The sequence below is a fragment of the Methanosarcina horonobensis HB-1 = JCM 15518 genome (genome assembly GCF_000970285.1).
GTDB lineage: Archaea > Halobacteriota > Methanosarcinia > Methanosarcinales > Methanosarcinaceae > Methanosarcina > Methanosarcina horonobensis.
On sequence record NZ_CP009516.1, the window covers coordinates 806,854 to 1,037,539 of the forward strand.

Annotated in this window: 209 protein-coding genes, 4 tRNA genes, 2 pseudogenes and 1 CRISPR repeat array (1 of these 216 cut by a window edge); of the genes and pseudogenes, 91 read left to right on the forward strand and 124 right to left on the reverse strand. The window is 41.9% G+C overall.

The window, feature by feature from the left end; genetic code table 11:
• Positions 1–140 precede the first annotated feature (140 nt).
• The 4 genes from MSHOH_RS03610 to MSHOH_RS03625 all read right to left on the reverse strand — a co-directional run bounded on the left by MSHOH_RS03610 (position 141) and on the right by MSHOH_RS03625 (position 5,034).
• Complete coding sequence (locus tag MSHOH_RS03610) at positions 141–1,358, reverse strand: ammonium transporter (protein WP_048137438.1); 1,218 nt, start codon at positions 1,356–1,358, stop codon at positions 141–143.
• A gap of 594 nt (positions 1,359–1,952) precedes the next feature.
• A complete protein-coding gene (locus MSHOH_RS03615) occupies positions 1,953–3,167 on the reverse strand; it encodes an ammonium transporter (protein WP_048137440.1) in 1,215 nt (404 codons plus the stop codon).
• Positions 3,168–3,484: 317 nt separating this feature from the next.
• Entirely contained in the window at positions 3,485–4,678 is a 1,194-nt protein-coding gene (locus tag MSHOH_RS03620) for an ammonium transporter (protein ID WP_048137442.1), read from the reverse strand.
• Between the two features lie 11 nt (positions 4,679–4,689).
• Positions 4,690–5,034 carry a P-II family nitrogen regulator gene (locus MSHOH_RS03625; protein ID WP_048137444.1) on the reverse strand — a complete coding sequence of 115 codons (345 nt, stop codon included), beginning with the start codon at positions 5,032–5,034 and terminating at the stop codon, positions 4,690–4,692.
• Between the two features lie 164 nt (positions 5,035–5,198).
• Between MSHOH_RS03625 and MSHOH_RS03630 the strand changes: the two genes are divergently transcribed.
• Positions 5,199–6,128, forward strand: a complete 930-nt coding sequence (locus MSHOH_RS03630; RefSeq protein WP_239451193.1) for a class I SAM-dependent methyltransferase — start codon at positions 5,199–5,201, stop codon at positions 6,126–6,128.
• A gap of 884 nt (positions 6,129–7,012) precedes the next feature.
• On the opposite strand, the gene MSHOH_RS03640 is transcribed toward MSHOH_RS03630, so the two are convergent.
• From MSHOH_RS03640 to MSHOH_RS03670, 7 genes are all read right to left on the reverse strand, one after another.
• On the reverse strand, positions 7,013–7,993 hold the full coding sequence (locus MSHOH_RS03640) for a hypothetical protein (RefSeq protein WP_048137448.1): 981 nt from the start codon (positions 7,991–7,993) through the stop codon (positions 7,013–7,015).
• A gap of 77 nt (positions 7,994–8,070) precedes the next feature.
• Positions 8,071–9,063 carry an oligopeptide/dipeptide ABC transporter ATP-binding protein gene (locus MSHOH_RS03645; RefSeq protein WP_082089229.1) on the reverse strand — a complete coding sequence of 331 codons (993 nt, stop codon included), beginning with the start codon at positions 9,061–9,063 and terminating at the stop codon, positions 8,071–8,073.
• Entirely contained in the window at positions 8,981–9,946 is a 966-nt protein-coding gene (locus tag MSHOH_RS03650) for an ABC transporter ATP-binding protein (protein ID WP_052730693.1), read from the reverse strand. Before MSHOH_RS03650 ends, MSHOH_RS03645 begins: the two co-directional genes overlap by 83 nt.
• A 14-nt stretch (positions 9,947–9,960) precedes the next feature.
• Complete coding sequence (gene nikC / locus MSHOH_RS03655) at positions 9,961–10,860, reverse strand: nickel transporter permease (RefSeq protein WP_052730694.1); 900 nt, start codon at positions 10,858–10,860, stop codon at positions 9,961–9,963.
• Positions 10,853–11,812 (reverse strand): ABC transporter permease, encoded by a 960-nt coding sequence (locus tag MSHOH_RS03660; RefSeq protein WP_048137454.1) that lies wholly within the window; start codon positions 11,810–11,812, stop codon positions 10,853–10,855. Before MSHOH_RS03660 ends, nikC begins: the two co-directional genes overlap by 8 nt.
• 10 nt (positions 11,813–11,822) lie before the next feature.
• On the reverse strand, positions 11,823–13,394 hold the full coding sequence (locus MSHOH_RS03665; RefSeq protein WP_048137456.1) for an ABC transporter substrate-binding protein: 1,572 nt from the start codon (positions 13,392–13,394) through the stop codon (positions 11,823–11,825).
• 2 nt (positions 13,395–13,396) lie between these two features.
• Positions 13,397–14,152, reverse strand: coding sequence for a class I SAM-dependent methyltransferase (locus MSHOH_RS03670; protein ID WP_162197600.1), 756 nt, complete (start codon positions 14,150–14,152; stop codon positions 13,397–13,399).
• Positions 14,153–14,268: 116 nt separating this feature from the next.
• Between MSHOH_RS03670 and MSHOH_RS23385 the strand changes: the two genes are divergently transcribed.
• Complete coding sequence (locus MSHOH_RS23385; RefSeq protein WP_158024034.1) at positions 14,269–14,496, forward strand: hypothetical protein; 228 nt, start codon at positions 14,269–14,271, stop codon at positions 14,494–14,496.
• Positions 14,497–14,958: 462 nt separating this feature from the next.
• On the opposite strand, the gene MSHOH_RS03675 is transcribed toward MSHOH_RS23385, so the two are convergent.
• The 10 genes from MSHOH_RS03675 to nifH all read right to left on the reverse strand — a co-directional run bounded on the left by MSHOH_RS03675 (position 14,959) and on the right by nifH (position 25,476).
• Positions 14,959–16,089 carry an ABC transporter ATP-binding protein gene (locus tag MSHOH_RS03675; protein WP_048137458.1) on the reverse strand — a complete coding sequence of 377 codons (1,131 nt, stop codon included), beginning with the start codon at positions 16,087–16,089 and terminating at the stop codon, positions 14,959–14,961.
• 19 nt (positions 16,090–16,108) lie between these two features.
• Complete coding sequence (gene modB, locus MSHOH_RS03680; RefSeq protein WP_048137460.1) at positions 16,109–16,774, reverse strand: molybdate ABC transporter permease subunit; 666 nt, start codon at positions 16,772–16,774, stop codon at positions 16,109–16,111.
• 41 nt (positions 16,775–16,815) lie between these two features.
• On the reverse strand, positions 16,816–17,613 hold the full coding sequence (gene modA / locus MSHOH_RS03685; protein ID WP_239451195.1) for a molybdate ABC transporter substrate-binding protein: 798 nt from the start codon (positions 17,611–17,613) through the stop codon (positions 16,816–16,818).
• The gene (locus MSHOH_RS03690) at positions 17,610–19,196 is read right to left on the reverse strand and encodes a nitrogenase component 1 (protein ID WP_048137464.1); all 1,587 of its coding nucleotides are present in this window, start codon (positions 19,194–19,196) and stop codon (positions 17,610–17,612) included. Before MSHOH_RS03690 ends, modA begins: the two co-directional genes overlap by 4 nt.
• 12 nt (positions 19,197–19,208) lie before the next feature.
• Positions 19,209–20,762: a nitrogenase iron-molybdenum cofactor biosynthesis protein NifE gene (gene nifE, locus MSHOH_RS03695; protein WP_048137466.1), complete on the reverse strand. Its 1,554-nt coding sequence runs from the start codon at positions 20,760–20,762 to the stop codon at positions 19,209–19,211.
• A gap of 145 nt (positions 20,763–20,907) precedes the next feature.
• Positions 20,908–22,278 carry a nitrogenase molybdenum-iron protein subunit beta gene (gene nifK, locus MSHOH_RS03700; RefSeq protein WP_048137468.1) on the reverse strand — a complete coding sequence of 457 codons (1,371 nt, stop codon included), beginning with the start codon at positions 22,276–22,278 and terminating at the stop codon, positions 20,908–20,910.
• Between the two features lie 13 nt (positions 22,279–22,291).
• A complete protein-coding gene (nifD, locus tag MSHOH_RS03705) occupies positions 22,292–23,890 on the reverse strand; it encodes a nitrogenase molybdenum-iron protein alpha chain (protein ID WP_048137470.1) in 1,599 nt (532 codons plus the stop codon).
• Between the two features lie 2 nt (positions 23,891–23,892).
• Complete coding sequence (locus MSHOH_RS03710; protein ID WP_048137472.1) at positions 23,893–24,270, reverse strand: P-II family nitrogen regulator; 378 nt, start codon at positions 24,268–24,270, stop codon at positions 23,893–23,895.
• 24 nt (positions 24,271–24,294) lie between these two features.
• Positions 24,295–24,612, reverse strand: a complete 318-nt coding sequence (locus MSHOH_RS03715; protein ID WP_048137474.1) for a P-II family nitrogen regulator — start codon at positions 24,610–24,612, stop codon at positions 24,295–24,297.
• Between the two features lie 42 nt (positions 24,613–24,654).
• Complete coding sequence (gene nifH, locus MSHOH_RS03720; protein ID WP_048137475.1) at positions 24,655–25,476, reverse strand: nitrogenase iron protein; 822 nt, start codon at positions 25,474–25,476, stop codon at positions 24,655–24,657.
• Between the two features lie 344 nt (positions 25,477–25,820).
• On the opposite strand from nifH, the gene MSHOH_RS03725 reads away from it, so the two are divergent.
• Positions 25,821–27,011, forward strand: a complete 1,191-nt coding sequence (locus MSHOH_RS03725) for a geranylgeranyl reductase family protein (RefSeq protein WP_048137477.1) — start codon at positions 25,821–25,823, stop codon at positions 27,009–27,011.
• Positions 27,012–27,162: 151 nt separating this feature from the next.
• Here MSHOH_RS03725 and MSHOH_RS03730 read toward each other — a convergent pair whose 3' ends face one another.
• From MSHOH_RS03730 to MSHOH_RS03765, 8 genes are all read right to left on the reverse strand, one after another.
• A complete protein-coding gene (locus MSHOH_RS03730) occupies positions 27,163–27,576 on the reverse strand; it encodes a tetratricopeptide repeat protein (RefSeq protein ID WP_239451197.1) in 414 nt (137 codons plus the stop codon).
• A gap of 74 nt (positions 27,577–27,650) precedes the next feature.
• A complete protein-coding gene (locus MSHOH_RS03735; protein WP_052730696.1) occupies positions 27,651–27,974 on the reverse strand; it encodes a tetratricopeptide repeat protein in 324 nt (107 codons plus the stop codon).
• A 315-nt stretch (positions 27,975–28,289) separates the two neighbouring features.
• On the reverse strand, positions 28,290–29,204 hold the full coding sequence (locus MSHOH_RS03740; protein WP_048137480.1) for a hypothetical protein: 915 nt from the start codon (positions 29,202–29,204) through the stop codon (positions 28,290–28,292).
• A 177-nt stretch (positions 29,205–29,381) separates the two neighbouring features.
• Positions 29,382–30,815, reverse strand: coding sequence for a pyruvate kinase (pyk, locus tag MSHOH_RS03745; protein WP_048137482.1), 1,434 nt, complete (start codon positions 30,813–30,815; stop codon positions 29,382–29,384).
• 112 nt (positions 30,816–30,927) lie between these two features.
• Positions 30,928–31,851 (reverse strand): beta/alpha barrel domain-containing protein, encoded by a 924-nt coding sequence (locus MSHOH_RS03750; RefSeq protein ID WP_048137484.1) that lies wholly within the window; start codon positions 31,849–31,851, stop codon positions 30,928–30,930.
• A 464-nt stretch (positions 31,852–32,315) separates the two neighbouring features.
• A tRNA-Asn gene (locus tag MSHOH_RS03755) sits at positions 32,316–32,388 on the reverse strand.
• A gap of 82 nt (positions 32,389–32,470) precedes the next feature.
• Positions 32,471–32,545 (reverse strand) — tRNA-Ile (locus MSHOH_RS03760).
• 109 nt (positions 32,546–32,654) lie between these two features.
• Positions 32,655–32,727, reverse strand: a tRNA-Asn gene (locus MSHOH_RS03765).
• A 1,049-nt stretch (positions 32,728–33,776) separates the two neighbouring features.
• Between MSHOH_RS03765 and MSHOH_RS22530 the strand changes: the two genes are divergently transcribed.
• A complete protein-coding gene (locus MSHOH_RS22530) occupies positions 33,777–34,016 on the forward strand; it encodes a hypothetical protein (protein WP_082089230.1) in 240 nt (79 codons plus the stop codon).
• A gap of 266 nt (positions 34,017–34,282) precedes the next feature.
• On the opposite strand, the gene cobT is transcribed toward MSHOH_RS22530, so the two are convergent.
• From cobT to MSHOH_RS03805, 9 genes are all read right to left on the reverse strand, one after another.
• The gene (gene cobT / locus MSHOH_RS03770; protein WP_048137487.1) at positions 34,283–35,332 is read right to left on the reverse strand and encodes a nicotinate mononucleotide-dependent phosphoribosyltransferase CobT; all 1,050 of its coding nucleotides are present in this window, start codon (positions 35,330–35,332) and stop codon (positions 34,283–34,285) included.
• Between the two features lie 510 nt (positions 35,333–35,842).
• Positions 35,843–37,285, reverse strand: coding sequence for a proline--tRNA ligase (gene proS / locus MSHOH_RS03775; RefSeq protein WP_048137488.1), 1,443 nt, complete (start codon positions 37,283–37,285; stop codon positions 35,843–35,845).
• Positions 37,286–37,690: 405 nt separating this feature from the next.
• The gene (locus MSHOH_RS03780) at positions 37,691–38,335 is read right to left on the reverse strand and encodes a ZPR1 zinc finger domain-containing protein (protein ID WP_048137490.1); all 645 of its coding nucleotides are present in this window, start codon (positions 38,333–38,335) and stop codon (positions 37,691–37,693) included.
• On the reverse strand, positions 38,332–38,712 hold the full coding sequence (locus MSHOH_RS03785) for a cell division protein SepF (protein WP_048137492.1): 381 nt from the start codon (positions 38,710–38,712) through the stop codon (positions 38,332–38,334). Before MSHOH_RS03785 ends, MSHOH_RS03780 begins: the two co-directional genes overlap by 4 nt.
• A gap of 172 nt (positions 38,713–38,884) precedes the next feature.
• Positions 38,885–39,370: an RNA-binding protein gene (locus MSHOH_RS03790; RefSeq protein WP_048137494.1), complete on the reverse strand. Its 486-nt coding sequence runs from the start codon at positions 39,368–39,370 to the stop codon at positions 38,885–38,887.
• Positions 39,371–39,486: 116 nt separating this feature from the next.
• A complete protein-coding gene (locus tag MSHOH_RS03795) occupies positions 39,487–40,650 on the reverse strand; it encodes an MFS transporter (protein WP_048137496.1) in 1,164 nt (387 codons plus the stop codon).
• A 148-nt stretch (positions 40,651–40,798) separates the two neighbouring features.
• Entirely contained in the window at positions 40,799–41,932 is a 1,134-nt protein-coding gene (locus tag MSHOH_RS03800; protein WP_048137498.1) for an MFS transporter, read from the reverse strand.
• Positions 41,933–42,462: 530 nt separating this feature from the next.
• A complete protein-coding gene (locus MSHOH_RS23390; protein WP_158024035.1) occupies positions 42,463–42,612 on the reverse strand; it encodes a hypothetical protein in 150 nt (49 codons plus the stop codon).
• A 364-nt stretch (positions 42,613–42,976) separates the two neighbouring features.
• Positions 42,977–44,992: a sodium-translocating pyrophosphatase gene (locus MSHOH_RS03805; RefSeq protein WP_048137500.1), complete on the reverse strand. Its 2,016-nt coding sequence runs from the start codon at positions 44,990–44,992 to the stop codon at positions 42,977–42,979.
• A gap of 987 nt (positions 44,993–45,979) precedes the next feature.
• On the opposite strand from MSHOH_RS03805, the gene MSHOH_RS03810 reads away from it, so the two are divergent.
• Positions 45,980–48,010, forward strand: a complete 2,031-nt coding sequence (locus MSHOH_RS03810) for a sodium-translocating pyrophosphatase (protein WP_048143140.1) — start codon at positions 45,980–45,982, stop codon at positions 48,008–48,010.
• Positions 48,011–48,723: 713 nt separating this feature from the next.
• Here the strand turns inward: MSHOH_RS03810 and MSHOH_RS03815 are convergent.
• The 3 genes from MSHOH_RS03815 to ftsZ form a co-directional block, all read right to left on the reverse strand.
• On the reverse strand, positions 48,724–49,182 hold the full coding sequence (locus tag MSHOH_RS03815; protein ID WP_048137502.1) for a hypothetical protein: 459 nt from the start codon (positions 49,180–49,182) through the stop codon (positions 48,724–48,726).
• 36 nt (positions 49,183–49,218) lie between these two features.
• Positions 49,219–50,700, reverse strand: coding sequence for a dihydropteroate synthase-like protein (locus tag MSHOH_RS03820; RefSeq protein ID WP_048137504.1), 1,482 nt, complete (start codon positions 50,698–50,700; stop codon positions 49,219–49,221).
• Between the two features lie 203 nt (positions 50,701–50,903).
• The gene (gene ftsZ, locus MSHOH_RS03825; RefSeq protein WP_048137506.1) at positions 50,904–52,085 is read right to left on the reverse strand and encodes a cell division protein FtsZ; all 1,182 of its coding nucleotides are present in this window, start codon (positions 52,083–52,085) and stop codon (positions 50,904–50,906) included.
• A gap of 1,016 nt (positions 52,086–53,101) precedes the next feature.
• On the opposite strand from ftsZ, the gene MSHOH_RS03830 reads away from it, so the two are divergent.
• Positions 53,102–53,779: an HAD family hydrolase gene (locus MSHOH_RS03830; protein WP_048137508.1), complete on the forward strand. Its 678-nt coding sequence runs from the start codon at positions 53,102–53,104 to the stop codon at positions 53,777–53,779.
• A 123-nt stretch (positions 53,780–53,902) separates the two neighbouring features.
• Here the strand turns inward: MSHOH_RS03830 and MSHOH_RS03835 are convergent, their stop codons facing one another.
• The 15 genes from MSHOH_RS03835 to cdhA all read right to left on the reverse strand — a co-directional run bounded on the left by MSHOH_RS03835 (position 53,903) and on the right by cdhA (position 70,747).
• Positions 53,903–55,816: a beta-CASP ribonuclease aCPSF1 gene (locus MSHOH_RS03835; protein ID WP_048137509.1), complete on the reverse strand. Its 1,914-nt coding sequence runs from the start codon at positions 55,814–55,816 to the stop codon at positions 53,903–53,905.
• 110 nt (positions 55,817–55,926) lie between these two features.
• Complete coding sequence (psmB, locus tag MSHOH_RS03840; protein WP_048137511.1) at positions 55,927–56,559, reverse strand: archaeal proteasome endopeptidase complex subunit beta; 633 nt, start codon at positions 56,557–56,559, stop codon at positions 55,927–55,929.
• Positions 56,560–56,831: 272 nt separating this feature from the next.
• Positions 56,832–57,344, reverse strand: coding sequence for a TIGR00295 family protein (locus MSHOH_RS03845; RefSeq protein ID WP_048137513.1), 513 nt, complete (start codon positions 57,342–57,344; stop codon positions 56,832–56,834).
• Between the two features lie 10 nt (positions 57,345–57,354).
• The gene (locus MSHOH_RS03850; protein ID WP_048137515.1) at positions 57,355–57,849 is read right to left on the reverse strand and encodes a transcription factor; all 495 of its coding nucleotides are present in this window, start codon (positions 57,847–57,849) and stop codon (positions 57,355–57,357) included.
• Between the two features lie 120 nt (positions 57,850–57,969).
• A complete protein-coding gene (locus MSHOH_RS03855; protein ID WP_239451199.1) occupies positions 57,970–59,238 on the reverse strand; it encodes an ATP-grasp domain-containing protein in 1,269 nt (422 codons plus the stop codon).
• Positions 59,192–60,256, reverse strand: a complete 1,065-nt coding sequence (locus MSHOH_RS03860) for a 60S ribosomal export protein NMD3 (protein WP_048137517.1) — start codon at positions 60,254–60,256, stop codon at positions 59,192–59,194. Before MSHOH_RS03860 ends, MSHOH_RS03855 begins: the two co-directional genes overlap by 47 nt.
• A gap of 363 nt (positions 60,257–60,619) precedes the next feature.
• Positions 60,620–60,961 carry a DMT family transporter gene (locus MSHOH_RS03865; protein WP_048137519.1) on the reverse strand — a complete coding sequence of 114 codons (342 nt, stop codon included), beginning with the start codon at positions 60,959–60,961 and terminating at the stop codon, positions 60,620–60,622.
• A complete protein-coding gene (locus tag MSHOH_RS21900) occupies positions 60,958–61,341 on the reverse strand; it encodes a hypothetical protein (RefSeq protein WP_052730697.1) in 384 nt (127 codons plus the stop codon). The genes MSHOH_RS03865 and MSHOH_RS21900 overlap by 4 nt, the downstream gene beginning before the upstream one ends.
• Complete coding sequence (locus MSHOH_RS03875) at positions 61,328–62,089, reverse strand: dolichyl-phosphate beta-glucosyltransferase (RefSeq protein ID WP_338037934.1); 762 nt, start codon at positions 62,087–62,089, stop codon at positions 61,328–61,330. Before MSHOH_RS03875 ends, MSHOH_RS21900 begins: the two co-directional genes overlap by 14 nt.
• A 498-nt stretch (positions 62,090–62,587) precedes the next feature.
• Complete coding sequence (acsC, locus tag MSHOH_RS03880) at positions 62,588–63,997, reverse strand: acetyl-CoA decarbonylase/synthase complex subunit gamma (RefSeq protein ID WP_048137523.1); 1,410 nt, start codon at positions 63,995–63,997, stop codon at positions 62,588–62,590.
• 3 nt (positions 63,998–64,000) lie between these two features.
• Complete coding sequence (gene cdhD, locus MSHOH_RS03885) at positions 64,001–65,314, reverse strand: CO dehydrogenase/acetyl-CoA synthase subunit delta (protein WP_048137525.1); 1,314 nt, start codon at positions 65,312–65,314, stop codon at positions 64,001–64,003.
• Positions 65,315–65,563: 249 nt separating this feature from the next.
• Positions 65,564–66,325, reverse strand: coding sequence for an ATP-binding protein (locus MSHOH_RS03890; protein WP_048137527.1), 762 nt, complete (start codon positions 66,323–66,325; stop codon positions 65,564–65,566).
• A gap of 55 nt (positions 66,326–66,380) precedes the next feature.
• Positions 66,381–67,790, reverse strand: coding sequence for a CO dehydrogenase/CO-methylating acetyl-CoA synthase complex subunit beta (gene cdhC, locus MSHOH_RS03895; protein ID WP_048137529.1), 1,410 nt, complete (start codon positions 67,788–67,790; stop codon positions 66,381–66,383).
• Positions 67,791–67,814: 24 nt separating this feature from the next.
• Complete coding sequence (gene cdhB / locus MSHOH_RS03900) at positions 67,815–68,327, reverse strand: CO dehydrogenase/acetyl-CoA synthase complex subunit epsilon (RefSeq protein ID WP_048137532.1); 513 nt, start codon at positions 68,325–68,327, stop codon at positions 67,815–67,817.
• A gap of 2 nt (positions 68,328–68,329) precedes the next feature.
• Positions 68,330–70,747 carry a CO dehydrogenase/acetyl-CoA synthase complex subunit alpha gene (gene cdhA, locus MSHOH_RS03905; RefSeq protein ID WP_048137534.1) on the reverse strand — a complete coding sequence of 806 codons (2,418 nt, stop codon included), beginning with the start codon at positions 70,745–70,747 and terminating at the stop codon, positions 68,330–68,332.
• Positions 70,748–72,253: 1,506 nt separating this feature from the next.
• Between cdhA and MSHOH_RS03910 the strand changes: the two genes are divergently transcribed.
• The 3 genes from MSHOH_RS03910 to MSHOH_RS03925 all read left to right on the forward strand — a co-directional run bounded on the left by MSHOH_RS03910 (position 72,254) and on the right by MSHOH_RS03925 (position 74,368).
• On the forward strand, positions 72,254–72,922 hold the full coding sequence (locus MSHOH_RS03910) for a rhomboid family intramembrane serine protease (RefSeq protein WP_048137536.1): 669 nt from the start codon (positions 72,254–72,256) through the stop codon (positions 72,920–72,922).
• Positions 72,919–73,347: a hypothetical protein gene (locus MSHOH_RS03915; RefSeq protein ID WP_239451201.1), complete on the forward strand. Its 429-nt coding sequence runs from the start codon at positions 72,919–72,921 to the stop codon at positions 73,345–73,347. Before MSHOH_RS03910 ends, MSHOH_RS03915 begins: the two co-directional genes overlap by 4 nt.
• Before the next feature lie 439 nt (positions 73,348–73,786).
• Positions 73,787–74,368 (forward strand): TIGR00288 family NYN domain-containing protein, encoded by a 582-nt coding sequence (locus MSHOH_RS03925; RefSeq protein WP_048137542.1) that lies wholly within the window; start codon positions 73,787–73,789, stop codon positions 74,366–74,368.
• 43 nt (positions 74,369–74,411) lie between these two features.
• Here MSHOH_RS03925 and MSHOH_RS03930 read toward each other — a convergent pair whose 3' ends face one another.
• The 6 genes from MSHOH_RS03930 to MSHOH_RS03960 all read right to left on the reverse strand — a co-directional run bounded on the left by MSHOH_RS03930 (position 74,412) and on the right by MSHOH_RS03960 (position 80,141).
• A complete protein-coding gene (locus MSHOH_RS03930; protein WP_048137543.1) occupies positions 74,412–75,389 on the reverse strand; it encodes a methanogenesis marker 12 protein in 978 nt (325 codons plus the stop codon).
• Between the two features lie 23 nt (positions 75,390–75,412).
• Positions 75,413–75,766 (reverse strand): DUF2103 domain-containing protein, encoded by a 354-nt coding sequence (locus MSHOH_RS03935; protein ID WP_048143147.1) that lies wholly within the window; start codon positions 75,764–75,766, stop codon positions 75,413–75,415.
• A 357-nt stretch (positions 75,767–76,123) separates the two neighbouring features.
• Entirely contained in the window at positions 76,124–76,561 is a 438-nt protein-coding gene (locus tag MSHOH_RS03945; protein ID WP_048143149.1) for an ACT domain-containing protein, read from the reverse strand.
• A 362-nt stretch (positions 76,562–76,923) separates the two neighbouring features.
• The gene (locus tag MSHOH_RS03950; RefSeq protein ID WP_048137547.1) at positions 76,924–78,228 is read right to left on the reverse strand and encodes a phenylacetate--CoA ligase family protein; all 1,305 of its coding nucleotides are present in this window, start codon (positions 78,226–78,228) and stop codon (positions 76,924–76,926) included.
• Between the two features lie 432 nt (positions 78,229–78,660).
• Complete coding sequence (locus tag MSHOH_RS03955; protein WP_048137548.1) at positions 78,661–79,665, reverse strand: DHH family phosphoesterase; 1,005 nt, start codon at positions 79,663–79,665, stop codon at positions 78,661–78,663.
• Between the two features lie 122 nt (positions 79,666–79,787).
• A complete protein-coding gene (locus MSHOH_RS03960; RefSeq protein ID WP_048137550.1) occupies positions 79,788–80,141 on the reverse strand; it encodes a prefoldin subunit beta in 354 nt (117 codons plus the stop codon).
• Between the two features lie 344 nt (positions 80,142–80,485).
• Here MSHOH_RS03960 and MSHOH_RS03965 point away from each other — a divergent pair, with 344 nt between their 5' ends.
• The gene (locus MSHOH_RS03965; RefSeq protein ID WP_048137552.1) at positions 80,486–81,571 is read left to right on the forward strand and encodes a M42 family metallopeptidase; all 1,086 of its coding nucleotides are present in this window, start codon (positions 80,486–80,488) and stop codon (positions 81,569–81,571) included.
• A gap of 500 nt (positions 81,572–82,071) precedes the next feature.
• Positions 82,072–83,211, forward strand: a complete 1,140-nt coding sequence (locus MSHOH_RS03970) for a lipid II:glycine glycyltransferase FemX (protein WP_048137554.1) — start codon at positions 82,072–82,074, stop codon at positions 83,209–83,211.
• Between the two features lie 268 nt (positions 83,212–83,479).
• Here MSHOH_RS03970 and MSHOH_RS24200 read toward each other — a convergent pair whose 3' ends face one another.
• On the reverse strand, positions 83,480–83,617 hold the full coding sequence (locus tag MSHOH_RS24200; RefSeq protein WP_162197601.1) for a hypothetical protein: 138 nt from the start codon (positions 83,615–83,617) through the stop codon (positions 83,480–83,482).
• A 343-nt stretch (positions 83,618–83,960) separates the two neighbouring features.
• Between MSHOH_RS24200 and MSHOH_RS03975 the strand changes: the two genes are divergently transcribed.
• From MSHOH_RS03975 to MSHOH_RS04005, 7 genes are all read left to right on the forward strand, one after another.
• Entirely contained in the window at positions 83,961–85,433 is a 1,473-nt protein-coding gene (locus MSHOH_RS03975) for a (R)-citramalate synthase (RefSeq protein WP_082089231.1), read from the forward strand.
• Positions 85,434–85,743: 310 nt separating this feature from the next.
• Positions 85,744–87,435, forward strand: a complete 1,692-nt coding sequence (locus MSHOH_RS03980) for an acetolactate synthase large subunit (RefSeq protein WP_048137559.1) — start codon at positions 85,744–85,746, stop codon at positions 87,433–87,435.
• Positions 87,435–87,920 (forward strand): acetolactate synthase small subunit, encoded by a 486-nt coding sequence (gene ilvN / locus MSHOH_RS03985; protein WP_048137561.1) that lies wholly within the window; start codon positions 87,435–87,437, stop codon positions 87,918–87,920. The genes MSHOH_RS03980 and ilvN overlap by 1 nt, the downstream gene beginning before the upstream one ends.
• A 372-nt stretch (positions 87,921–88,292) precedes the next feature.
• Positions 88,293–89,300 (forward strand): ketol-acid reductoisomerase, encoded by a 1,008-nt coding sequence (gene ilvC, locus MSHOH_RS03990; RefSeq protein WP_048137562.1) that lies wholly within the window; start codon positions 88,293–88,295, stop codon positions 89,298–89,300.
• A 678-nt stretch (positions 89,301–89,978) separates the two neighbouring features.
• Positions 89,979–91,445, forward strand: a complete 1,467-nt coding sequence (locus tag MSHOH_RS03995; RefSeq protein WP_082089232.1) for a metallophosphoesterase family protein — start codon at positions 89,979–89,981, stop codon at positions 91,443–91,445.
• 266 nt (positions 91,446–91,711) lie between these two features.
• A complete protein-coding gene (locus MSHOH_RS04000; RefSeq protein ID WP_048137566.1) occupies positions 91,712–93,007 on the forward strand; it encodes a glycerate kinase type-2 family protein in 1,296 nt (431 codons plus the stop codon).
• A 593-nt stretch (positions 93,008–93,600) separates the two neighbouring features.
• Entirely contained in the window at positions 93,601–94,143 is a 543-nt protein-coding gene (locus tag MSHOH_RS04005) for a nitroreductase family protein (protein ID WP_048137568.1), read from the forward strand.
• Between the two features lie 683 nt (positions 94,144–94,826).
• Here the strand turns inward: MSHOH_RS04005 and MSHOH_RS04010 are convergent.
• Positions 94,827–96,074, reverse strand: coding sequence for an RNA-guided endonuclease InsQ/TnpB family protein (locus MSHOH_RS04010; protein WP_048137570.1), 1,248 nt, complete (start codon positions 96,072–96,074; stop codon positions 94,827–94,829).
• Between the two features lie 223 nt (positions 96,075–96,297).
• Between MSHOH_RS04010 and MSHOH_RS04015 the strand changes: the two genes are divergently transcribed.
• Positions 96,298–96,369: transfer RNA gene (locus MSHOH_RS04015), tRNA-Arg, on the forward strand.
• Positions 96,370–96,935: 566 nt separating this feature from the next.
• Here MSHOH_RS04015 and MSHOH_RS04025 read toward each other — a convergent pair.
• Together MSHOH_RS04025 and MSHOH_RS04030 are read right to left on the reverse strand one after the other, a co-directional pair.
• Positions 96,936–98,417, reverse strand: coding sequence for a radical SAM/SPASM domain-containing protein (locus tag MSHOH_RS04025; RefSeq protein ID WP_048137574.1), 1,482 nt, complete (start codon positions 98,415–98,417; stop codon positions 96,936–96,938).
• Positions 98,418–98,751: 334 nt separating this feature from the next.
• Positions 98,752–99,051 carry an NHLP leader peptide family RiPP precursor gene (locus MSHOH_RS04030; RefSeq protein WP_052730698.1) on the reverse strand — a complete coding sequence of 100 codons (300 nt, stop codon included), beginning with the start codon at positions 99,049–99,051 and terminating at the stop codon, positions 98,752–98,754.
• 1,512 nt (positions 99,052–100,563) lie between these two features.
• Between MSHOH_RS04030 and MSHOH_RS04035 the strand changes: the two genes are divergently transcribed.
• Positions 100,564–100,827: an NUDIX domain-containing protein gene (locus MSHOH_RS04035; protein WP_052730699.1), complete on the forward strand. Its 264-nt coding sequence runs from the start codon at positions 100,564–100,566 to the stop codon at positions 100,825–100,827.
• Positions 100,828–101,080: 253 nt separating this feature from the next.
• On the opposite strand, the gene gltA is transcribed toward MSHOH_RS04035, so the two are convergent.
• Both gltA and MSHOH_RS04045 read right to left on the reverse strand, forming a co-directional pair.
• Complete coding sequence (gene gltA, locus MSHOH_RS04040) at positions 101,081–102,490, reverse strand: NADPH-dependent glutamate synthase (protein WP_048137575.1); 1,410 nt, start codon at positions 102,488–102,490, stop codon at positions 101,081–101,083.
• A 16-nt stretch (positions 102,491–102,506) separates the two neighbouring features.
• On the reverse strand, positions 102,507–103,352 hold the full coding sequence (locus MSHOH_RS04045) for a sulfide/dihydroorotate dehydrogenase-like FAD/NAD-binding protein (protein ID WP_048137577.1): 846 nt from the start codon (positions 103,350–103,352) through the stop codon (positions 102,507–102,509).
• 645 nt (positions 103,353–103,997) lie between these two features.
• Between MSHOH_RS04045 and MSHOH_RS23395 the strand changes: the two genes are divergently transcribed.
• The 9 genes from MSHOH_RS23395 (at position 103,998) to MSHOH_RS04085 (ending at position 113,101) form a co-directional block, all read left to right on the forward strand.
• Positions 103,998–104,138 carry a hypothetical protein gene (locus tag MSHOH_RS23395; RefSeq protein WP_158024037.1) on the forward strand — a complete coding sequence of 47 codons (141 nt, stop codon included), beginning with the start codon at positions 103,998–104,000 and terminating at the stop codon, positions 104,136–104,138.
• 125 nt (positions 104,139–104,263) lie between these two features.
• Positions 104,264–104,482 carry a hypothetical protein gene (locus tag MSHOH_RS04050; protein WP_048137579.1) on the forward strand — a complete coding sequence of 73 codons (219 nt, stop codon included), beginning with the start codon at positions 104,264–104,266 and terminating at the stop codon, positions 104,480–104,482.
• A gap of 265 nt (positions 104,483–104,747) precedes the next feature.
• Positions 104,748–104,939, forward strand: a complete 192-nt coding sequence (locus MSHOH_RS24210) for a hypothetical protein (protein WP_048137581.1) — start codon at positions 104,748–104,750, stop codon at positions 104,937–104,939.
• A 4-nt stretch (positions 104,940–104,943) separates the two neighbouring features.
• On the forward strand, positions 104,944–105,693 hold the full coding sequence (locus MSHOH_RS04060) for an arsenite methyltransferase (protein ID WP_048143155.1): 750 nt from the start codon (positions 104,944–104,946) through the stop codon (positions 105,691–105,693).
• 326 nt (positions 105,694–106,019) lie between these two features.
• On the forward strand, positions 106,020–107,111 hold the full coding sequence (locus MSHOH_RS04065) for a NosD domain-containing protein (protein WP_048137583.1): 1,092 nt from the start codon (positions 106,020–106,022) through the stop codon (positions 107,109–107,111).
• Between the two features lie 367 nt (positions 107,112–107,478).
• Entirely contained in the window at positions 107,479–108,846 is a 1,368-nt protein-coding gene (locus MSHOH_RS04070) for a mannose-1-phosphate guanylyltransferase/mannose-6-phosphate isomerase (protein ID WP_048137585.1), read from the forward strand.
• Positions 108,847–109,001: 155 nt separating this feature from the next.
• A complete protein-coding gene (locus MSHOH_RS04075) occupies positions 109,002–110,486 on the forward strand; it encodes a flippase (protein WP_048137587.1) in 1,485 nt (494 codons plus the stop codon).
• Between the two features lie 445 nt (positions 110,487–110,931).
• On the forward strand, positions 110,932–111,771 hold the full coding sequence (locus MSHOH_RS04080; protein WP_052730700.1) for a glycosyltransferase family 2 protein: 840 nt from the start codon (positions 110,932–110,934) through the stop codon (positions 111,769–111,771).
• 127 nt (positions 111,772–111,898) lie between these two features.
• Complete coding sequence (locus MSHOH_RS04085; RefSeq protein ID WP_052730701.1) at positions 111,899–113,101, forward strand: glycosyltransferase family 4 protein; 1,203 nt, start codon at positions 111,899–111,901, stop codon at positions 113,099–113,101.
• Between the two features lie 439 nt (positions 113,102–113,540).
• Here MSHOH_RS04085 and MSHOH_RS21905 read toward each other — a convergent pair whose 3' ends face one another.
• Entirely contained in the window at positions 113,541–114,473 is a 933-nt protein-coding gene (locus tag MSHOH_RS21905; protein WP_158024038.1) for a glycosyltransferase family 2 protein, read from the reverse strand.
• Positions 114,474–115,498: 1,025 nt separating this feature from the next.
• Here MSHOH_RS21905 and rfbC point away from each other — a divergent pair.
• From rfbC to MSHOH_RS04135, 9 genes are all read left to right on the forward strand, one after another.
• Positions 115,499–116,050, forward strand: coding sequence for a dTDP-4-dehydrorhamnose 3,5-epimerase (gene rfbC / locus MSHOH_RS04095; RefSeq protein ID WP_048137589.1), 552 nt, complete (start codon positions 115,499–115,501; stop codon positions 116,048–116,050).
• 126 nt (positions 116,051–116,176) lie between these two features.
• Entirely contained in the window at positions 116,177–117,076 is a 900-nt protein-coding gene (gene rfbB / locus MSHOH_RS04100; RefSeq protein WP_048137591.1) for a dTDP-glucose 4,6-dehydratase, read from the forward strand.
• Positions 117,055–117,858, forward strand: a complete 804-nt coding sequence (rfbD, locus tag MSHOH_RS04105) for a dTDP-4-dehydrorhamnose reductase (protein WP_239451204.1) — start codon at positions 117,055–117,057, stop codon at positions 117,856–117,858. The genes rfbB and rfbD overlap by 22 nt, the downstream gene beginning before the upstream one ends.
• On the forward strand, positions 117,855–118,577 hold the full coding sequence (locus tag MSHOH_RS04110) for a sugar phosphate nucleotidyltransferase (protein ID WP_048137593.1): 723 nt from the start codon (positions 117,855–117,857) through the stop codon (positions 118,575–118,577). Before rfbD ends, MSHOH_RS04110 begins: the two co-directional genes overlap by 4 nt.
• A gap of 6 nt (positions 118,578–118,583) precedes the next feature.
• Complete coding sequence (locus MSHOH_RS04115; RefSeq protein ID WP_048137595.1) at positions 118,584–120,011, forward strand: flippase; 1,428 nt, start codon at positions 118,584–118,586, stop codon at positions 120,009–120,011.
• Between the two features lie 263 nt (positions 120,012–120,274).
• The gene (locus tag MSHOH_RS04120; RefSeq protein WP_204245382.1) at positions 120,275–121,081 is read left to right on the forward strand and encodes a glycosyltransferase; all 807 of its coding nucleotides are present in this window, start codon (positions 120,275–120,277) and stop codon (positions 121,079–121,081) included.
• A 318-nt stretch (positions 121,082–121,399) separates the two neighbouring features.
• Positions 121,400–122,512 (forward strand): glycosyltransferase family 4 protein, encoded by a 1,113-nt coding sequence (locus tag MSHOH_RS04125; protein ID WP_048137598.1) that lies wholly within the window; start codon positions 121,400–121,402, stop codon positions 122,510–122,512.
• Positions 122,509–123,417: a glycosyltransferase gene (locus MSHOH_RS21910; RefSeq protein WP_052730703.1), complete on the forward strand. Its 909-nt coding sequence runs from the start codon at positions 122,509–122,511 to the stop codon at positions 123,415–123,417. The genes MSHOH_RS04125 and MSHOH_RS21910 overlap by 4 nt, the downstream gene beginning before the upstream one ends.
• Positions 123,417–124,310, forward strand: a complete 894-nt coding sequence (locus MSHOH_RS04135; protein ID WP_048137600.1) for a glycosyltransferase family 2 protein — start codon at positions 123,417–123,419, stop codon at positions 124,308–124,310. Before MSHOH_RS21910 ends, MSHOH_RS04135 begins: the two co-directional genes overlap by 1 nt.
• Before the next feature lie 17 nt (positions 124,311–124,327).
• On the opposite strand, the gene MSHOH_RS04140 is transcribed toward MSHOH_RS04135, so the two are convergent.
• On the reverse strand, positions 124,328–125,422 hold the full coding sequence (locus MSHOH_RS04140) for a glycosyltransferase family 4 protein (RefSeq protein WP_048137602.1): 1,095 nt from the start codon (positions 125,420–125,422) through the stop codon (positions 124,328–124,330).
• An 89-nt stretch (positions 125,423–125,511) separates the two neighbouring features.
• Between MSHOH_RS04140 and MSHOH_RS04145 the strand changes: the two genes are divergently transcribed.
• From MSHOH_RS04145 to MSHOH_RS04185, 8 genes are all read left to right on the forward strand, one after another.
• A complete protein-coding gene (locus tag MSHOH_RS04145; protein ID WP_048137604.1) occupies positions 125,512–126,666 on the forward strand; it encodes a glycosyltransferase in 1,155 nt (384 codons plus the stop codon).
• A gap of 54 nt (positions 126,667–126,720) precedes the next feature.
• Positions 126,721–129,249, forward strand: coding sequence for an oligosaccharyl transferase, archaeosortase A system-associated (locus MSHOH_RS04150; protein ID WP_048137606.1), 2,529 nt, complete (start codon positions 126,721–126,723; stop codon positions 129,247–129,249).
• Between the two features lie 471 nt (positions 129,250–129,720).
• Positions 129,721–132,246, forward strand: coding sequence for an oligosaccharyl transferase, archaeosortase A system-associated (locus tag MSHOH_RS04155; RefSeq protein WP_048137607.1), 2,526 nt, complete (start codon positions 129,721–129,723; stop codon positions 132,244–132,246).
• Between the two features lie 363 nt (positions 132,247–132,609).
• Positions 132,610–135,132 carry an oligosaccharyl transferase, archaeosortase A system-associated gene (locus MSHOH_RS04165; protein ID WP_048137611.1) on the forward strand — a complete coding sequence of 841 codons (2,523 nt, stop codon included), beginning with the start codon at positions 132,610–132,612 and terminating at the stop codon, positions 135,130–135,132.
• Between the two features lie 163 nt (positions 135,133–135,295).
• Complete coding sequence (hacB, locus tag MSHOH_RS04170; protein WP_048137613.1) at positions 135,296–135,802, forward strand: homoaconitase small subunit; 507 nt, start codon at positions 135,296–135,298, stop codon at positions 135,800–135,802.
• 107 nt (positions 135,803–135,909) lie between these two features.
• Complete coding sequence (locus tag MSHOH_RS04175) at positions 135,910–136,785, forward strand: DUF7714 family protein (RefSeq protein ID WP_048137615.1); 876 nt, start codon at positions 135,910–135,912, stop codon at positions 136,783–136,785.
• A 77-nt stretch (positions 136,786–136,862) separates the two neighbouring features.
• Positions 136,863–137,423: a manganese efflux pump MntP gene (locus MSHOH_RS04180; RefSeq protein ID WP_048137617.1), complete on the forward strand. Its 561-nt coding sequence runs from the start codon at positions 136,863–136,865 to the stop codon at positions 137,421–137,423.
• A 66-nt stretch (positions 137,424–137,489) separates the two neighbouring features.
• Positions 137,490–138,488: an isocitrate/isopropylmalate dehydrogenase family protein gene (locus MSHOH_RS04185; protein WP_048137619.1), complete on the forward strand. Its 999-nt coding sequence runs from the start codon at positions 137,490–137,492 to the stop codon at positions 138,486–138,488.
• A gap of 122 nt (positions 138,489–138,610) precedes the next feature.
• On the opposite strand, the gene MSHOH_RS04190 is transcribed toward MSHOH_RS04185, so the two are convergent.
• Entirely contained in the window at positions 138,611–138,784 is a 174-nt protein-coding gene (locus tag MSHOH_RS04190; RefSeq protein ID WP_239451205.1) for a hypothetical protein, read from the reverse strand.
• A 132-nt stretch (positions 138,785–138,916) separates the two neighbouring features.
• On the opposite strand from MSHOH_RS04190, the gene budA reads away from it, so the two are divergent.
• Entirely contained in the window at positions 138,917–139,765 is an 849-nt protein-coding gene (gene budA / locus MSHOH_RS04195; RefSeq protein WP_048137623.1) for an acetolactate decarboxylase, read from the forward strand.
• A 392-nt stretch (positions 139,766–140,157) separates the two neighbouring features.
• Here budA and MSHOH_RS23400 read toward each other — a convergent pair whose 3' ends face one another.
• The 10 genes from MSHOH_RS23400 to MSHOH_RS04240 all read right to left on the reverse strand — a co-directional run bounded on the left by MSHOH_RS23400 (position 140,158) and on the right by MSHOH_RS04240 (position 146,253).
• A complete protein-coding gene (locus MSHOH_RS23400; protein ID WP_158024040.1) occupies positions 140,158–140,301 on the reverse strand; it encodes a hypothetical protein in 144 nt (47 codons plus the stop codon).
• A 448-nt stretch (positions 140,302–140,749) separates the two neighbouring features.
• Entirely contained in the window at positions 140,750–141,256 is a 507-nt protein-coding gene (locus tag MSHOH_RS04200) for a ferritin-like domain-containing protein (RefSeq protein WP_048137625.1), read from the reverse strand.
• A 44-nt stretch (positions 141,257–141,300) separates the two neighbouring features.
• Positions 141,301–141,945, reverse strand: a complete 645-nt coding sequence (gene afpA / locus MSHOH_RS04205) for an archaeoflavoprotein AfpA (RefSeq protein ID WP_048137627.1) — start codon at positions 141,943–141,945, stop codon at positions 141,301–141,303.
• A gap of 109 nt (positions 141,946–142,054) precedes the next feature.
• The gene (locus MSHOH_RS04210; protein ID WP_048137629.1) at positions 142,055–142,744 is read right to left on the reverse strand and encodes a flavodoxin family protein; all 690 of its coding nucleotides are present in this window, start codon (positions 142,742–142,744) and stop codon (positions 142,055–142,057) included.
• A 173-nt stretch (positions 142,745–142,917) separates the two neighbouring features.
• Entirely contained in the window at positions 142,918–144,294 is a 1,377-nt protein-coding gene (locus MSHOH_RS04215) for a multiheme c-type cytochrome (RefSeq protein WP_048137630.1), read from the reverse strand.
• Between the two features lie 51 nt (positions 144,295–144,345).
• Positions 144,346–144,837, reverse strand: a complete 492-nt coding sequence (locus MSHOH_RS04220; RefSeq protein ID WP_048137632.1) for a class II SORL domain-containing protein — start codon at positions 144,835–144,837, stop codon at positions 144,346–144,348.
• Between the two features lie 185 nt (positions 144,838–145,022).
• Complete coding sequence (locus MSHOH_RS04225) at positions 145,023–145,370, reverse strand: carboxymuconolactone decarboxylase family protein (protein ID WP_048137634.1); 348 nt, start codon at positions 145,368–145,370, stop codon at positions 145,023–145,025.
• Positions 145,371–145,558: 188 nt separating this feature from the next.
• Entirely contained in the window at positions 145,559–145,780 is a 222-nt protein-coding gene (locus MSHOH_RS04230; protein ID WP_048137636.1) for a DUF2180 family protein, read from the reverse strand.
• Between the two features lie 11 nt (positions 145,781–145,791).
• Positions 145,792–146,022: a DUF2180 family protein gene (locus MSHOH_RS04235; protein WP_048137638.1), complete on the reverse strand. Its 231-nt coding sequence runs from the start codon at positions 146,020–146,022 to the stop codon at positions 145,792–145,794.
• Positions 146,023–146,127: 105 nt separating this feature from the next.
• The gene (locus tag MSHOH_RS04240) at positions 146,128–146,253 is read right to left on the reverse strand and encodes a desulfoferrodoxin FeS4 iron-binding domain-containing protein (RefSeq protein WP_015411233.1); all 126 of its coding nucleotides are present in this window, start codon (positions 146,251–146,253) and stop codon (positions 146,128–146,130) included.
• A gap of 719 nt (positions 146,254–146,972) precedes the next feature.
• Between MSHOH_RS04240 and mer the strand changes: the two genes are divergently transcribed.
• From mer to MSHOH_RS04255, 3 genes are all read left to right on the forward strand, one after another.
• Positions 146,973–147,959 carry a 5,10-methylenetetrahydromethanopterin reductase gene (mer, locus tag MSHOH_RS04245; protein WP_048137640.1) on the forward strand — a complete coding sequence of 329 codons (987 nt, stop codon included), beginning with the start codon at positions 146,973–146,975 and terminating at the stop codon, positions 147,957–147,959.
• 100 nt (positions 147,960–148,059) lie between these two features.
• On the forward strand, positions 148,060–149,100 hold the full coding sequence (gene fpoF / locus MSHOH_RS04250; protein ID WP_048137642.1) for a F420H2 dehydrogenase subunit FpoF: 1,041 nt from the start codon (positions 148,060–148,062) through the stop codon (positions 149,098–149,100).
• Between the two features lie 73 nt (positions 149,101–149,173).
• A complete protein-coding gene (locus MSHOH_RS04255) occupies positions 149,174–149,695 on the forward strand; it encodes a nicotinamide-nucleotide adenylyltransferase (protein WP_048137643.1) in 522 nt (173 codons plus the stop codon).
• A gap of 76 nt (positions 149,696–149,771) precedes the next feature.
• Here MSHOH_RS04255 and MSHOH_RS04260 read toward each other — a convergent pair whose 3' ends face one another.
• The 6 genes from MSHOH_RS04260 to MSHOH_RS04285 form a co-directional block, all read right to left on the reverse strand.
• The gene (locus MSHOH_RS04260; RefSeq protein WP_048137645.1) at positions 149,772–150,332 is read right to left on the reverse strand and encodes an adenylate kinase family protein; all 561 of its coding nucleotides are present in this window, start codon (positions 150,330–150,332) and stop codon (positions 149,772–149,774) included.
• A gap of 258 nt (positions 150,333–150,590) precedes the next feature.
• The gene (locus MSHOH_RS21915) at positions 150,591–150,938 is read right to left on the reverse strand and encodes a pyridoxamine 5'-phosphate oxidase family protein (RefSeq protein ID WP_052730704.1); all 348 of its coding nucleotides are present in this window, start codon (positions 150,936–150,938) and stop codon (positions 150,591–150,593) included.
• A 77-nt stretch (positions 150,939–151,015) separates the two neighbouring features.
• The gene (locus MSHOH_RS04270; RefSeq protein ID WP_048137646.1) at positions 151,016–151,246 is read right to left on the reverse strand and encodes a cytochrome b5 domain-containing protein; all 231 of its coding nucleotides are present in this window, start codon (positions 151,244–151,246) and stop codon (positions 151,016–151,018) included.
• A 100-nt stretch (positions 151,247–151,346) separates the two neighbouring features.
• Positions 151,347–153,446 (reverse strand): thioredoxin domain-containing protein, encoded by a 2,100-nt coding sequence (locus MSHOH_RS04275; protein WP_338037935.1) that lies wholly within the window; start codon positions 153,444–153,446, stop codon positions 151,347–151,349.
• A gap of 485 nt (positions 153,447–153,931) precedes the next feature.
• Entirely contained in the window at positions 153,932–154,870 is a 939-nt protein-coding gene (gene uppS / locus MSHOH_RS04280) for a polyprenyl diphosphate synthase (protein WP_239451206.1), read from the reverse strand.
• A gap of 689 nt (positions 154,871–155,559) precedes the next feature.
• Positions 155,560–155,829 carry a DUF2551 domain-containing protein gene (locus MSHOH_RS04285; RefSeq protein WP_048137652.1) on the reverse strand — a complete coding sequence of 90 codons (270 nt, stop codon included), beginning with the start codon at positions 155,827–155,829 and terminating at the stop codon, positions 155,560–155,562.
• Positions 155,830–156,387: 558 nt separating this feature from the next.
• Here MSHOH_RS04285 and MSHOH_RS04290 point away from each other — a divergent pair.
• The 7 genes from MSHOH_RS04290 (at position 156,388) to MSHOH_RS04320 (ending at position 163,043) form a co-directional block, all read left to right on the forward strand.
• Complete coding sequence (locus MSHOH_RS04290; protein WP_048137654.1) at positions 156,388–157,065, forward strand: 4'-phosphopantetheinyl transferase family protein; 678 nt, start codon at positions 156,388–156,390, stop codon at positions 157,063–157,065.
• 32 nt (positions 157,066–157,097) lie between these two features.
• A complete protein-coding gene (locus MSHOH_RS04295) occupies positions 157,098–158,009 on the forward strand; it encodes an RNA-guided endonuclease InsQ/TnpB family protein (protein WP_275425573.1) in 912 nt (303 codons plus the stop codon).
• Between the two features lie 271 nt (positions 158,010–158,280).
• Positions 158,281–158,526: an acyl carrier protein gene (locus MSHOH_RS04300; RefSeq protein WP_048137656.1), complete on the forward strand. Its 246-nt coding sequence runs from the start codon at positions 158,281–158,283 to the stop codon at positions 158,524–158,526.
• A gap of 5 nt (positions 158,527–158,531) precedes the next feature.
• Positions 158,532–160,010: a class I adenylate-forming enzyme family protein gene (locus tag MSHOH_RS04305; RefSeq protein ID WP_048137657.1), complete on the forward strand. Its 1,479-nt coding sequence runs from the start codon at positions 158,532–158,534 to the stop codon at positions 160,008–160,010.
• Positions 159,991–161,001 (forward strand): adenine nucleotide alpha hydrolase family protein, encoded by a 1,011-nt coding sequence (locus MSHOH_RS04310; RefSeq protein ID WP_048137659.1) that lies wholly within the window; start codon positions 159,991–159,993, stop codon positions 160,999–161,001. The genes MSHOH_RS04305 and MSHOH_RS04310 overlap by 20 nt, the downstream gene beginning before the upstream one ends.
• A 197-nt stretch (positions 161,002–161,198) precedes the next feature.
• On the forward strand, positions 161,199–162,266 hold the full coding sequence (gene nadE / locus MSHOH_RS04315) for an NAD(+) synthase (RefSeq protein WP_048137661.1): 1,068 nt from the start codon (positions 161,199–161,201) through the stop codon (positions 162,264–162,266).
• A 243-nt stretch (positions 162,267–162,509) separates the two neighbouring features.
• Entirely contained in the window at positions 162,510–163,043 is a 534-nt protein-coding gene (locus MSHOH_RS04320) for an acyltransferase (protein ID WP_239451209.1), read from the forward strand.
• A 123-nt stretch (positions 163,044–163,166) separates the two neighbouring features.
• On the opposite strand, the gene MSHOH_RS04325 is transcribed toward MSHOH_RS04320, so the two are convergent.
• Together MSHOH_RS04325 and MSHOH_RS04330 are read right to left on the reverse strand one after the other, a co-directional pair.
• Positions 163,167–163,754, reverse strand: coding sequence for a metal-dependent hydrolase (locus MSHOH_RS04325; protein ID WP_048143170.1), 588 nt, complete (start codon positions 163,752–163,754; stop codon positions 163,167–163,169).
• Between the two features lie 211 nt (positions 163,755–163,965).
• Positions 163,966–165,027 carry a radical SAM protein gene (locus MSHOH_RS04330; protein ID WP_048143171.1) on the reverse strand — a complete coding sequence of 354 codons (1,062 nt, stop codon included), beginning with the start codon at positions 165,025–165,027 and terminating at the stop codon, positions 163,966–163,968.
• A gap of 146 nt (positions 165,028–165,173) precedes the next feature.
• On the opposite strand from MSHOH_RS04330, the gene MSHOH_RS04335 reads away from it, so the two are divergent.
• Both MSHOH_RS04335 and MSHOH_RS04340 read left to right on the forward strand, forming a co-directional pair.
• Positions 165,174–165,359 (forward strand): DUF362 domain-containing protein, encoded by a 186-nt coding sequence (locus MSHOH_RS04335; RefSeq protein WP_048137664.1) that lies wholly within the window; start codon positions 165,174–165,176, stop codon positions 165,357–165,359.
• A gap of 126 nt (positions 165,360–165,485) precedes the next feature.
• Complete coding sequence (locus MSHOH_RS04340) at positions 165,486–166,217, forward strand: cyclase family protein (protein ID WP_048137666.1); 732 nt, start codon at positions 165,486–165,488, stop codon at positions 166,215–166,217.
• A 92-nt stretch (positions 166,218–166,309) separates the two neighbouring features.
• Here MSHOH_RS04340 and MSHOH_RS04345 read toward each other — a convergent pair whose 3' ends face one another.
• A complete protein-coding gene (locus tag MSHOH_RS04345) occupies positions 166,310–166,909 on the reverse strand; it encodes a hypothetical protein (RefSeq protein ID WP_048137668.1) in 600 nt (199 codons plus the stop codon).
• A gap of 349 nt (positions 166,910–167,258) precedes the next feature.
• On the opposite strand from MSHOH_RS04345, the gene MSHOH_RS04350 reads away from it, so the two are divergent.
• A complete protein-coding gene (locus MSHOH_RS04350; RefSeq protein ID WP_239451210.1) occupies positions 167,259–167,645 on the forward strand; it encodes a hypothetical protein in 387 nt (128 codons plus the stop codon).
• Positions 167,646–167,732: 87 nt separating this feature from the next.
• Here the strand turns inward: MSHOH_RS04350 and MSHOH_RS04355 are convergent, their stop codons facing one another.
• The 15 genes from MSHOH_RS04355 to MSHOH_RS04420 all read right to left on the reverse strand — a co-directional run bounded on the left by MSHOH_RS04355 (position 167,733) and on the right by MSHOH_RS04420 (position 181,161).
• Positions 167,733–168,287, reverse strand: a complete 555-nt coding sequence (locus MSHOH_RS04355; protein WP_048137670.1) for an XTP/dITP diphosphatase — start codon at positions 168,285–168,287, stop codon at positions 167,733–167,735.
• Positions 168,280–169,968 (reverse strand): bifunctional N(6)-L-threonylcarbamoyladenine synthase/serine/threonine protein kinase, encoded by a 1,689-nt coding sequence (locus tag MSHOH_RS04360; protein WP_048137672.1) that lies wholly within the window; start codon positions 169,966–169,968, stop codon positions 168,280–168,282. The genes MSHOH_RS04355 and MSHOH_RS04360 overlap by 8 nt, the downstream gene beginning before the upstream one ends.
• A gap of 108 nt (positions 169,969–170,076) precedes the next feature.
• Entirely contained in the window at positions 170,077–173,139 is a 3,063-nt protein-coding gene (locus MSHOH_RS04365; RefSeq protein ID WP_048137674.1) for a tetratricopeptide repeat protein, read from the reverse strand.
• A 332-nt stretch (positions 173,140–173,471) separates the two neighbouring features.
• On the reverse strand, positions 173,472–173,642 hold the full coding sequence (locus MSHOH_RS23405; RefSeq protein ID WP_158024041.1) for a hypothetical protein: 171 nt from the start codon (positions 173,640–173,642) through the stop codon (positions 173,472–173,474).
• 1 nt (position 173,643) lies between these two features.
• Positions 173,644–173,784, reverse strand: coding sequence for a hypothetical protein (locus MSHOH_RS23410; RefSeq protein ID WP_158024042.1), 141 nt, complete (start codon positions 173,782–173,784; stop codon positions 173,644–173,646).
• Positions 173,785–174,174: 390 nt separating this feature from the next.
• The gene (locus MSHOH_RS04375; protein WP_048137678.1) at positions 174,175–174,324 is read right to left on the reverse strand and encodes a 30S ribosomal protein S27ae; all 150 of its coding nucleotides are present in this window, start codon (positions 174,322–174,324) and stop codon (positions 174,175–174,177) included.
• A gap of 21 nt (positions 174,325–174,345) precedes the next feature.
• Entirely contained in the window at positions 174,346–174,651 is a 306-nt protein-coding gene (locus tag MSHOH_RS04380) for a 30S ribosomal protein S24e (protein WP_048137680.1), read from the reverse strand.
• Positions 174,632–175,219 (reverse strand): GTP-dependent dephospho-CoA kinase family protein, encoded by a 588-nt coding sequence (locus MSHOH_RS04385; protein WP_048137682.1) that lies wholly within the window; start codon positions 175,217–175,219, stop codon positions 174,632–174,634. The genes MSHOH_RS04380 and MSHOH_RS04385 overlap by 20 nt, the downstream gene beginning before the upstream one ends.
• Position 175,220: 1 nt before the next feature.
• On the reverse strand, positions 175,221–175,406 hold the full coding sequence (gene spt4, locus MSHOH_RS04390) for a transcription elongation factor subunit Spt4 (RefSeq protein ID WP_048132197.1): 186 nt from the start codon (positions 175,404–175,406) through the stop codon (positions 175,221–175,223).
• 31 nt (positions 175,407–175,437) lie between these two features.
• Positions 175,438–176,022, reverse strand: coding sequence for a DNA-directed RNA polymerase (locus MSHOH_RS04395; RefSeq protein WP_048137684.1), 585 nt, complete (start codon positions 176,020–176,022; stop codon positions 175,438–175,440).
• Positions 176,023–176,082: 60 nt separating this feature from the next.
• Complete coding sequence (locus MSHOH_RS04400) at positions 176,083–176,448, reverse strand: PIN domain-containing protein (RefSeq protein ID WP_048137686.1); 366 nt, start codon at positions 176,446–176,448, stop codon at positions 176,083–176,085.
• Positions 176,445–177,671, reverse strand: coding sequence for a translation initiation factor IF-2 subunit gamma (locus MSHOH_RS04405; RefSeq protein ID WP_048137688.1), 1,227 nt, complete (start codon positions 177,669–177,671; stop codon positions 176,445–176,447). The genes MSHOH_RS04400 and MSHOH_RS04405 overlap by 4 nt, the downstream gene beginning before the upstream one ends.
• 381 nt (positions 177,672–178,052) lie before the next feature.
• Positions 178,053–179,216: a formate--phosphoribosylaminoimidazolecarboxamide ligase family protein gene (locus MSHOH_RS04410; RefSeq protein WP_048137690.1), complete on the reverse strand. Its 1,164-nt coding sequence runs from the start codon at positions 179,214–179,216 to the stop codon at positions 178,053–178,055.
• A gap of 278 nt (positions 179,217–179,494) precedes the next feature.
• Positions 179,495–180,235, reverse strand: coding sequence for a stage II sporulation protein M (locus MSHOH_RS04415; RefSeq protein WP_048137692.1), 741 nt, complete (start codon positions 180,233–180,235; stop codon positions 179,495–179,497).
• 68 nt (positions 180,236–180,303) lie between these two features.
• Positions 180,304–181,161 (reverse strand): DUF63 family protein, encoded by an 858-nt coding sequence (locus MSHOH_RS04420; protein WP_048137694.1) that lies wholly within the window; start codon positions 181,159–181,161, stop codon positions 180,304–180,306.
• A gap of 796 nt (positions 181,162–181,957) precedes the next feature.
• On the opposite strand from MSHOH_RS04420, the gene MSHOH_RS04425 reads away from it, so the two are divergent.
• The 3 genes from MSHOH_RS04425 (at position 181,958) to MSHOH_RS04435 (ending at position 184,501) form a co-directional block, all read left to right on the forward strand.
• Positions 181,958–183,028, forward strand: a complete 1,071-nt coding sequence (locus MSHOH_RS04425; protein WP_048137697.1) for an NAD(P)-dependent glycerol-1-phosphate dehydrogenase — start codon at positions 181,958–181,960, stop codon at positions 183,026–183,028.
• A gap of 312 nt (positions 183,029–183,340) precedes the next feature.
• Positions 183,341–183,790 carry a UPF0179 family protein gene (locus MSHOH_RS04430; RefSeq protein ID WP_048143173.1) on the forward strand — a complete coding sequence of 150 codons (450 nt, stop codon included), beginning with the start codon at positions 183,341–183,343 and terminating at the stop codon, positions 183,788–183,790.
• A 75-nt stretch (positions 183,791–183,865) separates the two neighbouring features.
• The gene (locus MSHOH_RS04435; RefSeq protein WP_048137699.1) at positions 183,866–184,501 is read left to right on the forward strand and encodes a DUF2150 family protein; all 636 of its coding nucleotides are present in this window, start codon (positions 183,866–183,868) and stop codon (positions 184,499–184,501) included.
• 137 nt (positions 184,502–184,638) lie between these two features.
• On the opposite strand, the gene MSHOH_RS04440 is transcribed toward MSHOH_RS04435, so the two are convergent.
• From MSHOH_RS04440 to MSHOH_RS04465, 6 genes are all read right to left on the reverse strand, one after another.
• The gene (locus tag MSHOH_RS04440; protein ID WP_048137702.1) at positions 184,639–185,802 is read right to left on the reverse strand and encodes a glycosyltransferase family 4 protein; all 1,164 of its coding nucleotides are present in this window, start codon (positions 185,800–185,802) and stop codon (positions 184,639–184,641) included.
• A gap of 393 nt (positions 185,803–186,195) precedes the next feature.
• Positions 186,196–187,188 (reverse strand): galactose-1-phosphate uridylyltransferase, encoded by a 993-nt coding sequence (locus tag MSHOH_RS04445; protein WP_048137704.1) that lies wholly within the window; start codon positions 187,186–187,188, stop codon positions 186,196–186,198.
• Positions 187,189–187,286: 98 nt separating this feature from the next.
• Entirely contained in the window at positions 187,287–189,110 is a 1,824-nt protein-coding gene (locus MSHOH_RS04450) for a glycosyltransferase family 4 protein (protein WP_082089234.1), read from the reverse strand.
• A gap of 274 nt (positions 189,111–189,384) precedes the next feature.
• Complete coding sequence (locus tag MSHOH_RS04455; RefSeq protein ID WP_048137706.1) at positions 189,385–190,191, reverse strand: DUF1638 domain-containing protein; 807 nt, start codon at positions 190,189–190,191, stop codon at positions 189,385–189,387.
• Positions 190,192–190,644: 453 nt separating this feature from the next.
• Positions 190,645–190,944, reverse strand: coding sequence for a DUF1772 domain-containing protein (locus MSHOH_RS24990; RefSeq protein ID WP_275425574.1), 300 nt, complete (start codon positions 190,942–190,944; stop codon positions 190,645–190,647).
• Between the two features lie 386 nt (positions 190,945–191,330).
• The gene (locus MSHOH_RS04465) at positions 191,331–192,149 is read right to left on the reverse strand and encodes an ABC transporter ATP-binding protein (protein ID WP_048137708.1); all 819 of its coding nucleotides are present in this window, start codon (positions 192,147–192,149) and stop codon (positions 191,331–191,333) included.
• Positions 192,150–192,806: 657 nt separating this feature from the next.
• On the opposite strand from MSHOH_RS04465, the gene MSHOH_RS04470 reads away from it, so the two are divergent.
• Complete coding sequence (locus MSHOH_RS04470; RefSeq protein WP_048137710.1) at positions 192,807–193,163, forward strand: hypothetical protein; 357 nt, start codon at positions 192,807–192,809, stop codon at positions 193,161–193,163.
• A 141-nt stretch (positions 193,164–193,304) separates the two neighbouring features.
• Here MSHOH_RS04470 and MSHOH_RS04475 read toward each other — a convergent pair whose 3' ends face one another.
• Positions 193,305–193,799 carry a GNAT family N-acetyltransferase gene (locus MSHOH_RS04475; RefSeq protein ID WP_048137712.1) on the reverse strand — a complete coding sequence of 165 codons (495 nt, stop codon included), beginning with the start codon at positions 193,797–193,799 and terminating at the stop codon, positions 193,305–193,307.
• A gap of 131 nt (positions 193,800–193,930) precedes the next feature.
• On the opposite strand from MSHOH_RS04475, the gene MSHOH_RS04480 reads away from it, so the two are divergent.
• Complete coding sequence (locus tag MSHOH_RS04480) at positions 193,931–194,662, forward strand: DNA alkylation repair protein (RefSeq protein ID WP_239451213.1); 732 nt, start codon at positions 193,931–193,933, stop codon at positions 194,660–194,662.
• Between the two features lie 559 nt (positions 194,663–195,221).
• On the opposite strand, the gene csa3 is transcribed toward MSHOH_RS04480, so the two are convergent.
• Complete coding sequence (gene csa3 / locus MSHOH_RS04485; protein ID WP_048137714.1) at positions 195,222–195,824, reverse strand: CRISPR-associated CARF protein Csa3; 603 nt, start codon at positions 195,822–195,824, stop codon at positions 195,222–195,224.
• A gap of 216 nt (positions 195,825–196,040) precedes the next feature.
• Here csa3 and MSHOH_RS04490 point away from each other — a divergent pair, with 216 nt between their 5' ends.
• From MSHOH_RS04490 to MSHOH_RS04545, 12 genes are all read left to right on the forward strand, one after another.
• Positions 196,041–197,909: a TIGR02556 family CRISPR-associated protein gene (locus tag MSHOH_RS04490; RefSeq protein ID WP_048137716.1), complete on the forward strand. Its 1,869-nt coding sequence runs from the start codon at positions 196,041–196,043 to the stop codon at positions 197,907–197,909.
• Positions 197,902–198,879 (forward strand): type I-B CRISPR-associated protein Cas7/Csh2, encoded by a 978-nt coding sequence (gene cas7b, locus MSHOH_RS04495; RefSeq protein WP_048137717.1) that lies wholly within the window; start codon positions 197,902–197,904, stop codon positions 198,877–198,879. The genes MSHOH_RS04490 and cas7b overlap by 8 nt, the downstream gene beginning before the upstream one ends.
• 9 nt (positions 198,880–198,888) lie before the next feature.
• A complete protein-coding gene (gene cas5b, locus MSHOH_RS04500; protein ID WP_048137719.1) occupies positions 198,889–199,590 on the forward strand; it encodes a type I-B CRISPR-associated protein Cas5b in 702 nt (233 codons plus the stop codon).
• Positions 199,565–202,000: a CRISPR-associated helicase/endonuclease Cas3 gene (locus MSHOH_RS04505; protein ID WP_048137720.1), complete on the forward strand. Its 2,436-nt coding sequence runs from the start codon at positions 199,565–199,567 to the stop codon at positions 201,998–202,000. Before cas5b ends, MSHOH_RS04505 begins: the two co-directional genes overlap by 26 nt.
• Position 202,001: 1 nt before the next feature.
• Entirely contained in the window at positions 202,002–202,661 is a 660-nt protein-coding gene (locus MSHOH_RS04510; protein WP_048137722.1) for a CRISPR-associated endonuclease Cas6, read from the forward strand.
• Positions 202,649–203,620, forward strand: coding sequence for a CRISPR-associated endonuclease Cas1 (gene cas1, locus MSHOH_RS04515; protein ID WP_048137724.1), 972 nt, complete (start codon positions 202,649–202,651; stop codon positions 203,618–203,620). Before MSHOH_RS04510 ends, cas1 begins: the two co-directional genes overlap by 13 nt.
• Before the next feature lie 101 nt (positions 203,621–203,721).
• Positions 203,722–204,012 carry a CRISPR-associated endonuclease Cas2 gene (gene cas2, locus MSHOH_RS04520; RefSeq protein ID WP_048137726.1) on the forward strand — a complete coding sequence of 97 codons (291 nt, stop codon included), beginning with the start codon at positions 203,722–203,724 and terminating at the stop codon, positions 204,010–204,012.
• Positions 204,013–204,028: 16 nt separating this feature from the next.
• A complete protein-coding gene (gene cas4, locus MSHOH_RS04525) occupies positions 204,029–204,736 on the forward strand; it encodes a CRISPR-associated protein Cas4 (RefSeq protein ID WP_239451214.1) in 708 nt (235 codons plus the stop codon).
• A gap of 113 nt (positions 204,737–204,849) precedes the next feature.
• A CRISPR array of direct repeats spans positions 204,850–208,442; the repeat unit is 37 nt; unit sequence ATTCGAGAGCAAGATCCATTAAAACAAGGATTGAAAC.
• A 75-nt stretch (positions 208,443–208,517) separates the two neighbouring features.
• Positions 208,518–208,769, forward strand: coding sequence for a DUF7557 family protein (locus MSHOH_RS04530; protein WP_048137728.1), 252 nt, complete (start codon positions 208,518–208,520; stop codon positions 208,767–208,769).
• Entirely contained in the window at positions 208,756–209,157 is a 402-nt protein-coding gene (locus tag MSHOH_RS04535) for a type II toxin-antitoxin system death-on-curing family toxin (protein ID WP_048143177.1), read from the forward strand. The genes MSHOH_RS04530 and MSHOH_RS04535 overlap by 14 nt, the downstream gene beginning before the upstream one ends.
• Before the next feature lie 251 nt (positions 209,158–209,408).
• Positions 209,409–209,633 (forward strand): type II toxin-antitoxin system HicB family antitoxin, encoded by a 225-nt coding sequence (locus MSHOH_RS04540; RefSeq protein ID WP_048137730.1) that lies wholly within the window; start codon positions 209,409–209,411, stop codon positions 209,631–209,633.
• Positions 209,630–209,869 carry a type II toxin-antitoxin system HicA family toxin gene (locus tag MSHOH_RS04545; RefSeq protein ID WP_048137732.1) on the forward strand — a complete coding sequence of 80 codons (240 nt, stop codon included), beginning with the start codon at positions 209,630–209,632 and terminating at the stop codon, positions 209,867–209,869. The genes MSHOH_RS04540 and MSHOH_RS04545 overlap by 4 nt, the downstream gene beginning before the upstream one ends.
• A gap of 80 nt (positions 209,870–209,949) precedes the next feature.
• Here the strand turns inward: MSHOH_RS04545 and MSHOH_RS04550 are convergent, their stop codons facing one another.
• Both MSHOH_RS04550 and MSHOH_RS04555 read right to left on the reverse strand, forming a co-directional pair.
• The gene (locus MSHOH_RS04550; protein WP_048137734.1) at positions 209,950–210,300 is read right to left on the reverse strand and encodes a hypothetical protein; all 351 of its coding nucleotides are present in this window, start codon (positions 210,298–210,300) and stop codon (positions 209,950–209,952) included.
• 14 nt (positions 210,301–210,314) lie between these two features.
• Entirely contained in the window at positions 210,315–210,593 is a 279-nt protein-coding gene (locus MSHOH_RS04555) for a hypothetical protein (RefSeq protein ID WP_048137736.1), read from the reverse strand.
• A 1,091-nt stretch (positions 210,594–211,684) separates the two neighbouring features.
• Between MSHOH_RS04555 and MSHOH_RS04560 the strand changes: the two genes are divergently transcribed.
• The 11 genes and pseudogenes from MSHOH_RS04560 (at position 211,685) to MSHOH_RS24220 (ending at position 220,150) form a co-directional block, all read left to right on the forward strand.
• Positions 211,685–211,936 (forward strand): DUF7557 family protein, encoded by a 252-nt coding sequence (locus MSHOH_RS04560; RefSeq protein ID WP_048137728.1) that lies wholly within the window; start codon positions 211,685–211,687, stop codon positions 211,934–211,936.
• A complete protein-coding gene (locus MSHOH_RS04565; RefSeq protein WP_048143177.1) occupies positions 211,923–212,324 on the forward strand; it encodes a type II toxin-antitoxin system death-on-curing family toxin in 402 nt (133 codons plus the stop codon). Before MSHOH_RS04560 ends, MSHOH_RS04565 begins: the two co-directional genes overlap by 14 nt.
• Positions 212,325–212,518: 194 nt before the next feature.
• Complete coding sequence (locus MSHOH_RS04570) at positions 212,519–213,271, forward strand: chitosanase (RefSeq protein ID WP_158024043.1); 753 nt, start codon at positions 212,519–212,521, stop codon at positions 213,269–213,271.
• A 252-nt stretch (positions 213,272–213,523) separates the two neighbouring features.
• Entirely contained in the window at positions 213,524–214,024 is a 501-nt protein-coding gene (locus MSHOH_RS04575) for a GNAT family N-acetyltransferase (RefSeq protein ID WP_052730707.1), read from the forward strand.
• A gap of 722 nt (positions 214,025–214,746) precedes the next feature.
• On the forward strand, positions 214,747–215,511 hold the full coding sequence (locus MSHOH_RS04585) for a ZIP family metal transporter (RefSeq protein ID WP_048137739.1): 765 nt from the start codon (positions 214,747–214,749) through the stop codon (positions 215,509–215,511).
• A gap of 188 nt (positions 215,512–215,699) precedes the next feature.
• Positions 215,700–216,278: a TetR/AcrR family transcriptional regulator gene (locus MSHOH_RS04590; RefSeq protein ID WP_204245383.1), complete on the forward strand. Its 579-nt coding sequence runs from the start codon at positions 215,700–215,702 to the stop codon at positions 216,276–216,278.
• A 27-nt stretch (positions 216,279–216,305) separates the two neighbouring features.
• A pseudogene (locus MSHOH_RS24510) lies at positions 216,306–217,043 on the forward strand (PEP/pyruvate-binding domain-containing protein); the annotation flags it as partial.
• Positions 217,044–217,115: 72 nt separating this feature from the next.
• Positions 217,116–218,651 carry a PEP-utilizing enzyme gene (locus MSHOH_RS24520; RefSeq protein WP_239451215.1) on the forward strand — a complete coding sequence of 512 codons (1,536 nt, stop codon included), beginning with the start codon at positions 217,116–217,118 and terminating at the stop codon, positions 218,649–218,651.
• A gap of 76 nt (positions 218,652–218,727) precedes the next feature.
• Entirely contained in the window at positions 218,728–218,994 is a 267-nt protein-coding gene (locus MSHOH_RS25930; RefSeq protein ID WP_394297760.1) for a DUF6262 family protein, read from the forward strand.
• 193 nt (positions 218,995–219,187) lie between these two features.
• Positions 219,188–219,706 carry a nuclear transport factor 2 family protein gene (locus tag MSHOH_RS04605; protein ID WP_048137743.1) on the forward strand — a complete coding sequence of 173 codons (519 nt, stop codon included), beginning with the start codon at positions 219,188–219,190 and terminating at the stop codon, positions 219,704–219,706.
• Positions 219,707–219,931: 225 nt separating this feature from the next.
• Positions 219,932–220,150, forward strand: a complete 219-nt coding sequence (locus MSHOH_RS24220; protein WP_048137745.1) for a hypothetical protein — start codon at positions 219,932–219,934, stop codon at positions 220,148–220,150.
• A gap of 306 nt (positions 220,151–220,456) precedes the next feature.
• Here MSHOH_RS24220 and MSHOH_RS04615 read toward each other — a convergent pair whose 3' ends face one another.
• The 5 genes from MSHOH_RS04615 to MSHOH_RS04635 form a co-directional block, all read right to left on the reverse strand.
• The gene (locus MSHOH_RS04615) at positions 220,457–220,666 is read right to left on the reverse strand and encodes a hypothetical protein (RefSeq protein ID WP_048137747.1); all 210 of its coding nucleotides are present in this window, start codon (positions 220,664–220,666) and stop codon (positions 220,457–220,459) included.
• Between the two features lie 457 nt (positions 220,667–221,123).
• Positions 221,124–222,062 (reverse strand): hypothetical protein, encoded by a 939-nt coding sequence (locus tag MSHOH_RS04620; RefSeq protein ID WP_158024044.1) that lies wholly within the window; start codon positions 222,060–222,062, stop codon positions 221,124–221,126.
• A gap of 14 nt (positions 222,063–222,076) precedes the next feature.
• Positions 222,077–222,835 (reverse strand): DUF6345 domain-containing protein, encoded by a 759-nt coding sequence (locus tag MSHOH_RS04625; protein WP_048137749.1) that lies wholly within the window; start codon positions 222,833–222,835, stop codon positions 222,077–222,079.
• 137 nt (positions 222,836–222,972) lie between these two features.
• Positions 222,973–223,476 carry a helix-turn-helix domain-containing protein gene (locus tag MSHOH_RS21920; protein WP_082089235.1) on the reverse strand — a complete coding sequence of 168 codons (504 nt, stop codon included), beginning with the start codon at positions 223,474–223,476 and terminating at the stop codon, positions 222,973–222,975.
• 512 nt (positions 223,477–223,988) lie between these two features.
• A complete protein-coding gene (locus tag MSHOH_RS04635; protein WP_239451216.1) occupies positions 223,989–225,107 on the reverse strand; it encodes a CapA family protein in 1,119 nt (372 codons plus the stop codon).
• A gap of 249 nt (positions 225,108–225,356) precedes the next feature.
• On the opposite strand from MSHOH_RS04635, the pseudogene MSHOH_RS04640 reads away from it, so the two are divergent.
• Positions 225,357–225,698 (forward strand): annotated as a pseudogene (locus MSHOH_RS04640) (transposase); the annotation flags it as partial.
• Positions 225,699–226,047: 349 nt separating this feature from the next.
• Here MSHOH_RS04640 and MSHOH_RS04645 read toward each other — a convergent pair.
• A complete protein-coding gene (locus MSHOH_RS04645; RefSeq protein WP_239451217.1) occupies positions 226,048–227,868 on the reverse strand; it encodes an RNB domain-containing ribonuclease in 1,821 nt (606 codons plus the stop codon).
• A gap of 5 nt (positions 227,869–227,873) precedes the next feature.
• Positions 227,874–228,089 (reverse strand): hypothetical protein, encoded by a 216-nt coding sequence (locus MSHOH_RS24225; RefSeq protein ID WP_162197603.1) that lies wholly within the window; start codon positions 228,087–228,089, stop codon positions 227,874–227,876.
• Positions 228,090–228,214: 125 nt separating this feature from the next.
• Between MSHOH_RS24225 and MSHOH_RS04655 the strand changes: the two genes are divergently transcribed.
• Positions 228,215–229,189 (forward strand): Acg family FMN-binding oxidoreductase, encoded by a 975-nt coding sequence (locus MSHOH_RS04655; protein WP_048137757.1) that lies wholly within the window; start codon positions 228,215–228,217, stop codon positions 229,187–229,189.
• A 208-nt stretch (positions 229,190–229,397) separates the two neighbouring features.
• On the opposite strand, the gene MSHOH_RS23420 is transcribed toward MSHOH_RS04655, so the two are convergent.
• Entirely contained in the window at positions 229,398–229,634 is a 237-nt protein-coding gene (locus tag MSHOH_RS23420) for a hypothetical protein (protein ID WP_158024045.1), read from the reverse strand.
• Between the two features lie 124 nt (positions 229,635–229,758).
• Here MSHOH_RS23420 and MSHOH_RS04665 point away from each other — a divergent pair, with 124 nt between their 5' ends.
• Positions 229,759–230,298, forward strand: a complete 540-nt coding sequence (locus MSHOH_RS04665) for a GrpB family protein (protein ID WP_048137762.1) — start codon at positions 229,759–229,761, stop codon at positions 230,296–230,298.
• Positions 230,299–230,478: 180 nt separating this feature from the next.
• Here the strand turns inward: MSHOH_RS04665 and MSHOH_RS04670 are convergent, their stop codons facing one another.
• Positions 230,479–230,686, reverse strand: partial view of a cupin domain-containing protein gene (locus MSHOH_RS04670; protein ID WP_048137764.1) — the 3' portion only. Its footprint extends 191 nt past the window's final position; the window shows 208 of its 399 coding nt (coding positions 192–399); its start codon lies beyond the right edge, outside the window; it ends in the stop codon at positions 230,479–230,481.

Genomic DNA, 230,686 nt, shown 5'->3' on the forward strand with positions numbered 1-230,686 from the left:
TCACGGCTGTTTAAGCCAGAGGGTAGTTTGAGCCAAAGGCAGTCGAAATGGAAAAAATAGGGAGGATGAGGGTTTAACCTGAACCTCTTTCATTTAATTAAATTTTTGTTTATAAAGTGAACCTGATAATAAAGCTTTTTTCAGAAAACCCCTGTATCATAGGCACATTCTCCATGGATTGAGATATCCAGACCTGCAAGTTCTTCTTCATCCGAAACCTTGACAGGGGTTATTATGTCTATCAAAATCAGCATGACATAAGTAAATACAAATGCGTAGATTGAAGTAATCACAACAACCACGAGTTCTTTGATAAAGAATGCAGTGCCACCGTAAAGCAGCCCGTCAGTGCCTGCAGGATTTATAGCCGTAGATGCAAAGACTCCAAGGAGAATTGTTCCGGTCACGCCTCCGATTCCATGAACCCCCCAGACGTCAAGGGCATCATCCCATTCCATTCTGTTTTTGATATGAACCGCAAGATAGCAGGTAATAGCTCCGATGATACCCATCAATGCAGCAACGGGCATACTAACAAGACCTGCTGCAGGAGTAACTGTTGCAAGACCGGCAACTGCTCCTGTCATGAACCCTACAAATTTTGGTTTTGTTTCTTTTAACCATTCTATTATCATCCAGGTAATAGCTGCAAAAGAAGCTGCAATATCACTGTTCAGGAATGCAAGTGCCGTAATTCCGTCCACATTTAGTTCACTGCCAGCGTTAAAACCGTACCAGCCAAACCAGAGGAGTGCAGTTCCTATAGCCATTAAGGGGATGCTATTTGGCTTTGAATCTTTATATTTCCTTGAGCCCACGTAAAAGACCGAGGCAAGGGCTGCAGCTCCTGCTGTCGCGTGAACAACTATTCCGCCTGCAAAGTCAAGAACTCCCATTTCTGCAAGCAGACCACCTCCCCAGACCATATGGGCAAAAGGATAGTAAACAAAGAGTTGCCAGACGACCAGGAAGATAAGATAAGCCTTAAAAGTAACCCTGTTTGCGAATGCTCCTGTAATAAGGGCCGGAGTAATGATTGCAAACATCATTTGATAAGCTACGAAAACAAGTTCCGGGAATCCTCCGTTTTTAAATGGAGTAAGCGGAGTGATCCCATGCAAGAACATCTTGTCCAGGTCTCCTATAATTGCGCCTTCTCCCCCACTGAAGCATAGAGAATACCCGACAAAAAACCACAAAATAGTTGTTATTCCCAGAGAAACAAAACTCTGCATCATAATTCCTAATATATTTCTCTTACAGGCAAGCCCTCCGTAAAAGAATGCCAGACCAGGAGTCATAAGCATTACAAGACTTGTCGCAAGCAGCATAAAGCCTGTTGAACCAGTGTTTAACATTTTTTCATCCCATCTTTTTTATATAATAACTCGGAAACCTCATACACGCCTCCTCTTTCCTAGTTACTTTTATTTAACTCTTTCCAGTCCTTTGATTCATAACTTAATCTCAAGACAGATTTTTCTGGCAAAGATGGTTAAGAGATAGAGATATATCGATACAGAAAAAGCGGAAATGGACAGAAAAAAATACTCGAAAAAACCAGTAGTAGGAAAACTTGTTTGCTTAAGTTAAACGAAGACCTTTATTCTTTTTACTAAATTTTTTATTAGAAAGTTCAAACAAAATTTTATACTTTTAAAGTCTCTGGCTTTGTCCTCGCTTTTCTTCAATCACCTGTTTTCAGAGAAAGTAAGCTGAAGACTATTTTAAAGAGAAAAGCAAGAAATATGGAGGCAAGGATTTATCCTCCCTCCCTTTACCTGATCAAATAAACCTGCTGAAAAGAAATCTGTTTTTAAGGAAATTCGTTTTTAAGGAAATTTGTTTTTAAGGAAATTTGTTTTTAAAGGATTTTTTCGTTTAGAGAAATACGTTTTTAAACCCTTTACTGCGAATAAAAAATACATTTTTTGTAGGTTTTAAGAATTTTATCAGTGAATCGCATCGTATGCACATTCCCCGTGCATAGACATATCCAGACCTGCAAGTTCTTCTTCGTCCGAAACTTTGACTGGTGTTATTATGTTTATAAGCATCAGCATAATGTAGGTAAACACAAATGCATATATCGAAGCGCCTACAACAACCACGAGTTCTTTGATAAAGAATGCAGTACCACCGTAAAGCAGTCCGTTAGCTCCCACCGGGTTTATGGCAGTTGAGGCAAAGATTCCAAGGAAAATTGTCCCTGTTACTCCTCCGATTCCGTGAACTCCCCATACATCCAGGGCATCATCCCATTCCATCCTGTTTTTAATATGCACTGCAGAGTAGCATACAATAGCTCCGATAATACCCATTAATGCAGCCACATGCATGGAAACAAGACCTGCTGCAGGGGTAATGGTTGCAAGACCGGCAACTGCTCCTGTCATAAGCCCTACAAACTTCGGTTTTGTTTCTCTTAACCATTCTATTATCATCCAGGTAATAGCCGCAAAAGAAGCTGCAATATCGCTGTTCAGAAATGCAAGTGCTGTGATCCCGTCTACATTTAGTTCACTGCCAGCATTAAACCCGTACCAGCCAAACCAGAGAAGTGCAGTTCCTATAGCCATTAAGGGAATGTTGTTTGGCTTTGAATCTTTATATTTCCTTGAGCCCACGTAAAAGACCGAGGCAAGGGCTGCAAATCCGGCCGTTGCATGAACCACGATTCCGCCTGCAAAGTCAATGACCCCCATACTTGCAAGCAGGCCGCCTCCCCAGACCATGTGGACAAAAGGATAGTAAACAAAAAGCTGCCAGATGACAAGGAAAATAATGTAAGCCTTAAAAGTGATTCTGTTTGCAAATGCTCCCGTAATAAGGGCCGGAGTAATGATTGCAAACATCATTTGATAAGCTACGAAGACGAGTTCCGGGAACCCCGCGCTCCCAAACATATCAGTCGGGGTAATCCCATTCAAAAACATTTTGTCCAGGTTTCCCAGGATTGCACCTTCTCCTCCACTGAAGCACAGAGAATATCCCACGCAAAACCATAAAATAGTCGTCAGCCCGAGAGAAACAAAACTTTGCATCATAATTCCTAAAATGTTTCTCTTACAGGCAAGCCCTCCGTAAAAGAATGCCAGACCAGGAGTCATAAGCATTACAAGACTTGTCGCAAGCAGCATAAAGCCTGTTGAACCAGTATTTAACATCTTTTCATCCCATCTTTTTTATATGATAAACTAGGAAGCCTCAAATCTCTTACCTCCTTCCTACTTTATTCTACTTAATATTTTCTACTTTTTCAAATAAAAATAAAAGTATTAAAATAAATCTCAAAGAATGGATGGTTAAGAATGGGTTGAAAATTGTTAAAAATAAGGGAAAATACGGGATAAAGAGAGAAAAAAACAAAAATAGAAATTCCTGTTAAAACTCGGAAAAATAGAACTGATTCTTTTTTGTCCATGAAACTGAACCAAAAATTAGAAAGGTACAGGTGGGTTAACCTGTACTTAAATTGTATGACTCAAATGTTATATGCAGCTTCACCGTGCTGTGTTTTGTCAAGTCCTATGTTTTCTTCACTCTCACTGACTTTGAGCCCTATAGTTTTGTGGAGCACAAACCCGATAGCCAGTGTACAAACACTTGCATAGACAAGTGTGGCAATGACGCCTTCTATCTGGAGCATCAGCTGTTCGTAGTTGCCGAGCAGGAGACCAGTGGATCCTACACTTGCAAACACTCCTGTTATGATTGCACCTGTTATCCCGCCTACTCCATGGACTCCGAAAGCATCAAGGGAGTCGTCATAACCGAATCTTCCTTTGAGCATTACGGCCTGGTAGCAGATAAAGCTTGTAATCGCCCCAATTGGAATTGCTGCCATTGGGGTAACAAAACCTGCAGCCGGTGTTATTGCAACAAGCCCTGCCAGGACGCCGGTCGCAAACCCGAGGGCAGTAGGGCGCCCCAGATGGATCCATTCAAGGGACATCCAGACAAACCCTGCAGCTGCTGGAGCTACGAGTGTTGTAATGAAAGCGAGGGCTGCGATCTCATTTGCAGCAAGGGAGGATCCAGCATTGAACCCGAACCATCCGAACCAGAGAAGCCCGGTTCCGAGGAGAGTGAGGGTAACATTATGCGGCTTTATGGAATCTACCCCGTATCCTCTTCTCTTTCCGAGGAAGGTCAGAATTGCAAGGGAAGAAATACCCGATGTTATATGGACGACAGTGCCTCCTGCAAAGTCAAGGGCTTCTCCTGTCAGAAATCCGCCGCCCCAGACCCAGTGGCAGACGGGTGCGTAGACAATCAGTCCCCAGAGTGCAATGAATGCAATATATGATTTGAATTTAACACGCCCGACTATAGCTCCCGATATCAGGGCAGGAGTAATTATTGCAAACATTCCCTGAAATGCAACAAATGCGTATGTTGGAATTGTTCCTGTTACCGAGTAAGGATCAATTCCCCGCAGAAATAGATGTTCAAGGCTGCCCACAAATCCGTTACCTTCTCCAAAGGCAAGAGAGTAACCTATTATAACCCATTCGAGAGCCATTACTCCCATTGCAACAAATGAGTGCATCATGCTGCTAAGAACGTTCTTACGTTGAACAAGCCCTCCATAAAATAGTGCAAGCCCGGGGAGCATTAATAATACCAGTGCTGATGAAATCAACACCCATACGGTATCTGCTGCTACAATAGCCATTCTTATCCACCTCAAACAGCAACAGATCCGCTTTCGTCCGTACGAATCCTTATGACGTTCTCAAGAGGGAGCACGAATATCTTACCGCTTCCGATACCACCGTCACTGCCTTTTGCTCCTCTCTTTATTGCTTCAATCGTTGGCTGCAGGAATTCATCGTTTACTGCAATTTCGAGCTTGATTTTTTCAAGCAGGTCTGCCTCAAACTCCATTGCTCTGTAGATTTCCAGATGTCCTTTTTGCGCACCATAACCAGAAACAGATGAGGCTGTCAATCTATTAACTTCCACTTTCTGAAGCTCTCGTTTGACCGCATCCAGTCTTTCCGGCCTTATTATAGCAATTACGTACTTCATCGCGACCACCAACAGGTATCCTCTATCCTATTTGATAGTATTTAATCCTATCCAAATTGATGGAAATTATTTATATTGTTTTTTATATTGTTTGAATATAAACCTGTCAAATTGTTCGAATTAAATCTGGTCAAAGCGAGTTAGAAATAAATTATCTTCTTACCATGCCTACCATAAGAGAGCTTATATTCCCTGAAATCAAATTCAGAGGTATGTTTGGAGAAATCGGAAGCATAAGAAACAAGGCAGATGAAACTTCCCTGCAAATTCTCTCCCTTTTCAGGGAAAGCATAAGCGAAATCCTTCTGAACGGACCTGAATCCGTATCAGCATATTTCAGCCCGGACTATTCACATTATATCGTAGTACATGCCCCTCTGAATTTCCTGTTCCCTGAAAAAAGGGAAGAATGGAATCTGCGTTTTTGCAGGGATGCAGGAGTTTCCGTTGTAGAACTGGTAACAGCCGAAATCGGCAGTGCTTATGTGCGGGGCTTGATGGCGGTTAATGGCTCAAAGGTTTATGCTATCCTTCCTTTTACCTCAATAGACGCGGAAAAGTCAAAAAAGGCGGAATTTCCTGAAGACCGCATGGCCCGCGTAAGGGCTCAGGTACTCCCTACCGTGCTCCCGGGAGTAAAAGGAGAGATTCTTCTTGATATCGGCAGTGGCTTCGGAAGCCTTACAATGGAACTTGCAAAAAATAATCCGGATTCACAGGTTTACGGCATTGATCTCCACGATTCGCTCACAGGCCAGGCACAGATGAATGCGGAAGTTCTCGGGGTGCCTAATGTGGAGTTCAGGACCGGAAGCGTCTATGCCCTGCCTTTTGAGAGAAACTCTGTGAATGCTGCCACCTGCTTTTTCATGCTCCACCACCTTGAAGATATTAAGTTCGCGCTTTTTGAGATTAAAAGAGTGCTGAAAAACGGAGGGTCGTTAACTGCAGTTGAGCCGCTGGCGCATCAACACCATCACGGACCTCAACTCTCAGAAACCGAATGGATAGAGCTTTTTGAGGATGTGGGTTTTAGTGTTAAAACGGAAAATCTGGAAGGAGCAGTTGTTCTGAAAGCCGTAAAAAGAGAATAATATTGAGAAAAATAATCTCAAAAATGGATCGAAAGACTGTCAGGCACATAAATATGGCTCTTGTTTATCTTTCAACCCCTCTTCACACTTCTTGATTTCTATCACATTCTCGCTGCTGCTCTGTGAACATAAATAAACGGGTAAAAAACCTATTTTTTAGAGAGTGCATCTTGTTTACTCAATTGTTCTGGAACCTATAGGAATAGACAGTTTTCTTTCGATTACGGTTATGATCAAACGAAAACCATGTTGTTATTTCCTTTATCGTTCACAGTTTGTACCATGGATATGTCTTACTTTATACTTTAGCTCTGTTCATAATATCTTCATTCTTTTGTACAAACTGTTTATATATCCCACAGCAAGCTTTATTCACTTCTTTTGTGCAAATGTATGAATCACTTTTATAGAAGGAACACTTCGATTTGTATTCACAGCTTGTGTCAAATAGATTCATTTTTTCATAAACTGCATTAAAAAAATTCATAGGTAACTATACTCTTTTTATATATTAATACCATTCCCCACGTATCTGCTCATAGTTTATAGCATTGGATTTTTTTCCTGGCATGGCAGGTGTAATCCCTGGAAAGGTCTACCTGAAACGGGAACAGAATATTAAAAACAGTCTGGATGCTTGAAGATCGAAAGTTTGTAGGCGGATCCCCTCTCCATTATCATCCTGCTTCAGTAATTTTTGCTCAAGGAGATAATGTTACTTCCTGATTGGAATAGGTACTGCTGATTTCTCTGACCAGTACTTAACCTACCTTCACCTAAGTTTGTGGTTACCTTTCATGAACTTGCCGGCGCGACCGTTATTGTAATGACAGAGATCAGTACAGGTATAAATAGAAAAAAGTTCGTTTTCATGTTTTTTCTTCTCATCCCGGGAATGTTTGCATTATTACCAGGAGTAAAACGATACATATCAGCCCGGTTTCAACCATGAATCCCTCCACGCAGGTTACTCGAAGACCGAGTTTTCTCCCGAATAGGGCAATATTTGTCGGAAGAGCTGTCTTTACATAACCAATCCCAAGGTGCAGTACCCTTGCAATGAAGAGCATTTCAAGACATTGAAGAACGGTTATCTGTTCCATTACAACTATTGTGCTAGCCGCCGAAAGAACGGCAATCTGACTCAAAAAGCTTGCTGCAAACACAATAATTGCAGCATCCGGCAGTTGAAGGGTTTTCATGAATGGTTGAAGAACCTCTGCTGAGTACTCTGCCAGGCCCAGATTAAGAATGATGATGAATAAAAATGTCGTTGGAACCAGTACAAGGGCAACTTTTCCAAACTCACAGAAGCTTTTCCTGAGTATGGATACTGCTCTGGCTAAGCATCCGGTTTCCTTTTCCTTCTCCTCTGAAATGGACAGTCCGGTATCATTTCCATATTCCGGAGCTTTTTTGAAAAGAACTCTTCTACCTATAAATACTCCAGTAACTGCAATACCGGTGAAAACCAGAAGTTCTAATAAAAGAAGCATCAGTCCAATCTCATAGCCAAGTACTGAAAGTGCAACGGGTGCCTGAAAAAATATTGCACTATGAAGCCCTTTTGGTAATTGAGCGATCAAAACTGTCACAATGACGTCCCGCTCTCCAAGAATCCGCTTATGAAAGAAAGAAGAGAGCATACCCATTCCTGACCAGGAATTTAAAAAAAAGAAGGTAAGTACAGAAGAGCATGTTTTTGGAAGGTGGGCCATTTCTGTAATGGATGCCATAGGAATGCTGGTGTATTCGAGATACCGGGTTGCCCTCAGGAGATTTGATAGAAAAAAACCGATAAATATCATAGGGAGCATGATCGAGAAAAGCTTCAGAACTTCGGAAAAAATTAGTGAATAATCCATACCTGCTCCTCCAGAGTAGCATTGCAGTCTTAATTTAGTCAGTCTTAACTTAAAGAATATATGGAAATTTGAAACTCTCAATTCTCACTGACCGCCCTGCAGGCGACTTTATGGATTCCTCCTCTTAACTGAACCTCGCCAATCCGGCACTCCTGTTTGACCATTGAGCACCTCTCTTTATATGGACATCCTTCATCTGTGGTTTGAGATACTTCCGGATTGTGGTATTCTATCTTTTCGCCACAAAAGAGTGAGGCATTAATGAGTTCCTGTGTGTAGGGGTGCAGAGGGTTCTGAATCAAGTCATCCGTCGGCCCCTCCTCAACAATTCTGCCCCTGAGCATCACCGCAGTCCGGTCACACATCCATTGTACAATTTCAATGTCATGAGAGATGAGAACACAGGGTATTGGATGTTCTTTCTGTATATTTTTTATCAATGTGAGAATTTGTGCCTGTACTGAGAGATCAAGGTTTGATGTGGGTTCATCTGCCACGATCAGTGCCGGGTTGAGGCTGATGGCACGGGCAATCACTATCCTCTGAATTTCCCCGCCGCTTACCTCATGAGGGTAGCGGTTAAGGATCTCTTCACGTATATTCATACTCCGAATAATCTCCTGTACGGTATCTTCGATCAAATCTCTCTTCCCGGAGAGCAGCAGCCCTTCTACAAGGGAATCCCCAATTCGCATCCTCGGGTTGAGAGAAGACCTCGGATCTTGAAATATCATCTGCAGATTTGGCCAGTATCTCTGTAACTCTGCTCCCTTGAGATTTGTGACATCGAGATCGCCGATTTTTACTCTTCCTCCTGTTGGCTCTAACAGGCGCACAAGCATCTTACCCAGGGTTGTCTTTCCGCACCCGCTCTCTCCCACAAGCCCGAAAATTTCATCACTCCTGATCGAAAAGCTCACGTCCCGTACGGCATGTACTTCTGTCTTATTTAAAAAAAAACCGCTGGTGTAGGTCTTGGACAGGTGTTCAACTGCAAGCATAGTGGCACCGAACTCCTCTATTCTCTTCACGCATGTCAGGATGATGCGTTGCACACTTCTCTTTTGCATATGGACACCGGGGATGGAAACGGCATCCGGTTGGGAGTTGTATCAAACTTGGACTCATTCCTGGTATCGAGGACATTCCCTTTGATGGCATTGAAGACATCAAACCCTGTGTGTATGGGTGCCTGGGGTCGTCGAGCATGTCCTGTGCAGGCCCCCTCTCAATAATTTCACCTGCATACATCACCGCAAGATTTTCACAGATCCGTGCCGCACCGATGTCGTGGGTTATCAGCAGAAGAGAACGTTCCGCAGTGATGCTATCTATCAGTTTCACGGTTTTGTTCCTGAGAATCGTGTCCAGCCCGGTAGTCGGTTCGTCTGCGATGAGGAGGTCCGGGTTTTGTGCAATACCCATCGAGATCAAAACCCGCCTGTTCATCCCCCCTGAGAGCTGGTGTGGGTATCGGTCCGATACATGAGGATAAAGTCCAACTGAGTTAAGGAGATCGAAAACCTTCCTGTAGAGTTGTCTTTTATCCTGAGAACCTCCATTTGGATGTATTGCTTTTTGAACCTGGCCTTTAATCTTCATAAGAGGGTCAAGGGAGGAGATATGCTGGGGGATTAGCCCGATTTCTCCACCCCTTATCTTCACCATGTGATCCTTACCTGTCCTGAGAAGGTCTCGATTGTGAAAAACAATCTCCCCGGATACCAGTGCATTCTGCGGGAGAAGCTTCAGTATGGTCTGGGCAAGCACGGACTTTCCGCATCCGGATTCCCCTATAATAGCCATTCTTTCCTTTTCCTTCAGGTCAAAATCAAGACCGTTCACCGCCCTGACAGGACCATTCCCAGTGATAAAGGTCGTATTCAGCTTTCTGATACGCAGAATGGGCTCTCTGCCTGTTTCACCTGTAAAATCATGCGATAAGGTATCCACATTCTCTCCTCCTTTTATTGAAAGTCAGCCTTTTCCACCCTCACCGGATCAATTCTCTCTTTCAGCCAGTCACCGAGGCAGTTGAATGAGAGAACTGTAATTACGATACACAATCCCGGAAAGATCATTGTCTGCGGTGCGGTCTCCATGAAAGCGATACTTCCCTGAATCATCGCCCCCCACTCCGGAGTTGGAGGCTGGGCTCCGAGTCCGAGGAAACTCAGGCCTGTGATATGAAGAATTGCGGACCCGACATCAAGTGTGGCAAGGGCGAATATCGGGGAGAGTACGTTTGGGAGTACGTGTCTCCTGATGATGTAATATGAGTTTCCCCCCATGAGCCGGGCTCCTTTGACAAAATCCTTTTCTTTTACCTGGAGAACAGACCCACGGATAATTCGTGCATAACTTACCCACCACATCACCGAGAGTGCGAGCACGATGTTGAAGAGCGAAGCTCCGAATAATCCGACAAGTGCTATGGAAAGGATCGTCCCCGGAAACGCCAGGAAGAGATCCACAGTACGCATAATGGTCTGATCAACAATACCTCCAAAAAATCCGGCAGTCAATCCTATGAAGGTGCCAAGTACAACACCGACGGCAACCACGGAAAGGGCGGTTACCAGCGAGGTTTGTGTTCCGTGGATTACCCGGCTAAGAATATCCCGGCCGTGATGGTCTGTTCCAAACGGATGTTCCATATCCGGTTTTGCAAGCCGGTTGTTAAGGTCTACAGAATTCGGATCATGGGGAGCTACTGAACCGGGAAAGATAGCCATAATCACAAAGGTGAGGAGGATTATGCAGCTGATGATCACCCCTGTACTCATATGTGGGAACTTGATCTGGAGGGAATGACCGGTCTGTCCTTGACGGCTGCTCTGTCCTTTTCCATACAAATTGTTACTCATGAATGTTCCCTCCAGGTTTCATCCTCGGATCGATGTACACGTACAGAATATCAACGAGAATATTGACGATAACAAATATCAAAGCGATAAGGAGCACAAATCCTGCAATGACAGGATAGTCCCTGCTCATTACCGATGCCAGAAGAAAGTTCCCTATTCCCGGCCATCCGAAGATTTGCTCAATGATAGCTGTGCCGCCGAGGAGCGTTCCGATATCCAGCCCTGCCTGGGTGACAACAGGTACAGAAGCGTTTCGAAATGCATGCCTCACCACAACCTCTCTCTCACTCAGACCTTTTGCATAGGCTTCAAAGACATAGTCTTCGGAGAGGACATCGAGCATGCTTTCCCGTGTTATCCTCAAAATTCGTGATATCTGGAGGAACCCGAGTGCAAGTGTCGGAAGGATAAGGTGCTGTATCCCGCCATATCCGAATGAAGGGAGGATGTCCAGATGGATTGAGAATACGAGGATGAGCAGCAGTGCAAGCCAGAAGGACGGTATTGAGGTCCCCATTGACGCGATGAAGTTGCCGAATTTGTCAACCGGTGAATGTGGCCTCATGGCTGACAGTACACCAATGCTGATACCCGCTACCAGTGCAAGTGCCATCGCTGTCATAGTAAGGATGAATGTCGCCGGAAAACGGGCAGTGAATTCTTCCAGAACCGGATCACCTGTCCTGAGGGATATACCAAGGCTTCCAGAGAACAGGTTTGTCATCCAGGCAGCGTACTGTTTTAAAAAAGGCTGTTCAAGCCCGTGATTATTCATAAAAAGTAAAACAGCTTCTCTTGTCGGCTCGTTTCCTGTCTCCTGTGTTAGAATAATCTCGGCCGGGTTTCCCGGTGCGAAGTACATTATCGAAAATGAGAGGATTGATGCAAGAAAGATCGTTATAAGAGCCCAGGGTATCCTTCTTGCTAATAAGATGGGTATGTCTCCGGCCATGATCCTCCTCTTAAGGCTCAATACTAACCGTGCTCAGGTCGAGACCATAGATTGAGGCAGGGAACGTGAAGCCTTTCACAGATTTTTTATATGCAGCGATTTTCTCTATATCATAAAGCGGCATACAGGCATATTTCTCCTGAATACACAGGTATGCGGCGCTATAATCTTCATCTGCACCTGTAGCTATGGCTTTTTCGATCAGCTGGTCAAGCTCTGCATCGTGGTAAGATGCCGGCCATGACCCCCAGGTAGAGTGATATTTTCCGGTAAGTGGTCCTTCGGGCAGACTTGGGACTCCCGAGCTGTGGTGAAGATACATGTCATAGTTGCCCTTTTTACGTTCTTCACCTGCTGCACCGCTTTCAAGAACAAGGATCTTGACTTCGACGCCGATTTTCTTCATCTCACTCTGGATATAGACAGCAATCGAGTCGGAATTTGCTTCACCCTGGGGAACGATATAGGTAAGTGTCAGCTTCTTTCCGTCTTTTTCCCGAATTCCGTCGGCTCCGGCAACTACCCATCCTGCCTGGTCAAGGAGGTTCTTTGCCTTCTCCGGGTCATAGGTATATTCTGTCCCTGCAAGGCTGCTGGCCCACGGGTATGTCGGGGATACGACCGAGTATGCAGGTTCTGCGGCGCTGGCAAGGAGTTCCTTAACCATCTTATCCCGGTCAAACCCAAGGTTAATCGCTTCCCGGAGACGGATGTCACTCAATGGTCCCTCGTTACAGTTCAGTTCCACAACCTGATATCTTCCGTAGGACTGCTTCTCGACGATGATATCCGGATCGCTCATCATCTGGGGGATCTGCTCATATGGGACAGTTGAATGGTGGTCCGCCACCCCAATGATATCCACATCACCTGCACGCAATGCCGATACACTGGCATAGCTATCAGGAATTACCCGGTACGATATCCGGTCAATTAGCATTCCTTCACCTGAGGCCGGATCATGTCTCACAAATTCTGCACTCTGTGCCTTTACATAGTTCTCAACCTCGAACTTCCCAGTTCCAATGAAGGATACGATCTCTCCATCGTTACTCCAGGAAGGTTCGACTGATGTTGGTGCGATAACCTGGCTGGTCGACTCCGATGAGAGCGATTTGATGAAAGCTCCATATGGTTCTTTCAGAGTGACCTGTATTGTATGTTCATCAACCTCACTCACATTGGATATCTTTAAGAATGCAATATCGTTCTTCCTTGGCCCCTGACTGCACCAGGTCAGGAACCATGCAGCAGAACTCGCGTTCCATTGCGTCCCGTCGTGGAACTCTATCCCCTTATTGAGGTTGAATATATAGGTCAATTCGTCATCAGACTCGTTCCATGAACTGACAAGATGGCCGGGAATCGGTTTTCCATTGGCATTGATGTCCAGGAAGACATCATAGACATTCATCTTCATCTCTACTCTTGAATCAAAATCTGCGGGTCCGGCAACGATAAGTGTCTGAACGTTGTCATCGGTCTGGGCGCTCTTTCCTACGCATCCAGAAGCGGTAATTATACATCCGACAAGGAAGCAGAGTGCCAGCAGTTTCAGCGGTGTAAAACTTTTTCTCTTCATTTTCAATCCTCTTTCGGTTTTTCAGCTGTGTAGCAGAACTGGCCGTGCCCATGTGAAATTCTATATGGGTAGGGCAGACGCTGGCGTTTAAGGGCCTCAATCCTGTGCATGGGTTCAGCGAGAACATTAGAGTATCCGGCAGATTTCAGGAGGTCTACAATGACTCCGGGTTTTACACCGCCATTGTATGGAAGGTTTACAGCCTGTCTCCCGTTTCCAAGAGTGCGCCATGGATTTCTCCTCTCTGAGAGGAGTATCCAGAGGTTCAGAACCTGTTTCTGGATCGAAACTTTCCGGTCGTCGCGGGGTTCGTGAAGGAAAAAACATAGCTTCCCTCCTGGCCGCAATACCCTCATCCATTCACGTACTGCAATATCCGGATGCGGAAGTGTCCAGAGAACCGCCCTGTTGACTATGGCATCAAAAGAGTTGTTTTCAAAACCTAGATTTTCGGCATCATCCTGATGAAAAGCAATTGGTAATCCCTTCTCTCTTGCCTTGGCGGATGCACGGGTGATCATCTTCTCCGAGAGATCAATTCCCACAACCCCGTACCCCATATCGGCGAGTATCAGTGAGAGAAAACCTGTCCCTGAACCAATATCAAGAATTTTTTCGGCATTACCCAGTTTTGACCTGAGGAGCACCTTCCATGCTTCTTCCTCCTCTTTGCTGGCGGCATAATGCCCCGGAGATTTATCGAATGTTTGGGAGCGGTAGTTCCAGAAATCTCTGATTACCTGTTTGTCTTCGTTCATCTTCACCCTCCAGAGGTTAAGGGCAGCTTCAGCTGCAAGCTGAACCCGGCCGTACAGTATATTCAATATCCTTTCCGGGCCTCAATTGCTCACTTAAAACATGTCATCTCTTAATTATGCAAAATTTTCAATCAGGTCTTTTTTACAACATCGAGTCTATTCTCTACAATCCCTTTGTAGTTCCCCTCTATCCCGATTCTTTGTTCTGTAACGATTCTTCTACTTATCATACGATCGATACTGTTACTCTTATGATAATGAGAACCGGGATTTCAGGCAGGATCTCATGGTCAGATGCGGTCTCCTTTGCAGCTTTACCCTATGATTCTTCATCTCTCTGTTGAGATTTTATCACTCATATTTACATCATATTTTTAGTGTGAATTACTTTGAGTTTCGTATTATTATTTGTTATATTATTGACTTGATAACGTTTATAGTATAAGTTATTATTGATTTGATCTTACTAGTTGTTATTGATATTTTTAAATGTATTAAACAGGTGTCTCAAATTAGTTTTTTAAATCCTGATCTAATCAGTCAATCGTCCGAAACACTTCACAATAAAGAGTTTATAGAGACAGCGACCAATTTGATGTAATTAATAAATTACAGAAATCGGAAAAAATCAATGGCTGCTAAAATCAATGAAAAAAGGATAGATAAAAAAGAAGATAGGTAAAAAGTAGGTTTTTAAACTTAAATTCTGATTTAACACTTCTTCTTTTTAGTTTTTTGTTCTTAAAAGAATCTAATGCTCTTGAATCTCAACTCTACTGTCACAGTCTACTGTACAGTTCGGGAGCTCAAAAAACAATCATATCCGATGCCCTGAGTCTGACCATGCATTCATCTCCGGTCCCTATTTTTAATGAGTCAAAGACATGGTTTGCAACCTCTACCTTCAGGACGTCCTCACTTTCTTTGAGTATAAGGGACATGATCCTGCTGGTGCCTTTATTCACCACATTCATAATCACTCCGTCGAAGAGGTTTTTCCTGTCTTCCTGGCGGATAACATGCATGTTTTTCCTGTCCACAAGCTCGATGTTCTCAGGCCTGATGCCCCAGCTAACTTTGTCTCCTGCTTTGCGTTCGATATAGGGGGCGGTAATCTCCGTTCCAAGGGACCACAGGAAGGTGCACTCGGCTCCGTTCCCGTGCCTTTCTACCACGGCATTATCAAAGAGGTTTGAGAAGCCCACAAGTTCGGCCACATAGCGGGTTTTCGGGTGGTAGAATATATCCTCTGGGGAACCTATCTGCTGCACTATGCCGTCTTCAAAGACTGCCATCCGGTCTGCCATAGTAAAGGCCTCGACAGGGTCATGGGTAATGAAAATTACAGGAATTCCGAGCCTTTTCTGGATATCCCTCAGTTCTTTTCTTAATTTCAGGCGGACTACGGTATCCAGGGATGAAAAAGGCTCGTCAAGGAGTAAAACTTCCGGATTGGGGGCAAGGGCTCTGGCAAGTGCGACTTTCTGTTTCTGGCCACCTGAAAGTTCGTCAGGATAGGCAAATTCAAGTTCTTCTATCCCTACAAGACTTAGCATCTCGTTTACTCTATCCGTTTTTTCAACGGAGCTCATACTTTTTAACCCGAACTCGATGTTCTGGCGCACGTTCATATGCGGGAAGAGAGCGTTTTCCTGGAACATGTACCCGATTTTTCTTTTCTGAGGGGGGAGGTTTACTTTTTTCCTGCTATCAAAGTAAACGGTACTGTTTATTTTTATAGTGCCTGCATCAGGTTTCTCAAGCCCTGCAATGCAGCGGAGAGCTGTGGTTTTTCCTGAGCCGGAACAGCCGAACAGGACCACAAAATCGGAATCGGCATCAAAACTGCAGTTCATTGAAAAGCTGGGGGTTTCCCCTTTCTTTTTCCTGTTTTTTCTTCCGTAGAATTCCTTTTCAATGTCAACTTCAACAGTCATTCCTTACTCTCACCTTTTTTCATCGTTCTCCCAGTTTGCTGGTGGCTGCAATCGTTATGAGTGACATGACAACCAGGATACTCACAAGCAGGTTCGCAAGTTCGTTATTTCCTGACTGGTATGCTCCGTAAATGGAAAGAGGCATGGTGCTGGTCTTTCCCTGGATATTCCCTGCGACCATGAGGGTCGCTCCGAACTCTCCTACAGCCCTTGCAAAACTCAGGACGCAGCCTGCAATAATGCCTTTCTTTGCAAGGGGCAGGGTTATGAAGAGCGCAGTTTCGAGTTCATTTCTCCCGAGAATGCGGGCAGCTTCCTCAATATTCCTGTCTACTGCCCCGATAGCTGAGGTGGTGGTCTTTACCATCAGGGGCAAAGAGACTACAAAGGCTGCAATGGCTGCTGCCTGCCAGGTAAAGAGGATCCCGCTTCCTGTAATTCTGGTGAAGATGCTTCCTATAGCTCCGTTTTTTCCAAGCAGGATAACAAGGATATACCCGGTTACAGTCGGGGGAAGAACCATAGGCATGGTAATCATAACATCAGCTAACCATTTACCGGGAAACTCCCTTTTTGCCAGTATATAAGCAATTAAAATCCCCAGCACCGTCACAAAGAGGGTTGCAATGACGGAAATCTTGAGAGTCAGTAGAAGTGGTGTCGCGATTATTTGAAAGATCTCCATCAAATCCCTCTTTTTATACTGTTTTTCAGGTTCTGAGTATTTTATGCTGCGCTGAAGCCATATTCTGCCAGGATCTCCTGTCCTCTGGTTCCGGTTACGAAATCAACGAATTCCTGCGCTTCTTCCTTATTTGCTGATTCGCTTACCACTGCTATGGGGTAGGAGATCGATTCGTTAACAGGAACCGTGTACGTTATTTCATACAGGTCTTTACGGCCGCTTTCGGCATCTGTCATGTATACGAAGCCCGCATCGACTTCTCCCGTCTCCACATAAGTGAGTACCTGTTTTACATTTTCTGCAAGGATCATTTTGCCTTCAAGTTCATCCCAGACCCCGACGTCTTCCATTGCCTGTTTGGTATATTTTCCCACAGGTGCAATTTCAGGGTCTCCTATTGCGATTTTTTCAATGCTGCCTGCAGTCAGGTCTTCCAGGGATTTGGGACTTTCAGAGCCATTTTTATCAGGGACCACCATTACGAGAGTATTTGCTGCAAAGTCCTTCCTTGAATCGTTTTCAATCAAGCTCTTCTCATAGAGTAGTTCCATATCGCTCTCTGAAGCCGAAGCAAACACATTAACAGGCGCCCCGGACTCAATTTGCATCCTCAGGGTCCCCGAACCTGCAAAATTGAGTTCCACATTTGTGTCCGGATACTCGGCTTCAAATTCGTGTGTAATGTCAGTAAAAGCCTCGGTCAGGCTTGCTGCAGCTGAAACAGTGATGGTGGTCTGTTCTTCTGCTCCGGGGGAGGCTGCAATCAGGGCAAGTACGGCAAGGCAGAGAATCGCTGCAAGGGCAGGAAGTATCAGTTTTTTTGATTTACTGTCGCTCACTGCGCTCCCTCTACGCATTCGTCTTTTGCTTTCTCGCCTGCATATACAGCCGGTTCTACCTGTACTGGTGCAGTGAAAGTATCAGTAGCTTCAAGGATGGTGTTGGTGATCCTGTCCAGAAGTTCCATAGCTCCCCTATATCCGATAGTAAGGATGCGTTGTGCGCCTACTCTATCGTGGATTGGCAGGCCAACCCTTACAAGCGGGATATCATGGGCTTTTGCAATGTATCTACCGTTTGAGTTTCCTATCAGGATTTCGGGGCTGCATTCGCTGACCGCGTCGTTGAGGCTGTCAAAATCAATTCCGTCCAGAACCACAGGTTCCAGTTCCGGTCTGATCTCTCCAAAGATTTGTTTTATTTTCTTTTCAAAGTCTCGGCTTTTGCTTCCGGTTGCTATAAGCACCGGGTTCATCCCCAGTTCCAGCATGAAGGTAGTCAGGCTAAATACAGTGTCCGGGTCTCCGTAGACTGCTGTCTTTACACCGTAAAGGTACTTGTGCACGTCCACCATAGCATCGAGGAGCCTTCCCCTTTCTTTCTGATATTTCTCAGGGATGGGGCAGCCAAGGATGCGGACCAGTTCCGTAAAGAAAAGGTCGGTGTTTGAGAGCCCTATGGGTATGGGTACATTGTGTCCTGGAACTCCGTGGGAAGCTTCAAGGTATTTCACAGCCAGGTTCGTGCTGACAACACCCAGACCGAGGCTTGCCCTGCTGCTGGGCATATCTGCAATCTCGGAAAGTGGAGTGCCTCCAGCTGCTATTTTTGGAAGTTCTTCTCTCAGGGGTGCATCAAAGGTCTCGGAAATGTCTGAAAGGAAGATGTAATCCCCTGCAGTTTCTGCAAGGATTTCTTTCAGTTCCCTCACATCAGCCGGGGAAACACTCTCTACCGGGATAAGGTTGAGTTTGCCATTTGAAGCTTCTATCACATCAGGTGCTTCCTCCATGTCAGGATTTTTTGCTTCCCTTGCGTTTTCCTTTGCCTTTTCTTTTTCCAGGATTTCCGTATACCTCATAATTTCCATGTTTTCCATGTAATCCATGATCTCCATGATCTCGCCGTCTTCCGTGCTTTTCGGTTTTTCCGGACCTTCCGGCTTTTCCGCAAACTTCCTGACAACGGCATCAAGGGCTTTTATATAGCCGCTTACATGGCTTTCCCCATAGCTGGGGGTGGAAACTGGAATGATTATGATATCTTTTTCGAGATCGTCTCCGATCCCTTCCTCTTCTTTGAATTCCCTGATAATTGCAGGAACATCATCTCCGATTGTTTCGGCAAGGCAGGTGGTTGCAACGCCTATTACCTTCGGTTTGTACCTGTTGATGACGTTCTTGAGCCCTTTTTTCATGTTTTCCTTACCACCGTAGACAGCTCCTTTTTCGCTCAGGGAGCTTGATGCAATGTCCACAGGTTCCCTGAAGTGATGGGCAAGGTGCAGGCGCATGTAAGTGCTGCATCCCTGGGAGCCGTGGTAGAGGACCATAGTATTTTCAATCCCTTTAAAGGCAAGGGCACTTCCCATGGGCTGGCACATAACGCAGGGGTTCACGGTTGCATAATTTCTTTTAGTCATCTTACTGCCTCCTCATACCTCACTCTCAACTGCAGCATCCGACCCGGAGTGTAAAAACTCCGGTTTCAGGGCTATACCTTTACACTTCTTTGCGTGTGGTTTTTCGGAAATCTTTTCTTCGACGGTAGCTTTTTCCTGTCCCAACTCTACCGTGGCTTTTTCCGACTCCAGAGACTCGGGTTTAAGGGTCCTCTGCCTGACCGCTTTCCAGACAGGGCTGTTGATCGAAGCATCAACTTCCTTTGCGAAGTTTACAAAACCGTCAAAACCTTCAAACTCCACCACTCTGTCGTGGTTGAAGTCGCAGAAAGCAACTCCCAGCTTGTATGCGATAAATCTCTCTTTAACGCCTGCAACCATCAGGTCAGCTTTCTGTTTCACGAGCAGGTCTGCAAGTTCCAGGGGGTTTGCATCGTCCACAATGACTGTCCCGTCCCGGACTGAATAACTGATCTGCTCGTAGTCTTCCTTTTTCCCGGTCTGGGTTCCGATAATGACTACTTCCATGCCGAGTTCCGCAAAACCTTTGATAAGCGTGAGGGCTTTTGCAGGTCCGCCCATGTAGATAGCAGCCTTTTTCCCTTTTACACTCTCTCTGACCCGGGAAATTTCAGGCATTATCCGGTTAGTTTCGGCTTCAAGGATTTCTTCTGCTATCTTTTTCATCTCTTCTGAGCCAAAGTATTCCGCAGTCTTCAGAAGGGCAATGGAAATATCTTCGATTCCGAAGAAACTTATGGTTTGATATGGAATCCCGAACTCTTTCTGCATCCATTTTGCAAGGTAGGTCATTGACCCGCTGCACTGGACAAGATTAAGATCTGCTTCCGCTGCTCTTGAGATGGATTCGGTAGTCGAATCTCCTGTCATGGAGACTATGACTTCGATCCCCATCTGTTCAAAGAGAGGTTTGATGAGCCAGACGTCCCCTGCTACGTTGAAGTCTCCCAGGATGTTGATCTTCGGCCTGTTGACTTCAGTGCCTATTCCGGGCTTTTTTTCTTCTTCCGGTCTTTTGATAAGCTGCTTTAAGGCATCACAGGCAGCCTTGTATCCGTCGGACTTGTTGCCTTTGAAGCCTTCGGATTTTACAGGGATTACCGGGATACTGTGCTTCTTGCTTGCTGTCTTGCATACCGATTCCAGGTCGTCTCCGATAATTCCCACAATGCATGTGGAATACACGAAAACGACAGGAGGGCGGTAGATGCCTACCAGCTCATCGATCGCGTTTGAGAGTTTTTTCTCTCCTCCGAAGACAACATCGACCTCCTTCATGTCCGTACTGAAACTGCTGCGGTTCGTTTCGACCCCGCTGGACTTTGCACCTCTTATGTCCCAGGTATAGCCTGCACAGCCTATAGGGCCGTGGACCAGGTGGACTGCGTCGGTTACAGGGTTCAAGACAACTCTTGCTCCCGAGTATACACATGCCCGCTGGCTGATGGCTCCTGCAAGGGAGGTGTTGTCGCAGGCAAGGGGAATTACCTGTTCCTTTTCCTGCTTTCTGGTGATGTACGGTTGCCTTTCTTCGAGAGTATCCACTATCCCGGTTAGTTCTTTCATCTCTTTCACTCCCCTCTGCTTCTGTTTTCAGATTTGCAGCGGCGGTTTTCCACTTTTTCCCATTTTTTAATTTATCAGTTTGTTACTGTCAGTTTTCTATCATCTCTGAGATTTGTTCAGATCAATATCTTTATATGCAGACTCCTTACTGGATGGTTTCAAGCAGCCAGTCCGGTGCGTCTCTGTCTTTCCTGTCGAGCAGGGTGTTTCCTATGCGCTCCACCAGTCGTGCAGCTCCGGCGTACCCCATGATTGGGAAGTAGTGCAGATTTGCCCGGTCCATGATCGGGAAGCCTACCCTCACAAGGGGCACATCCTCTGCCCTTGATATGAATTTCCCATATGTGTTGCCGATAAGGAGGTCCACGGGCTTTCGCTTGATGATCTGGTGGAGCATGAAGAGGTCCCCTCCCGAAATAATATCGGCGTCCGGGTACTCGGAACCTATGAGTCCTTCTACTTCTTTTTCAAATTCAGAGCTCTGAGTGCCGGTAAGCACTACACTCGGTTCCATGCCCATTTCCAGTACAAGGCTCGTAAGCCCTAAAATTATGTCCGGGTCCCCATAGATGGCAACCTTTTTCGCATGGTAATGCGGGTGGGCATCGGTCATCATATCTACAAGCCTGCCGCGTTCATCCTCGAGTTCAGGAGGAATAGCTACATTGGCAAGCTTTGCTGCGTTCATTATGAAACGGTCGGTGTTCCTTATCCCTATCGGGGTAGGTCCTATCTTTGCCGGAACCTTATACCTGCTTTCAAGGTAGCTAGCTGCAGAGCCTCCTGCCATCCTGCAGAGGGCTATCGTCCCGACAGAGTTTGCGGAATCCTCTATATCTCCGATCGGAGTCCCGCCTTTCGGGTACATACCAGGCTCTCCGTTAAGTGGAGCATCAAAGACATCGGTCGTGTCCGGGAAGACAATGTTAGGGATTCCCATGATTGAGAGTATGCGCTTCATTTCCCGGATGTCTCCTGGTTCCACAAAACCGGGGATAAGGTTGAGTTTTCCGTTTGGCTTGGTCTTTTTGGCAAAAGTGGTCACAAAAGACTTTACCATGTTGTCATAGCCGGTTATGTGGGTGCCCACGTAGCTTGGAGTGGAAGCCGCACAGATCTTGATTGAAGGGTCTATGAGTTCCTCTGCCCTTACATCTTCAATGATGACTCCTACGTCGTCTCCTATGGTTTCTGCCACGCAGGTGGTGTGGATGGCAATTACTTCGGGCCTGTAGATTGCAGTCAGGTTTCCAAGGGCTTCCTTGAGGTTTGCCGCTCCTCCGAAAACTGCGGTCCCTTCCGAGAAACTGCTGGTCGTTGCAACGGGGTTTTCGCGGTAGTGCCTGCTCAGGCACATACGCAGGTACGAAAGGCAGCCCTGTGAACCGTGGCTGTGTGGCATGCAGTTGTGGACACCAAGGGCTGCATAGACTGCGCCTATTGGCTGGCAAATTTTTGCAGGGTTAATGGTTACTGCTTCTCTGGTTACTTCTTCACATGGAGTATAGTCTAACATTTTTTATCCCTCCTTACTCTGCTACTTCTCCTTTCCATGGCGGGCGTACGAACCTCCAGGTGGGGCTGTGAAGCGCCATGTCTATGTCCTTTGCAAAGTTCACGACTCCGGAAAAACCGGTGTACCGTCCGCTGTAGTCGTAGGAGTGGATCTGCCTTGAGGGGATCCCATGCTTCTGGGCCCAGTATTTGTCCTTTATTCCGGAACAAAAGATGTCGGGTTTCAGGGCTTTTACAAGAGCTTCGGTCTCATGGTGGTTCAGGTCATCAATGACAACTGTCCCGTTCCTCATTTCGGGGAAAAGTCCTTCGTAATCCATAAGTCCGATTTTCTTTTTCAGCTCTTCAATCCTTTCCGGGCTGACTGCAGGTTCTATGCTTTCGTCCCTTTCGTAGTGTACATCCTCCAGAATTGAGCCAAGAGCTCTTTCAGCGATTTGGGGAATAATATGCCTGCCTTCGTAGTCGTCTCTATGGGCGAACTGGTAGCCTGCAACAATTACTTTCATGCCGAGTTCTTCAAAGAGATTTATATAGTGATGACTCCTGGAGCCTCCTGCATAAATAAAGGCGGTTTTTCCCTGGAGTTTTTTCCTGTACCTTTCGATTTCGTCCGCATATTTCGCCTTTTCTTCAGCAACGGTTTCTTCGGTTTTCCTGGTAAGTTCCGGGTCGTCGAAGAACTCTGCCATTTTCCGCAGGGATTTTTCAGTACCTTTCGTGCCTATATAATTGACTTTCAGCCAGGGAATCCCGTATTTTTCTTCCATCATACGGTTAGTGTAGTTGATGGAACGGTGGCATAGGAGAATGCTGAGCTTTGCTCTGTGGGCCTGGGATATCTTGTGGAATGACCCGTCCCCGGTTAAACTTGAGACAATTCTGTATCCTATTTTTTCAAGGATTGGCTTGATTTCCCAGAGGTCTCCTCCTATATTGTACTCTCCGAATATGTTTATGTCAAAGGGGGTGGGGCTCTTGATTTCCTCGGTCCCGATCAGGTGTTCCATCAGGGAGTTGCTTGCAATGTGGTGGCCTGCCGATTGGCTGACTCCCCTGTATCCTTCGCAGCGGGCGGGGATTATTTTGATCCCATGCTCTTTTTCGGCTTCTCTTGCAACAGATTCGATATCGTCTCCGATAAGCCCTACAGGGCAGGTTGCACAGATGCTGATAGCTCCTGGGTTGAAGATTTTCACAACCTCATCAATGGCTTTTTTGAGCTTCTTCTCTCCCCCAAAGACGATATCGGTTTCCTTCATGTCCGTGCATACGCAGTAATTCATGAAGTTGTCTTCGCCTTCTTCTGCCTTTGCAAAGTTTCGCCTGGTGCCCCATGTGAAGTAAGCACAACCTATGGGGCCGTGGACCAGGTGGACCATATCCTTGATAGGCCCGAAGACCACACCCTTGGTACCTGCAAAGGCACAGCCGCGGTTTGTGAGGATGCCAGGAATTACCTTATCGTCGGCTTCAATATGCTGTTCTGTGGAACAGTCCCTGACAACTATGTGTTTTCTCCTGTTCCTTGCAGCTTTTTCCGGGAGCACTTTCAGCATGTCATCAACAAGCTGCTGTTTGTCTTCAATTCCTGGATCTATTTCCGCTCCCATTCTTACATCAACTCCTTGTTAACGGTCGCTTCTCCGCTTTCTCCGGTCCGGATGCGGACTGCTTCAGTAATATTTGACACGAAAATCTTTCCGTCTCCCGGATTTCCGGTCTGGTTTACCTCGATAATTTTCTGGACCACTTCGTTTACGTTTTCGTCGTCCACAACAATGGTGAACATACGTTTTGGAATGAAACGAATACAGGTCTCTGCTTCTTTTTCAGGTTCCGGCAGTGGCGGGTTAAATTCAAAGCAGAGCCCTCTTTGCTTACCGCGGCCCATAACCCTTCTTACGGTAAAGGAGGGAAAGCCACATTCAAGGAGAACATCCTTGGTTTTCTGGACTTTGTTCATCCTGATTATTGCCGTAATCTCTTTCACGGAATTTTCCTCCGAAAATCCGGCTTAAAGTCCGGTCTTCCCGGTCCTTATGGTGTAGGCTTCTTCAATCGGGTTTACGAAGATCCTTCCGTCTCCGTACTTTCCGGTCCTGGCTGCTTCCATTATGGTCTGTATGACTCTGTCCTTGTGTTCGTCTTCAACAACCATCAGGAGCATGGTCTTCTGCAGCTCGTCATAGTGCACGTCTGCAATGTGAATCCCTTTCTGCTTCCCTCGTCCGAAGACTTCCATTTTTGTAAGGGAAATGCAGCCCTCTTTTTCAAGGCTTTCGACAACCTTTGACTCCATTCCAGGTCTTATGATTGCACGTATCATTTGCATCGTTTTCATCTCCTCTTTCTATCCAGCAGTCTATTATCAGTATTACAGCTCAACAATTCCGAACTCTACCATCATGGCTTCTAACTCTTCCATGGGGAGTGGAGTCGGAACCACGAGCTTGGTGTTGTTCTGGACGTTGTTGGCGAGAGTCAGGTACTCCTTGGCCTGGTTGGATTCGGGGTCAAAGTCGATTACGGTCTTTCTGTTGATTTCCGCCCTCTGGACGATGTTGTCTCTGGGTACGAAGTGGATTAACTGGCTTCCCAGTTTCTTTGCGAATGCTTCGAGGAGTTCACGTTCTCCGTCTACATTCCTGCTGTTACAGATAATACCTCCAAGGCGGGCTCCACCTTTGGCAAACTTGGCAAGTCCTTTACAGATGTTGTTTGCTGCATAGATGGCCATCAGTTCTCCACTGGCCACAATGTAGATTTCCTTGGCTTTTCCTTCGCGGATAGGCATGGCAAAACCTCCGCACACGACGTCACCAAGCACGTCATAGAATACATAATCGAGATCTTCGGTGTATGCTCCCAGGTTCTCGAGAAGTCCGATGGAAGTGATGATGCCTCGGCCCGCACATCCTACACCCGGTTCGGGACCTCCGGATTCCACACATTTGATGTTGCCAAAGCCTGGCTGTACGACGACGTCAAGGTTGACTCCTTCGTCGCCTTCACTTCTGAGAGTGTCAAGTACGGTCTTCTGGTTCAGGCCGCCGAGCAGCATTCTGGTAGAGTCTGCTTTCGGGTCGCACCCTACAAGAAGAATATTGTTTCCCATAGTCGCAAGGGCCGCAGTAAGATTCTGCGTGGTAGTGGATTTTCCTATACCGCCCTTTCCGTAGATTGCTATCTGTCTCATGTTTTACCTTGCTCCTTATTTGCTTTCTAGTCGGCTACCGGAAGCCGGTAACCGTTGTACTATCTAATAGTATTTATAGTTTTTTATTTACTTAAAACCAGCATCTATTGGCATTTTTGTTTTTGCGGTTTAAAGAAATTATTTAGTAATTTTTTGTGAAATTCATGATTATGTCATTTTACCGGAAACCGGCAACCGATGTATCATTAAATATTATTTAAGTTTTTCTATAATCTGGGTATTTTCTATTGTTTATCTTTATTATTTCTGTTTTCAGGAAAGGATTAATAAACGATTTCTAAGTAAATTGCAGAGGAAAAAATAAACAACAGGAAGACCCTTTCATGATTCCAGAAGCCTCTTATGACATCATAGTGGTTGGCGCAGGTCCTGCAGGTTCCACTGCCGCCCTGTATGCTGCAAGGAATGGAGCCTCTGTCCTTCTCCTTGACAAAAAAAGGGAAATCGGAAGCCCTATTCAATGTGCGGGTTTTCTCCCGGATGCCTCGGAGGTTAAGGCTCTTTTGCCTGAGGCTGACCTGCCTGAGGCACTGAGAGATTATCCTGACTCCTGTGTGCTGCAGTCAATTAAGACCCAGCGCATTATTCCTCCAAACTGCAGTGCAAAGGAATTTGCTGTAAAAGGGTTTGTCCTTGACCGGCGCAGGTATGACCAATTCCTTGCAGGGCAGGCGGCAGAGACAGGAGCCGAACTTATGATAAAAACGCGCGTTACAAAAATCGAGGGTACGACTGTTGAGACTTCAGGAATTTTCGGGAAACACATGATCAGGGCTAAAGCGATCATCGGAGCTGACGGTCCAAACTCCCTGGTTGCTAAATCAAAAGGTCTTGCCCTCAAACAGGAAGCAAAGGAGACCTCTGTTGCCATCGAGTACCAGGTAAGGAATGTCGATATCGACCCTGAAGCCCTTGAGATGTATTTCGGAAAAGACTATGTCCCGGGTGGTTATGCATGGATCTTTCCCGAAGGTGAGGACAGGGCAAACGTAGGGATCGGGATTCGGAGCGGGATAGCTGAAAAAGGAGTTTCTGCAAAAGAGTACCTGCACCGTTTTATGCAGACCCATCCCATGGCAAGTTCAAAATTGAAAAATGCCGTTATAATGAATGTCATTGCAGGCATTATCCCTGTAAACGGAGCTCCTGCAAACACTGCAACCGCAGATTCTCTTATTGTAGGGGACGCAGCCGGACATATCATCGCAACAAATGGAGGGGGAATTCCCCCTGCCATGATTGCGGGAAAAATTGCAGGGGAAACTGCAGCCGAATTTGTGGCTGGAAAGTGCAGGCTCGAAGAGTATGACAGGCGCTGGAGAGCTCAGTTCGGGCCAGCACTTGAAACTTCGGTACATGCAAGGCAGATAATGGACGGCATTATGAAATCCGATTCCCTCATGAATGCAGCTTTCAAGTTTATTTCCCCTGAGCAGATGAAAGTCATGCAGTGCGGAAAACTTCCCGGACCTGTAAAACTCGGGCTTCAGGCTCTGAGCCGCGGGAAAAAATAAATACTCGGTTCTGGCAATCAGGCAAAATCGACCTGTCAGAGAACCTTTCCAGACCTTTTTTTGCTTTTTAACCTTTTTTTTCCTCTTTTTTCACTTTTTCTTCTTCTTCTTCTTCTTCCATTCTCTCTTGTGCCTCAGGTGATATTTCTTTTCACTCGCTCGAATTTTCCGCTGCCTTAATCTTCCTTAGTTCGGTTTCAGCGTCCTCTTTATTGTACTTTGCTTCCGGGTAGTTCGGTCTTATCTCAAGCGCTTTGTCAAAAGAGGCAATGGCTTCATCATATCTCTTCATGACCACAAATTCAAGCCCTCTGAGGTTCCAGGCTCCTGCAAAGTCAGGCTTTAACTCCAGAACCTTATCGAAGTACTCAATTTTCTTTTCCGGATCAGTTTCTGCTACTGCAAGTCCGTACCATTCCTCTACGGTCTTTCCCTCGATTTTCTTTTTGAACAGTTTGTCCAGAAACGCCAATGGCATCACTTCCCATTGAATATATGCATGGTCGATAGAAATATGTAGTGATGCCTGTTGTTCTCCCTGTTTGAAAAAAGTAGATTCAACCACATTAAAACTTCAGTTCATCCTATCTCACATTAGCTTTCCACGCAGGCTGATTTTTCGGATTTCTTATTTTTTCTTCAGGTTTCTATTTTTAACGAGGCTTCTTTCATCTTTTTCTCCAGATTCTTCTTGTTATACTTTGCTTCTCTATATCGCGGACAGATAGAAAGGGCATGATCGTAGCACTCCATAGCTTTTTCATAGTCGCCCAGCTCAGCATAAGCGTTCCCAAGCACTGTCCAGCCGCCTACGAACTTCGGTTTCAGCTTTACGGTGTTTTTAAAGCATTCTATCTTTTTTTCAGGATCTTTTTCCTTCGCCCCCATCTCAAACCAGTCATGGGAGTTCTTGCCGCCTATCTTTTTCAGGAATATCCTCTCGAATGAACTTGAAATTGCCAAAGCCTCGCCTCATTTTTACTTTGTTTAATTACGTCTTCTTTCTATTTTTATTCAACCTTTCTTTCACCTACTGCAAGTAATTCAGTTACAAATTTTTCTGGTATACTCAATACTATCCTTTATCAACCATATTATGCTCTCCTGTACAGGAAGCGGTCTTACAAAAAGGAAGAGAAAATGGCAGGATAGCCTAAAGATAAAAATCGGAAGTAAGATACGGGGTCTGTGGAAAACTGAAATATGCCACAGAAAAAGCAGTAGATAACAGAAATCTGGAAATAAAAAGAAAAAAATTAAAAAAGAAAGTTTGCCTGCTTACATTGAAAGCAGGAGACTTTCGTTATACACACTCTCAAAGTCTGAACTTATTACCAGTTTAGTAATGTTGTCAAGGGTAGTTACGTTGTAGGTCACTCCACGTTCGCTCGCGTTTGCCTGGTAAGCTGTGATCTTTTCGTTCACTTCGGGTTCAGGGTTAAGGTAGATGGAGGTCTGTATGTAACTTCCGTCGTCCATTTTTTTGAGGTCTCTGTAGTACTGCTCGGCAGGAATATCTGAGGAATTTGTCTTTTTGGCTACTTCCTGGTAGACACTTCCTTCAAGGTCCGCCTGGCTCAAAATATGGTCGTACTCAGTGGCAGATGTTTTATTTCCTTCAAGGATACCGATAATGCCGACTACATTCTGAATGGGTCCTATAATAGCAGGGCTTCCAACAACGTTCCAGATGTTGTAAGTACCGTTTGTCCGGTCGAGGATCTGATATCCCTCATATGGCATTACCTGGGTATTCATAGGCATGCTTATCTTCTGCTCAGGAATCTGATGCAGTTCAAAGCCGCTTTCATTGCCATAACTTGCACCATATCTTTTTGTAACATCAGCGCCATAAGAGAAAGAAACATTCATAGCCTGTTTGTTTCCAAAGACAGCTTCCATGGGGGTTCCTTCGGTTTTTTGAAGGTCAACGTACACCGCATTTGTCACTCCTTCTGGAGACATTTCCAATCCGTCGGCAATGGAGTTAAATTCGTGCTGGACATGTTTGCCTTGAATCTGTGAGAACGGAACCGTGATAAGTTCTCCTCCGGTTTCTGAAGTGGAGACATCATCATCACTATTTTTTGAATTGCCTGTGAAAAATATCATAAAGGCAGAAAGGAACATTGTTACTGCCAGGAAGATAGCCAGATACTTCTGGTTTTTTGTTGCTGAACTCTTTCGTTTCATAAATGAAACCTCATAACATAAAGTAAGTTATTTTGAGTGTAAAAAACACATATGTTATCTAAACGTATTGTAATAAAATGTTTTCATATCAATTTTCTAATATAAAAATAGTTTCTATGATAATTGAAAATTTTAAGTCCAAACTTGATTTTTCTCAGGTTTCACCCAACTTTGAGTTCATTCAAGAGTCAGGATTTTGAGCATATTGGTGCCCCCCGGCTTTCCGGAAGCAGGGCCCTGAGTAAAAATTACGATATCTCCGCTCCTTGCAAACCCCAGTTCTTTTGTTTTTTCCGTGGTTTCCTTTTCCCAGTTTTCAGTAGATTCCTTTACAAGAACGGGGTAGACTCCATAAGACAGAGAAAGGAACCTGCAGGTTTTGGGGACGCGGCTGAAAGCCAGGATCCAGGGGTCAGGATTGAAGCGCGAGATTCTGCGAGGAGTCGCTCCGCTTCTTGTCGGAGTCAGTACGGCTGCAACAGGCAGTTTTTGCAGGGCTTCGTAGACCTGAAGGGTGATTACTTCGTCCACTGACATTTCTCTGGCAGTTATCGCTTTGAGCATTGTATCAAGCCCCCATTTTGTTCGGGAGCGCCAGTTTTCCGTGGTCTTTGCAATCTTTGCCATCATCTCAACGGCTTCCACAGGGTAGTTCCCAACTGCAGTCTCTTCCGAGAGCATGACAGCATCCGTCCCGTCAAGGATAGCGTTTGCAACATCTGTAGCTTCGGCTCGCGTGGGTCTTATATTGTCAGTCATGGAAGCCAGCATATGGGTTGCAGTAATCACAGGAATTCCCAGGAGTTTTGACCTCTGGATCAATTCTTTCTGGACTGAAGGGACTTCCTGGATAGGAATTTCAACCCCCAGGTCTCCTCTTGCGACCATGAGGGCGTCGGTTTCGTCAAGAATTTCTTCAATATTTTCTACAGCCTGCCTGCGTTCGATTTTTGAGACAACATATACCTGCTTTCCTCTGGATGCAGCAAAATTCCGGACCTTTCGAATGTCTCCTGCATTTTCGACAAAAGAGATGCTGAAAGTATCAATTTCCTCTCCAAGGGCAAACTCAAGGATTTTAAAGTCCTTTTCGGTTACGGGGTCAAGGAAAATCTTCGCCCCTGGAAGGTTTAGCCCTTTATGGGAATAGAGCTGCCCTCCAATAAGGACTTCACAGAGGACATCTTTTCCCGAGATCTCTATGCAGCGGAGCTGTATGAACCCGTCACTAAGGTAGATGAGGCTCCCGGGAGATACGCTTTCAGGAAGTTGTTTATAACTGACAGGAATCCGCTTCTCATTTCCCGGAGTGTCTTCAACAGTAAGGGTTATCAGGTTCCCCTTATGGAGCATAATGGGCTCTTTTTCGAGCTTACCTATGCGGATTTTCGGGCCTGGCAGGTCAGCAAGGATTGCAATTGTCCTGCCCAGTTCGTCTGCGACCTTGCGGACGCTTCGGATAACTCTGGCATGACTCTCGAAGTCTCCATGGGAGAAGTTAATCCTTGCTACGTTCATGCCCGCAAGCATAAGCTGCCTGAGCCTCTCTTCAGAAGAAGAGGCAGGTCCTATTGTGCAGACGATCTTTGTCTTATGGTCCGGGATTTCCATATTAACACGGCCTCAGTATATCTCAGGGTTAAATTCCTTTTAAAAAATTTCGTATTTCCTTTATGTTCTTTCAGGAAATTCCTGTCTCAACCCTTTTGTCTCAATTCTCTGTTTATTCTCCCCTGTAAATCTTCAGGGCATCTTCAACACTTGAATCCTCGACGGTTATGGCGTAGACAGCATTGCACATGCGGACAGCTTCATCCAGGTATTTCTGGTGGATATTTCTCCCGGTTGCATTCCCTTCGGCTCCGGAAATATGGATCTGGTCATGGAGTTTTTTGAGGAATGCTTCGGCTTCGTCACTTGTACCGCCAGCGCAAACGACTTTAGTACGCCCTGCTGCTTTGACGGCTTCCTTGAAGATCTCAGCAGACTTTGCACCTTCCTTTTTCGGGTAATTGACCTTCACAAAATCGGTTCCGAGGCAGGCTCCCACTCCTGTTGCCCCTGCAATCAGATGAGGGTCTTTTTCATCTTTTACAGCAGCCCCGCGGGGATAAATCCAGAGTACGGACAACATTCCATGCTGGTGGGCATCATAAATTATTTGGGCAGCCTGTACAAGCATCTCGGCTTCGAACTCGCTGCCAAGATAAATCGTATATCCAACGCCAAGGATGTTGAGCCCGCTGTTCTCCTTAAATTCGGCTACCTGATCAACATCATACCAGAGGTTGCTGAAAGGATCAGCCTGCTCGGTTTCAACCAGATTGGTCTTGGAGTTTACCTTTACAAGATAAGGAACATCTCTATAGTCCATGCCGTAACGGGCAATAAGCCCTAGCTGGGTTGCAAAAACTCCTATTTTTGACTGAGCCGCAATCCTGAAAAGGTGTTCAGGGTCAGCATCGTCTTCAGGAACTCCTGCTCCAAAAAAGTCATCGTTCAGGTGTTCTACTTTCTGGTCCCCGGCAAAAAGCATCAATCTGCCGCTGCCCTTCGTGATTTCCATGTAGTTTTTTACATATGTCTCACGCATTGCTTTAGGGACATCTAAAGGTACGATTACGTCTTCTTTGTTAATTGAAACCATGTGTATAAACCTCAGTCTGATTGATAGCAGTCAATAGGATTGTATGTAGTACCAGAACAGTTCAGTTAGAAGGTAGTAGTAATATGAGAAGTAATTTATTTACTTTATTCACCAGAAATGATTATTTGTCTATTTTATTTCCAAGGTATGGTTTATTTACTTTATTCTTCTCTACTATATTTAATAATTTTCTCAGTGGGCTGCTGTCACATAAACTCAGTAGTCCTGCCGTTCAAAACGCCCTGATATCTCCCAAACCCTTACTGCTAACAAAAAATATTCAATTTTGAATTATTAAGCGTTTCGGAAATTTAAAGCCCGGTCAATTATCAAGGTTAAGGAACGAAAAAAGATAAAGCTAAAAGCCAGTATCAAAAACAAAAGACAAAAATAAAAGACAAAAACAAAAGACTAAAAGATTCGGATGATCGTGTAATTTTAAGCAAAAGAGCAAAGATTTCTTACGCCGCTTGCAGGGCTCGAACCTACGACATTCTGGTTAACAGCCAGACACTCTACCAACTGAGTTAAAGCGGCTTTATGATTGAAATGATTTCTGTTTCTATTTTTACCTTCTCATACAAGAGATTCTTAGGATATATGTTTTATGGGTTGTTTATGGGCCTGACCGGATTTGAACCGGTGACCGCTCGGTTATGAGCCGAGCGCTCTAACCTGACTGAGCTACAGGCCCTCTTTGTTTCTGTAATGTTCAGTACTTTTTAGTATGGCTTTAATAATAAACTTTTTGCAAGTGTTTTTATTTTCATGGAAAAAACGCTGGAATCTCTGCAAAAGTTTTACGCCGCTTGCAGGGCTCGAACCTACGACATTCTGGTTAACAGCCAGACACTCTACCAACTGAGTTAAAGCGGCTTACATAATCGGGTGTATTAGTTATTGCTTACCCTGTCGCGAACATTTCTAAAGCGATAATTGTATTTATATATTTCGCTTGAAACTCTTCCCACAGGCAGCTTTCTAATGTTCTAAAAAGAGCTCAATGGTGCAAACCTTTACTATACCTGGATAACAACTTTTTGATCAGCAACAACTTTATCTTTTCCAGTTCAACTTAATGAATACTCATTTCACTAATTATTAATTCTGCATCTTTGTCCCGCTTTTTAGTATTTTTATTAATTATTTACAGTTAACGCCGATTAAAAATTGTCTTATTCGATTCCAATTTAATTTATGTCCATCCAATGAATGTCTTCATTTGATAAATATATCCAATTAATGAGGATAAGCTAGATTTAATACTTATTCGATTAATATTTTATTTTATTAATATTAAATTTGGTACCCATTCAACTAACACCTTCAGTCCAATATCTGGCATTTTTTTCTGTTTGTTTCTGCATTCTTTTTATAGTATTTCCATTGATGGCATCCTTTTGCCTTTTACTTACATATAAAAATAGTTATTTTCAAGCCAATCCTTATATCCTTTCAGGAACAATATATTTGATACTTGTTGTAGCATTAATACAACGAAATCGTACAGATCTAGTTTTTAAGCGATATATTCAGTCAGCTTAAAACACCTTTATCTGCGGTCTGTCCGGGGAATTTCAATTTACTTCAGTTAAATGTCGAAAACGGCTTTTAAATTGTTAACTTCAGGGGTTTGAGGGTAGCAGCTTTCTCTGTACTGTGGGTATTTTATTCAGGTTATCTGATGGTACTGTAAAGGAAACCCTCGGTTCTATGGGACTTTTGACCGCTCAAATTCTGTAGTTTTAAAAATGGAATTTCTAGGGGGTTTATTAACGAAACATCTAAAAATATGTCCAAAATGCCATGCCAAACTGAAAGTTAGCTCAGACGGCAAGACCCAGTACTGTAGTATTTGCAGGTACTGGACAAAAATAGGCACTGCAAGGCTCGATTCAATAATGATTTACGAATGAGGAATCTCAATGAAAAACTTCGATATTCACAAGTTTTGCAGTGCGTGTGATACCAGGCTAAAACGCCAGGTAATGGGTTCGAATGTCTTCTACTACTGCCGGAGTTGTGGGCGTGTGAGTTCGGAAGCATGTTTATCGGGGGGAGTTAACATGCTCCGTGTCCAGAGACCGCTGTCTGCCCACAGGGTATCTTCTACGGCAGACTTTAATCTTTCTAAAAATACATTAAAAACTATGGTTGAAACTTAACCTGGAGAAAAAAGGTTTAGATTTAGAGAAATGTAATAAAAAGGAAACTGCTTTTTTCAAAACTAGCCTGAAAAGGCTCCTTATTTTCTTTTTAATTTTAACTTTTTTGTTTTCAGTTTTTACCGGTAATTTTCTGCTTGCTATTTGAAAAAAGAATAAAAATTCGATTTAAAAAAAGAAAAGACTTAAAAAAGGAAAAATTCAGCTTATTTGTCAAACAAACATCAGTTTCTCCAAAAGACTGGCTTAAAGGCAGTTTTTACTCTTCAGTGACCTGCTTTGAGCAGTTTGCAGACATTTTCTACTTCGGTTCTGAACTGGTCCTGGGTAATCCCGAAAAGACCTGCAAGATACATGGCTCCGCCTGCACCTGCACCTTCTTTTATAGTGCCAGTTTCATACCTGTGAAGCCCTTTTAAGCTGGACTTGCCAAAGCCCGGGTCTGCAACATAGATTACAGGGACCCCAAGATTTCTGGTCAGCTCAATGAAATTTGCAGATTTATCTTCCACCACATAACGGGTAGTTGCGATTGCGAGTTTCTCAGTATTGAAACCCATATGTTTGATAAGGGCATAAACTGCTGCCATCTGAGTTCCACCCGCAAGGATAACACTGGTTTCAGTGCCCTGGAAGCCTGCAACAAGTCCCATAACTGCAGGCATCATAGGGTCTCCCATGCAGGCAACAGCTTTCATGGGGTCGTCTTTCAGACAGCCAAATGTCAGACCTGAGGCTTTCATTCCTTCTTCAACAACCTGTTTTTTAAGCTCAAGAGGATTTTCATCTGCACTGCTGCTGACATTTCCATTGTATCCGAGAGCTGTTAAAACTCCCATTGCCGTTGTTGTGCCGCCGGGAATGCTTTCCCCGATTATAACATGGTCTACTTGGTTTCTGAGTCTCTTGGCAAGGAATTTTGCCCGTTCGTAGATGCCCTGCACATCTCTCACTGCAATAGGTTCCCGGATATCCTCACCTGGCTTTGCTTTCAAATCAATACATGGGACATCTGGAGTCACTATTAAGCCTGAATTTATGAAATGATACGGAGCGTCCGTAAGCTTCAGCGCCGAACGTGTCATAATTGCAGGGGTAGGGGTATCATAAGGAGGAGTCATGGGAAGCACCGGTACACTGATAATGTTTCCTGTTTCCATAAGTTCCGCATCCCCTGCAGGCGTATAGTCCGTAAGTTCAGCTGTTTTTCCTGCTGCCGAGAGTTTTGGGATATGTGCTGTTTTTGTGCTGGAAAGTATGCACAAAAACATCGGTTTTTTAGGTTTTTTTGTTACTTCCGGTTCTATCCAGGCCATTCACATCTCCTCTATGAAATTACGCAGATAAGTATGTAAATAATTCTCAAATAATTTTTCCGGGATTCTATACAGATTCGCAAGTTCCGTACACAGCACTGAGATAAACTGCTGTAAATCTCCTCGGAGTCTAGTGAAGAATTCTTCTACTTAGTATTTAATATTTATCGGCGCTCAATTATAATTTAATTATACTCAAATTAAGTTTACTTTATTTTCTTTTATTTCCGTGGTCAGTAGATTTGCCTTCATATGGTCTATACTAAAAATCAATTGATTAAAGGTGTAGAAAGCTTTTAGTGTATAAATATGGCAGTAAATCCGGACGTTAGAACGCAAAAAAGCTTTCTTTGATTTTTTTAGTCTGCCAACCACTCGCAGGCTCAAACGGAGCCAGACCTGCTAAAAAAGGATATATCAAAAATATAAAACACCCGAAAGGGTGTTTTCTAAATGCTGAGGTACTGCGCCCCGAGAGTTATCTTGAACCTTAAAAAACGTTTACCTATTTCAATAAGTTCTTGCAACGTAAACGCGAGTTTCGGTTTCTGCTCCGCAGATAGGGCATTTTTCTTTTCCTTTTCCTCTCGGGGTCAGGGGAATTCCAAGGATACCTGCTCCTATCCGGTCTTCCATTTCAAGTCCGCACTCTCTTTTACCGCACCAGGGGATTGTTGCAACTCCTTCCTGGATCTTTTCCTTTACCTCGTCAAGTTCGGCGCAGTCAAAGATGCGGCTTTCAAGTTCGGATTCAGCTTTGTCGTAAAGGCTTTTCTGAATTGCCTCGAACTTCAGGCGAACTCCGGTCTCTATCTCAGGAAGTGGGATCTGCTCTTTTTCTCCCGTATCTCTCCTGACTGCAACCGCAACGTTGTTTTCCAGATCGCGGGGGCCTATTTCAAGCCTGAGAGGTACGCCTTTCATCTCCCATCTGTAGTATTTTGCTCCGGGGCGCAGGTCACTTGCATCAATCTCTACTCTAATTCCGGCTTTTTTCAGGCGCTCCTGAACATCTTTGCAGGCTGCAAGCACTGTTTCTGCTCCTTTCTTGAAGATAATCGGGATAATGACTACCTGGACAGGTGCGATTTCGGGAGGAAGGACAAGCCCTTTGTCATCTCCATGAATTGAAATTGTGGCTGCAATAGACCTCTCTGAAATCCCATAGCAGGTCTGGTGGGCATAACGCTGTTCGCCGTCAGGAGCCTCGTACTTTATATCAAATGTCTTTGCAAAATTATCTCCAAGATGGTGGACAGTGCCTATTTGAAGGGTCTTTCCGTCAGGCATCATGGCATCAATGGCATCGGTATAGTCAGCTCCGGGGAACTTATCCCAGTCAGGTCTCCTTGAACGGAGCACAGGAACTCCAAGCCTGCGGTATATCTCGGTATAGAGCCCGACAGCTTCCTTTACCTGGGCTTCTGCATCTTCCCATGTGGCGTGCACGGTATGGGCTTCTTTAAAGGAAGTGATCTCCCTGAGCCTGATCAGAGGACGGGTGTGCTTCGTCTCATATCGGAAAGTGTTAACTATCTGATAAAGCTTCAGAGGGAAGTCAGCATGAGACCTGACCCAGATTTTGTACATGGGATAGATTGCAGTCTCACTTGTGGGACGGAGAGCCAGAGGTATGTCAAGAGGATCTTTTCCCCCATGTGTGACCCAGTAAACTTCATTCTCAAAGCCTTTAATGTGCTCGGCTTCTTTCATGAATTCATTTTCAGGGATCAGCAGGGGAAAGAGAGTTTCCTGATGTCCGCTGTTATCAAGAATTTCCCTTATAATATTGTAAGTGTTCCTCCTGATGGCAAAACCAAAGGGATACCAGACGTAAAGTCCCTTTACAGGGTAGCGGACATCCATTATTTCTGCCATCCACAGGAGTTCGTTATACCAATCGCTGAAGTCCTCTTTTGGAGGGAGTGCTGCTTCTTTTTCGCTTTCTGCCATACCTTCACCATATTATTGTAACTTCAGTTAGTTCTTATGATAAACCGTATTGTGAAATGCTTCAATCCTATTACCGTTATTTGTTGCTTTATGACGGGACGCTGATGAACATAAATTGCATTTCTTTATCTCTTCGGATCTGAAGCTGTGATTCCACGAGGCTTAATAATCTTAATTTCAGGCACATCGATATGTTTCTTTCAACCATTGCCTGAACTGAAAATCCTGCAGAGAGTTTTTTTCAGGTTTTATATCGGACGTATCCGTGCTACTTTATTTCAACAGGAAGCCTGTACAGCCCTTGAAGTACTGCATTATGAGATAAAAGTAAATAACTATAATGGGGAATTTATGGGGTATTTCCCCTAACTCCTGGTCGGGCTGTTAAAAAACCGGAAAAAAGAATTAGTCTCCTCCGAGGGGCTTGACATTGTCCGAAACATCATGTTCAAGTTCGGATTTGTTAACATCGAAAACTATCATACCGGTATTCAGCTTCTCAGCTTCTTCTTTTGAGAGTTTGGTAGCGACAGCTTTTTTAGAAATTATTGCGCTGTTTCCGAGAGGGTCTTCGATAACGACTGTAATTGTCCTCTTGCCTTCGATTACTTCGTTGAGCATGCACAGGAGTTCCTGGCTGCGGGCAAATTTCTCTTCATCTTCCTGTACCCACCTGCTCGCGGTCATAAGGACGTTCTGAACCCTCTGCAGCACGCCCTCAATGTTAGTTACATATGAATCAGAAATCGTGCCGGGTTCTACAACAATCCCCATCTCAGGAATGCGGATCGTTCCTGAGGTTGAGCGTATAACTCTTGCATCAAGATCTTCCGAGTTCTCAACTGACAGCTCATAGCGCATGGGCTCTTTGCTGGAGAGGATCATAGTATCTGCAAAACGGAAACTGCAAGGACATTTTGCAGTTATGTACATGATCTCCCCGAAATAGGGAATATTATCTCTCTGCCACGTCATTATAAGTTCATTCTGACACAGGGGGCAGGAGATCCTAGTCTCAAAGCTTTCATCCTTAAAATATTTATGATTCAATATTTTCCACCAATAATCTTTGATCTGTCGATTTTAATGCCTGTAGGGGTTACAATCACAGTATTTCCTTTGACGCCTGCAATGTCTCCATGGACATCGACAACAACATCTTTCAGCTCTTTTAAAACCCTGTCCCTTAGCAGGTCATCTCCTCTTATATTTGATATGTCAACCATAAGGACGTTCCCATTATAAATCTCCTGCTTGAGTGCGGATACCTGGTTAATGCTTGAGATTTCTGCAATTTTTACGTAAGTTTCTGCAGGCTCGTCCTCCAGAACCTCTTCATATTTGCTGAGGTCAATTTCAGTGTAGTCTTCGGCACTGGTCGAACTTTTTACGTTGCCGCCAAGGATCTTGTCTATGAGTTTTGCCATCTATGCACGCCTTTTGTATTTTTTTAAATTTAGATAGTACTGTCCTATATTGGGATCTATATTAATTAATTTTGCTATTATAAAGCCACACCGGTTCCCGACTTCTATTCAGGAATTTTTCCTTCTGTTGAAGGAGGCTTTTTTCCTGGCAAAATTCTGCTTTCTGGCACTCTCAGAACTCAAAATTCCAGAGTTTGTCTCCTACATGGCTTATTGACTTTATGGCTTTTCCCGAATCTGCATCGACCATCTGCTGCCCTTCCATAAGGGCTTTTCCTATGGCAAGAGGTTTTCTGTGGATTTCCTCCACTATAATTACAAAATCCCCTTCTTTTATTTCGGTATCGGCTTCCACGATTCCCGGAGCCATAATGTCTGCTCCGTTTGATACAAAACGAATTGCTCCTTTATCCACAACAACAAGGCGTTTCTGAAGCCCCATCTCAAGAGCTCCGCGAACTGTAGGAAAAAGACGCCCATCTATTTCAAACAGAAGAGGCCTGCCTTCCACAAGGATAAGGGAATATTCATCCAGGGTAACCTTTTCGAGAGTTTTCTTTTCAAGCTCTGCCATTTCTTCACCGAAGGCGGACTCAAGGTCTTTTAGCATCTTATTCTTTGCATTTTTCCTCAGCTGAACTCTTGACTTTATTTTCAATCAATCACCTGATTTCAAAAGGTTGAGGTTATTCATAGGATAAGTCTCTGAGCCTTTTAAAGCTTATGTGGAGGCCAGATACTAATTTCTCTGGACACTTGATCTTCTTATGGTTTTTATTCAAATTTTACGAGAAGTATCGTAAGGAGGACCAGAGCACTTCCAAGGAACACTGTTTCGTAGCCTAAAGGTCCTATAAACAAACTTCCAAAAATCGGTATCAGTCCCAGACCTGTATAAATTCCGGTATTGAAGAGCCCCATTGCAACTCCACTCGAATTTATTCTGGAGACAGCAGCAATAAGCCCTATGACTGCCGCTCCTCCTCCGGCACCGATAAGGAAGAATGCCAGCAAAGGCATTTTTAGAGAGAAAAGAATCCCTGTTGCAGCAAGGATTATTCCTGCCTTTACTATATTTTTATTCTTTGCCCTGATTCTCCCTGCAGCAAGGGAACTTAACATTGCAGCCAGGTATGAGGCTGAAATCGCAAGCCCAAGTTCCGGTTTTGTCAGGAAGCCGGCACTGTAGTCTGCATAGTTTGAAGTCAGCAGGCCCGTAGCTCCGTAAAGGAAAACTGAAATTCCCCAGAGTTTCCAGAAGCCGTTTTCAAAAAAAGCCTGTCCGATTCTTTCTAAATATTTGCGGGGTTTGAAGCTCACTGAAGTTTCAGGCTCCTCTCTTGAAATCTCTCTGCTGTTTGAGACTCCGGGTTTTTCCTTTTTCCTTCCAGAGTTATCCGGAGATATCAGTTCCCTGGATTCTCGCAAAAGGAGGGCGAAAGAAAAGCCTGCAAGAAGGGTGAAGATGCTTATTGCAGTCTTGATCCCCAGCTCTGCAAGCATTCCTGAGAAAAAAACTCCTGAAGCCAGTCCGGCATTTAACAGGAAATTGAATTCTCCCAGGCTTTGCTGGCTGTCTTTCCATTCGGCAAGCATGGAAAATGCCGCAGGAAAAAAAGCTCCGCAGCCCAGACCTTCTACAAAGCGTGAGATGCCAAGAATCCACAGGTTGTCAGAAAACGAAATAAAAAGTCCGGAAACAACAGTAAGTGTGATTCCCAGCCCTACTACTCTCAAGTTTCCTATTCTGTCTGCAAGGATTCCGAACGGGAGAAGGGTGAGCAGGGCTCCTACAAAATACCCTGAGTAAAGTAAGCTTGAGATGGCAGGACTCGCATTGCCCTCTCCTGCAAGTTCGGGAAGGACAGGAATTACTGCATTGGAAAGGCCCTGGATCGCAAAGACCGAAGAGTAAAGTATGAGTTTTTTCGAGTTCATAGTTTTTAGTTTATGTTTTTTTCTGTTCTGCGTTTTTGATCAATAATTTCTATAATTAGTTCTGTAATCAGCCAGTAAAGGATCATTGGTCAGATAATGTGGCTGCCGTGAAAGTATCCTGTAAATATATGAATACGGAGGCTGTTTTTTAGTCTCTCAGTAGAAGCGTCCCTGCGAGAACACAGCCGTTTACAATAAATAGTTCCTCAAAACTCAAGACTTCTGTAAGGAGGCCCGCGACAATTGGAAGTAAGGAAAGCCCTGCATATATAGTTGTATTAAATAGTCCCATAGCAAGACCTCTATCAGCATTCATTCTTGCGACAGCCAGGGCAAAACCCACCATTGCAATTCCTGATCCGCCTCCAAGGCTTGAAAAGCCAAGGAATGGATACTTTACCGCAAAAAAAACCCCAAGGACAGAAAAAACCAGTCCTATCCAGATTATAGTTCTTTCCTTTACACTAAAACGTCCTGCAAGAAGAGAAGTTATCATAGCGCAGATATAGAGGCTCGCAATTGCACTTCCAAGCTGGACTTTTGATAAAGTTTCAAGGCTGTAATCAGGATAGTAGGCTATAAGAACTCCGATTACTCCGTTAAGCAGAAAAGAACTCAGCCATATTCCTGAATTGCGGTGGGAAATAAGTCCTGCCACTTCCTTGAAAGAGTGTTTGAAATGGGCTTTTAAAGAGTTCGGGCCTGGAAGTAAGTCCGGTTTCTCTCCTGCTTTTTTCGAATTAATGAGTTCACCGCATCTGTGAAGAAGAGGAATTCCCGAAAGCAGAGCTATAGAAGTGAATATGAGAACAGCACCTTTAAGATAAATATCGGCAAGCAGCCCTGAGAATAAAGCTCCCGAAGCCAATCCTGCATTGAAAAGAAAGGTGAATTCTCCCATACAGCGCCCCGGGTCTTTACACCTTGAGAGTGTGGAATATGCCGCAGGAAAAAAAGCTCCGCAGGCAGAACCTTCAATGAACCTGGAAATAAGAAGGACCCACAGATTATCGGAGAAAAAGATAATCAGCCCTGAAATAACCGTAAAGACAATGCCGAGCCCTATTAATCTGAGGTTTCCGAATCTGTCAGCGAGAATTCCGAAAGGGAGCATTGTCGCAAGGGCTCCCAGAAAGTATCCTGAAAAGAGAAGGCTTGATGCAAACTCCCCATATGTACTGTGGTAAAGGGCTGCAAGTTCCGGAAGGATGGGGATTACGGCATTGGAAAGCCCCATGATTGCAAAAACCGCAACATAAATCAAGCGCCTATCGGGATGCATAGAACTTAAAACCCGCAATCTCGTATAAGTTTTTTATCGTATCTTTTCTTCAAGAATTTATTTTTTCTTTTTTGAAGGCTGCGGGTTTTTTCTTAAACGTAGATAAAATTTATATGCAAAGCATAAAATTATGAATTATGTTCCAGCATGATATTTTTTATATTATATTAAACTGGTATGAAATGCATAGCTATTTATATAATTAATTTGAATAGGGGTTATGTGAGTAATGTGAGCGGGAAACTTTTTTCACATACCATACCCCCCACTCCCCATATGACCCCCCACTCCCCAACCCGCTCACACTACTTCTAATTATCCAGTTTTTTCTTCCTTTTTTCAGGTTTGACCGCTTTTCTGTTTCATTTTTCTGTCGTTTCGGCGGGTTTTTTAGTAAAATAATTGCTTTTGTTTACCACTGGTTTCAATAGTTTGTTTTGCTTCTGCTATGGATATAGCTTAATAATAAGGCACTTTTAGATGGTAGTTTCATCTTTGTAGGTTGTTTTGTTACGGAAATTCTGTTAATGTTAATTATTTTCAAGTTTTTTGTAATTTATTTTTCTATTTAAGAATGATGAAATTACTTGTTTATTATCTTTTCTATTTTTATCTCTATGTTCTAAAGCTGTTAATGCCATGAAAATTCTCTTTATCCTGTATTTATCTATTAATTGCATTTTTAGTCCTGCCGTAAGCATAAATAAAATAATACTGTTTTGAGGAAAACTCTTGAAGGTTCATTATTTGATTAAAAATGAATCGGACAATGGGGTAATAATGGCACACAATAATGCGTACGGCAGTATGGAACTGATATTTTTTTTGCAGAAAACAATAGAAAAATACATTAAATCCTGATTCTACCTTTGTAGAGATCAGGAACTCTTCAAGAGGTTAAGCATTCTGTAAGAAGCGTATTTGTAAGCAGAATACTGCTGAAAATACAGATAGATCAGTACATATAGAAATAAAAAAGTGAGATGCGAAATTGGGAAATGGAATCATCCCTTAATTCGCGGGGTTCCATTGTCTTCTCTCGCCTTAAAAGAGGCCGCCGCCTATTAGAAGGGACGAGAAAAGAATTGCCACCATGTTCACAACTTTGATCAAAGCGTTAAGGGCAGGTCCTGCAGTGTCTTTGAAGGGATCACCTACGGTATCTCCTACCACTGCGGCTTTATGGGCTTCTGAACCTTTTCCGCCGTGATTTCCATCTTCAATCAGTTTTTTTGCGTTGTCCCAGGCTCCTCCTCCGTTATCCATCATAAGGGCGAGCATGAATCCGACTACAATGAGCCCTATAAGAAGTCCTGCCAGTGCTTTAGGACCAAGGAAGAACCCCACAAGCAGAGGTATGATGACGGCAAGGAAGCCGGGCATTGCCATCTCATGGAGGGCTGCTTTTGTTACGATGTCAACACAGCGCCCGTACTCCGGCTTTGCGGTCCCTTCCATAATGCCAGGGATTTCTCTGAACTGCCTGCGGACTTCGTTTACTACTTCAAAGGCAGCTTTTCCTACTGCGCTCATTGTAACTGCACTGAACACAAAAGGCAGGAGAGCTCCGAGAAGAAGGCCTGATAGCACCACAGGATCATCGAGGTTAAGGGACTGTCCGTCAAGGTTTACCTTGCTGCGGTAATCTGCAAAGAGGGCAAGTGCTCCCAGAGCTGCCGAGCCTATGGCATATCCTTTGGTAACAGCCTTGGTGGTGTTTCCCACGGCATCAAGGGCGTCCGTGACTTTTCTAACCTGAGCCGGAAGGTTTGCCATCTGGGCAATTCCGCCTGCATTGTCAGTAATAGGGCCGTAGGAGTCCAGAGCAACTATCATGCCTGTGGTTGAGAGCATTGCAACTGCTGCAATAGCAATTCCGTAAAGCCCTATTCCGGAGTCTGCCGCTCCTCCTACGATAAAATACGATATCAGAATACCTATAACAATTACTACAGTAGGTATGAGAGTGCTTTCAAAACCTATGGATAGCCCTGAAATAATGTTGGTTGCAGCTCCTGTTTCTGAAGAGGCTGCAATTGTCTTCACCGGTCTGTAGCTTGTAGAAGTATAGTATTCGGTAATTATTACCATAAGCACCGTAATAACAATGCCTACGATCGTCGCAAAGAAAAATCTGATATCACCCATAAGGGAATCGGTTATGAAATAGAAAGCAATCAAGCTGAGAACTGCAGAGCCGCCTACACCTTTGTAGAGTGCCTGCATGATCTTTCCTTCTTTTCCTACCTTCACAAAGAAGACAGATATTATAGATGCAAAGATTGCGGCAGACCCGAGCATCAGCGGGTAAAGTATGGCGTTTTCGTAAACACTGATAATAAGGGATCCGAGAAGCATGGCAGCCAGCGAAGTTACCACATACGTTTCAAAGAGGTCTGCTCCCATCCCTGCACAGTCGCCCACATTGTCACCTACGTTGTCTGCAATAACTCCTGCGTTTCTCGGATCATCTTCAGGGATTCCGGCTTCGACTTTTCCTACAAGGTCAGCCCCCACATCTGCAGCTTTTGTAAAGATTCCTCCTCCAACTCTGGCAAAGAGACTGATCAGGCTGGCTCCGAAACCGAATCCTACAACCAGGTCAACGTTCCCATAGAGGATGTAAAAACTACTTGTTCCGAGAAGTGCAAGTCCTACTACTGCAAGTCCTGTTACAGCCCCCCCACGGAATGCAACTGACATGGCTTTCTCAAGCCCGCTTGATGCAGCGTTAGCAGTCCGGACGTTTGCCCTGACTGATACGCTCATTCCGATGTAACCTGCAGCAGCCGAACTTATGGCACCTGCCAGGAAACCGATGGCTATTTTCAGCCCGTCATCAAGCAAAAAGAGAATCAGTAACGAGAGAATGATAGAAACCATTGCAATCGTTTTGTACTGGCGGTTTAGGTAAGCCATGGCCCCTTCCTGAATTGCTCCGGCTATTTCCTTCATTCTCTTGTTGCCGGCATCTTCCTTCAGGATGCTTTTTGCGAAAAAAGCAGCGAAGACCAGACTTATAACGCCTGCTAAAGGAGCAATAAATATTAAACCTTCCATAAATTTCCTATCCTTTGGTTTTGATACCCGTTCACATTAACATATTTTTTATGATCCCTTCCAGCGTTCCTATCCTTTAGCTTTAATTTCCCTCTCATTATCTCCATTTATCAAAGTCATACATGTACTTATTTTAAATTTATAATGATTTTTTCATATCAATTTAGTATTACTCAAAAGTATTATTTTTAAGTGTCAAAGCCTCATTTTTGACGAAAGCGTAAATAGTTATTTTTTATATAAACTTTTGTACCATTTTGCCCTGGCAAAGATTTGCTAACTTCTTACAATAAGACGATTTTTTTCCCATCCCTGTGATTAATATGATTAAATAAGATTAAAAACTGCCTTGCAGGAAATATGTCAGAAAGAAAAAAAAGATCGGGCTATGGGTTTGCGAACATAATCTCGAAACTGCTGGTTATTTTATTTGCTTTCTTTTCGATATTCTCTTGAAGACTTTTATTTTCAGACACAGTTCTCTAGAGAAATAGGATAAGATCGGAAACAAGAACTAAGAAACTACTAAGAAACTACTTTTTTCCTTTTGCCCGGTTAATTCAGATATTTATTTATGCTGCTAATGCGGTAATAAGTTGCCGTATTCCCTCAGGTGCCTTGGGAAAATTCTGGTCCTTTGCCCTGAGAGTAATGGACAGAAATCAGTTATGAACAGGAACTGTTTGACCGCAGAAATCGCCTGTACCAATAAAAGTTATCCAATAAAGATAATTACTTGAGTTATAGGAACTGTCATGAGTTACAGAAACTGTTATATAGGACTGTAATAACGTACCTGTTTAAAGCTAGAAATCTTTACTATGTAGGGGCTGAAATTCTAAGTTTCTCTGAATTTCAATACAGGATCAAGTATCAATTTATATACAAAGACCCATTATTATCACAAAAGTACTTGGAGGATAAGTATCTGGATGATAACTATCTTAAAGTACTTGTAATGTGTTTTCTGGTAGGATGGTTGAAATTATGGATATATTAGTCTACCTTGCACCAATATGTGCCCTTATTGGTCTGATTTTTGCAGGTATATCCTACAAAAACGTCCAAAATGAAGGCGAAGGTAATGATCTCATTAAGAAAATTACTGCGTCAATTCACGGTGGAGCCATGGTTTATCTTAACAGGCAATACCGTGCGATCGCTGTTTTCGTTGTTATCCTTGCAATTATAATCGCGTTAATTCTGCCAAACGGAGCTCTCACTGCGGCATGTTTTGTTTTCGGTGCAGTGCTTTCCGCAACAGCTGGATATGCAGGGATGCTTACGGCTACTATTGCGAATGGAAGGACCACAAATGCTGCTACAAGAGGCATTGGCCCGGCTTTCAAGGTTTCATTTGCGTCCGGTACTGTTATGGGAATGAGTGTCGTAGGTCTCGGTCTTTTTGGACTGTCTATCTCGTTTATAATTCTCGGAAGTGCCTTTACAGACCTTGATATGCTTACTATCATAAACATTGTTGCGGGTTTTTCACTCGGAGCATCATCTATCGCTCTCTTTGCTCGTGTCGGTGGCGGTATATTCACCAAAGCTGCTGATGTCGGTGCAGACCTTGTAGGAAAAGTCGAAGCCGGAATCCCTGAAGATGATCCGAGAAACCCTGCTGTAATTGCTGACAATGTCGGAGACAATGTAGGAGACATAGCCGGGATGGGAGCTGACCTCTATGAATCATATGTAGGCTCGATCCTTGCAACGATGCTTCTTGCAGCATCAACAGCAGCAACTACTTTCCCTGGCATCCCTCTTGAGAATGTTGTTCTTGTTCCACTGATAATTTCAGCTGTCGGAATTCTCGCATCTATTGTAGGGACATTTTTTGTCCGCACAAACAAGACTGAGTCTTCAGCAATCCATATGGCATTTAATATGGGGCTAATTGCTGCAATCGTGCTTACTGTCATTGCTGCATACTTCGTTACGTCCCAGTTGCTTGGAAAATACGGACTGAACGTCTTCTTTGCAACGGTTGCAGGCCTTGTCTCAGGCTTCCTCATAGGGCAGATCACGGAGCATTATACCTCATATGACAGAAAGCCTACTCTCAGAGTTGCACATTCCTGCCAGACCGGTTCAGCTACAAACATCATCACAGGTTTTGCAAAGGGTATGGAATCCACTCTCTGGCCTGTTGTTATAATCAGCATTGCAATCTATATTGCATTCCAGCTCGCAGGGCTTTATGGCATAGCTATTGCAGCTGTAGGGATGCTTGCAACACTGGGGATCTCACTCTCCGTAGATGCATACGGTCCCGTAGCTGACAATGCAGGAGGCATTGCAGAAATGTCCCACCAGAAGAAAGAGGTTCGTCAGATTACCGACACTCTTGATGCGGTAGGAAACACTACGGCAGCCATTGGCAAAGGTTTTGCAATAGGTTCGGCAGCTCTCACCGCACTTGCCCTCTTCGCTTCGTATGGTATTGCAGTGGGTCTCAGCGCTATCGATGTTATGGACCCCAATGTATTCATAGGGCTTACAATAGGTGCAATGCTCCCTTACCTCTTCTCATCAATGACCATTCTGGCTGTCGGAAATGCGGCAGGTGAAGTGGTTGTTGAAGTCAGGAGGCAGTTTAAAGAGATTAAAGGTTTGATGGAAGGCAAAGCTGATCCCGATTACGGCAAATGTATTGCAATCTCAACACATTCTGCTTTGAAAGAGATGATTCCACCAGGACTTCTTGCAGTTATCGCTCCACTTTTAGTAGGGCTTGTCCTCGGTCCCGGAGCTCTTGGCGGACTTCTTGCAGGCTCTGTAGCTTCAGGTTTCATGATTGCAATTACAATGTCTAACGCAGGAGGTGCGTGGGACAATGCAAAGAAATTCATTGAACTTGGAAACTACGGCGGAAAAGGTTCTGATGCCCACAAAGCAGGTGTAACCGGTGATACTGTAGGTGATCCTTTCAAGGATACAGCAGGTCCTGCAATCAACATCCTCATTAAGCTCATGAGCATTGTGGCTGTTGTGTTTGCACCCTTATTTATGTGATTTCCTTAATTTTTCCCTTTTTTTTATTTTTAGCTTGATCTCAGGTTATTTTTCAGGTTATAATCTGGTTTTTTTTCCAGTGTTTTTTTGCTTAAATCTGCGGAGGTCAGTTCTTTTCTGTGTTTCTCTGTTTTCTGGTTTCATATTGCTCTTTTTTGAGTATTTGAATTTTGAGTACCTGAAGAATGTGCCCTTTCTTCAGATACTCAGTTTTCTGGTTGATGGTTTTTTAATTAATTCTACATCTTGATTCTCAACAGCTTACTTTTTCCACAGCTTAAGCTCCTTTACATACCGGGATAAATATCAGGAACAAAAATAGCATAGCATAAGCTCTTCGTTCCTTCCTGTCCCATAGGCAAGCCTCTTTCCTGTTTACACTATGATAAATTCTTCACACATGAGATTATTCACACACAATTTTTTTACACACGATAGGCTTTTCGTACACGATGGGTATTTATGTATCGAATTGCCAAAAAGGAATACAGTTTCCTATTTGACAATAATAAGGTAAAAACCTTTCGGTTTTGTACGATATTCTGGAGAAATTTCCTCTTTAATCAAAAATAATCTGTCATGACGTGAATTCAGCTTTTTTAACTTTGATCTAATTCTCTAAAAAATCCGATTCTTGATAATAAGTAAAAAAGATTTTTGTGAAGGAAGCAAAAGTTAGCCTTTTAAAGCAGTCCTTTTTCGGGAAGGAGAGTTCAGTTAACTCCCCTTACCTGAAGCAGCTGGAAATCGATTTCATCCGGAATTGTAGCAAGGAACACAAAGGTATTGTACCCCAGTTTCTGGACTTCTTTTATTGCATTCGCCTGAGTTTCATCCAGATCTCTCGAATTACTTACAATGCAGAAAGACTTTCTGTTTCCGGTGTTCACAAGGAAATTAAAAATCGTCCCATGGGTATTGAGGAAAGCAACCAGATTCTTAAGCTCTTCCCAGCTATTGCACATATGGAGATTCCTGGACCCCATATTTTCCACATACCAGTCCCGGCTCACATAGGAGTAGGATGCATACTGTTCGTTCAGCTCATCGAAGGCCTTAGTGATTTTGTTAGAATCCTTTTTCAGGTTTACCCATTTCCAGTTCTGTGTTGTGAAATAGCGGGCTGCCACTATCTCAAAGATTGATTGTTTATCTTCATTTTCAAGTTTCATTTTCTCACGTCTCTCTTTTTGCCTGCTTTCCGTTAATCAGAATACATCATCCTGGGCATAACTCCTGTTGAAGCGCAGAGCAATTTCGGCTTTTTCCAGTTCTCTTCCGAGATATGCAGCATGGTCAAGGCGCGAGACCAGCTCGAGTTCAAGCAATGTATCCATGACTTCCCTGGCACTCTCTCCTGCAATCGCGGCTTTCTCATGTTCAGCTACGATCAGTCCGCCGTTTCCGCTAATCCTATCCGGAACAATCCTGATGCGAATAGGGCCTGCAGGATCTGTACGCCAGTTTTTCGAAGCTCTGGCCATGATCACTTTTTCGGGAAGGAGGCTGTCAGGGCGCCTTCGTTTTTCCTTTATGCAAAGAAGGTCAATACCAAGATCCTTTGGGGAACTTTCCCTTATCCTGCAAAGCTGCATCATCTCTGAGGCTTTTTTCAGTTCTCCTATTGAGCCCTGAGCTTTATCGCTGTACTCCGGGGTAAAAAGGATACTTGCTCCGGTTTCTGTCCCTATTCCGCAGAGTGTAGCATTCACTCCTATTGTGTCAACATCCATTAGTTCCGTTACATTTCCAGCTCCGAAGAATAACGGAACCTCAGGATACAACCTGTGAAACTGATGGTAGCGTACAATGGATTCGGTTATATTATGACCTACAGGGTCAAGGACAGGGTCAGCTATGATTTTTTCAATCCCGAGCCTGCGGGCAGCTTCGAGATTTCTTACCAGGCTCTCCAGGCTATTTCCTTCATCAGGAATTATAACTGCTGCAGTGCCTGCCTTTGCAACTGCCGGGCCTGCAGTTTCCATGTTCGTGCCGTTAAGGCTGAGAACTAGATCTGCTCCTGCTTCTATTCCTTCCTTTATCAGCTCAGGATCAAGGGTATCTATACTTATCGGGATGCATGTGAGGGATTTTGCGAGGGATACCGTATCTCGAACCTGCCCGGGAAGGGTGTTAAGTGTGGCCCCGAGGTCGATAATATCTACTCCACGGGCGATAAAAGCTTCGATTTTTATCTCCAGATCCGCAGGTTTCAGCTCAGCTGCTCCTACAATCTCTCCCATAACTTTCATGCGGGAATCTCCTCCGAGTTTTACTTCTCCGAGAGTGAGGGGAGAAATGGCTTCTTCTTCTGCTTTCCTGATAAGCTCGAGAGCCATTTCCTTCCTCACATCTGCAAGGAGCTCACAGGCAGGAACCTTTTCGGAAAACTCAACTTCATCTGCAAAACGGAGTACAAAGCCTAGGTCATAAGCATGTTTCGGGCCCAGCTTGATTTTACAGTCCAGCTCATCCGATACCTTTGAAAAGTCCCCTGCTACAAGGCCGGGCAGCAGAATAAGGTTGTATTTTTTTGAGAATTCTGCCTCCTTAAAGGCTTTGATAAGCTTTTTAGGGGTAATAAAGGCAGCAATGTCTATATCTGCTACGAGGACGTCTGCTTTTTCTCCGACTACTTTCCTCACGGTATTTTCCGCAAGCCGTCCTGTTGCAATCAAAATCTTCATGTTTTTTAGATAGAATCGCTAATAAAAAAGAGTATCTATCTGGAAATCCTTTCAAAAAATAGGTTCTCGGTCAGGAAAAACTCGAACTTTTCGCCCTGAAGAGACTTTACTTCTCCGGGCTTCCGATTGCTCCCCGGAATATTCTAAGAATAACCTGAAGGAGCTCGAAAACCTGCGAGTCCGGGCTTTTGCCTGAACCTGATTTAATTTATGAAATCAATAATCGATTCTTCGTGTTTTTTTCTGAGAGGTCCTGCAGTCTCTCCTTTTCTGGCTGCAAGTGATGCTCTTCCGAATCTCTTTTCCTGGATAGGATCAGCTTCGGCTCTGGACTCCAGGATTCCAGCTCCTGCCTGAGGGCCCAGGATCTGGGCAGACTGAACACCTGTCATTATTGCCATTACCCGGACCTTGCCTTCGTAGTCTTCCCTTATTCTTGCGCCCCATATTACATTGGCACTCGAGGAAAGTTCATAGGTCAGCATGGAGGCAATTTCCTCAGCTTCCTTCAGGCTCAGGTCGGGCCCGCCTGTTACATGGACAAGGCTTCCGGTTGCACCTTTATAATCAACGTCAAGCAGGGGGTGGTTCAGGGCAGTCCGCACGACTTCAGTGCTCTTGTCCTGGCTCTTGGATTCCCCTACAAGCATTACGGCAACTCCGCCACAGCTCATGATTGTCCTGATGTCTGCATAGTCAAGATTGATCAGAGAGGGTACTGTAATAGTTTCAGTAATTCCCTTAACTGTTTCTGCAATTAACTGGTCCATTACTGAGAAAGCCTGGTCAATCGGAAGGTTGGGTACGTAATTGAGCAGCCTGTTATTGTCCAGGACGATTACAGTATCTGCTGCTCTGCGCAGGTCTTCAAGTCCTTCTTCGGCCTTGAATATGCGGGCTCTTTCGACCCTGAAGGGGCTTGAAACCATTCCTACAACGATTGCTCCCTGTTCTTTTGCGACTTCGGCAACTACCGGTGCAACTCCTGTTCCAGTGCCTCCTCCAAGGCCTGCTGTAACGAAAACAAGGTCAACATCCTTTAAAACTTCCTCAAGAGTGCCTCTTGCAAGCTCTGCGGCTTTCTTTCCTGTTTCAGGATAGCCACCTGCTCCCAGGCCTCTTGTAAGAGTTTTTCCTACAAGGATTTTCTTGTCAGCCCTTACATTATCAAGATGCTGCTTGTCCGTGTTGATGCAGACTGTTTCTGCACCTTCAATCCCTATGTTGTAGAGACGGTTTACGGTATTGTTTCCTGCGCCCCCACACCCTACAATCATAATTCTCGGCTGTCCGAATTCTTCAAATTCTTCATCAGAGGAGGAGGTTTTTCGGTATTCCTTCTCTTTTTCGCTAAATTTCATTGCTTCCTGTACTATAGATTGCAATTTATCCCCTCGGCTGGATTTCTTTTGTTACATTATCTTATTTTTTTTCTTTGACTCCCCACCCTCATATTGGGGGGTAAATTTTGCTAATATCAAGTAAACTGGGGATAACCTGTAAAAACCTGGTAAAAGATTTTCATCCGTTATCTTTAATAAGTTGTCACTCTACTGATCTTAAACATTTCGGACATATTTAAACAGTGATTTTAAATTGTATATGAAGTTTAAATACGCCATCCATAAATTTCATATATTTTACTTTTTTCCTGCTTTCAGTCCTGAACTCTCAGGGCAAAAAGGCAGAACACTTGCACAACTTTTATATACATCAACCTGAATTTTTCTAGAAAGTCTCGTTTTTCAGGAAAGCTGTCCTGATCGCACATGTCAGGGCAATTTTTATTTTCTTTCTTGTCTGTTATTTTACTGCCATGCTTCCCTCAAATTCTTGAATATGTAGTATCTATACCACGTTTTCTTTGAGACTTCTAAACTGGAATACTTGCAATTTAATGAAACTGTTTATATTATTACTATTTAAGTAGAATTCTCATCTTAAAAACTTTTTCGGTATCTTTCGAAGATTTTGAGCCTCTTGCTTATTTTTTCCAGTACTGAGAAATAACTGCGCATAAGTGTTTATATAAATTTAAGTTCAATATTTTGAACTTCCTGCTAATCTTTTAAATTTTATTTATCCATAACATACTCGATTTATTAATCCAATATATCAGCTCTAAATAACATATTTTGATTAATAAAAGGACAATAAGAAAGATCTGATACTTTTAAAACGATAATAGGGGAGCTTAGTATAAAGTTCACTATACATTAAACCTCGTAATGTGATCCCGGAAATTTCGGGAAAGCTTTAAGACTGCAAAACCGTTTTTATCTTGAGTCGCTTTACCTTAATTCTTAGTGAAATTGGACTCAGGAAAAGTTTTAAGTTATTTATTAACTTTCCTATATCTTCCTCAAAAGTTCCCATTTCTTTTGATTCAGGAGTCAGAAACGTGTTAAAAGCATTAATTTTTGATATGGATGGGGTTTTAGTAGATTCCATGCCTTTTCATGCAGCAGCCTGGAAGAAGGCTTTCCTTGATATGGGTATGAAAATTCAGGATGAGGATATCTATGCAATCGAGGGTTCAAATCCCAGAAACGGTCTTCCCCTGCTGATCAGAAAAGCCAGAAAAGAGCCGGATGATTTTGACTTTGAAACGATCACGACAATTTACAGGCAAGAGTTTAAACGAATTTTCGAACTGAAGGCTTTCGATGGAATGAAAGAGTGCCTTGAACTTCTTAAATCACGTTATCTGCTTTCAGTAGTCTCAGGTTCTGATCACTTTATCGTTCACGGGATTCTTGACCAGCTTTTTCCCGGGATATTTGATGCTGTTGTCACAGGAGACGATGTTCTGAACTCAAAGCCCCATCCGGATCCTTTTCTTAAAGCGGTTGAACTTCTTAATGTCGGAAAAAAAGAGTGTATTGTGATCGAAAATGCCACTCTGGGTGTAGAAGCTGCAAAAAAAGCTGACATTTACTGCATAGGCGTCCCCACATACGTAAAACCTTCAGAGCTTAATAAAGCGGATCTTGTGGTGGGAGATCATAAAAAATTGATGGAACATCTCCTTAGCCTTGAGACTTTATTCAGCCCTGAACTTGTTCTCAGGCGCAGGTGATAAAAGAAATTCCGTAGAAGCTTTACCTACCTGTAAAAAGCTTATTAATTAGTAATTTTAATTAGTATTCGTCAATTCTTTTTAATTAATATTTTGTAGAAAAAGAGTGTGGCCCCTGAGGGGTCACAGCAGTCTTACTGTTTCGAGGTTTGTGAGAGCGCGGGTCTCTATCTTCAGTTTCTTATATACGGAACTTGCAAGGTCCACACAGGCTTTTTCGTCTCCGTGTTCGGTGAATACTCTTTCCGGACGGGGCTGCATTCTTTTAACGTACTCCATAAGCTGCCTCCTGTCCGAGTGGCCTGAGAAGCCGTCTACAACCTGCACTTCTATGTTCATTTTCAGCATTTCGGTGCTTCCGTTCTTTCCTGTCATTGGGATTTCTTTCCATCCCTTCTGGATCCTGCGCCCTACTGTCCCGTCAGCCTGGTAACCTACGAATACGAGGGTATTACGCGGGTCTTCGGCAAAGGCCCTGAAATAGTCCATAACAGGTCCTCCATTCATCATACCCGAGGTTGAAAGAATTACACAGGGGTGAGGGTTCTGGATAATCTTCTGGCGTGCTTCATGAGAGTCAACGGGTTTGAAGCATTCGGACAGGAAGGGATTCTGTCCTTTCTGGAAGATCAGTTTCCTTAAATCGTTATTAAGGTACTCGGGATGGGTTGCATGGATTGCAGTTGCCTCCCAGATCATTCCATCAAGGTAGACCGGAACTTCAGGGATAAGCCCTTTCCTTATGGACTCTTCGAGCACAATCATAACTTCCTGGCTTCTGCCCACCGCAAAAGCAGGGATAAGTGCGATTCCTCCGCGCTCAATGGTATTCTTTACGACCATCTGCAGATGCTTTTCTGCATCCTTGAGTGCAGGCTGGAAGGCATTGGAATTTCCATAAGTAGCCTCACTGATAACCGTTTCAACCCTTGGGAACTTATTGACCGCAGGGTCAAAAAGCCTGGTTTTCTCATACTTGTAATCTCCTGTAAAGACCACATTATGTAGTCCGTCTCCTATATGGAAGTGGGAAATTGCCGAGCCCAGGATATGACCTGCATTGTGGAAAGTCAATTTTATGTCAGGGGCGATGTCTGTTACTTCTTCGTAGTCCAAAGGTATGGTGTGTTTGAGGGTCTTTGCTACCATCCCTGATTCGTAGGGAATCTTCTTCCCTTCTTTAGCTGCCACATCGATGTAATCGAGCTGGAGCAGCACCATGAGGTCCCTTGTGGGAGGCGTACAGTAGACAGGCCCTTCGTACCCGTACTTAAAGAGCAGGGGAACGAGTCCCTGGTGGTCAAGATGAGCATGAGTTACTATCACGGCGTCTATCTGGTTTAACGGGAAAACTTCAGGAACATAAAGAAAAGGCGTCATATTTTCATCAGAACCCACATTAACTCCGCAGTCAATCAGGATTCTGGACTCAGGAGTAGAAAGCAAAAAGCAGCTTCTACCTACTTCTTTACATCCCCCGAGGGCTGTAACCCTTACCCACTGGTCTTTTGAGGTACACTCCCTGTGAATTTTCCTCCCCACTGTCTTCAAGATTTCCTTTCTTTCTTTGAGGTTGTTCCTCATGAACTCCCTGATGTTTTTCACTGTACGGGACTTAATAGGAGGAGTCCTGACAACTTTGGGAATCCAGCCGATCTGCTTCGTAATCTCTCTAAGGGTTGCGCCATGTTTTCCTATTACAAGCCCGGGCTTTTCGGCTTCGATGATTACTTCCCCGGAATCGGGGTCAAAATAATAGCTCGAGATTACGGATTCTTTTGGAACAACTTCTTCAATTATAGAAATAGAGTCCTCAGGAGTTGCAAGCACCCTGGGGTCAGGACGCATGGCTATCCGCGTTCTGAGTTCTTTTGCCAGGTTGCGGATTATATTCCCGTCGTCTGCGAATTTTCTGGGCTCTTCTGTGTACAGGACAAGCTGAGGGCCTTCGAATTCGACGTCGGTAATGGTTACTCCTGCAGGTAGATTTTTCTCAATTTTGTGTTTGAGGTCTAATAGCACGTCTTCTATAGGCATTAAGAATCTTCCTTTTTGTCAAAAAATCAAAAAGTATCTGGATGTTGAAAAAATAATATTTGAAAAAGGTGTTAGTTTATATATTTAAAATAAAAAACCAACAGAAATTATTAGTTTAATGAAGCCCTTCTGGATTTTACTTCTTCAGGATCCAACCTTTTGAATGCCTCCTTTGTAATTACGACTACATCGATATTTTCTCCGGAAGCTGAGTCTCTTTTCGTTGCATTGTGGATCGCCCGGATCGCAAGGTCAAGACCTTCTTTTACAGCCATATCCTCTTTGTACTGGTCTTCCAGTACTCCGTAAGCCATGGGAGAACCTGAACCGGTTGCCGAAATCCTTGTCTCTTCAATACTTCCTCCCAGCGGATCCAGCGAGTATATTGCGGGTCCGTTTTTGTCGACCCCTCCTATAAGGAGCTGAACCATCATGGGATAATAGCGGTTAGCATTTAAGAAGTTCGACATCAAAGTGGCAATTCCTTTGATTGTCATGGATTCGTTCCTGCGCATTTTGTAGAGCTGTGACTCCACACTTACCAATCGCACAAGCTGCTGGGCATCCCCTACCGAACCGGCAGTGGTCATCCCTACCAGGTCATCGATCTGGTAAACTTTCTTTGCAGTTTTGCTTGCGATGAAATGCCCCATTGTGGCTCGCTGTTCACTTGCGAGCACAATTCCGTCGGTACAAACTACTCCTACGGTAGTTGTGCCCTTTAAATATTTGTCATTATCCATAAACATACCCTCATAATAAGCTGAAAATGAGAAAATGGCGCTAAAAAAAATGTTTTGGTTGAGGTGAGCATTTTTAGCTTAAATCGCAGGATTTAGCAATCCATTATCTCATTATTAATATCGCTATATATAAGTTTTCCTCCTTATTTTCTAAATGCGTTTGCATTTAAAATCGGAAGATTAATTCGATAAAATAATTTCTCTGTTTTTTAAATAATTTCTCTGTTTTTTATCACTGAACATCATTCATTATTGCTGCAGAAATCCGAAATTTAGCTTGAAAGCCTTTCTACTTCTTCAGCCAGTTTCTTTACCCTCTGAATTACATGTTCAGATACATTTTTTTTACGCATGAGCTCTAATCTTTCCTGTATCGTTATTCTGTTTGTTCCTTTTACAAGGTTGTCTGCATGCGCAACGATCTTTTCCTCCAGACGCCTGGGGAAATAATCGTCTTCAGGAAGTCCTAATTCTTTTGCTTCTTCTTTTGAGATCCCGGCTCCGATGTGCCTTTTTATTATTTCGGCAACTTCAGGTTCGATTCCTTTGCCTGTAGCCAGCCTGAACCCTTCAACTGCATGAGCAATCTCATGTGTCCTGCACCTTCCAGAATCATGCAAAAGAGCCCCTGCTTCTACAAGCTCCAGATCCACATCCCGTCCTGCTGCTTTTATTTTTTCTGCAATCTCTACTGCCAGTGAGGCAACCTCTTTACAGTGCTCGATTACATTCGGGGTACAGCCAGATTCTTCAAGCAACTTTATTGCTTCGGCTCGTGTGGTCAAGATAAATCCCTTATACGGAACTCAAAGCTTCTACACGCTTTTTCAGGGCTCCCACAAACTGGGAGTTATCGTAGAAGACCAGGTCTTCCCCGCACATTGGGCAGAGAAATTCTGTTTCCGTTGCTTCGTCAAAAAGAAGGCGAACACAACCCTGCGGGCAAACGTAAAACACATTATTTTCTTCGAAATCAAGACGAGTCTTCAGATTCCTCAGCAGTTTTTTCTTTTCTCTCATAAGCTGATGCTCTATATCGGTGAAGTCCAGATGCCAGAGATAAGTCAGCCATCCGCTGTTAGAATCTCTTTCCCTTACAACTATTGCAAATTTATTTTCATAAAGTATAAAAAGAGTTCTTCTCACGGTATTCAGCAGAACTCCGGTCTTATTAGCAATTTCTTCATCCGTGACATTGCCTTCGGGCATCTGTTCTATCATTTTAAGCCCATCATCCCCTACAAGGCTCCTGAGGTATCCTCTAATTACCTTGTCATTCAAATCGACCAAAGTGTTCACCTCGCAAATCCCTTATATGAATCGAACATACCAGTATTAAAGTTTACATTAAAAGTTTTCTCTAAAAGACTGTTCATTTCTGGAAAAAACTGTACTTTCGGCAACTGAGCCTTATGCTTCTCCTGCAGGGCTCAGGGATTCTCTTTCTTCTTTCGTTTGATCTGCAATAAATGTCTTTATCCTCTCTGCCCCTCCTTCGAGAGATCGGACTGCCTCATCTCTTGTTGAGGCGAATGCAAACAGCGAAGTTAAAGGCCAGTCGGGCTCGATAACAGTTCCCTGGGACGGAATATCCGCGCTTTTTTCCCTAAGAATGAATTCCATGAGTTTTCTGTCTATAAAAAGTTCTCGATCCGAGTAAAGAACTCCTCTAACGGCAAATAGTTTTGCTTCTGGTTTTTCCGGAAGTTCCCCTCTAAAGCAGCCGACATGGGCTTCAAAGAGATTAATTCCCATTGCCTTCTCAACAGTATCCAGACTTCCCTGGAATCTCGGGTTTACTTCAAGTACTACAGGTCCTTTTTCAGTCACCAGAAAGTCAACCCCATTTGAACCAAGAAGTCCGAGTTCAAGCACCAGTTCTTCTGCAAGAGTTTCCATTTCCTTCGCGTACTCTGTTCTGAAAGGAGTTATGTTTCCGCAGTAGGCAAATGGCAGCTTCGAGAGCCAGGATGTCCCTATCAGCTGTTCATTTACGGCAACTGCCAGAGATTCGTCTTTTGTAGAAAGCAAAGAGACGCTTGCAGGTTTTCCTTCCAGAAACTGCTGAACCAAGATTTCTTTTTCTGTGAACCCCTGATCCATCCTGGATAACTCTTCTAAAACTGCCAGCATTTCCTGCCTGTTCTTTGCAACCCTGTTAAATATTCCTCCTCCTCCTGTAGCAGGTTTGAGAATTACAGGGTATTCGATTGTGTCAAGCTCATCAGGAGAATAACAGCAAGGGTGTGGTATCCCCAGAGCTTCAAGCCTTTTTGCAAGGTGTGATTTGTTTGAAGCTTCCTGTGCTGCTTCAGGGCTGCTGGCAAGTACCGGGCAGGGGAAACTGTGCATATTCAGCGTCTCCATTCCAGAGCCGGTTACGATGGCGTCAAAGCCAAGCCCGAAGGCTTTCATCTGAGCTATTATCCAGTTAGGGTCAAGCTGACGGAGTTCTCCTGAAGTCCTGCACTCAAGAAGAGCTGATGCATATGCACATTCCTGCAGGTCAAGATCGCGAAAAGCATCTATAGAGCAGACAGTATAACCTGCCCTGCTTGCAGAGCAGACAATGTTTCGAGTGTCAAACCCAATTACAAGGATATTTTGCATTTTTCCTCTTTTTCTGGATTTTTCATTTTTCCTGCGGAACTTCGGAGTGTGCCAGTGCAAAGATTCCATACTCTGTTTTCAGAACGGGGATTTCGCTGCCTGCCTCTGCGTTGAAGAACATTGGTTTTTTTATTGCAACAGTTTCATAGGTTTCAGGATCAAGCACAAGAATTGCATTCCCTTCAATTGAGACCAGAACTGTAAGGACTGCATCCCCAATGTTTGCAATTTTCTCTGCACCTTTAAGTTCTTCAGGAGTTGAGATAAATCGAGAGCCGTCTTCAAGGCTTATCCCGTGGACCTTCTTGCCTGAACTTCGTATCTGGATAATTCTCCCTCTAAACTTTATTACGTCCCCTGGTCTGAACTCTGGAAGGCGCATGGCAAAAGTAATTCTGTACAGATTTTTCCCATCTTTCATGCCAACAAGAGTTGGGGATTCGGAAAAACTGCCTCCCAGCTCAGAGATGATCATGCGGCAGACCTGCCTGCTGGCATTCATTGAGCCCATGTAAAGATCAACGCCTTCTTTTTGCTCCTGGTAGTCACTTATAAATGCAAGGCGGTCACCTTTTTTCTTCATGCTATTCATGGCTTCCCTGGCTATTAAAGTACAGCGCCTTTTTTCTTCTTCAGTAGGGAACCTGCCTGCTGCCCTTACCTGGATGATTGCTTCAAAATATCCTCCGGACTCACGGCTGCACATATCGCAGGCTGTCCGCTGAACCCTTACTTCGGTTTCAGCTTCTGCATGGACTGGCTCGTCTTTTACAACCGCATCTACTTCAGCTTTCACCCTGTATATGTAAGGTGTAATTTCCTTCGGTTCCAGGTAGAGTTCTACATCTCCGGCTTCACTGTGGATAAAAAGGGTGTTTTCTACGGCTTTCAGCACCACTTCTTCCAGATTGCCTGCATCTTCCCAGCGGCTCCTGTGGAAATATGCTCCGCAGCTGGAACAGATCCTTACATGGAGTACAAGGGGTAGCTCGATTAGTCTGAAGCTTTCAAAGAAACAGTCCCTGCAAATGGAATCAAATAGTTTGTCGCATTCTGTGCCACATTTGGGGCATGTAATGAAATTCATTTATAATCCTTACTGATAATCTTCTTGGAGTAATAGCTTTCAAAATATTCAGAAAATAATTTTTTGAGTATTGCCGAGCAGTTCACCTTTTAAGTACTCTCATGTTATTTAAGAATAGCTGGATCTGCAATTCTCTCTTTATTTATGTATTGGTGTCTGGACTGAAATACATTCTTAGACCAGCCGTCGATGCATTGAATTTCTAAATAATTGTTAAAAAAATATATATTTTATAAACATGTTAAATAGGCTTTTTCATTATATAAACATTTGTATAATTTTATCCGGCATCGATAGCCTCTGGCGTTTCGTATCCTTACAGGGCATGAAAATTTCAACGAATTTTTGAGATTATTTTCTCTATTATATATTGAATATTATCACACCAGATACAATAAGCCCTATGGCAATTATTTTATTAATGTCTATTTTCTCACAGAGCACCAATTTCGAAAGGATAAGTACCAGAACGAATTTTAAAGAGGTAGTCGTATAAAATAATTTTAATGGAATTTCCTTAAGTGCATATACTGTAAAAATAGTCACCACTATATACAAAAAATATGCAGTAAATGTACAGGGATTTATATACGCTGAAATAAGTTTTTTTTGAGAAGACTGTTTTGCTCCCATCTTCAAAAGGATCTGACTGATACCTGTGAATGCGATTACCAGTATCAAATAAAATGTAGAAGAAGTAATCACGTTTCTTCTCCTAAACTGCGCGATAGTATTAAAATCCCCAGGGAGATGATAATTAACCCCAAAACATTATATCTGGTGATCTGTTCGTGGAATAGAATTGCAGAGAAGAATAATATCACAAAATTGACCAGACTTATAAAAGGATAAGCATATGAAAGTGGGTAGTGTATCAATGCCTGCTGCCAGATTACCGCCTGCAGCACAAGAAATACCAGGGAGAGTAAATAATAGATATTTGCGATTGTAATAAAAGGTGAAGCCTCTTTTATTGTTATTGCAGCGTATTTCCCACAAATTCCACTGCCTGCCTGAAAAAGTATGGAAAAGATTATCAGACTAAAGTAAAAGATCTGCTTTTTCTCAGGCTTAATTTTGCTCAAAGCATCCCTCGCAGGATTTAACTGCTTTTTTCTTTGACTGTTTTTCCAAACTTCGCCTTAAACGGAAAATCTGGGAGCCCATCCCTAAAATGTCTTTTTTCAGGTTTACTTTAGTTGCTCCTCCATGCCTCCAGACTACGGGGAATTCTTTAATTTTAAATCCCCAAGATTGTGCAAGAACCATGAGTTCGGTATCCCAGAACCAGTGCTTATCCTGAACTGTATCAATCAGTTCAAACAAAGGGGCTTTTTTAAAAGCCTTAAATCCACACTGGTGATCATACAGCTTTGAGTGCAAAAAAATACGTACCAGGAAATTGTATCCCTTACTGGCTATATCTCTTTTTAAGGGCCTTTTGACATTGCTCTGAGGCATCATTCTGGAACCTGTTGCAAAATCATATCCTTCTAATGATATTGACTCTATAAGTTCCTTCAGGTGGCTCATATCAGTTGCAAGATCCACATCAATATAACAGAGGACATCCCCAGATGCATACTTTAAAGCTCTATTCAAGGCCATGCCGCGTCCCTGTCGTGAATCCGAGTGAAGATGGCTCACATAGCTGTGCTCCATAGCAAGATTATCAGCTACTCTATCTGTCCCATCACTGCTTCCATCTTCTGCTATGATAATTTCAAACGAAGAAGTAATATCCTTAAGAGTTTCTGCAGTTTGGTTTACCGTTTTTTCTATTCTTGCTACTTCGTTATATGCCGGTAATATTAATGAAACCTGTGTAATAATAACACCTTAATAATCTTTGAATATTGGTCGTTTGGCCTATAGAGTTACTCTATAGGCCAACAATTTTCATAGTTTATATCAATAAAAATCGGCTCATTCTATTTAAATTAATTTATTATCATTTCTTGTTTACGTGTTTTTTATGCTTTATTTTTTATTTTTTAGATTGGTTTTTCCGATTTCTTGAACCAGTATTTTTAATAGTTATGTAAAATTGATCTAAAAATAGTAGTATAGTCAAAAAGAGAACAATATAATTTGAAATTATCCGGAGAATAGAACTCAGAATCTATACAGTGAAACAGAACTAAGAATTCGTGTAAAGTTTAAGTATAAATTCATTAATTAAAGAGCCAAAGTAGGAAATCCTCCTCCCTGTGGGAGTAAAACCCAAAAAATCGCCTGTGGCTGTTATTATGAAGTACAAAATTTTCTAAAAATGAGTAAAGTACCCGTGCAGGAAGCACGGATGCTTTCAGGTCTAAATTGTTTTCGGATTTATTTCTTTGGAGGCCAGTTCTTTTCCATCCAGCCTGGGAGTCTTCCTGAGTCCATTGGGCCTACTTTGACGCTTGCCCCGAGCTTGTCCTCGAGGTCACCCTGGAGGCGAGCTGCCAGACCCGGAGTGATAACGGTGTTGTGGTTTACAGCCGTCTTGAGGTCGAAACCTGCCTTGTCAAATGCATCCTTTACTTTGTCCGCGGTCAGCTGTCCACCGGCAACTGCAGCTTCCACACCGATACCGTCGGTGTTAACTGCAAGCAGCCAGCAGTCTATTCCGTTTGAGGACAGGTCGCTCTCTACTGTATAGTAGGTCAGGGCGAAGTTTGTTGTAAAGAGTACCGGTGAGTCCGCAGTTGGGTTTCCTACCTTGTACATCTTCGAGTCCACAGCAACAGGAGACCTCGGGTCGGTATAGATGGTCTCGGCCAGGTGCACTTCGGGCATTGTGGCATAGGGCTCCATGCTGTGCAGGATCATTATGTCGCCGTACCTGATGGTAAAGACTGAAGCCATCACGGTTTCCCAGTAGGAGGCACTTACAGGGTCTGCAATTCCGGCCATCCAGGCAGTGAACGGGAGCGCCATGATCGGGTATGCGATCTCGGTGTCGCCCATAATGCCTGCTCTCCTGATCTTGAGGAAGTTTGTGAAGGTGTCCTTCAGGCCCTTGCCTGTCGGGTAAGTTCCCGGGTCAAGGACAATGTCCTTAATTCCTGCCTCTGCAAAGGTCTTTGCAAGGGTCTTGAGGGCATCAAGGTCATTGAAAGCTGAAACAACAACAGGCACCTTGTACTCAAGGGCAAGTTCTCCAATTTCTTTCCAGTTGTCCTTGTTTGCGGCATAGAGCAGTGGGTTCTTATCCTTTGCTGCTTCCAGGCCTGCCTTAAGGACTGCCGGGTTGAAGGAACAGAAGATCATGGGTATACCGACTTCTGCAACCTTCTTGACAGCTGCTGCAAACTTTACCGGGTCATTGGAAACGGCTCGGATTGCCACACCGTCGAGGAGGAGGTTGCGTCCGACATAGAACTTCTTGTAGCCAGCTATCTGCTTGACTCTGGCAACAAGGGCAGCTTCTTCCATGTTGTCTGCCACATCAAAGAACATCTTTGTCTTGTTGAAGAATGTGAGCTTGTGGCGATACAGGACATCGTCCCCACCAATATTGACTGCTTTTTCGCCTGCTCCGATGGTTACCTGGCGAATTTCCGGAGCAAGAAGCCTGTCAAGTTCTGCAAGTTTCTTTGCAAACTTCTTTTCCTTAACCAGGGGTGGGCAGTCTGACGTCTTACCTGACCTGTCAATCAGCTTGGAGGCAAAAGCCATACAGGTAGCTTCACCACATTCTCCACAGTTTGTCTGTGGCAGGTACTTGTAAGCTTCTAATGGGCTGTTTATTTTCATGTTTTACACCTCCGCTCCGATCCATTTGGCAATGTCAACCTGTTCGGTGTCGATCATACCGAAGAGGGTCTGAGTGATCTGCTTCAGGACAGCAACCGATGTTGGGTGCATCATCATGAAGAGGTCATTTCCTGCAATTGCAAGTGAGAGACCTGTGACGATTTCCCAGATAGGACCTCTGTACTCTCTCGGGCCCCAGTCAGAATCTTCCTTAAGCGGTGAGCTGACCATCCAGGACTCACGGGCACCCCATGCATTTGTGGTACCTGAAGACATCGGGAATGTCAGTTCATCGTCACCCATGAGTGCTGCAAGTCTTATGCGCTCCATGTTGGTGTAAGCGTAGTCCAGACCGTATCCGAGGGCAGCAGTGGTCGGGTCCATGATGATCCTGTCCCTTGGGACGTTGCACTGCTTCATGAGCTTCCTGTTAAGCTCCTTCTGGGCATTCATGTCCAGCTGGGTCCAGGAAAGGACGTCGTGGTCGTACTTTATTGCTGCTTCTGCAATTGCTGCATAGTCCAGGTTCAGGCTTGCAGATGCAAGGAGACAGCGCTCGCCTTCTGCAACTTCTGCTGCTCTTGCGAGGACTTCGGGGTCTTTCTGTGGGTTTCCTGATCCACCAATTGCTATTGGCACATCAACAGCCTGCAGAACTTCTTCTACTGTCTTTGCTGCTTCTTTTGCAGGAGTGTCTTTAATAAGCGGGTCGGTTGAGATCAGGTGGATGGTAATCATGTCTGCGTTGAACTTCTCAACGTTCTTTTTTGCCCATTCTCCCGGGCTGTCCATGACTTCATCATAGTTCTCCTTGACAGCCTTTGCAAGTCCGATCCTCATGTCGAACACGTCGATAGTGACCTGGTTCCTGTTCGGCATCGGGGCGTCTGGGAAGAACGGAAGGGCTTTTTCTCCACCCACCACTACTCTCTTTCCACGGCTTCCGCCGTCTGCAGAGGTGTTGCCTATGGGTACTTCCTGGATCTGAGTTGTCCATTCTGCTATGTTAGCAACATCAAACTTTGCAGGAATGAGATCTTTGAGTTTCGGGGCTGCCAGAGCCGGGGAAACTGCAGGAGCAGCTGCAGGTGCACCAATGCCAACAGGGTAGCCAAACATGCCTGCAAGTCTTGCAAAGTGCTGGGCAAGTATTGCACTCTCCTGCCCTAGAGCTGCGGCAAGCATCGGGTCAAAGCCGCCTCCGAGTCCACCGAGATCAATCTCAATGTCCCCTTCAATAGTCACACCTTCGAGGGCTTCTACATCCATTCCCGCGAACATGCTTGTTATATCTGATAACTTCATTTTCTTTGCCATGTAAACCTCACCGTTTCCGTAATTTTTGCCGTTTTTGTGAGTGACTTTATAATAAAGGATATAATACAGGATGAGTTTCCAGATTTTTTCCCTGGTCTCAGAACAGGGACCGAGGCAGAACCGGGTTCTGCTCCGTACTTTATGATTATTCCTGATAACGTTTCAAGCCCAGGAAAAGGGCAAGGTAATCCTTTTCTCTTTTACCGGTACGGTTTTCTGCAAATCCACAGGTTCAAAAGGAAGCTGGGGTCAGAACCCCAGTTTTTGTACAATTTTTTCAATTTCTTTTGCAGCAACCGAATCGTCCGGGATTTCGAAGAGAGGTATACCTTTTATGTCCATTTCCTCGATTTTAGGGTCGAGAGGAATCGTACCTAACAGGCTAAGTTTCAGGTCGCCGGCCAGTTTAACGAGCTCTTCCCGGTTAGTATCTGTAACTTTGTTTGCAATAACGTGAATTCTGCCAACATTTGAATCCAGTTCACTCACAAGTTCATGAATTCTTTCGGCAGTTCGGAATCCCCTGCGTGAGGCGTCAGTTACAACAATAAGGTCATCAATATCCCGGATAATCTTCCGGCTGAAATGCTCAAGCCCGGCCTCCGCATCAATGATAACTATATCATAGTTCACGATCAGTTTGTCCATTATGCCGCGGAGGAGGTTGTTTACGTAGCAGTAGCAGCCTGAACCTTCGGGCCTGCCCATTACCAGCAGGTCGTATCCCGGCATCTCCTCTATGATCTCGTAGACCTTACTTTTTAGTACTGACTCTTTATTCATATCGGGGTTGTCAGGCCTTGGTTTGGTAATTTCTGCTTGTAAAAACTCCTTTGCGTCCCCGATTGTTTTTACGTTCTCAGCACCAAGGGTTTCGGGCAGATTAGTATCTGCATCTGCATCAACTGCCAGTATGAACTTCCCTTTTTTTGAAAGGTAGCGGATCAGAAGAGCCGCTACTGCTGTTTTACCTGTCCCACCTTTTCCCGTTATTGCAATTACTTTTGTCACAGAATACCCCTTTGGATTGTTTTTCGGTTTTAGGCAATCGCCTGTCGTCACTCAGTTACTTCTTTTCCTTCTTCTCGCTTATGATCATCCTGTCAATTGTGATCTTTGCGTTCTTGAAGGTCAGCTTTATTCCACCAGCTGAACCTCCGGACATCATCGGCATTGCAGGCATCTGGAAGCCAGCTGCAGGCATCATCATCGGAGCTGCTGCAACAGCTACTTCCTCTTCCTCTTCCTCTTCTTCCTCTTCCTCTTCGGCTGCTGCCCAGGTGGCAACTACCGGGTGGCCCTTCTCCTCGAGGAAGGCTTTCAGGGACTGGATGTCAGTTGCATCTTTCTCGGTTGCGATCTTGTCTTTGAGGTCAGCAGGGATGGTCTCATCAATCTTCTCCTTGAGCATCGAGGGGAGCCAGACAACTCTGTTCCAGCCACCGTCAGCCTGGATGAACTTCGGGGAGTAGAAATAGTTGATACCAATACCGAGGAAACCTACTATCTGCTTTCCGCCACCGGTCTGACCGGCCATTGTAGAGAAGCCGATACCGTTTGGTGCCATTCCCTGGTATTCTCTGTTAACCCAGCCGATACCGTCGACTTCAGGGATATAGAACCCGACTACTTCGAAGCAGCCGCAGGATGTGTGAGGTGCATCGAAGAAGGAGTGGAGTTTGATCTTATCGAATTCACCGGCAGAGAGTTTCTTAGCAATATCGTTCACACCGGAATATTCACCCTTCTCGGCATCAATAAGGTCACCCTTGGCAATTTCAAACTGCGGACCTTCCGGGTCGACTTTTGCTGCTGCACGGCCGTCGAACCAGTTGATTGCACCACAGAGTGAGACTCTGTCAGGAGATACCACGCAAACGTTGGTCGGAGCAAAGGACTGACAGAGAGTGCACCCGTAGAAGACATCAACATCTTCGTCATGCAGGTCTTTTGTCCTTGCGTCTCTTGCCTTGAAAATCTCCTTTGCAGCTTCGAGCTGCTTCTTTACTTCTTCTTCATCGGTGTAGAATGTCACCTGCATCTTCTCGATAAAGGGCAGTTCTGTCTTGAAAAGCATCATAACGGCTTTTCCGAAGGGCTCAAAGGAGTCCATCTTTGCAGCTGTGTCCTTTGAAACTCTCATCCATACATCGTACCTCTGGTTCAGGTGCATAATGCCCTGGCAGTAGTTGATGAAGTCGTGGACACGCCTTTCTACGACAGATTCGAGGTCAGGCTCGACAAGTTCTCCGCCAATGTTAAAGACCATTGCCCATGGGTAGGTCTTTCCTTCTTCGAGCTGCTTGAGGTCTGGCCCGACAATTGTTACTTTGTCGTCCTCGATTGCATCCATATCTGCTGCACGGACAAGTTCCAGACCGATAGACTTGGGGCCACCGAGCTCTACGAACATTCCTTCTTTCCTTACTCTTTCTCCTTCAAACATTGGGGAAATCTCAAATGGGAATTCTGCCATTGTGCTTTCGCCTCCTAAATAAAATTATAATGCCTCAATTAATTCATCCAGTGCAGCATAGTGATCTGCCTTGCTAAGGTTCCCGAAAGACATTGTTGCGTTCTGGATGTAGCTTCTGTCAATTGCGATTGATTTTACACTGGAAAAGTTCTTTGTTCCGGACAGTACCTGGTTGACGTAGTATTTTATGTGCCCCAGGACTATGATTGTGTCATATGTCCCGTTGCCGTCAAGTCCTGGCCAGGCAGGATCTGTTACGTAGAAACCCAGCTGGTGAAGGTTGATGTACTTGGCATTCACGTCCTTGCCCACAAAGCCGGGCATAGAACTTCCGGTAGCTGCAATTGGAATGTTTGCTTTCTGTGCAATCTTTACTGCCCTGTCCAGGAGTTCCGGGTCAAGGACTTTGGTCCCTACCACAAGAAGCGGCCTCTTTGCCTTTGAAATTAGCTTGGCTGCTATCTCAGGGGTGGTTGCTTTGGCAGTTGTCACTCCGTAGCTGGTAAAGAGTTTGGTGTTCTTGGTAGTGTCTACCATTTTCAGGCCCCCTTGCAAAGTCTCTTGAGGTTAGTTGGCTGTGCTGAGACGTCGAATTTAATCTTCGGGCCGGAGATGATCTTCTTCCTCTTCCAGTCAATTTCCCAGCCGTGCTCTGATTCGAGCCTCTTCAGGAGCTCTTCACGCTTGGCAAGCGGGAGGTCGGCTTCGTTCCTGACGAACTTCCACCAGTCTTCTGGCTCTACACCGAGGTACTTCTTTGAAAGCTCCATCCAGTGGGTCAGCTTTATGGCTCTTCCCATGTTGTTGTCAGATGGGCGGATGCATGCCTTTGCCATCATCGGGATTGCTTCCTGCCAGCTCTCTGCTGTGGTCAGGAGGAATTCAGGTGCTGGTGGGATGTTCATCTCTGAGCCGTCTCTGCCATCGAATACTTTCCACTTGGACTCGTCATAGTTCTTGGCAATCAGAGCTCTCCTGTACTTGGAGCTGTGCGGGCCGAGCACTGCAGGAATACCGTATATATTACATCCGGTACCGATTGCAGCTGCCTTCTGTGAGTATGCACCCCAGGCAAGTCCGCATGCACCAACACGGTTAAGTGTGTAGTCTGCAATTTCTGCCAGGTTTCCTGCAAGGACTCTGCCTGCGAAGATACCGGCAACTTTCTCAGCAGCTCCACTGATGTGTGCGTTGGACACGCAGGAACCTGTGTTAATCAGTCCACCACCTGAGAATGTACCCGGGAACCTCTCGTAAAGGGTCTTGCCGTCCTCATCCTTGTACATACCGATGTCCATTGCGGAACACCCGCTTACTGCGAGGAGATAGTTTCTCTTCAGGAACTCTTCGGCAATGTTGTAGACATCTTTGGTACCGGCTGGGTAGTTCGGACATCCGATAATTGCGATGATACCTGGGGTAGTTCCCATAACGAGGTTCAGGCCTTCTTTCCTGATTTCCGCGTCACTTACCTGTCCTCTGCCGGCTCTGACCAATCCTTTCTCTTCGCTGATGGCCTTCTGTGCAGCCTTCTCGAGCACGTTCAGGATTGGGATTTCCTTCTTACAGACCTGTTCGCAGCGGCGGCACCCGATACAGAGATCGTGAAGGGTTTCAAGGTACTCGTAGCTTCCCTTGGCTGCGGATTCCAGGGCTTCGGGGATGTCGAGCTCTTCTGGACATGCAAGCAGGCATTCTCCACACTTTGCACACTTTTCGACGTATGTCTTGAATTCCTCATCACTCGGAATTGCTGTGATGCCTTCTGCATCGCGGATTGGAGCCATTGTCTGGGCAATCTTCGGGACGAGTTCTCCAAGTTTGTCATAGTCAAGCATTACACAACCCGGAATTGCTCCGGATTTGAGCTCCTCGACTATTGAATCCACATCGGCATCTGTGCGGTCCGGCAATCCCATCATAATCTTTTCGTTGGAAGCGATCACAGGGATCTTGAGTTTCATAGATTCGGCTAAGACGTCACCACGGACACACTGTTCGTCGGTAACAATGACATCAGGCATGCCGGAGCGGATTACCTTCAGTTCCTTAGCCAGTGACCCTACGATCTTTGCGTATGGAGCTCTCCTGTCAGCTTCCTTGTACCTTGTCATGTCGAACGAGGTACAGCAAAGCCCTGCAATTTCCATCTTGTCGGTCAGGTTGTTTTCTTCCATGTAGTCCATGATGTAGGTTACACCGGCTACGTTGTGCCCGATTGCAACTATAAGGGGCTTGGACTTGTCAATGGATCCCATACCAACTTCAATGAGGGGGGCTTCGGGGTCAGCTTTCGGGTAGTCATATGCTGAGACCTGGGCGATATCGGAGACTTCCATACCAACGTGGTCAAGACTGCCGCTGAAGAGGGCTTTTGAATCATAGTCAATCTCTGCGCTTTCCTGGCCTGCGTGGATGGTTGCAAGGAGCTGGGTGAGCTGTTCTTCAACATACTCCATTGGAGCCCTGCATTCTCCGAGGGTCTTTGGACTGAGTCCGGTGCAGATTGTGACGTTAGGGGTCAGGACATTTGATTCTCCAAGGTTGAGTGGGAGATCTTCGCCAAAGACTTCTATTACATGGTCAAGCAGGTGACGGCCGTGGGCAGCGTGACAGGCAGTACCTGTAATTACACGGAGGAAGAATTCCCTACCCGTGTGTCCTGCCATGTCAATACCGCAGGCACCTCTCTTGTTTCCTGAAAGGTCACATGGTCCGTAGGTACAGTAGCAGCACTGGTCACACATAGGGGTCAGAACAGGCTCGTAGCGGTCAAGAAGAAGCAGATTCCAGCTTCGGTAGGATGCCAAGCCTGCGTAAGCAGTGGGACCCATCGGGCCTAACTCTTTTGCTTTTTCTTCAGCAGCCTCCTTTGCTGCCCCTACAATGTTGTTAATAGTGATCTGAACGGATTCAAGATCTTCTATAGAAAAACTCCCGGTAGTTAGTTTGCTCATTTGAGCTTTACCTCCTAAATTTGTTTAAAGTCGACTTCGCCAAGACGATTGCAATTATGATATAACGGCATATTCTTAATGATTATACATTATATATTTTGCCGTCTGATTTAAAGTTACAACCGTTTAAATGACGTTTTCTGGTAAAACACTTTAAGCTCTCTATTTGGTCTTTAAACGTTTTACCAACGTTTTTTGAAATAAAAGCGTTTTTATAGGGAATATTTTCTTGTAAAAGTCGTTTTTAGGGCATTAGTCTTCTTCTATACACTTTTTTACGCCCTATGTCTCAAAAAAACCGTTTTTACCAACGATTGAGACCTTAATCTTGAGCAGAGGTCGCTACCGATGGATAATAAACACTAATTAAGTGACTAAATGTACCAAATCTATATAACATTTTCTAATTTGTAACACCCTATTTCGAGAAGGGTAAAAATGAAATGTAGAGGCTCATTCTTCTCTAAAAAAATAACAGAGACTCTCTCTGCAAGAAAAGTGCTTAATGCCTAAGCATAGTGGTTTTCAAATATGGCATTCTTAAGCTTCAGCAGTTTTTTCCTTTGATTTTAATATTTGTTATTAATTATTTCATTTTTTCATACTAAAAACAAATAATTTTAAAGATTCCTTTTATATAAATAACAAATTTCGCATGAATAAAACTCAAATTAGTTCTTTCTATCTTTTAATATATTATTCATAATAATTATTGGATTTATTATACTTCAGCATCTAATGAAAATATCAAAACTTATTTATATCGGGACATTCTTCTGCGCACTTTACAAAGTAAACGCTGTAAACCGTTTTCACGATTTTTTCCTGGAAAAAGATAAATATGATTCTCTCACTTGAATATTAGTTGATAAATTCTTTAGTTTAAATAATATTCATTCCAATTTAAAAACATTTTTTATTAAATATATCACTTTAAATCAATTCGCAGTAATTTAAGTAGCTAACAGGCACTTTAAATATACTGCTGTGTACTCGGTATTGAGATATCATAAGTTATAATAGAGTTAAGCGGCTTTGAGATTTCAAACTCCTTGATTTCTGAATTTAGGGGGATTAAAGCCCAAGCAATTTGATTACTGATGCATTAAGTAATCCTTTTGCTTGCAGGTTTTTCAAAACCGGGCTTGAAGTAAGGGGCTCCAGATTTGAGGGTTTTGGTTAGTATAATATGGATTTCTAAAATTGATTAGAGTTTAAGTTGATTAGAGTTTAAGTTGATTAAAATCTAAGCTATTCCTGGCAGTCCTTTAACAGTCTTATTCAAGGCATAAATCCAGAATATGAATTTTTTTATAGTTAGTTTACTTACTGGCATTTGTTCCTGAGCTTACAATTGGATAATATTCTTGTGTTTAGACGCCATTCTTGTATTTAATAGTGTTCTGGCATCTTTTGAGGCAGTATAAGTTTTTATAAGCTGCCTTATTAATCAAACATTTTTATTCAATAATTTTATACTGGATTAAGATAGAGAGTAATTAGAACATGTTTAATCGCGATACACCATATGAGTCCAGAAGCAGAATGGCTGATAGAATCAAAAGTTCTGTCTCTGCAAGTCCGTCAATGGCAATCATTTCTCTATGTGTAATTTCTTTCTTTCTGGAAATGGTTCCTGGCATAGGACCTCTCTATATAAACGCTTTTCAATTTGACCCGGATTCTCTCTTTACAAGACCCTGGACGCTTGTCACATACATTTTCCTGCACACCGGATTATGGCATCTTTTTTTTAATATGATTGTCCTGTACTTTTTCGGGACTGCACTCGAGCGAAGGGTGGGAAATAAGCAGCTTCTCGGAATCTTCTTTACTGCAGGAGTTCTATCTGCAATAGGGTATACTTTCTTAAGCCGGCCTATTTTCGGGATATTCCCCGGTCCTATGGTTGGAGCAAGCGGAGCTATTTACGGAGTCTTTGCAGCTCTTACCGTACTTGAGCCGAATCTCAGGGTATATGTTTACTTTATCCCAATGCGTCTAAAGCATGCTTTACTGCTCTTTGCTATTTTTGATTTTCTGATGGTCAACTCGTCAGATATGATAGCTCATACTGCCCATCTAAGCGGGCTCTTTGTCGGGCTGTATATGGGTTTCCGTATGAAGAAAATACATGAGAAGTACATGAGAACAAGGTATCCCGGCAGGTGGTGAGACTGGAAGAGGGGACTTTTTCTCAGGATAAGTACTATCACCCGAGGCCAGGTCCCGGGGAAAAAGTCCCGATCCAGATCTTAAACTTCAGGCGGGTCTTTGCAGCCTGGTCTCCAAAGCTGAAAAGCACTCTTTTTTTTGAAAAAGCCCCTGAAGAGTCTGAACAAGAAGGACTTAAAAGAGTAAGGGAGGTTGTCCTCCTTCAGGTCTATGACTGGCTCTCGGGGAGGGAAGGAATAATAGAACTTACGAACGCGGAGTTCGAACAGTTCATGGAGGTCTACGAAGCTTTTCTTCAAAAATTAGGAGAAATCCAGTACAGCAGGCCGAAGAAAGGAAGAAAAACTGAAAACCTCTTTGAACTTCGGGAATCTTCTTTCATTATTCGGGAAGTTAAAAAAGGCCTTTTTTCCGATAAATTATAATTCTATAAAATATATCTCGTGTTCTATAGTTAAAAAAATGTTTAATTTTGAGGGCTCAACTATACCTCAGGACTTCCCTTTTCCGGGACAGGTCAGAATTTCCAGTCAAGGCTCTCACGCAGGACAAAATTACAGCCTTTTATTGCCAAAGTATGCAAATGTTTTACTACAGAAAAGCAAATATTTAGATATTATCAGATTATTACCCGAACTGCCGTGTATAAGATTTTAAACCTGAAAAACCGCAGCTGTAAGTTCATGTATCTATGCTGAAGCTTCGGCTTTCAGAAGATTTAAACAAAGAATCCAGGCGGCAGACGTGAGATAGCTACTGAAAACTTTACTGCCTTCACAGGTCAATTCTCCCTGAATCATTGGGAGATTAAAGAAAAAAGATGCAGGTTGAGTAAAACTGTAAGGATCACAGAGGACATTGATAATGAAGCCTGTAAAAAGCGGACTTGATTCCATTTCTAGATACCTCCGTACGAAGAAAGAAGTCGGCAGGAGGAAAATAGGACTTCTGGTAGATGGACCGAACATCCTCAGAAAAGAGTTTGATGTAAACCTTGAGGAGATACGGGACGTTCTGAAGGACTACGGGAATATCAAGATCGGACGCGTTTTCCTGAACCAGTATGCTTCGGACAAACTTGTCGAGGCTATTGAAAACCATGGACTTGAACCCATCATCTGTTCCAGTGATGTGGATGTACGCCTCGCAGTAGAGGGTATGGAACTTGTTTACAATCCCAATATAGATACCCTTGCAATTGTAACCCGCGATGCGGATTTCAAGCCTCTCCTGAACAAAGCAAACGAACACGGGAAAGAGACTATTATCTTCGGGGTTGAGCCCGGATTTTCCACGGCACTCAAGAACTCTGCGGATTATGTCATTCTCATGGACAAAAACCACATGAGCGGTTATGATGACGAAGTCGATAAGGAAAAACTTGATACCTCGGAGTTCGAGGAGTATCAGGAAGATGAATATGAAGAATCTGTGGAAAAGACCTGATTCTTGATCCGATTCTTCTCTTTAAGGGATACTCTCTCGCTTATCACGGATAATCGACATCTACCCCGAGAATCTGTTTTTCTCCGGCAAAAACATCCCTGGCTATTTCGGCACAGCCAATTGCAGCATGCCATTTCCCGAGGCTGAGGCAGTCCTGACCCAGGTGTTTGCAGATTTTTTTCCGTACATACTCTACTTCACCTACCGAACCTGCAAGAAAAACCGTTCCGGTAACCCCATAATCTTTAAGGAGAAGTTGCATTGAAGCGATTTCCATAGCTGCAAAAAGGGCTATGGTATCAAGAGCAAGCAGGGCAGGCTCTTCCCCTTTTTCGGCTGCATCGAGAAGTTCTTCCCTGTCTTTATATGGAGTCATTTTCAGGGTCCCTGCTTCTATGAAAGCCTGATTTGCTGTCTGGAGCCTGTCATCAACGTCTCTGATAGCCTGCAGGTCAAGAGGTCCGTGGTGAACTCCAGGAGCAAAAATGCAGGCGTCTATTGCCCCGATTACTTTACCCGAAGCAACTGCAAGGGTCACGGTATTGGAACTGATATCGGAAACCACGAAGTCTTCGTAGCCCAGGCACCGGATATGATATGCAATCCCCAGTTTTTCCGGGCTTGTGAGGTGGGAAAAGACTTTCATTCTTGGGTCTACCTTACTTCTAACGTGAAGGCCAGGAATTGCTACTGCCGGAACTCCGGAATTTCTGACTGCATCAAAGACTCTTGTGCCTCCTCCTGTCTTTTTTCCTGCACCTTCCATACTCTGGAGTCCTCTTCCTTCAAGTTTCCTCACATCTTTGATCTCGGAAAAGCCGTCTCCCATAGAGTAGGTCAGAGCAATCAAATCGATATCTTCTACTTTGATTCCAAACTCTTTTTCAATAGATGACAGGATTTCTTTTTCTGACATTGCAGCAGCTTCAGCCCTTCCGAGTTCAAAGGTAAGAACCTTTTCACCCTCAATAAGCGCAAAACGCATTGCTGTTGTTCCGTGGTCAACTCCTATGAATGCCAAACAGTAATCTCTCCTTTAAAGCCTCAGAGGGCAGTTTTTAATATCTCATTCAGTTCGTTCATGATTCTGTCCCCCTCCTCAGCGGTACCAACCGTTGTCACCAGTCTTACTTCCTGAAAACTTCTGCCTTCAGAGAGTAATAGCCTGAGGTTTCCCCTGGCGTCAGCTCGCAGGACTTTTCCAGCAAGTTTTCCCCCTGCTACACCTTTTACGGAAATTACGGATGGAATTACTTTTTTTATTTCAGGGTGCTGGCTTACAAGCTTTACTAGTTTTTTTCCAGCTCTTCCCCCAATGATTGTAGTATGAGTTCCACCAAGTTTATTCTTTGAAGAAGTTTGAGCGTTTTCCTGTAAGCTATCCTTATTCTCTGTCATTTTAGTCAAACCGGCTGACTTTACTTTTTTCAGTCCAATCTCTTTTTTCATTATATGGACTGCCTTTTCTCTATTCTCAGAAAAGTCTTCCTTTGTTTGTTCTTTTTATATTTATAATGTGTATCTATTTATGCAGTGAAGGCGTTCAGTGCAGGCGTAAAAAAATTTCTGGCAAGTACTCTTCAGGCTATATATCTCCTGGCTGTAAAATTTTATGTAAAACAATTGCCATTCAGGCAAGAACCTGTAAAAAGAGAACTCCAGATACTCAGGCACTCTATATGATGTGCCTGGTTCTGGATTATTTTCTGGCTTTTTTAAAGCTTCTCTTCCGTAAAATCCGGTGATTAATAAAAATCAGATCTTTTCAAGTTCTTTCATGCCAATTAGCTTTATATTGCTCTCTTCCAGTGTTTTTATTGCCTTCTCTATTTCGTTTACCCGAACAATAAGAAGGGCTTTCTGATCCCTGGTAACAAAAGCATAGGCGTAATCAAGGTTAATATTCGCTTCTCCGAAAACTTCCGCAATCTTTGACATGCTGCCGGGGACGTCTTCCATTTCAATACCCAGAACACTGGTTTCCGAGACTGTGAACCCGGCTTCATGGAGCACGCGGTGAGCATAATCCGACCTGTCCACAACCATACGAATGATCCCGAAGTCTCCTGACTCGGCAATGGTAAACGCTCTTATGTTTATGCCGGCACTCTTCAATTTATTTGCCACGCTTGCAAGTCTGCCAGGTTTGTTTTCCGCAAAAAGGGAAATTTGTTTTATCACTTTGTTTTCCATTCCAGCACCCATGTACTTTTATCCCGTGTTCCTTTAGATTTTATCTTTTTTCAATCAAATTGATCAAGATACATTAATTTTTTCTCTTTTCCTGCTTTTTCAGTTCCTTTTTAGCTTATCTTCTTTTCCCAATATTTTCCTCTGAATATAATATAAGTTTCTGTCTATTTTTAAGTTTACATATGGGCTATTTTAAAGATATAAAGAACCGTTCCGGATTTAAAAGAGGAGTTTAAAAGGAACTGGAAAAAGGAATTTCCTGAATGAAGATATTTTTACATCTTTTTTCAAGTATTCCTCTCTTTTTCTGGAAACCTGAGTTTTTTGACCTTTTTACTTTCAGATTTCAAGCTGTAAAATCTTTAGATCTTTCGCTTGTCTATGACTTTCTTTGATTTGCCTTCAGAGCGCGGCAGAGAGCCGTGTTCCACAAGTTCTACCTCAACTGCAAGGTTCAGCACGCTCTTTAAAGCACTTGCAATCTTCTTTTTAAGTGCTATCATGTCCGACATTTTGTCACTGAAGGCAGACTCGTGCATCTCGATCTGGACTTTCATCGAATCGAGGGGACCTATTCTATCCACAATGATCATAAAGTGGTTCCCTACTTCAGGAATATTCATCAAAACCGACTCGACCTGACCAGGGAAAACATTTATGCCGCGTACGATTATCATATCATCAGAGCGCCCGCTGATGCGTGTGATCCTCGGGTGTGTCCTGCCGCATTTGCAGGGTTCCGAGAGTTTTCTGGTAAGGTCCTTGATTTTGTAGCGGATAAGGGGGTTTGCTTCTTTAGCGAGAGTGGTAATTACAAGTTCCCCTGTTTCTCCGTCAGGCATGGGCTCTCCGGTTTCGGGGTCAAGAATCTCCACCAGGAACAGGTCTCCCCATACATGGATACCACACTGCTCGTCACACTCCGTAAAGAGAGGGCCGCTAAGTTCGGAGGTTCCGTAAATGTCATAGGCTTTAATCCCTGACTCGTCTTCTATCCGTCTCTTGAGCTCTTCAGACCAGGGTTCAGCCCCGAAAAACCCCATCTTTAATTTTGTGTCGTCCCTTAAGCTGATTCCTTCTTTCCTTGCAGTTTCAATCATGTATAAAAAGTAAGAGGGAGTGCAGGCTATAGCTGTTGTACCGAGGTCTTTCATAAGTTCAAGCTGGCGTTCGGTATTCCCCGAACTTGTGGGGAGTACGGTTGCACCCAGTTTTTCACTTCCATAATGAGCTCCGAGTCCGCCTGTAAAAAGTCCGTACCCGTAGCTTACCTGGAGAATATCATCTTTTCCCATGCCTACGGAGGTAAAAGCCCTGGCAAGTGACTCTGCCCAGTCATCAATGTCCTTGTGGGTATATCCGACTACAGTCGGTTTGCCTGTGGTGCCCGATGAAGCGTGGAAGCGGGCAAGCTTTGAATTGGGGACACAAAACATTCCGGTAGGATAGGTATCTCTGAGATCCTGCTTATATGTAAAAGGTAACTTCCTGACATCTTCGAGAGTCTGGATGTCTTCCGGGCTAACCCCGTGTTCGTCAAACCTTTTTCTGTAAAAAGGAGAGTTCTCATACACGTAATGTACAAGTTTTTTCAATTTCTCTTCCTGCAACTTTTTCAAGTCGTCTACAGGCATTGTCTCGATTTCAGGATCCCAGTATTCTGGCATTTTTTTCACTCTCTTTGTTCTTTATTTTGAGACCTTTTGGTTTCAGGCCGCGTCTCTTTCGGCTTTCTCTTATGTATATTTTTCATTTCATGTCCCTTTAAGGTCATGCTGTAACAATGATATCCCTGATTTTGCATCAGTTTTTCGTCGGAACATTAGGCTTTCCGGCGGATGCGAACTTCCGGCAGATATGATAATGGAAGATTAAGTTGGATCCTCATATAAATAATAGTTGTTGTTATCGATTGAAAAAAGCTCTTTTTCAAATTAAATTGAGAAAGATAAGAGTAATGCGCGAAATCTGAAACAGGAATATTTCAGGTTAGAACTAGGAATAATACGCTAAACTGAAATAGTGTTTAAAAATAATAATTTTCAGTGAGGGATAATAATTGTTGTTGTTTGGATTTTCTTTAGTATTATCTATCTTCGTTATTCATTTTCGTTGATTTCTACCTCATCCTCGGAAATCTCTTTTGCCGTTGTCCCGAGAGAGTTCTCAAGGATTTTCTTTGTCATCTCCCTGCATTTATGCAGTACTTCTTCCATGTTGGCGATTATATCTATTCCTGCAGCTCCTGAATGCCCGCCTCCGGTGCCGTTATATTCGTTACTGATGTCTTCCATCAGTTGACCAAGATTGACTCCGGCATTTACAGCATCGCGTTTTGCCCTTGCACTTACTCTTACACTTTCTCCTTTTGTAGTGCCAACAAAAGCCACATCAGCTCCTATATTGATAAGCATGGAAGATGCAGAGCCTCCGAAGGAACTCACATGAGAAGAAGCTATAAGCATGTCTCCTACCCTGTCGAGTTCAACCCTGCTTGCTGCTTTCAGGATAGCTATGCGCATTGAAATATCCTGGGGGGTGGCAGCCATCAGGTCAAGCACTTCCCCGTACTCAACTCCACTGGCCTCAATAATTTTTGCCACTGTTCGGAAAGTATCAACAGATGCGTGCTTAAAATGCCCGGTATCCGTAACTATTCCTGTAAGCATGCCGATTCCCATCCTGCGATTAATCGGCGCTCCCATTGCTTTTAAGATATCATAGACTATCTCAACAGTTGAGGTCGTGTTCCTGTGCAGGTAAAACTCTGCATTTTCGGTAAGAGCAGTTGTTGTATGGTGGTCAATTACACAGTAAGTGGTCAGCTCTATATCGTTTAACTGAGCTTTTGTCGAAGTATCGACCACAACAACGAAACCGTAATTTGCAGGGTCAGGCTTATCCACTATCTCAATTCCGAGCCTCTCTATAAGAACGGACGCTACACGGTTGCAACCGTCTACGAGTCCTACTGTACCTCCTAAAGCCTCGGAAAGAGCAAACGCACTGCTAACAGCGTCCGGGTCTGCATTCCTGTGACACAAATATAAAATGTTTCGATAGTCAAGGAGCCGGTTAAAAAACTCCGCTTCATCAACTTGCATTGTCCACTCTGGCTACCGTTTTTTATGGGTTTCGAAATACCCGGAATCCCGGGACTTCGGCACAATATCCGTTACAGCTACAGTTTGTCCTGTATTCTATACATACAGAAAAAAATAAAAAGTTATTGTGCTCTGGATCCAAGTGCCTGCTGGATCTGCTCCTGAAGCTGTTTGAAACGGGTAGTAAGCCTTTCTTCCTGCCTGGAGATAGACTGAAGCCTGAGTGAGAGGGTTTCTTCCCTGTCTTTAAGTTTTGAAACGGACTCCTCTTTGCTCGTTTTTATTACCAGTTCTCCGACATTCCGGTAAATCACCGCGTCGTCAGCCAGTCTTTCCAATTCATCAAGAGCCATTTTGGACTCTTTTTGCATAGCTTCAATCTGAGATTTCTGCATGGTCAGAGCCTGAACCTGCTGCTGTACCTGCTGAAGCTGTGCTATCTGGTTCTGGATTTGAGGAGGTAATTCTGCAGTCATGTAATTTTCACCTGAGTCCTCAATAAACCTGAAGGGATTTTAATGTTTCTGTCCTTACAGCTTCCGAAAATTCTCTTTGCCACAGAATAGAATTAAAAGCTCCTGCCAAAAACTTAAACAACAAGTTCTACTTAAATAAAGACATTCAAACAATCAAACTTATATAAAAGAGATGATGTGAAAAAACATACTCAAAACATTGTCCGTAACCAGAAGATACGCATTGAACCTACTGATCTATAAACTTCAAAGATCTTTTGGCAAAGGATAATCATAAATGGACATTTATAATATACCATATTAAACAGGATTCAGATTTAAACAGGATTCAGGAGATTTCTTAAATGGAAAAAAATACGGAAAAAGGCGGAAAGCTTGAAGAAATAAAATCTCTTCTAGAAAAGTTCACAAACGCCCATGGAATTTCCGGCTTTGAAGACGAGGTCCGGAAACTGCTTGAAAAAGAGCTTGAGCCCTATGTCGATAGCATGCGGGAGGATACTATGGGGAACCTCATTGCTGTTAAAGAGGGAAAAGGGCCTTCTGTAATGCTGGCTGCTCATATGGATGAAATAGGACTGATGGTCAGGTACATTGATGATAATGGGTTCCTTCGTTTTGTCGGGATAGGAGGATGGTTTGACCAGACTCTTCTCAACCAGAGGGTCATGATTCACGGCAAAAAGGGCTCTATCCCCGGAGTTATAGGCTCCAAGCCTCCTCATGTGATGAAAGACGAAGACAGGAAAAAGCCCGTGAAACTTGAGGATATGTTTATTGATATAGGAGCAAAAGACATGGAGGATGCCGGAAATCTGGGAGTCGAGATAGGCACGACAGCTTCAATCGATCAGGAATTCGTGCCTCTGGCAAATGGAAAGGTTACCTCCAAGGCTTTTGATGACCGTGCAGGAATTGTAATTCTCCTTGAAGTCATGAAACAGCTCCACGAACGCAAAATTGAGGCAAATGTCTATGCTGTCGGCACGGTTCAGGAAGAAGTAGGTCTCAAAGGAGCAAGAACCTGTGCATTCGGGATCTGTCCGGATGTCGCCCTTGCCCTTGATACCACTATCCCTGGAGATCACCCGGGTATCAGCAAAACCGATTCAGCTCTTGAACTGGGAAAAGGGCCCGTAATTACCGTAGCAGATGCTTCCGGAAGAGGTCTTATAGCCCATCCCCAGATTCTCAGGTGGCTCAGGGAAACAGCTGATAAAAATGAGATCCCCTATCAGCTGGGAGTTGGTTCAGGCGGCACCACGGATGCTACATCAATACACCTTACAAAAGAAGGCATTCCTACAGGTACGGTCAGCATAGCCACACGTTATATTCACTCTCCTGTAGAAGTCCTGGATATGGCAGATATAGAGGCTTGCGTTTCTCTCATTGTGAAAGCAATAGAAAATGTAAAAGCGTACTTCTAAAGGCTACTTAGTTTCTCTAGCTTTGATTACTCAATAGGACTGGTTTCCAGAGTTAAATTTTTGCATCAAAACAGCACCAGCAGAACTGAACCAACAGAACCGGTGCTGTGCAGGTTTTTTCGTCCTCATTGTTCATGATATAGGTTCCTGGTTATATTTTTCATGCTCTTCACATTACTTTCAACTTTTTTTCATCATGCAGATTAAAATTGTGATAGGACTTTTTGGTCAAAGTCTTTAGACATCGAATATTGATTTTATTAAATACCTGATTCTTCTTGCTAATTCAGAATCTCAATAAAGAAATGCAAAAATTACTCTATTTTGGAAATAAATAGAGAAGAATTAATATGTATAACTATACTTAAATATGAAAATCAGGAATATTACTAAATGAGTTGAATCTATTCTTTTATTCATCACATTTAATTAAATCCAAAACGAAAGAAAAAATATGTAAAAAGTGATTTGGCGAGAGATTTTAAGGGATTTCCACAGATGTGGAGATAACTATTGAATATGAAGGGGGGTCTTTAATAATTTGCAGGAAGGTAACAGTCGAAGATAAAGAACAATGGAATAACGTTGTTAAAGAAAGTCTTAACGGAACCTTTTATCATACCTGGGAATGGAACGAGGTTATAGAAAAAGGATTAAACTCCGAAGCTTTGTCAGTAGCGGTAGAAGACGATGAAGAGAATAAATTAATAGGGATCTTTCCGTTTTTTATAAGAAATCTTTTTGAAGACTACAAGATCAACAAATATTTTCCAGATATTTCAAAGAACTTTCAAATAGGATGTTCTCCTCATCATAAATTATATAGCTTTGGAGGTCCCTGTGTCCTTTCCAGTATTACCAATAGCGAAGAGATTTATAAGCTAATGTTTGATTTTGTTAACACATATAGCAAAAAGAAGAAAAATATTATTTATCATTTGATATATCCTTACCATAATTGTCTTGATTCTGCGCTCATTCAAAATGGATATACTAGGACCGGAATAAAAAAAACTGCTATAATAAATATCGATAAAGACCTCAAGGAAATATGCAAGGGATTTAAAAAACAATTTAGCAAGGACATAAGGCGAGCTTCAAGAAACGGGGTAATTATATACGAAAGTCGGAACTATAAGGAAGATATAGACCTTTACTATAATCAATTCCAGAAACTATTAATTGACAGAATCATTGAAAGAACTGGAAATAGTTATAGGAGAGTATCACCCGCCTTAGTGCCATATTCTTATTTTGAAAAACTCCGTGACATCCTTTTTCCGCAAAAAATGGCAAGATTATTCTTCGCAGAATATAATGGAGTAAAAGTTGGAGCATTAATAAACTTTTATTATAAAGATACGATATACTTAGGTCACACCTCAGTATTGAGGGGCGAATATAACGATCTTAACGCTTATAAGCTCTTAATCTGGCACAGTATAGTGGACGGAAAGAAAAATGGCTTTAAAAACCTGGATTTAACGGGTCTTCATCATAATGAATTAGACGGTCAATATCGATTTAAAATGGGATTTGACGGTCAAATCAAAGAGATAGGAGTATATAAATCGTACAGATATAATGAAATTAAACATGCAAAAGCAATTATTAATGAATTGAGAAAGTTGAAGTCTTAATCATCATTTTATAAATTTTACCCTTTAATCTTGTCATGAGAATAGAAGGCGTCTCTTCAAATAGAGATACTCTTTTAATTATTTGATAAAGCAATTACCCTGAAAATTAATTACTCCAGGCAAAAATCTATTCTAGGCAAAAAACGTCGATTTTCAGTAAGAGCTTTCAGATAAAACATGTTCAATATCTACTTTATTTAGAAAATGGTCCTAATTATTCATTTAAAACAGTGAGAAGTCTTATTTCCCGCGACTCTTTCATTTACAGTTAAGCAGCTTTTTTGTTAACTGTTTGAACCGTATATTTTTCAACATCTGTATTGACATTTGATTCCAGAAGAGAACCGGATTCCCTGGTTAAATCCGTTGCGACGTCACCAAGCACTCTCTGAAGAAAATCTCCCAAGGGGATCGGTGAGTTCTATACACCATAAGTTTTTTAGATTTTCAGTTATCCAAGATCGATTTTTCGAATGGTAATCTTTTAAAATAAATATATTGTTAACTGGAAACTAAAAATACTATGGTCTACCTATTGGAGAGAAGTTTCGAAGAGCCCGGGATAAATCTGGAAATATTCCGAAAGGAGCGGGGCTTTGAGATAAAATATATGTAGTATGTATAAATAAAATGAGCTTTGCAAAACAGGACGTAATTATATAAAATAGTAGTAATACTATATCTCCTGTTCTGCAGAACCAATCTATCCAAATAAAAACCAAGACTGAGGGATTATATTATTCGAAAACATCCGCTTTCTGGATACCACTTTGAGAGACGGTGAACAAACACCTGGCGTAGCTCTGACCAGAGAGAAGAAACTCTTAATTGCCAGAGCCCTTGATGAGATGAAAGTCAATGTAATCGAAGCAGGCTCTGCAATTACTTCCGCAGGTGAAAGGGAATCCATCAAGGCTGTAGCGAATGCTGGCCTCAATGCCGAGATCTGCAGCTACTGCAGGATTGTAAAAATGGACGTTGACCATGCTCTTGAATGCGATGTCGATTCAATCCATCTTGTATCTCCGGTTTCTGACCTGCATATCAGGACGAAAATCAAAAAGGACCGGGATGCAGTAAGGCAGATTGCAGCTGAGGTAACCGAGTATGCTAAAGACCACGGTCTGATCGTGGAGTTAAGTGGAGAAGACGCATCAAGGGCAGACCTTGAATTTTTAAAAGCCATTTACTCAGACTGTATAGATGCCGGAGCTGACAGGTTATGCTTCTGTGATACCGTAGGTCTTCTGGTGCCTGAAAAAACGACCGAAATCTTCCGGGACCTGTCTTCCTCCCTGAAAGCCCCTATTAGCATTCACTGCCACAACGACTTTGGTTTAGCAACTGCAAATACAGTCGCTGCGCTTGCGGCAGGAGCAAAACAAGCCCATGTGACAATTAATGGTTTAGGTGAAAGAGCCGGAAATGCCTCTCTTGAAGAAGTTGTAATGAGCCTTGAATGGCTGTATAAATATGATACCGGCATCAAGCACGAGCAGATATACCGGATTTCAAGGCTTGTAAGCCGTCTTACCGGGATTCCCGTTTCCCCCAATAAAGCCCTTGTAGGAGGAAATGCTTTCACTCACGAGGCAGGGATTCATGTTCATGGGCTTCTGGCCGACAAGGCAACCTATGAACCCATGAGTCCTGAATACATCGGGCGGCAGCGCCAGATCGTGCTTGGAAAACACGCGGGAAGGAGCTCCATCACCCTTGCTTTAAAGGAAATGGGGCTTGAGGCTGATGAGGCCCAGACCGAGGAAATCTTCAATAGAGTCAAGCAGATGGGCGACCAGGGCAAACATATCACTGATGCCGACCTGCAGACCATCGCAGAAACCGTGCTTGATATTTACAAAGAACCTATTGTAAAATTAGAAGAGTTCACCATCGTATCCGGAAACCGGGTGACTCCAACTGCTTCCATAAAGCTCAATGTAAAAGACAAAGAAATCGTACAGGCTGGAATCGGAAACGGACCTGTGGATGCTGTGATCAACGCTATCCGGAGAGCCGTAAGTTCCTGTGCTGAAGACGTAATCCTTGAAGAGTACCATGTAGACTCGATTACCGGCGGAACTGACGCTCTTGTGGAGGTAAGGGTAAAACTTTCCAAGAACGGAAAGGTAATTACCGCAAGCGGGGCAAGAACGGACATTATAATGGCCTCTGTAGAAGCCGTAATGAACGGGATGAACCGACTTATCCGGGTAGAGTAAGTCACAAAAGGATGTGGAACTTCAAAGGTTTCTCAGGAGGACTCTTCTGTCCTCTCTTCTTTTTCTGTTTGAAGAAATTTTTGAAATAGGGATCTCTGGCACTCTGAAAACCCGGAGAAACCCTCATCCATTATATAACATGATTGATTATGATGTACTTGCGAAATTCGCAATCAAAAAAGTGTGAGTGTGAGAGATAAGATAGATAAAAAGTATTTCTTATAAACACTCCCTTAACTGGAAAGGTGCTCACCTGAAACGTGAGTATCCAGTTAGACCAAATCTCATGAAATAAGTAAGGAGATAAATAATGACAACCGGGTCAACAGAAAAAGTCAACGGCGCAAAGGCTCTTATAAAGTGCCTCGAAAAGGAAGGGGTTGACACTCTCTTCGGATACCCCGGAGGGCAGATCATTCCTTTCTACAACGAACTCTATGATTCAGATCTGCGCCACATACTTGTACGCCACGAACAGGCAGCAGCTCATGCTGCGGACGGGTACGCCCGTGCTACTGGAAAGACCGGGGTCTGTGTATCTACTTCAGGTCCCGGAGCAACCAACCTGGTAACAGGTATTGCTACTGCATATATGGACTCAGTGCCAATTGTAGCCTTAACCGGTCAGGTACCAAGATCCCTTATAGGAAATGACGCCTTCCAGGAAGCAGATATTACGGGCATTACTCAGCCGATTACCAAGCACAACTATCTCGTACAGGATCCGCAAGAAATCCCGAGGATCGTAAAAGAAGCTTTCCATATCGCATCTACCGGAAGGCCTGGCCCGGTGTTGATTGACCTTCCAAAGGATGTACAGAATATAGAGATTGACTTACAGTATCCTGACAGGGTAGAGCTCAGGGGCTATAAGCCAACTTACAAAGGAAATACCCAGCAGATTAAGCGAGCTGCCGAAGAGATTGCAAACTCCTGCAGGCCTATAATCTATGCAGGAGGAGGAGTTATAAGCTCGAATGCGAGTGCAGAGCTCGTTGAACTTGCCGAAACTATCGTGGCTCCGGTTACAACCACACTTATGGGTATAAGCTGTATCCCCACCGAGCATCCCCTTTACGTCGGAATGCTGGGAATGCACGGGTGCAAATACGCAAACTATGCAATTCAGGAGTCCGATCTTATTATTGCTGTGGGAGCAAGGTTTGACGACCGTGTGACAGGTAAACTCGAGTCTTTTGCCCCAAATGCCAGAGTTATCCACATTGATGTTGACCCTGCCGAGATTTCCAAGAATGTAAAGGTACATATCCCCATTGTCGGGGACGCAAAGCAGGTACTCAAATCCCTGATTAAATATGTCCAGTGCTGCAAATCCGCGGAATGGATTGAAAAGGTAAACCAGTGGAAGAAAGAATACCCTCTTGCCTACAGGAAGTCTCAGGATACCATAATGCCTCAGTTTGTTATTGAGCAGATCTCCGAAGCCTGCAAAGACGCAATAATAGTTACCGAAGTCGGACAGCACCAGATGTGGGCTGCTCAGTTCTTCAAATACAGCAAACCCAGAACCTTCCTTACCTCAGGCGGGCTTGGCACGATGGGATATGGATTCCCTGCAGCCATGGGAGCCAAGGTCGGCAGGCCGGACAAAACTGTTATCAATATCGCAGGAGACGGCTCTTTCCAGATGAACTCCCAGGAGCTCGCAACTGTGGTCCAGAACGACATCCCGGTTGTTTCCGTGGTCCTGAATAACGGTTATCTCGGTATGGTCAGGCAGTGGCAGGAACTCTTCTATGACCGGAGGTACTCCTACACCTTCATCAAAGGCAGTGTTGACTTCGTAAAGCTGGCTGAGGCCTACGGAGCCCTCGGACTGCGCGCAGAAAAGCCGTCTGAGGTCAGGCCTGCAATCGAAGAGGCTGTCAAATCCGGAAGACCGGCAGTTGTTGAGGTTATTGTCGAGTGCGAAGCAAATGTCTATCCGATGGTTCCGGCAGGAGCTGCAATTAACGAGATCATCGACCTGGAGGAACACTGATGAAACACACACTTGCAGTCCTTGTGGAAAATAAGTCAGGTGTGCTCTCGAGAGTTGCTTCTCTTTTCTCAAGGCGCGGATATAATATCGACAGCCTTGCCGTGGGAGTTACCGAAGACCCTGACATATCGAGAATAACCATTGTCGTGCATGGGGACGACCATGTGCTCGAACAGGTAACAAAGCAGCTCAACAAGCTAATTGACGTTATCAAGGTCTCGGATATCGGGACTGACGATGCAGTTGAGCGGGAACTCGCCCTTATTAAAGTTTCAGCTGATGTGGACACAAGGGCAGAGATTATGCAGATTGCAAATATCTTCAGGGCCAGGATAGTGGACGTTGCCCCGAAGTCCATGACTGTTGAGGTAACAGGTGACGAAAGCAAAATTCAGGCAATCGAAAAACTTCTCCGCCAGTTCGGGATCAAGGAAATGGTCAGGACAGGCAAGATTGCAATGGTGCGCGGACCAAAGAAGGTTTAAATATTAAGGATAGGTAAAGAGAGTTAGCTGCTCAATTATTTTTCACAGATTGTGGCAGCCGGAAGCCTTTTCAAACTCCAAAGGTCTTCTTAAAAACGCTCCGGGTTTCCGGCCTCTCTTTCCCTTTAAAAGACCGCCCGGGTCCGAGACAGTAATTTTTCGAAAATCAGTTTAATTCTCGGGAAATTTGTTGTTTGTAAATCTGAGCACCCTCTCAAATAATGCAGAGGATCTGATTGCAAGATTAAGTTCCAAATCAGAATTAGATTCTAAAATTGAATCTCAATTAAATTCCAATTTAAATCACAAATTAATTACAAAATTAAGGGATTAAAGGATAATCGGTTAGAAAATCTATCAGGAGAGTCAAGAATGGCAACGATAATTTATGACGATGAAACAACTTTTGATGCACTTAAGGATAAGACCATCGCAATAATGGGTTATGGAAGCCAGGGCCACGCCCATGCCAGAAACCTTCACGAATCCGGGCTTAATGTTGTTGTCGGTCTCAGGCAGGGCAGTTCCAGCTGGGCAAAAGCCGAGTCTGACGGCCTGAAGGTCATGACTGTTGAAGATGCCGCCAGAGATGCAGACGTTATCATGATCCTTCTCCCTGACGAAAAGCAGGCTTCTGTTTACTATTCTCAGATTGAGCCCAACCTTAAAGCCGGAAATGCCCTTGTTTTTGCCCACGGCTTCAATATCCACTACAACCAGATAGTGCCCCCAAAAGATGTGGACGTCTTCATGGTTGCCCCCAAAGGTCCGGGACACATTGTCAGGAGAACCTACACTGAAGGTATCGGGGTCCCGGGTCTGATTGCAGTCTACCAGGACGCAACCGGAAAAGCCAGGGACCTCGCTCTTTCTTACGCCAAGGGTATAGGCGCAACAAGGGCAGGGGTTTACGAGACAACCTTCCGTGAAGAAACAGAAACCGACCTTTTCGGAGAACAGGTTGACCTTTGCGGCGGGCTTTCAGCACTTATCAAAACAGCTTTTGAGGTTCTTGTGGAAGCAGGGTACCAGCCTGAAATGGCTTACTTTGAAACCTGCCACGAAGTTAAACTCATTGTTGACCTTATCTATGAAGGCGGACTTGAGAGGATGTGGCACTCTGTTTCCAACACTGCCGAATATGGAGGCATGACCGTTGGCCCGAGAATCATCAATGAAGAGTCCCGCGAAGCTATGTACGAAGCTCTTGAGAGAATCCAGAACGGAGAGTTTGCAAAAGAGTTTGTCCTCGAAGGCATGGTCAACCACCCTGTGCTTAAAGCCATGGAACGCCAGGAAAAGGAACACCAGCTTGAAATTGTGGGAAAACAGATCCGCGCAAACATCCCCTGGCTCAACAAAAAGATTGATGACGACTAACGTAAGTTACTTTCTTTGTTTTATGCCAGGTCAGGCAATGGGCCTGGCGCTCTTTTTTCTGACAACTCTTTTTTCAGTTACTGGCTTATCTGGCTACAGGTTTTTCTTACTCTACGCTTTTTGGTAAGCACTCACCATTTTCCTGACTCTTTGTCGGCAGTGTGCCTATTTTTTGTAAAATTTACTCTATACGACAATGTATTAAAAGTCCTGTAAATTTGTTCTACACATGATACATAGGTTTTTAGGCTAAAATCTGAACATAACTCCGATTTCTGGCCGGATTTTTACGGATAAAAGCTCTCGAAGGGTATGTTATATTCATGTTTAAATAAAATCTGAGTTACGAATATTCTCTATAAAGGTTCGCATTTTGAGGTATTTTTTGAGTTTTTGACAGGAAAAACTGATAATCTCCTGCTAAAATACGAACGTTTTGTCATAGAACGTTCGTATATTGAAGAATTCTGTAAAATTACATTTTTACGAAAATACATAGGTTTACTATAAAACATGTGCATAAATAAAACTATAAAGAAAAGAATAGAGATCCAATCTCATTTTACAGAACTTTCGGCACATTGCTGACTGCACGGAATCACAAAAAGAAAAGCTTAAATTTTATTCATAATTACACATATCCAGTTATTGTCAACAACGATTCAATTTGGTTATGCTATGAACAGTACAATTACGTGGCTACACATTTCTGACACTCATTTTTGCAAAGAAAAGCATGATTTCGATAGCATGAGAGTTATTGATCGTTTTTTCGAGGACTTATATTTTATGAAAACTAATTATAATCTATATCCTGATCTAATTTTTTTTACCGGTGATGTAGTATATAGTTGTACTGAGTCGACTCTCGAAAGTCAATATAAGGAAGCTCAAGAATTCCTTGATAAAATACTAAGAACATTTTCAATTAAAAGCAATAATAATGTTTTTATCGTACCAGGAAATCATGATGTTGACCGTGTTTCAATATCACCCGAGCAAACATCTTGGTTGGATGATCAAGTAAAAAAAAACAGAATAGAAGCAAGCTTAAATGTCAATATAATGATACAAAAAAACACTCCGCAATTTCAAAGGTATATGGAACGTCTTAATAAGTATAAGAAATTTTTAGAAGTAAACGATTATAAGCATCTTCTTGAAGATCCTGATCGTTTGACATATTCAACAGTACGTGACATCAATGGATTTAATGTGGGAATTGTAGGATTGAACTCTGTTTGGTCTTCGCGAGGTGGTAGTGATGAAGATAGAGGAAGGTTATGGCTTGGAACTTATCAAATATCAAAAGCTTGCAATAAAATAAAAAACACTACATTTTCAATAGTTATTAGCCATCATCCACCAGATTGGTTTACATTTATGGAAGAAAAACTTATGTGCAAATATATTAGAAATGAATTTCAATTCTATCTTTTTGGACATGAGCACGAAGAATGGGTTACACCTATCGAAAATTACATCCGCATAACTTCTGGAGCTCTTTACAATGGTTTCGAACAAAAGCATGGATACAATTTTGTAAGGTTATATCCTCATGAAAATCGAGGAGAAATATTTTTACGAACTTATAACGGTGCCAGATGGATACCAGATATCATTGGGAATGAGACCGACAATGAAGGTAGATGGAATCTACAGGGAATATTCAACGAATCCTTTCCTATTCTAAGGAAAAACGATGAGAACAATTCATCCAAAGAAAGCAAAAATTCCGAATCAAATAAAGTAACTAATGTTAAAGAATCTGAAAAAATATCAAATAAAGCTGAAAGAAAAGATATTGAAAATAGGCTTGAGATATTTTATGCTCCTGCACAAAATGCTATAATGGTAGCGAATAAATTTATAAAAGAGCCTCAAAATCTAAAGACATTGTCTGAAATATGCAAGCATAAGAGAGGCTATGAACATCAAGATATGACTCCATTCGAAAGAGCAAGTATATACGTAGTCGAAGAACTCAAACTGATTGCAAATTATCGTTTCCTAGCTAAAAAAGATACAATCAAATCATTTGAAAAATATGTGTATGAAGAAGAAAGCGAAGAAAATTACTTAGAACTATCAAGACTTATAAATAGGGATATAGAGGATTATCAAGAAAGTTTAAACAATATCTGAAATCGGGTATTTGCATGCCTGAACATCCGGATTTAACTTTTTTGTAAATTATTATCTTGGCTTTAATTCCACAAAGTTCAAAAAATAAAGTCTAAATTTGAAGAAAACATTTAAATATTAAGCATTTTTTCTACAATTATTCAAGATTACATAAATATCATGTATTTGTGTGTAAAATTAGCAATAAACTGTACAAATAAAAAAATCAAGTTGTTTTTTGAGAGGGGTCCGGAATGTAAATTATCGAACAAACATAAGGAGGAGTAATGTACCAGCATCCTAAGGACTTTCTGTTAGATTTATATGAATCTTGTCTTAATGCTATTCGGGGCGAAAAAGTAGTTCCAGCGCATCTGCCGGAGCCTCCGAAAGGCCGAACCATCGTTGTTGGTGCCGGTAAAGCAGCCGCTGCTATGGCTCAAGCTGTCGAAGCCCACTATGCTGGGACTATAGACAATGGACTCGTCGTTACACGCCATGGGCATGGAATGCCATTGAAAAAGATTAAACTTGTCGAAGCCGACCATCCAGTGCCCGGCGAAGCTGGGAAGAAAGCGGCAGAAGATATTCTCAACCTTGCAAGTAGGCTTAAATCTAATGATCTGCTCTTGTGTCTTTTTTCCGGTGGCAGTTCCGCGTTACTGACGCTGCCTGCTCCTGGTATTGAGTTGAGCGATTTACAAAAAGTAAATGAAGCTTTGTTGAATGAGAGAGCAACTATCCATGAGATCAACTGCGTCCGGAAACATTTGTCAGCGATCTCAGGCGGGCGTTTGGCACGCGCTGCAAATGGAGCGCGCGTTGTTTCGCTCATTATTTCAGATGTTCCTGATGATGACCTCTCAGTGATCGCTTCGGGGCCTACCGTCGGTGACCCAACAACGTTCGCTGACGCTCTAGGGGTTTTGGAACGTTATAATATCTTCACGCCGCCTTCTATTTTGGTTTTTCTAAAGGAAGCGAGGGAGGAAACCGTCAAGCCCGAAGATCCGATTTTTAAACGAGTCACCAATATTTTGATTGCTACCCCCCAAGATGCGCTAGAGGCCGCAGCCGCCTATGCGAGGCATCAATGTATCACACCACATATTCTCGGAAACGCCATTGAGGGCGAAGCGCACGATGTGGCTTTGGTAATGGCGGGAATAACGAAACAGGTTCTCAATTTCAACCAACCTTTTTCCGCCCCTTGTGTGATTTTGTCAGGTGGGGAAACAACAGTAACTGTTAAAGGTAAAGGAAAAGGCGGGCGCAATACCGAATTTCTTCTTTATTTCCTAATGGCAATGAAAGGCAACCCGCATGTGTACGCGATTTCATGTGACACCGACGGCACTGATGGGACTGAAGATAACGCGGGTGCTTTTATGCTTCCGGATATGTATAAGGAAGCAAAGGCTTTTGACGTGATGCCTATAAAATATGCGAGTGATAATGACTCATACAGTTTTTTTAAGCGATGCAATGGATTAGTTTTTACCAACCCTACACGCACGAATGTAAGTGACTTTCGAGCAATATATATCCAAGGTAAAGCTGTTCAGTTGCAAAAAAAATTATGATCTGAAAGACGTAAAAATTCATAGTTTTTGTGTTCTATCCTGAAATTATTTCACTTTGAAACTTCTAGTAAGTTCTATATGAATGAATTTTATAAAATTCAAAACTACGGCTGTTTTTCGATATCAGGAGCCATATAAAAAACTGCCTATGTGTTTCTTACTATTTTTTCGCATTTGTGTGGGTATCGAAGGAAACAAGCATATTCCTATATACTATGGAACAATCGAAAAAACAGAAACATAGGCATTTATGGAAAATTTTGCCTGGAAAGGGCAATTTTCATTATAAAAATTGAGCGATAAAACAGGAATTATACTTTAAGTGTTACGTTTTTTAATAAAAGTATATTAGTTTCACATACTGAGAGCAAAACGGAATTTTTCTGAAATCTATAGGAAATCTGTGACTTCTAGATTATACATAAATTCCAATAAAATCTATGCATCATATATTCGAATTTACAGAACTTTCAATATACTGCCTTTTTGTCTGGATTGCTTACCTGTCTGCGGTAAAGTTTCATAATTTAATGTTGATACTTTAACCGAAGGCTTACAAATCCAAAACTTAGAACTCAATCTGGAGAATAAGCATGGCAGTAACGGGAGAAAGCAAAATCATAGATACGATCCTTAACAGACGGAGTGTCCGTGAGTTTACGGACAGGCAGATCAGCAAGGAAGAAATCAGCACAATACTCAACGCAGGCCGCTGGGCTCCTTCCGGTTTGAACAACCAGCCCTGGCGCTTTGTTGTTGTCAGAGGCCCAAAAACCATCCATCAGCTTTCTGAATGTACTCATTATTCTGGCATTGTTGCGGGAGCTCCTCTGCTCATTGCAGCCTTTCTGGACACCGAAAGTTCTTACAACAGAACAAAAGACGTCCAGGCGGTAGGGGCTTCCATCCAGAATATGCTCCTTACCTGCTGTGAACTCGGCCTGGGTGCGGTCTGGCTGGGAGAAATCCTGAATCAGCATGAGAAGGTTAATTCGATCCTGGGCTGTCCGCCAAAACTCGAACTCATGGCAGTGCTTGCCATCGGGGAACCTGCTCCCGGAAAACGCAGTTCTGCACGGAAAGCCCTTTCTGAACTTGTGTTTGAAGAAAGATATGGAGAGAAGTGGGAAGAGTAATATACTTAATTCAGTACAAAACCCGGAGGTTTCCGGGTTATCCTGGGAAATGCTCATTTTTTGGTCAATTTCCTTTGAATTAATTGTGGTTACCGGTGCTGATCAAACCTGATACTGGTATCTGTTACTTTTTTCTTAGAGAATGTATTTTTTTATTCTTTTTGGTAATACAAATTTTTAATATAATAACATTAAATACTATAAAGCTAAAGAAAAGTATTAAATATAAGCTAGTCATACATATAATCTGTCTAGCGAACAGACGCAAAATAGAAAACGCCTCCTAAATCTATACACGAACTTGCAGTGCTGGAATTCCTCACCTGTAGTGCAGGCAGGTGTGGAGTTTCAGGTGCAAGGGAAGGTTAAGAAAAATTCCGGTAATTTGCGCAGAAAAATCTTTTCGGGTATTTTCCCGGGCATATGTTCTGAAAAAAGGTAATGCATCTGAGTTTTTTATGGAAAAGTCAGATTGGTTATAATTTATACTGTTGCATGGCTAACTATCATTCTGATAATTTCAAGTCGGCAAAACTATCTTTTAGCTCATCAAATCGATAATGGAATGCCATACCCGATTTGAAATTTTTATGAAAAATTGAGAATATTTGTTCTTTGATTGAGGAGCGAACTACCCCGCCCTGCTTTCTGATGAAAGCGAGGACTGAGCTTCCTTCGAGTATTTACGTCATTTGTGGATAAGGCTCGAAGAACCTTATCGACGTCGGCAAACCTGTTTGTCGAAGATTATCAGAGAATTTCTGATAGCCTGTCCACAAGGCATTCTGTGATAGGAAATTTGTCATGATATTGATTGCACTATTGCGATCTCTATCAATGTAGTTTCCGCAATCACATTCCATATTTCGTTTCCAGAGTGGCATATCGTGGATTTTCCCACAGACATAACACGTTTTGGAAGTATAGCTTTCATCAATTTTTATTACCTTTTTACCTATAAGTTCTGCTTTATAGGCTAAAAATTCGATGAAGCGAGATAAATATCCTTGATTTTGAATGGATCTATTCATAGCTCTTTTTCTTTTTCCTTTAAGTTTTTTGGATTGAGCCATGTTTTTAACTTTCAGATTCCCAACAATAATAGTATTAGCCTTAGTATTATTGACCATTTTCTTTGACAGTTTATGCTGGAAATCCCTCAGTTGATTAGATTTTTTCCTTTCCATTATCCTGTAATTTCCATGAAGTTTTACCCATTTCCTACTTTTCTTTTTACAATGATCCTTTCGGGATTTGATTTTATCCATTTTTGGTTGCCAATATTTGTCAGGTCTGGGACTTTTTATTTCATGAAATTTTCCTTTAAGATTGATACAGGTTACTATTTTTGTTATTCCTGCATCTATAGTCTGATAACAACCATTATCAATATATTCAGGTGTGGCTACTTCATAAGTAACAGAAATATAGAAATCTCCTTTAGCATGGAAAGGGTCGTCATTATAGATCTCAATTTGTTTTATATTTTCAAATTTTTTCCCTATATAAAAAACAAGTTTGGTGTCATTTATTTTATGAGAGAAAGAAATGACACTACCACTCTGATAAAATCCGCTTTGATTATAAGGAATTGTTTGAAAATATTTCCTGTTTTTGAAATTTGGAGGTCTGGCATTTAGATCTCCGTTTTTCCTGAGAGCAAAAAAAGATCTATGATCCGCATCAAGTTTTTTAAGAACTCCCTGTAAAGTCTTTGAATAAACCGCTTTATATTCAGGATTTCTTTTCTTGAGATCTGGCAATTTGTTTTGTTGATCTACATACTTGATGTTCTTTCTTTCAAGTTTCCATGCATCTTTTCTTTCGGCTAAAGCCAGGTTATACAGAGAACAACATTTATCTGAAAGTTCCCACAGGACTTTCAATTGTTCATCTGTTGGATAAATCTTAACTTTTGCCGTTAAATGCATAATAGTATATAAGCAGAAGGTATATATAAGTAGGCCTTCAGAATCAGAAAAAGTTAATTGTTTAGAAGTTGACGGCTTTCATCCCCCACCTGCCAACCTGCGGCTGTCGAGGAAGGAGACTTCCCGCCTTAGAGTTAAATTTATAAGCTATTTAGCACTATAAACAGCCAGTTAACTGATTACTGTCTCAAGAATCCATTAACTGATCTGAACTTTTCATAATAGGTCTGTGGTGTAGAGGATATCACTGGAGCCTCCGGAGCTCCGAACCTGGGTTCGATTCCCAGCAGACCTGTTTACTTTTAACTGCCTATTTAAGGTCTGGTTTTACTTCAATTTTCTTTTGGACAAAACTTTTAAAGTCTAAAATGAAATATAAAAAACAAGACATCAGTTTTATAAGAAAACAGGATATCAGTTTTAAAGGTGCTTATATAATGGCTAGAAGATTAAATCGCCGCTTTCTGCGCGCTGGAAGGAGACTATCTTTAGTTCAGTTAATTCTCATAGCAATAATACTTTACTTTTTGCTGCGAATTCTTTTGCCTCTTGTGTGGACTTTTATTTTAGTTCTTGCTTTAATTATACTTTTGAAAGTAGTGCTGGAAAATCTATAATTAATTTTTGATGCATTTCAGATTCTACATTTTTGCTACTTTGGTCCAAGCAATCTATCAAGAAGAAACCAGACAGTTCTTGGCACTACTTTTTTGGTGATCAAAATTTGAACCCGGCATTCATGCAGGTTTACAGACCATAAAGCGCACTTTTTGCCAAAACACTGTAGAAGAAAAGTATTGGCTTATTAACCATTAACCCTTCCTAAACCTCATCTATCCCGTAGCAAGGTAGATTTTATTATCACTTATTAATTGTTGGGTTGATGGGCATTTTAAAGATTCGCTTCTCGGTCACATACTTAATGATGCCTTTCAGAAACTCCTTGTCATCCTTGCTCAAGTCACAAAAGAGATGGATCAGCCCTTCGAACATTGCCTTCGTTTCGCGACAATACAGGGGCTCAGGTCTGTGCATATCCCCAGTATGTGCCTTGTTGTTGTAGAAGCAGCCGCCTCCGCAGAAATAGCGCGCCCAGCAACTCCAGCATTCTGGCAAATGATCCACGACCGCCCTCCAATAGTCGTTTAACCCTTCAATATGGTAGTCTGCAATATTCCCAAAACGCAATTCCTCTATCCCCACAAACCTGTGGCAGGGATAGATATCTCCGTCTGCGGAGATGGCGACCATACCTTTACCAATTCCGCATCCATAGTAGCGTTTCTGCCCGAAATCCATTTCTGCCATGACGTGCAAGAGACCCGGCAGATAATTTTTATCGATCGCTCTTGCCCTTATAGCGGCGAGCAATTGCTCCGTTTCCTTGCGATTAAACGCCAGCATCCGTTGCAAGGCTTCTTCTCTGGCCGAGGGAATATCTGCGAGCTGCGTGTTCAGAAGCACGGGGGAAGCCTTGGTAATAAAGCAGGTTGTGAATCCAGCTCGCTCCATTCCCTCTTTGACCCGAAAAGGGTCGGCCTCACCACAAAGTGTTGCTCGACCCGTCAGGTGGGGGATAACCGCCCGCAACTTTTGGATATTTGCGGAGACCTTATCATACGATCCCTTACCGTTCTTGAAGGGACGCTGACTGTTTTGGTATTCGGACGGACCGTCAAAGCTGATAAAGGTTCTTATCTTTTCTTCCTTGAGAAATGTGATGATCTCCTCATTCAACAACGAACCGTTAGTTGTGATGCTGAAGAAGACCTGCTTCCCTTTTCTCATTCCCTGTCTTTTGGCGAAAGGCACGATTTTTCTCATCAAGGAAAAGTTCATCAAGGGTTCTCCCCCGAAAAAACTGATACTTACGCTTTCGGCTTTTTTGGAATTTTCCATCAGCCAGTCAACCGCTCGGAACGCTGTTTCTTCCGTCATCATTCCTTTCCCAGCATAATGCCCCCCGCCACCATAGCAATAGACACAGCGCATATTGCACTCTTGCGCAAGGAAAAGGGAGATGTTAACCACCGGATACTCGAATTCCTCGCATGATCCTATCGACTCGCCATCCGCCACAGCCTCGGACGTCTCATCCTCCTCTCCGGCAACCAGCTTTAATTTGCGCAACTCCTCCATGGCGGATTCCGGAATCAGACAGCCGAAAGCTGAATCCACCTTCTTGATCATAGATGCCAACCGGGCGGAGATTGGGGAGACTGCCTTATTGCCCACGTCGACCAGATAATGTGCATTATCATGTTCGAAAATATGGTATTCTCGCAACACGACGTTGCCGAAGTACCTCCGCCCTTCATACTCTATTTCGTAAGAGCCTAACATCTTCCTCCTTCCGCTCCAAAATAATCAATCTATCAAATCTCCTCCTATCTGATACGATGCGAGGCACTTTTGCACACCCAGTTCTGACGGACTAAAAGGTCCGGGCAATATGCAGGAACTGCATCCGGGAAAGGAGGTTTCCGCGCCAAGTGGTTTCAATCTTTAAGAAAACTGCGGATCAACAGAATTGCCCTCCGCGGACGTGAGGATACTTACGGCTTGAGGGTAACGGCAACCATCAAGGGTTCTGATCGCGGTTCTGATCGCAATTATCATTTCCGCAATGTAGTTTCAAGCTGGGTTAGGGCATCTTCTATCCCAAGCCTCCGATAAATTAGGTAATTCCCTCGCCTTGCCAACAACTACAACCTATGACATGGAATCCACTGTTTTGCGCAATTAATAGAAGCTTTGCACTCTTGAATTCTTCTGAAACCGGCTTCAATGGTATGATCATATGGACCAATTTTTCGGTGTTCTCTACTGCCCGCACCTCCAAACCCGCCGGCACGTCAACTCCTTCTTCCTTAAGCACAGCCATCGTGTCTGCGAGTAACCGCTGTTTGAAGGACTCGTCATTCCAAGCTTTAGTAATAACCTGACCTATCTTTTTGCCTTGTTCTTGCTTATTCATTATACCCCCCTCTTTAGAATTTTCTTTTACCTTAAAGAAACACAACTATAAACGTTCGTATTTACAATAAGTTTTTAGAAATTTCAGCATTTATAGCTGCAATATCTCGTTAGGTTGTATCATTGTTGTATTATAAAACTATGATTATATTAATTTAATTAATATTCCTTAAGCTTTCCCATATAATATTTTTGAGAAAGAACATGATTCTACCTTCGTGCAAAGAATCGATTCAAATGTAAAGTACATAAAGTCACTTTAGGTTTGTAATATTAAGCATAAGATCCAGTCAATAGTGTCCTAATGTAAATATAGTATGAGAAAATTTTATTTACTACTTATAACTCTTGAAGAGAATTGAGGCTCATAGGCATAGGAGTTGTAACGCTAACTAAAAAAAATGAAAAGAAAAGCTGATTTGGTATTTTTAATTGAACACGTGTTTTAATGTATCTTGAGTGACTCTCAAATTCCAACGTGCAAATTTATAAACACTTCTGGAAACAACTGTTTATGGATCTAATGTAGCAGTAAAACAGTCGAATCCTCGAAGAGTTCATGTACCTCAAATAACGTTTTTTTCTTTACAATCAGTAAATAAAGATAGCAGATCTTTTTTAATTTTTAATATGATTATAAAGTCCTGCAAAATGTACGCTTTTATCGTATAAGCTTTCAATCATATTCAGGTTTTAAGATAAAACCTGTGCATTGCTAAATGTGGCTTGACAACTTAAAGCGAATTATTTTGGGATAAAACACTGCTTTCTCTTTCCCTAGCTCTTGTTAAACTGTCATCAATACGAGAGTTTACAGTTTTACATATTGGCCCAGTACCAGCTAAGCTGTCGCCAAGGTGAAAACGAATATGCTTCCATTAAACATCACTAAGTTCTTCGAAATGTATGATCTCCCCCATATAATATAAGATTGGATTACATATTATTTTGAAACAGGGTCATCGATAACCCCATATCAAAAGTAAAAAAGTATGAGATACACATAGGAGCACTTTCTATATCTCTTCTGTTAGCGTTTTTACTCACTCAAAAAGTATATGAAAATATGATTTATTGGTTTTTTATTAAAAAAAACCAGATCTCTCAGGTTTCACTTTTCTCTCACTCGTCAATTGCTTTTGCAGCTTTCTTGCCTGAATTCATTGCACTTATACGGTTGCTGCGCCTGTAACAACGTCTCCGCCGGCCAAGACTCCGCACCTGGAGGTTGCACCGGCTCATGTAGGGAAAACCTACATCAGGTAAGTTTTTAAAAAATTCCTTTTTTCTCAGTTTTCTCTAGAGTGATTATACTTTTGAAAGTGGTACTGGAAAATTCTTATTAATTTTGATGCGTCTTACCTGCTCTATAAATTGCGCGACTTCTGGCAAACGCTTCGAAATAACAACAAGTATTTCTATTATTTAGTACAATTTTTATTAATCTAAATATTCAAACCTCTGAAGCATTACTTATCTTTTGAATAAGACAGGCTGTTGAAAAGTATACTGTATGCTAAAGACAAAGAAAAAAAGACGAAGCACCGCGATTATTGAAACTCCCAGGGGCATACTGGTAGTTGCTGGTAGAAGAGGACTATATGTTCTCCCTGGGGGAGGGACGAATAAAGGAGAATCAATAACTCAAGCAGCTGTTAGAGAATTGAAAGAGGAAACGGGATTAATTGCAACTAATGTCAGATTTCTTTTCCAGCATGTAGGGCATGTGCAAAGAGCATACTCAGGTGTGTACTTTAAAGACTACCACGCCGTATGATTAATAAATGCAAACGGTATTGCGCGACCACTCAATGAAGTAAAATATGTGAATTATTATTCTCCGGGTTCAAAAATCAAGCTTTCCAGAACAACAAAAGAAATAATTGATAGATTTTATGAGTTTAAAAGGACGGAGATCTGAAACACGCATGTTGTACTGTTGGGACTCTAAATGAATCCGGACTATAAAATAGAGTATAGAATAATTAGTAGATTTTCAAACTTAAAAAAGAAACCAGATCTCTCTGGTTTCACTCTTCTTTCAAATACTCGTCAATTGCTTTTGCCGCCTTTTTGCCTGCGCCCATTGCACTGATTACAGTCGCTGCACCTGTGACCACGTCTCCGCCTGCAAAGACTCCGCATTTGGAGGTTGCGCCGGTTTCCTCGTCGGCAACCACAGTACCTCTTTTGTTCTGCTCAAGGCCTTCCGAGCCTTTGAAAATGATCGGGTTAGGCGAGGTGCCTATAGCAATAATCACAACGTCTGCTGGCACAAGGAATTCCGAACCCTCTACAATGACAGGGCTTCTTCTGCCTGACTTATCGGGCTCGCCGAGCTCCATTTCTATGCATTCGACGCCCGTAACATTGAACTTCTCGTCGCCAAGGATGCGGACAGGGTTTGTAAGAAGCCTGAAGGTAATGCCTTCTTCTTTGGCATGCTCGATCTCTTCGCGGCGGGCGGGCATCTCGTCTTCTCCGCGGCGATAGACTATGCTTACCTCTTCTGCGCCCAGGCGGAGTGCGGAGCGGGCTGCGTCCATTGCAACGTTTCCACCTCCTACAACCACAACATGCTTGCCGTGCCTGACCCTGGTATCATAATCGGGGTCATAGGCTTTCATGAGGTTTACGCGAGTCAGGAACTCGTTTGCAGAGTATACGCCGTTTAAGTTTTCGCCTTCTATCCCCATGAAGTTAGGAAGCCCTGCGCCAGTGCCCAGGAAAACGGCATCGAAATCATCGCAGAGTTCGTCAAGAGTTTTGATCCTGCCTATAATATAATTTGGTTTGAACTCTACACCGAGCTTTTCTATGTACTCCACTTCCTGCCGTACAATTTCTTTTGGCAGCCTGAACTCGGGGATGCCGTAACTCAGGACTCCCCCGGCTTTGTGCAGGGATTCAAAGATTGTTACTTTATGTCCCAGTTTTGCCAGGTCTGCTGCGGCAGTAAGTCCGGCAGGACCGGAACCAACAACTGCAACCTTCTTGCCTGTGGGGGATATAGCCTCAGGAGTCTTAACACCTTTTTCGCGCTCATAATCCGCACAGAAGCGCTCAAGCCTTCCGATTGCAACAGGCTGCCCCTTCTTCCCAAGTACGCAGCGGGCTTCGCACTGTGTCTCCTGAGGGCAGACGCGGCCGCAGATTGCAGGAAGGGTATTTGTTTCTTTGATTTTCTCGATCGCTCCTTCGAAGTTCTCCTCACAAACCAGTTGAATAAAACCCGGAATATCCACATTCACAGGGCAGCCCTCAACACATTTCGGGTCTTTGCAGGCAAGACATCTGGAAGCTTCGGCAAGAGCATCTTCTTTCGTGTAGCCAAGGGCTACTTCACTGAAGTTTTTTCTGCGTTCTTCTGCAGGCTGCTCTGGCATAGGGGTCCTTTCTTTCTTTGATTTTCCCGGTTTTTCTCCATGTAATTCTTGCATTTTTATCTCTTCCTTCTCAGTGCAGTCCGCACCTGCATTCTTCTTCGTATTTTTCCACAGCTTTTGCTTCTTCGCCACGGTACATTGCAAGCCTGTTCATTAGCTGGACGAAATCGACCTTTCTTGCGTCAAATTCAGGCCCGTCAACGCAGGTAAACTTCGTTTCTCCGCCGACCGTAACCCTGCAGCCTCCGCACATCCCTGTTCCGTCCACCATTATGGAGTTCAAGCTGACAAGGATTTCCACATTATAGGGAAAAGCAACCCCTGCCCCTACTTTCATCATGATCGGGGGTCCGATAATTACAACCCTCGCAACCTTTTCGCCGCTGTCCAGGATACTTTTCATAATATCGGTCACAAACCCGTGGTGCCCTTTTGACCCGTCATCGGTTGCTATGTACACTTCGGAACTGGCTTTCTCCATTTCGTCTTCAAGGATGAGAAGGTCCTTGTTTCGGGCTCCGATAATTGAAATTACCCTGTTGCCTGCACTCACATAAGCCTTTGCCTGAGGGTAAATAGGGGCAACTCCTACCCCTCCTCCTACAAGAATTACAGTGCCGAGCTTTCTGACGTCAGCAGGGGTTCCGAGGGGCCCGACAAAGTCCTCAAGGGAATCACCTGCAGAAAGCTTTGCAAGCTGTTTTGTAGTTTTGCCCATTTCCTGAAAAATTACAGTAACCGTGCCTGTCTCTCTCTCAAAATCCGCAATTGTAAGAGGAACTCTTTCCCCCCTTTCATCAATCCTGAGGATTATGAACTGTCCGGCTTTTGCAGCCTTTGCTACATCAGGAGCATCTATTACCATTTTGTGCACCGATGGAGCGATTTCTTCCTTTTCCAGTATTCTATATGCCATGAGATCACATTTTCCTGAGTAAAAGCATATCTTCTGAACAAATGATAGGGTAAATTTAAATGTAACTGAACTTTATACTGGTTCCTGTCCCGTTAGGGTTCCTATCCTGTGAGGGTTCCTATCCTGTGAGGGTTCCTATCCTGTGAGGGTTCCTGTCCCCTTACCTTTACGTATGGACGTTCTCCTTATACTGATTAATGGAATATATATTCTCCCAACTAATTTTAATTATTTTACCTGGTTTGCACTTACGTTCTCAGTTTGATTATACATATCTGCTCTTAAACGCTGCTTTTTTATATCTTTCTTAAAAAGAAAGCTACTATTTTCATTTCTTTTACCTTTCTACAAAAAATTTAATAAATCTAAAGGGTGTAATAAATTTAAGGGTAAATTCCCAAACTCGGCTGATCCGTGGGTTGGATTGGTGTAAAGGAGGGGTCAAACAAAGGTACTGCAAACAATGGCTGTAGCCGAAGCTGTAGAGGTTAATATCCTGAAGAAAGGAAAAGTCCATTCTGAGAATATTTGCAGGATGGGTTATTTTCTTTTTGAAGGCAAAATAAAAAGATGATCTGAAGTTATGAATCCAAGTGTTTGGAATAAATCTTTCAATATAAATGTATTATAAAAGGAGATAAAGATATGCCAGAAGAACGAAGAGAAGGGGAAAAGGGAGAAAAGCTGGAGAAAAGAGAAGGAGAAGAGACCGCAGACGTTGATCCGATTCATCCAACCGAAGCAAGGGGCGGCAAGAAAAGATCGCTCCTCGATACTTGCAAGTAATTTTAATATGTCTTTAATACTTTTCTATTTTTTTAACCTGAATCGGTTAAGGAACTAAACACTGATTAGTAACTAGTAACTGATTAGTAACTAATTACTAATCAAATTTTTAAGAGGGTTATTCTATGGACGAGAAAGCTGCTATTGAGCCTGCAAATCCAGTGAAAGAAGAGCTCACAGGTAAGAAAATGCCTCTGGTGAGCTGCGATAAGTATGATGAGGAAGAGAGAAAGGCACTCATTAAGGAAGAACAGGGTGAAATCGAAGAAGCTAAAGTTGAACCTATACACCCTTCCGAACAGAGAGGAGGTAAAAAGAAAAGCATTCTTGATACCTGCAAATAAGCAGGACTTTATTTTTTCTTTATTTTAACCTCCTTTTTAGTTTTTACTTCAATTTTTCTCTTTTTATTTTTATTTCTTTTTACAACCAACAAACTTCGCAAATTTATATGCATATATGCGCATATATACATATAATTATGATCAATGGCAAAGTAAAGTTTTTAAAGCGAAAGGCAGGATAGAAACATAATTTACAGCATCAAAAACAGGGAGATCAAATGTTTGCTTGAATCTCTTGGAATCAGGGACATAAAGCCCTGTTGTAATGATCAGCAGGCTTCAGACGTTTGTCCTATGTGTAAAACTGAGAATAAAATCTGCAATATCATTAATGAGAGTACAGGTAACCGGGTTGAAAAACAAAGTTGAGGATATCGTAAACCAGGATAGAATCGAAAAACCAGGGTCAAATAGAAAACCAAGGTCAGAAAAACTATCAACGATAAGGAATGGGTAAAACAATGGATGCGAATGAGAAAAAGGAAGTTATCAAAAAGAAGTATAAGGAGATTGCAACTTTAGGCGGTTCCTGCTGTTCCGGCAGCAGTTGCTGTGGGGATTCAAGTCCTGTAGACCTTTCCAAATCTCTTGGCTATTCGGAAGATGATGTTCAGGCTGCCCCGAACGCAAACCTGGGGCTTGGATGTGGTAACCCTACCGCTTTTGCGGAACTGAAACCCGGCGATATTGTCTTGGATCTGGGTTCAGGTGCAGGATTTGACTGTTTTCTTGCTGCACAGAAAGTAGGAAGTTCAGGAAAGGTTATAGGAGTCGATATGACTCCTGAAATGGTTGAAAAAGCACAGGCTAACGCCCGGCAGTATGGATATTCAAACATTGAGTTCCGCCACGGAGATATTGAAGCTCTTCCGGTTGAGGATAGTTCGGTGGATGTTATTATCAGCAACTGCGTGATCAACCTGGCTCCGGATAAGGAAAAAGTTTTTAGAGAGGCCTTCCGAGTTTTGAAACCAGAAGGCAGGATGTATATCTCGGACATGGTTCTCCTGGAGGATTTGCCTGAATACCTTAAAAATGACAATGACCTGCTTGCAGGCTGTGTCGCTGGCGCTGTGTTAAAAGAGGAATATTTAAGACTTTTGAAAAAAGCAGGATTTTCGGTAGAAATCCTGGCTGAAGATTCGGACATCAGTAAAAGGCAGTACGGAGGTCTGCCCGTTGAAAGCCTCAAATTAAAAGTCTGGGTATGAAAAGAAAATAGGAGTGACTATGTGAGAGAAAGATACGAGAAGATCAAATAAATAATATTTTTAATTTTCTTCTCTCTTTTCAGCTTCCTACTCCCTTTTCTGTTTTTTTCTCTCTTTTCTGCCTTTTGCTCCTTTTTGTAATCCTATAGCACTTTATTTCTTTTGATAAAGTAGACTGACGAAAAGAGATTTATCAGCAAGGTTCTTCAGAAACTATGCTTCAATAAGTATATCCATCAATCTATTTATATTACTATTCAATTATTATTTTTTAATGATCTGGGTACTCCAGGTTTGATGTTCTGAATGCAGGGACCCTCCTGAATATGGGGCACAGGATGATGGGGGGTGGTCTCTTTGAGGTGATATTGCTGAATACCATAAGAACCGTAAAAATCTGTTTTGTAATAGGTTTTGTACTTCTGTTGCTCAGCTCAGGGTGTGCAGCTGCCAGAAGGATCACCGTGGGGAGTGATGACAACAAAGATTTTCCTTCAATTCAGGAAGCTGTCAATGCAGCAAAGGCTGGAGATACGGTTTATGTGTATAACGGGCTTTATATGGAAAACATATATCTTGATAAAGAAATTTCCGTTCGTTCGATCTCCGGAAACCCTGAAAAAAACGTTGTAACGGCAAAAAACCCCGGAGACCATGTGTTTCATGTAATTGCAAATAACGTGACTATAAGCGGTTTTTCCATTAATGGCGCTAACGACACTCTGAAGGCTGGCATTTATCTGGAGAATACACAGGGAATTATGATAAGCAATAATAGACTTTCCAGCAACCGTCTGGGTGTTTATCTAGACTCTTCTACTACCAATATGTTGAATCTTAACAATGTGTCTGAAAATGAGGTAGGAATTTTCCTTAACGATTCAGGGAATAACTGGATTATCAATAATAAAGTGGAAATGAACAGCTTGAGAGGAATTCTCCTTGAAGCTTCCGATAGGAACCAGCTAAAAGGAAATCTTCTGCATTTCAATGCAGGGTACGGCCTTATGCTCTCAAACAGCAGTAAAAATCTCATTTACGATAACTATTTCCAGAACTCTGAAAATGTTGGTTATGAAGGAACTAACCTGGAAAATGACTGGAACATGAGTATGAAGAGGGGAATAAACATTGTTGGAGGACCCTATATCGGTGGAAACTACTGGACCAGTCCTGAAAGTACTGCCGTGTGTGTTATTGAAGATCTGGACGATAATGGTCTTTGTGATACTTCATACGATCTGGGAGAGGGTAACATTGACTACATGCCTCTTATCCGGCGCCCTCAGATTTTTCAGGGTAGAGAGCGTCCTATTACGGTCACCCTTTTTGGACTTGGCTTATTCATACTTATCCTTACGGTATTCATTGTAAGGAGGGTAATGGGCTGGGGAAAAGATCGTTACGAAAAAAAATGAGAAGTAAAGTGAGCATATAAAGTAAAGCAGAATAATGGAAATAAAACGAGAATAAACTGAAAGTAAACGAAATACGGCAGTTTTTAAGCAGGCAGTAATAATACTCAGCAAACCCGGAAAATTTTAAATTCACACTTTTTTGATTAATTAGCTTTCCGGGAAAAGCTTATTTAACGGCTTCTTTATATATTGCCTGAAGAATCATATTTTCAGGTACATGTATCTGGGTTAGTACGTATATCTGGTTTAATGTGTTTCAAAAAATTATTTCATAAATTTTGTTACTTCAAAAAAATCTATATATTTATGTAGAGTGGGTTATACTTACATTGGATGAATTTTACCAACACCTAAAGGAGATGACAGGATTAAGTCGATAATTCTTGCAGGTGGCTCAGGGACGAGACTCTGGCCTCTCAGCCGGGAAATGTATCCCAAACAATTTTTAAAGTTCGGGGAAACATCACTTTTTCAGGAAACTGTGCTTCGATGTCTTGAGGTTTCGGATATTTCTGAAATTTTTGTTGTAACCAATGAAGCTCAGAAATTTTTTGTAATTGGACAGATCAAGGAGACAGGATACTCAATCCCTCCCGAAAACGTTCTGATCGAGCCTGAAGGCAAGAACACACTTCCTGCGATTTTCTACGGAATGAAAGAAATTGAAAAGAAATTCGGGAATTCGATCGTAGGAATCTTTTCCTCAGATCATGTTCTTGACAGAGCTGCAATGGGAACGATTTCTTCAGCTGAAAAGCTGGCTTCGGATTATCTGGTCACTTTTGGGGTTGTTCCCACATTTCCTCATACGGGATACGGCTACATTAAAGCGTCAGAAGCCTGTGAGCCCGGTTACAGGGTCTCGGAATTCAGGGAAAAACCTGATTTTGAAACCGCCCAGAAATATATCGAAGAAGGTTGCCTCTGGAACAGCGGAATGTTCCTCTTTGAGACACGGCTTTTCTTTGAAGAAGTCAAAAAACACGCACCTTCGGTTTTTGCCTGTTTTGAGAAAGGGGGAGATATTAATGAAATTTATACGTGTGTGGATAAAGTCTCCATTGACTACGGCATAATGGAGAAATCCGATAACGTTGCTGTTGTAAAGCTGAACCAGAAGTGGAGTGACCTTGGAAACTTTGCTGCAATTTATGATGAGCTGGAGAAAGACTCGGTAGGAAATGTGATCCATGAATGTGATCCAATGCTTCTTAACTCCGACGGGAATCTGGTATATTCGAAATGCGGGAAAATCGTTTCCCTTATTGATGTTAAGGATATGGTGGTTGTTGATACGAGCGATGCCCTGTTAATATGCCCCAAGTCCAGCAGTCAGAAAGTAAAGGAAATAGTTTCGGATCTCAAGACCAGGAAAGATGAAAGGGCGTTTGTCGGGCAAACAGTCTACCGACCCTGGGGCTCATATACACTGCTTGACGCCTCTCCAGGCCATAAAATAAAGAATATCACTGTGCTTTCTGACCATAAGTTAAGCCTTCAGTTGCATTATCACAGGAGTGAGCACTGGGTGGTTGTAAAAGGTATGGCGTGTGTGGAAGTTGATGGGAAGCAGTTTTTCCTGAGACCAGGGGAAAGCACGTTTATCAGAGCCGGACAAAAGCACAGGCTGTCAAACCCCGGAAAAGTTCCTCTTGAGATTATCGAGGTGCAGTTAGGAGAGCTTGTGGATGAAGGAGATATTGTCAGGTTTGATGACGTATATGGTAGACAATAAGTAAATTTTCAATATTGGTAAGAAGTTAATGTTTTTATGATAAAAATGAGTTTGTGAGCACGGGGGGACATTGGGAAAATCATACGTGTATCGACAGTGATAAGAAAGATTTGAAGCATCCATGACCTTAATAAAACATAAATGATGTCTAGACCGTGCTCAACATAGCTACTATTTTCTCAAATATCTTAAAAATAGATCCTATTCAACGCCAGAGCATTGTATCAGTATTCTGGCAGGTCTCATTCACAGCCATAGGCTTCTTAAGTACCATGTACTTTGCGCATACGGCAGGTGCTTCAATTCTCGGTTCATACTTCCTATTTTTAGCATACTATGGTATTTTTGGTATGTTTACTGATGGCGGATTTGGTGGAGCCGCAGTTAAGCGTATCAGTGAAGGCGAAGAACCTGATGCATATTTCAGCGCATACTTTTTACTGCGACTAGTGTTTACAATAACTGGAATACTTGTGTTACTCATGTTTAAAGACTACTTTGTGGGTCTTAACAAAGCAGGTATATTTGACTGGCTGTTGTTATTATTATTTGTTTCAGCGCTTGCAGGACCAATCTCAAGCGGGGTTGCCGGTAAAGGCAAGATGGGAATACGCAACACCTGCGAAGGAATAAGCAACATTTCACGTGTTATGATCCAGGTCCCCGCAATATATCTCGGATATGAAACCGCAGGTCTGGCCGGGGGCATGGTAGCCGGTATGATCGTGGCAGCAGTAATTGAATTCCGTTTTTTTGACTTGCATTTAGTAAACTTCCAATGGAAACATATAAAGAGCTTATCTGTATTTTCGTTCTGGCTATTTTTAACATCCAGTGGGGTGCTTGTGTTTTCACAGGCAGATACTGTTCTTATAGGGCATTTTATGGATGTTGAAAATGTAGGTATTTACAGGGTAGTACTCCAGTTCACAGGGATTGCCACATTTAGTTCAAATGCACTGAGGTTGACACTCTGGCCTAGAGTCAGCCAATGGGGTAAAACCAAGGAGCTTTATCTTATAGAAGAGTCACTGTCGCGTGCAATTAGTTACTCATTGTTACTGGCAATTCCGGTACTTGTGGGTGGTATACTGCTGGGGGACCGTCTGCTATATTCATTTTACGGTGCAGATTTTGCCCAGGGCTATCATGTACTGATAATATTACTTGCTGTACAGGTGGTAAACATATTCCAGTACTTTTTCACGATGTATCTGGATGCTCTGGATCATCCTCAAGAATCATTTAAGGTCACGGCAATTGGTGTTGGAGCAAACATTGCATTGAACATAATACTTATCCCGCTCATAGGTATAAACGGAGCAGCAATAGCAACATTGGCAACAATGACATTGAATGCTTTGCTCGCCTGGCGTGCTTTATCCAGACATATGACAATAAAACTGGAGCGTCAAAGTCTGTCTAATATCATGATGTCTTCGGTTGTTATGGGGTTGCTTGTTGGTGTGTATCGTTTGTTTGTGCCGCTTTCCAATATCTGGGTTACAATGCTGGTGGTTGCTTTCGGTGGAATAGCATACGGTTTTTTAATATTGAAATTTGATAAAAAAGTGTACACTGAAATGAAAGATATTGTGGAAAAGGTTGGTATAGGCTTTGTTTGGCCAGGCTGGCTGTGAATCAATACTTATCCTTGATAGTTATAATATGAGTTTTAAGAATTCGTGATTTTAGATGGGACTCTACGGTTTTTATATATTCCAGTTATACCCTGAACATTAGCACAAATTTTTGCATAAACTCGGTTTATTATCCAGTTATATGCAGTTCTGATTTTTATCATTCAATAGGCCTTAAAGTCCATATGAATTATATTCTGGTCCTGAGACTATTATGGCATGTAATGGAATGATTTTCAAATTTATAGATTCATCGATAATTGCTCTTTTTCTTCTAATCTTCTGTTGAGGTAGTAGGTGAGTGCGAAAATACCCCAACTTAGCATCACCAGGTTCTTCAAAGCGTATACTATCCTCTATATAATATAAAATTAAATTATATACCATTTTAAAACAGGATCTATGGATAATTTAGCACAATATTCAAGTAGAAAGTGTGGGAAAGATGACTGAAATTAGCGTTATTATTCCTACCTGGAATAGAGCAGAAACGCTGGGTAAGGCTATTTCAAGTGCCTTAAACCAAACTCTTCCTCCTCTTGAAATCATTGTATGTGGTGTTGAGGGGTCACTGGATCAAGAAGTTGTTAATTCGATAAACGATCCTCGTGTACGATGGATAGAGGGAGGACGTGATGGGCTTGCATCAATTCCTCGTAATAGAGGAATTAATGCAAGCAGGGGAGAGTGGTTAGCTTTTTTGGATAGCGATGATGAGTGGTTACCGGACAAACTGGAAAAACAGCTCAAGCATGCCAACAAAATGGGATGCAGTGCTGCATGCTCTGACGCAATAAGGTATATTCCATCTAAAGGGTATGCAGGAACAATAGTTAACGGGGAGGTTTCTGGGGATTTAATATCTTTTTCTTTACTTTCTAACAATAATTACATAGTTTGCAGTTCAGTTTTAATTAAAAAAGACATTGTGGAAAAATGCGGTGGATTTCCAGAAGATATATCGTTAAAAGTTGGGGAAGATTACGCATTATGGCTGCGTACAGCTACACTTACGGACTTTGCCTTTGTAAACGAACCATTATTAATTTATAGAGACGAACCTCAAACAAGTGTGAGAGCTTCTACTCCTCCTATCTGGGAGTTAAGAGCTAATGTTTTTAATTCATTTATTTCATGGGCAAATAATACTGATTATAATACAAATAACAAAGAATACTTTTCTTTGGCAAAAAGATTATTTTTACAGGCTCGTACCCGAAAAATCTTGTGTAGTTTAGTCGAAAGTACTAGGGTAAGATTTAAAGGAATAGCTCATAGAATTTAAAATATAGGAGAGAATACGACAATACTACATACAGTTGAATTCAATTGTCATTATATTGTCATTACTGTCTTTCGGATCGATTTTAAAAGACCGGATTTAACTATTTTATCTATTGGTGGTCTATTACTTGGCAGACAATGTTTTGTATATACATGTAAAACATATCCTACAAAAATTAATCCAATATCTGGAGAGACCTCTTGTAATTGCTGGCAGATTTGTAGGTTCTTTCTCCGTTTCATACTTCAGGTCCCAGCTTTTTTTCTTTTTTCCGTTCTACCATATAGGAGGGGCTGAAAAGGTTCATGCCAGAATTACCTGTTGCCTGAAAGAGAATAAACCTATAGTATTTTTTGCGGATAAATCAAAAAGTTTCGCATTAAAAAAACAATTTATGCAAAGTGCTAAAATATTTGATTTAGGTTATTTAAACAATCCAGTATTAATTTACTTTTGGGCTGGTGTACTTTCTACAATTGTAAACAGTAATAAAAATTGCGTAGTTTTTGGATGTAACAATATCCTTTTTTATAAACTAATCCCTTATTTAAGCCCTCACATTTGCTGTATTGACCTCACTCACGCTTTTGGGGGTGGAATTGAAAATGTTAGCCTTCCTTGTGTAGATAGATTAGACAAAAGAGTTGTAATTAATACACGCACGTTAAAGGATCTCAAGGAACAGTACAGTTTGAACGGTGTTCCTGAGAATATGAGTGAAAGGATTGTTTTAATCGAAAACTGTGTACATATTCCAGAATTAACCGGAAGAAAAAATTATAGAAAAAATAATGGACCAATTTTAAGAATTCTATACGTAGGTCGTGGTTCTGAAGAAAAGAGAGTACACCTTGTAGGAGAAATTTCTTACCTCTGTCACCAAAAAGATATGCCTGTTGAGTTTGTATTGGTAGGAGACGTCAGAAGTTCAATTCCTGAGCAGTACAGAAAGTGTTGTACTTTTTTAGGCGAAATCGTAGATGAAAAAAAGCTCTCAGAAATCTACAATAGTTCTGACATATTGCTACTTGTATCGAGCAGTGAAGGTTTTCCTTTAGTTATAATGGAAGCAATGGCTTATGGGGTTGTAACTATAAGTACGGACGTAGGAGGCATTTCAGAGCATATTCATAACGGATATAACGGTTTTCTTATAAAAAACGAAAGTGAAAGTCTCATAGTAAAAAACGTATATAAAATTATAGATGAACTTATCTCAAACGAATTTTTGATGGACAAAATTTCTCTTGAGGCCTATGAATATGCAAAAACAAATTTTAACTGTGAAAAATTTTGTTCAAAATATAAAAAACTAATTTGGGGCAAGTGATGACTTCAGTCTTCAAAACTGAAGCTAACAAGTATGACTTTTTTTATAGTTTTACATAAACCGTCTATGCTTATAATTATAAAATGTAAAAACTATCTCCTAAAACTATTTGCTAAAATTAATGGATTTATTTAATGAACAAAAAGTATGAATTAATTGCTTGACCGACTATAAACTTCAATTAAGTTAAGTTTTTGTTTTCGATGCATTTTCGTTAATTTGGTGCCATCTCAGTTATGTATATCATTTTTTAATTGGAAGCGAATTGGGTTTAAAAGGTTCTAAACTTCCATTTTTCTTTTATTTTTTCGTGGCTTAGGACATTTCACAGAAAAATGCTCTTAATAATGATTTTACAGCGTATGCTTTACAATGAGTACTTAATTATTTTTAAAAAAGGGAAATATTTTTTCAATCCAAACTTATTTTAGGAAAATCCTCAGGAAAGATTATTAACAAGTGTTCTACGACTAAACTCCACCATGAAACAAGGTATCATATACATTGATTTTTTTCCGAAATTTCTTAGTAAAAAAACAATATGATTTCTGGCATAATAGTAAGTCTGTCTCAAACGCCCGGACAGTCTGCAGCCACCTGTACCAACTCTGTTGTGGTCTGCTACTGCAGCTGGTTGGAAGTAGAACTTAAATCCCCTGTTAATGAGCCGCATATTCAGGTCACTTTCTTCACGGCAGTAGGTACCCTTGTAAGCTTTTTCTTCATATCCGCCTATGGCCTGTAACTGATCCCCTGGGTACAAACAACAGGCGTGTCCCATATCTACTCCTAAAACACTTCCAGAGTCCTGTCCATAATTGTTAAAAATCTCACCAGTGAATTTATTTACATAAAATGGCATATTACGCCTGACAGCTTCTTTATCTGGATCTGTATTTTCTATTAATCTTGGAACGATAACGACGTTGTGGGCATCGAATGAATTGTAAGTGCTGACAAGTTTCTCTAAGCAGTCTTGATGCAGTACCAGATCATCTTCTATGAAAAATACTAATTGACCTTTAGCTGCAAATAGAGCTTTATTTCTATTACCTGGGAGTCCTAGATTGTGTTCATTCGTCGTGCCGTTAATCCTGGAATCACGGTTTATGTACTGTTTTATAACATCTCCTGTATTGTCAGTTGAACAGTCATCCGAAATCAAAAGTTCCCAATTGGTATATGACTGATTTAATACCGATTTGACACAGACTCCAAGAACAGATGCTCTATTGTATGTTGGTAAAATTATTGATACTAGTGGTCTTTTCCTGATTGCCTCTTCTTTGAACCCGTGATGGATTTTACTCTGATATTTTGATATCCCCAATATCTTCTCCGTTTTTAAGCCACTTATATAATCGATTTCCACGCTTAAGTCCCCCACTTAAGTTCCCCCAAACCTAAGAATAATTTGTAAAATTTGTAGTTTAAAGAAATAAATTGTAGTAACCCTTAATTTAACCGGATAATTTTGTTATTTTGTCTTGGATAATTTTTCTTTGTCTTATTTTTTTATTTTTCATTTTTGTCTTACATATGTCGTTTCTCAATTTTGACTGAAACTTTTTTCCAGTCCACGATTAAATATGAGTACCTAATGAGTATAATGTAACAGCTAATATAAAGCTCATATAATATAAATGTAAATGATATCTAACAAGCACTTTTGCATAATTTGGCCTTCCAATCGTTTTCAAGTAACATCAGTTATCATACAATCCGTCTGACAAATTCAATGGCTGAAAAGAAAAAAATATCTTGCTGGTCTGCCTTCGGCAGTTGCTTCTAACCTTCCTTTTTCCTGAAAAATCTCACGTAGGGGAAAAACATTTCAGACTCGAACTTCTCACCCGAGCTTCCCGTCTTTGATAGGATCGATCATAATAGCCCTCTGAAATGGGTCAGGGCATATATTTTATTAAATTACATGAACCGGATACCGCTATCCTGCAATGGTGAACTTGAATGTTCTTCTTAAAAATGAAGGCGGATGGTTATGTATGGTTACTGGAAGAGAATATCCGAGTATTGTAGGGAAAGAGTTTGATTGATCCGGAAGAGTTTATTAGTAAAAGATTTGTGTATAAGGGAGCTTGGAAAATAGATAAAAATGAGTGTGGAATATACTGAACAAAATCCTTTTATTTTTTCTCCTCTCAGTAGTCTACTATTTCAAGGCCAAAACTTATTTATCGACATTTTATTATTTACTGTCTATATTTTGTTAACATTTTATAGCAAATTCACGAGTTTAAGACTAAGAGAAAGCATAAATTGCCACATTTCGAGTTTTCTCTTAAAACTATTATGGTGTTGTGCAGAGAGAGCACATGTGTGTAAAAGGGAAAATTTTGTAGACTTGATCAGGTATATTGGAATACTGAGGTTTGAAATATGAAGGTCATTGATACCGAAATAAAGGACCTTTTCATACTGGAGCCCAATGTTTTTGAGGATGAGCGGGGCTATTTCTTTGAGAGTTACAACAGAAAGACACTGGATAATTTAATAGGGAAAGAGTACAATTTTGTTCAGGACAATGAATCAAAGTCGTCTTATGGAGTAGTTCGCGGTCTACACTATCAGTTAGCTCCTTATAGTCAGGCAAAACTGGTAAGGGTCTTGCAGGGGAAGGTGTATGACGTTGCAGTGGATTTAAGGAAAAGTTCCCTCACTTTCGGTAAGTGGGTTGGAGTCGAGCTTTCGGGTGAAAACAAGAGGCAATTTCTTATTCCAAAAGGTTTTGCTCATGGATTTTCTGTGCTGAGTGAAATCGCAGTTTTTGCATACAAATGTGATGATTATTATCATCCTGAAGCTGAAGTAGGAATTGCTTACAACGATTCTTCGCTAGGTATTGACTGGAAAATAAATGATAAAGATGTAAAAGTCTCTCAGAAAGATAGGTTGCTTCCCAAATTTGAAGAAGCCAGGATGAACTTTTAATGCACAAATTTTTATGTTTTAAAACAGTCGGTGTATTATTGTAATGTATTCTTTGCAGAGGTGACCTGAACGAAACTGCTGGTAACAGGAGGCTGCGGATTTATAGGCAGCAATTTTATCCGTTATATGCTGGAAAAGTATCCGCACGACCGAATTATAAATCTTGACAAACTGACATATGCCGGGAATCCAGCCAATCTCAAAGATATTGAGAATAACCCTAACTATTCTTTTGTCAAAGGAGATATCTGCGACCCTGCCGTTGTGAATGAAGTAATGAAAAATGTAGATCAGGTAGTTCATTTCGCAGCCGAAAGCCATGTTGACCGTTCAATTGAAGATGGATCGGTTTTTGTAAGGACAAACGTACTTGGTACAAACACCCTTCTCCAGAGTGCGCTTGCAAACGATATCATGAAATTTATCCACGTTTCAACTGATGAGGTATACGGCAGTATAAAAGAGGGGTCTTTTATTGAAAAAGATAATTTGAATCCTTCAAGCCCTTATTCTTCAAGCAAAGCAGGTTCGGACCTCCTTGCAATGTCTTATTACACAACCTATGAGCTGCCTGTTTGCATTACGAGGTGTACAAACAACTTTGGTCCTTACCAGTATCCTGAAAAGCTGATTCCTTTTTTTATCAGCAGATTAATGGAAGGAAAGAAAGTTCCAGTGTACGGTACAGGCAAGAATATCAGGGACTGGATCTATGTTGAAGATCACTGCTCTGCAGTAGATTTTGTTCTTCATAACGGAAGCAGCGGAGAAATTTATAATATCGATGGCGGGAACGAACTTACAAATCTTGAAATCACTCATCGCCTTCTTAGAATGCTTGGCAAAGACGAATCTTCAATTGAATATGTTGAAGACAGAAAAGGTCACGACTTCCGGTACTCCCTTGACGGCAGCAAACTGGAAAAAATGGGCTGGACACCAAAATATGATTTTGATACTGCCCTTGAGCAAACAGTCAGGTGGTATGTTGAAAATCGGTGGTGGTGGGAACCATTAAAGCACTGATTATAGGTTCTAACGGAATGCTCGGTTCTGATCTCTGCAATATGTTTCCCTATGCTGTCAAACTGACTCACAGAGATCTTGATATCACAAATAAAGAACAGGTTCTGGGATCTATTCAAAGAATAAAACCTGACGTTGTAATAAACGCCGCTGCTTATACCGATGTTGATGGTTGCGAGGATAACCAGGAACTTGCATTTCAGGTCAATGGATATGGTCCCGGGCATATTGCCGAAGCTTGTAGTAAAGTGGGAGCGTTACTCGTACATTTCAGTACGGATTATGTATTTGATGGGTCCAGAAATGAGTACATAGAGTCTGACACTCCAAACCCTATCAACGTATATGGTCAGTCAAAACTTCTTGGAGAACAGAAGATCGCAGAGAACACCGAGAACTACAGGATCATCAGAATTTCCTGGCTTTTTGGCATTCACGGAAAAAACTTCGTAGAGACAATGCTGAAATTATCTACTCAGATGGATAGGGTCAAGGTAGTAAATGACCAGTTTGGAAAACCCACATATACCGTAGACCTCGCAAATAAGATTACGGACGTCCTTGAACTTGAGGCAGGGATATACCATTTAACAAACGAAGGCGTATGTTCCTGGTATGAGTTTGCATCTGCTATCATAGATAATGTTGTTCCGTGTACAAGCGAAGAATTTCCAAGAAAAGCAAAACGTCCGAAGTATTCTGTTCTTGTAAACTCTAAAACCGAACCTATGAGGCACTGGAGAGCAGCACTCGAAGTTTATATGAAGGAGAGAAATAAATGAAAGGCGTGATACTCGCAGGCGGGACAGGCAGCAGGCTCTATCCCCTGACCAAGGTTACAAATAAACATCTTTTGCCAGTCTATGACAAGCCAATGATATTTTATCCTATCCAGACCCTTGTCGATGCAGGAATTAAGGAGATAATGATAGTATCAGGTAGAGGTCATGCAGGGCACTTCCTTGAACTCCTGGGATCGGGCGCGGATCTCGGAGTTAAGTTCACTTATGAAATTCAGGAAGAGGCCGGAGGAATCGCACAGGCATTAGGCCTTGCTGAGAGTTTTGCTGATGAGGAGGATGTGGCTGTAATTCTTGGGGACAATATTTTCCAGGATAATATCAAAAATGATGTCTCAAACTTTACAGGCGGTGCCAAGATTTTCTTAAAGGAAGTCCCTGATGCTCACAGGTTTGGAGTTGCGGAGCTAAAAGGCGATAAAGTCGTCGGAATCAAAGAAAAACCAAGGGAGCCTAAAAGCAGGTTTGCGGTTACAGGTCTCTATATTTATAGCAATAAAGTGTTTAAAGTGATTAAAACCTTAGAGCCTTCTGCTCGAGGAGAACTCGAGATAACTGATGTTAATAATTATTTTGTTAACAATGGAACTATGGAATACCGTGTTCTGGATGGTTTCTGGAGTGATGCTGGAACCTTTGAAAGCTTATTGAGAGCAGGTATACTGATCCAGAAACATAGTAAAAACAAAAATCTGGAGTAAAACTCATTGACTACAGTTAAAAAAATAGCCAAGAATAGTCTATTCTTACTTGCTGGTCAGGTAACGAGTATAGTTTTTGGTTTTTTTTATTTTGTTTATATGGCCCGATATCTTGGGGCTGAAGATTTAGGAATATTGAGTTTTGCGCTCTCTTTTGCCTCAATTCTGGGACTTATAGGAGATCTCGGACTAAGTTCATTAATGATAAGGGAAGTCTCACGCAATCTGTCTCAGGCACCCAGATATCTTGGAAGTATTCTCTTAATGAAGATTTTACTATCAATGGTTAACTTTGGAGTCGCTGCAATTGCAATAAATATTCTTGGTTATTCCGAACCAACAATAAGGGTAGTGTACATTATTACGCTATATAATATTGCGACAAATTTTACTTATGTGTTTTATTCTGTTTTCCAAGCGTTTGAGAGATTTGAATTTCAATCTTTAGGGATTATTCTGAATAGCACATTGATGATTGTGGGTATTTTTTTTGCAGTAGAACAGAGACTTGATTTAATTTATTTTGCATTCATTTATCTTATTGTTAACACAATAATTCTCGTATATAGTTTTCTTATATGTATAAGAAAATTTACAATCCCGACTTTAAATATCGATTGGGTTTTCTGGAAGCAAATAATTTCCGAATCAGCTCCATTCTGGTTAAATACAGTATTTGTCTTAATTTATTTTAAAATAGATATGGTAATGCTTTCGGTAATGAACGGAGATAGTGTAGTTGGATGGTATGCGGCATCTTACAGGTTAATAGATGCTCTTGCCTTATTACCTGCAGTTCTTATGAGTACAATGTATCCTGTATTTTCCAAATTTTATGTTAGTTCCATAGACTCTCTGGAATTTGCTTTTAAAAAATCACTTAAGCTTTTAACAATAATTTCAATCCCGATTGGAATAGGCACTACAATCTTGGCAGAAAGAATTATTATACTTATATATGGTATGGAATATTCTCCTTCAGTTACTGCTTTGCAAATTTTAATCTGGGCAAGTGTACTGAGTTTTATCAATTATACACCTGCAACTTATTTCAATTCAATAGATAAACAAAGGACACTTATGATGTTTACCTTTGTAGGGGCAATCCTTAATCTAATTCTAAACTTTATCCTGATCCCTCAGTTCAGTTACAAAGGAGCTGCCGTTGCTACTGTATCTACAGAGCTGGTTGTTGGTTTACTGCTGATTTCTAATATGCACAGGATACAAAACTTGTCCTCTTTGTTAAGAGATTTAATATTTAAATCGTTAATAGCAGGAGCTGTCATGGGGATATTTCTGCTTATTTTCCAGAATTGTACGTTGATACTGCTGATTTTGTTTGCAGCAATTTTATACTTCACTGCCCTGTATATTATAAATGGCTTTGAAAAAGAAGACATCAGTTTACTTAATCAGGTATTGGGAAGATAAATTGTCCTCGTGTGCTACATTTATTATTCCTAAGTGTAGCATATAGAAAACGCTTAAGCTAACAATATACTCCAATTAAGGAAATTCTTTGACTGACAAGGATTTATAAACACTTTACGAACATATACAGCTCTTTGAAAATCATTGTTAGATGGATAATCTTAAAAACTTGATAAATTTGAATTCATAGAAAGCTTCCTTGATGACTTCTAAAAGAGAGATTGTCAAGCTAAAACTCAATTTCATAAGTCAATTTTTAATATGTGGTTGAAACTATGATCTCGGTTGTTTGTGTTTATAACGATGAAAAAATATTTAACGACTTTCTGCTCAAAAGTCTGAAGAATCAAACTGCAGAGTTTGAGCTTATCGGGATCGATAATACGTCAAACGAATTTAAGTCCGCGGCTGTAGCTCTTAACTATGGCGGAATAAAAGCCAGGAACAAGTACATCATGTTTGCCCATCAGGACGTGAGTTTCATCCCGGATACCTGGCTTGAAGATGCAGAGAAGTTTCTTAATTCTATTGCTGATTTGGGAATTGCCGGGGTAGCTGGCATGAGTGAGTCTGGTAATTCTAACCAGGAAAGAGGACGAAACATTATAAAACACGGAGAACCTCCAGAAGCATGGTCATGGGGAAGCAGGATACAAAAGCCAGAACCTGTACAAACACTTGACGAGTGCCTGGTAATAGTTCCAAAATCCACTTTTGATGTTCTCAAATTTGACGAAAAAACCTGTGACGGCTGGCATTTATATGCAGTAGACTACTGTCTCAGTGCTAAAGAAAGGGGATTCGGAGTTTATGTGCTTCCGATGGAGGTTTACCATTTATCCAAAGGAGGAGTCAATAGAAAAAAGTTAAAGTCAGTAAACGGTTCGCTACCTGATGATTACTACAATAATCTTAAGAAAGTTCTTAAGAAACATGCTAATACTTATAAAATAATTTATACAACCTGTGGAGAATGGAATACTATATATCCCGTAACTCTTCAAAAATGCAGTTTTTTGACAAAAACATTTACACACTTACATACCCTGTTGAAACATGTGAAAGACTAGTGAAGTTATGATTTTTATCCATATATTTTGATTAACACTAATATAATAAACTGTTAATAATGTATATTGGTAGTTCTTAGTGTACAAATTGTTGAATAACATAGTGGTTAATTCAATATACTTTATTCATTACTTTAAACAAAAATGGTCATAAATAACGGACAATGGAAATTAGTTGCGGTCAAACCCAAAAGAGTTATTATTGGTTTTTGGAGAATAGTGAAAAAATTTTTGATATTTATTGTTTTCAGTAATTATTTTTAAGGCTAACTTTTACTATCCTGTTAAATCTTTACTACAGCACTCGGGGACAAAATAATGAAAATTGCTTTCCTTGCAACAAGGATAACAAAATACGATGCTATAAGCAATTATAGCGTGGATATGCTAAAAAAGCTTTCAGATAGTCATCATGTTGACCTTTATACATTTGTAACCCAGACAGAAATTCCAGTTAAAGTAGCTCAATATAACTACACTGATATAAAAGATCACAATCTGAAATCCGTTATCCTTTCGTTTACAAAAATACATTCCTTAACTAAAAAATTCTCAGATTACGACTTACTAATACTATGCAGTCCTGATATTCCAGTTTTACTTTCTGCCCATAGAGCCAGGCGTTTTAACCCGGATCTTAAAATAATCTGGGATTTCCATGGTATTACTCCCTTAAAGTATCTTTACTTTAAGGATAAAGTATTGAACTTTTTCAGGCGTCCCGGGTTCATTCAGTCAATGAAACAAAGTGATCTTATTCTGGTTCGCAGTGAATATATAAAAAAAGAACTTGAACCATATATCAAACCTGAAATGATAAAGGTCATTTCTTTCGGAATAAACCTTGATCCTTTTAAAAATACAGATCCTGCTGAAATAAAATTGAAGTTTAACCTGAGTAATCACCTTGTCTTATTATATGTTGGTCGATTGGTACCACATAAGTGCGTTGATACCCTGATTAAGGTTATACATGAACTTGATGAGAATTTTATGCTCATAATTGTCGGAGATGGCATAGAAAGGGATAAATTGAAAAATCTGGCGTCCTCATTAAACGTCTTGGATAAAGTTATCTTTACTGGAAAAGTATCAGATAACGATTTACCAAAATACTATGCTTCTTCAGATGCATTTGTTACGGCAAGTTTGCACGAAGGTTTCTGTGTACCAATCATAGAATCCTTTGCAAGCGGTAAACCGGCTGTTGTTCCTGATAGGGCCGCCATGCCAGAAGTAGTTGCAGATGGTGGGCTGATTTATGATGGGTCGATGGAAGATTTTTTGCTTAAATTGAGGAGTTTGAAAGATCCTGAAGTCCTTAAAACGATAAATGAAAGAGTCAATCAAATTAACAAAAAATACGATATTACAAAAGTATCTGAAGAATACCTGGAAACTATAGAAAAAGTTATGGATGGATTTAAATGACCGATTTGCCTTCAGTATCCTTTGTTGTTTTAACTTTAAACAATAAAAAAACGATAAAAAACTGCATTGAATCAATTGTTTCGCAAAATTATCCCTCTTTTGAAACTCTTGTAATTGATGGGGGATCAAATGATGGAACAAAAGAAATTGTTGAGCAGTATAAAGATTTAAATGTAAAACTACACGAATTTAAAGGATATGGAATCGGCAAATCAAGACAGATTGGGTTAGATCTTTCAAAAGGAGAAATCTGTGCATTTATAGACTCTGATTGTGAACTTCCAGATTGTTTCTGGACAAGGAAAATGATCGAACCTTTCCTGGAATCTAAAAATGTAGCCGGGACATGGGTGCTTGGTGCATATAAAAAAGAATATCCCAGTATAGCACGTTACTCCATACTGCAGCATCCTTATCGGCGAAAAGGGGTCTCTAAATTTATTGGTAGTGAAAATTATCTGGCCATAGGGACCGGTCACACTCTTCTTAAAAGAAATGCGATCATTGATGTCGGTGGTTTTCCCGATTTAAAAGCAAAAGAAGATGTTGACCTGACTTACAGAATAGTAAAAGCTGGATATGTTCTTGTTCACGTTGAGGATTGTGAAGTATATCATCTCCATGCAACTACGTTTCGGGGCTTTATGAAAAAGTATGAAAGGGATATAAATGCGGGTCTGGACGGAAACAAAGGGGATGATAGGGGAAGCAGCAGTGCGATTTCATTCCTTGTTTCGAATTCATTTATATATCCTACTGGGTTAGCTCTTTATGGTATCATAAAAGATAGAGATCTAGCATGGTTCTGGCATCCTCTGGTATGTTCTGCAAAACTTGCCATTGTTGCAAGGTCTTTTTTGAAGCTTAAACTTATAAATAGCAAAAAAAATTCTCAGTTTCATTAATGATTGTTATGTTGTCTGTAATCCTTTTAAACTACAATCAACCCGATATGACGATTGATTGCATAGAATATCTCCTAAAAAATAAAACTTATTATAAAGACTTCGAGATAATTGTTATCGATAACGGCTCAAAAGATGATTCTGTTGTAAAACTTACAAATATTGCAAACAAGTATAATCTATGTTTTATAAACAATAAAGAAAATCTCGGTTTCGCTGAGGGAAATAATGCAGGAATGCGCGTAGCTCGGGGTGAATGGATATTATTGTTGAACAATGATACTGTGTTTAAAGAAGGCTTTATTTTGAAAATGGCCGAGGCTGCAATGGATAATCCTGATGCTGCGGCTATCGGGCCTAAAATCTATTACTATGACGTTCCTTCTAAAGTCTGGTATAGTGGAGGGAAAATCACAAAGTATTATAATTTTATAGATGATACCTCGAATGAAAACGAGCATTATAAGCAGGTTGAATGGATAACCGGCTGCGCTCTGATGATTAACAAAAAGGCACTCGAAAAAGTAGGTCTTTTAGATAAAGATTTTTTTATGTACAATGAAGATGTAGACTGGTGTATAAGGGCCAGAAAAGCCGGCTTAAATCTTATATACACTCCCTTTGCTGAAATCTGGCACATTGGTTCTAAAACGACTACTGAGAATTTCAAAAAGTCATTTCAAATATATTACGGATATCGAAATAAATTGTTTATTATAATGAAAAATTCCAATGGTTTTGAGTACATAAACCTCATATTTGTTACCCTTTCCGGGATATGTTTAAGGATAATAGAATCGGTTATGAAAGGGAATTTTGACTCCGCCAAGGGATACTGGTTCGCAATGATTGACGGGTTAAGGTATAAACCTAAAAAAAGATTTTTGCAATAATATGATGATAAGTAAATTTAGTTATTATATATATTTTCAATTTCTTCTGTTATATAATCCCAATCAAAAATAGTAAGACTCTCCGTAGTGAACCTACTATTTTGTTTCATATCTTTTAGCTTATTTATTAACTTAATTATCTCCTCTTTTTTTATTGGCTCATCGACTCCTAAACAACGGGTCCCGTCCACAAACTCTTCAAGTGCACTCCCCTTTGCAACCACGCAGGGAGTTCCAGCAGCCAGTGCCTCCGCAACTGTTATTCCATATGCCTCATGAGAAGAGAGCATTAAAAATATATCAGCACCTGCATAACACTTGAGCAGTTCTCTCCTTGAAAGGTCCTTTAACCACTCAACCCTTCCCTCTACTCCTAAACTTTTTGCCATACTTCGAAGTTCTGCTTCATAGGGTCCCTTTCCAACAACCTTTAGTCTGAATTCCTGAAGCTCAGGCATGCTTTGAATTATATACTGAACTCCTTTGTACTCTTCCAGGCGGCCAACGTAGAGGAGAGTTTTCTCTTTTCCTGTTTTCCCTTCAATACCTTCGTCCTTCTGTAGGGCTCTCAGGTGTTTAAACTCTGCAAGGTTAATTCCATTTGGAATTTTTACGGTTTTTCCTGCGACTCTGAAATCAGCCTCAACAAGCCTTTTTTCGTACTCTGAGACACATATTACAGAGTCTGCCCTGGAAAATATCACTTTTCCAAAGAGCCTGTACGGCTTATGCAGCAGATTTCTAAATGCCGTATGCCCGCTCCGGTGGTAGTGCGGTGTAAACACAAGCCTTCTTTCACTTTTTCCAAGGGCTGCGAATAAAGCCGGAAGGGCATGATAGCTGTGTGCGTGAATTACATCAAAACTGTGCATTTTAAGATAAAAATAGATCTGCGGGGCAAAATAATACGCATTTCCGGGAGCAAAAGACCTGAACCTGATGACCTTTACCCCATTTATTGTTTCTCTTCTGTTCAGTTTCCCGGTTGGGTCTGTTGTTATGACCTCAACATCATGCCCTGCTTTGACCAGCCTCTCGCTAATCTCTTTTACATGAGTTTCCACTCCCCCAATATCAGGGAAGTAACGGGGGCAGATCTGGGCTATTTTCAAGAACAAACCTCTCTTATATGAGTGCTTATATAGAGCAGTAAAGAGTAATGCATTAGCTTAATATAAAGATAATGTGATAGTTAAAATAGATGGCATCCAGTAGAAACATTTGCATTGTCGGACCTTCCAAGCGTTTTTTAAGTGGCATCAGTTATTATACTATCCGTCTGGCAAATGCAATGTCTGCGGAAAAAAATGTTTCTGTAATTTGCTTTAGACAGCTGTTGCCAACCTTTCTTTTTCCTGGAAAATCTCATGTCGGAAAAGACATTTCAAACCTGAACTTCTCATCCGGAATCCCTGTTTTTGATGGAATGGACTACAATAACCCTCTAACATGGGTTAGAGCATACAGTTTTATTAAAGAACAAAAACCTGATGTCATAATCTTGCAGTGGTGGACCTCGTCGATTGCCCATATGCAGCTCCTGCTAAAGATATTTGCAGGTCTGTTGCATAAACCAAAAATTATTATAGAATTCCATGAAGTTGTTGACCCTTTTGAAGAGTCCATACTTCCGATTCGTTTATATTCAAAAATAACGGGAAAATTGCTTCGCAAAAACCTTGATGCATACATTACCCATTCGGAATCCGATAAACAACTTGTTGCAGAAAGATATGCAATTGACCCTGAAAAAATTCATGTAATTCCGCACGGGCTTTATGACCAGTATGGGGAATTGCTCGACACAAAAGAAGCAAGAAGAAGTCTCTCGATAAACGATGAGTTAGTCATCCTTTCATTTGGTTTAATTCGTAAGTACAAAGGTACTTCCTACCTGATCAGGGCTTTTGAACAGCTCCCTTCTGAGATTCTTGAAAAAAGCAGGCTGCTGATTGTCGGAGAAATCTGGGAAGACCGAAAAGAACTGCTCGACCAGATTAAGGAATCTCCGGCGCACGATAAAATTACGCTTATAGATGAATATGTTCCTGACGATAAAGTAAACCTTTATTTCAGCGCTGCAAATGTGGTGGTTCTGCCCTACCTGAGGGCTTCACAGAGCGGGATTGCCCATATTGCCATGTCTTTTGGAAAACCCGTTGTAGTCTCCGAGGTAGGCGGTTTAAAAGAATCAATGGCTGGGTATGAAGGTACATTTTTTGTTCCTCCAGGGGACATCGAATCTATTCGGAAAGCTATCCTGAACCTTCTGGGGACGAGGAGGTATTATGAAGCTCCGGATCAAAAATGGGATAAAGTTATAAACCGTTACATCGAATTAATACAATCCATTTAATTTTCTTCTTCTGTAGCTCCAGATTAGTTGCATGTATTTCCTGAAGGGATTACTATGAGTTCTCAGGATCGTCCTGCTTTAATGTTAGAATCTAAGATAAAGTCCAGCTTGCCTTATACTCTGGCAGTTGCGATAATTGGTTTTATATCCCTATGGATCAGAATACGCCCCTCTGATTCTGTGTTTTTAGCCAATGGGTTTGTAAAGTTCACGAGCAATGACCCCTTTTATCATATGCGGACCTTAAATGTTCTCCTTGAAAACTACCCTAACAGGATGTTTTTCAACCCCATGACCAACTATCCTAACGGGAGCTACATCCATTTCGGTCCTCTTTATGACCAGATGATGGCCATAACCGCTCTTGTTTTGGGAATAGGCAGTCCCGGTCAGGATCTGGTTAACACTATAGGAGCTTACTTCCCTGCCGTTCTCGGAGCTCTTACTGTCATTCCGGTTTACTACATCGGAAAATATCTAGGCGGTCATAAAACAGGGATACTTGCGGCAATCCTGATAGCTTTTGCACCAGGGCCATTTTTGCAGCGTTCAACGGTTGGCTTTACCGATCATCATGTAGCCGAATCTCTATTCAGTACTCTCTTCATAATGTTTTTCATGCTGGCAATAATTACCGCAAAAGAAAAGAGATTGCGTTTCGAAGATGTATTGAATAAAAATCTCACTGTTATTAAAGAGCCACTTATCTATTCCGTTATTGCCGGTGTCATGTACTCTGCTTACCAGCTTTCGTGGCCTGGAGCTTCTCTTTTCTTGCTTGTTGCTCTGGTTTATGCCGTTATTCAGTATATCCTTGATAACTTCCATCATGAGTCAAGCGATTACCTCGGGTTTACAGGCATTATCGCGTTCCTGGTAAGTGCTATACTCATACTTCCTTTTATCCATCCTGATATGGGTTTTTCAATGTATTATTATACATGGTTCCATGTTACAACTGCAATTGGAGCAGTAGCAGTTTTTGGAGTTTTGAGCTTTATTCAAAGGGAGTTTAAAAGGAAACAATTAAAGGCTTATTATTACCCTCTGGCAGTGCTCGGAATTGGCATTCTTGGGCTTCTTGCAACAAGAATTGCATCTCCATCCATTTATTCTCTTATTATAAACGCCCCACGTACAGTGTTTGGTGTCCTGGAGGGTGGACCATCCACAATTGGTGAAGCCAGTTCTATGTTTTATTTTGACGAAAAATTTACTCTATTAAGGGCCTTTGGATACTTCACAACTTCCGGGTTTTTAGCCTCAGTCCTTGGAATATTTGTTCTCCTCGTTAATGTATTCCGGAAAGCAAAACCCGAAGAATTACTGGTTCTAGTCTGGAGTATTTTAATGTTTCTTGCAATTTACGGCCAGAACCGTTTTGCAAATTACTACTCTATAAATATTTCAATCCTCAGTGCCTATCTTGGGTGTTTGTTGCTTGAAAAGGTAAAATGGGACGAACTCGCTCAGAAGTTCAAATCCAGTGTAAAGTCTCCTGCAGATTTCCCGGGCTTCTTGAAGTTCGTTAAAATAGAGCAGGTTCTTGCAGTCCTGGCTATAGTAGTTGTTCTTATTTATCCTGTATATGGAGCCGCAATGCTATATACACAGGCTACCGGGAGTGATCCTGATAATGCCTGGATTGAAGCGTGCCTGTGGCTCAAATTCTATACTCCCGATCCCGGCATGGATTACAATGCCATTTATGAAGCTCCTGAGGATGGAGAGCTTTTCGATTACCCTGATACTGCATATGGGGTCATGTCGTGGTGGGATTATGGACACTATATTGAAACCATCGGGTACAGAATGCCAAACTCTAATCCTTTCCAGGCCGGAATCGGAGGGCGCAGGGGAAGTATAGACGAAGAAAATCAGCCGGGTTCTTCCACTTTCTTTACTGCCCAATCCGAAGAAGAAGCAACTGCAGTGCTTGAAGCTATTCACCCTGACCCGGATAAAGCCGGAGCGCGGTATATTGTTTCTGATGCGCTGATGGCTACAAGCAAGTTCTATGCAATGACAACCTGGACTCTTGATAAAGAAGGATACTACCAGCCTTACTGGGTAAGTGGCGGGTACCGTTACCTTCGTTCCACACGTTACTTCAACTCCATGGAATCAAGGTTGCATATTCTTGACGGAAGCGGTCTTAAACAGTACCGTCTTGTCCACGAAACCTGGGCTTATCAGACTCAGGAAGAAGTCCTGTACAAACAGGTTTATAATTTGCTTTACGGAAGTAGTATCCCCGAAGTTGATACAGGCTTTGTCAAGATTTTCGAGTACGTTAAGGGTGCAAAAGTCACAGGAACAGCTTCCCCCAATGAGACAGTCAATATAAAGACTACAATTTTAACGGGTCAGGGAAGGACCTTTGATTATTCCCAGTCAACAACTTCCGACTCTGAAGGCAGGTATGAGTTTACCGTGCCTTACTCAACCGAAGGTCCCATCTCAGGGGAAACTCAGTTCGATACTGCTCCTGCAGGTCCCTATGTCATAAGCTATGGGAACACTACCAGGGAAGTAAGGGTCAATGAAGAAGCTGTGTTAAAAGGAGAGGAAGTAAAGGTCTGAACCAGTATGAGGCACAAGGTTAATTCTCTACTGAGTTTTTCTTCTTCCTTTTCTTTTTTATGGCTCTATTACCGGGATTCTTCAAAGTAGTCTGTCACTTTTTTATAAAAATATTCGTTTGTTCCCTTGTTTATCCGCTACTTTGATATACTATTAAAAAAGTTATTTTACAGGTCTAGGGTTTCTCAAAGTGTAATTGTGCATACTGCATATCTTTTAGAAAACGCGTTATTGTCTTTGAGAAGACGGCTTGAAAAAAAGATGACCACTAAAATCCATTGTAGAGGAACCTTTTTTGTTCCTGCAAGATTGGTGAATCCATCCGGGAAGCCATCTGAATAGTTTTACGGCGAGGACATTAAAACCATGTCAGAAATAAAACCGAAACATACATCACGTTTGAGTCTATTTGGTTCTCTTCTCACACAAATTATATATTTACGATAAATATACCTCCTGAAGGGGATTATTATGATTTCTCAGGATCATCCTGCATCAATGTTTAAGTCTAAGATAAAATCCAGCTTGCCTTACGCTCTGGCAGTTGCGATAATTGGTTTTGTATCCCTCTGGATTAGAACACGTCCTTCTGATTCTGTGTTTTTGTCTAATGGGTTTGTAAGGTTTGGGGGTAATGACCCCTGGTACCATATGCGGACCCTGAATGTCCTGCTTGAAAATTATCCCAACAGGGTGTTTTTCAACCCCATGACCAACTATCCTAACGGGAGTTACATCCATTTCGGTCCTCTTTTTGACCAGATGATGGCGATAACCGCTCTGGCCCTGGGAATGGGTAGTCCCGGTCAGGATCTGGTTAACACTATAGGAGCTTACTTCCCTGCCGTTCTCGGAGCCCTTACTGTCATTCCTGTTTACTACATCGGAAAATATCTAGGCGGTCATAAAACAGGGATACTTGCGGCAATCCTTATCGCTTTTGCTCCAGGGCAGTTTTTGTCCCGTTCACTGCTTGGCTTTACGGATCACCACGTAGCCGAATCTCTGTTCAGTACTCTCTTCATAATGTTTTTCATGCTGGCAATAATTACCGCAAAGAAAAAAAATCTACATTTTGAAGATGTATTGAATAAAAATCTCACTGTTGTTAAAGAGCCACTTATCTATTCCGTTATTGCCGGTGTCATGTACTCTGCCTACCAGCTTTCGTGGCCTGGAGCTTCCCTTTTCTTGCTTGTTGCTCTGGTTTATGCCATTATCCAGTATGTCCTTGATAATTTCCACGGTGAGTTGAGCGATTACCTCGGGTTTACAGGCATAATCACATTCCTGGTAAGTGCCATACTCGTACTTCCTTTTGTCCATCCTGATATGGGTTTTTCGCTTTACTATTACTCATGGTTCCATGTTGCAACTGCAATTGGAGCAGTAGCAGGCTTTGGAGTTTTGAGTTTTATTCAAAGGGAGTTTAAAAACAGGAATCTAAAAACCTATTACTATCCTCTGGCAGTGCTCGGAATTGGCATTCTTGGGCTCCTTGCAACAAGAATCGCATCTCCATCCATTTATTCCCTTATTATAAATGCTCCGCATACGGTATTCGGAGTCCAGACAGGTGGACCAGCAACAATTGCTGAAGTGTCTTCGATATTTTACGAGGGCGGGGCTTTTACTCTATCAAGAGTCTTCGGGAACTTCACTGCCTCAGGTTTCTTTGCTTCTTTACTTGGGATGTTTATCCTGACTGCGAACCTGTTCAGAAAACCAAAACCAGAAAAAGTACTGGTTCTGGTCTGGAGTGTTTTAATTTTTCTTACAATATACGGTCAGAACCGTTTTGCATATTATTACTCCATAAATGTGTCAATCCTCAGTGCCTATGTAGGAGGCCTGCTTCTTGAAAAGGTAAAATGGAGCCAGCTCAATGAGAAGTTTAAAACCACTGTAAAGTCTCCTGCAGATTTCCAGGGCTTCTTGAAGTTCGTCAAAATTGAGCAGGTTCTTGCGGTCCTGGCTATAGTAGTTGTTCTCATTTATCCTGTGTACGGAACTGCTATGGAAACTACAACAGGCACAGGCGGCCCTGACGGTACCTGGATAGAAGCCTGTCTGTGGCTTCAATCCTATACTCCTGATCCTGGCATGGATTACAATGCCGTTTATGAGGCTCCTGAGGATGGAGAACTTTTTGATTACCCTGATTCTGCATACGGAGTCATGTCATGGTGGGATTATGGACACTGGATTGAAACTATCGGGCACAGAATGCCCAATGCGAATCCTTTCCAGGCTGGAATCGGAGGGCGAAGAGGAAGCATAGATGAAGAAAATCAACCAGGATCTTCCACTTTCTTTACTGCCCAATCCGAAGAAGAGGCAACTGCAGTGCTCGAAGCTGTCCACCCTGACCCGGATAAAGCCGGAGCGCGTTATATTATCTCAGATGTTGAAATGGCCACAGGCAAATTCTATGCAATGACAGCCTGGACCCTTGATACCGAAGGATACTACCAGCCTTACTGGACAGGTAGCGGCTATCAGTATCTTCCTTCCACACGTTACTTCGATTCAATGGAATCGAGGCTGCACATTCTTGATGGAAACGGTCTTAAGCAGTACCGTCTTGTCCATGAGACCTGGGCGTATCAAACCCAAGGAGAAGTCCTGTACAAACAGGTTTATAACCTTCTTTATGGAGAGAGTATCCCTGAAGTTGATACAGGCTTCGTCAAGATTTTCGAGTACGTTAAGGGTGCAAAAGTCACAGGAACAGCTTCTCCCAATGAGACCGTCAATATAAAGACTACAATTTTAACGGGTCAGGGAAGGACCTTTGATTATTCCCAGTCAACAACCTCTGACTCTGAAGGCAGGTATGAGTTTACCGTACCTTACTCAACCGAAGGTCCTATTTCAGGAGAAACCCGGTTCGATACTGCTCCTGCAGGTCCCTATGTCATAAGCTATGGGAACACTACCAGGGAAGTAAGGGTCAATGAAGAAGCTGTGTTGAAAGGAGAGGAAGTAAAAGTTTGAGTGATGATAAGCAGTTGAGATTAAAGTCGAAACAGCTAAGGTGTGCAGGAAACGCGAACTGCACATCTATTTTTTTTCCCGGGCTTTTCACTTTGTATGATCTTATACCTCAGGAACTCTTTGTCCAGACTCCCACCTTGAGAATACTGACCATTTCACCCTTGCATGCTATATTCTTTCCTGGTCGCAGGTACTCTGTCCTGAAAGTTATCGTCAGCTTTCAAGGAGAAAGCACTATGTAGTTATTAGTCATAACTAGGATAAAAATTATAAACTCCCAGACTGTTAAGTAAAATCTGTTTTTTAATTTCTTTTCACATAAATTATATATTTGATTGCAAAATTTACTCCTAGGGAATTACTATGGATCCTGAAAACCGTCCTGTACCAATGTTTAAGTCTAAGATAAAATCCAGCTTGCCTTATACTCTGGCAGTTGCGATAATTGGTTTTATATCCCTATGGATCAGAATGCGCCCTTATGATTCTGTGTTTTTGTCCAATGGGTTTGTAAAGTTCACGAGCAATGACCCTCTGTACCACATGCGTACCTTAAATCTTCTCCTTGAAAATTATCCCAACAGGGTGTTTTTCAACCCCATGACCAACTATCCTAACGGGAGTTACATCCATTTCGGTCCTCTTTTTGACCAGATGATGGCGATAACCGCTCTGGCCCTGGGAATGGGTAGTCCCGGTCAGGATCTGGTTAACACTATAGGAACTTACTTCCCTGCCGTTCTCGGAGCCCTTACTGTCATTCCTGTTTACTACATCGGAAAATATCTAGGCGGTCATAAAACAGGGATACTTGCGGCAATCCTTATCGCTTTTGCTCCAGGGCAGTTTTTGTCCCGTTCACTGCTTGGCTTTACGGATCACCACGTAGCCGAATCTCTGTTCAGTACTCTCTTCATAATGTTTTTCATGCTGGCAATAATTACCGCAAAGAAAAAAAATCTACATTTTGAAGATGTATTGAATAAAAATCTCACTGTTGTTAAAGAGCCACTTATCTATTCCGTTATTGCCGGTGTCATGTACTCTGCCTACCAGCTTTCGTGGCCTGGAGCTTCTCTTTTCTTGCTTGTTGCTCTGGTTTATGCCGTTATCCAGTATATCCTTGATAACTTCCACCATGAGTCAAGCGATTACCTCGGGTTTACAGGCATTATCACATTCCTGGTAAGTGCCATACTCGTACTTCCTTTTGTCCATCCTGATATGGGTTTTTCGCTTTACTATTACTCATGGTTCCATGTTGCAACTGCGATTGGAGCAGTAGCAGGTTTTGGAGTTTTGAGTTTTATTCAAAGGGAGTTTAAAAACAGGAATCTAAAAACTTACTATTACCCTCTGGCAATTCTCGGAATTGGTGTTCTGGGACTGCTTGCAACAAGAGTTATGTCTCCATCAATTTATTCTCTTATCATAAACGCTCCCCATACAGTGTTTGGAGTCCAGACAGGTGGACCAGCAACAATCGGTGAAGCCAGTTCTATGTTTTATTATGATGGAAAGTTCACTTTATTGAGGGCTTTTTCAAACTTCACAGTCTCTGGGTTTTTTGTCTCAATCCTTGGAATGTTTGTCCTCTTGGTTAGTGTGTTCCGGAAAGCAAAACCCGAAGAATTACTGGTTCTAATCTGGAGCATTTTAATGCTTTTTGCAATTTACGGTCAGAACCGTTTTGCTTATTACTACTCCATCAATGTGTCAATTCTCAGTGCCTATGTAGGAGGTCTGCTTCTTGACAAGGTTAAATGGAGTCAGCTCAGTGAGAAGTTTAAAACCACTGTAAAGTCTCCTTCAGATCTCCAGGGCTTCCTGAAGTTCGTCAAAGTAGAGCAGGTTCTTGCGGTACTGGCTATAGCAGTTATTCTTATTTATCCGGTATATGGAGCTGCTCTGGAGCAATCAACCGGTTCGAATGATCCAGACAGTACCTGGATAGAAGCCTGTCTGTGGCTTCAGTCGTATACTCCTGACCCTGGCATGGATTACAACGCTATTTATGAGGCTCCTGAAGATGGAGAGCTTTTCGATTACCCTGATACTGCATATGGAGTCATGTCGTGGTGGGATTACGGCCATTACATAGAAACCCTCGGGCACAGGATGCCCAATGCGAATCCTTTCCAGGCTGGAATCGGAGGGCGAAGAGGAAGCATAAATGAAGAGAACCAGCCAGGGGCTGCAACCTTTTTTACTGCCCAGTCAGAAGAAGAGGCAACTGCAGTGCTTGAAGCTGTTCACCCTGACCCGGATAAAGCCGGAGCGCGTTATATCGTATCCGATGGAAAAATGGCTACTACTATATTCATGGCAATGCCAGAATGGACTCTTGATACCGCAGGATACTACCAGCCTTACTGGACAGGCAGCAGCTACACATACCTTCCTTCCATGCGTTACTTCGATTCAATGGAGTCCAGACTGCACATTCTTGATGGAAACGGTCTTAAACAGTACCGTCTTGTCCACGAAACCTGGGCTTATCAGACTCAGGAATCTGTTTATAAACAGGTCTATAACCTTCTTCACGGAAGTAGTATCCCTGAGGTTGATACCGGTTATGTCAAGATTTTCGAGTACGTTAAGGGTGCAAAAGTCACAGGAACGGCTTCTCCTAACGAGACCGTCAATATAAAGACTACAATTTTAACGGGTCAGGGAAGGACCTTTGAGTACTCCCAGTCAACAACTTCCGACTCTGAAGGCAGGTATGAGTTCACCGTGCCTTACTCAACCGAAGGTCCCATCTCAGGGGAAACTCAGTTCGATACTGCTCCTGCAGGTCCCTATGTCGTAAGCTATGGGAACACTACCAGGGAAGTAAGGGTCAATGAAGAAGCTGTGTTAAAAGGAGAGGAAGTAAAGGTCTGATGAAGGCAAGAAACTGGAGATTTAATCCAAAGAAGCAGGTTTAAGTTCCAGTTTCTGCTGCACATCTTCTTTTCCTTCTTATTTTTATTCTTTCTTTACTTTTTTATTTTATATCCGCTACCTAAATATACTATTAAAAAACCTACTTCACAGGTGATGTGTGATGGAAAACCCTATCAAAGGCCGAGTCTGGAAATTCGGAAACGATATAGATACCGATTTAATCATCCCGGGAAAGTACCTGCGGACAAAGGATATGCAGGTTTTTGCAGCTCATGCTATGGAAGGCATTGACCCTGAGTTTGCAAAAAAGGCAAATCCCGGGGATATTATTGTTGCAGGGGACAATTTTGGCTGCGGTTCCTCAAGAGAACAGGCTCCTCTTGCTTTAAAGCATGCAGGAATAGCCTGTGTTGTAGCAAAGTCTTTTGCAAGGATATTTTTTAGAAACGCAATTAACGTTGGGCTACCCCTGATGGAAGCTGACATTGAATGCGAGGAAGGAGACGAGATTGAAGTTGATCTGCTCAAAGGTGAAGTCAGAGTTTTCGGAAAAGGTGTATTTAAAGGGAACAAGTTGCCAGACTTCCTGCTAGATATGCTTACGGACGGCGGGCTTGTTGGGCATAGGAAAAAAGTTCAGAGTCAGCAGAAAGAAGAGTCAATTTAACTGATCATTTAGTAACGAAATTAATCAAGTCTTACCTATATCACCTATACTACCTGATCAATAAATCTGTGAGATCTACCAATTAACAGCACAAATAGCCGATACTTATGATTTTTCCAGATGAGTACAAACATGTGGGAGTAACAAAAGCCCTCCCTGCAGGCACTGAAGAGCTAATTTATTTCCTTACGGAGTACCTGATCGAAGAAAGAGAAAATCACGAAACAGGTAGCTCTGAATATGCAGTTTACCATGTTATTAAGAGCGGAGACGGACTTCTCAGAAAGGTTGAAGCTCTCGAGCTGATTGCTTCAGGAGAAGAAGTTGTCAGATACGACAGAGAACTAAATATAAAAGACCGTACCCTCCTGATTGAAACCGCATTAAAACTTTGCAAGGGCAAAGTAAGCACTGTTATTTTTACTGGCGTAGATAGACATGTTACAATTGTTCATGAGCCTGATCCCTCCGGTATTCTCGAAATAGAAATTCTTGATGTCGCACCCCCTGAGCCTGCCTGGCTTTCCCAGGTCGTGAGGAGGCTTGAAGCCAGCGGGATTTTCGGGGACCTTCAGGTTCGGTTTACTGAAAAGATAATTGACCTCAGGCGTTTTGAAGGGGAAAGAACTGTTTTTCCATGCAGTGCATCAGGGCTTGAAGGGAAATGCCTTGACTCTGATATTCTTACCGAAGACGGGCATCTGCTTATAGGGTGTGAGATTTCAAAAACTCTTTTTGAGATGCGTTTTCCGGAACTTGAATACTCCTTCATAAACATCTGTCCTTTTAAATCGGAAATAGTCGTACCTTCAAAAGCCTTCATTACGCGCTGTTGCAGGTCAGAAAAGTCAGGGGTTGTAAATATTTCAGGTTTTGAAGGGGCTGTTGTCCACTGGGGAGCGTCGGAATACCAGGTTGCAGAAGCTATCAGAAATCTTGTAAACAGACTCAGGAATAAAGACAGTTCATTACAAAATCAGTAATGCAGCCAGAAAACCTTTAAGTACCAGGTTACTTATTGTTCGAAACTCATGTAAAATGAAGGTGGAATAACTTTTCGATGCCTTTTCTAACAAATTTCCTTTTAGGGCTCGGGCTTGCAATGGATGCTTTTGCAGTTTCCATGTCAAGCGGCACTACAGTTCGGCCTTTCAGGGTAAGCGATGCCCTTAAGCTGGCTGTTTTTTTCGGGAGCTTTCAGGCTCTTATGCCGGTACTGGGCTGGATTGGAGGAAGTACGGTAAGCGGTTTTGTTTCAGATTATGCTCCCTGGATTGCGTTCGGGCTTCTTGCTTTTATCGGGGGTAAAATGATTTACGAAGCTCTTTACGGGGATCCGGATGGGAAGGTAAATTCACTTAATTACTCCGTGCTTTTCCTTTTAGCAGTTGCAACAAGCATAGACGCCCTTGCAGTGGGGATAAGCTTTGCTTTTCTGGGGACACCTATTCTTGGACCCGTTATTATTATAGGCTGTGTAACTTTTGTCATGTCTTTTTGCGGGGCAATTCTGGGATACCGGATAGGTCATTTCTTTGAGCACGAAGTTGAGATCCTCGGCGGGCTCATCCTTATCGGGCTTGGTGTAAAAATCCTTGCCGAACACCTGCTCTGGATCTGAAAAATATGTTGAGAATCTGAAAAAGTTACGCCAGATTCATATACCTCCAGCCATACATCCAGTACCATGAAACTCGCGGTAATCAAAGGAGATGGGATTGGCAGAGAGGTCATTCCTGCAGCTGTTGAAGTTCTGGACGCTTTCGGGCTTGAGCTTGAAAAAGTGCCTCTGGAACTCGGCTATGCAAGGTGGAAAAGCACAGGCACTGCAATGTCAGAAGAAGACATAGAAACCATAAAGAGCTGTGATGCAGTGCTTTTCGGGGCAGTCACCACAGTGCCTGATCCGAGTTATAAAAGTGTGCTCCTCACTATCCGTAAAGAGCTCGACCTCTATGCCAATATTCGGCCTGTAAAACCCCTCCCCGGAATAGTAGGTGTTACCGGGAGAAATGATTTCGATTTTATTATTATCAGGGAAAATACCGAAGGGCTGTACTCAGGGATTGAGGAAATAGGCCCTGATTTTTCCTGGACGAAAAGAGTAGTTACCCGAAAAGGATCTGAGAGGATTGCAGAATTTGCCTGCGAACTTGCAAAAAAGAGATCCAATAAACTGACCATTGTCCATAAATCCAATGTCCTGAAGTCAGACAAACTTTTCCTTGATGTTTGCAGGCAAACTGCAGACGCTTATGGGGTTGAGTATGGAGATATGCTGGTAGATTCCATGGCTTACAGCCTTATGATGCACCCTGAAAAGTACGATGTTGTGGTTACCACGAACCTTTTCGGGGATATCCTTAGCGATATGTGTGCAGCCCTTGTCGGAAGCCTTGGACTTGTCCCGAGCGCCAATATAGGGAAAAAATACGCTTTTTTTGAGCCTGTGCATGGGAGTGCGCCTGACATTGCAGGAAAAGGAGTTTCAAACCCTATTGCGGCAATCCTCTGCGTGAAAATGCTGCTCGAATGGATGGGTAAACCTGAAGCTCTGCTTATTGATGATGCAATAGCCTGTGTTCTTCAGAAGAAGATCATAACCCCTGACCTTGGAGGCGGGGCAAGCACGGCGGAAGTCGGTCATAAGGTTGCGAAATATGTAACGCAGAACCTTAAACAGTAATCTGAATAATTCATATCAAAAGATTTTAAAAAATTTAGAGCCTTGGAAGATGACTGTTTCTGTCCTTCGCAGGCTCTCCAGATTCATTTTCCGGTACTGGGTTATTGATTTTCTTTTGTTTCTTAATTTTTACTTTCCTGCTTCTGCTCCAATACAAGCTCAACAACTGTGGTTTCTTTCTGGAATTGCTCACTCCTGTTCAATCCCACCTGAACTTTCTGAACATCTTCTCTAAAAAATTCAAAGTGTTCATAGTACTGTGCTCTCTCAACAAGATATTCAAAGTATTCTTCCATAATGTTCCCTTTCCCATACAGTACTTCAGCTTCATGTCTTATAAATATTTGTGAGTTTCTCCTCAATTCTACTAAAAAGATTTATAGTGCCAGCAATAATAATTTTTTAGAAGAATTCTGTGAGGAACGTGAATGAACAAAAAAAATCTTATAATCTTCTTAATTCTTTTATCAGTTACTTTCTTTTCCGGCTGCACTGGTTTCACTGGTAACTTTTCCGAAAAATCGGGCAATATTGAGAGTATTGAGGACTCTGGCTCAGGTATTTGCGGGAACGACTCTGAAGTACTCTACCAAGTCTCAACAATCGACGCCCTGCTCCAGGGAGTTTACGATGGGGTTCTACCTGTTGCAGAACTTGAAACCCATGGAGACTTTGGTATAGGAACCTTTGACGGGCTCGAAGGTGAAATGCTCGCCCTCAATGGCAGTTACTACCAAATAAAAACAGATGGAATTGCCTATCCTGTATCCGGAGAAATGACAACTCCTTTTGCCACTGTCACTTACTTTGAAGCCGATGAAAGTTTCCGGCTTGAGGAGCCTGCAAACCTTACCGAGCTTGAAGCCTTTCTTGATCTTAACCTGCCTTCAGAAAATCTCTTTTACGCAGTTCGGGTTGACGGAGATTTCTCTTACATAAAAGCACGGAGTGTACCCAGACAGGAAAAACCTTATCCGAAACTGGCGGATGCGGTATCCACCCAGTCTGTCTTTGAATTTGAAAATATAAGCGGCACATTGGTAGGGTTCAGGACTCCTGAATATGTGAAAGGTGTAAACGTGCCGGGATATCACCTTCACTTTATTACAGAGGATAGAAGCGCAGGCGGGCACGTCCTGGATCTTGAGATGGAAAGCGGAGATGCTGCCCTGGATATTACCAGTGCATTTTTTATGGAACTTCCTGCCAGCGGAGACTTCTATAACGTGGAGCTAGGTCAGGATCTTCAGGCTGATATGGAAAAAGTTGAGAAATGATCTCAAGCTTCCATTTTCATATTTTTTTCCTTCATTTATTTGAAGAAACTTTCCCTGCCCATTTTATTTTTGTCTTTTTCTACGCTCGTTAATAATTTGATTTTTTCCCCTCACTCCCTTTTTATTTTTATGCTTTTCTCCTTACTTCTTCTTAATCTAATTTACGTTTTTCCCTTATTTCGTCTTGTAAATTTTTCGGTCTGTTATCTCTGTTTTATTTGTTAGTTATGCTTTAGTTTTTCTATTTTTTTCTTTATTTTTTCCATTTTCTTATGATTTTTTTGTTGAGAAGTGAATCTCAACATTCCGCCTGTTTAGAGATTTTGCAGCTTTTACTATCCTGATGTGTAGTTCCAGACACACTGTTCAAAATTATTAATTCATTTACAGTCTTACACGTTTGATACTGAAACTTTCATCTTCAGGTTCATTCCCGATATATCCCCAAATTTTTCGGAAATGTCTGTATATCTGAAACTTTCAAACTGCTCATAGTACTGAGCACGTTCAACAAGTCCTTTGAATATCTCTTCCATTGTATTCACCTCTATTCCCAAAAACTACTTCTGTATTTATTAATTTCAGCCAAGTAGGGTGAAAGTATTTTTTGGCAGAGTGCTGGGACTGTAGGTTTCAAAATTTATGTGGCTATTACGCCTGAAAATATCTCCTAAAATCATCTGAGAAACTACAGAATGTTTTCAAAAAAACAAAATTAACTAGAAATTTTTAACTCCCGAATTACTGGTGGAGGAATCCTATATTGCGGTATTTAAAAACGATTCGAAAACTAAAAAGTTTTTTTCAGCAAGGAAAATATTTTTTGTCTACGCTGCTCAAAGGTATTTAGAAAAAAATAAACGAAAAGTCGTAGAGAGTTTTGTCATTACCCTTTTGAAACAGGTGCAAGTTACTCTCCAAGTTTTCCGCATTTCTCCAGTTCTCTTTTTCTGTTTTTCTTATTTTTACAGACCTATATATTTTTCAAGTCTGCATGCGGAACTGAGTGACATCTTCAAGGTAGCTGTCAATTATCTCATAGTGACCTCTTTCATACTTTGACAGCATCTGGAAGAAATTTCTCTGATTTTCGTCTTCGGCTCTTTTTGCCAGCTCTGAATAAAAGTCTTCACTTTTTCTTTCATGCCTCATGGCTGCGAGAAGAATGCCTGCATCTCCAAGGGTGATCTCTCCCCCTTTTGTCCGGGCTGGATCGAACTCAGGACTGAAAGACTGCCCACTGGGGACCTCCGTACTAATCGTGGGCAGTTCTTTCTTATCGCGATATCCTTCGAGATAACCTAGATGCTTTACTTCCTCGCCTGCAAGATGCTCATAAAGTTCCTTAAATTTTGGGTTTTCCATTAAGGCAGCCTGCTGCATGTAAAAGTCCCTTGCTTCTTTTTCCCTTTCTATTGCCAGAGCTATGGCTTCTTCAATTCCTTTTAGATTTTTTACTTCTTCTACTGTATCCTGATATGCGCTTTTCATATCTTTTACCCCCGATAACTTCTTTTTTCAGAATTCTCTGATTTTTAATCCTTTTGAATCTCAGTTTCTTTCTTAGCTTTACGTTTCTTTTGTTCTTTAACTTTCAGGGTTATATCTTCAGAAGGCCGTTCAAGTCCGAATATATCATAAATGTCATAGGGACTGGCAATTACGGTTATATTTTCCATCTGCGCAAGTTTTTCCGAGTTCGTAACATCCACTTCGCGCATACTCAATTCAAACGCTCTCCCGCTGGGTGCGGCAGTTTTTACAGTTCCCCTTTTCTGGTCTACAGGCAGGATGAAAATAGGCGTTTTTCCTTTTGCTGTCTGGGAAACTGCATTCGTGACAAGAGTATCTGCAATTCCGTACACGATCTTTGCCACCGTATTTGCAGTTGCAGGGGCTATGAGCAGGAAATCATAATATCCCATCTGCAGTGGGCCTGCAATGAAAGGAGAATTGGGGCCTGCATCTACTTTGAAGTTCGGGAAATCGTTCTGAATTTTGTCCCACAGGTGATACCATTTCATAACGGTTTCGCCCTCTTTGGACAGGAAAACCATTGTTTCAACACCTGTTCGTTCCTTAATGTCTACCAGAACGCTATAGGTCTCAATCATCTGGTCTCCAGAACCTGTAATTCCCCATGCTATGCGTTTAACTTGTTTGCCTAACGATTCTACCAAAATAACACCCTCCTTGAAGTTTTTATCCAATCGTTAATGGTTTATTATTGTGATTACCTTACTTTTAATAGAATTTCTGAATTCTGGCCTCAATTCCAATCTTGCTGATTTACTGCTTACTTGCCCCTTCCTTCGGCAGTTCCGGTTTCTGAGCTTCAGGCTCCTCTACGGAAGTAGCTCTCTTCACTAACTGGGCTGTCTGGATAAGCTTTTTAAGGGTTCTTCTAAGGCTTCGCATGCCTTCCGAATCTTCTGAGACTCCTTCCGCGCCCTTATCCTTTGACCAGAAGGTCCCTCCCAGGTTTGCCCCGAAGGAACCTCCTCCAACAGGGATCATCTCATTAATTATGTAAAAAGTATGAATTGTCTGGATAGCAGCCTCCTGCCCGCCTATCCTGTCTCCTCCGTCTGCGATCCCCATTCCAACCTTGTTCAAAAAGACCTTAGGGTCTTTTGCAACGACAGCTCTGCAGCGGTCCATGATTGTTTTCGTCTGGGCACTCAAGGTCCCCTGATAGACAGGAGTGCCTATAATCCAGGCATCTGCCCAGATCATTTTATCGTATAACTCAGCCGAAATATCGTCTTTATGAATACATCCTTCTTTTTTTCTAATGCAGAAATCACAGTGGATGCAGAAGTTTAACTTTTTTCCTTTGGATGAAAAATATTCTGTTTCTGCACCATACTTCTCCTTTGCAATTTTCAGGGCTTCCTGAACCAGATAATTGGTTGCCATGTTCCTGGGACTTCCCGATACTCCCAGAATCCTTATCGGTTTGGTTTCGGTCTCCTGCATGTCCCCTCTCCTGTATTTCTTATACAAATTAAGAGTCTGCCAAATCAGGTGTCTGTTTGAATCCAAGCATCTGTTTTAATATTCCTATATGATATTGTTTTAAGGGCAATAATCTTATGCCTGAACGGTTTTAACCCTGATTTTTCACTTTTGTCTTCTTTTTGCCTTTCTTTTTACCTCTTACGTCTTCTGAAAGCAATACCCAGAGAGAGGGCGATAATAGCCCCTATTGTTCCAAACCCCGGAGTCGAGGTTTTTTCTTCTTCAGGGTACGTTGCCATTTCAATTACAGGTACTGTATAGGCTCTTTCTCCGAAAAGCTCGTCAATATGCTTCTGAGGGGCAGATCTGTAGTGAAGAACAGCCTTTGTATTGATAGGATTCGAGGCATTTTCAGGCATTATGAATGAAAGATTCTCAATTACGGATTCTTTCGGGCCTATCCTGTTGTCAGAAAGAATAGATTCTGCTTCCCATAACTTAACTGTGGGCTTTCCCTCTGAATCTGCAAAAACCGTATGGTATACTGTTGTTTCAGGGTCGATTTTTCCTTCGCTGTCAAGAGCGCCTGAATGATAAAGTATCCTGCCTTCGGAATCATTTACTGTAAGTTCAAGCCACATTTCTCTGTCTTCGGTGACGCCGGTTGGAATTCTGTGACCTGCTCCCACATTTGTGATTTTGACTTCCACTTTGACATTCTCTTCCGGTTCTGCCGAATCAGGAGCTGTTACCTCAAGCTCTGCAGCGTGCTGTAGGTACTCAATAGCCCTTTTTTCGTGCCTGCTTTCGCCCATAACATCTGTTACGAAAGCGTTTGCACCCACAAAATGGTGAGTATACACGTGTTCCCTCTCAGGACCCGTTGAGGCAGCTTTTCCGGGGTTTTCTTCGAAGCCTACAATCCCGGGAGTCATGTGGCAGGCCTGGCAGTTCACCCCTTCTTCAGCGTACGAACTTTCCTCCCATTCGGTATATGTAGCTCCGAGAGTCAAATTATTTACCGGATGGTAAATGTTGTGGCACATGCCGCAGTATGCGGAGTCGTTATAAAACTCATGCGCTTCTGTTTCATGGGAAGAAGATTCTGCATCTGATCTATTTCCCCATTTTATATCTCCGGGTTCAAGGACAAAGGGAGCATTTCCTATTCCTTCGCTTTCGGCAACTGAATGGCAGAAATCACACTGGACACCTTCTTTTGAAACCTCGCTCAGGTGAGAACCGTTAAGCGGTGGAATTTCGGCTGAAACCACTCCTACAGGGGTATGACAGCGGGAGCAAAATTCCGGAGAAAGCCCCTGCGCTTCTGCAGCTACACCATATTCCTGAAGTGTTGCCTGGTAAAAGAAATCACTGTCTGCGTTCGAATGCATGGAACCATCCCATTCCCCAAAACTGCTTCCATGGCAGTTTGAACAGATGCCGGATTTCAAAAACTGGTCAGATCTAAAATCTCCGGGCCCGCTCGGCTCCGCAGCTCCTATAAACAGAATCAGTCCCGTAAAAAGAGCGGTTATAATTAGACTTAGAAGCCCCGATCTTTTCACTACCTCTCCCCCAGATACTTGTCAGTTCCCCACCCGGTTACTCTTCTGTCTTCAAGCTTTCCATACGCATTTTTTGCCTTCTTCTTTTTCCTCTCCGGACATGACCTCTATCTGTCTGTACGATTCCCAGACACCATGGACATTACATTTCTCTACTGCATGAAGGTTTGTAATCACGGATTTTTCTCCGCAGTTGCCGCAGATATTTACTCCGCGAACCCTGCATGTTTCAATTTCTTTGATGGCTATCAGGGCCTCATCAGCTTCTATCCTGAAAGTCACTTTTGCTGCTTTTTCGCCGGAAGGAGACAGTTCTTTTCTTCCTATGAGTTTGTTATGAAGATAAAGCTCAATCCATTCTATGAAATGTTTTTCTTCCATTACATGAGGAATACTGCCAACCGTGATGGTAACTTCAAAAGGCTCGCCTGCAGTTACCGTTTCAGGAGCTTCGATAACTGGTATATGCTTTTTCTCTCCTTCTGTAAGGTTTGCCGGATCCAGCGGTTTATTTACTTTTTCTTCGGTTCCAGTAGTAGTCACGATCCCAATCTCCTGCAATCTGTTTTTACTCCGAACTTTTTATTCCTTCTGCGTTTCGAGTATGTACCCAGTATCCTCCCATCTGGACTCTGGATACATACTATTCTTTCTCTGCATCTATGTTTATAGTTGAATACAGCCAAATGTTTAACAGGCTTCGATTCTGGATAACTTTATGAGCTCCTTTATTTCAGCAGCTTCAGGGCTTCTCTACAGGCAGCGACAGCAGGAGCTCCTGAGGTGATGAAGATAACATCCATTGTTTCCATAATTTCTTCTTTTGTTACTCCATGGTTCAGGGCACTTTTCATCTGAGCCACAGTACAGGCTTCGCACTGCTTGGATGCAACAACTGCAAGAGCCATGAGGATCTTTGTCTTTGCGGGCAGCGCTCCATCTGATAGCAGTTTTCCGTCACAGCGCCTGTACTTTCCAAGGAATTCAGGGTCGAGTCCTTCAAGAGTTTCAAGGATATGGGGCTTGAATCCCATTTTTTTTCCTATACTTTCCACAACTTCTTTATGCTCTGTCAATTGTTTGCCTCCTTTCCTTATTCATTTTTATTTTTTAACTGTTATGTTTATTATTTGATCTAACTATTTAATACATGTCGCCTGCGATAGAGAACATCATTCTATAGCTGTTCTGACTTTTATCTTTCTGCTGCTCATATCGGATAAAGAAAGACATCTACAGTTCAACGTATAATTCAAGCATGGAATTATACGCACATATCCTCTCCAAGAGTAGCGTCGATACACTCGCGGCACATCATCCTGGGAAGTTCTTTTTTAAGTGTCACATGAGGCAGTGGATACCCCCCTTTCATGGGAAACTCTACCTGTTTTATATGCTCCATACAGAGACCTTTCCCGCAGACGATACATACACCTACAGCTTCGCTGTCCTTGTTATCTTCAAGGCAATCGTAACATTTCAGCATATTTGACCACCTCAACAAACTTCATCAAACAGACAGTTTTCCTTCAGGGCTACGTGGCAGGGGACACAGACAATTCTTTTGATGTGTTCCTGGTCAGACTTGAGTTCAATAGGATAGCTGCCTTCCCAGGCAGGGGTCTCCTCACGGATAAGGTGCTCTTTGCAAACTCCTCTCCCACATACGATACAAATTCCCACGGCATCTGTATTTTTACCCTCTCGGGCACATTCATAACATTTCATTGCTTTCCCTCCAAATCAGAAAACCTTGTTCTTATTCGAGTTTTATACGAACGTTTTCAGAGCTGGTCTCACATACTAATCTATATGAGAACTCTGACTTTTTCATTATTCTTCGATGAGGGTCATTTCTTCTCCACAGCAAACAAGCGTTCCACCGCCTACTTTTGTTACGGTTACTTCGTTACCGCAGATCTCGCAGAGGTATTTTTCTCCTTTTTTGGATACACCCACAGCCAGTTCACCTCCTTTTTAGTTCCAATTTCCTTAAAACTCGATATGGGCTTTCCCCTTGCCCTTTTATCCCCGGAGCAGGCTCCGAGTTTCACAACATCCATACTTATTAACCATTCTTTGTATATAATTTTAAGGATTTTTAAAAAAGTAACATAAATTTTCCCATTCTATTCAAATCTGTCTTATTTTTTTCATACACTATATCAGGGTTTTCAGGATTTTCCTTTTCCTCTTTTCACTGGTAGCAAACCCAATATTTATCAATTACTGGTCATGAAATATTTTATAGATTTCGATGCTCCACATTTTTACAATATAAATCTTTTCCTGACCCCGGCAGAAAAACTCCCTCTAAAATTAGCTAATTATTTTTATTCCGGTCTCTTATCGTTCTCGTTTGAAATATGACCTGGGAAACACCTCATTCTGGATAAGATTTATAAGGTTTGATTATTTCTTTTGAATGGGTCATGCCTTGAGCAGGTCTTCGCTGTAAGGACTGTCTAAGGAATTGTTTTATCAGTCCTTTTATATACATTTCATTTAATACAGTTAATTATATATAGATTCTTAAATACTGTTATGTGAATTCTAGTTAGAGGTTGTAATTAACATCTACTATAATGGATGTTAATTATAATTTGAACTCTATATTTTTATATGGGATAAAAATGGACCCATCTAGCCTTAATCAGTAGTTAAAGGAGTAATCAAAGATGAAGTTCGGAATCGAATTTGTGCCGAGCGATCCTGCCTTAAAGATCGCATATTACGCAAAGCTCTCAGAACAGCAGGGATTCGACTACGTCTGGATCACTGACCATTACAACAACCGTGACGTATATTCCACTCTTACCGTTCTCGCTCTGAACACCAACAGCATCAAGATCGGCTCCGGTGTCACAAACTCCTATACCAGGAACCCTGCAATTACAGCATCAAGCATTGCCTCCATTGCTGAAATTTCAGGCGGCAGGGCAGTCCTCGGGCTCGGTCCCGGAGACAAGGCAACTTTCGATGCCATGGGTATTGCCTGGGAAAAGCCTCTTGCAACCACCAAAGAAGCAATCCAGGCAATCAGAGGTTTCATTGACGGCAAAAAAGTCTCCATGGACGGCGAAATGGTTAAGTTCGCAGGTGCAAAGCTTGCTTTCAACGCCGGAAAGGTCCCCATTTACATGGGTGCCCAGGGTCCCAAGATGCTCGAGCTTGCCGGTGAAATTGCAGATGGTGTTCTGATCAATGCTTCCCACCCGAAGGACTTTGAAGTCGCTGTGGAACAGATCCGCAAGGGTGCCGAAAAAGCAGGCCGTGACCCAAGTGAAGTCGATGTCACTGCATATGCCTGTTTCTCAATTGACAAAGATCCCGCAAAAGCTGTTAATGCTGCAAAAGTAGTCGTCGCCTTTATTGTTGCAGGTTCTCCTGACCTTGTCCTTGAAAGGCACGGCATTCCAGTCGACGCCAAGAAGCAGATCGGTGAAGCTATTGCCAAGGGAGACTTCGGAGCTCTCATGGGCGGACTTGTTACCCACCAGATGATCGAAGCCTTTGCAATCTGCGGAACTCCAGAGGACTGCATGAAGAGAATTAAAGACCTTGAGGCAATTGGAGTAACCCAGATTGTCGCCGGATCCCCTATCGGTCCTGACAAAGAAAAAGCAATAAAGCTTATAGGTAAAGAGATCATTGCAAAGATGTAATTTCATTACATCCTGCAATAATTTTTTTAATTTATTCCGTTATACTTTTAAAAAAACCTTGCCAGTAAGGCAAGCTTATCGAGGCATTGGAGGTAACTGATTGCCACCAAAGATTGCAGAAGTCATTGAACATGACGTATGCGCAGCCTGTGGGGCATGCGAGGCCGTATGTCCCATTGGGGCTGTTTCCGTAAAGAAGGCGGCAGAAATTCGAGATCCGAACGATCTGAGCCTGTATGTAAAAGGAGCTGGATACCAGGTCTGTGAAGGTTGCTTAACCTGTAGCAGGATCTGTCCTGTAGTTGACGGTTTCATCGGAGACGAGCTTTCAAATGTCCGCACGTTCTTTGCCGCAAAATCCAAAGACAACATCGGCAGCCAGGACGGAGGCGTAACAAGCGGGATTCTCAAAACTCTTTTCAAGAAGGGTGAAATCGACTGTGCTGTAGGGATTACCCGAAACGAGAACTGGGAGCCTGAAGTCGTTCTTCTGACAAGTGCAGAAGACGTTGAAAGGACAAGAGGGACAAAATATACCTCTGACCCCGTAGTAGCAGCTCTCAGAGAAGCCTTCGAAAAGTACGACCGAATTGCAGTTGTCGGGGTACCCTGCCAGGCCCATGCTTCAAGGCTGATCCGGGAGAACGTAAACGAAAAGATTGTGCTCATTATCGGCCTGCTCTGCATGGAAAGTTTCCACCATGAGGTAATGCTTCATAAGATTATTCCCGAGATTATGAAGGTCAATGTCCAGGACATCTTGAAGATGGAATTCACAAAAGGTAAATTCTGGGTCTACACAAAGGATGGAGAAGTCCACTCTGTGCCGATCAAGGATGTTGCAAAATATGCAAGAAACCCCTGCCATCACTGCTGTGACTATACCTCTGTCTTTGCCGATATCTCTGTAGGCTCGGTCGGAGCTCCTGACGGATGGAACTCTGTTTTCATAAGGACTGAAATCGGGGAAAAGTATTTCGATAAGGTCCGTGATGAGATGGAGATTATGGAAGACCCCAAACCGGGTCTCGAACTTGTCGGAAAGCTTATCGAAATGAAGCGCAAGAACAATGCGGAACACTTCCTGGAAGTCTGCAAGGAATTCAGCTTTGAGACCGGGATCCGCAATGAAACGATCTGAAATCAGAAATTCATTTAAAATTTGAAACTCAATTCGAAAGAGGAACCCGGTACATATTCGAGGTTGGATCCGAATGACACGAGCTTTTTATATAGGACGTTTCCAGCCGTATCACTTCGGACACCATGCCGTAATTACGCGGATTGCAGAAGAGGTGGATGAACTGGTCATAGGCATAGGAAGTGCCCAGAAAAGCCATGAAGCCACCGACCCGTTTACTGCAGGGGAAAGGGTTCTTATGCTCTATAATGCGCTTGAGCACCTTCCTATCCGTCATTACGTCCTTCCTATCGAAGATGTCAGGTATAACTCTATCTGGGTTCACCACGTCGTATCCAGAACTCCTCGCTTTGACGTGGTGTACTCGAACAATCCTCTTGTCATTCAACTTTTCCGGGAAGCCGGATTTTGCGTTAAGGAATCTCCCCTTTATATCAGAGAAAGATATTCTGGTACTGAAATCAGAAGAAGGATGATTGAAGGAGAAAAGTGGGAGCATCTTGTTCCGAAACCGGTTGTGGAAGCAATAAAAGGCTTTGACGGAGTAACCCGGCTCAGGAATGTTTCTACAAGTGATAGCAACTTTTCTTTGTAATTCTTTTTAAACAATGATTTTTTTAGTTTCTCTTTTATCAGCTTTTTAGCAACACTTTCTTTCAGAACACCAAACTTCACGGCACCGAATCAATCCAGTCAAGGGAGCCTGGTGTGTATTCCTGCAGTTCTTCTTCTTTTCCGCTAAGAAGGTGGTCTATAATTCTTTCCACATCTCCAGCAGTCTCTTCTGCAGTCCTGCCAGTCGTATTTACTTCATAAACTCTGTCACACCATTCAAAAGCTTCCGCCAGGATCAAATCTATTGCTTCGGCTTCTGCATTTTCTTTAATTTTTTCTTCAGAATATCCGCGCATTTCAAGCCTTTTTTTCAGCTCGGGAGGGTAAGCCCTGAGAACAATTGCGATGTCTGTTATGTGGTGAGCAAGATGGCTTTCCAGAATTACTATCCCGTTTGTTGACTCTTTTTCCATTTCATTAATTATTCCAGTAAGGCGGCTTCGGATAAGCTCTATATCCGCAACTACTGCATTCCTTTCTTCATCAATTTCTGTGTAGAGGTGTTCTTCTTTTATCAGGTCGTTTAGATAGATTACCTTCCATCCTCTGCGTTTTTCAAGGAGCCTGCTAACTGAAGTTTTTCCCGTCCCGGGAGTACCTGTGAGTCCTATGAGCATGGAGAAGAAGATAAGGTTTTATCGCAGTTATACTTAATCCCGATTAAGCCGGGATTAGAATTTCAGTCCTTGAAAGGAGGTCTGCAAATTCATAAGGGTCTTCGGGGTTAACGGTTTCATTATACACTTTTCCAAAAAGACGGGCTACGTGAGCAAAGGGTATGAACTCCTCCCGGTAAATGTCATACCACTTCCTGTGAAACAGAAAAAGTGCCTGATTATAAAAATATCAGGCCGAAAATACATTAAACAGAAACTTCAACAACGTGCTGGAACCGGGTAACAATATATTTTTCCACGCGGATTTTCAGAAAAACCGTTGTGGGAGAGTGCAAAAAGTCCGTAAGGTACGGATGACAGATTTGAGTATTTCCTGGTTGCTTTCGTAGTAGAAAAAAGAATATATTTAAGCTTCTCATCCGAGGCGAAGGCAACAATGCTCGCGTAAGGTGCTGTTCCGTTTTGAGTCGCCAGGACGGCAAAGGGCTGTGATTCAAAAAACTCTTTAAGCTGCTCAAGCAATTTTTTTCTTCGAGCCCTATCTTCTTTACAGGGGTTTCCTCTTCGTTTTCTTCCGGTCCTTGAGAATTGCAGATGCAATCTCATCTTTCATACTACAACTCCCGTTATTTGTTGTTTCCTGCTTCTTCCTGAAACCTTTAAATCACTGGCATAAATTTATTTTATTTCTTCAAAGTTCCGATAACGGGAAAGTCTTTAAATATTTCCGGACCGTGAGGTGCTTCATCCATTTCTTGCGTAAGGTCCCGGCCGGAGTCATGAAGTCCCTGATGAGTGCCGTCTTCCCACATATAACTCTCTGATACATCGTATACCTGGCCATCATATACAATGTAAATCTTGCCATTCTTACCGTTATACTCTGAAAGTTCTTCAAGTGTAAACTCTTTCATTTTCCATATCCTCCATTTCTTTCATTCACAATATAATAAATTTACAATATAATAATCTGGCTTTTACAATGTTTCTGCGGTCTGCTCAGCCTGAGCACCCTCAAACATTAAGCAGCTTTAACATCTCTCTGGTTTCGGTTGTAGGGAGCTGACACTCATAATCTTGGCAGACATATGCAGTTGCTTTTCCTTCGACAGGAAGCTGTTCTTTTGTGTATTTTGCCAGGTCAGTAATTTCGGGATTTTCTCCTTCTGGCCTGAAAATCAGCACCTTATTGGGCACGAAATAATTCCAGATCTCTTCCAGCATACGTTCTGTGTCAAAAGCTCCGGGCTTTCCTGAAATAATTACCTCATATGAAGGCCCAAGCCTGAAATCAAGGGCAGACAGAAACTGGGTATATCCGGAAGGCGCTTTTATGATCAGCTTTGAAAATGCGCGTTCGAGTCTGTCAGCAGTTTCTTCGAGCTCAGGGTCTGCAATTATCCTGGAGAGACGCAGAAGGTTCAACATTTCAATTGAGTTTCCGGATGGTATCGCTGAATCTGTGAACTCCTTTTTTCTGAAGATAAGAGCCTCGCTGTCGTTGGCTGTAAAGTAGAGTCCGCCATTAACAGGGTCCCAGAAATGTTCGAGCAGTTCTTTGTTCAGGGAAATTGCAGCTTTGAGGTAGCGCAGTTCGAATCCTGCCTCATAAAGCTCCAGGAGCCCGTGTATCAGGAAGGCATAATCATCGGAAGTTCCTGAGATTCCTGCAGCTCCTTCCCTGTAGCGGTGAAGCAGCCTGCTTTCGGGATTGTAAAGGGTTTCAATGATAAAATTCGCAGCTTTTTCTGCGGCTTCCAGATACTTCTGCTCTCCGAAAACCTGAAAGCCCTTTGCAAAGGCTGCAATCATAAGCCCGTTCCAATCTGTAAGGATTTTATCATCCATTGAAGGCCTTTTGCGCTCATACCTGGCTTTAAGGAGTTTCTCTCTGGCAGCCTTCACCCGCTTTTTAACTTCTTCTACGGGAATTTTAAGTTCGGCTGCAAGAGACCCCGGAGAATGGACCATATAGAAGAGATTTGTTCCGGTTTTCCTGCCCCTTATTTCTTCTTCAAAGTTTCCTCCCTCTCTCAAATTGAACATTTTAATAATCAGTTCGGAATCTTCAGGACCAAGGATACTCCTTACTTCTTCAATTGTCCACAGATAGTATTTTCCTTCTTCTCCTTCAACATCTGCATCCTCGCCACAGTAAAACCCACCTTCCGGTGCTGTCAGGTCTCTTAGCACATAGTCAAGGATTCCTTCTGCTGTTTCTTTATACAGGTCTTTTCCTGTAACCTGATAGGCTTCTGTATATGCAACTGCGGTAAGGGCCTGGTCATATAACATTTTCTCGAAGTGAGGCAGAAGCCACATATTGTCCGTAGAATAACGGTGGAAACCCGAGCCAAGATGGTCATAGATTCCTCCGCTGCGCATATTATCAAGGGTATGTTCCACCATATGAAGCGCTTCAGGGTTTCCGCTGCGCCTCCAGTAACGGAGCAAAAAGGAAATCTTATGTGGGGTCGGGAACTTTGGAGCTCCTTCAAAACCTCCGTATTCAGCATCAAACGAATTAAGCATTTCATCGTAGGCTTCCTCGATTATCTCTTCCCCGAGCCCCTCCCCTGCAGACTCTGCAATCATGTTCTGGATAGTAGATGTAATCTTTTCAGCCGAATCAAGCACATCTTCATACTGCTGGTTCCAGATTTCTTTTATCCTGGGAACCAGTTCCAGCATTCCGGTCTGATTGAAACGGGATTTTTTAGGTATGTAGGTGCCTGCAAAAAACGGCTTCTTTCCCGGAGTCATTATGATATTGAGAGGCCATCCCCCTCTCCCGAGGATGATCTGGCAGACAGTCATGTAAATGTTATCAATATCAGGCCGTTCCTCCCTGTCGACTTTTATGGAAACAAAAGCATCGTTCATGAGCTCTGCAACTTCTTCGTCCTCAAAAGATTCATGTGCCATCACATGACACCAGTGGCAGGTAGAGTATCCGATTGAGAGAAAAACAGGCTTATTTTCTGTTCTGGCTTTTTCGAAAGCCTCTTTTCCCCATGAGTACCAGTCCACAGGATTATAGGCATGCTGTAGAAGATAAGGACTTTTTTCATTAATCAGGCGGTTAGGTTTTCTTTGTTCTTTTCCCAGTATTATCCCCCCTGCTTTTCTTCAAGATACAAATCCGCCTTTCGAACCCTAAAATGTATTCTCCACACGAATAAGGATTAAATTCTTTAAAAGTATCCATAATAGCTCCTCTCAACCAAATAAGTAATTACGAGATATTTTATCCCTACTGGGCAATCTTGTCGGATAGACTTGATCACATTTCTGGACATTTTTACTTTCTTGGGCTTGCAATAAGTCCTCAAAGATGCTGATGATTCCAGGAACTGAAAAATCAGATATAGCCAACTTTCCCCAGTTAACATAGTCCTCCCCTGAATATTAATATAACGGTGATTTCGGAGCTATTTTTCTTGCAGAATGCCGGTTAGAAGGGCAATTTAAAAAAGAAAAAGTATGGAATCTGTACAGTACGAAAAAAGAATTTATACTTGAATGTAAAGATTACAGGTTAACACTGAGATTAATTGCTAATAATATTCAGGTACTCTTTTCTACAATTTTTAAATGCCTCAGGACACTTCCCGGTTTTTTAACGGTAGAAGCTGCCCCAGTTCTTCGTTCTTTTCCCCGTGTTTTCCTACTCCAAGGAAATTTATAATTTTTGAGACACGGTATGAGTGCTCGCGCTTTTTTTCTTCTTTTCGCGCCTGATATACTCTGACTGAACGAAGAAGGTCGATTTTTCTAAACTCGGGCCAGAAAGGAGCGCAGAAATAAGTTGCACACTCGCTACCGTTAGCCTGCCATGGCAGGAAATTGGATACTCTTTCATCTCCTCCCGTGCGGATAATCAGATCTACATTCGGGACGGAGACTCCCGGAGCAGGGTAGAGGTGTTTTGAAATCAGGTTTTCGTTAACATCCTCAAGAGAAAGTCTTCCGCTGGACACGCAGACTGCAATATCCCTTACAGCCTGCATTATATCCTGTCTTCCTCCATAAGCAATAGCCACGTTCAGATTGTATTTTCTGTGTTGTTCGGTAGCTTTTTCAATCATATCAATGGAATCTTTAAGGAAATCCGGTAACTTTGTTCTGTCCCCTATAACCCTGACTTGCATCTCTTTATCATAGGTTCTATTATCGGTATAAAGCTTCAGAAATTTCTCATTAATCAGGTTAAAGAGCCCATCAACCTCTTCTTCCGAACGCTGGAAATTTTCCGTGGAAAAGGCATAGAGAGTGAGCTGTTTTACTCCTATCTCATAGCACCACTCAATAACCTGCTCAGTAACTTCCGCTCCCATAGCGTGTCCAAAACTTCTAGCTCTTCCCAGTTGGCCGGCAAATCTGCGGTTTCCATCCATAATTACAGCTATATGTTCAGGGATTTCAGAACTCAGAATCTCTTTTTCAAGCATCTGCTCATATTTATGGTAGAACTCGCTGAAAGTCCAGTTTTTTATGAAACGAAGCCCTGCCCGGAAGGCTCCTTTATTCCACGGCATCATCTTTAGGCTAACTATCTGTTTTCCCCCTGGCAGTATAATAGGTAGAAGGAATATTATAGGTAACAGAAATGTTCGTATACATTTTTTGCGGTATGGAGTTCAATTTTCCTTAGATTTAAAAAGTTAATTTTTTTCACCGAGAGTTTTAATCAACTACATTTATTTACTAATTTTTAACTTTATATTTTCCTTCACGATAATCCAAATTAACTGAGATAGTGTTACTCTATTTTGTGCGTTTATATATAATAAGTATATGTGAATAGAAAAGCTATTTGATCTATTAATAGGAATCGCAACTAAGTATAAAAACGATTTTTATATTTTTTTGAGATAATTGTGCTGGCACTCCTGTATGATAGGGCTAGAGACTAGTGTCGCGTCAGTAATAATATGTCGTATAAAATCGATTACGGATATTCAAAATCATTCAATCTTTGAAGATTGACGCAACACCAGGCTATCAAATCCAAGGAACAGTTAAGCATTAATGATACCTATTTTTAATGGAATGCTCGTCTTCGATATATCTGTTTTTCATCTTCAGAAAAAAGAATTTTTTTATAGAGCTTCTAAACCTGTAATTTATTAATTTGCTATCTTTCATCTGTTAAACAAACAGAATCGAACAGGAGATCTGGAAAGTTCGCATTACATAAAAACAGGGTTTACAGCAATAAGGCGGCTCAGTAATTCTCAAGAACAGAGCCGACAATATTTTTATAATTCTCTTTCAGGGAATACACATTGTGATCCCCGGTGACATTTATGCTCAGGATTCCAAGCCTCGTATTCATAAGCCCGACCATGGCTGACACTCCCCGGTAGCTTACCTCGAAATCTCCTTTGTCGAGGAAGTCATAAACTTCACCGGTGGTGAACTTGTCTCCGGTCAGGAAGAGATTGAGCACAACCTTGCGTATCCCGTTTTCGTCCCTGCCGAGATACTTTATCAATCTCGCTCTTACCCTTTCTTCCGCAGTCTGCAGTTTCGGACACCTCAGTTTTAATGATAAATTTGTATTATGTTCTTTTTATTACATTCATCCTGTGCTGGTTGTTATTTCCAAACAGGTGCGACTCCCTTGAAGGGGTTCTAAGAATCGAATACCCTATATCCTTATCGTTTATATATTTTAGGATTACTTTTTTTTAAATATTTATATTTAAGTATTCTCTGGATCTACAGATATCTTATAGGTCCGGCGGCCGATGCCGAAAATACCAGATCCTGTCGTTTTTTAAGAGGAAAACTGATAATAAATCATTCTTTTGTTTTAGAAATATTGCTTTATATTTTTTAGTAAAGATATTTAAAAGAAAAAAAAATCTGAAACTGTCTAACTTGGGACTATCTAATTTTATACTGTAGAAATTCTGATTTTATACTGGTAGAAGTATTCAAACAGTGTTCAAACTCCTCTGGAATAAAGGGATTTAAGAATAGATTTAAAAAATGAGCTGCTCCAGAGGCAGATTGATATTTACTGACTGTAATATATAGATGGAACTGTATGTACGCCGGAAATTTATTGGTCTCTTCGATTCCTCTCAAAAATATACTTCACCTGTGGGAAGAGAATGATATTCTGATCTTTCTTATTGATCTGGATAATTATGATACGCTCAGTACGGAGTATCTCAATAATACCGAAAAAGAAGATCTGGAAAAACTTCAAACATTATATTTCAAAAAAAGATTTATTGTCTCCAGGACTGTTTTGAAACACATTCTACGTTGTCTCCTTAAACTTGAGTCTATTCTGGATATCTCTACTTATAAAGACAGGTACGGAGAAGTCCATATACTCAACCATGAAGAGCTGCATATCTGTATTTCCTACTCAGAAGACATTGTAGCTCTTGCAGTATCAAAAACCAGGGTTGGTATTGATATCGAAGCTAAAAGACCTCTTGCGCTAAAAAATACTTTAAAATATCTTCAAACAACATCTTCATACACAGGAGACTCAGTAAGCGATACTAACTTTTTAAAGATGTGGACTTTAAAAGAAGCTTATTGTAAATTTTCTAACAAAGGCATGCTTTCCTCTCTTTACAAAGAACCTGATTTCAATAATGCCTGGTATTCAAATTATACATTAAACAATAAATATATCTTCTCTATCGTTACTGACTCGAATCCTCATACTATTAGTATAAGCCGGCTTGAGATATTGACTATAGTTTAAAGTATTGACTATGGTTTAGTTGACAAATAAAAATTAAAAAGACTAAATGGCAGAAATTGGAATATACTCCATCTTCTATGACTCTTTCTTATAAAAGAGATTATACAATAACGGAAGATTCGGTTAGTATAACTACGTTTAGTTCTGGTCGAAAAAATTACAAAATCCAAAATTATGATTATGCTAAACAATATTTTAAAGAACCTTGGAAGTTTGCAGCATCTAAAGTTGTAAAACATGATAACGGAGATTACTATTTCCATCTAACAGTTTCTCAGGAAATAGAAGAACCTTCCATAGAAGAAGCATCTACTTTTATGGGTGTAGATGTTGGAATTAACTATCTTGCTGTTGCTTCTACTACTGACAAAAAATGTAAGTTTTTTGCAGGTGGAGAAATAAAAAACAAGCGTAATATCTATTCTAAAATGAGAGCAAGGTTACAATCTAAGGGAACTTTATCAGCTAAAAGAGTGTTAAAACGCTTAGCAGGTAAAGAGCAACGTTTTATGAAAGATGTTAACCATTGCATCTCTAAAGCTATTGTTAAATTTGCAGTTCAGGAAAAGGTATCTGTAATTGGTCTTGAAGATCTAACTGACATTCGAGAGAATACTAATGGAAAACTCAGAAAGAAACAACGTTATTTACATAACAGTTGGGCTTTCAGACAATTACAGAGCTTCGTTGATTATAAAGCTAAACAAGTAGGGATTTTAGTTGAGTATGTTAATCCTGAATACACATCTCAAACTTGTAATAGATGTAACCACATCTCTAAAAATAATATAAAAGGACTAAGATTCCACTGTGAAGCTTGTGGGTTTGAGTTAAATGCAGATTTGAATGGTGCTCGCAACATAGAACATAGAACACGAGATTCCAGGTATATCTTAGAATCTCAGGGATGTTTGTCAACCATCCATACGGATAATCTATCTTAAATAGGTATATCCATGCTTGCGACTTCAGTCGCGAGTAGTTGACGTACTGATTGCTGAATGTGCGTCATTCAGGTACTGTTATCTGATTATACATATCTCCTTCTCTCCTTATTTTTCAACACATTTTGATATATAATGTCATAATCTCAAATTATTTATATAGTCGTATTACATATTTACCTTGGGGCTTTCAGCTAACATAGGTAAAAAGTGTGTGTTACTTTCAATTAATGATTTAATATAATCTAGTTTAAGTAAGGGGTAAGATTATATGGAACAGATAAAAAATAACATAATCGATTATTTGAAGAACAATTCTTTCATGGAGAGAGAAATGACTCTTAATGATAGCGATTCTCTCACCCAGAGCGGGATCATAGACTCTATCGGTTTACTGGAATTGATAGATTATATCTGTGAAACATATTCTATCGAAATTCCTGAAGATATGCTGACTCCGGAGAATTTCGATTCCTTACAGGGGATTACCAACCTGATAACCAGACTGGCGAAGTGAGGGGCATGAGAATTGATGCTTATATCACTGAACACGCCAGAAAAATTCCTAACCAGATTGCCCTCGAAGAGGGTAAAAAGTCCATCTCTTACAGTTGCCTTGATGAGGATGTAAATCTCATCGCCTCATCTCTAACTGACTTTAAACATTGTAAATTTGCAATACTGGCTGAGTCCGGAATACAATACATAAAAATACTTATGGCAGTATATCGGTCAGACAATATCGCAATCCCCCTCCCTATTGAATTACCGGGTTTAAGTCTTGAGAGAATCCTTGATGCTGCATGCATTAATGGCATAATCGTAACGAAAAAGCAGTACTTAAGGTTTGGAGATGGATTTTTTGAGCGTTTTTTGACTCTGATCGTTGTTTCGGATGATACTGAAGTTGAGACTCTCAGAAAAAAAGTGATACTCGAAAGAAACAACCCCGAACTGAGACTGGTGCTTTACACCTCAGGCACAACAGGAACCCCTAAAGGAGTCATGTTAAGCGACAAAAATCTGATATCAAACGCAAGATCGATAGTCGAGATTCTCAGTATAATTCCGAAAGATAAAGCTGCACTGGTAATCTCCCCCCATCATGCCTTCGGGAATTCGATAATTAATTCCCATCTGATGACTGGAGGCTCAATAAATATCGGAACAATGAATTTCATAAGCTCTGTTTTCAGTCTTATCGAATCCGGAGTATCCATATTCTATGGAGTGCCAAGCACCTATCGTATACTTCTCAAATACCCTGAAAGGTTCAAAAAAGCTTTTGCAAACGTCAGGACCGCTGCGTCTGCAGGCGGAGCTATGGACCGGGCTATTGTACGGAGTATAAGGGAGTTAAGTCCTAATACGCAAATTTTGCCAATGTACGGTCAGACCGAGGCTACAGCACGGCTTGCCTACCTGCCAGCAGAAGATGTGGACGAATTTATCGATACGATAGGAAAGGCAATCCCCGGGGTTACACTGGAGGTCTTTGATTCTGAAAACAGGGCGGTAGAGTCCGGCGTCACAGGCGAGCTTGTTGCCAGAGGGGATAATATCCTGTTAGGTTACCTGAACGATGATGCTGCAACTGAAAACAGAGTCATTGACGGGTGGCTGCATACAGGAGATCTGGCGCAGAAACTGCCAGGCGGGTATATCAGGCTGCTTGGACGCAGGGATGACCTCATTAAAATAGGTGACCACCGGGTTAATCCAAGGGAAATCGAAAAAGAAATCGAGATGAATAATGAGGTTTCCAGTGTTTTTATTGTACCCGTATCCCATGAACTTATGGGCAATGCAATCAGCCTCATGATCATACCAAACCAGGGAACTGAAGTCGATAAAATTTTTGCTTTTTGCAGGAAGAACCTGCCAGGCTACCTGTACCCCAGAGAGATCCTCTTCATTGACCATCTTCCGCTGAGCGAGAATGGGAAAATCTCCAACAGGTCCATTATAGAGGAGTATCAGCATGTCAAAGCTAGTATGTAAGAAGTGTGTCCTGGATTCGGATATTCCAGGCATAGAAATCAAAGAAGAAAGCGGTCTCTGCCATTTCTGTGAGACATATGTTCCTCTTTCTTCACAGGAAAAAGAACAGTATCTTAACAGGATTGAAGGACTCTTTAAAGAATACAGTGGCAGGGGCAACTATGATGTGATATTTGCACTTTCAGGCGGAAAAGATTCTTCATACACACTTTATAAACTTAAAAAAGACTACCCCTTCCTGAAAGTACTTGCTGTCCAGTTTGATAACGGGTTCACTTCGGATTATGCCGTAATAAATGCAAAAAAAATGTGTGAGATTGCGGGTTGTGACTATTTTAAGCTGACAATGGAAAAAGAGAACCTGTACGAGCTCTTCAGAAAGGCAGCCGAATCCTATGATGCGTTCCCGAAGTTTGCTAAATACAGAGCAAGTGACATCTGCAATATCTGTATCAGCATAATCAAACAGAAACTGATGGAACAGGCAATAGTTCAGAAAGCGCCTTTTATCGTGTTTGCTTTTACAGCAGGACAATCCCCCAATCCCATAATTAATCTTTCAGCTAATTTTATACAATGGTCAAGGAACCTGTTTGAAAAGCAGCTTCAAAAAATAGGGGTTGATGATACGGATGAGCGGTTCCTTATCAAAAACGAGGTCATTAAAAATATAGGGGAGATCGCTCCGTCCATTCTTCACCCGCTTTGCCTGTGGGAATACAGCGAGGATACCGTACTTGAGACGGTAGTTGGCCTGGGGTGGAAGCCTCCTGCTCTCAATGACAGCAATTCGACTAACTGCACATTGAATTCTTTTGCATGTTATAACCATCTGGAAAAGTACGGCTTCCATCCATACGCCTTTGATATAGCAGGGCTTGTCCGAAGCGGGGAAATGTCAAGGGAAGAAGGACTCGAGAAACTCAACCAGGAACTCTCACAGCCACTGATAAAGGAATCTGCAGAGAAGCTTAAGATTGAAATAAATTAAACCAAAATAAATTAAACCAAAATATAAGCCAAAGTAAGTTCTGGTTAAAGTTTAAGCAATTAAACTCAACAGGAACTATCTTACAGGTAGTGTTAGTAAAGAATCATTAAATCCAATAAACAGCTATTGGCAGTTTAAATTTATAACTGATTCACAAAGAAATAATTTATCCAAATAATCAATTAGGGGACTAGTTTATGCAGACAACCGAAAATAGCGCAGCGAAGACTGCAGAAAGTAATCTTGAGCAGCAGTTACCAGAGAATGGTTCTGGGTGTTCGATGGATTACAGCAATGTGCATATTCTTAATGAACTGAACAGAGATACTGATAAGCTTGCTGAAAAACTCAAGGATTTTATAAGAGATCAGGTCACTGTTTTTAAGAAAAAAGGAGTCGTTTTGGGAGTTTCGGGAGGGGTAGATTCAGCTGTAGCCCTTACATTATGCGTACAGGAGTTCGGCAAAGAAAACGTATACGGACTCCTCCTTCCTGAAAAAGAGTCGGCTCCTTCAAGTAAGACTCTTGGGGCAGAAATCTGCGAAAACCTGGGAGTTTCGTATGAGGAAGTTCCTATTTCTCCAATCCTTGAGGCACTTGACATCTATAACAAAAAAGAGCAGATTATAAAAAGGACCTGCCCGGAATATGATCCAAGAGTACACAAAACCTCGCTCGTACTGCCTGATTTCCTTAATCAGGGTCTGCTTAATGTTCCGTATCTCAGGCTGATAAAGGATGGAGAAACAGTTGCCAGGTACAGGTTGAAAGCAAATGACTATCTGGAACTGATCGGGCTCCAGGGGGTCAAACAGCGGTCAAGAATGGTAGTTCAGTATATGCACGCTGAAAAGCTGAACTATGTTGTTTGCGGCACAACCAACAAGACCGAACTTGTTCTGGGTCAGTTTGTGAAATATGGAGACGGCGGCGTGGACCTCGAACCTCTGGCTGACTGCTATAAGACTCAGATCTATGCTCTGGCAAAACACCTTAAGGTGAATGAAGAAATAATAAAGCGCCCACCAAGTGCCGACACCTGGAGCCATTATACGACTGATGAAGAGTTCTACTGGCGTATGCCTATGCATGTTATAGACCAGCTTCTGTATGCTCAGGAACATAAACTGTCTTTAGAGATAACTGAAAAGAACACTGGCCTTCCCAGAGATACTATAGAAAAAGCCTGGAAACACATTGACCGGGTAAAAGATACCACAGAATATATACGGGCTGCCCCCCCGGTCTTTTATCTAGAACGGTGATCCACATAGAGCAGGTTCTTAAACTAAATATGGGTCTTGTAGGACCTGCCAGAAAAACTATTGAGTGTTTTTTCTTTAAGAGATATCTTCTTTTAAGAGATATCTTCTTTTAAGAGATACTTTCTCTCAAGATGTTTTTCTTCTTGAAAGGCAACAATATCAACATAATAAATATAATTTTTCCGTAGGAAATAATAGATATAAGTGGCAGGTGTTTTCCACTGCAAAACGGGGGGTATTACCGTGACTGCCGTAGTATCAAACAGAGATAAAGTAACTTACCGCGAAGTGGCTGGTCATTATCACAGCAATAAACTTATCTTCGGAATAAAATATCTTAGAAACTGGGCTCTGGAACGTCTCGCCTCGTGCGTGCCTGTTCCTTCCTGGAGAGCAAAACTGCACAAAATGCGAGGCGTGAACATCGGGGAAAATGTGTATATCGGTTATGATGTCGTTTTCGACAGGATCCATCCCGAGATGATCACAGTAGGAGATTATGCAGAAATCGGTGATCGATGTATACTATCTGCCCATACAAGAGGCAGCCTGACCACAAGACAGGCTTATCCGAGAACCATAGCTCCCATAAAAATCGGACGCGGGGTTTCTGTAAATCCCGGATGTATAATCACTCAGGGAGTCGAGATCGGAGAAAATTCCATCATAGGCATCGGATCCGTAGTTACCCGGGATATTTCTCCTAACAGCCTTGCTCTTGGTTATCCGGCTAGAGTTATTAAGAAGCTTGACGGCGTAGGCGAACTTCAAACCTGATTTCACGGATCTTTAATTTTTCTTAACTTTCATTCATTCTTTTTTTTCGTCAATTTACTTTTATCTATTTTTCCAGTCCTCTCAACATGCATACAGGAGCTGGAGACTTTTCTGAATGCAGGATCATTTTTCAGTCCTGTAAATGAACTCAAATCCGAATTTATTCAAAGCGAATAGTGCCATTAATATAACAATGAAAACGCAGAATACAGATACAAAAGATATTATTAAATAATTAAACAGGCCGCCAGCATCTGCGAACCCGGTATCCATTATTGAGAATACGCTAATAGGTTTACTGTACAGGGGATAGAGGTAAGCACAGCCTCCTTCTGCAATATCGTCTAACAGCAGGTGGGTGACGAAAGCAGATCCTGCAAAGATTGCCATATAGAATGCTTTACTGAGTTCCCTGTATGCAGCATATCCGACAAACATTCCGAAAAGAATTGCAGTGGAACTGAACAGAAACGAATGTGTCGGGATCGAGCCAACCAGGGAATGCCCTAAATTGTCGTTTACCAGAAAATTATATACAGCCATTATATCCGGGAGCAGCGTGCTTAATCCGCCTACAAATACCAGCAATAACAGCTTTCTTGTATCCCTGGGTGAAAGTTCTCTTCGAGAGAGCGGTCCAATTACAGCATATAAAGCTACTGCGCCGACACAAAACAGAAAGAACAGAACATGTACAACCGGATATGGCATGAGAAACCCTTTTTCAGATATAGCGTGTTTTTCCATACGAGGAGAACTTAAGAGTATTCAGAATCTTTCGTATCTGATCCAGATAGAAGATTAAAGTTCTTAAATCCTATTGATCTATCTTCTATAATATTTTGATCGTCGCTGGGTTCGTTGAATAGATATTGAATTATTTTCTTTAAAAGAATAATGGTATAAGTCAGGACAGATATGTTCATAAAGGAATAAGCTCTACAAGCAGCCCATCTTCAAAAGGATGTCTTTCGATAATGAAAAGCTTTGTACCAAATGGTTCAAGCTCTTCTTTAAGCCCGTCTTTGAGGTCTTCAAGCACCCACCAGGCTACCTCGATTTTTCCTTCTTTAACTTCAAAAAGTTCATCAGGGACTTCTACCTCCCTGAGGATCTCTTCTGCAAGTGTCTGGTCCCCTCCATTGATAACTCCATAGATAAGAGTACCATCTTCTGTAATCTCATCAAATTCTCTTGCTGTGTTTTTTGCAATTCTCTGAAACCTTTTGCGCAGCTGGACTGCGTCTTTATAGGTTGAAGAACAGAAATGAATCCTTTTACAGGCACGATAAGCATTTTCAGCATGGACGCAGGAACCGGCAGCAGCACACGAGGTGTCTGATTCCAGGGAAAATCCGCTCTCCAGAAGCGCTTCAGAGTTATTATCTGAAAATTCCAGTTCATTAAGGTTGAGGAAAATCCCCATTTCCTCTGCAAAAGCTGCAACCTTCTCAGCACCTTCGAGAGAAGGTATTTCGATTCCGGTTTCCATTCCCAGTTCTTTTGCATTTTGCAAGGCAGCTGAGTAAGGGCTGTGCCTGAGTTCTCCCCAGACTGACTGCGGCGGATGGAAGCGAATCTCATCAAGACCTGCTTTTGCAAGTTTTTCAAGGGTCCACCTATCAGGAGCAAGAGAGGTATAAAGATGAATATGGTGACTTTTCCCGAAAGAGGCCTTAAGAAGGCGGATGTAGTACACGACTCTCTCTACCTTAAGTAAAGGCTCTCCGCCAGTAATCCCTGTCCCGAGGGCGTCCATAAGCTCGGCTTCTTTTAGCAAATCCTCATCGCTTTTTACAGGCCTTTCGTTTGCAAAAATAATATCCTTTCCACGCCTTTCGTTGGAAAGCGGGCAGTAAAAACAGTTTTTAGGGCAGAGCCCGGTTACAAAGAGCACCATTTTGGCACCCTGCTGGCAGAGTCTGCAACCTTCCGAAAGGTAACTGCAAAAAGAGCCTGTCTGATCCTTGGTGAGTTTTTCCATACCTGAGACTGCATATTCTTTTGTCCTATATAAGGCTTGTTTCCTTATGCTTTCCCAGGACCTTGATGAGAGGAACTCAATAAGAAGGAATTTCTTCAGGTCCGGTTCAGAAATTAATATATCTATCCGGTTCCAAAGGTTCACTGATGTCAGATACGAATGGGTATGTTGTTGTCTTCGGCTGTAAAAGATGCGGAAAATGCAGGGATGTATGTCCTGTTGGAGCTATTTATGAGGAAAACGAGCTTGCGAAAATCGATCCTGAAAAATGTAACCTCTGTATGAAATGCATCGATGAATGTACTAATAGATCCATCATCTACATGGACTGAAGTGAGAACAAAGTAAGAACGAAACAGGGACGAAATCAGAGTGAAGCTAGAATTAAATTAAAACGAAATTAGAGTGAAGTCAGAGACGAAATAGAATCGGAAAAATCAGGATAAGGTCGGAATAAGATGTTTGCCCCGAAAAAAGCACCATTTAAGAAAAAAATCATAGATATTACAGTACCCATTTCTCCTTCTACTCCTATCTTTCCAGGAGATCCCGAGCCTTCGGTTGAAAATATCTGCACTCTCGAAAAGGACGGGTTTGCAGTATCCAAGCTGGTTTTCGGAAGCCATACGGGCACGCATGTTGACGCACCCTCTCATGTCCTGAAAGATGGACCCACTGTTGACAATTTAAATATTGAAAGCCTTATGGGTCAGGCGGTTGTTCTGGATTTTTCCCGAATCAATGGGGTGTTGACAGACTCTATCCTTAATAAGGCTTATAATGGCCAGAAAATTAGTGAAAGTGTTTCTATTCTCCTTGTGAAAACACAAAAATCTTCTTTCAGGAAAGAAAAAAATTCTGAGACCTCAAATCTTCAATCAGGAGAAAGCGATAAAAGAATGGAACCTGAGGAGTCACCTGAAAATTCCGTTTATCTTGATGCAGGTGCTGCAGCCTGGATTTTCCGGCAGGGGTTCAAAACAGTCGGAATTGACAGCTTTTCCGTTGACAGTCTCTCTTCAGAAAGCCTGCCTGTCCACCACATACTGCTTTCAAATAACGTGAACATAGTGGAATGCCTTGACCTGAGTTCAGTAGAAGCAGGAATTTATTTTTTCCTTTGCTTGCCCCTGAAAGTTGAGGGTTGCGACGGTGCCCCGGCAAGAGCACTGCTGATTTCTTACTCCTGATTTTTTCCAGTTTTCCGGGTCTGCAGATCTGCTGGCATGACTATCCTGATTTTTCCTTATTCTTTCCGGCTGTCCCTATTTTTTACTTTTTTTCAGAACCGGGACATTATATACTTTGTCCCATTGCAGGAGACCATTTCGAACAGGAACTCGCCTGAAACAGGATCTTCTATTATCACTGCCGTGTTTTCAAGAGCTGAAGATGTTTCATTACCCTCCTGACTTCCAGCTGGGACCCACATACCTTCTGAGTTCTGTGTGCCTTTTATGAAATGGACTGGGTTTCCTTCAACCAGTACTCTTTTTTTCACCCCGCTTTTATACTGGTAAATGATGGTATTACTCTCGGTGACCCATTCTGAGTCGGTCAGGTTGCCGTTGCATTCCCTGTCCGGGTCCACCCCGAAACTGATGTACCTGACAGACGGCGGAAGAGAAAAGGTCAGGGTGCACATACTTCCTTCAGGACTGTTCCTGTCCGCCGGGTCCCGTGCATACCCTCTCTGAATCGAGAGAAGGGAAAGAGAAGCGGTTTCGATCTGAGCTTTTATTTCCGCATCCTGAATGACCGGTGAGGTTATGCTCCATAAATGGGCAAGAAGGAGCACTACTGCAGCCAGAAGCGCAAGATATACTACAAGTTTAAGGGGAATCGTATCTGCGGCTACAGTGTCGGAATTAAATTTTTTCATATAATTGTAAATGATACTGACATAATAAAAAATTTTACTTAACTGGGGGAGAAGTTTTCTGGCAGCCAGAAACCAAAAGGAAAACTTGAAGATAAAGAACAGTTAAAGGATAACAGGAGACAACTGATTAAAGAAAGCTGAGTAAAGTGATAGCAAAAAAGTTGAATAAAATAATGATCAACAGATAAAGCCCAGAAGGAAATACAAACGAAAATTCAAAAAAAATGAAATAAAATAGAATCTATCGAAAAGTAAAGGAGGGTTTGGGATAAGCGAAGAATGTGATGAAAATCTGTTATGTATCCCTTTTTCTGAAGAGCAGCTTGAGGAAATAAAAAAATATGCAGCTATGAGTGAAATGGAAGTCGAAGAATTTATTAGAAATGTTTGTCTTACACACTGCCTCCAGCAAATGGAATACTTTCACGGGCAGAAACCTGAAGAATCTAAAGTTGCGGAAAGGGCTGCAAGGTCAGAGAATGGGTCAAAGGCTGAGCAACTGGAGAATATGCAAAAATCTCACCTTAAGAAAATCGAAATGAAAGGTAAGACTACTTCAAAAGATTTGCTTGACGGGCCTCTTGTCCTTGATCAGCAGTGCATAATGGATCTGTTTGCAATCAAGCGGCAGTTTTGCAATACTTCAAATAATAAAATTATCACGGTAGCTCTGAAACTGGGTCTGAATCAGCTCAGTGTAGCCCTTGATATGCTCAAGCACAAACTGGAAGAATGAAGCGGAGTGAAAAAAGAAAATGGTTAAGTAAGCAGCCTTCACGGGTAGCTTCTGAAGACGCAAAATACAGGCTATCTATTCAGGGTTTTAAGCCCTGCCTGTAAACCATTCCAGAAAATTATCTACAGCCCTGCGCCTGTGGGAAACCTTATTTTTCTCTTCATCTCCTAGTTCTCCGAAGGTCATGCCGTTGTACTCGAAAATAGGGTCGTAACCGAAACCGCCTGTGCCTCTTTCTTCATATGCGATTTTCCCTTCCACGACTCCAGGGAAGACCAGAGGCTCCTGTCCAGGCTCACAGTATCCGATCACGGTTTTGAAGTATGCTGACCTGTCTTCTTCTCCCTCCATCAGTTTCAGCACTTTGGGGTTTCCGAGTTTATCTTCGATAAAACGGGAATAAGGACCGGGAAAACCGTTAAGGGCGTTTATGAAGATTCCGGAGTCGTCTACCATTACAGGCATGTTCAGTTTATTTGCAATGTACTGTGCTCCGTGAGCCGCTATAGGTTCAAGTTCATCTTCCTGGAGTTCAGGATAGCCATCTTTATTCTGGATTACTTCGATACCGAAAGTTTTGAGAATATCCTTTATTTCGGCAAACTTGCCTTTATTTCCCGTAACAAAAACTATCTTATGCATAGCGAGCCCTCTTTTTTATCTCTTCAACTCGCCTGAGTACATCCTCTGAATCTATAAAAGTACTTGCATACCCTTTTTCGAAAGCTTTGGCAAGAGCTTCATAGTCGCGGTGAGTGCTCTCAAAAGTCTGGAAAAGCACATGGACGTCCACACCTCTGGCTTCCAGGCTTTTGTCAAAGTAAGCAAGCCCGAAGTCGATCAGGTAAAGCCTCTCTCCTGCCAGCAGGAGGTTTGAGGTGGTAAGGTCTCCGTGTACTATGCCTGAGCTATGAAGTTTGCCTACAAGCTCTCCAACCTTTTCCGAAAGCTCAGGGGTTATAAGGTATTTTATAGGAACTCCTTCTATGAACTGCATTTTGAGCTTGAATTCCTCGACATCGTAGATGATTGGCGTTGGTACCCCTGCACGCCTGGCTTCAGAAATAAGGCGGGCTTCTGTCCTGTTCCTTTCTCTCCTTATCCTCTCATCTATTTCTTTATGCCTGTAAGCCTTTGGGACTCTTTCCTTAACAAGTGCCTTCTTTCCTTCGAGCCCCTCTTCAAGATAAACAACAGCTTCAGCTCCGTTGTCCAGAATTTCTCCGGGTGGCATCCTGAAGAAAGCCTCAGGGGAAATTTCAGGGACCTTTTTCATCTCTTCTTCCTTTATCCAGGTCACTTTTACATCATCGGTCCTGAAACTCGGGTTTACGCGCGAATCTTCCAGGGTAAGTATATTTCCTGATTTATACATCAGGAGCCCTGTGTATGCAATCATTGTCCCGTTATCGCCCATGAAGCGCTTTTCAGGCACGTAGAATTTTGCACCTCTGGCTTCGCACATTTCATCTAACATTTCTCGAAGCCTGGTATTTGCGCCAACTCCCCCTGCAAGCAGTACCTCTTTTTTTCCTGTATGGGCAAGGGCGCGTTCTGCAACTTCCACAACCATTGCAAAGGCTGTTTCCTGGTAAGAATAGCAGACGTCTTCAAGAGAATTTTTTCTCAGGGCTTCGCTTGCAGCTGTGGAGAGACCGGAAAATGAGAGGTCCATTCCTTTAATCACGTACGGGAGAGGGATATATTTCGTCGCGTCTTTTGCACATGCCTCAATTTTAGGTCCTCCCGGATGAGGCAGGCCTGCTCCGCGAGCAAACTTATCAAGGGCATTTCCAAGCCCGATATCCAGAGTTTCTCCAAAGACCCTGTATCTTCCTTCCATATACGAGATAACCTGGGAGTTTGCCCCGCTTACATAGAGGACAACAGGGTCTTTTGCAGGAGTTCTCCAGATCCCTATCTCTATATGGGCGATGCAGTGGTTAACCCCTACCAGGGGGATTCCGAGGGACAGAGAGAGCATCCTTGCTGCTGTTGCAACGGTCCTGAGGCAGGGTCCGAGTCCTGGTCCCTGCGAAAAAGCTATGCCGTCAATGTCTGAAGGCTCTACTCCTTTTTCTTTTGCTTCTTCAAGGAGTCTTTTGATAACACTTGCTGCATACTTTGCATGGTGCTGTGCGGCTTCTCTTGGGTGAATTCCGCCTTTTTCGGGTTTATAGGTTTCCGTAACCTCGGCAATAATCTCGGTCTCGGTCACGACTGCGGCACTCAGGTTCCAGGCAGTGCCTTCGATTCCAAGGATGAATGTGTTTTTCAAGGCTTCAGGTCTCCTTTTCAGTCCTTTTCCTGTGCTTGCTGTCACTGCCTTCGGATAATACCGGAGAGAGTTAAATACATTTGCTTTTTGATACTCTCTGATACCCGTGAAGAATTTTTGAGTATTTTTCTTTTAAGGTTTCATAATTTCCCTTCAGAATTTTCCAAGTTTTTCTATGCTTTCTCTCATAGGTTCGGGAGAGAAAAGGCTCTTTTCAAGCCTTTCCGTAAACTCTTCCAGAACGGATACAGGTATATCAAAATCTGGAGACGGAGGGGTAAGTGTCTCAAGTTCAAGTTCTCCATCTTCAGTGATGTCTGAACTGAACCCGGGAAGGACCAGAATGGAAGACAGAAGCAGGACTGAGATTAAGTATTCCTTTCCGTAAAGCGCCCACGAGGAGCTGTTTTCGCCAGCCGGGTAGAAAATCTGGCTTATAGTAGCTGCAGGCCAGGATATTAAAGGCAGGGTCGAAGCCGCAGGGTGAGACAGCAGTATGCTGAAAATTAAAAACAAGATTAACCCGAATCCTGCTTTTTTTATAACACTGTGTGCTCCCGGAGCAAGCCACCATTCCCACCAGGCATTTCTGGGACGTCTTGCATGGATATTTTTGAGAAGCAGAGCTGCAGGCTGTTTTACTTTTCTGGAGTTTTCAAGCTTCAGGCATTCTTCGAGCCTTTCGGAAGCTTTTCGGAAGTAATGGACTTTGCAATAGAAAAGCCCCAGGAAATACAGGGCATAAGCCCTCAATTCACTGTCTCCGGGTTCACGGCAAATGGCTGCCTTTTCAAGTTTTCCGGCAGCTGCAAGGAGAGTGTACCTGAAACGTGCACTGTCCTCCTCAAAAGAAGCTTCTGCAAACATATACCTGGCATATGCGTCCCAGAGCAGGAATCTCTGGTCTTCCGTGTCCAGGGTAAGAACCCGCCTGAATGACTCGAGTGCGTCTTCACATGCCTGTTCTTCAAGCTCTACTCTGCCTTTCAGGCTTCTTGAATACGCATTTTCTGGATCCGCTGAAATCGAAGCCTCAAGCTCTTTTAAAGCCCCTCTGCTGTTACCCAGTTTGAAGTAAAGTTCTGCGAGCCCGTTTCTTGCGTGGATATTCTTCGGGTTTACTTCAATCGCTTTTCTATAAGCCTGCAGAGCTTTCTCAATATTCCCCTGCCTGGAACAGGCAAAACCCAGCAGGCAGGAGGAAAGATCGGTGTCTGTCTCCTTTACTGCTAACTTCTCAAGAATTCCGGCAGCCCCCTCAAAGTCCTGAAGCCTTATCAGGGCAAAGGCTTTCATTACTGAAGCCAGGGTGTCTTCCGGATTGAAGATAAGAACACTGTCAAATGCTTCAAGGGCTTTTTTCCATTCTCCGCAGTTTGCAAAAATAATGCCTTTCCCAAAGCAGGAGATCTTTCCATTTCCCGAAAGTTTTCTGGCACTCTCAAAGGCTTTCAGGGCATCTTCGTATCTGCCAAGAGCGGCAAGGGCAAAACCTTTAGCTGTCCTGAGCTTTTCCAGCATGTGTTTATTTACGGCAGGGTTATGAGTCCAGAACTTTTCGGTTTTTTCTTCTTTGCTATTTTCTCCATTTCTTTCTGTCCCTATGGTTGCGTAAAAGATTTCTTCTGCCTGTAAAAGGATTTCCAGAGCTTCTTCATATTTTTCAAGGCATATCAGGGCTATTCCTCCGTAAACCAGGGGTGATATATCATCCGGTCTGTGTTTTGCTGCCCTGTCAAAAGCTTTAATTGCTTCTTTATATTCTCCAAGTTCGGCAAAAGCAAGCCCCCTGTGTTTCCAGCCCTCAGCCCCGATTTTATCCTCTGGAAGCTTTCCGGACAGCTCAAGGTATTTTTTAAAAGCTGTCTGGATCTGATTTTCGAGGGATTCTTCCGAATCTTTTTGCCTGTTTTTAAGCCCGGACAGGACAATTCCTTTATTGTACCGGGCGGGCAGGCTCTCATAATCAAGTGTAAGGAGATTTTCATAAGCCTCCAGAGCCTCCATATATCTCCCTAGTTTACAGAGAGTATTTCCCTTGCCGTTCCAGGCAAAGGTATTTTCGATATCAAGCCTCAGAGCCTGTTCAAAGGCTTCCAGAGCTCTGGAAAAATCCCCAAGTTCATAATAGATTTCTCCAATTCCGCTCAGGGTACAGCTGTTTTCAGGCCCTGAGGAGAGGGCTTTTTCGTAAGCCTGCATCGCTTTATAATAGCTCCCAAGGGCAAGGAAGCAGCTGCCCATCCCTCCCCAGCCTTCCGAATTCTCAGGGTTTTCGTTGAGAGTTTTGCTGAAATAGTCCAGCGCCTGCTGGTATTTCCCAAGGGCAAGCAGGGCTTTTCCCCTGTTGATTTTTGCTTCGGTAAGAGAACTGTTCGTCTGAAGTACGCTTTCAAACGCCTGAAGTGCTTCTTCATACCTTCCAAGGCTTCCGAGAAGTCTGCCTTTTTCTATCCTGTTCCCTGCATTCATGGGCTCAAGAATAAGGCTTTTCTCAAAAGCTCCAAGAGCTTCTTCTCTTCTTCCGATACCCTCCAGAATTTTGCCCTGAGTCTCCCATGCGCCTGCAGAAGAGGGTTCAAGTTCAAGAGCTTTCTCGCATGCTCTGAGAGCTTCCCTTCTTCTGCCCAGAGAAAGGTATGCTTTCGCCTTACCCTCCCATGCTCCTGCGTGTGAGGGTTCAAGCGCAAGTGTCTTTTCAAATGCTTCAAGAGCCTCTGAACTCTTTTCCAGAACGTAGAGGGATACTCCTCTATAATACCAGGCCCCGGGGTTCTCAGGTTTTATTTTTAGAGCTTGTGAAAGGGCTGAGACTGCCTCAACATGCCTTCCAAGCTGGTTCAAGGCAAGTCCGCTGTAATAAAGAGCCCCAGCATGCTGCAAATCCCTTTCAAGCACTCCTCCGAAAGCCTCCAGAGCCTGTTCAGGAAGGTTCAAATACCCGAGCGTAAGCCCCTTAAAGTAACGAGCTGGAACGTTATCCGGATCAAAAGCAAGAGCTTTTTCAAAAGCCTCCAGGGCTTCCTCTGGCCGATCCAGGTATCGCAGTATATTTCCCCTGTACTGCCAGGCAATTGTGTCCTGAGGGTAAATCTCAAGCAGGGAATCAAACGCTTCAAGAGCCTTTTCAAAATTCTTCTCTGATCCGATCGGATTTTTCAGGTTCAAAAGAGCAAGGGCTTTACTGTACCAGGCTCTGGCGTAAAGAGATTGCATAAGACCTCTGGCTTTATCTTCTAAAAATATTTGTATGGAATTATATATGCTCTCAGATATAAATACGATTGCAGAAAAGAGTTACTGATTTAATTGTTTAGACCTTCCCTACCCTATAAGCTCAGTTTCCTTTAGCCTAAAAACTGTTTTTAGTTTACGGTTAATAAAAATTTAATCAAGCCTGTCTGATGTCCTATCGAAAGAAATAAAAGAAAAGAAAAAAGAAAGTGAAAAGAAGGAAAAAGAAAACAGGAATTCTTGAAAAAGTTGTAAAAAATAAATAAAAGTCAGCAAAAAAACAATAAAGACTGACACCTAAAAATTTAGTGCCATTACTCCTTCTTTTTCAGTTTTTCCTGTGGGAGTTTAAATATCAGCCTTACGTTTTTTAAGGTCAGGTTTCTGATAACAAGAGGTTTTGGCCTCAGTCCCTTTATTTTCAGGTTTTTAATTTTCGTGTCTTTTATTGTGATAATTTTCGTTCTCGCGTTTTTCTCTGACATGTTACCTCTTTACCTTTCTGACATCTTTTAATGTCAGGTTCTTTATAATAAGAGGTTTCGGTCTCAGACCCTTTATTTTAAGGCTTTTTACTCGAATATTCTTTACTCTGGTAATTTTTATTTTCTTGCTTTCCTCGGACATGCTTTATCCCTCTCCTTTCCAGACAGCATCTTTTAGCTTCCGGACTATACTTTTGTGGAGTATGTATGTCATAGGTATTACTTATAATAGAAAATAGTATACAAGATAGTTAAACTATTGCATAAAAATAGTCATAACATTTTGTTTGATGGGATCTAATAAAGTAAAAAATAGGATATGGAAACATATAATAATGGAAAGGAGATCTGCAACAGTTTATGCAAAAAACTGAATAGAATCTGCAACATCTATAACAAAAAACTTGATAAGTTTCAAAGAAATGTCAGAGCACTTGAGAGATTTTCCTTGGAAAATGAAGATAGTGAAAGGAGCCGCAGGAAAAACTCCTGCGATCCGGGCTGAAAAATGAGCTATGATTTCCCGAGAGGGTTATTTCTTGAATTCGGTGTAGCCGCACTTTCCGCAGGCAAGGCGGTTTTTGTGTTCGGCAAGGAATACGCCGGGTCCGCATCTGGGACAGAACTGTTTGAGTCTGGTTACGGAGTCGCCCTGGACTTTGTAATAATCTTTTACTGCCATGTTTGTACACCTCAGTAAGGCTTAAGCCTCTTCTCCCTCAGTCTCTGATCCAGGGACAGCGTTCCTCTTCAGGATGTATGCCTGTTCTACCTGCTTCATGCGGTCTGCATCTTCGTAGAGCTTTGCATAGCCCTTGCTTTCCTGCATTCCGTATTCGGTCTTGATCCTCTGGACGACCAGCAGTTCAAGGGGGGCGTTTAACATTGCAGCAAGTTTGTTCCTGACATCACTTCTGGAAGGAGTCGAACCTTCATATTTCACAATGAAATCCAGTTCCCTTCTGTTTAAAAGTGAATTCTTTTTATCTTTAAGGATTTTTATGTCCATCTAGAATTCTCCGTATTTTATCCAATTCATTATTTTGATTTTTGCTGATAAGCTTCTCAAAAAGAGCCCTTATCTCTTCTTTCTTTTTCTTGGTGACCTCTACAAAGACCACGCCCTCATCGGGCTGTCCGTAAAGGACAACAGCCCCAATTGGAGCCAGAAGAATTACCGGAAGGGTTGCCAGATCCTCTTCTCCTCTTACAAAGATGCGAAGGAGCTTTTCCGAGGCAAACGCTTCACAAAGGGTTCTAATAAGCTCATCGGTAATAATTCCTGCAGGGTTGTCAACCGAAACTTCTTCGTAAACCTTGTCCCTGTTCCGGGCCGAAACATTGCTGGACACCGGTTTCCTTTTAGTGCGGTCATCCACAATACAGATGTCCGGAATAATCCCGGCTTCGAGCAGGTGGAAGGTAGTAACATCCCCTACGGATATAAGTTTTGTGGGGCTTGAAAGCTCCCCTGCAAACTTCTCTACCGTGTCCCTGCCCTTTCCCCTGTATAGAGTTCCAAGGGGTTTTTTCATAAGTGGACGAAGTTCTCTCGGAAGTTCGATATGAACACTCAACTCAGCGCACCTTCAAAGCAAATCTGTCCGGGATGTCAACCCCAAGTTTTTTTGCGATCTCCGAGCGTTCTGTGTCAAGGATGATAACAAGTCCACTCCATTCTTCTGCGAGGTCCGAAGTTCCGCAAACAGGACACGTTTGACCTTCCAGGACCCTCAGGCAGTGTCTACAGACTTTTTCTGGCATTGCAAATCCTCTTTTTTGCCTTCTTTTTTATTCAGGCTGTCTCTTCACCTGAGACTGCCTGGGACTGCTTCTTTCTGCGGGCTTCTTCGAGCCACTGCAGTCTTCCAAGGGCAGTCTGTCGCATCGTAAGTCCTATTTTGCTTTCTTTTGGTTCCCTCTCATTGATGCTGACCGCAATAATTCTGGCTCTTACATGGTCTCCTTCGGTAATTGACTTGCCTCCGTTTTTAGTAACAAGCCTTGCATTTTTCGCATCATATGAAATAAAATCGTCAGTGATCTGGCTGACATGGAGCAGCCCGTCCATTGGTCCCATTCCTACGAAGACTCCGAAGCCGACAGCTTCTACAACTTCCCCTTCAATAATCTCCTGGAGCTCTGGATAAAACATTACTGCTTCGAATGTCACATCATAGTACACAGCCCCGTCTCCGACGAGGATATGCCCTTCTCCTACCTCGTCAATATTGTAAACAGCAACGAGAGAGCCAAGTTTTTTGTCAACCTGCCCTTCAAGTTTTTCCCTTAATGCATTTTTAATGGTAGGCATCACTTCTTCCCCGAGAAGGGTGGGAGGAATGCGAACAGTATCAACGAGTTTCATTAATTTATACATCTGCTAATCACCCGTAAACTTAATCAATGGAACTGCTGCCCGGAAATGTCCGGTGGGTTTTCAAACAAAATCCAGTTTGTTTTTTTGGCGCAGGGATACGGTCTGGATCCCGCTTTCGGCAAGCCTGCGTTTTAACCCTATATCATTTGTCAGAACAGCCGCTTCCATCTCTCTGGCGAGCCTGAGAATCACATCATCCGCAGGTCCGATGCCTGCGATCCGTCTGCACCTTTCCATCATGGACCTGGCAACCTTTGCGGCTGTCCTGTTTGAACCTTTTTCCCGCTTTATGAGTTTTTCGATCTCGAATACAACAGCTTCAGGTACATAGAATTCATTAAAGCCCAGCCTTTTCAGTTCTTCGAAAATATCCACTCCGAACTGGACAGGGATCATGAATCCGTTAGTATCGATTATGATTTTCAACTTTTTATTACCCCTACTCCAATGAGCCGCCAGCGGGAATCAATTCTCCTGCTGATCGCAACCCTTGACCCGACGGCTGCACTTATCGGGCGCTTGAGTGCCACCTGGGCTTCATTTTTCCGGGCACTTGTGACCACACCTACAGTCGTTGCGGTTCCTATGTTAAGCATAAGGGGTTCACTGGTCTTGATTTCATTGATCTTCTCTTCCCTTGTAACTCCCACTACTCTCTCGAGAAGGTGGAGTTCCATGACAAATTGATGCCTTGTTTCTGGAAGAGTTCCCGGGGCGCCTGCCATCTGTCCTGTTAAAGAGTCACCCTTTGTCAGGGTAGGGTCAAGATAAGTTCCTACGGCAAGGAGCCCTCCAGGAGTTGCTTCTTCTACCTTTGTTGCTCCTGCAAAAATCGATGAGACCGTTGTCAGAATGGGAATCCATCTGGTGGTGCCTTCTGTTGTGACCTTTATTCCTGGTCTTATCTCAAGCTCGTCTCCCGGATGAAGTACGCCTTCAGTGAGTGTGCCTCCGATAACTCCACCGCGGATCTCATCAATTGAAGCTCCGGGTTTGTTAATGTCAAAAGACCGGGCAATAAGCATGCTAGCAGGCTTGTCAATTTTATGAACCGGAGTCGGGATCTGGGTTTCCAGAGCATCGATGAGAATATCGATATTAATATTCTGCTGGGCAGAAATCGGGATTATAGGCGCATTTTCGGCAACCGTGCCTTTGACAAATTCTTTTATCTGGTGGTAGTGCTCGATAAGGCGCTCCCTTGATACAAGATCGATTTTGTTCTGGACAATGACGATGTTTTCAATTCCTATTATGTCCAGAGCCATAAGGTGTTCCTTTGTCTGGGGCTGCGGGCAGTCTTCGTTTGCGGCAATTACAAGCACTGCCCCATCCATAATTGCAGCACCGGAAAGCATGGTTGCCATCAGGGTCTCGTGTCCTGGGGCATCTACAAAAGAAACTGTCCTGTGCTCTTCTGTTGTTTCTCCGCAATTGGGGCAGGTCTTCTCCACAGTATAACACTGGGGTTCAGGACATTTCGGGCATTTCATGAATGGGGAATCGGCGTACCCCAATCTTATCGAAATTCCTCTTTTTACTTCTTCGCTATGCGTATCCGTCCACACGCCGGATAAAGCTCTAACAAGTGTGGTTTTTCCATGGTCGACATGGCCTACCATGCCGATATTAACACAGGGCTGACTCAAGTTGTAATTTCCTCCAGTAGAGTGAAGATAATCTGATATAAGGCAGGTATTTCTCCGAAATCTGCACCTTCAGGATTTTTAACTGCTTTCTTCCCTCGGGTTTTCAGACCTCAATTCTAAACCTGATCTGATTTTTAATTCTTACTATGTGATCCTTGGTTTGTTGTAATTGTAACTCAAAGCGGGATTTTACTTTAACGGGCTTTAAATGAGCCCGAACCCCTTCCCCGGGCAGTTCGGTATTTTCAAACTGAAAAGCCAGACAATATCTATCACTAAATTTTTAGTTACGGCTTGAATCTGGCAGATTCAGGGGATCCTTTTAAAGTTTACGGTATCCTGCACAATTCATATTACTAATGCCGGAAAGCCTTAATAAATTTATGTGACGATCATATCGAGTTTCTCGAGCTCAAGAGCGCGTCTGATCTCAAAGGCTAGTCTTCTGCCCGTACTCATCGGCCTTCTCCAGAGGGAATTGCCGTATGAATGCCCGACAGACATATGCACATTGGTCCCGCCGCCCACTCTCGGGGCGACATCATAAATATAAAAATTCAGGTCTTTGTCCACGCAGGTCTGGAGGCAGAAAGGTCCTATAATTCCAGGTGCATAATGTTCCTGAGTGGCTTTTACGTACTTTTCTCCCATTTCGAATACCTTTTCAAGGAGGGACTCGCGAAGAGTTGCCGAGTTGTGCCCGCAGACCGTATATTCCGGGGTAAGCTGGTGAGGGGCAAGAGCCATTTGCTGGGGGGCAGGAAGCCTTACATGTCCGTCAAGGCTGGTCTCAAAACGCCAGTCAACACCAAGGAGCTCCAGCTTGCTCATTTTCGGCTCGATCGGGGAGTAGAACATATCAAGGTTGAACACGGGTCCTATGATATACCGCTCGATTCTGGCATTTTCAAGAGCTTCGCGCGTAATCACTCCCTGCTTAATAAGGGCTTCGGATTTTTCCACATATTCCTTATAGCTTGAGGCCGTGAAAAACCCCCTCTCGAGTTTCTTTACTGCATGAGGAAGCTTTACCATTACGAGTTCGTTAATCTCCTCGGGAGATTCTATCTTCTCAGGGAACGGAAGCCCTGCTTTTTCAAGAATCCAGTAATAGCTCTGCTGTTCGCTTCTCTCTTCGCTCCTGAGGAGGTTCCTGCTCCCTACCATGGGCACTCTGAAATTATCTTCTATCTCATCTATGCTGCAGTAGGAGGTAAAAGAGCGGTTAGGAATAAAAAGCACTTTCTCGTCAACCAGTTTCTGCTGGTTCTGGGGCAGAAGGATTTCATTATACTTCTTATATACAACTGCCTCATCGACAATTCCTCTCTTTATTTTCCCGTAAGGGTCTCTCTGAGCTCTGAAGTACTCAGTGTAAGTTTTCTCCCTTCCGGCCTGGCAGACTGCAAGGGTTCTGAACTCTTCTTCAACTGCTCCGTCGCAGATGTCGAGTCCAGAATGAGAGGCAATTGTCCCTATCTTAATCTTATCAACATGCGCGTAATAGCCTTCAACAATTTCCTTTATTTCTTTCCTGTCAATCATATGTGATGTCTCTCAGCTTTTTCGAGGTATTAATACTTCCGTGAGATGGTGATCAGGTATGGTCATGCGTGACTCTAACCTGTATTGAGATGATATTCCTGAAATGCAAGTCCTGCCAGTAGCTTGCCAGGTCTGTTAAACAAAAGTTTTAATTGGATTTTTCCCCATTAACAGCTTTACCTATTAAAACCCTTTCTAATAGAAGTAATCATTTATATAATGGAGGGTAGGCCGGGAGCTGGTTTGCCTCTCAGGGCAGCCTCCGTTTTATCTGATTTTTAGAGGAAACTTAGAATCAAAGGTGTAATAAAGGTCTCAACTACAGCCGCCAGAAAGAGGAGAGGCAAAATCCAGCGAAAGTAAAATTGCAGTCCTTCCTTAAATTCTTTTTTTATCTCAGTGGGCCTGCCTATGAGGGCAGCGAAAACCTGATGTCCGAGCCTGAGTCCGATTCCAGCTGACAGGAAGACCATGGGCAGTTCCAATACCCCGTGAGGAAGAAGGGCAAGGAAGATAAAAAGCAGGCCTCTTTCCTGGGCTACGATGTGTGAGATAACTCCTACAATATATCCATTGAAGGCGATAAACAGTACCGGAAGGATGCCAAAGACAAGCCCGAGCACAAGAAAGAGTAGGCTCACAAAGGCATTGTTAAGAAATATTCCAAGCATAATGAATATCGGAGGCAGGGCAAGGAGGGGCGCAAACCTGGAGCTGAACCCTTCCATCAGTGTATCAGCCATCTCCGGAAAATTTGCCGATGAAGTATAGCCTGCAACCAGAGCTCCGAAAAACACAAAGGTAATAAAAAGAACATATGGCCAGATAAAACGCAGGTAGCTGGTAAATCCGGATGCTCTTGAGGTACCTGTTCCCGGCCGGGATTCTGTTTTTCTGCTGTCGGCTAAAAAGGAATTTTCCTCTGAAGCATATATTTTTTCCTCCCTTTCCCAATCAGGAGTTTCTGTCCTTACTTCTCCGTTTTTCTCCCGTAAATAATGGTCTTCCTCTCTTTCCATGTTTATCCCCAATAAAAACCTGATACATTGAATCTTAACCTCAGCTGAGGCATCTGTTTACTACTCTTTCAGATTCCCAGCATCATTCGGATTGTGTTCCGGGTTGCCGGAGAAAGTCCGAGGATCAAAATAACCATTTTAATCAGCATTTTCAGGTTGGTTGATTCCTCATCTTTCTCAAACTGGGTATCAAGTGCGTAAAGAACTCCTACGAAGATAACTATCTTCAATGGATACATAACCAGTGCAGTATCCGTAAGTTTAATAAGATAAGAAGGAAGCACGTGTTTTTCAAAGTACCCGAGTTTATCTATTCCTATATACGTTGAAGAAGCATCCAGCATATGGGCGAGCAGGATGGAAAGGTTTAGAGGATCGGTAAAAATCGAGGATTTAAAATGGAGGGCAATCAGATAAAATATAAACGTTAGTCCTATCCCTGCTCCTATTACAAAAACCGGAATGTAAGCGACCACAATGTTCTCGAAGTACAGCAGAGTCCCAAGGTTTAATAAGAACCATGCCAGCCCGAAGCCTGCAAAAACCGGATGATAATCCTTTACAAGCCCTGCCTTTTGAATCCTTATTGAGAGCCAGAGGCAAACAACAGTTATTCCGAAAACCAGGAAATAAATGTTCGGGGTTATAAGTAAATAGCTGAAAGGAGGGTGAAAGATGCCGGCAGGAGAGTCTTCAAGCACGCGTAGAGAAGAACCTGCAAGCACGAAAGGCAGGATCGAGAGAATGAACCTGGGCGTTATCTTTACTTCCAGCTTTTCAAGGAGCCTGAATATCCCAAAAATACAGATGCCCAGTATCACTGCCCAGGTAAACGTGTTTACAAGGTTATACCCTTCATCGCCCCTTATGGGGTCCAGATAGTAGGTATTGATAAATTGTGAAATTTTTTCAATTAAATAACTCATCTTATCACTCATTCAAAACGGCAATAACCTAATACAACTGGTTCTTACTGTACATAGCTGAATCCGTGTACTGGCTTATATATTTGAAACAAATTTATTTCTGAACTGTAAATGTAGCGAACTCAACAGTGAACGGTGTTCGGTTTAATTACAGATATTTCTTTGCCTTCTCGAAGCTCTACTTCAGGAAAAACAAACATATTATAAAGGTCTTATATAGATCTTATATTATAGTGATCTTATATTTCTATGTTATTATATTTATTCTCTGTAATTGTGCATGTTAAAAGGTAAGATTTAATAGACTTATCAATAGAGAGAGAATTGGTTTAAGTAAATTACCCTGGAGAAGCGTCAATGTAAGAGAAGTTTCCATACTTAACTTCAGGCAGGCACAGAAACCTGACATGATCCGGACAAAAATCAAATAGACGAAAACAAATATGAAAGGTGTAAGCTGAAAGGATCCGGAACACTTCTTTTTGTTTCTTCTGAGAATTAAGTTAATGAATTAAATTCTCCTATTAAACTATGTATACTGTATTTCATAAGTTGTCGATGTTTTCTTCAGGTATTATCGTCTTCAGTGTCAGTCTCCAGTACAGGTATCTGCTGGTGTTAAATACCTGATAATTATAGATATTTGCAATAACAGTCTAGATGTTAATCTCCAGTAAGCAAGCTAACTGCTGGCTGGATAATTTATGTCGTGTTTATGAAATTGAGTATATCAAAATTCAATATATTGAAATGAAGCATTTAGCGTATCTTTATCACGATCAAAATTCATGCGGGTATGAAATTGACTCTTAACAAGAACAGCGCAAAATGGATGCAGTTCCCGAGAGATGTACTTATCGGGCATGGCGTGCTTGAAGAGGTAGGAGATGTCTGCAGGGACCTTAAACTGAAAGGAAATGCGCTGATAGTAACCGGAGGCACTACAAGGGATGTTGCAGGCAGGAGAGTCTGTAAACTCCTTGAGGGTATGGGAGACAGTGCGGAGGCGATACTTACCTGCAGGGCCACAATGGAAGAAGTCGAGAAAATTACGGAAAAAGCTCTTGAAATAGATGCCAGTTTTCTCCTCGGTGTCGGGAGCGGCAGATCAATTGATCTTGCGAAACTTGCTTCGACAAGGCTTGAGCTTCCTTTTATTAGCGTGCCTACGGCAGCTTCCCATGATGGGATAGCGTCTTCTCGCGCCTCAATAATGGACAACGGGAGAAACGCCTCCGTACAGGCTCAGGCTCCTATTGCGGTGATTGCGGATACGGAAGTTATCTCAGCAGCTCCTTTCCGTTTTCTTGCAGCGGGCTGCGGTGACATAATTTCCAATTACACGGCAGTTCTGGACTGGGAACTCGCAAGCAGGCTCAGGAATGAATACTTCGGGGAATATGCTGCAGCCCTTTCACGCATGGCTGCCCGGGTAATTATCGAATATGCTGACTCCATAAAACCTGAGCATGAGACCTCTGTAAGGCTTGTGGTAAAAGCCCTGGTCTCGAATGGGGTTGCAATGAGTATTGCAGGCTCTTCAAGGCCGGCTTCTGGGTCCGAACATATGTTCAGTCATGCCCTTGACAGGATTGCTCCAAAGCCTGCACTTCATGGAGAACAGTGTGGAGTTGGTACAATTTTGATGATGTACCTGCACGGAGGAAACTGGCAGGAGATAAGGGATGCTTTAAAAAAGATCGGGGCTCCTACAACTGCAGCAGAACTGGGCATAGAAGATAAATATATAGTCGAAGCTCTCTTACATGCACACAGTATCCGTCCGGACCGTTACACGATTCTTGGAAACGGACTTACTCCTTCGGCAGCTGAGAAGGTTGCAAGAATCACAAAGGTCATAAGTTGAGAAGTTGTTTTAACTCAGGCTGAAAAAGGAAATCAGCAACTGTTTGAAAAAGTCATGAAATTGGATGCTATCAATAATTGAAACTAATAATTGGAATCTCTTAATGCAGGATTCGCGTTTAATCATAATCAATCGCTCATTCGGAATGTTAAATGAATTTAATTTAATAATGCGTTTAACTTCAGGATAATCTAACTTTAAATGCCTTATTTCAGGTCCAGATTCAATACTAAATTCAAAATGTTTGGGAATAACTTCAGGTATCCTGAAAACTCAAAAATACCCGAAAAAAATTTAAATGGAAGAACTATTATGACAGAAAGCGATACCAAAATAACACTCATCGGATCACGGCTGGCAAGGGAAGGGCTGGAGTTCATATTCAAGGGTGAAATGCCTGAATGCAAGAAGTGCCGCTTGAAGAACACCTGCCTTAACCTTGAACCCGGACGCAGGTATAGAGTCGTGAGAATCAGAAGTAAAGATATACACGAATGTTTCCTGCACGACAGCGGGGTTCTTGCCGTCGATGTCAGCAGGGCTCCTATTACTACAAACGTGGAGTCCAGAAAAGCAGTTGAAGGGGCAAAAATTATGTATGAGCCCGCCAAATGTGGCAAGAAAGAATGCGGTGAGTATGAGATCTGCCACCCGGAAGGGCTTTTAAAAGGGGACAAATGCAAAATTGTAGAGGTCCTTGAAAGCCTTGATTCAAAATGTGAAGCCAGCAATTCCTTGAAAAAGGTAAAACTTGCATGGTGAACATAAACAAACACCTTTTAGTAATAGTAAGACTGATTATTAATTAATAAATAAAGTTTATAAGCGGTGTTATAAGTGCCTGAACATGAAATGAACCAGGTCCCCCCCTATGAATTTTATACCCAAAAGCGCTGGGAAAACTGGCTCGGACGGGCAAGGGAAAGCGGTTTTCAAATCAAAGAGTCCGAAGAAGATGCTGGCAAAGAAAGTGCCGTATTCGTCAACATGGTCGACGATGTGATACTTGCCTGCCTGAAAGTAACCGCTCGCTTTGAAAAAGATATGCTCTCCAAAGAACAGGCTTTAGAGATTCTTGAGGAGATCAGAGATATCGTGCTTTCCGAGGTCGAACCCATTTCTGAGGATATCGACCTTATGATTGATTCAGTACAGACCTCTTTGATGGGGGCGCTTGTCGCCTTTGAATCCTATGTTATGGGCGATTATGACGAAGGAGTGAGTATTGAAGAGCTTATAAAAGCAGCAATCGATGCAGAAGCCTCGGATAACCTTGAACTTGCTCTTGATTACACTGCACAGTGCGGCGCAATCGTGCTCAAAGGACAGAGCCTTCCAGAAGAGGTAATGGCTGAGCTCCCTTACGGAATTGTTGCAGAATGGCTTGACGGGATTGACTCAATCTCGGCAGCGATGGTAGGAAGCGACAGTTATAAAGAATTCGATGAAGATGACGAGGAAGATATTGTATAAGATCTTCCTCTACACTTTTCTTCAAACTTTTTAAGTACTCTAGATTTTCAAGTATTCCGGGCTTTCAGTACTCTAAATTTTAAATGTTCAAGACTTTTAAATACTTAATTTTTAAGCAACTGTGTTTTAACAATCAATCAGGTTTTTTCCATAATCCTTTCATATACTTCAAGGGTCTTTTTAGCTATTGTTTCCCAGTTATATCTCTTTTTCAGGAGATCGTACCCCTTCTCTCCCATCCTGTTGCGGCCTAGTCCCTCAAGTACGTAATTCAGACCCCAGGCAATGGAAGAAGGTTCTTTATGGGCAATAATTCCTGTCCTGAAGTTCTCCACAAGGGCGACTGCATCACTTGCAACTACGGGTTTTTTTGCATCCCATGCCTCAAGCACGACTATCCCGAAGGGCTCGTTCCGACTTGGAACACAGACAAGGTCGCAGGCATTGAACCAGTCTATGACAGTATTGTCAGGGGCGTAACCAAGGAAATTGCAGGAATCCCCAATCCCAAGCCTGTAAGCCTGGTTTTCACATTGAGACCGCATCTCTCCTTCTCCTATGAGCACAAATTGGGCATCCCTTTTCCTCAGGACTTTTGCTGCAGCTTCAACAAGCAGGTCAGGTCCCTTCTGATAGGACATCCTTCCGGTGAAGAGTACTACAGGGAGGCAGGGATGTATTCCGTAGTTTCTTTTTATCTTTCCGGGATCAACTTCCCTTTTTATTTTTCCCACGTTTATCCCGTTGGGAATCTCCCATAGCTTGTAATCAGGAATTCTGTATATGTGCTGGACTTCCTCTTTCAAAACTGTAGAGGTTACAACCACATCTGAAGCTTCATAGCCTCCAAGCCATTCCCTGTGAGAAATCTCTTTTGCCTCCCACCAGTCTCCATGCCTGTTTCCGTTGCGTCCCCATTCCGTGCTGTGGAAGGTCAGGACAAAAGGCAGCCCGAACTGGGCTTTAATTCTACAGAGAACGTTTACAGGATGCCAGTCATGTCCGTGGAGGATGTCAAACTCTCCTGCCTTCTCCCGGACGTCCAGGAACCGGCAATACATGCCGTCACACATCCTGTTCATCTGCTCCACTATTCCTCCGGTCCGGTCGCACGCAATCCTGTGGTAGTGAACCCCATTGACCACTTCATCATTGTTTTCATGACCCCGGGTAAAAAGATGAACCTCATGTCCCTCAGCTACAAGAGCCTCAGAGAGTTCTGATACATGGGGTGCAATCCCTCCTACACGTATTGAATGCAAACTTTCCCAACTAAACATTCCTATTCGAATCTTTTTCATAGACTCACTTGTTCCTTTTTGTCAAAGTGAAGGACATCATGATTTCCAAAAGTTACAGGCTTTTCCCCCAGCCTGTTCTGTTCAAACCCTTCAGCTTACCCGATTAAAACATGTTTTCAAGGTTGGTAAACTTGGGTTGCGCCTTTCTGATTTAGTTCTTCTGTACGTATTCCCCTCTTAAACCCTTCACGTACTCTGTTCATAACAGGCTTTATCTAAATATACGTGTCTGTTACGGACTATTTTTCGTATTAAGGACACAATCTCTATACTTCCCTAACTTTATTCCTTATTTATTGTACATAAACATATCTCTGGTTTTTCTACATGTTTAGGACTGAATACTTTCACTCCGATTGTGTATTCTCTCTTCTTAATTTGTCATGAGACATCTCATTCATTCCCCTTCAGGTATGAGGCTGCCTTTTCCGGAGAAACCGTATTAATATAAATTCCCGTGTTAAGTTCGAACCCGGCAGCTGTAGAAAGCCGGGGTAGTAACCTGAGATTCAGGTGGTACTCCGTAGTTTCAAAAAGCTGATAGAACATATGGTTATAGGGCAGGTCTCCAAATAATTTTGCGTAACTCCTGAGTATATCTCTTAAAATTTCCCCTAGGGCAAAAAGGAGTCCTGAACTGAGTTCCCCAAGAAAACTTATATGCTTTTTCGGAAGGATCCATACCTCAAAAGGCACAGTTGAATAGTAAGGTGCAAAGGCTATGAAATCATTATTTTCAAGGATAAGGCGCGGTGAGATTTTTTCTTTTTCAAGGAGAGCGCAGTAAGGGCATTTTTGTGCATCTCTTATGGCTATCAGTTCCTTTTCAATAACCTGCGGGCAAACCGGCAGGGCTATGAGCTGGCTGTGCGGATGGTCCTGTGAAGCGCCTGCGGCTTTTCCGGAGTTTTTGAACAGGGATACATAAGAGATTTTCTCGTGAGCCGCGTAATGGCAGACTCTATCCCTGTAGACCTTCATAAGTCCTGAGATCTCGGTATCGGAAAAGTCCTCCAGCTTTTTTCCGTGCACAGGAGACTCCACTATTACTTCATGGAAACCGAATCCTGGAATTACTTCAGATTTTTTTCCGAAGGATTCTGGGAAGGATGAGGCAGGAGAAAGTGCAGGATACAGGTTTGGAAAACAGCGAAAATCCCAGTTGCGTACTCTTTTTTCCCCTGTATCGGCAAAAACCTCTCCATTTTTGTATACTGCAGTTGCAGGAGGTGTTTTTTCTTCATTTCCCCCGCAGAAGACACAGTTCTCAGAATCGTTTTTTTCGGAACCTCTGACTGCTCCCGCAAAATCCGAAGGTCTTTTAGCTCTTTCTTCGGCAATTATGCAGTATTCATGGAGGAAATAATGCTTTCTGATTTCTGACATCTTGACCTCAACCTGGCCCTCTCAATTTGATTTTTTTCGGCCTTTTCTTTCAACCTGCTTTTTTCAGCCTGCCTATCTCAACCAGTTCCCTTCGAATTTCACCTTTTTCCGGAGTTTTTATCTCCCTCCTGTATGCAGAAGCGTGCTCCGCTTATCAATTCATAGTACTGTTCCGTGGGCTTTTCCCAGCCCATATCCTTTGCGAGAAGGAATGCTTCCCTGCAGAGTAATTTGTATTTTACTCTATCATCCACGAAGTTTCTGGTAAAGTAACTGACTGCCAGGGAATATTCAAGGACTGTCTCGTAATAGGAAAGGTCTATGTTATCAACTACTATCACCCCGCCCAGACCCTCTATCAGGGATTCGATAGTTTTTACAGCATCACTGAAACCGCAGACTCTGCTTACCACACTTGGGGTCCCCTCTCTTCCGGCTTCAAGCCCTGTGAGCAGGAACGGGTCATAACGGGAAGGGAAAATCCCGGCACAGCAGCCTGCCATAAAATCTCTTACTCCCATGCCCAGCCCTCCGTCCTCTGTCGAGATGATCTGGGGATAGAGGACAGCTGCAACTGAACGCTTTCCCCTTACCATTTTCGTGAAATCCAGCCCTCTTTCCTCTATCATCTGCTGAAGCCTGAGTTCGTTTCCTACAAGTACGTCTTTTGGCAGATGTACCGGAAACCCTTCGGGGAGGTTAGTTTTCGGGCCTTCTGCAGCTACAAGGAAGCAAATTACCTTGATCTTCTCTTCCATATGTCCTTCCATGATGCTGTTCCTGATTATGTGCTCGAGAGCCACAAGGGAATCAAGAAGGTCAGGGTATCCTTTATTTTCAACCTCTATGCGTGAGATTGTAAAAATAGGAATGATCTTTTCAGGCTCGATTTTTTCCCCTCCGTAATACTTATACAGATTTTCGGAAAGGAAATTTCTGATTTGTGCGAGGCAAAGTTCTTTCCTGTTCCAATCTATTTTTTCAGCTTCAATGGTTATCCCGTTTCTTATGACAATTCCGTTAATCCCGTAAAAAAGCCTGGCTTCCTGGCGGGTTGATTCCCCTACTGCAGTAACCGTATCTGCATAGAGGGCAAGAGCTTCGAGGGAGGCAAGGTTTTCAGGCACGCCCGGAGGCCATATACTATCATTGTTTCTTCTTTTTTGAATTGAATTATAACCTGCAGCCCTGCCGGGCAGAGTGGCGTGCAGGGTTGCAACGCTGTTTACCGGTATTCCCAGTTTTTTAAGTCTTGCAGGCGCGTAAAATGTCCCAAACTCGTGGCAGTGAAGGGAAATCCCGGGACAGGGAATGAGATCTTTACTCGAACCTGCTTCTTCTGCCCATGTGTCTGCAGTTCTGGGAGCAGAACTTACAAGGAGTCGGCTAAGCTCGGAAATCGAGTGTGAAAGAGAAAGATAATGGGTATATTCCGGACCATTAGGAAAGTTTTCGTATTTCAGGGAATCAAGCTCCAGAAGTTCATAGGCTTCGGCTTTGATTCTGCTTTCAAGAGTCATCTCTTTTCCCATGTATGATGAGCGAATCTTTCCAAAATCCGAGGTCTGAAACTGCAGGTACCCTATTCTGGTTTCCCCTACCATTTCCTCCCCTGTAAAGACTTTAATGCCTTCGTTTTCAAGGGTTTTCAGACTTTTCTTCAGTTCCCCGTCCGCGCTTAGAGGAGCAAGCCCATCCATATTCGTGATCCTGTTCAGACCACGGTTCCAGTCTGCGCCCCTGTGCCCGAAATACGGGCCTGCGATAAGGATTTCTGTGTTTTCTTTTGCTTTGAGTTTACCGGAGTCAAAAAGAGCCGCAAGGGTATGCGCCTCTTCGTGAATGACGTTCCAGATCCCGCCCATTTTGTTTGATGCAGGTCCTGCCTCTTCTCCGGCAATCATAATGAAATGGTTTCCCAACTCCTGAATCCCCCTCAGGTCATTTGCCGTTAAATTTATGCTTATTTTAAATCAGCCTTTGAATATTAATACTTATCAATTGATAAAGCAAACTGATGCGGAGCGAATCTCCAGAATATTGCTCTCATGACCTTTTTCCTGTACTGCTAATGGCTGCAGTCGACAAGCCCATCAGTCACGAACCAGCCAGCTGTTAATTGGTAATGAAAACGTATGTGGAAAAAAACAGAAGGGCTGGGATGATGCTGAGAAAGAAGTCTCACATACCCGTTTTTTAGACCTGAGTTTGAGTGCAGTCACCGAGTACCGAGGCTTTTGTCTTTGCGTAACAACTTTCTACAAGCTGCAAAGTCCCTTCGAGGTCCGTGATCTCAAACTCAAAGAGTGCAGAGAATTCTTTTACACAGGCATCAAAATCTTTTTCATAATCAAGGCCTGTATTTACCCTTGCAACCCTTTTGTAGCCTGCATAATCAAAGACAAACTTTGACATCGTTATATCGTCAGGGTTCTGGCTCAGGCCTGCGGTTCTGACCATTTCCCTCCAGTTTACTGCCCACATTGGAGTCAGGAAAAAGGTACCTACCCCTCTACAGCTTTTCAGAACTTCCAGATAGCGTCCTCTTCCTCCCAGCACGGCACCGATACAGTCGTCTACGATTTCTCCGTTCTCTTCTTTCAGGATACGGATCTTGCAGTCCAGGGCTTTGAAGTCCTCTTCAATTTTCCCGAGTACGTTTCCGCAAAGCCCGTAAAAGAGCAGGATCCCATCCGAACTGGGAGCCATAAGTTCAACCTTTGAGTAAACGGTTTTTTTAAGGTTTTCAGGAATTGCGTGCAGGGCAAGCTCAAGCATGTAAACTATCAGGGTCAAACCTTTCTCGTCCCCTGCGGATTTATCGGGAATCTTTTCAGGAGGAAGGACTATATATTCAAGTCCTGCTTCGGTCATCTTTCTCACTATACCCTTGCAGTCTTCGTTTTCCACCACAAACACTTTTTTAATCTGAGGATCATTTTCAAGAAGGTGCATTATCTCGTCTTCGAACATCCTGCACCCTATTATGGTTATTACCGGCATGTAGATTCCTCTTGCATGTGTAACTCATTGCTTTTCTCATTTTGAAAGCTGGCAGGGTGGCCCCTGAGAGGTTTCATTTAATTCTCAGAATAATTCTCTTGAAAAACCATGTCCTTTAAAAATAATGTTCTTTAAAAAAAATCATCTAAACTTCGAAATATTCAATTTTATTTGATGACATTATGTATAGAAAAATATATTGCCGTCGTTTATAAATCTGAGCGTTAAAAAAATACACTAATCATCCAGTCGGTATATTTCAATAACTATTTGATAACTATTATTGCGAGATTTATTTTGTAATTTTTCTCAGGTTGTCAGACGTGAATTCAAAATCCGGCAAAATCCGGAAGCAATTCGGCATCCGCTCTGAAAGCATTTTTCCGGTTTACGGCCCTTTTCGGGATCAGGTTCTCAACAGCAACCCTATATATACTACTGAAGCAACGAAGCTCAACAAGCTACGAACCGCATGAAGCCTGTTCCACTTTTCCAGGAGCGCCTGTGTTCGCTCGACTCAAGGTCGCGGCCAGGTGCTAAAAGTCGATGATTCGCAGGCATAATTGCAATGAATGTAAACGGCACTACCGAACCGATTAGCCCGGCACCAAAGAGCCACAGGATGTCTCCACCGAGTAACCAGGCCGAAACCCCGGCAAGGAAACTTAAAATCGCTAGTGGGGCCTGCATTAACGTTGCGCGTTTGTAACTCGGGGCCCAAACGGTTGCGGCTATCTTCGTGCCACAGCTCATTCGAGCAGGATGCTCGACAAGATTGATATAGATGGCAGCACCTGCGAACAGGGTGCAACTCAAAACTGCAATGAACTCGACTGCAGTGATCATGTGTCCTCCTGTCGGTGTCGGTGATAAAAAACAAGCCTGGAACAAGGCTTCTTGATTTATTGAACTACACGACCTTTTGAAACGGGTAAACTGCGTGAGTGTCCTCCCGAGAGTTTATTTATTGGGCTATATTTATATTTATTACCTGGCTGTTATTTATTATCTAAATCTTCTCTTCCGGATTCATTCGTATTCGATTCATCCATATTATTCATCTCATTCTTTCATCTCATTCTTTCATATCTTATCATCTGTATCCGATTCCTCCGAACTCGGGTTGTATCATGCTTTTTTTAGCTCCAGGTCTGGTAGTAACCTTCTTTTTCCAGGACTTTTACGGAGAGGGAAAAAAGCTCTGAGAGATTTGCATCTGTCAGGACATCTTCTTTTTTTCCGTCCCTGAAGACTTTTCCTTCTTTTATGAGGATCACACGGTTTATTTCCGGGATAACGTCCTGAAGGTTGTGAGTGACAAGAATTACGCTCTTGCCTGATTGTGCAATTTTCCTGACACTCTCACGGAAATTGTGCATGGCTTTTAAGTCAAGGCTGTTTGCAGGTTCATCGAGGATAAGGGCCTGAGGGTCGTGTACAAGAGCTCTCCCTATAAGCACCCTTCTTGCTTCTCCTGTGGAAAGCTCGCACATCAATCGATCCTCAAGGTGGGAAATTTCAAGGAATTCCAGGACTTCTTTTGCTCTGGCTTCCATTTCAGGAGTAACTTTGTGGTTGTAATATATTCCTATGCTACTGAAAAATCCTGAGAGCACAACATCAAAGACTCGGATCTGACGGCAGCAGGTCTGCTGGAGTTCACCGGAAACTATCCCGAGTAGCTTCCTGAGCTCAAAAACGTGCCATGTCCCTTTGTCCATGATTTTCAGTACGAGTCCGTCAGCTCCTGCAAGCGGGTGGTACTCTTTTGTCAGGGTCTTTATCAGGGAAGATTTGCCTGAGCCATTGGGACCTATGATTGCAACATGTTCTCCGGGCTTGATGGAAAGAGAGATGGAATCAAGGATCTTTTTCCCGCTTCTGACAACTGTTACATTTTTCATTTCCAGCAGGGAGGGAGAGTTTTCCTTCCCTGTGTTTTTTAATTGTTCAGCCATTAGTATCATCTTTTGAGTTTGAAATCAGCTTCTCAACCATACTTTAACCGGGTAACTTAGCCTTATAGTTTAGTCATTTAGTTTAGCCGCGTAGTTTAGTCGTTAGTTTAGTCATTAGTTTAGTTTGGTCGTATCTCCAACCGGGTTCATACTTCTGGATTTGCCGGCTAGTTTTTACTGGAACTATTCTTTATCGGAACTTCCATTGTAATTATTTTTTCATCGGAATTTTCCCGTCCAGTAGAAGTTCCCCTTTTTAAATCTTTTCCATACTTCCAGTATAATTCTTAATTAAAGGAAAATTCGCCTAAAAAAACTCCTTTATGTCCTGCATTAAGACTGTCGGATATAAATTAAAAATACTATCTCAAATTTACTTATAATATACTTCAGCTGCCTTTTATTTTCTCATTTTTATTTTAGTTTCTAAAAATTCCCTACAAATAATTATTTTACTGTTTATTCGTTTATTTGAGCTTTTTTAAACCTTTGTTTCATATTCGGCAGCTTATAGACCTCCTAAATATTGTTAAAAACCTCTGTATTCCCCTTACTAAAGTTTCTAAGCCTCTATCTTAGTTTCTTATGTTTATATAATACTGTAAAATAAAGTCATCTTTACCGAAAAATAGAAAGGCATTGAAGGGAGGTTTTTTATTGGAAGTTAGACACATTCGGAGTACGTTTGGGGATTATCTGTACGATATCCGTTTTATCATTCTTTTTTATGTGATAGGAGATTGGGCATCCACTTTTTACGCCCTGCCATTCGGCACTGAATATAACCCTGTTCCTGCAATGATCCTGGAAAACTACGGAATCTACCATCTTCTGCTTATAAAAATTGCTTTTATCCTCCTGCTCTTTTACGTAGCTCCGATAATAAAAGTCTCAAAAGGACGATGGGAACTCACAAAGCATATAATTGAATCGGTGGGCATCCTGGTAACTGTAAATAACCTCATGGTGGTCTGGTACGGGTCCAGCCTTGTAGAGACTCTGGGACTTGTCTGAGTCTCTGCAGACCCTGCATTTCAGACTTTTTCCCTCCCTTTTTATTTTTCCCGGTCATTGATCTGAGCTCTATTTCTCTGCTGCTTTTTGCTGGTCCCCTTTTAATGTCCGTCTTTTACTGCTCACCTGATGTCCTGCTGCTTACCTGGTTTTGGCGTATACGAAGCAGTCATAATACTCTTTTCCTATCCTGTGGATTCTCTTTGCGATCCCTTCTTTTTCATATCCGCACTTCATAGCAACCTGCTCACTTGCGAGGTTTCGAATATCCATAAGGATAACAATTCTTTGCAGTTTCAGTGTACCAAAACAGATTTTTTCAAGTTGCCTTACAGCTTCGGTTGCAATTCCCTGTCTCTGATAAGCGTTATCCACAAAATAGCCAATTTCTCCAACCCAGGGTCGGTGCTGGTCGATTCTTATCCCGCAGGCTCCTACAAGTTTATCGTCAAAAAAGATCGAATAGTTATGTTCAAAGTTTGTTTTTCTTTTGACATCATTCATTTTCAGGAACCGTTTTTCGTCTTCAATGGTTTCTACCGGCATTTCTATAAACTCACAGTTTGTGTGCGTAATGATTTCAAAAAAACGCTCGGCATCGGAAACTTCCTGAGGACGAATTTTTACTTGAGACATGATGGAAAATTAAGCTTCCCTCCTGAAATACGTTTTTGATGCTTCTGCCATCTCTTTGATATTTCTCAAGCGTAAAAAACAAACTACAGGAAAACAAAGTATAAGTAACACCTTTGATTAAATAATAAACTGTGCAAGCCGATAATAAAATTGATATTATATCCAGGGTCAGAAAGGATCTGGTTAAAAGCGTTGATGAGAAGACTAAAAGCGGTTTTTCCCGTTTTTTTAAAGAGGAAGTTAAGTGCCATGGAGTAAAGTCTTCTGCTGTTAAAAAAATTGCAAAAGATTATTTTAAGGAACTGGAAAAGGCAGGGAAATCTAATAAAAAGAATGTGTTTGCCCTCTGTGAAAAATTCCTGAAGTCCGACTACTGCGAGGAGGCCTTTATCGCCTTCGAATGGGCATACGAGGTAAGAGACGAATATACAGAATCCGATTTCGAGATTTTTGAGCGCTGGATTAGAGACTACGTTAATAACTGGGCGAAGTGTGACACCCTTTGCAATCACGCAGTCGGCTCTTTTATCGAAGAATTCCCTTCCTTCGTTGAAAACCTCAAAGTCTGGGCGAAGTCTGACAACCGCTGGCTCAGGCGCGCATCAGCCGTAACCCTTATTCTGCCCGCAAGAAAAGGTCTTTTCCTGCCCGAGATCTTTGCAATCTCAAACATCCTCCTCAAAGACACAGACGACCTGGTCCAGAAAGGCTACGGCTGGATGCTGAAAGAAGCCAGCAAACCCCACCAGCAGGACGTCTTCGAATACATCATGACTAACAAAAAAGAAATGCCCAGGACCTCCCTCAGGTATGCGATCGAAAAATTCCCTCCTGATCTGCGGGCTGAAGCTATGAAGAAATAAAAAAGCAGATAATAAAACCGTGACAGGAATTTCTAAAGTGGAAATATTACAGGCAACTCAAGGTACAGGCATCTTAAGGAAAACGACTAAAAAAGGATAAAAGTTTTGATGAAGGGAAGCTAAAGGAGGTTGAAGGGAGAGGAGTTTTTCCGATGCAATACCCCCATACTGCATCTATGAGCCCCGTTCTCCCCCCATATTCCCTAGTTTTGTTCCCATATATTTTGCCAGCAGTCTGGTCTGCAGGCGGATCCATCTATGCAAGTTTTGTCTGTCTGCCAATCAAATGAATGTCTTCACAAGTATTTTTCTCTATTTACCAAGTCATGATAAAGGATTATCACTGTCTAAGTTTTAGTGAGAAAGTTTGGTCCCTGTTTGTCTTCTCTATGTTTCTCTTGACAATGAAATGCTTTTGAAGTTCTTTATTATTATTTGTTAAGATATAATGTGAAAAATTAGGAAGTTAGGAAATCGGGTGAGTAAAGAGATGAAACAAACTCTGTTTTCTTAAAAGTTCTTAGCTTTTTGATTTGATTCCTGTACTTTGTCTGGACAGTTAAATAGAGGCAATCCTTCCTGCATCCGTTATCACGTATCCGCCGTCTCCGTCTGCTATATAGCCCATTGCTTTGAGTTCCCGAAGGTGGTTGTAAGTCATTCCTTTAGAAATTCCGGCAATTGCTGCAATTTGAGTAACTGCGGAATTTCCTTTCTGGATCTCTTCAAGTATTAGTTTCTTGGTTTCCGAGAGGTTGAAGCTCAGTACCGGAAAATCAATCATAGTGCTATCTTCTTCTGTCACATATACGATTCTCTGCACCATATCATTTCTTGCATACGCCCCGAAAAGCGCCCCAAAAGCCTGCGGCTTCCTGCCTCCTGAGACATTGACAATTACCTGGTTGCCTCTGTCGTGTTCCTTTTCAATTAGCTCTGCGACATCTTTTGCTACGCGAACGGTGTCATAGACTGCCGTATACTTCTTCTCGACTTCAAGCGCATTTTTAAAAGTTTTTTCAATTATCTCTTCGGATTGTACCTTCTTTTCATTTGCACCTTCTTCTGAAAGAAGAATAATTTTAGAAGGAGCAAGGCGAGTGACACAGATAATGACAGGTTCAAGGGAATAGATTGTGGAGATTAGAGTAAGCTTTGACATTAGGTGCTATGTATTGTTTGGTTAGATTATATGTTTTTCTATATAGGTTATATATTTATATTTTATTTAATTTGATGATTATTATAATTTAGATTAGAAAAGTATATATAATATCTTATTAATCAATATCTTAGGTTCACTAGTTTAGGAATAAATTTACAAAAAAATTAATTAATTGAATATCTTCTAGATTATTTTTACGAGGGTGTAGTTTCTGTGATCGAAGCGATGAAAGAAATTGGTGAGTATGCGCTCGAAAAAGAAAATAAAGATTTAAACGATTTTGTGTCAATTCTAGTTGAAAATCCTGCAAGCAATGAAACTTATAAACATGTATTTTGCATTAAGCTGGTTTCTTGCCAAAATAGTTTTGAGTTTAAAGAAATCGAACATCAGGAGTATTCAAAAGAGAAGATCGTAAAATATCTCTATAAGAGAGGGTCATCTAATGGTCCAGATATTACTCCTACTGCAAGAGTCACAGAAATCAAAAAAACCTTCTCTAACAAGATTATAGGCTGGTTTTCAAAGCCCTTGAAAGAAGCAAAGCCCATATTAGATGGTGAAGAAGTCCAATTTTTGGAGCTTCTTGGGAAGTGCATAAAAGAAAATGAAGAAATAATACTTTCTGAGCTTGAACCTAAAGTAAACTCAATCGATGCAAAGGAAAACTCGATATTAACCTTGGTTCTTGAAGAAAATGACTTCGTCAGATATGTCGGAGACTTTGAGGTATTTCGAAAAATCCTTAAAAACAATGGAGCTTCTAAATTTTACAGCAAATATGACATCATCTCTAAGGATGATGATAAAGTATGTTCTGTTTGCAAAACATATAAGGAAGTTTATGGTTTCGTTACGCCTTATGAATTCTATACCGTAGATAAGCGGGGATTTGTTAGTGGAGGATTTGACCAAAGTAAGGCATGGAGAAACAATCCCGTTTGTCTTGAATGTGCCTTAAAAATCACAGCCGGAAAAGAATATATTGAGAAATATATGTCTTTTGGTTTTTACGGATTTAATTTCCTCCTTATCCCTAAACTACTTAATAAAAGTACCAGCGAGGAAATTTTCGATATTTTTGAAAAGTTCAATGAAAAGAAATTTGCGTTTAATAAGGAATATAAAAATTTCTTGCAGGCCAATGAAAATGACATCCTTGAAATTCTAAGTGAGGCAGATGATTATCTTAATTTTAATTTTCAATTTTATGAAAAATCCAATTCTGCATATCGAATTCTTTTATATATCGAGGATGTTCTTCCTTCCAGACTAAGAGAGCTTTTCAACTCCAAAGAAATTGTTGACAAGAAAAAATTATTCCGCAATTATTCATCTGTCGATACCGAAACAAAATCAATTCAGTTCACGTTAGGTAATGTAAGGTGGTTTTTCCCAAATACTCTAGATGATCCTAATTTGAATAAATATTTTTTAGAAATAACAAATGGGATATTTACTGGAGCACCAATTGATTACAATTTTTTACTAAAGTATATCATGCAGCGTATTAGAAAAGATTTCAGGAATGGAAATCCCACAAGATATTCGCTATTTCTAGGATTCCAATTGTTAGATTTCTTAAATCAACTGCATTTGCTTGGAAATTATACAGGAGGTAAGTATGTGAATTCTAAGAATTTATCAGTTTTATTAAATGGTACAGTACCAGGCGAAAAGCATGGTTATGAAGAACGGACAAATGTTATCTTTTCGGAGTTTGAAAACTTTTTCGATACCGACGCAAAGAAAGCTGTTTTTTTGGAAGGTACGCTTGTCCAGTACCTACTAAATATTCAAAAGTTCCAGCGTGGAAGCACTCCTTTCAGAACTAAACTTAGGGGCCTGAATCTTGATGAACGTTATGTGAAAAGAATCTTCCCTGAGATCATAAATAAACTCGAAGAGTATGATGCTAATTATTACAAAGAATTAGAGACCCTTATAGCAAAGTACATGATTCAATCTGGCACTGATTGGAAAATGTCAAACGACGAAATCAGCTTCTATTTTGTTTTAGGTATGAATTTGTCAAATCTCTTAAAATCACCTAAATCTGAGGTGGAGATAGAAAATGACTGAAGTAAACAGACGATCTGAAATTGTATTTTTGTATGATATAAAAGATGGAAATCCAAACGGAGATCCACTTGATGATAACAAACCACGGATTGACGAAGAGACAGGAATAAATCTTGTAACAGATGTCAGGTTTAAGAGGACAATCCGTGATCATCTCTATAAGTTTAGAGGTAAGGAGATTTTTGTTAGGGAAATCTCGGATGAAAACGGTTCTATTCAAGATGCAAAAATGAGGGCAAGAGATTTTTTGACAATCGAAGAGCCTCTTGATTCATTCGAAACTGGTAAGAACAATATTAATGAAAATCTTTTGAATGATTGTATTGATGTTCGCTTATTCGGTGGCACTGTTCCCCTTGAACTTAAACTTAAGAAAGGAAAAGATACGGGTTCCATAACTCATACAGGTCCTGTACAGTTTAAGATCGGCAGGTCAATGCACAAAGTCTTCATAAAACATTTCCGCGGAACAGGAGCTTTTGCTTCAAAGGAAGGGGCCAGTCAGAAAACGTTCCGTGAAGAGGATTTCTTGCCTTACTCTTTGATAAGTTTTTACGGAATTATTAATGAAAACGCGGCAAAGGACACGAAGCTTTCAGAGGAAGATATAGATCTACTTCTTGATGGGATGTGGAATGGAACTAAAAACCTGATTTCCAGATCAAAAGTAGGCCAGGTTCCCCGCCTCTTGTTCAAAGTAAACTACAAAGAGGGGAATTATCACATCGGGGATTTGAACAACCTTTTCAGTCTAAAGTCTGATTTGATAGATGAAGAGATCAGGGACATTTCACAGATAAGGATTGAGGTCCAGAGGCTGGTTGAGGTATTGGGTAAAAGCAAAGATAAAATCGAAAATGCCCAGCTTTGCATGGATGGATCGATTGTGTTCACATATGGCGGAGAAGAGATCGACTTCGAAAAAAGCCTTATGGAAGCCGGGATAAATACTGAAATATTATCAATGTGAGCTAAGAACATGAAAGTATTAGTGTTCGATGTATGGGGAGAATTCGGTCATTTCCGAAAACACTATACTACAACTTCTCCCCTTACATATTCTATTCCTCCTAGAACGGCTATTGCAGGTATGATTGGTGCTATAGAAGGGTTTGGGAAAGATGAGTATCTGCAGTATTTCTCTAAAGAAAATGCAAATATTGCGGTGAAAATAAGCTGTCCTATTAAAAAGACTAGAATTGCAGAAAATCTAATAGACACCAAAATTGCCCCTATGATGAGCAGAATAAAGACCAGAACCCAGATAAGATTCGAAGTATTGAAAGATGTAAAATACAGGATTTATTTTTCTCATTCTTCGGAAGAAGTGTATAACAAACTTTATTCTATGTTAAAAGAACATAAGTCGGTGTATACTCTGTGCCTTGGTCTGAGCGAACATATTGCTAATTATGAATTCATAGGAGAAATGGAGGCTGTCAGTGAACTTTTAGATTCTGAAAGGGAAATCCATTCTGTAGTTCCTGAAAAAGAACTCATAAAAATCAGCTTTGAAGAAGGAAAAGAATATTTTTCAGAGACTATTCCAATAGAAATGCTTCCAAATAGGGAAGTTACAGAATATGGCAAAATTTTGTTTGAAAAAAACGCAAAATGCATCCTTGCGAATGTAAATAATCTCTGGAGGCTTGAGAATGGGGAAGGAATTATCTTCATGTGATTTCCATCTTCATTCCCATCCTGATAAAATACTATTTAGGCACCTATCCAATGTAGGAAATAAATCTATCTCGACCAGCAGGGAGAAAAGCTTATCACTGGAAAAGTTTGGGATTGATGAAAATATCTTTTCCAAAATCTCATTTCTTATAGGGATTTGTCATGATTTTGGAAAGGGAACGGATTATTTTCAGAGGTATCTTTTTGAAACAGATTTAGCCATACAGAGGAGTTTAAAAAATAAAAAAGAATACCACCATGGCCTTATCTCAGCTATTTTTACCTATTACATATTAGAAAAATATGTAGACTCACTTAATGATAAAAATATTTTGGAATATATTCCTACCATAGGGTATCTCATTGTAAAAAGGCATCATGGAAACTTAAAAGATGCTGAGGATGAAATCCGAGAACTAATAGATAAAGATGTTCTTGAGATTATTGATCTTCAAATAAAGTCATTAGACATAAGTGAATTGAAAACAGTATATGAAAAGTTACTCGATGGATACGATATTTCTTCTGACATCGATACTTTCTGCAATGAATATCGCTCTATTGCGGGCGAGATTTTAAAAAATAGAAGAAAACTCGTAAAATTACTCAAGGGAGAGCAGTTTACAGGTTATTATCTAATTACATTAACTCTTTACTCGATTCTTATAAATTCTGATAAGATAGATGCGTCTTCCATTGATGTTTCCAGTGAAATAGAAATTTCATCTGAACTTGTGGATATGTATATGGTAGAAAAAGGCTTCCACAATAACGAAAGTACAATCAATAAGATACGTAATGGGATTTACAAGGAAGTCACAGAAAATATTGAAAAACTTGACCTTGATAACAAAATATATTCGATAAGCGTTCCTACAGGTTCAGGTAAAACTCTGACATCACTTTCTTTCGCATTAAAATTGAAAGCAAGATTAAGAGAGGAAAAGAGAATCAAGGCAAAAATAATTTATTCTCTACCTTTTCTGAGTATCATAGATCAGAATTACGACGTTTTTGAAGGTGTTTTTAAAACAGTTGAGATAGCAAATCCTTCTGAGGATGTACTACTTAAACATCATCACCTTGCAGATATTTTTTACAGAACGCAAGACAACGAAGAATTTGAAGGGCTTAAAAGTTTATTTTTAATAGAGGGATGGAACTCTGAGATAATTGTTACCACTTTTGTCCAGTTTTTCCACACAATTGTATCCAATAAAAATCGCTCACTCAGGAAATTTCACACCATTGCGAATTCGATTGTAATACTTGATGAGGTCCAGTCAATTCCTCATAAGTACTGGCTACTGTTAAAACAGGTCATTTCGGGTTTTGCAAAATATTTTAATACATACTTCATTTTTGTGACAGCAACTCAACCTCTCATTTTTGATCCTGAAAAAGGGGAAATCATTGAGCTGGTGAAAAATAAAGATAAATATTTCAGAGAGTTTGATCGAGTTAAGTTGAAAATAAATCTGAGTTCAATAGGCATGAATGATTTCAAGGAAATAATTGAATCAGAAGTCAAAAAGAACCCAGAAAAGGACTTCTTATTTGTATTGAACACTATTAAATCTTCTCTAGAAGTTTTTAAACATTTAAAGAATTTAGAACTTGATAATAGTGATTATTATTATCTTTCTACTAACATTATCCCAAAAGAGAGGCTTAATAGAATTAAAAAAATCAAGGAGAAGTCGGAAAAAAGAAAAATTATCGTCAGCACTCAACTTATAGAAGCTGGAGTAGATATAGATGTGGATATTGTTTACAGGGATTTTGCCACAATTGACTCAATAAATCAAGTTTCTGGAAGATGTAACAGGAATTCTTCCAAAAGTTATCGAGGACAAGTAAATATTGTGGTTCTGAAAGATGAAAGGAAAGAATTCCATCGATATATATATTCGAGTTTTCTCATCGACAAAACAAAAGAAGTGTTGAAGGAATCTCCTTCGGAAATTTATGAAGAGGACTTGCTTTTTTTAAATAACAGTTACTTCAGAAAAGTTAAAGATACTTCAAGTGAAGACGAATCTAAGGAACTACTATCATACATAAATGAGCTTAAATTTAAAACCCTTACATCTGATTTCAGATTAATAGAAGATAAAGTAGGATACGAAAAAATAGATGTATTTGTTGAAATGGACGATGAGGCGGTTGAAACATGGAAAGAATACATCTTAATAAAATCTCTTAAAAATCCTCTGAATAGAAAAGAGAAATTCTTGGCGATCAGGAAAAAATTCAATGAATACATCATTTCCGTATCTAAAAATGACTTTTCCTGTGAAGAACCAGAGGATCTCAATATCGGATACATTCCTCTTGAACAAATAAAACATTATTATGATCCTGAAACCGGTTTTATCTTTAAATTAAAGCCCACCATGATGTGTGATTGACATGAAAGTCAAAACGCTAACTTTAACTCTTGTTCCTGACCGAAAAGTAGGAACAAACGCCTCAAAACTTCGAGGGTTTTTCGCTACCCGGTTTAATGAATATACACTTTTGCATCAACATAACTGTGATAAAGTAATTTACATGTATCCTTTAGTCCAATATAAAATTTTGAAAGGTATTCCTCTAGTTTTCGGAATAAATGAAGGTGTGGAAATTCTTCAGGAAATTTTCAACAAATACGAAAAAATCGAGTTAGATGAATCCACATATGAAATTCTGGAAAAAAAAGTATCTTTCAAAGAACAGGAATTCGGCCTTTCTGACAAATTCCATACCTACAGCTTTGAGACTCCCTGGTTTGCTTTGAACCAGGAAAATTTCACAGATAAGTACAAGAAAATAGGAACTAACGAACAAAAAGAACTCCTTAGAAAAACTCTCGTTGGAAATATTCTTTCCATGTCCAAATCCCTTGGCTACACTGTTCCGGGGCAAATCAAGTGTGAGACAAATCTGCGCCCCGGCTCTAGTAGAATGAAAGGAGTGGAAATTGCCACTTTTAAAGGAAAGTTTATGGTTAACTTCCTCATCCCTGACTATTTCGGCCTTGGAAAATCCGTATCTCGCGGTTTTGGGACGGTGAAAAGATGCAGCTTGTAATCAATACTCACGGCTCCTTCCTTAAAAAACAAAACAACTGTTTTCTTGTAAAAGTTGACGACAAAGTTTTCGAAGTTTCAGAAAAGAAAGTGGACAGTATCCTGATCACGACCTCTGCCACCATAACTACCGATGCAATCAAATTTGCGGTAGAAAACAATATCGATATCGTTTTTCTGGACAACTTCGGAGACCCTTATGGCAGAATCTGGCACTCAAAACTCGGGAGCACGACATACATCAGGAGAAGGCAGCTTGAGATTTCGGAAGAGCCCGAGGGATTCAGGCTTGCGAAAGGCTGGATAGAACAGAAGATCGACAGCCAGATACTTTTTTTGAAAGACCTCAAAAAGAACAGGCCTGAACAGAAGGATGAACTTGACGATTATATTTCTGGAATGGAAGATATGAAAGCGCAGCTTGAAGCCCTTGAGGGGACGCTTGACGAAATGCGAGGGAAGATCATGGGCCTTGAAGGGATGGCTTCTAGGCATTATTTTGAGGCTTTGAGTTATCTTCTGCCCGATAAATGGAAATTCAATGGCAGAAGCAGAAACCCTGCAAAGGACGAATTTAACTGCCTTTTGAATTATGGATATGGAGTTTTGTATTCAAGGGTTGAAAAAGCGTGCATTATAGCAGGGCTTGACCCTTATGTCGGTTTTAACCACACAGATGACTATAACAAAAAGTCGTTTGTTTTTGACCTTATTGAGATGTACCGCATCCATATTGACAGGACAGTTTTCAATCTTTTTTCGAAAAAACAGGTTTCAGACAGCTTTTTTGATGAGATCCCGAAAGGCATGACTCTTAATAAGGAGGGTAAAGCCGTCCTTATCCAGGCTGTCAATGAAACTTTTGATAAAGAAATAAGCTATAGGGGCAGGAACATAAAAATTGGGAACACTATCCAGTTCGACTGTCACAGGATTGCAAACAGCCTGATCGGGAAATAAAAGCTTTGACGTGATAAATTCGTGAAGCAGTAACGTAATGATCCAGATAATTAATGATTCAATATGATGATTCGATAAAAGTAAGAATGAGGTGATCAGATTTGCTTGTCTGGGTAATATACGATATTACGGAAAACAGGATTCGCCAGAAAGTTAGCGACTGCTGTAAGAATTATGGGCTTTATAGAGTTCAGAAAAGTGTATTTCTGGGAGACCTTAATTCAAATGATAGAGATTCCCTGGCGCTTGAGTGCGAAGAGCTGATCGACACCGAACATGATTCTGTATATATTTTTCCGATGGATGAGCAGTCATTCAAGAAAGTCCAGCTGCTCGGCCAGGCTTTCGATAAGGAGCTTGTCAGCGACGAAGTGATTACCAAATTCTTCTGAATTTTCTGAGGTACGTATGATCAATTATGAGTGTGTGATGAACGAGGGACAAGCTGAAATCTGTATCGAGAAAGATACAGACCTTGAAAAAAATCCCGAAGACGAAGATAGCACAGCCGTTGAGCCTGATTCTGAAAACGATTCCGGAACAATAATCCGAATTTCAGATGTTCTTGAATATCTGTTCTGCCCCCGCTTCATTTACTATATGTACTGCCTCGATATCCCCCAGCACGAAGAGAAAAGGTTTAAGGTTATCAAAGGCCGTGAAGTCCATGAAACAAGAAAACTCACAAATAGGGATTATGTGAGAAAGAAACTGAACTGCATAAGGAAAGAGAGCGACATTTTTATTGCTTCAAAGCAGCACCATATAAAAGGAATCGTTGATGAGGTACTATTTCTTGAAGATGGGACTGCTGCTCCTCTTGAGTACAAATTTGCCGAATATAAAGACAAAGTTTTTAAGACCTATAAGTTTCAGCTGGTTTTGCAGGCTCTTTTGATCCGGGAAAATTATAATATTGAAGTAAACCGCGCCTACCTCTGTTTTACCCGGAGCAACAGCCTGGTCAAAGAAATGGAGATTACCCCTTCTGATTTCAAAAAAGCCGAAAAAATAATCGAAGAAATACTCGATATCGTTCAAAAAGGCTTATATCCCAAGACATCCAGATCTTCTAGAAAATGCGTAGATTGCTGTTATCGGAATATCTGCGTATGAAGATGTTTTTCTTGTATTTATAAAGGGTTTGATAATTTTCCAACAAGAATTTTAGCCCCGAAAAAGGGCATATTTTAGGCCTTTTCTGGCCAAATAACGGAAATTTTTGCCCTATTCGAGAGCAAGATCCATTAAAACAAGGATTGAAACTCCGTTCTTATTTCTTTTCCACAATGCCCACAGTATTCGAGAGCAAGATCCATTAAAACAAGGATTGAAACTCTGGTCCTGGTCTGATCTTCCATCGCATCCAGTAAATTCGAGAGCAAGATCCATTAAAACAAGGATTGAAACAACCTCGTACACTCCCAGGAATTCGACCTCTACCAAAATTCGAGAGCAAGATCCATTAAAACAAGGATTGAAACAGATCAAGCCAGAAGCAAGACAGCTTCTAGCCAGATTCGAGAGCAAGATCCATTAAAACAAGGATTGAAACTTTCAAAAACAAAAAATCTTGGATGTACCATCGATGAATTCGAGAGCAAGATCCATTAAAACAAGGATTGAAACCAGAGTGTCCTGAGAGAAAACGCCCTTCTCATATGAAGGATTCGAGAGCAAGATCCATTAAAACAAGGATTGAAACTCATGGATGTTAATATAAGCGCAAGCGTCCGCCATATTCGAGAGCAAGATCCATTAAAACAAGGATTGAAACTTGAACCATTCTGCCAGAACTCCGATGATTTCAAATTCGAGAGCAAGATCCATTAAAACAAGGATTGAAACACAACTCGATATCTGTATCCTGATAGCGGGACCAAATTCGAGAGCAAGATCCATTAAAACAAGGATTGAAACGATCATCTTAACGTATTTACGAATGTTTCAAAAAAATTCGAGAGCAAGATCCATTAAAACAAGGATTGAAACAAACATCATTTAAGTGAAAACCGAAAAGAATGGAGAATTCGAGAGCAAGATCCATTAAAACAAGGATTGAAACATCCTCCAATGAAATAATTGCACTTGCAAATTCTATTCGAGAGCAAGATCCATTAAAACAAGGATTGAAACTTGCATCGATATCGACGGTAACTGCTTCTTTTTTTGATTCGAGAGCAAGATCCATTAAAACAAGGATTGAAACTTTTCTTTTTTCACAATAACAGCATGATATATATTATTCGAGAGCAAGATCCATTAAAACAAGGATTGAAACTGGATTTACCATAAGATTGCAGAAAAATTGTAGTATTCGAGAGCAAGATCCATTAAAACAAGGATTGAAACGCCAGCTTATGCCGAAAATAATAATATGATAGTGTAATTCGAGAGCAAGATCCATTAAAACAAGGATTGAAACGGCTTTTCGTCTGTACTTTACAACGAGTATAAGGTGATTCGAGAGCAAGATCCATTAAAACAAGGATTGAAACGTTTATAATGTGCTATCAGCCCGTTTTTTGGAATAATTCGAGAGCAAGATCCATTAAAACAAGGATTGAAACGTTCAACCACGCTTGACCACCTTCTTCAGATAGGATTCGAGAGCAAGATCCATTAAAACAAGGATTGAAACCCCAATGAAGGCATGTTTCATAAATTTGAAAAGAATTCGAGAGCAAGATCCATTAAAACAAGGATTGAAACTCGTGAAGCCTGGTAAACTGCATCAATACACAAGAATTCGAGAGCAAGATCCATTAAAACAAGGATTGAAACCATGTTTTGTAATTACTATCGAAAATGTAGTATCATTCGAGAGCAAGATCCATTAAAACAAGGATTGAAACTTGGAGCAGTGTAGTCTTTTAGGTCGTCCCTTACGATTCGAGAGCAAGATCCATTAAAACAAGGATTGAAACTGACAAAAACCGAAGACGTAATAAATTTAATAAAATTCGAGAGCAAGATCCATTAAAACAAGGATTGAAACCCTTGAGAATCCCTGAAATACTCTTAATCTGTTCGAATTCGAGAGCAAGATCCATTAAAACAAGGATTGAAACGTCCGATTCTTTTTTCACCTGGCAAATAATCGCTGTATTCGAGAGCAAGATCCATTAAAACAAGGATTGAAACGCCAACTGATGCCTATCGCTCTGGTAATTGGTGGAATTCGAGAGCAAGATCCATTAAAACAAGGATTGAAACAACTGGAACAGAGATGTAAAAAATGTGCCTAATATCGGATTCGAGAGCAAGATCCATTAAAACAAGGATTGAAACAATGTTCTGCCGTGAGTATTGCCGAGAAGTCGCCAAAAATTCGAGAGCAAGATCCATTAAAACAAGGATTGAAACTGTCTCTTCTCATGTCTTCCTCATCTCCTCGTGTTTATTCGAGAGCAAGATCCATTAAAACAAGGATTGAAACCGAAGGAGGAACTTGCTTTTGCGAAGGAGTATTATGAATTCGAGAGCAAGATCCATTAAAACAAGGATTGAAACTATAAATTGTTCTGGTAAATATCCTCACTCTTTATTCGAGAGCAAGATCCATTAAAACAAGGATTGAAACCATCTACGAATCTTCTGTGAAAAGTCTTCACCTGGATTCGAGAGCAAGATCCATTAAAACAAGGATTGAAACATCAAATCCAAGTCACAAACCTGACCCGCCGCATTATTCGAGAGCAAGATCCATTAAAACAAGGATTGAAACTCTCTTGGAGGTTCTGAGATTGAGACTAGTAAGGGATTCGAGAGCAAGATCCATTAAAACAAGGATTGAAACATTGCATTGCTCCATTTGTAGAAGAAGGTTCTTATATATTCGAGAGCAAGATCCATTAAAACAAGGATTGAAACTTGTGGTACCGTCTAAACCTTTCATTGTTGAATCACAATTCGAGAGCAAGATCCATTAAAACAAGGATTGAAACCTCCCCATTTCTCAGGAAGTCAGGAAGTCCATAGGATTCGAGAGCAAGATCCATTAAAACAAGGATTGAAACTTTTTCTTTTGTGGCTTGCTGGTGTGCATTTCTATATTCGAGAGCAAGATCCATTAAAACAAGGATTGAAACGAACAGTATTCAAGATCTCCACCAGGAGGTGAGACAATTCGAGAGCAAGATCCATTAAAACAAGGATTGAAACAAAATCACTTCGTTCTGTTCTGTAAGCTTTTCCTGATTCGAGAGCAAGATCCATTAAAACAAGGATTGAAACAATCATATCTATATCCACAACAACGAGGTAAATACTATTCGAGAGCAAGATCCATTAAAACAAGGATTGAAACTTCATTTCTGCGTATTTCTTACGACATCTGCATACAAGATTCGAGAGCAAGATCCATTAAAACAAGGATTGAAACACATCGTAAAGTTTGCTATGATTCCAACATGTCACGATTCGAGAGCAAGATCCATTAAAACAAGGATTGAAACAAAAATAATACGCTAATGCTCCAATTGCGCCGATTCCAATTCGAGAGCAAGATCCATTAAAACAAGGATTGAAACTCCCGCTATCAGTTTCGCCAGATAGTCCGAAGCCTCATTCGAGAGCAAGATCCATTAAAACAAGGATTGAAACTTTTGTAATGGGCTAACATCGAACCTGGTATATTGTAATTCGAGAGCAAGATCCATTAAAACAAGGATTGAAACACAGCGAACTTAAAGCTGTAACTGTAATCAAAAAGGATTCGAGAGCAAGATCCATTAAAACAAGGATTGAAACCACCGGCAGCAAAGAAGTCGGTTGCCCTGAGAAATTCGAGAGCAAGATCCATTAAAACAAGGATTGAAACATCTAACTCTAAATAGATTTTTGGCAAACTTTAATGTATATTTATTTATCATATTATAATATATTATAACAGAATATGTCTACAATAGCTATAGACCCGGATGTAAAAGAATCGCTTAGAGAGTTAAAGTTAGCTCCAGAAGAGTCTTATAATTCGGTAGTTAAGAGACTTATTAGCGAAGTTAAAAAGAAAGAAGACTATAAGCCTATGTTTCCAAAAGAAGAAAAACAAGAACATAAGGAATCTCGTATAAAAGATTTTAATGCTTGGTTAGAAAAGAAGCTGGTAGAAGATAAAAATATTTTAGATGCACTTGGAAGAAAGTGATGCTTTGATCAGTTTAATTGAAATTTTGAAAATTCATCAAAAGGTTATAGATTACGATAAATTTAAAGATCCAGATGATTATACCCCCGCAATACGTTCTTTAGCTACGTTGGAATTAATGTTTGAATATTTAATAAAAGAATCTAATACTATTTTCGAAAATGCAGCAATAATAGTCTATACTATTGTTGCAAAACATCCGTTTTTCAACGGAAACAAAAGAACTGGTTATGAAGCCATGAATTTTGTTATTGAAGATGCAGGATACAAGTTTACATCTACAGATAAAGAGATGATAGAATTCATAATTAGAGTAGCTACAACAGAAAATGAAATGTCAATTGAAGAAATAAAAGAATGGATAATTCGACATACGGAAAGAACATGATAACATAGAATCAAAGAGATGTACAGAGCAACAATTAATTATTCAACAGCATAATCCACTAAAACAGGATTGAAATAATATTTTAATGTCTACTCTTAGAGGAATGACAGCTGAACAAATCATAGACATCTGAAATTTATGAAAACTCAGCTGAACATTTCAATAATGAAATTCTTGAAAAATAGCATCAGGAACAACAATTCAATAACAAATAAATATCATCGAATTAATAATGACAGAGGTGATGTTTTGTGAGAACAAAAGAATTTCTTGTAATAATTGAAAAAAGTGAAAACGGTGGATATGTAGCTTTTGTTCCAGATTTGCCTGGATGTCATACACAAGGGGATACATTGGAAGATGTAAGAAAATATATTAAAGATGCAATTCAGCTTTATCTCGAAGTTGAATCAGATTATTTGAATGAAGAACCTACAAAATTTGTGAGTGCAGAGATGATGCAGGTTGAAATATGACAAAAATAAAACCACTTTCAAATAAAAAGGTAATTAAAGCACTTGAGAAAGTTGGTTTTCAACCTATTCGACAAACAGGTAGTCATTTATTTATGAAAAATCCAGATGGTAGAACTACCATTATACCAATTCATTCAAAAGAAATTAAAGTTGAAATTATTAACGCAATTTTAAAAGAAGCGAAAATTTCAAGAGAAGAATGGATTGAATTAGTTAAAAATTTAATACTTTTTTAGAGAAATTCGCGAGCAAGATCCACTAAAACAAGAATCGAAACGGACCTGCAGATCTAGGAAAGGAAAAGTGAAGGAAAAATTTACTTCTTGTAACCAAATATTTTATCGTATTTTTTATGATCGATTATATCGATCACTATTACGAGAGTTTCAACACCCGGATTACCAGCTGTAAGTGTATAGAGCATTCTCCAGAATCTGGGAAGTTCCACTCTAAACAGGTTCTTTACCCCATATTTGTTTTTGTATTCTGAAGGAATTAATCTTTTAGCAATTGGATTTCCATAATGAACATCGTTTTTTATTAACTCTATTTTCTGATGGAAAGCATTAAGGATAGTCTCTTCCTGCTTTGAGTCCGAAGCCTTACGTACCAGATATTCACATGCCTCATCAGCTTCAGGAGTTAATCTTACACTTACACGCTTCATGATTTATTCACATTTTATAGCTCACGTCCGTAAATCGCAACGTTCCTTAAATTTTTATTTGTGTTGTGAATCCATGTTATTCCTCTTAACCCCACAACTATTTTATTACTTTTCTCTAGATATTCCAAAACAGTCATTAAAGTATTGTGGTTTACCTGCCGTGGAAGTGCTTTTTTGAGTTCCGGAATAGTTATAACACTATTTGGGCTATTTTGTATAGTATCTTCTACCATAATAATAGTATTAAGAGTTGGAGAAGGTTTTACCTTATCAGAATTTAATGCCTCTGTCATTTCTTCACTTCCATAGATTTGAAATGATCATGTAAGAAATAGTTATTAATTAGTAATTTACTTGCATCTATGTGTACTTATGGTTTACGGTGACATATGCAAAGGCACTGGATATCCTCTAAGAAAAACACTATCTGTTGAAGTATTCTTTCTGGTCCTGATGAAGGCGTGTGAGAACCTGCAGGTCCAGGAATAAATTAAAAGAGGAAGATTTAGCCGTCATTGCCCAGGCATCCACTTTACGCAGGTTAGTGCCATACCCTGCAACCGGACTCAGGTGTTTTCCGGACCAGCTTCTCCAGCTCTGGCCTTGTATTTTGCGAGGGTCTCGAAATGACTGAGATGTGAGATAGCCGTTTGTGACTGGACACTTAGAACGTCTTAATATTAAATTTTAGTCTACGATCAGGATAAGACTTGAGCATTTGAACTAAAAAACGATAGCATTAAACCGTTAAATGCCTAAAATGTAAATTTTAAGCCTGATGTCTAATGTATTTGATTTTATACATCGAGCGAGTAAATCTGATGTAATAAATTTATGATCTGAGTTTGAAATTAACAATGTTCGCTATCCAAATGTAGAAATGGTTTGAATTTTAAGACAGCCTCTTAAAGATTGAAACGTATGTCAGAACTTCTTTAATCTAATTGATGGGGTTGCAATTGACTCGAAAACTCATTAGAGATTGAAACCGTTCCAGGTAGTCTTGGAAGAGTTCTACGCATTCCATTGCAACTGATTAGAAAACTCTCAAAATTTACTAAAACAAAGATTGAAATATTGGTCTTCCTACACTGCTACATGAGCTCGAATTTTTCTATTCGTGAGCAAGATCCATTAAAACAAGGATTGAAACAATCATTACTTTCATATTGAAAGCTATGCGTAAGAATTCGCGAGCAAGATCCACTAAAACAAGGATTGAAACATTATTCTGATGTAAATTTTGTAGATAGTTCATCAACATTCGCGAGTAAAATCCTTAAAACAATTTTTTCTGTTGATATCTTGCAGGCTCTGACAGAATCAATTTTGACAAAATTGAATGTGTACTTATTTATCATATTATAACATATTATAACAGAATATGTCTACAATAGCTATAGACCCGGATGTAAAAGAATCGCTTAGAGAGTTAAAGTTAGCTCCAGAAGAGTCTTATAATTCGGTAGTTAAGAGACTTATTAGCGAAGTTAAAAAGAAAGAAGACTATAAGCCTATGTTTCCAAAAGAAGAAAAACAAGAACATAAGGAATCTCGTATAAAAGATTTTAATGCTTGGTTAGAAAAGAAGCTGGTAGAAGATAAAAATATTTTAGATGCACTTGGAAGAAAGTGATGCTTTGATCAGTTTAATTGAAATTTTGAAAATTCATCAAAAGGTTATAGATTACGATAAATTTAAAGATCCAGATGATTATACCCCCGCAATACGTTCTTTAGCTACGTTGGAATTAATGTTTGAATATTTAATAAAAGAATCTAATACTATTTTCGAAAATGCAGCAATAATAGTCTATACTATTGTTGCAAAACATCCGTTTTTCAACGGAAACAAAAGAACTGGTTATGAAGCCATGAATTTTGTTATTGAAGATGCAGGATACAAGTTTACATCTACAGATAAAGAGATGATAGAATTCATAATTAGAGTAGCTACAACAGAAAATGAAATGTCAATTGAAGAAATAAAAGAATGGATAATTCGACATACGGAAAGAACATGATAACATAGAATCAAAGAGATGTACAGAGCAACAATTAATTATTCAACATCATAATCCACTAAAACAAGGATTGAAACCTATATTATATTTTTTGTCTGCAACGTTTTCTATATATTCTAGAGCTAGATCTATAAAACAAGAGCTGAAACCAAAAATTGTACAGTTGGATCAAAATACAGGAAAGGAGAATCTACTTGAAAATATGGATGGTTTTGATATTCCTCCTTCTGATGGCAGTACCTTGTGCCGCCTCAGACAAGGAAGCAGCCTTGCAGATGACAACCGCACTTGAGAACAGTGTTATTGAAATGCAGTTCAATTATGCGGAAAACCTGGGAGATGGTCGTGGAATTACGTTCGGCTGCGTTGGGTTTTGTACAGGGACATATGATGGGAACATTCTGATTAAGCACTATACAGAACTGAATCCGAACAATGACCTGGCAAGGTTCATTCCTGCCTTAGATGCTATTGATAGTAGTTCTCATACTGCTACTGCTGCTGATAGAGATGGCAATCCAAGTGTGGAAGGACTGGATGGTTTCATTGAGGCTGTGAAAGGATGTGACGACCCGCTGTTCGAGCAGGCTCAGCTGGACATGCTGGACAAATTGTATTGGGATCCAGCAATGAAACTGGCTGAGGGAGCAGGTTGTAAGAATGCTTTGACGAAGGCATTCATCTATGATATGTATGTGAGGCATGGTCCTAATGGTGCCCAGAGCATCATGAAGGAAGCCGGTTCTGTTGGGGACGATGAAAACGCCTACTTGGAAAGGCTGTTCCAGTACAGGGATTCTGCACTCAAGAATGAAGGCCTGGGTGATGTGGACAGGGATAATGGATACAAACAGGTATTAGAAGCGGGCAATATCGACCTGGCCACACCATTCACGTTTGAAGCACATGGAGACATGTTCAACATTTCTGGTGATCTTGGGATTTGATTCGAGAGCAAGATCCACTAAAACAAGGATTGAAACCATAAGTATTAAGACTGTGCATTATCCTGAGTTATTCGAGAGCAAGGTCCACTAAAGCAAGGATTATACTCGGATCATACCTGCTCCTGGCATACAAACATATCAACACCAATAAACACTGCAAGCAATATTACTAACGAGTTGCTGCTATACCCCAGATGCTGTAAAAGAAAATTAAGCAAAATCTCATTAATCATATCTGTAATAAGAGATAATATGGACAGTCTGAAGAGTGGAGATATTACTGTACGCACGCAAAAGTCTGGTGATGCCGCATATATAGCTTATAGACATTGCGTTCTTTACGAAAAAGAATACGGACTTTGCGGAACTTTTGAGCAGTACGTGCTGGACAGCCTGGTTAAATATATTGAGCACAGGTCCGAAGGGGAAATCTGGGTAGCAGAGTATAATGGTCAGATTGTTGGCTTTATAGGAGTTGTCAGTACAGACAAAAATACAGCGCAGCTCAGATGGTTTTTAATAGAGCCAGAATTTCGCGGAACAGGCTTGGGCAGACAGTTGATGACCATAGCAGTCGACTACTGCAAACAAAAAAAGTTCAGTCGAGTATTTTTGTGGACAATGCAGGGTTTGGAGGTTGCATACCATTTGTATAGTAGTTTTGGATTTATTCCTGTAGAACAGGTCGAAAATAATACATGGAAAAGAGGTGTGGTAGAAGAGCGCTGGGAACTTTTATTGGAATCTGTGTAAAACCGGGCAGTCGCTTAACTCGTTATATGTTTCTAATACTTTTTACGTTAAATAAAACAGAATATCGAAGGACAAATATCGAGTTTAAAAATCAATTGGAATGATAACGTTTTTTCATATTTATCGTTTTTGTCATTTTTGTGCATATAATATTTAGAACATCGTGAGCAAGATCTATTAATACAAGGATTGAAACTGCTTGTGCATCCAGCCGGCTATCAAGCAGCTGGCTTATTCGAGAGCAAAATCCACTAAAACAAGGATTGAAACCACAATTGGACTCGACTATGAACTTATTGAGGTAAAATTCGAGAGCAAGATCCACTAAAACAAAGATTAAGGCCTTTTCGATTTTTGCCAGCATTCATACTGTTTGCTTCTTTTCATATTGACGTTTCAGGCTCTCAAGTGCATATCTTCAGCATACACCGAAGCCAGGAGTTAAAGCCAAAAATATGATAGTGGGGTCAATCTTGCGTTCGCATTTTATAATATCAGTCCTCCTAGCAGTTTCCCTTGAACATTCTTTGGGAAATATTTTTGAAGAGGATTTTAGAGAGTAATTTTAGAGTAGAGGTTTTTCAGAGCAGATTAGAATGAGCATATATGATTACATATAGTTTTATGGAATGATTATTATAAAACTATATGTAAAAAACTGAATTATCCCTTAACCGATGACCAATGAATGAGGTCTTGGTTAAAGAAAGGACTGATTTGCCTTGCTGGATGTATTGGAGGCAGGATTCTGGGGCCTCATTGCGGGTCTGGGTTTGTTTTTGGGTGCTCTGGTCGGCTATTTTGTGGAACTTCGCCACCACGTGATTGCCACGATCATGGGGTTTGGTGGAGGCGTTCTGATTTCGATTTTGTCTTTCGATCTCATGGAAGAAGCGTATGAGCTGACAGGATTTGAAATGACCGCCGCTGGGTTTTTAGCAGGCGGCTTAGTTTTTAGCACAGCGAACTGGCTGCTTGCAAGGCATGGGGCACAAAACCGCAAGCGCTGTGGACAATGTGTGCAGCAGCCGAGTGAGGAACAACATCCGGGAAGTGGGATATCGCTGTTTTTAGGCGCTCTGGTGGATGGTATTCCAGAGTCGCTGGTAATTGGATTAAGCTTGATTGGAGGCGGTATGATCCCATCCGCTACGCTGGCAGGTTTTTTCCTGGCAAACGTTCCCCAGGGGCTTTCCAGCGCTTCGGGCATGAAAGATGCTAGGCGATCCGCTCGCTACGTGCTCGGCGCGTGGGGAGGATTGACACTCGCCTCTGGCGTTGCAGCACTTTTAGGATACAGCATCTTCGGAGGACTTTCGACAAGCATGATCGCGTTGATGTCTGCATTTGCTGCCGGAGGGCTGTTAGCGATGCTGACGGAGACGATGATCCCCGAGGCATTCGACCAGGCGTCCGCCTTCATCGGGCTAATTACTGTAACGGGTTTTCTGGCAGCGTTTGTCATATTGAAGATAAGTCTTCACTAAACTTGCAGCTCTTCAGCAGCGGTGCCCGGCCTGATAATTCGGCCTGATAATTGACAGGGATGTCAATATATGCCACATTTATATATGTTGACAGGAGTGTCAGTATACGCTATATTTATACTGACAGGACGGTCAGTAAAACGGAGATGATGCAGTTGCCTTTACAGCTTTACGATAAAGAGCAAATTTTGGATTCCTGTTTGGCAGTGTTTGCCCGGTATGGGTATGAAAAGACATCAACAGCGATGCTGGCTGAGGCAGCTGGTATTTCCAGAGCACTGATCTTTCACCATTTCAAGAGCAAAAAAGAGCTTTATCTAAGTTTACTGGACCGATGCTTTGCCAGAGGAAGGATTGAAATGGGCTTTGACAACCTGTTGGAATATAAGGACTTTTTTGCGGCTAAAAAAGAGTTCAGTATAATTAAATTCAATTATTATAAAAAAAATCCTGATTTGTACAAATTTGTGCGAGAAGCCTTTTTTGCAACACCGTATGAATTGAAGATGGAGATTGAAGAAAAGTACGGAGAGTTGATCACCAACAGGGACAAAGAGTGGGAGCTGCTGTTTGCCAAAGTTCCCCTCCGGGAAGGCGTGGATCGCGGGCAGTCATTCAAGCTGGTCATGCTCGTACTGGATTATTTCGACAACAAATATATATCGGAATTAGCGGACGATAGCGATTTGGATGAGACGTATCTCCAAAGCTTTCTGGCTGAGAGAGACAGTTTTCTGGCTCTGGTTCGGCATGGAATCGAAAGGTAAAGGAGAGGGGTTGTAAGAATGGCTGACATGGTAAAAAGCTTCCGTGAGCTAACACCTGAACTGCAGGCCACAGCCGGCGGCAAAGGCGGCACACTGGCAAGGCTGTTCCAGGCCGGATATCCCGTGCCGGCAGGCTTCGTCGTTTTACCAACTGCTTTTCTGGATGAAAAGCTGACTGACGAAGCCTGGGATGAAGTGCGAGTTCATCTACATGCCATCACGAAGGACAATGTCAGAGCACAGTTTGCCGTAAGGTCGTCAGCTTTGAGTGAAGATTCGGCTCGGACTTCCTTTGCCGGGGAATTTGAAACAGTACTTAACGTAGAATCGGATAAAGAGATACAGGAAGCGATCTATACAGTTTTCAGATCAAGAGAAGCTGAACGAGTGAAAGCCTACAGTGCTATTCAGGGTATGGATCAGTTACACCAGATTGCGGTAGTGGTTCAGCTGATGGTGCCGTCGGAGATTTCCGGCGTATTATTTACTGCCGATCCGTTTACCGGCAGTTTTGCCAGCATGATAGGTAATTATGTCCATGGTTTGGGTGAGCGGCTGGTATCCGGTGAGGTAGATGCACATACTTTCAAATTGATGCGGCCAAAAGGGAAATATGACGGCCCGGAAGAATTTAAGAAACACGCCCCGGTGCTGTAGCAATATGCTGCAAGGCTCGAGAGAGAACTGGGTGCCCCACAGGATATCGAATGGGCGGTTGCGAAAGGAAAACTGTACCTGCTGCAGGCAAGGCCGATAACCACACTGACAGAGGGCAATCTGGACACCTATGAAATAAACGAAAGCCTGGCCGGTGATGCCCTTTGGGTAAATACCAATGTGGGGGAGGCAATCCCTGATGTTATTACACCGTTTACCTGGAGTCTGGTAAGGGGCCTGGACAATGAGTCCGGTTTCATTCCTGGATACTATCTATGGTCCGGCAATATCTGCGGCAGAATATACTCAAATATCAGCCAGAGATTATCCGCAATTACGGCACTATACGGTTGGGATGCCAAACGGGCCATGACGCTAATCGGTGAAATTTTTGGTCATATTCCTGAAGATTTAAGCGTACCCGTATATCCATTTTCACGGTTTCATTTGATTAAGGAGATGCTGCCAGGGATAAAGCGTCTAATCTGGAATACTTTAAAAGCCTCTAAAAATATGCCGTCGTTTCTCAATGACACACCTGTCTGGTGCGGAAAGATGACAGAACGGATCGGAAAAATAAAGACAGAGGCAGAGCTGCTGTCGTTGTGGAAAGATGAGCTCCAGCCTTATAGCTTCAAGGCCTGGTGGATGCATATCACAGCAGGCAGCAAAGCAGTGCTTGCTTTGAGATTAAATAAGAAGCTTGCAAAGTTGGTAGGAACGGAAGATGCGAATGCGCTTCTGTCCAACTTAAGAGGAAGCTCCGAACTGGCAAGTCTTGGGCCGATCACAGGCATTTCCAGGGTTATCAAGGGAGAAATGAGCCGGGAAGAATATTTGCTGCAGTACGGCCACCGGGGACCCCATGAGTTTGAGCTGTCCATACCTGGTCCTGCTGAGGATAATACCTGGCTGGAGAGGCAGGTAGAGGAATTTGGAAAGATGGATGTGGATGGGCTTTTAGAGAGACAGCATACTCAATTCGAAGCAGCCAGGAAGAGATTTCAGGAGCGTTTTCCCAATAAAGTAAAATGGCTTGATAAGCAGCTGGCGAAAGCATCGGAAGGCACTCGCCTCAGGGAAGCAGCCCGTTCGGAGTTGGTAAGGGTATTAAGAGTTGTTCGGGCCTTTGCGCTTAAAACAGGAGAGCTTACGGGAATAGGGGACAGTGTATTTTTCCTCTATGTTAATGAAGTTGAAAACTTGCTTGCAGGAGACAATTCAGCACTGAAGTATGTTCCCGCAAGAAAAGAGAACTATGAGAAATATAAAGCTCTGCCGCCGTTCCCGTCAATTATCCGGGGAAGATTCGATCCCTTCGAATGGGCAAAGGACCCCGATAGAAGACTTGATTACTACGATGCTACTATGCCGGTTGCTACTGCGCCTTATTCGGAAATGCTCAGAGGATTTGCCGGAGCAGCCGGCAAGGTAGAAGGGAGGGTGCGCGTTCTGGCAAATCCCGAAGAAGGCGAAATGCTGCAGCCAGGTGAAATTCTGGTCGCCACAACCACCAATGTTGGATGGACACCTCTATTCCCTCGAGCCGCAGCAATAGTCACCGATATAGGAGCTCCGCTGTCCCACGCTGCCATAGTAGCCAGAGAACTTGGTATTCCTGCTGTTGTGGGATGTGGCAACGCCACTCTAAGGCTAAAAACAGGAGACAGGGTTATAGTTGACGGTGGACAGGGAACTGTACATATATTGAAGTGAAAAGTCAATTTTTACATTTTAAAATGAGTCGGTACGTCAAATTTTTTGGATATTTTCGGGCATATTCGAAAGCGTTGTGACCAACTGTACTTTTAGGGGTAATACTAGCCTATCTAAGTCTTATCTTTACGCCAACCAGGAGATTCGTAATCGGATTGAGGCCTTGCGCAAGCAGCAGGAAGGTGTTTCCTCTAAGCTGGTGAAGCAAGAGATGACCGATAGCAGCAAAGATGTTTTTTTGGCCGCGAAGAACAAAAGGATTCATGAGTTGGAGGAAGAGGTCAAACATCTCAAAGGTGAGCTTCAGCGCCTAAGAGGGCAATTGTATGAGAAGGGGCTTTAAGCTACGTTGAGGACATATCCACAACGCGAACGAAAGAAATGGCTGAGTTTTTGGGTCGGGAGTTAAGATAACTTGAAGAAAAGGTAAAGATACATAAGCGGCAGCTGGCTCTACTGGAAAAAAACAATCAGCAATGCATAAAAAAGTTATACAGTTTATGCGGTTTTGACAAAAAATAAAGAGGAGGATTACTATGAATGAGAAAGTAGTAGAACAACAGGAGAGAAACATAATTATAGAAGCAGCAAAGCTTGCCGATCGTGCACAGATCAGCGAATTGCTGAGCCGCTTCTGCAGCGTTGTAGACGATAAATGCATCAGCGTTGCGACGGTGGCGGCTGTTTTCACACCGGATGGCCGCTTCGTGTCTCCCAATGGCGCGGCAGCTGTCGGTCCTGAGGTTATTGCCGAAGAAAAAAGCAAGAGCTTCAGCCGGTTCCGCGCAACGCACCACGTCACTAGCGACCATATCATCGACCTCGACGGGGACACCGCTCACCTACGAGCTAATATGACAGCGATGCACCTGTGGGCTGAAGAGGAGAGTGATCCGAGGTCGCTGCAATCGCATTTTGTTGCCGGAGGTGTTTTTGAAGCGGTCGCGGTACGTACCAGCGACGGGTGGCGGTTCAGCGAACTGAAGTCGCGTATTACGTGGCGAACGGGTGCAAGTCTGCCTGTAATGGCGAAGATGGGTAAACCAAGGGACTGACGGGAAGAATCGGTAGGCACGCATCGGCAGAAGCATTGGCAAGGAGGCCGAGTGGACTGGCTGGAAAGGCGTATGGGAAAGTACTGCCTGCTGCCCAATAACGAAGTTGAAAAATGCCGAACTGGAGTTCGCAGATATCCTTCAATGAAAAAACTACCCCGAAGTAAGTTGTAACAATGCTTTTGGGCAATTCGCCTTTTAACCGGTTTTACAATATAACCAACAATGACAGTTGCAATGAAGCCTGCAGCCAAAGGAATAATATTTTTTCTCACAAACTCGGCTGGCTCAACGCCGCAGATTGCTGCTACCGGAATAACGCCCCAAGGGATGATTGTTCCTCCGCATACCCATACGGCAGCTATTTGTCCGAGCGCTGCAAGTCCTTCTCTGCTTATGTGTAACGAAAGAATGGCTGAGTTTTTGGGCCGGGGGTTAAGATAATGTCAGCCAGATGTCAACTCGCTGAATAAAAATTAGATAGGGAATTTGTTAATAATCTCATTATACTCATGCTGCGCTTCTGTGATTACAGGCTTTGAGTATACTTCTAAGACTTCCTGCTTTTATGACCAATGTATAGTTATATTAACGCATCATTTTTATGATGTTGAATCTAACTTGAACTTCGCGACAGAGATGCTTCTACTAGGATTCGAGAGCAAAATCACTAAAACAGGGATTGAAACCAGGTAGTATTAACATCCGAAATTATCTCATGATCAAACTTTCTTGTTCTGATTAACTTCTTTAGTTTTCTGTTAATGATTTTTTTACATATTCTACAGCATCAGCTATTACAGACACGCCAAAGTCGTTTCCATACTCTTTAAACCTTAAACAAAATGCTTGAGCTATAATTAAAGAATGTGGCAAAGAAATATGAAAATTTATATAATTCATACGCATAAAATCTTTAATGTCATCCAAAACATATTTGGGAACTATTGAATGCGACACGTTGGATGATCTCCCAATGAAGTTATTTTTTTACTGAATATATTTTCTTTTTATCATATAACAACGTTTCATTTTTACTTGTTTTATTATTTTTATTTTTTAGTAATACGTTCTCTAACATGGGAAATCTTTATGTATCTGAACGCATTTTTATTGATGTGTAACTCAAATTTACTTGATTTGCTTGAAAAACGGCATTTTCCTCCCTAAATCTGCACTGTAGTTTTTCAGGAGTGGTTTGCCATTTACCTCTCCTGAAATCTGCTGTCTTCCTGCACTAATTCATTTACGAGTAAGGTCCACTAAAACAAGGATTGAAACACTGTAACATAAAGTTGTTAAAGCGCCAAAAATGAAAACTCTTTACAAAATCGGAATTGGTCTTATGTGGTTTTCTACATCAAAAATTGTTGGTACTACACTTAGTGTGTAGTATCCGGAAATTCTTAAAAGGCAGTTACATCGAAGTAGCTGGCACATAAGCGGTGAAAGGAACTGCTTGAGACTCAGAATTTACGGCTTCTCCTTCAAAGACATATACTGGTAAAGCGGAATCCTGTTCTTCGCCTGCAGGCTCCATCCAATAGGCAAGATAAATATTCTTGATGCTTACCTTATCGATTGTATCCAGGTTTGCCGTTAAGAACATGGCTTTGCCATTTTGCAGTTCAGTATAGGCAGTCTCAGCTGTTTTAATATTCGCTTTTTCCTTAGATATCTCTACATCTTTCCACGCCTTGAACAAACCAACGACTTCACCCTTCTCTCCGATATATACCTTTATTTTGTTACCAGGACCAACAATGGGTATGCCATTAATCTCTCTTGCAGATGCAACTACCTGAAGCACCACATCGTACTCTTCCAGGACTTTTCCTGTACTTTTCTCAGACTCTAACTGCTTATCAGCAACAACTTTATCCAGTTTAGCATCAGACGGAAGAAGATTCATTTTTGCAAGGAAGCTCTCTGCAATTTTTATTGCCTCTGCATCCGATGGTAAATCCGGCTGTGATGAAACTACGGGGCTCATTTTTTCAGGTACGGAATAAAATATTGCTCCTGATTTCTCATAGACCATCAAATGTTCAGTTCCATCTTCACTCAGCATACCTATTTTCCCGGTCCCGGCAGGACCGGCTTCTCCGGTAAAACCAAAACGTTGTCCTATTTCTTCGACATATTCAGATGATACCGTGGGTGCTTTCGTCTCTAAAATAGGAAATGTACTTTCTAACTCTGGAAAAGAAGTTTCCAGCGTAAATCCCACTGATGAATCAATGCCTGCCTCGTTTGTCGGGAGAACGGTGCCTGCCTGAGTATGTAACGCCATGCTAATTCCGAATATTGTAAGTATGGATACTATCCCCGCCAAAACCAATATTTTATTTTTCAATTTGCTCCCTCCTTTCAACAGTTATAAGTCCATGTAGTGAATTGATCATCCACAGCAGGATCGGAAATTACCGTACCCTGGCCCCATATTTTGTCATTGCCACAAGTTGATGTTTCACCAAATACTTTTAGAGTAACGCCTGCAGGCTGATTGATATCTATCCCATAGAACCAGGCATTCTTTACCGTATATGCATCATCGTTTGCACCATCATCAATTAGATAACCAGCCCAGTTCTCTCCGTCACCAGCATAATTATATGCCGTGGTGGAAAAACCACATATCAAATGAGCACCTTGTAAGGACTCTGAAAAATCGTTGTTGCTTAGAGTATTACATGCATGTAGACCGATCCATTCTAAATCGTAGTCTCCCCATTCAGCTTCATTAGCATAAACTTTCTCTGTGTATGCAGATACATCAAGTTTTCCAGCAGAACCATGTCCCTGGTAGAACGCAATGTCTACACCATCAATATAAGTAGTATCCGAACCACTCTGTTCGAAATGAGCAGCTTTTGCGTTGCTATCTCCTTTGTTGAACTTCTTTGTCCACCCAGCGTTCCCGATACGATTATAAAAACCCACAGCAGAATCATCACTATTAGGTAAGTCCGCATACGGGTAGGTATAATCGCATACCCATTCAATCCCAACTTCCGGACTTGATGAATCGCTATCATCGCCCGTACCAGCGCTTGCTGGCAATGTTAGTGCTGCAAGGATACATAAGACCAACATGGTTGTTCTAATTCCATATCTACTTCCGTTCATGCACTATCTCCATTATTTTTTTCACAAAACAATTAATTTGTATTGTATTATGGAGTAGATATGAAAAATTAATAAAAGGTCGTAATATGTTCGGAAAAAACCGAATTTCAGAAACTGCCTGCTGCCTTCTCACATTACTAAAAAAAATGTTTTTTCTCTATCCCTACACCCCATTGCCTTAAACTAGAATAGAAAAGTATGACGCTTATTACAATAAAAAGCAGGCCTGCTAAAAGATAAAGTGTTATATCATAGGCACTTTCCGCTGGAGGATATGTACTTTGTCCCAAATAATCTGTCATGAATTTGGCGATGTATGTAAAGCCACATGCAACTGACACGACAGAGAAAGATAAAAGAACCAGTATCTTATTCTTTTCCTGTGGACGCAAGAGAATTATGCCTTTTTCTGTTATTTCATAGTATATCCATTTGTGGGTTCCCTCTTTTTTCCTTACCAAGCCAGCATCGAGTAACTTTTCTAAATGTTCATGAACTGTCGATTTTGCCAGATTTTCAGTTTTCGAGAGTTCTGTGATCGTCATACATCTTGCATCAAGTTTTCTTAAAATCGAAATCCTTGATATTGACGATAACGCGATAAACGACTTCAAGTCCAATATAACGTTCTCAGACGTCAAAAACTACGCACCTTTAATTAAGTTCATATTGCGACTATTTCTACTATTTATTACAAATACTTCTACTATTAACTTATCGAGTACAAATAATTGTATTTCGGTATGCTTTTTGGTTGGCAAGCAAATTTAAATCGTGTGTAGAATTCTACAAGAATTTGCATTAATGATTATATTCTTTCCTCATATTGACGACTCTCACGGTGTATAGCCTGTATGGATAGAGTTTGTATCAGTTTTAACACTTTATTCATAACTCGATTTAAAAAATCAACTATTAGAATCTGTTAGTATTATCTAACTAATAGAGAATGTTAATCAAAATAATTTTAGAACTTATTATAAGTGACTTTCATTAAGGAAAAGAAATCCGGGAATTCTTTTTTGAGTAATATTCTAATTTCATATTCACTATTGATTCGAGAGCAAGCTCCATTAAAATAAGAGTTAAAACTTAATTTAAACAAAATTTTTTGAAATTCAAGCTAAAAATTGCATATTTTAGTTACTAAAAATCAATTTATTATAAGTTCGATGGAATTATCGCTAAGTAGTTTAAATTCCGTATCAAATGCCTTCCCTTCCCTGTTTAAAACATGTTTTATCCATTTTGCGTAATTACGGCCTGCGTAGTTTAATTTAAAATTTTTTATCTGCATGGGTATAATCTTTAATTTGCTGATCTTTCCCATGTCAGTGTCAAAGTCGACAAAATACATTAGGGCAAGGTCGTCTCTGTATATTTCGTAGCCTGTTATCCCTTCATAATCATTTATAAAATCGCCGCATCCGTACAATATTAATCTATTTTTATAGACCTCAATGCCTATTGGATGATGCGATGAATGGCCATGCACTATGTTTACCCCTGCCAGATCGATAAGGTTATGTGCAAATTCCATATGAGCCTTGGATATTCTGTAGCCCCAATTGCTGCCCCAGTGGATTGATACTATCGAAATATCATTCTTGCCTCTTATTGCGTCGAATTTTTCTTTTATGTTCCTGACCGTATTTATTGAATAATCGGGAATAAGATTTACCCCGGCTCTGTTACTTTCAGCGCTCCATTCATTCGGAATGCCGCTTGTAATTGAGCCACAGGAATATATTAAAACTCTTCCCTTCCTTTTTAAATCAAACACGGCAACTTTTTCAGCTAAAGACTTATCAATTCCTGCGCCTGCAAATTTTATTTTTGCATCGCTGAGTGTTTTAATGGTTTCATCAAGCCCCTTATATCCCCAGTCCAGGACATGATTATTGGCAAGAGAAGTAAAGTCAATCCCAGCATCTTTTATTACGTTAATATTTTGAGGATTTAACTTGTAATGAATTCCTTTATGTTTCCAGTAATCCCTGCTTGATGTTACGCTTGTTTCAAGATTTATGATCTTTAAATCCGGTTTTTTATTGTCAAACTCCTTTAATGCGTCTCCCCAGACGTATGAATAATCCACGGGTTTATCAATCTCGCCGTTTTTATCTTCCGCAATATCCACATATCCTTTTGCAGACTTCATGTACGGCTCATAAATCCTCGGATCGCCCGGATGAGGCAGAATCTGGTCAATCCCCCTTCCAAGCATAACGTCGCCGCATAGGAAAATTGAAATTATTTTTTCTATGGTCATATTCATATTTAATTCGAGATATCATTTAAAATATATTACCATATTATTATAAATTTGTTAGAGTTTGGCAAATATGGACCGCCCATAAATCCTATTGTATTTTTTTCAATAAGATGCCTATAATAATTTTCAGTACTGCAATTACTAAAATATTTCACAAAAATTTGACATTTGAATCTATCCAATGATTACGAATTTTCCACTAAACAAGGATTGAAACAATAGAAATACCGACATCCACTTTATGAAATCTTTATTCGCAAGCAAGTTCATACCTCCAATATTCAGGATCAAGATGGAGCTAAACTTGTTCTGCAACAGATTAGTGGGACGTTCTCTCGATTGAAGCTTATTTGGGCTGATGCAGGTTACTCAGATCAACTTGTTGATTGGGTCAAAGTAGCTTGTGGTTGGGTACTTGAAATGGTTACGAGGAGAGATGATGTCAAAGGTTTTCAAGTACTGCCTCACAGATGGATAGTAGAGCATACATTTGGACGACTAGGTCGATATCGACGGTTGAGTAAAGATTACGAAGGATTGACAGAATCAAGTCAAGCATTCATATATGCTGCGATAATTAATATAATGATTAAAGACTGGCTAGGATCAAATCTTGAAGCAAATGAAAAAAATTTAATTTTAAGACAGTCTCTTAATTCCACTTTAACAAAAAACAATAATAGTTCTTTTTTCATCTTTGTAATATCGGCTTGCCTTCCTGCCACAGCAGACAATGTACCAACAAGCTGTCATCGCAGGAAATAACTCAAAGATCCACTAAAAGAGGGATTGAATTGTGAGATTATGGGAGTTGTGAATGATCCAGAAATAAAATTCAATAGCAAGATCTATTAAATAATAATCGAAACTAAAAAACCATGTCACTTCTCATTGCAACCTCGAACTCGACATCAACTTTCAGACACTAAAGTGTACATCAACTCCCGGACACTAAAGTGTATATCATCGCTCTAGCTGCTAACCTTTTGGCCCTTTGCTTTTTTCCTGCTTGGCCGGTGCTGGTCGAGGAGCCAAAGGTGCAGGTACAGGTGAAGGTCGGCTTGTTGGTCGAGCCTTCCGTCTCAAACGAATAAGCCGGCAAGGGAAGTTTCTTTGCCTGACAATATTCCTGCAGGGCAAAAATTGGGTCTTTTGACGTGTTAATTGTCATTTCTCCCTTACTGGCCGGCAGGTCTGCTACCTTGGTCTTCAAGTCAGGAGTGGGTAAGCCCAGAATAGTTGCGAGCAGGTCTACGGATGCCCGCTGCATTGCGCCTTTCTTTGTCAGGTCCTCATATGCAGCGGACTGGTACTCTCTGTCACCGACTCTAATGGCGCTCAGGGCGGTGAATACCGGTATGTTGCCTCGGGCAGTTTCGGTCACTTCATATATGGGCATCTGCCAACCTGGTATATGTTGTGCGATATCGAAGATTGAGACTGCGTGATGAGGCGCAGTTGCTAACTCTTCCAGCACTGCTCTTTTAAGCTCAGTCCATCTTTCGCCATCAGGGGCCTGCAGGAGTACCAGCCCTGTGCAGATGATCGGCAACTTGCCAAGGCGTTTCTGGAAAACATCGCGGTAAGCCTCGGGGCAGTCTCCCCCTTTGCGGATCAGAAATTTGGTGATGCGCTCGAAATCTGTATCGCTTGCATTCTCAATCCTGTTCCTCAGGATGGCAAACTCAGCTTCTTTATACGCCTTTTCTTTCATGTACTCGCTTTTAGCCTTGTCGTTTTCAAGGTGCTTCAGGTTAATGTGCGATGCAATTGCCTGAATCTCTTCTTTAGAATGGGGCAAGGGCTCGTTCCGGATGTATGCCCTGATCTGCTGGTGGTTAACGAGATCAGCATACCTTCGGATGGGCGAGGTGAAATGGGTATACGCTCCGAGGTTCAGTCCGAAATGGCCCAGGATGACGGGGCCATATTCCGCTCTATTGAGCATCATGTACGCGGTATGCCTGACTGTAGCTATGTTTACCTCAGGGATGACAGCTATGCTTTCGAGCAGCTTCAGCAAGTCCTCCCGCTCAGGGGTGGCGCTCCGGGCTGTATGGTTACGGAAAAGGATAGGAATGTCATTTTTGACCGCATACTCTGCTACGGCCATGTTAGCGAGAATCATCAGCTCTTGGATGATAACGTAGCCGATAGTATCTTCCCTGCGTTTCAGTTGCCGTAGCGATCCTTCTTCACTCGTCACCAGCCCCTTCCCCAAATCGTAGAATGCCAGCGCTCCGTGGTTACGGCGCTGCATCAAAAGACCGTTCGCTAACTGGCTTGCGAGCTTGATGAGAGCGTGCTGCGTGTGCTCCTTATCAGAGAGAATGCCGGGGACGTCAGAGAAAGCTATCTTTGCTTCGCTGGTCATCGCAGTCCGCGAAATCTTTATTTCACGGATTGACAGATCCATGCCGAGGATGATATCCACAACGAGGACATACTTCGACTCTCCCGGCCATAGGGAAAACTTCCCGTCTGCGAGCCGCCGGGGCAGCATCGGGCTGTTACCGTTTGCATAATACCTGGTCTCTACCCGGGATATCGCAAGTTGATCAAGCTCTGAATGCTTGTGAATTACTTTTGCGACGTCCGTGATCATGACCACGACGTGCCAGCCGCCGTTTTCCATGGTTTCCACCCAGATTGCATCATCCATGTCCCGGGTTGTCACGTCATCGATCGTAATGCCTCTGAGCATATCTGGCATAGTATCACTTAGGTGCAAAATTTGGTTTGCTTTCCTTATATGCATGTTGGTCAGTAGAAAAGTGGTAAGAGATGCTCATTTTTAGAAGCAGTTGTCTCTGCCGTGCTGTCTTGGTGGAAAAAAGAAACTTTGTGCCATCGCGGAAAAATCATTCCAGATTCGCAGGCAAGATCCGTTAAAATAAGGATTGAAACTCTTATCCAGCGGCTAAAATCGAGCTGGATATGGACTGTCTGGACAGGTTCCATTTGTATTATATTGTCCATTTGTTGTATTATATTGAGAAACGCGGTCAGGTTGTGCGCCTACCTGCCCGTTCTATTATTGCGGGAAGAAATATAAAAGTAAAAACCTCTTTTAAAACATCGTATACACCATTGCAGGTGAACAGATGCCGGATATGACAGAACTTGTACAATATGCAATAATGGCTCCTTCGGGACATAATACACAGCCCTGGAAATTCAGGATACGGGAGAATATGATTAGTATTTTTCCTGATTTCTCAAGGAGACTTCCGGTCGTTGACCCTCTGGACAGGGAGTTGTATATAAGTCTCGGGTGTGCGTTAGAGAATTTGATAATAGCTGCCGAACATGAAGGGTACAGGGCATCGGTGGAACATTCTTTTGAAAATGGATCTATTTCTGTAAATATCGAGCCTGCAGATGGTATCGAGCCTGCAGACAACAAAGCCAGCAATGATCAGCTCTTCAATGCTATCTCAATAAGGCAGAGCACTCGAAGACAATATGGTGGAAGGCCCATTCCCGAAGCTGACATGGAAAAGCTTGCATCACTGCCATTAGAAGGAGGGGTATCCGTGCTTTTTGTGACAGATCCGGAAAAAATAGAAAGGATCATAGGATTTGTTAAGGAAGGTAACAGCATACAGATGAATGACAGGAATTTTATGCAGGAGCTGGTTTCGTGGGTAAGGTTTAACGAGGCTGAAGCAAACCTGTATCGCGACGGTCTTAGCTCAAAGGCTACAGGAAGCCCTTCGTCGCCTCGCGTGATAGGAAAACTGTTTATGAAATTCTTTTTGAACGCCAGGGAACAATCGAAAAAGGATGAAAAGCATATAAGAAGCTCGTCCGCATTGATGGCCGTACTGTCGAAAAACAATGACATGGATTCCTGGATCAATACGGGGCGTAGTTTCGAAAGGCTGGCACTATGCGCCACAGCTCTTGGTATAAAGAACGCTCATATCAATCAGCCATGTGAAGTGCCGGAGCTCAAAAAGAAGTTACAGGAATTATTGTCTGCAGGCAACATGCATCCCCAGCTTTTACTGCGCCTGGGATATGCGGAACCTCTTCCCGGATCTCTGAGGAGGCCTGTGTCCGAGGTTATCATCTGAACGTTGTCCGATTGTATGCTTCCGGTTATACGCTTATTATTAATGATCGGGCAATGATCGGACCACAGTTAAATCATTTTTGTTTTTAATAAACAAAGGAAATTATCTGCTTAAAAGAATTGCTTTGCATTCCCACAATTTCTCATGTGTTTCATGAAATAGGCGACCTTACGAACTATTGTATGGGCGGAGATCAATAAGAATAAATTCAAAAAATTACAGGCACGGGCTGGTACAACTGTGAACCTGATGTCGGTATGCTAATAACGAGTGCCGAAGATACGATAAAATTGACCTGATGCTCTCCGGGTGCCTTCATAGGGGACAAATTACATTTTTTCTGATTGTGGGTACCATACGTGCTTCTGCTGCGGACAAAATACAGGACTGGAACCATAAAAACCGATGAAGCTGCGGTTTTGATTTCCAGTGGTGCTGGCAGCATATTTTTACCAGTCCTTTTTTTGCCAGGCCGCAAATCAACAAGTTATCCTGGAAAAAGTGTAAAAACTGACAGGTTTCTAAATGGTGTTCAGGTGGATAATTTATGAAAGGTAAGGTGTATTATCATGTCAATTGGTTTAAAGAGAAATACTGTTATTCTGGAAAGCTTTTCCTCTGAATGGGGCAAGTATTTCGAGTTAGAAAAAGAGAGGATACTGGGTGCAGTAGGAGATAAAATACTTACAATAGAGCATGTAGGCAGTACCTCAATTAAAAGCTCCGTTGCAAAGCCGATCATCGATATCTGCATCGGGATAAGTAATTACTCCGCAGGCTTTGAATTTGTGAAAGGACTTGAAGACCTTGGATATAAGTACCTTGGGGAACGCGGAGTAGAGGGCAGACATTATTTTCTAACGGACTCTGACTGTGTAAAAGTTCATATTCATATGTTTGATTTGAAGTCTGACCAGTATCTAAATCACATTTTATTTAGAGATTATTTGAACTGTCACCCTGAAGATTTAAAAAAATACAATGAACTTAAAGAACAATTGATAATAGAAAAAGTATCTCGTGAAGAATATACCAGGCGAAAAGAACCTTTAATAAATGAAATACTTATTAAGGCAAAACGATGTAGAAAGGAGGCAGACCTTATCTAATACATTTCAAAAACAGGATAAAATCCCAGGGTACAAACTCAAAAATCCCCTTAATGCTCAAAAACGAATTCGGACTTTAATTTCAAGGAAAAAAGCCTAAAATAAAGGAGTAAAAACGCCTTATGAAATTAAAGCGCTTTTATTTTGGATTTTTCAATGCTTAATTCGTTTCTTATCATCTTATTCCGTAGTCACTCCGTCGAATTCGGCTTCATGGGCTTCGGCTTCTTCTTTTGTGGCGCGCACGATTCCGTCCTTGTGGTGTGCCGGAGAATATATCGTATAGAGTTTCAGCTCTTCGGTTTTTGAAGTGTTAATGACGTTATGCTGGGCGCCGGCGGGCACAACAACTGCGACCCCGTCACTGAGTTCGTATTCGTTGCCGTCA

Coding starts and splice junctions, on each gene's coding strand:
- mer (WP_048137640.1), top strand. CDS start 146,973: ATGAAGTTCGGAATCGAATTTGTGCCGAGCGATCCTGCCTTAAAGATC.
- MSHOH_RS03980 (WP_048137559.1), top strand. CDS start 85,744: ATGACAACCGGGTCAACAGAAAAAGTCAACGGCGCAAAGGCTCTTATA.
- MSHOH_RS03935 (WP_048143147.1), bottom strand. CDS start 75,766: ATGACAGAGAATAAGGATAGCTTACAGGAAAACGCTCAAACTTCTTCA.
- MSHOH_RS04200 (WP_048137625.1), bottom strand. CDS start 141,256: ATGAAAAGCGCATATCAGGATACAGTAGAAGAAGTAAAAAATCTAAAA.
- ilvC (WP_048137562.1), top strand. CDS start 88,293: ATGGCAACGATAATTTATGACGATGAAACAACTTTTGATGCACTTAAG.
- spt4 (WP_048132197.1), bottom strand. CDS start 175,406: ATGCCAGAAAAAGTCTGTAGACACTGCCTGAGGGTCCTGGAAGGTCAA.
- MSHOH_RS04505 (WP_048137720.1), top strand. CDS start 199,565: ATGGGGAAGGAATTATCTTCATGTGATTTCCATCTTCATTCCCATCCT.
- MSHOH_RS23390 (WP_158024035.1), bottom strand. CDS start 42,612: ATGCAATTAATAGATAAATACAGGATAAAGAGAATTTTCATGGCATTA.
- cas4 (WP_239451214.1), top strand. CDS start 204,029: ATGATCAATTATGAGTGTGTGATGAACGAGGGACAAGCTGAAATCTGT.
- psmB (WP_048137511.1), bottom strand. CDS start 56,559: ATGGATAATGACAAATATTTAAAGGGCACAACTACCGTAGGAGTAGTT.
- MSHOH_RS03835 (WP_048137509.1), bottom strand. CDS start 55,816: ATGCCTATAGAAGACGTGCTATTAGACCTCAAACACAAAATTGAGAAA.
- MSHOH_RS04375 (WP_048137678.1), bottom strand. CDS start 174,324: ATGGCAGTAAAAGATTATTACAAAGTCCAGGGCGACTCCGTAACCAGA.
- MSHOH_RS04380 (WP_048137680.1), bottom strand. CDS start 174,651: ATGGACATAAAAATCCTTAAAGATAAAAAGAATTCACTTTTAAACAGA.
- MSHOH_RS04345 (WP_048137668.1), bottom strand. CDS start 166,909: ATGAAAAAATTTAATTCCGACACTGTAGCCGCAGATACGATTCCCCTT.
- MSHOH_RS04230 (WP_048137636.1), bottom strand. CDS start 145,780: ATGCTGAAATGTTACGATTGCCTTGAAGATAACAAGGACAGCGAAGCT.
- MSHOH_RS04165 (WP_048137611.1), top strand. CDS start 132,610: ATGGATCCTGAAAACCGTCCTGTACCAATGTTTAAGTCTAAGATAAAA.
- MSHOH_RS04065 (WP_048137583.1), top strand. CDS start 106,020: ATGGGGCACAGGATGATGGGGGGTGGTCTCTTTGAGGTGATATTGCTG.
- MSHOH_RS04635 (WP_239451216.1), bottom strand. CDS start 225,107: ATGACCATAGAAAAAATAATTTCAATTTTCCTATGCGGCGACGTTATG.
- MSHOH_RS04555 (WP_048137736.1), bottom strand. CDS start 210,593: ATGACAGAGGCATTAAATTCTGATAAGGTAAAACCTTCTCCAACTCTT.
- hacB (WP_048137613.1), top strand. CDS start 135,296: ATGGAAAACCCTATCAAAGGCCGAGTCTGGAAATTCGGAAACGATATA.
- MSHOH_RS04655 (WP_048137757.1), top strand. CDS start 228,215: ATGCCGGATATGACAGAACTTGTACAATATGCAATAATGGCTCCTTCG.
- nifK (WP_048137468.1), bottom strand. CDS start 22,278: ATGTTAGACTATACTCCATGTGAAGAAGTAACCAGAGAAGCAGTAACC.
- MSHOH_RS22530 (WP_082089230.1), top strand. CDS start 33,777: ATGAAAAACTTCGATATTCACAAGTTTTGCAGTGCGTGTGATACCAGG.
- cdhA (WP_048137534.1), bottom strand. CDS start 70,747: ATGAGCAAACTAACTACCGGGAGTTTTTCTATAGAAGATCTTGAATCC.
- MSHOH_RS03640 (WP_048137448.1), bottom strand. CDS start 7,993: ATGGATTATTCACTAATTTTTTCCGAAGTTCTGAAGCTTTTCTCGATC.
- MSHOH_RS04530 (WP_048137728.1), top strand. CDS start 208,518: ATGTCTACAATAGCTATAGACCCGGATGTAAAAGAATCGCTTAGAGAG.
- MSHOH_RS03670 (WP_162197600.1), bottom strand. CDS start 14,152: ATGAACGAAGACAAACAGGTAATCAGAGATTTCTGGAACTACCGCTCC.
- MSHOH_RS04190 (WP_239451205.1), bottom strand. CDS start 138,784: ATGGAAGAATACTTTGAATATCTTGTTGAGAGAGCACAGTACTATGAA.
- MSHOH_RS24990 (WP_275425574.1), bottom strand. CDS start 190,944: ATGAGCTGTGGCACGAAGATAGCCGCAACCGTTTGGGCCCCGAGTTAC.
- MSHOH_RS04335 (WP_048137664.1), top strand. CDS start 165,174: ATGTCAGATACGAATGGGTATGTTGTTGTCTTCGGCTGTAAAAGATGC.
- csa3 (WP_048137714.1), bottom strand. CDS start 195,824: ATGTCAAAGCTTACTCTAATCTCCACAATCTATTCCCTTGAACCTGTC.
- MSHOH_RS04125 (WP_048137598.1), top strand. CDS start 121,400: ATGAAAATTGCTTTCCTTGCAACAAGGATAACAAAATACGATGCTATA.
- MSHOH_RS03725 (WP_048137477.1), top strand. CDS start 25,821: ATGATTCCAGAAGCCTCTTATGACATCATAGTGGTTGGCGCAGGTCCT.
- MSHOH_RS03960 (WP_048137550.1), bottom strand. CDS start 80,141: ATGACTGCAGAATTACCTCCTCAAATCCAGAACCAGATAGCACAGCTT.
- ilvN (WP_048137561.1), top strand. CDS start 87,435: ATGAAACACACACTTGCAGTCCTTGTGGAAAATAAGTCAGGTGTGCTC.
- nifH (WP_048137475.1), bottom strand. CDS start 25,476: ATGAGACAGATAGCAATCTACGGAAAGGGCGGTATAGGAAAATCCACT.
- MSHOH_RS03625 (WP_048137444.1), bottom strand. CDS start 5,034: ATGAAGTACGTAATTGCTATAATAAGGCCGGAAAGACTGGATGCGGTC.
- MSHOH_RS03945 (WP_048143149.1), bottom strand. CDS start 76,561: ATGGAAAACAAAGTGATAAAACAAATTTCCCTTTTTGCGGAAAACAAA.
- MSHOH_RS04005 (WP_048137568.1), top strand. CDS start 93,601: ATGGCAGTAACGGGAGAAAGCAAAATCATAGATACGATCCTTAACAGA.
- MSHOH_RS21915 (WP_052730704.1), bottom strand. CDS start 150,938: ATGAGATTGCATCTGCAATTCTCAAGGACCGGAAGAAAACGAAGAGGA.
- MSHOH_RS04665 (WP_048137762.1), top strand. CDS start 229,759: ATGTCAATTGGTTTAAAGAGAAATACTGTTATTCTGGAAAGCTTTTCC.
- cdhD (WP_048137525.1), bottom strand. CDS start 65,314: ATGGCAAAGAAAATGAAGTTATCAGATATAACAAGCATGTTCGCGGGA.
- MSHOH_RS04575 (WP_052730707.1), top strand. CDS start 213,524: ATGGACAGTCTGAAGAGTGGAGATATTACTGTACGCACGCAAAAGTCT.
- MSHOH_RS04270 (WP_048137646.1), bottom strand. CDS start 151,246: ATGAAAGAGTTTACACTTGAAGAACTTTCAGAGTATAACGGTAAGAAT.
- MSHOH_RS03715 (WP_048137474.1), bottom strand. CDS start 24,612: ATGCAAATGATACGTGCAATCATAAGACCTGGAATGGAGTCAAAGGTT.
- cas7b (WP_048137717.1), top strand. CDS start 197,902: ATGACTGAAGTAAACAGACGATCTGAAATTGTATTTTTGTATGATATA.
- MSHOH_RS04465 (WP_048137708.1), bottom strand. CDS start 192,149: ATGGCTGAACAATTAAAAAACACAGGGAAGGAAAACTCTCCCTCCCTG.
- MSHOH_RS03910 (WP_048137536.1), top strand. CDS start 72,254: ATGTTTAATCGCGATACACCATATGAGTCCAGAAGCAGAATGGCTGAT.
- MSHOH_RS04340 (WP_048137666.1), top strand. CDS start 165,486: ATGTTTGCCCCGAAAAAAGCACCATTTAAGAAAAAAATCATAGATATT.
- uppS (WP_239451206.1), bottom strand. CDS start 154,870: ATGCCGTGGAATAAAGGAGCCTTCCGGGCAGGGCTTCGTTTCATAAAA.
- MSHOH_RS04290 (WP_048137654.1), top strand. CDS start 156,388: ATGTACGCCGGAAATTTATTGGTCTCTTCGATTCCTCTCAAAAATATA.
- MSHOH_RS04355 (WP_048137670.1), bottom strand. CDS start 168,287: ATGCATAAGATAGTTTTTGTTACGGGAAATAAAGGCAAGTTTGCCGAA.
- MSHOH_RS04045 (WP_048137577.1), bottom strand. CDS start 103,352: ATGGCATATAGAATACTGGAAAAGGAAGAAATCGCTCCATCGGTGCAC.
- MSHOH_RS03740 (WP_048137480.1), bottom strand. CDS start 29,204: ATGAAACGAAAGAGTTCAGCAACAAAAAACCAGAAGTATCTGGCTATC.
- MSHOH_RS04560 (WP_048137728.1), top strand. CDS start 211,685: ATGTCTACAATAGCTATAGACCCGGATGTAAAAGAATCGCTTAGAGAG.
- MSHOH_RS04545 (WP_048137732.1), top strand. CDS start 209,630: ATGACAAAAATAAAACCACTTTCAAATAAAAAGGTAATTAAAGCACTT.
- MSHOH_RS04430 (WP_048143173.1), top strand. CDS start 183,341: ATGACAGAAAGCGATACCAAAATAACACTCATCGGATCACGGCTGGCA.
- MSHOH_RS03810 (WP_048143140.1), top strand. CDS start 45,980: ATGGATATATTAGTCTACCTTGCACCAATATGTGCCCTTATTGGTCTG.
- MSHOH_RS03800 (WP_048137498.1), bottom strand. CDS start 41,932: ATGCATCCCGATAGGCGCTTGATTTATGTTGCGGTTTTTGCAATCATG.
- MSHOH_RS04155 (WP_048137607.1), top strand. CDS start 129,721: ATGATTTCTCAGGATCATCCTGCATCAATGTTTAAGTCTAAGATAAAA.
- MSHOH_RS03820 (WP_048137504.1), bottom strand. CDS start 50,700: ATGAAGATTTTGATTGCAACAGGACGGCTTGCGGAAAATACCGTGAGG.
- MSHOH_RS04235 (WP_048137638.1), bottom strand. CDS start 146,022: ATGAAATGTTATGAATGTGCCCGAGAGGGTAAAAATACAGATGCCGTG.
- MSHOH_RS04425 (WP_048137697.1), top strand. CDS start 181,958: ATGAAATTGACTCTTAACAAGAACAGCGCAAAATGGATGCAGTTCCCG.
- MSHOH_RS03690 (WP_048137464.1), bottom strand. CDS start 19,196: ATGACTAAAAGAAATTATGCAACCGTGAACCCCTGCGTTATGTGCCAG.
- rfbC (WP_048137589.1), top strand. CDS start 115,499: ATGAAGGTCATTGATACCGAAATAAAGGACCTTTTCATACTGGAGCCC.
- MSHOH_RS04110 (WP_048137593.1), top strand. CDS start 117,855: ATGAAAGGCGTGATACTCGCAGGCGGGACAGGCAGCAGGCTCTATCCC.
- MSHOH_RS04210 (WP_048137629.1), bottom strand. CDS start 142,744: ATGCAGGAGACCGAAACCAAACCGATAAGGATTCTGGGAGTATCGGGA.
- MSHOH_RS03965 (WP_048137552.1), top strand. CDS start 80,486: ATGGAAAAAAATACGGAAAAAGGCGGAAAGCTTGAAGAAATAAAATCT.
- MSHOH_RS21910 (WP_052730703.1), top strand. CDS start 122,509: ATGACCGATTTGCCTTCAGTATCCTTTGTTGTTTTAACTTTAAACAAT.
- cas1 (WP_048137724.1), top strand. CDS start 202,649: ATGCAGCTTGTAATCAATACTCACGGCTCCTTCCTTAAAAAACAAAAC.
- MSHOH_RS04645 (WP_239451217.1), bottom strand. CDS start 227,868: ATGCATATAAGGAAAGCAAACCAAATTTTGCACCTAAGTGATACTATG.
- MSHOH_RS04420 (WP_048137694.1), bottom strand. CDS start 181,161: ATGAGTTATTTAATTGAAAAAATTTCACAATTTATCAATACCTACTAT.
- MSHOH_RS04060 (WP_048143155.1), top strand. CDS start 104,944: ATGGATGCGAATGAGAAAAAGGAAGTTATCAAAAAGAAGTATAAGGAG.
- MSHOH_RS23420 (WP_158024045.1), bottom strand. CDS start 229,634: ATGCTGCCAGCACCACTGGAAATCAAAACCGCAGCTTCATCGGTTTTT.
- MSHOH_RS24220 (WP_048137745.1), top strand. CDS start 219,932: ATGACAGTTGCAATGAAGCCTGCAGCCAAAGGAATAATATTTTTTCTC.
- MSHOH_RS04330 (WP_048143171.1), bottom strand. CDS start 165,027: ATGGAAAAACTCACCAAGGATCAGACAGGCTCTTTTTGCAGTTACCTT.
- MSHOH_RS04440 (WP_048137702.1), bottom strand. CDS start 185,802: ATGAAAAAGATTCGAATAGGAATGTTTAGTTGGGAAAGTTTGCATTCA.
- MSHOH_RS03805 (WP_048137500.1), bottom strand. CDS start 44,992: ATGGAAGGTTTAATATTTATTGCTCCTTTAGCAGGCGTTATAAGTCTG.
- gltA (WP_048137575.1), bottom strand. CDS start 102,490: ATGCAAGAATTACATGGAGAAAAACCGGGAAAATCAAAGAAAGAAAGG.
- acsC (WP_048137523.1), bottom strand. CDS start 63,997: ATGAAAATAAACAGCCCATTAGAAGCTTACAAGTACCTGCCACAGACA.
- MSHOH_RS24225 (WP_162197603.1), bottom strand. CDS start 228,089: ATGGACAATATAATACAAATGGAACCTGTCCAGACAGTCCATATCCAG.
- MSHOH_RS23405 (WP_158024041.1), bottom strand. CDS start 173,642: ATGTCAGAGAAAAACGCGAGAACGAAAATTATCACAATAAAAGACACG.
- nikC (WP_052730694.1), bottom strand. CDS start 10,860: ATGAGTAACAATTTGTATGGAAAAGGACAGAGCAGCCGTCAAGGACAG.
- MSHOH_RS03675 (WP_048137458.1), bottom strand. CDS start 16,089: ATGACTGTTGAAGTTGACATTGAAAAGGAATTCTACGGAAGAAAAAAC.
- MSHOH_RS04605 (WP_048137743.1), top strand. CDS start 219,188: ATGAATGAGAAAGTAGTAGAACAACAGGAGAGAAACATAATTATAGAA.
- MSHOH_RS04050 (WP_048137579.1), top strand. CDS start 104,264: ATGGACGAGAAAGCTGCTATTGAGCCTGCAAATCCAGTGAAAGAAGAG.
- MSHOH_RS04300 (WP_048137656.1), top strand. CDS start 158,281: ATGGAACAGATAAAAAATAACATAATCGATTATTTGAAGAACAATTCT.
- MSHOH_RS04365 (WP_048137674.1), bottom strand. CDS start 173,139: ATGCAATCTCTTTACGCCAGAGCCTGGTACAGTAAAGCCCTTGCTCTT.
- MSHOH_RS03660 (WP_048137454.1), bottom strand. CDS start 11,812: ATGGCCGGAGACATACCCATCTTATTAGCAAGAAGGATACCCTGGGCT.
- MSHOH_RS04260 (WP_048137645.1), bottom strand. CDS start 150,332: ATGCTCATAGGACTCACAGGTACTCCCGGGACGGGAAAAACTTCAGTT.
- MSHOH_RS03995 (WP_082089232.1), top strand. CDS start 89,979: ATGAACAGTACAATTACGTGGCTACACATTTCTGACACTCATTTTTGC.
- MSHOH_RS03615 (WP_048137440.1), bottom strand. CDS start 3,167: ATGTTAAATACTGGTTCAACAGGCTTTATGCTGCTTGCGACAAGTCTT.
- modB (WP_048137460.1), bottom strand. CDS start 16,774: ATGGAGATCTTTCAAATAATCGCGACACCACTTCTACTGACTCTCAAG.
- MSHOH_RS03815 (WP_048137502.1), bottom strand. CDS start 49,182: ATGAAACTTGAAAATGAAGATAAACAATCAATCTTTGAGATAGTGGCA.
- MSHOH_RS04325 (WP_048143170.1), bottom strand. CDS start 163,754: ATGCCATATCCGGTTGTACATGTTCTGTTCTTTCTGTTTTGTGTCGGC.
- MSHOH_RS04080 (WP_052730700.1), top strand. CDS start 110,932: ATGACTGAAATTAGCGTTATTATTCCTACCTGGAATAGAGCAGAAACG.
- MSHOH_RS04625 (WP_048137749.1), bottom strand. CDS start 222,835: ATGAACGGAAGTAGATATGGAATTAGAACAACCATGTTGGTCTTATGT.
- MSHOH_RS03610 (WP_048137438.1), bottom strand. CDS start 1,358: ATGTTAAACACTGGTTCAACAGGCTTTATGCTGCTTGCGACAAGTCTT.
- MSHOH_RS04145 (WP_048137604.1), top strand. CDS start 125,512: ATGGCATCCAGTAGAAACATTTGCATTGTCGGACCTTCCAAGCGTTTT.
- proS (WP_048137488.1), bottom strand. CDS start 37,285: ATGGCAGAAAGCGAAAAAGAAGCAGCACTCCCTCCAAAAGAGGACTTC.
- MSHOH_RS04510 (WP_048137722.1), top strand. CDS start 202,002: ATGAAAGTCAAAACGCTAACTTTAACTCTTGTTCCTGACCGAAAAGTA.
- MSHOH_RS04475 (WP_048137712.1), bottom strand. CDS start 193,799: ATGTCTCAAGTAAAAATTCGTCCTCAGGAAGTTTCCGATGCCGAGCGT.
- MSHOH_RS04035 (WP_052730699.1), top strand. CDS start 100,564: ATGCTAAAGACAAAGAAAAAAAGACGAAGCACCGCGATTATTGAAACT.
- MSHOH_RS04030 (WP_052730698.1), bottom strand. CDS start 99,051: ATGAATAAGCAAGAACAAGGCAAAAAGATAGGTCAGGTTATTACTAAA.
- MSHOH_RS04000 (WP_048137566.1), top strand. CDS start 91,712: ATGTACCAGCATCCTAAGGACTTTCTGTTAGATTTATATGAATCTTGT.
- MSHOH_RS04255 (WP_048137643.1), top strand. CDS start 149,174: ATGACACGAGCTTTTTATATAGGACGTTTCCAGCCGTATCACTTCGGA.
- cobT (WP_048137487.1), bottom strand. CDS start 35,332: ATGGCCTGGATAGAACCGGAAGTAACAAAAAAACCTAAAAAACCGATG.
- budA (WP_048137623.1), top strand. CDS start 138,917: ATGAACAAAAAAAATCTTATAATCTTCTTAATTCTTTTATCAGTTACT.
- MSHOH_RS04150 (WP_048137606.1), top strand. CDS start 126,721: ATGAGTTCTCAGGATCGTCCTGCTTTAATGTTAGAATCTAAGATAAAG.
- MSHOH_RS04350 (WP_239451210.1), top strand. CDS start 167,259: ATGAGTGAAATGGAAGTCGAAGAATTTATTAGAAATGTTTGTCTTACA.
- MSHOH_RS04010 (WP_048137570.1), bottom strand. CDS start 96,074: ATGCATTTAACGGCAAAAGTTAAGATTTATCCAACAGATGAACAATTG.
- MSHOH_RS04550 (WP_048137734.1), bottom strand. CDS start 210,300: ATGAAGCGTGTAAGTGTAAGATTAACTCCTGAAGCTGATGAGGCATGT.
- MSHOH_RS03785 (WP_048137492.1), bottom strand. CDS start 38,712: ATGGCAAAACTCATAGACAAGATCCTTGGCGGCAACGTAAAAAGTTCG.
- MSHOH_RS04180 (WP_048137617.1), top strand. CDS start 136,863: ATGCCTTTTCTAACAAATTTCCTTTTAGGGCTCGGGCTTGCAATGGAT.
- MSHOH_RS04455 (WP_048137706.1), bottom strand. CDS start 190,191: ATGCCGGTAATAACCATAATAGGGTGCAGGATGTTCGAAGACGAGATA.
- nifE (WP_048137466.1), bottom strand. CDS start 20,762: ATGAAAGAACTAACCGGGATAGTGGATACTCTCGAAGAAAGGCAACCG.
- MSHOH_RS23410 (WP_158024042.1), bottom strand. CDS start 173,784: ATGTCCGAGGAAAGCAAGAAAATAAAAATTACCAGAGTAAAGAATATT.
- MSHOH_RS04395 (WP_048137684.1), bottom strand. CDS start 176,022: ATGTATAAATTAATGAAACTCGTTGATACTGTTCGCATTCCTCCCACC.
- MSHOH_RS03645 (WP_082089229.1), bottom strand. CDS start 9,063: ATGCAAAAGAGAAGTGTGCAACGCATCATCCTGACATGCGTGAAGAGA.
- MSHOH_RS03955 (WP_048137548.1), bottom strand. CDS start 79,665: ATGCAAGTTGATGAAGCGGAGTTTTTTAACCGGCTCCTTGACTATCGA.
- MSHOH_RS03855 (WP_239451199.1), bottom strand. CDS start 59,238: ATGGAATCTTTGCACTGGCACACTCCGAAGTTCCGCAGGAAAAATGAA.
- cdhC (WP_048137529.1), bottom strand. CDS start 67,790: ATGGCAGAATTCCCATTTGAGATTTCCCCAATGTTTGAAGGAGAAAGA.
- MSHOH_RS24210 (WP_048137581.1), top strand. CDS start 104,748: ATGATCAGCAGGCTTCAGACGTTTGTCCTATGTGTAAAACTGAGAATA.
- MSHOH_RS03665 (WP_048137456.1), bottom strand. CDS start 13,394: ATGAAGAGAAAAAGTTTTACACCGCTGAAACTGCTGGCACTCTGCTTC.
- cdhB (WP_048137532.1), bottom strand. CDS start 68,327: ATGGTAGACACTACCAAGAACACCAAACTCTTTACCAGCTACGGAGTG.
- MSHOH_RS03795 (WP_048137496.1), bottom strand. CDS start 40,650: ATGAACTCGAAAAAACTCATACTTTACTCTTCGGTCTTTGCGATCCAG.
- MSHOH_RS04415 (WP_048137692.1), bottom strand. CDS start 180,235: ATGGAAAGAGAGGAAGACCATTATTTACGGGAGAAAAACGGAGAAGTA.
- MSHOH_RS04445 (WP_048137704.1), bottom strand. CDS start 187,188: ATGTCAGAAATCAGAAAGCATTATTTCCTCCATGAATACTGCATAATT.
- nadE (WP_048137661.1), top strand. CDS start 161,199: ATGCAGACAACCGAAAATAGCGCAGCGAAGACTGCAGAAAGTAATCTT.
- MSHOH_RS04135 (WP_048137600.1), top strand. CDS start 123,417: ATGATTGTTATGTTGTCTGTAATCCTTTTAAACTACAATCAACCCGAT.
- MSHOH_RS04310 (WP_048137659.1), top strand. CDS start 159,991: ATGTCAAAGCTAGTATGTAAGAAGTGTGTCCTGGATTCGGATATTCCA.
- MSHOH_RS23400 (WP_158024040.1), bottom strand. CDS start 140,301: ATGGAAGAGATATTCAAAGGACTTGTTGAACGTGCTCAGTACTATGAG.
- MSHOH_RS03860 (WP_048137517.1), bottom strand. CDS start 60,256: ATGAATTTCATTACATGCCCCAAATGTGGCACAGAATGCGACAAACTA.
- MSHOH_RS04410 (WP_048137690.1), bottom strand. CDS start 179,216: ATGATTGACAGGAAAGAAATAAAGGAAATTGTTGAAGGCTATTACGCG.
- MSHOH_RS04185 (WP_048137619.1), top strand. CDS start 137,490: ATGAAACTCGCGGTAATCAAAGGAGATGGGATTGGCAGAGAGGTCATT.
- MSHOH_RS03750 (WP_048137484.1), bottom strand. CDS start 31,851: ATGGTTTCAATTAACAAAGAAGACGTAATCGTACCTTTAGATGTCCCT.
- cas5b (WP_048137719.1), top strand. CDS start 198,889: ATGAAAGTATTAGTGTTCGATGTATGGGGAGAATTCGGTCATTTCCGA.
- nifD (WP_048137470.1), bottom strand. CDS start 23,890: ATGGGAGCGGAAATAGATCCAGGAATTGAAGACAAACAGCAGCTTGTT.
- MSHOH_RS04305 (WP_048137657.1), top strand. CDS start 158,532: ATGAGAATTGATGCTTATATCACTGAACACGCCAGAAAAATTCCTAAC.
- MSHOH_RS04175 (WP_048137615.1), top strand. CDS start 135,910: ATGATTTTTCCAGATGAGTACAAACATGTGGGAGTAACAAAAGCCCTC.
- MSHOH_RS03620 (WP_048137442.1), bottom strand. CDS start 4,678: ATGGCTATTGTAGCAGCAGATACCGTATGGGTGTTGATTTCATCAGCA.
- pyk (WP_048137482.1), bottom strand. CDS start 30,815: ATGGAAATCCCGGACCATAAGACAAAGATCGTCTGCACAATAGGACCT.
- MSHOH_RS03950 (WP_048137547.1), bottom strand. CDS start 78,228: ATGCCAGAATACTGGGATCCTGAAATCGAGACAATGCCTGTAGACGAC.
- rfbB (WP_048137591.1), top strand. CDS start 116,177: ATGCTGGAAAAGTATCCGCACGACCGAATTATAAATCTTGACAAACTG.
- MSHOH_RS04025 (WP_048137574.1), bottom strand. CDS start 98,417: ATGTTAGGCTCTTACGAAATAGAGTATGAAGGGCGGAGGTACTTCGGC.
- MSHOH_RS23395 (WP_158024037.1), top strand. CDS start 103,998: ATGCCAGAAGAACGAAGAGAAGGGGAAAAGGGAGAAAAGCTGGAGAAA.
- MSHOH_RS03925 (WP_048137542.1), top strand. CDS start 73,787: ATGAAGCCTGTAAAAAGCGGACTTGATTCCATTTCTAGATACCTCCGT.
- MSHOH_RS03630 (WP_239451193.1), top strand. CDS start 5,199: ATGCCTACCATAAGAGAGCTTATATTCCCTGAAATCAAATTCAGAGGT.
- MSHOH_RS23385 (WP_158024034.1), top strand. CDS start 14,269: ATGCAAAATTTTCAATCAGGTCTTTTTTACAACATCGAGTCTATTCTC.